Origin of the sequence: Rhodococcus sp. D-46 (assembly GCF_011290655.1) — a bacterium.
Taxonomy (GTDB): Bacteria; Actinomycetota; Actinomycetes; order Mycobacteriales; family Mycobacteriaceae; genus Rhodococcus_F; species Rhodococcus_F qingshengii.
Genome location: NZ_JAANTF010000012.1, coordinates 1 through 230,686 on the forward strand (window position 1 = coordinate 1; position 230,686 = coordinate 230,686).

Consider the following 230,686-nt stretch of genomic DNA (forward strand, 5'->3'; position numbering starts at 1 on the left):
CAAACGATTAGCCCGCACCGACAACTCACCATACGACAACGACTCGCCACCGAACCGCACCGCAACCCGATCACCAAACCGCGCAGCAGCATCATCGAACCACGCCGACAACGTCGAATCCACACCATGATCGATCTGGCCGGCACTGAAGCGGGACAGCAGGTTTCGTTCTCCATCGACCAAGATGTCAACGTCACCCACCGCTACGGTGGGATCAGCAGTCACCGCACGGAAGGTCCTTACCAGCCGATCACCGAATTCCACAACGGTCGACTCGTCGAACAGATCCGTCGCATACGTCAAAGAGGCGGACATTCCGGCGGGTGCGCCGGCCTCGTCGGTTCGTTCGGTCAGGGTCAACTGGAGGTCGAATTTCGCCAACGCAAGATCGGCACTTTCGATCGACACTTCGAGGTCGCCCAGTTCGAGCGTTGTCTGTTCGTGGTTCTGGAACGTCAACGCCACCTGGAACAACGGATGACGAGCCTGCGAACGAACCGGATCGAGAACCTCCACCACACGCTCGAACGGAACATCCGCATGCGCGAACGCCTGCAAATCCACCTCACGCGCCGAAGCCAACAGATCCGTGAACGACATCGACGGATCAACCTCGGTGCGCAACACCAAAGTGTTGACGAACATACCGATCAGATCGTCGAGCTGCGCCTCACCGCGACCCGCGATCGGTGTACCGATCGCGATGTCGGTCGTTGCGGACAAACGAGAAAGTACGACGGCGAGCGCTGCGTGAACAACCATGAACGGTGTCGAGTTACTGCTGTGCGCAATCGAATTGACAGCTTCGTGCAGGGTGGCGTCGATATCGAACTCGACCTCGGCTCCGCGCCCTGAAGCGACCTCGGGACGCGGACGATCGGCAGGCAGATCCAACTGCTCCGGAAGATCAGCCAACGCATCCGACCAGAACGCAATCTGCTTCGCGATCACGGACCGCGGATCGTCCTCGGACCCGAGAACCTCACGCTGCCACAACGAGTAATCGGCGTACTGCACCGGCAACGGCGTCCAAGCCGGCACCGACGCTCGTGTACGTGCTTCGTAGGCAACCATCACGTCACGGGTCAACGGACCCATCGAGAAACCGTCGGTCGAGATGTGATGCACGACGAACACCAGGACGTATTCGCTGTCGCCGACTTTGAAGAGCTTGGCGCGCAACGGGACTTCGGACGTCACGTCGAAGCCGACTGTCGCCAGCTCGGCGACGCCCGCAGCCAGGCGATCTTCCGTGATCGACACGGGGCTGAGATCGACGACAACGTCTTGGACGTCGAGGACGTCCTGATAGCCGACGCCGTCGACGTCTGGATACACAGTTCGCAGTGATTCGTGTCGGCCCACGACATCGATCACGGCGGCGTCAAGAGCTGCCACATCGAGGGCGCCCGAAATCCTGATCGCCGCCGGGACGTTGTTCACTGCCGACGCGGGTTCGAACCTGTTCAGGAACCACATGCGCTGCTGCGCCAACGAAAGTGGGATCCGAGCTGGCCGGGGCTGCTGCACCAGTGGGGCGGTGGCGCCCGAACCGGCGTGCAGCTCGAGCCGGACGGCGAGTGACTGCACGGTCGACGCTTCGAAGAGCGCACGAACCGGAACGCTTGTGTCGAGCGCCTCTCCCAGCCGAGCGGCGACACGGGTCGCGATCAACGAGTTGCCGCCGAGTTCGAAGAAATCGTCGTCGCGGCCAACCTGTGCGACTCCGAGAACTTCGGAGAACACCTGCGCGACAGTCTCTTCGACGGTCGTGATCGGCGCCTGGTACACCTTGGACTCGAATACGGGCGAGGGCAGAGCCTTGATGTCCGTCTTGCCCGCGGTGGTCAACGGAATCGAATCGAGCACCAGTACCGAGTCGGGGACCATGTAGCCGGTCAGGAACGTCGACACCGACTCGATGACCTGTGCGGGATCCACCTCGGCGCCGGCCTGCGACACGACGTATGCAACGAGACGATCTCCGAAGTGATCGTCGGAACGAACGAGAGCAACAGCTTGCGCAACGCCCGCGCAACGGGTCAGCGCGGCCTCGATCTCGCCGAGTTCGATACGGAACCCACGGATCTTGACCTGGAAGTCACTGCGGCCCACGTACTCCACTGCGCCACCGTCGATCCACCGGACCACGTCACCCGTGCGGTACAACCGCTCTCCCGGCGCCCCGAACGGGTCTGCGACAAAACGACCCGCTGTCAATGCCGGCTGTCCCAGGTATCCACGAGCGACCTGAACACCCGACACGTACAACTCACCTGCGACACCAACCGGAACGGGCTGCAAGCGGCCGTCCAAGATCCGCGCGGCCATTCCCCGAATCGGGCCGCCGATGTTCATACGATCAAACGCGGTCAGCGTATCGCTGATGTTCGAGGCGACTGTCGACTCCGTCGGACCGTACGCATTGAAGAATCCACGCACACCGCCATCCGGAAGCGGCACCGCCCACTTGGCAACGAGAGACCGCGAACTGGCTTCGCCACCGACGACAACCACCCGCAACGCGTCGAGCCCGCTCGGATCCACTGATGCCAGCGCAGCGGGCGTCACGAACGCATGCGTCACGCCCTCCGAGCGCAAGATCTCGGCCAATTCCGCGCCGCCGTACACCGTCGTCGGCGCAATCACCATCGTCGATGCTGCTCCGAATGCCATCAGCAACTCGAGAACAGAAGCATCGAAACTCGGCGAGGCGAAATGCAGCGTTCGAGCATCCGCGGTCAGCGCATAGCGCTCGACCTGCTCGGCGCAGAAGTTCGCCACACCCGCATTGGTGACCACAACGCCCTTGGGCAGACCCGTGGTGCCAGAGGTGTAGATGACGTAAGCAGGCTGCCGCTCGTCGATCGCACTGCGTCGATCCGAATCACTCACCGGCGCGCAAGATTCTGCCGCGCACGCCGCCACTGTCTTCTCGTCGTCGAGAACAACCCACGTCAACGCCGACGGCAATCCTGCCTCGACGTCACTGAGCGCAAGACCCAGCACCGCACCGGAATCGGAGATCATGTGGGCGATACGGTCAACCGGATACGTCGGGTCGACGGGCACGAATGCAGCACCCGTTTTCACCACTGCCCACAGAGCGAGAACCGAATCGGCCGAACGCGGAATCGCGATCGCGACCCGATCCTCCGGCCCGACGCCCTTCTCAATCAGAACACGAGCGAGTCGCGACGACCGCTCGTCGAGTTCGCGGTAGCTGATTGACTGACCGTCGAAGCGAATCGCATCCGCCGACGGATCCAAAGCGGCCGCCGCTGTGAGGATCTCGACCAGGGTTCCCGAGACCGACTGACCTCCATGAACATCGGCCAGCACACCCCGCTCGGCCGCATCGAGAATATCGATGTCACCGACGACAATCGAAGGAACCGACACGACGGTCTCGAGGATACGAACCAGACGCCGAGCAAACCCCTCGACCGTCGAAACGTCGAACAGATCTGCAGCAAACGTGAATTCGGCCGAGAGCCCTTGCTGGATCCCGTCTTCGCCGATCGACTCTGTTACTGCGAGTTCGAGGTCGAACTTGGCAGTGGTCGTGTCGATTTCGGCGGCCTTGATCGCCAGTCCCGGCAGTTCCAATGCCGTTTGCGCGAGATTCTGCAAGGACAGCACGACCTGGAACAGCGGATGTCTGGCCTGCGACCGGGCGGGAGCCAAGACGTCCACCAACCGCTCGAAGGGCACGTCCGAGTGAGCGAACGCTCCGAGCGCAGAATCACTCGCCGCAGCCAGCAGATCCGTGAATGCCTGGGCCGGGTCGACCTCGGTCCGCAGAACAAGCGTGTTGACGAACATGCCGACGAGATCGTCGAGCGCCTCGTCGCCACGACCGGCAACGGGAGTGCCCACGGCGATGTCCGAGGTTCCGCTCAGTCGGGCCATCAGAACGGCAAGCGCCGAGTGCAACGCCATGAAGAGCGTCGCGTTGTTCTCCCGTGCCAGCGCGTCCAATCGACGGTGCACATCCCCGGAGATCTCGAACGCGAATCGCTCGCCGCGCATCGACGCCACATCAGGCCGAGACCGGTCCGACGGAAGCTCGATCACATCCGGTAGGTCTGCCAGAGTCTCGGTCCAGTACGAGATCTGCTGCGAGATCAGTGATTCCGAGTCGTCTTCCGACCCCAGAACCTCACGCTGCCACAACGAATAGTCGGCGTACTGCACAGTCAACGGCTGCCACGCCGGCGCGATCCCGTCCTTGCGTGCCGAGTAGGCAATCATGACATCGCGAGCCAGGGGCGCCATCGACCAACCGTCAGCGGCGATGTGATGAACCACGATCGCAAGGGTGTGCTCGGTGTCGCTGACCGTCAACAGGCGGACACGGATCGGCACGTCGACAGTGACGTCGATCGCTGAGGATCCGATTGCAGCGACTCGACTTTCGAGCTCGTCCGGATCCGAAACCGACTCCACGGTCAGCCCGCCGAACGCCTCCGAAAGCGACAGAATCGACTGCTTCGGTCCGGAAGCCCCGTCCGGATATACCGTTCGGAGCACCTCGTGCCGGGCCAGTACGTCCTCCAGCGCCATTTCCATCGCGGCAGTATCGAGATGACCAGTCAGGTGCAGAGCAAAAGTGATGTTGTAAGCAGCTGAGTCGGTGTCGAAGCGGTTCAGGAACCACATGCGCTGCTGCGCCAGCGACAACGGAATTTCCGCGGGACGCACCTGTGCGACGAGCGCCTTCTGCCCGCCGCTACCTACGTGCGACTCGATGTGTGCGGCGAGCGCCTCGACGGTGGAAACGTCGAACAGCGTTCGCACCGGCACCGTAGTGTCGAGCGCCCGCCCCAATCGGGAGGTGACCTGAGTAGCCACCAGGGAGTTGCCACCGAGTTCAAAGAAGTCGTCGTCGAGGCCGACTCGTTCCACTCCGAGAACATCCGCAATCACCTGCGCGACAATCTCTTCCACCGGCGTGGTGGGTGCACGAAACTCGCGGACCTCGAAAACAGGCTCCGGCAAAGCCCGGCGATCCAATTTGCCCACCGGGGTCAACGGAACCTCAGCGAGTTCCATGATGACGGACGGAACCATGTAGCTCGGCAGAGCCTCCGCCACGAACGAGGCGAGCACGTCCCGATCGAAACTCGACCCGTCAGCCAGTTCGACGTAGGAAACGAGGGTTGTGACACCCGCCGCGCCTTCGCTTCCGACCGTCACCGCGAAGCGCACAGACTCGTGCGAGGACAGAACTGCGTCGATCTCACCGAGTTCGATACGGAATCCGCGAACCTTGACCTGGAAGTCACTGCGGCCGACGTATTCGAGAACCCCCGCGTCACCGCGCGCGTCTCCGCCGGTCCAGCGCACGACATCGCCGGTCCGGTACATTCGCTCGCCATCCGGCGAATACGGGTTGGCGACAAACCGTTCCGCAGAAAGGCCTCGCCGCTCATGGTAGCCGCGAGCCAATGCAGCGCCCGCAAAGTAGAGCTCTCCCCTGGTACCGACTGGAACAGGATGCAGACGCTCGTCGAGTACCAGTGCCGACATGCCCTCGACGGGACGCCCGATGTCGATCGATCGGCCGATCGCGAGATCGCCGAACGACGAGATGATAGTGGTCTCGGTCGGACCATACCCATTGAAGTAGGCGCGCCCTGGGGCCCATTTCGCCAGCAACTCGGGAGTGGTCACGTCACCGCCGACGGAGACGACTCGCAATTCAGGCAGCTCTGCCGGCTCCATGGTCCCGAGTACTGCGGGAGTGATGATCGCGTGTGTGACCTTCTCGGAATGAAGAAGATCCGACAACTCGTGTCCACCGATAATTGTCGACGGAACGATCACCAAAGTTGCACCCGCGGAGAAGGCGACCATCCATTCGAGTACCGACGGGTCGAAGCTCGGTGAACAGATATGGAGGAAGCGCGAGGACTGTTCTACCTCGTAGCGACGCTGTGCTGCGTCTCTGACCCCACGGAGTCCACCGTGAGTGACGCTGACACCCTTCGGTTTTCCCGTGGAACCGGATGTGTAAATGACATATGCAACGTGAGAACTGTGAATCGGAGCGATTCGGTCCTCGTCCGTGACCGGCGCTGAAGATTGCGCCGACAGTTCTCCGTTCAGCGCCTGGCCGTCAAGGACCAACCATTCTGTGACCGCAGGAAGCTGATCTACGAACTGTCCCGACGTGAGTCCCATCGCGGCCGAAGAATCGGCCAGCATGTGCCGGACACGATCTTCCGGATAACTCGGGTCGACTGGGACGTATGCCGCCCCTGACTTCGCCACCGCCCATACTGCACAGACCATCTCGTACGAGCGAGGAAAGGCGAGAGCAACAATGGTCTCGGGGCCGGCGCCACGTCCGATCAGAACCCGTGCGAGCTTCGACGACTGCTCATCGAGCTCTCGATAGGTGATCGATCGACCCTCGAAGCGCACAGCAACCGAATCCGCCTCAGCCGTGCCGGACAGGAAGATGTCGACGAGACTCTGCCGGGGCATCGTGTCATCCGCGGCTACGACCGTCAGATCGGTGCGCTCGGAGCGTGAGAGCAGGTCGATATCGCCGACGATCGTTTCAGGTCGGGTAGCCACGGCATCGAGGATGCGCACGAACCGAGTAGCGAAAGTGTTCACCGTGGCCGGATCGAACAGGTCCGTGGCATAGGTGAAGGTGGCGCTCAAGACGTCCGAGTCTTCGCTGCCTTCAGGATTCTCGGACACCATGAGCTCGAGATCGAATTTGGCGACCGGTACTTCCAATTCAGCTGCAACTGCTTTGACACCTGAGAATTCCAGTTCGCGTCGTCCACTGATCTCCGCAGTGAGCGCAACCTGGAACAGCGGGTGTCGAGCCTGCGAACGCGCCGGACTCAGAACTTCGACCAACCGCTCGAACGGCACATCGGCATGCCCGTAGGCAGACAAGCCCGATTCCCTTACCCGAGCGAGCAACTCTTCGAATCGTTCGTTCGGATCGACCTCGGTGCGAAGCACCAGGGTGTTCACGAACATGCCGATCACGTCGTTGAGCGCTTGATCGCCTCGCCCACCGATCGGGGCACCGATCGCGATGTCGGAGGTACCACTGAGCCGGCTCAACAGCGTTGCATATGCCGCCTGCAACACCATGAACAGCGAGACGCTCCTCGAGCGCGCCAACTCGTTCAACTTGCGCGTCGTGCGTTCGCTGATCTGAAAATGGTGCTTGGCGCCGTGATTGGACGCGATGGCAGGACGAGGTCGGTCGGTCGGCAGATCCAACTGATCCGGCAGATCGGCAAGTGCCCGGCGCCAGAAGTTTATCTGGCGAGACGACTCCGAGCGCGGGTCTTCGTCGGATCCCAGTGCTTCGCGCTGCCACAGGGCGTAGTCGGCGTACTGAATTGGCAGCGGCGTCCACGCCGGCGCAGACTTCTCACTTCGCGCCGAGTAGGCGACGAGAAGGTCACGTGCGAGCGGACGGAACGACAGTCCGTCTGCAGCGATGTGATGGAGAACCATCACCAGGACGTAGTCCGTCGGAGACACCTCGAAGAGGGCAACCCGTACCGGGATTTCGAGCGTCACGTCGAAGCCGCGAGACGCCACGTCGAACAGCGCCGCGTCGAGATGCGAATTCCGAATCTTGACCGGATTCAACTCCACCGCGGCCCGGTCGACCGGCAGAACCAGCTGTTGCGCGGTTCCGTCGACATCAGGGTAGATCGTCCGCAAGGACTCGTGTCGCTCGAGAAGATCCATCACCGCGGCATGCAGGGCGGACGGGTCCACCGAACCGGTGAGCCGGACCGTGAACGGAAGATTGTAGGCGGGCGTCGACGGATCGAGACGGTTGATGAACCACATGCGCTGCTGCGCAAGCGAGAGCGGGACGACCTCGGGACGAGGCTTGGCGATCAGCGGGGTGAGCTGCCTGGCGTTGCCCGCCACCGACTCGGCGCGGGCCGCCAGGGTGGCGACCGTGGTGGATTCGAAGAGCTCTCGAACGCCGAGTTGCACTCCCAATGCCGAACCCACTCGCGTCACTAATTGTGTTGCAACCAGAGAGTTTCCACCGAGCTCGAAGAAGTCGTCATCGATACCGACGCGCTCGACACCGAGAACGTCGGCAAACACGTCCGCCACGATGCGTTCGATTTCGGTGCGGGGCTCGCGGTACTGCTTCGCACTCGCGAACACCGGCTCGGGCAACCCGGCACGATCCAATTTGCCACTCGTGTTGAGCGGCAACGCATCGAGCACCATCAACGCGGCCGGAACCATGTACGACGGGAGGCTTCGGCCGGCGAACTCACTGAGCACCGCAGCATCGATGTTTCGGCCTGGACCCGGCACGACGTAGCCGACCAATTGATCACCGGTCGGGGTGACGGTCACCAAAACGACAGCCTGCGAAACGTCGGGGTGCGCCAGAAGGACGGTCTCGATCTCGCCGAGTTCGATGCGCTGCCCGCGGAACTTCACCTGGAAGTCTGTACGCCCGATGTAGTCGAGATTTCCGTCCTCACGGCGACGAACGAGGTCGCCGGTCCGGTACATACGCTCACCGGCCGTGCCGTACGGATTGGCTACGAACCGATCCGAGCTCAGGTCCGGTCGACCAACGTATCCGCGCGCGAGTTGAACGCCGGCGAGATAGAGCTCACCCGGCTGCCCGATGGGGGTCGGGCGAAGTTGTCCGTCCAGTACGTGCGCCTGAGTGTTCCACTGCGGCATACCGATCGGCACGGAAGTAGTATCCGTGGCCACGGCCTCGTAGTACGTGACCGATACCGCGGCTTCGGTCGGACCGTACAGGTTGTGCAGTCCGGCTCCACAGAGTTCGCGGAAGGCGGAAGACGTCTCGGGCGGGAGCGCCTCGCCGATGACGAACACGTGGCGCAACGAATCACAAGATCCGGCAGGTGCATTCGCAGTGAACAGCGTGAGCATGGATGGCACGAAGTCGGTGATCGTGACGCCGAGCTCCGCGATCTTGTTCGCCACGTAGATCGGGTCTCGATGACCGTCCGGAGTCGCGACGACGAGCGTGGCGCCGACCTGCAACGGCATGAAAAATCCCCACAGCGACACGTCGAATGTCGTAGCGGTCTTCTGCAGGTAGATGTCCGACGCCGAAAGCCCGTACTCGGCGTTCATCCACTGAAGCTGATTGTTGATCGCCGAGTGAGTGACCGCGACACCCTTGGGTCGACCGGTCGAACCCGAGGTGTAGATCACGTACGCAGTGTTCGAGAAATGCAAGGGAGACAGGCGATCCGCGTTGACGATCGGTCTGCTGTCGAGCTGCCCATAGTCCAGTGTGTCGATCTCGATGACCCGTGTGCCCGAGGGCAGATCCACGTCGTCCCGCGCAGTGGTCACAACACACGTGGGCTGCGCCGACTCGAGAATGTAGGCGGTGCGGTCGGCTGGGTGGTCGGGATCCACCGGTACCCAGGCTCCGCCGGCCTTGGCAATCGCGTACAGACCGACCATCAAGTCCAAAGACCTGCGGATCGACAGTCCTACAAGCGATTCGGGCCCAACACCCATGGCGATGAGTTGACGAGCCAAACCATTTGCGCGAGAGTCGAATTCGGCGTACGTGAGGCTGGCGCCTTCGAAAATGACAGCGGTGGCATCGGGAGTTCTCTCGACCTGACGCTCGAATGCTTCGGTGATGGTCTGCGAGGCAACGTGGAAGCCGGTGCGGTTCCACAAGGCAACCTTGTTTCGCTCCTCGTCGGTTGCGACAGGAAGATCCCAGACCTTGCGGCTCGTTTCGGCCGAGACGAACTTCTCGAGAAACTCTACGAACCGCGAGTGATTTCGCTGGGCGTCCGCGGGCGCGTACAGATTGGGATTCGACTCGAAGTCGATGTGTGTGCGGGTATCGCCGACGCTCTGATACAGGTTGACACCGAGGTCTTCGATCAAACCCGTGGACAAGATGTGAAGTTCGCCGACGAGGGGCCCGAACGCCAACTCGGTGGAAAACATCATGATGTTGATCCACGGGCCGAAGAATCCGCCCCGGCCCGGCCCGTCACCGCCGCGAACCATGTCCTCGTGTCGGTATCGCTGGTGGCGCAGTGCGCCGGACATTTCGTTCCTGACGTCGTCCAGAAGCTCCTGGACGGTGGTGTCCGCAGTGACGGTCAGTCGCAGCGGCACGACGTTGGAGACCATGCCTCCGGATCGACGCAGCACGGCTGTTGTTCGACCGGAAACGGGCAGACTCAGCGACACGTCCTCTCGCCCGGTCATCTGAGCGAGGTACGCCGCAAACGCCGCGACGACAGTGCCGGCAACAGTGGTCTTCTCGATGCGCTCGAGGAACCGCCCGAGCAGAGCCTCGACGTGGTTGGACAGCGCTGCACTGTCGATCCGACTGACTGGAGCCGGCGCGGCACTTCGACCCGCGAGGCTCGAGATCTCGTCGAGATTCTCGATCTTGTCTGCCCAGTACTTGCGATCGGTTTCGAAACGACTCGACTGGCGGTACTTGTTGTCCACCTCGTAGACGTTCCGGAGATCGGAGGCCTCACTCGGCTCCGGATCCCGGCCCTCCACGCGCGCCGAGTACAGCTCCGCCACACGAGTGACGAACGTCGACGCACCGAATCCGTCGAGAATTGTGTGGTGGACCCGCGTGTACCAGTAGTAGCGATTCTCGCCGAGCCGCAGGATCGTGGCAGAGATCAAGCGGTCCGTGAGCATGTCGATCGGCCGGCTGCGATCTGCTCGCATCCACCGCATGGCAGCGTCGTGCGAGTCGTCTTCACTACGAAGGTCGACGTAACCGACCGAATCATCGAGTGTGGGGTCGATGATCTGGTAAGGCTGGGCGTCGATCTCGAAGATCCGGACGAAGGCCGACCCGATTTCGCGACCGGCGTCTGCGCAGGCCTGCCGAAGGGCGTCAAGTTCCAGAGCACCACGGAGTTCGACGTACTGAGCGATGTTGACCGGAACGGCGGGATCGAGGTGTTGCGCGAACCACATACCGAGCTGGGCCGCGGAAAGCGGGAATGCGTCGGATCGCTGAACGTCTTCCGGCGAGCTGCCGACCTCCGGCTTGCCGCTCCCCAGTTCTCCGTTACCCAGCGAATTCACGCCCACAGCCTCTCTTCCACACCATTGCGCACCCGTGCGAGCCGAACGTCCGATTCGCAGCAGCTACCGACCTCATCCAACCTCGACGAGCCAGAACCACCCATTGTCTCCGATACATAGGTGACAAGAGAAATCCATACCCCGGTGTATCGACGGTTTTGTTGCAATTCGTTACAAATCGCCCAGCTCATCTACCCCCCGATCGCATTGCCGAAACGCACCGTTCAGACGCGGCGCGCGACACCTCTCCCCCTGGGACAATCAATTGCAACCGACGATCTACACCCCAATCCACATCAGTCACCTCGGACAATTTACAGGGCCGCCGGGTACTGGGTGTCTGAGCTCGAACAAGATTCGACAGTCGCTGATCGAGACTATCGGTACTCGCCGACAGACCGACGAAAGAACGCGCCGACCAGCGGTCGGCGCGTTCTTCGATTTACGGTACGAAGCTTCAGGAAAAGCCCACACCAGTCACACTCTTCAGGTGCTCGCTGCTGACCCCTGGAGCCAGCTCCACAAGCTGCAGCCCGTCCGCGGTGACGTCCAGCACTGCCAGGTCGGTGATGATCCGGTTGACGACGCTCTGACCGGTAAGCGGCAGCGTGCAGGCCTCGACGATCTTGGGATTGCCGTCGCGGTCGGTGTGCTCCATCACGACGATGACGCGGCGGGCTCCATGGACCAGGTCCATCGCCCCACCCATGCCCTTGACCATCTTGCCCGGCACCATCCAGTTGGCAAGGTCACCGGTCTTCGATACCTGCATCCCGCCGAGCACCGCGGTGTCGATGTGACCACCGCGGATCATCCCGAAGGAGAGGGCCGAGTCGAAGAACGCGGCACCAGGATTGACGGTGACGGTTTCTTTACCGGCATTGATGAGGTCGGCATCGACCTGATCATCGGTCGGATACGGTCCGGTACCGAGGATGCCGTTCTCGCTGTGGAGGACCACCTTGACGCCCTCGGGCAGGTAACTGGGGATCAGAGTCGGCAGGCCGATGCCGAGGTTGATGTACTCCCCCGGCCGCATCTCGGCGGCAGCGCGAGCGGCCATCTCGTGGCGGGTCCAACCGATACGAGTTTCCTCTGCGCTGCTCACTTGGTACCTCCTGAGACGGTCCGCTTCTCGATCCGCTTCTCCTGTGGGCCTGTGTGTACGACGCGCGCGACGAACACTCCAGGTAGGTGCACGTGTGCGGGGTCGATGTCGCCCGGCTCGACGAGGTTCTCCACCTGCGCGATGGTGATCCGGCCGGCCATGGCAGCAAGCGGGTTGAAGTTCATCGCCGTCTTGTTGAAGACGAGATTTCCTTCGGTGTCGCCGTAGTCCGCGTGCACGAGCGCGAAGTCAGCGGTGATCGCCTCTTCCAATACATACGTGCGGCCACCGAACACTGCCGTCGCCTTCGGTGGCGACGCCACGGCGATCGAACCGTCCGGGTTGTATCGCCACGGCAAGCCGCCCTCGGCGATCGGGGTGCCGACGCCGGCCGGAGTGTAGAACGCCGGGATGCCGGTACCTCCAGCTCGCAGCCGCTCGGCCAGCGTCCCCTGCGGCGTCAACTCCACTTCGAGCTCACCGGCGAGATACTGGCGCGCGAACTCCTTGTTCTCCCCCACGTACGACGCCGTCACCCTGGCGATCCGGTGCGCGCCGAGCAGAATGCCGAGACCGTAGTCGTCGACACCGCAGTTGTTGGAGAACACCTCGAGATCGGTGGCGTCGCCGTCGGCGATCGCCGCGATCAGTGCGTCGGGAATACCGCACAGCCCGAAGCCGCCCACTGCGAGCCTGGATCCGCTCGCGATGTCGGCAACTGCCTCAGCTGCCGTATTCACGACTTTGCTCATCCGTTAGTTCTCCTTCTGCTGAAAGATTCCGGCTCGGTGAAGAAGCTTCTCGGCGTGACGGAGAACGGGAGCGTCGACCATCTTGCCCTCGAACGCGAACACACCACGTTCAGTAGACACCGCGGCAAGCACTCGTGTGGCCCAGTCGATCTCTTTTTCCGAAGGTGCGAAGGCCCCGCGAATGACCTCGACCTGACTCGGATGGATCGCAACCTTCACGTCGAAGCCGACTGCGACGGCATCAGCGGACTCGACGCCCAGGCCGACGAGGTCCTTGATGTCGAGGTACACGGAATCGACAGCCAACCGGCCGTAGCTCTTCGCGGCCAGGAGAGACGTCGATCGGACATGCTTGGCAACGTCGCGGTACGAACCGTTCGGGTGCCTGCTCGAATTACCGCCGAGACCGGCCACAAGATCCTCGGCTCCCCACATGACACCGATGGCGTTCGCAGCAAGCGCGATGTCGGCCACGGCGAGGGCTCCTCGCGGGGACTCGACGAGCGCAACCACGTCCGCCGGTGCGAGCGAGAGGACGTCCTCGGCCGATTCGCACTTGGACAGCATGAGACGCGAATAGTGTGTGCCGTCCAGCGCGATCAGATCGAGTTCGTGATCAGGTGTACCGACCGGATTGACGCGCACGACCGTCCGCTCCGGATCGAGAGGCGTGTCGATCAGGGCTGCACGTGCGGCTTCCTTGTCGGCCGGAGCCACACCGTCTTCGAGATCGAGGATCACGACGTCGGCAACAGCCGCGGCCTTCGCATAGCGCTCGGGACGATCCGCCGGGCAGAACAACCACGCCGGCCCCGGCGGTGTCCACGTCATGAGGACACCTCTGCCGGACGCAGTTGCACCAGTGTCTTGCGCGTGGCCAGTGCGACGACGTCACCGTGCTGGTTGCGCCCGGTGTGCACGAGCGTCACGATGCCCTCACCTGGACGGCTCTTCGACTCGCGCTTGTCCGCGATGAGCGTCTCGGCATACAAGGTGTCGCCGTGAAAGAGCGGCTTCGGGAAGCTGATCTCGGAGAAACCGAGGTTCGCCACGATGGTGCCCTGCGTCAACTGCGCGACGGACAGGCCGACGATGGTCGACAGGGTGAACATCGAATTGACCAGCCGCACACCGAATTGAGTGTCCTCGCTGTACGCGGCATCGAGATGCAACGCCTGCGTGTTCATGGTCAAAGTCGTGAACAGGACGTTGTCAGCCTCGGTCACCGTCCGGCCTGGGCGATGCTCGTAGATCGCGCCGACCTCGAACTCCTCGAACCAGAGCCCGCGCTGAGTGATCTTCTTGGGGTTCGTCACAGCCCTGCCTCACGAGCGATGAGCATCAACTGCACCTCGGTCGTTCCCTCACCGATTTCGAGGATCTTGCTGTCACGGTAGTGGCGCGCGACGGCGTACTCGTTCATGAAGCCGTATCCGCCGTGGATCTGCGTGGCGTCACGGGCGTTGTCCATGGCAGCTTCGGAGGAAATCAGCTTGGCGATGGACGCCTGCTTCTTGAACGGCTTGCCCGACAACATGAGTGCGGCCGCGTCGTAGTACGCGGTACGTGCGACGTGGGCACGAGCCTCCATACGCGCGATCTTGAACGCGATGGCCTGGTTGTGTCCGATGGGGCGACCGAACGCCTCGCGCTCCTTGGCGTACTTGATCGACTCGTCGACGCAGCCCTGGGCGGCACCGACGCTCAACGCGGAGATGGCGATGCGGCCTTCGTCGAGGATGCGCAGGAAGTTCGCGTAGCCGCGGCCGCGCTCACCGAGCAGATTCTCTTCGGGGACACGAACATCGGCGAACGTGAGCGGATGGGTGTCGGATGCGTTCCAACCGACTTTGTTGTACGCCGGTTCGGCCGTGAAGCCGGGCGTCGTGGTCGGCACGAGGATCGTCGAGATCTCCTTCTTGCCGCCGTCCTTGACACCCGTGACCGCGGTGACCGTCACGAGCTTGGTGATGTCGGTGCCCGAGTTGGTGATGAACTGCTTGTTGCCGTTGATGATCCACTCACCGCTGTCGAACTTCGCGGTGGTCTTGGTTCCGCCGGCGTCGCTACCCGCACCGGGTTCGGTCAGGCCGAAGGCAGCCAACGACTTGCCGCTGGTGAGCTGCGGAAGCCACTCCTGCTTCTGTGCCTCGTTACCGAAACGGTAGATCGGCATGGCACCAAGGGACACACCAGCTTCGAGAGTGATCGCGACGCTCTGGTCGACCTTGCCCAGCTCTTCGAGCGCCAGGCAGAGTGCGAAGTAGTCGCCGCCCATTCCGCCGTACTCCTCGGGAAACGGCAGGCCGAACAGTCCCATGTCGGCCATCCCGGCCACTACCTCGTACGGGAAGGTGTGGTTGGCGTCGTGCTCGGCAGCAACCGGTGCCACTACGGTCTTCGCGAAATCTGCAACCGTCTTGGCGAGCTGCTGGTATTCGTCCGGAAGAGCTCCGGTGGCAAGGTAATCGGACATCAGGCGTCTTCCTTCTGCGTCGTGTTCTCGGTCTTTACTTCTGCAGTCTCTTCGTCCGTGACAGGTACCACGCGGGCCAGAACCTGATCCACCATCACCTGATCGCCCTGACGGACAAGCACTTCCACGATTCCGTCGATCGGGGACGTCAAGGAGTGCTCCATCTTCATGGCCTCGACCACGACGAGTGGTTGTCCCGCGCTCACTGCCGCGCCGTTCTCGACGTTGACTGCGATGACGGCACCGGGCATGGGGCTGGCGATTTCGGCGTCACCGGCGTGCTTGTCCTCACCGCGAACGCTGACTTCGGCAACCTCGCGCACGTGCCAGGTTCCGCCGCCTGCCAGCCACAGACCACCATCGGTCTCGGCGACGACAAACGTGCGTCGACGTCCGTCGATCACCACCGCCAGTTCGGATCCCGTCAGGGTCGCGCTGAATGCGCGAGGCTGTGAACCTTCGACCTCGACCTTTGCATCCGCGGGAACGCCGACGATCGCAACGTGCGCCGTTCGGGTGCCGGCGGAGAGCCTGATGCTGGTCGGAGCGGGAGTTCCGACGCGCCACCCACTCGGGACATCCCAGGGATCAACGCATTCCGAGGTTGTCCACCGCGAGAGCCAGCGATACGCCGCGGCAGCAATGAGCACCTCGTCGGAGGCGTCGGCTGCGACAAAGTCTTCGACGCGACGATCGAGCAGACCGGTGTCGAGGTTGCCCGCGATCACATCCGGATCAGCGAGGAGGAACCGTGCGAATTCGATGTTGGTCACGACTCCGAGCACTGCGGTGTCACCGAGTGCGCGATCGAGCTTGCGCAGTGCGCCCGCGCGGTCGGGAGCGTGGGCGATGACCTTGCTGAGCATCGGGTCGTAGTCACTGCCGACGACGGTGCCCGCGAGCAGTCCGGAATCGACGCGCACGCCGGAACCTGACGGCTCGACCAGATCGACGACGCGGCCGCCCGTCGGCAGGAACCCACGGCCCGGATCCTCCGCGTACACACGAGCTTCGATGGCGTGCCCGGTCAGCGTGATGTCACTCTGGGAGAAGGCCAACTTCTCCCCTGCTGCCACACGGACCTGCCATTCGACCAGATCCAGTCCGGTCACCATTTCGGTAACGGGATGCTCGACCTGGAGGCGGGTGTTCATCTCCATGAAGAAGAACTCGTCCGGCTTGTCGGCGGAGACGATGAACTCCACGGTGCCGGCGCCGGTGTAATCGACGCTTCGAGCGGTGTTGCACGCTGCCGCGCCGATCCGGTCACGGGTCACCTGATCGAGCAGCGGCGAGGGAGCCTCTTCGATGACCTTCTGATGACGCCGCTGCAGGCTGCATTCGCGCTCACCGAGGTGAACGACGTTGCCGTGCTGGTCGGCGAGAACCTGGACCTCGATGTGCCGGGGCCGCAGGACGAATCGCTCGAGGAACAGGGTGTCGTCGCCGAACGACGACGCGGCCTCACGGCGGGCACTGCGAAGAGCCTCGGCCAGATTGGCCGGATCCTCGACCAGACGCATTCCCTTGCCGCCTCCGCCGGCCGAAGGCTTGACCAACACCGGGTAGCCGATGTCCTCGGCCGCTGCGATCAGTTCTTCGTCGGTCAGATTGGGGCGAGCGATACCCGGGACCACCGGTACGTCGAACGCGGCAACGGCGTTCTTCGCGGTGATCTTGTCACCCATCACCTCGATGGCGTGCTCGGAGGGACCGAGGAAGGCGATTCCGGCAGCCGCACAGGCAGCCGAGAACGCCGAGTTCTCCGACAGGAAGCCGTAACCGGGGTGAATACCCTGAGCACCGGTGGACTTGGCAGCGTCGATGACCTTGTCGATGACGAGGTAGCTTTCACGCGCCGCGGCCGGTCCGATGTTGACGGCAGTGTCGGCCTCGCGGACGTGGCGAGCATTCGCGTCGGCGTCGCTGTAGACGGCGACGCTGCGAATTCCCAACTCACGCAACGTGCGGATCACGCGAACCGCGATTTCACCGCGGTTGGCCACGAGAACAGTATCGATAGTGCGCAACTCAGTCATTTCGCTCACATCCGGAAGACGCCGTAGGAGACCGGCTCGATCGGCGCGTTCGCGCACACCGAAAGGGCCAGGCCGAGAACAGTTCTGGTATCTGCGGGATCGATGACACCGTCATCCCACAGCCGCGCAGTGGAGTAGTACGGATTGCCCTGAGCCTCGTACTGCTCGCGGATCGGCGCCTTGAAGGATTCTTCGTCCTCGGCCGACCACGGATTACCCGCGCTGTCGAGCTGCTCGCTACGAACCGTCGAGAGCACCGAAGCTGCCTGCTCGCCGCCCATGACCGAGATGCGCGCGTTCGGCCACATCCACAGGAAGCGAGGTGAATACGCGCGTCCACACATGGAGTAGTTGCCGGCGCCGTACGAGCCGCCGATGACAACTGTCAGCTTGGGGACCCGCGCACACGCGACTGCCGTGACCATCTTGGCGCCGTGCTTGGCGATGCCGCCGGCCTCGTAGTCGCGTCCCACCATGAAGCCCGCGATGTTCTGCAGGAACAGCAGCGGCACACTGCGCTTGTCACACAGTTCGATGAAATGTGCTCCCTTCATGGCGGATTCGCCGAAGAGCACGCCGTTGTTGGCGATGATGCCGACCGGGTGGCCCTCGATGTGCGCGAAACCGGTGACGAGCGTCTTGCCGTATTCAGCCTTGAACTCCTGGAACGCGCCACCGTCGACGAGCTTGGTGATGACCTCGTGCACGTCGTACGGAGTACGGGGATCAGTCGGAACGACGTCGTACAGCTCGCTCTGATCGGCGACGGGCGGAACCGTGGAGATGACGTCCCACGGGCGCTCGGACCGGGGGCCGAGCGTGGCAATGATGTTGCGCACGATCCGAAGTGCGTCGCGGTCGTCCTCGGCCAGGTGGTCGGTGACGCCGGAAACCTTGGAGTGCAGGTCGCCGCCGCCGAGCTCTTCCGCCGTCACGATCTCGCCGGTGGCTGCCTTCACCAGCGGCGGGCCGCCGAGGAAGATGGTGCCCTGGTTGCGGACGATCACTGCTTCGTCGCTCATCGCGGGCACGTAGGCGCCGCCCGCGGTGCACGAACCGAGAACCGCGGCGATCTGGGGAATCCCCTTGGCGCTCATGGTCGCCTGGTTGTAGAAGATCCGGCCGAAGTGCTCACGGTCCGGGAAGACCTCGTCCTGGCGCGGCAGGAAGGCGCCGCCGGAGTCGACGAGGTAGATGCAGGGAAGGTTGTTCTGCAGCGCAACTTCCTGCGCGCGCAGGTGCTTCTTCACCGTCATCGGGTAGTAGGTGCCGCCCTTGACCGTCGCGTCGTTGGCAACGATGACGCACTCGCGACCCGACACACGACCGATACCGGTGATGACGCCGGCGCCCGGGCACTCGTCGTCGTACAGGCCGTTGGCCGCCAGTGGGGACAGCTCGAGGAACGGGCTGCCCTGGTCGAGCAGCGAGTCGACGCGATCTCGCGGCAGTAACTTCCCTCTGCTCACGTGACGCTCGCGAGAGCGCTGGTTGCCACCCAGCGCTGCTTGCGCCAGTTTCTTCTTCAGTTCGTCCACCAGAACGGTGTGATCGGACCGGTAGCCCGATCCTTGCGTGATTCCACTGGGAGTCATCCCGCCGCCTTCGCCATGAGTTAATGCTCGATAACTGAAACTAGATTAACTATGATTAACTGAGTTGTCCAGAACACAAGCGAAGAAAGATCGAGAGAATGACCTCTGAGCAGGTAGCAGCTCCGACGCGACGCGATCAGATGAAGGCCGACCGTCGACGTCAGCTCTTGGACGCCGCCGCCCGGTTGATCGCCGAGCGCGGATTCGTGAGTGTGCGACTCGAAGACCTCGGCGCCGCCGTCGGCATCAGCGGCCCGGCCGTGTACCGGCATTTCCCCAACAAGGATGCCGTCCTCGTGGAACTTCTCGTCGGCATCAGCACGCGCCTGCACGAAGGCGGCTCTGCGGCAGCGGAGGCAGCGGACTCACCGAGCGCCGCACTCGACGCACTGGTGGAGTTCCACCTCGACTTCGCGCTCGGCGAGCCGGACCTGATCCGCATCCAGGACCGCGACCTCGAAAGCCTGCCGGCCGACGCGCGTCGACAGGTACGCCAGACGCAGCGCAAGTACGTCGAGGTGTGGGTCGGGGTGCTCGAGCAACTCGATCCCCAACTCGATCAGGCGGACGCACGAATCAAAGCGCATGCCACCTTCGGTCTGATCAACTCGACCCCTCACAGCGCCAACCCCGCTTCGCCGGCACGCGCGCGTCGAGTCCTGCGGGATATGACGCTCGCCGCACTGCGCACCCACTGAAACCGGACACGGCACAATCGGTGGCAGACTGGTTACACCAGCTAACAGATGAGGGTGCCGAACGTGGAAGACAGCAGTGGGGTCAGCAGGGCCGATTTCGCCGAACTGCGGACCGAGTTCTCCCGCTTCATGATGTTGTACCAATTCGGAATCTCCGAACTGATGACCAAGGTGAACATCCTCAAGGACGAGTTCACTCACATCAATCAGTACAGCCCCATCGAACACGTGACGTCACGGGTCAAGTCGCCGGACAGCATCCTGCGTAAGGCTCAACGCCTGAACATCCCGCTCACGATCGACGACATCTCGAAGAACATCTTCGACATCGCTGGAGTACGTATCACCTGCAGCTTCATTTCCGACACGTACCGAATCGCCGAGATGCTCACCAGCCAGACGGACCTTCGGGTGATCGAGCGCGAGGACTACATCGCCGATCCGAAACCCAACGGCTACAAGAGCTTGCACTTGATCGTCGAGGTCCCGGTTTTCATGAGTGACCGCGTCAGGCACGTACCGATCGAACTTCAGATCCGCACGATCGCGATGGATTTCTGGGCGAGCCTCGAGCACAAGATCTACTACAAGTACAACCGCGAGGTTCCCGTCGAACTCCTCGACGAACTCACCGAGGCTGCTGCCGCGGCACACCGTCTCGATGTCAAGATGGAACGACTCAACGACGAGTTCGCCAAAATCAAAGCGCTACCGCATCCTGACGACGAAATCCTCGAGCAGGATCTGCCGGCGCAGTTCCTCGAGGCGCTGCATCTTCAGCGACGGGCGCTCTGAATTCGGTCCCCTGCCCTGAGCGAACGCGCCTTTCGGCGCATCTGAGGCGACGAAAGTGCCGTTCGCTCACAACTGGGGTCGGACAACTAGGGCAAACAAAAAGAAGTGCGCCCTCCCGAACTTCGGGAGGGCGCACTTCTCGAATTGGGTCGGCTTGCTATTTCTTGCCCGTGACGGCGCTGTAGCCGATCGAGAGCACGGCCGCCGCGGCGATGCTGATGATCCAGCGGATCCAGTCGATTCCACCCGTGTCGCCCTTGTCCGAGATCGCTCCCCAGACCCAGTACCCGATAAGCGCTCCGGCGATACCCAGCACGACGGTCACGATCATGCCGTACTGCTGCTTACCTGGCAGTACGAGACGAGCCAGGATTCCGATGACTGCGCCGAAAATGATGGTTCCGATAATTTGCCCCATGACAGCCCCTCTCACACGTCGTGCATGCACGCGGACGGAAGATCACCGCTCAGGGAAACAATAACCACAGTCACACACAACTGTCGCTTGTTGACCGAATTGTTGTCCGAGATGCAACCTCGACGCGTTACATCCACGACATTCGCGAGTTATTTTTTCGCAATCAAGCGGACCTACCGTTCCCATCCATGCCAACTTCCGTAAAACTGCCGAACAGCGAGCTCGCGCGACTCGCCAACAAGCCGCCCTGGTACCGATCACTGTTCGTGCAATTGATCGCCGCTATCGTCATCGGTGTTCTCATCGGCTGGTTGTGGCCGGAATTCGGCGCGAACCTCAAGCCCCTCGCCGACGGGTTCATCAAGCTGATCAAAATGCTGATCGCGCCGATCATCTTCTGCACCGTTGTGATCGGGATCGCCCACGTCGGGGATCTGAAGGCCGTGGGGCGTATCGGCGTCAAAGCACTCATCTACTTCGAAGTCGTGACCACCTTCGCCCTGTTGTTCGGGCTGCTCATCGGAAATCTGATGAAGCCGGGTGCGGGATTCAACATCGATCCGGAGACGCTGGCGAACGGTGCGGACGCCGTGGCCGCCAAGACCGGAAGTGGCGAACTTCCCCACACCGTCGAATTCCTGCTCAATATCATTCCGGTGTCGATAGTTTCGGCCTTCGCCGAGAACGCACTCCTCCAAGTCCTCTTCTTCGCCGTACTGTTCGGGCTCGCATTGGCCAAGGCGGGCGAGAGTGGACCACCGATCGTGTTCGAACTCGTCGATCGTCTGAGCCATCTGTTCTTCACGATTATCGGCTGGATCATGAGACTGGCGCCGTTGGGCGCTTTGGGCGCGATGGCGTACATCGTCGGTCAGTACGGGATCGCTTCGCTCGGAAGTTACGGAAAGCTGATCGCCGCATGCTATCTCGCCGCCGTCCTGTTCATCCTCATCCTGGCCGCGATAGTCAGGTACTTCGCGGGCGTGAACCTGTGGAAGTTCGTCAAGTACATCAAGGACGAACTCTTCCTCGCTTTGGGAACGGCGTCGACCGAAGTAGTTCTGCCCCGAATCATGGTCAAGCTCACCAACGCCGGATGCTCGCGCACTACAACAGGATTGGTGGTGCCTACCGGCTACTCGTTCAATCTCGACGGCGCGACGCTGTACCTGTCGATCTGCATGCTGTTTCTGGCGCAGGCACTCGGCGTGGACCTGACACTCGGTGAACAGATCACTGCCGTCCTGGTTCTGATGCTCACCTCGAAGGGAATGGCCGGCGTGCCGGGATCGTCATTCCTGGCGCTGTCGGCCACCGTGGCCGCAATCGGTCACGGCGCAATTCCAGTTGCCGCAGTCGCTCTCCTACTGGGCGCCGATCGAATCATGGATTCGATGCGGGTGTCGGTGAACCTGCTCGGGAACTGTGTCGCAACCTTCGTGGTCGCCAATTGGGAGGGGCAGCTCGACAAGGAGCGCATGCGCCGAGTGCTCGACGGAGAAGACGTTCCACCGCTCGAGGAAGTCGATCCGATCACGGGGAAAACCGTTCCGGCACCCGAAACCGAAGGCATCCTGACCCGATAGGTAGGTGCCGGCTGCTGTTTGCACATCGGAAATCGGTGCTGAAAAGTCGCGGGGGCAGACTTCACTGGAAAATCCAGACCGACAGCTACAAAAGCAAATATTTGCAGATGGCGGCAACCTTGCCGTCAAGGGTCCGTTGAATCTACAAATATGGCACTTGCGCTGCACCGACTCCACTTCACTGAAAAGCAACTTGCGACATCTAGATATTGCCCGACGGTTGCCGCAGTGGCGATTCACAATTCAGCGAACGGGCAGCATTATATTTGCCGGAATTAGAAGGACTAAAGTCCGGTGTTCGACCGACGAATAGACTCGAGTGGGTAAAAATCAATCAGTTCCGAAAGCCTTATTCTGCATGCATTTATGCCGTGCCAGCTGCACTTATGCTGATAGTTTCCCGCAATAAGCTGTTGCGGGATTGATCATATGGCCCTCGGTTCAAATTGTCCGAATGGTCACCTATTGCTATCGTAACCTTTGCGAAGGACTGGACCCAATTGCCCAGCAAAGGAATACAGTGACCGCATCCATGCAGGATATTGAACACTTGTCCACTAATCGACTTTCGGTGGTTGTTCCGGTATTCAACGAAGAGAACGCGGTTTCCGGCTGCATCGAGCGTCTAGTGACCGAGTCGGAAATCGATGAGATTCTGATTGTCGACAACAACTCGACGGACGGTACTGCATCGATCATCCAGGAGTTCGCCGAGAAGTACGACAAAGTCAGATATGTCTTCGAGGCCCGCCAAGGCGTCGTACACGCCCGGAACGCGGGCTTCGACGCCTCGACCGGCAACATCATCGGTCGTATCGACGCGGACACACGGGTACAACCGGGATGGGCAGATGCGGTCAAGGGTTTCTTCCAACGCAGCACCGCTCATTCAGCAGTTGCCGGACTCACCTACCTCTTCGAATCGCCGTTTGCTCGAATCCACCGCTACGCACTGGACAGGCAGGTGAAGCAGGGGAAGTTCGATTGCGAACGTCAAGTACTCGCTGTCGCCGGAGCGAACATGGCGATCAGAAAAAGCGCATGGTTGTCGGTCCGCGAGCAAGTCAGTGACCGGCCGGACATCCACGAAGATATCGACCTTTCACTGTGCCTTCGGGAGGAAGGGATGACGATCGGTCAGATCGCCGACATGCGAGCAGAAACGTCCGGTCGACGCGGTGAAACCCCTCCGTTGGAGTACCTGAAGTACAACCAAGCATCCGAATCGGTTCTGCACCTTCACAACATCATGAATTGGCGCCTCAAACTGACCATCTGGGGCGACTCGATGCTCCATGCGCTCGTGTGGCCCGTCTACCGCATCTACAACTTCGAGCAGGAGCGCCTGGAGTTCAGGCGCTTGTTCGGCATGTCGAAAGGTCGAATCATGCCAGTTCACCAGTAACCCATCGAATTTCGCTAATCGCCGAAGGTTCGCAGCCACCGAATTTCACGACAGTTTCAACGCCGTGATGCGGTCTTCACTGGAACGCAACAGCACCTTCTCCCCCGCCCACAGCTCGCGCGGCATCACCCAAGGCGTGAACTCGTCGTCCCCGTCCTGGACGACTTGGACCTCCCAACTCCGTTGGCCGGTCCTGACATCTGTTCCGTAGACGTTGCCCTCGTCGATAACGACATCCCCGTGCCAGGCGATCTCTCCGGCGCGCTCGGCGTTCGAGCGCCACAGGACCTCCCCGGTGAGCAGGTCCACGAACTGGACCTCGGGCTCGGAACCGGAGCGGGTCACGGCGATCACGTTGCCGATCACCGCCAACGACTGTGCGGTGTCGAAGACTTCACTGTTGGACCACAATTTCTCGCCCGAAGTCCGGTCGAAACCGCTGTGTCCCAGAATGATCGGAGTCGATCCTCCCGCCGGATCATCTCGGCTGTATCGTCCGCCGTAGTACGAGGACTCCGAAGGCAGTTCGTCCGTCCTGGCGAACTCGCGCCCGTACTGATCGAGCGCGTACTCACTTGTCGGACGGCCATTGCCTTCGCAACCGCCATCCGACACCAATGTCACCCCGTCGGACGATGTGTGCGCGGTCGAACAGGTGGAGTAACCGTGTACCCACCGCTGTTCGCCGGTCTTCACGTCGAATCCCAAGGACTCGTCGAGAGCGATCACGCCCAGGTCGCCGTGAACCGACATCACCGGATCGACGTATCCGGCTTCCCACGATCCACCGACGTCGAACGCTTTGGACCAGTTCGCTTCCGGATCGTCGACGGTTCCGCTGTGCACGCGAACGTCGTTGCTCTCGATATCACCTTCGAGCGCGAGTACGGTGTCGCCCGAGACAACCGCGACGATCGGCGACCACGGTGTCTTGATGTCTCGCCGCTCTCCCGTCTCGATGTCGAACAGCGAGTACGAACCACCGGATACGTACGGCCCGGAGAAACACAGCACCGAACTGCCGAGCAGAGTCTCGGAGCAACCACCGATGTCGACCGCCGACGTGCGCCAACGAACTGTGCCATCTTCGGCGTCCAATCCGACCAATTCTGCGTCGTCCAACGAATACGCCTGACGATCCGGCATACCGATCATCGTGACCACGAGTGATCCGGCGTCGATGAATCCGCCCATGTCCATGTTGAATTCGGTTCCAACAAGTGGGCTCCGGAAGATCGCGAACTCGCGCCCGAGAATCTCGGAGGCCTCGACGCTCCATAGCGGCGACGAGATCGCTGTCGGTTCGGAACTCGTCGACGTGACCACCGTGGCGATGGCGGCAGTGACGGTGACTACGGCTGCGGCGGCCGCGATCCGAAGTCGCGATTTCGGGGAGAATCTGGTGGTCATCGAATCTCCAAGCCTTCGGTCGTCGCGAGAAACTCCAACTGCGCGAACGTCATCGGATCGTTCGGGATCGCAGCCGACGACGAAACCGAGACTTGGGTCCCATTCGGGCGGGTGACGACCACCGACCTGCTCGTTTCCTGCGTCGATTCTGCTTTCGAGCCGTCATTTGTCATGGGCACGGTCGCGTAGTTCCGTTCGTCTCGCTCGATCACGGATCCATCCGGTCGCGTCACGACCTCCAAGGGGTGCCCGTCGTAGGAAGGGTCGTATTTGTTGGGCTCCGTAGGGAGTGGTTGTCCGCCGGTAATTGTCATGTTGAGCGTCGACTCGCTGTCTCCCGTCCGGGTGAGAAGTCTCTGACATGCAGTGGACTTGTCATTCTCCGCCACCGTCAGAGTGCCCGGTCCGGTATCAAGAATCGGAAAACCCGGAGATACAGCGCGCCATCTGATCTCGAGTACCGCGTTGAGACGTTCGATCGTCGCGCGATCGAGTTCAGCCACGTCGCTAGAGTCTCGAGGGATCCCGTGGCACCCGGGCGAAAGGGGTGCCGTACCCGGGGGAACTGGAGTAGTGATTCGCAGCTGTGGCATTTCGACAAGGGTTACAAGGTCGTCGAGAGTCAGTGGCACCACGCCGGAACTCTCGGCGTTCCGACCTCCGTCGTTGTTAGTGTCGTTGACATACGCCTGAATACGGGTCCCGTCGACTCCGTACAACATCGCCGACCGACCAAGGGTGCGTACACCATTGGTTTCGCTCCACGTATCCTGCAGATCCACTACCGACTGGTCAGCCAGCACCCGACGTTCGACGAGCGACCCCGCAACACACGATGGGATCGGATCAGAACTCGAGTGCAGCATCAGGCTGAGCGCGCCGATCTTCCCGTCCCGAATCAGCGTCCCGGACGCAGTGGTGGACGCCAACTCCTCGAGCGAGAAACCCTCGGGCAGCCCATCTGTGTTCGAAGGTGCAGAGATCGGCCCGAACTGCAGCGAATTACCCGGGCTGGCGAACTTCAGCTCGACATCTTTCGGGAGCGCCTGCTTGACCGCTTCCGACATCGCGGCGGCCTTGGCACTCGAGAACCACGGAAAGCGTGGATCGTCGTACGTATCAGATCCGTCGAGAATATAGGAGAAGAACGAATCCTCCTCCGGCGCTTCGACGCTTTCACAACCCGGAATCGTTGTCGGGTACACCGCGCTCGGCGTGACGTACGAGAATTCAGGCACGTCCTCCGCCGGAATCTCGTCCGGTGTAGACGTCATGGTGATCGAAGATGACGCAGCTACAGAGATGTCATCGGACGGCGAGCTGCTCCACCGATCTACCAGCCCGGCAACCACTGTCCCACCGGCGATCAGGGAGACGACCGTCAGCGCGAAGGTCCACTTCTCGGCCCGCTTCGAATCGGTTTGCTCCTTCGACACGTACCCTCGCAGTCACTGTCACGGCTCGCTCCCGATGCGCGTCGCCTCTGGAAGTCCTGTCGCGATCACAGCGATTTTTGTTACCAACCGGATGGTTTCCTATCGCACGAGCGCCGTATGAACACAGAAGGACGGGGTGCCAGTTGCTGTGCAACCGGCACCCCGTCCTGACGACCTGAGTGCTTACACCCTCACAGGCACCTGATTCGGGTCTGGATCGGAATTCGGATCCTGCTCGATCGGAATCCGTCGAATCGCTTCACCCTCGATGTCGACGTTCGGCAGGATCTTGTCGAGCCACGCCGGCAACTTCCACGCCGAATCACCGAGAATCGACATGACCGCAGGGATCACGATCATGCGGATGATGAAGGCGTCGAAGAAGACTGCAGCCGCGAGGCCGAAGCCCATCATCTTGCTTGTCGTCTCCGAGGACAGCATGAATGCGCCGAACACGGAGATCATGATGATGGCCGCCGACGCGACCACGCGAGCACCATGGGTGTAGCCGGATATGATGGCGTCCTTGGCCGACAATCCGTGCACGTATTCCTCGCGCATTCGCGTCACGAGGAACACTTGATAGTCCATCGCCAACCCGAAGACCACACCGATCATGAAGATCGGCAGGAACGAGATGATGGGTTGTGTGTGCTCGATCAGCCCGAAGTCGCCCTCCTGGAAGATGGCCACCGTGGCGCCGAAGGTCGCACAGACGGAAAACAGGAATCCGAGAGTTGCGGTCAGCGGCACCAGGATCGAGCGGAAGACGACCATCATGATGATGAACGCCAGCCCCACAACCACGATGAGATACGGGATGAGCGCGGAACTGAGCTTCGACGACATGTCGGCAACGATCGCGGTTTGCCCCGCTACACCGAGTTCTGCGCCTTCCGATTTCACCGTCGATCCGTAATTCCGGATCTGATTCATCAGCTCGTGGGTTTCGGGGCCGCTCGGTGACATCTGCGGGGTGACCGCGATCAGCGCAGAGTTGGCGCCCGCCATCGGGTTTGCCGCGTCGGGTCCGTTTCCGACCCACATCAACTGATCCGGAGTTGCGACGTTGTCGAGGCCCTTGATGTGCGCGACAGTGCCTTCGGCAATCGCGGTGATGTCGGTGCCGTCAGGCGCGTCGAGCACGACGAACAATTCGCCATTGACGCCTTCACCGAACCCACGTTGCAGCAGGGCAAGTGCCGGCCGCTCTTCGTCCTGAGTGAACGAGAGTCCGAGTTCGAGCTTCGTCATCGGAATAGCCGCGATCACCAGAAGCACCAGCGCAGCACCCGCGATCGGCCACGGGTACTTGGTGACTATCTTGGCCCAGCGATGTCCGTTGGATTCCATCGTCTCGGGCTCGTCACCGTGGCGCAGCCCGGGGATACGAGGCGAGAACGCGAATCGGCCGAAGATACCCAGAACCGCTGGGATCAATGTGATTGCGCCGAGCACAGCGATGATGACGGCAACCGCTGCCGAGATTCCCATCTGCGTGATCATCGGAACCCCGACCACCGCCAGGGCCGCCAGCGCAACCACCACTGTCAGGCCTGCGAATACGACAGACGAACCGGCAGTACCTACTGCGCGTCCGGCGGCGGCTTCTCTGGTTCCGCCCAGGTTGAGCTCACTGCGGTAGCGCGACACGATGAACAACGCGTAGTCGATCGAGACTGCGATGCCGATCATCGTGACGATTCCCGTGACGCCTTCGTTGATGTCGAAGAAGCCCGAGCCGAGGGTGACAGTCAGAGTGGCCAGCGCAATTCCCAGAATTGCAGTGAACAACGGGATGAACGCCGCGATGAGTGCACCGAACGCCACGATCATCACGATGAACGCCACCGCGAAGCCGAGCATCTCCGACAGACCGCCCGCGGCCTGCACCTGCATCATCGAGCCGGTTCCTTCGACTTGCAAGCCGCCGGTGCGGAACTTTGCCATCAAGTCGAGGAACGCGGTCTTGTTGGCCTGCGTCTGATCCTCGATGCGAATCGACTGATTGAGCTGGATCAGCCCGACCTTGCCGTTGTCGCCGAGAACGGCCGACGCCACCGCTGGATTGGCCTCCGCGAGGGTGACCGGATTGACGATCTTCTCGGGATCGACGATGTCCGGCAACGTCTTCGCCTGCGCGATCAACTGATCGATCTGATCGCTGTGCGCGGCAAGCCCGTCGTCTGCCGCGATGAGAATACTGGTCGACGCCTGAGTTTGCTGCTCCGCTGCAGTTGCAAAGTTTTCGTTCATCAACTCGGTCGCACGCTGTGAATCGGTGCCCGGAAGGTTGAATTCTTTGGAGAACGTCGGATTTGTGGCGCTGATAGCGCCCCCCACCACCGCAATCACGATAATCCACGCGGCCACCACAAGATACTTGTGGCGGAAAGCGAACTTCCCCAACCTGTAAAGATACGTAGCCAACGTAGGCCTCTCTCGCCGTGGACTGGTCTGTCCGAAGAACACGGAGTCTTTCGGTGCCAAGGTCATACGGTACGGACCGACCGGCTCGTTGGCACCTGGTATATCTGCGAAAACGGCATATCCGGCGCGCTCTCCGTCTCCTTTTCAGACCGCTCGGTACCGTGGACACGACACGGGCAGGCGCCTCACCAGAGCAGACGTCGCGTAGTACGAAAGGCAATCCCATGAATCACGGCCAGGCCGTCGATCGCGATCTCCTCCTTGCAGGCCAACAGCGACTCGACGCGCGAGGGCCACGATTGACGGGATCACCTTCACACCACGCGGTGGTGGAGGAAGTCGCGAACGAACTGACCGAACTGGGTCTCGAAGTCCGGCGTGATTCACACACTTTCGAACGCTGGGATCTACCGGCAACGTCTGACGGACTTCGCATCGAATTGCCGACGGGACCGATCAGAGTTTCGTCCGCATTCCCCTACTCCGGATTGACCGGGCCACAGGGAATCTCCGCTCCCCTGGTCTACGTCAGCGCGCGACGCCCCAAGTGGTCGGCGGCCAAGGGCGCGATCGCAGTGATCGAGGTCCCGCACATCGATCTCCCCCGCAAGCTACTGGTCAGCGAGTGGGGCCCGATCGCCACCGACGAGACACTTCGAAATCCGGTTCTCTCCGCAACACTTCTGGGCCCGAAGCTCGACAAGGCCCGCAAGGCCGGTGTCCTCGGCGTGATCGCGGTGTGGCGTGACATCGCTCCGGACAACGCACTGGGACAATATCTTCCGTTCACGCAGCCATATCCCGACATCCCCGCCGTCTGGGTGGCCGGCGACGAGGGCGCGAAGGTTGTCGCTGCAGCTCGCTCCGGTCAGCTGGCGACTCTGGTACTGGATGCGACTCTGCATCCGGACACCCGGACCGACACGGTGTGGGCGGTGTCCCCCGGAACCTCACCCGAAGAGACGATTCTGCTCATCACTCACAGCGACGGAACCAACGGTGTCGAGGAGAACGGCCATCTGGGAATGTTGGCGTTGGCGCGGCACGCCGTGGCGCAGCCGCATCGACGGTCGTACGTTTTTGTCCTGACGACTGGCCACCTTCGTATTCCAGCGGTGTCCAAGCACGGACAGGCAACGTCCACCTGGCTCGAAGCACACCCCGAGATGTGGAAGGGCGAAGACGGTCAGGCGCGCGCAGTAGCGGGGATCGCAATCGAACACCTCGGCGCACTGGGTGATACCGAGAACACCTCGATCGGCAGCTATTCGTTGGAGACCACTCCGGAACCGGAACTGCTCTACGCGACGAGTCGGGAAGTACACGACATCGTTGCACCGCTGTGGCGCGACATCGGGGCGGGCGATCGCCGAATCGTGGCGCCGGGACCGGTCATTCATTTCGGTGAGGGTGAACCATTGTTCGAGCGGAAGATCCCGGCGGTCGCCTTGGTGACGGCGCCGCAGTACCTGCTCGCTCTGCGCGAAGCCGACGCCGTCACGCACGTCGACCTGGACGCGATGATCAAGCAGATCGAAAGCTTTCGGGATCTGCTCGACGCCTTCGACGCAACCGACACCGCGGCTTTCGGTCCGGTGGTCTCGCGCTCGGTGTTCGCGAAGTTCTCGGCGCTACTTCAGTTGATGCAGATTTTGTCGAAAGCCAAGAAATAGTGCTGTGCGCCTTTATTAACCGCGGGCGGTTAATAAAGGCGCACAGCACTTGGGGTTACTTGTCGTGAATGATCACGCCCCGGATGTTCTTGCCGTCACGTAGATCCTGGTAGCCCTTGTTGACGTCTTCGAGGCTGTAGGTGTTGGTGATCAGTTCGTCGAGCTTGAGCTGACCGGCATCGTAGAGACGCAGCAGTCGCACGATGTCGTACTGCGGATTCATGGACCCGAACAGCGTGCCCTTGATCGTCTTCTGATTCAGCGTCAGGTCGGTACCCGACACGTGAACGGTCAGCTTGGCGGGGTCGGCGAGTCCCGTGATCACCACGGTGCCACCCTTGCCGATCACTGCCGTCGCTGCACTGACCACGTCCTCGTCGACGGTGCCGACAAGGATGAGCGCAGCGTCGGCACCCTGTCCCCACGTCAGCTCGTTGACCTTGGCAGCGGCGCTCTCGGCGTCTGCAAAGGCATGCGTGGCACCGAACTTCAGTGCGGTCTCACGCTTGAGAGCAACCGGATCGACCACAACGACGTACTTGCAGCCGGCCGAAACCGCACCCTGAACGGCATTGATGCCGAGGCCACCGATGCCGTAGATCACCGCGGTGTCACCGGCGCGGAGGTTGCCTGCGTTGACGGCAGTTCCCCAACCCGACGGCACGCCGCAGCCGACGACCACTGCCGTCTCCAATGGAAGCCAGTCGTCGATCTTGACTACCGAGTGCTGAGAAATGGTGGCGCGCTCGGAGAACGTTCCCAACATGCACATTCCGCCGAAATCCATTCCGTTGCCGTGGAAACGGAAGGAACCGTCGGGCATCGAGCCTTCGAGGATGGTGGCCCCCATGTCGCAGAGGTTCTGGCGACCGGTCGAGCAGTAGCGACAGGTGCCGCAGTTGGGGATGAAGCTACACACGACATGGTCGCCCGGCTTGACCTTCGTGACGCCTGGGCCGACCTCTTCGATGATGCCCGAGCCTTCGTGTCCGCCGACGATCGGGTAACGCGGCGGGAGATCACCGTCGGTCAGGTGCAGATCCGAATGGCACAGTCCGGCAGCGGTGTACTTGATCAGTACCTCACCCACACCCGGGCCGTCGAGGTCGAGTTCCATGATCTCGAAAGGCTTTCCGGGCTCGAGCAGTACAGCAGCTTTGGTCTTCACTGGTGATCTCCTTGATTGTCGGACGAGAGAATGAGCGATGGGGTCGGTCAGAGAGCGATGTTGACGGCCTTGGTCTGGGTGTAGAGATCGATAGCCGAAGCGCCGAGCTCGCGGCCCCAGCCGGACTGCTTGTATCCACCGAAGGGCATTGCAGTGTCGAAGCCGTTGTACTGGTTGATCCACACCGAGCCGGCCTTCAAGCGCTTCGCCGTGCGGTGAGCCTTGGAAATGTCCCGGGTCCAGATGCCGGCGGCCAAGCCGTAGATGGAATCGTTTGCGGCAGTGATCGGTCCGTCGTCCGCGTTGAACGGCAGCGCCGCCACGACGGGTCCGAAGATCTCCTCCTGAACGATGGAGAATTCGGGCTTGACGTCAACGAAGACGGTCGGCTCGACGAAGTAGCCCTGATCGCCCCAGCGGTTGCCGCCCGTCAGTGCACGTGCGCCGTCGGCGATTCCCTCACGCAGGTAGCCGGTCACCTTGTCGAACTGCTCCTGCGAGACCAGCGGTCCGAGCTGGGTGGTGGGATCGAGGCCGGGTCCGATCTTGACCTGGCTCGCTGCGTGCGCGACGGCCTCGGTGAACTTCTCGAAGATGGTGTCCTCGACGTACAGACGAGTACCCGCAACGCAGCACTGTCCGTGGTTGAACAGCCACGCGTTGAGCGAACCCTCCACCGCGGAATCGAAATCGGCGTCGGCGAACACGATATTGGGGCTCTTGCCACCGAGCTCGAGCGTAACCTTCTTCAGATTGCCCTTGGCGGCGTCGACGATCTTCTTACCCACCTCGGTGGAACCGGTGAACGCAACCTTGTCCACGTCGTCGTGGCCGGACAGAGCAGCACCTGCATCGCCGAAGCCGGGAACGATGTTGACGACGCCGGGCGGGAAGCCTGCTTCTTCGAAGACCTCCGCGAGAAGCAGTGCGGTGAGCGGGGTCTGCTCAGCGGGCTTGAGGATCACCGTGTTGCCGGCGGCGAGCGCGGGGGCGAGCTTCCACGACGACATCAGCAGCGGGAAGTTCCACGGCACGATCAGTCCACAGACGCCGATCGCCTCACGCAGGGTGTAGGCGTGGAACTCGCCGCCCGGAGAGAAGGGCATCGACACGTTGACGGTGCTGCCTTCGATCTTGGTGGCCCAACCCGCGTAGTAGCGGAAAACGTCTGCGGCCCAAGCCACGTCGACGGCGGTGGCGATGGCAACGGACTTGCCGTTGTCGAGAGCTTCGAGCTGACCGAATTCCTCGGCACGAGCACTGAGAATGTCGCCGACGCGCCAGATCATCCGCTCGCGCTCGTTTGCCTTCATACGTGACCAGGGGCCGTCCTCGAAAGCCGTTCGAGCGGCACGTACCGCGCGGTCGATGTCTTCGGCCTGACCGTGTGCCACGTCTGCGAGCTTCTGTCCGTCAGCCGGGTTGTACGTCGCGAAGGTCTGACCCGAAGCGGCGTCGACGAATTCGCCGCCGATGTAGAGCTTCTTCGGTCCGTTCAGGAAACCCTGTACCGCGGAACTGATGGTGTGTTCGGCTACTGCCGTCATCGGAAACTCCCCTGAAGTAGTGAGGTGCGAATGTGATGCACGCCATACTTCCGCGCCTCCAGGGGTGCTAACTGTCCGAACTTTGTACAACTGAAGTCGGACAGCAAACTACACAGTGATGTCGAGCGCCCGCATCCGTGTGTAGAGAGTGCTTCGGCTGATTCCGAGTTGCGCCGACGCGTGAACCTTGTTGCCGCCGCAGTCTTTCAACGCTCCGATGATCGCCTGGCGCTCGGCTTTCTCCCGCCCTGCCAACCGCGACACCTTGGTCGTGGTGCGATAGTCCTCGGGCAGATCAGCGACGTCGATGCGATTGCTCGAGCGTTCATCCGAGGCGCGATTCAACACGACGCGCAATTCGGCCAGGTTGCCCGGCCAGTTGGCCGCCGCGAGTGCTTCGGCAGCGCTGGCGGTCAATCTCAGTTCTGGTGAGATCCCCTCCAACATGACTTGTGCCAACTCGGCGATCTCAGCCTGTCGCTCGCGCAGTGGGGTGATGACAACCCGGGAGGCGCATCGTGAGAGCAGCGCGGCGATGGTCGGCGGAAGATCAACTGCCGCTCCGCTGGTCAGTACGATTTTCGGCCCCTCGGCGCTGGCGTCGATCAGGTCTGCGACCAGCGGCAACACCGAGTCAGGAAGGAGTTGTACCTGTTCGATCACGACCACGCCCGAACGCTTACGGGATGCTCGCACGAGATCGGTGACCCACTGCTCACGGCCGTCGAACGCGATTCGCGTGGCATCGAGCCAACTCGCATCGACACTGCCGACTACGTCCGATGCTGCCGAGGTTCGGCCGGATCCCGCTTCACCCGAGATCGCCACGGCGGCAGAGGTTGCCCGCGCCCGCATCAGGTCGCGCCGCAGTCGTTCGCCGGGAGACGGTGCCCGCTCGTGCGTTCTGCGGATCGGTGCCCGTTCCCGTTGGAGTGGTTCGACCAGGAAGAGCGCACCACCGTCAGCCCCGGAAATCCGGTCGGCTTGAACTCGCGCCAGCGCGCCGGACGCCAATTCGACTGTCACCAATCGTGATTGGTCCGGATTCAGGTCGGCAATCAAGGAACGGAGCGATACATGGTCTGCGGTGTCGAGCAGATCCAAAGCGGTTCGGTTGCTCAGCAGGATGTCGTCGCCGATGGCCGCGACGGCAATGTGGCGCTGATGTGAAACTCGCTGGAATGCGTCGACCAGCCGCTGCTCCGATGCTTTCGAGCCTTCGAGCAGCCGTTTCTCGATGTCCGCTGCAGCACGCGCAAGGAAGGGCGCGAACAGTGGGTTGGCCTGCGAGACAACGCCGGTCATGTCGAGAATGCCTTCGACACGACGTGTGACGGGATGCAGGATCGGCTGTCCGTAGCAGCTCAAACCCTTGAGGCTGTCGAGGAAATGCTCGTCACCGTGGATCACCACGCTTCGTCCGACCTCGAGGGGCGTACCGAGCGCGTTGGTGCCGGCGTGCTCTTCACCGAAGCGTGAACCGTTGACGACACCCAACCGCTCGATCGTTCGCTCGACGCGACTGTCGGAGTACACCGAAGCGACCACGCGGCATTCGCGATCAGCAAGCAGCACGCAGAAACCGGTGCCCGCGATCTGTTGCGAAACTTCGTCGAGCACGGGTGCGGCGGCCCGGAGCAGACGAGACTCACCGTCCTGCTCCTCGGTGTCCACGGCGATGGCCGACGACGGGTCGAGGCCACTGAGTCGAGAACGCTTCCAGGAGAGCGCGATCTCGGGGCGTACCGGCTCACGCTCCCCTGGGTTCGCGGACATACTCTCAGGCCTGACCGATCAATTCGATCGCCTGTTCTCGCATCGCGATCTTGCGGACCTTGCCCGTAACTGTCATCGGGAACTCGTCGACGACATGGACGTACCGCGGAATCTTGTAGTGCGCGAGCTTGCCGGTGCAGAACGCGCGGACCGAATCGGCGTCGAGATCGTCTGCACCTTCGCGCATCTGGACCCACACCATCAATTCCTCGCCGTACTTTGCGTCGGGTACACCGATGACCTGCGCATCGAGAATGTCGGGGTGGGTGTAGAGAAACTCCTCGATCTCACGCGGATAGACGTTCTCGCCACCGCGGATGACCATGTCCTTGATGCGTCCCGTGATGGCGACGTATCCGGCCTCGTCCATGACTCCGATGTCTCCGGTGTGCATCCACCGGGCAGCGTCGATCGCCTCGGCGGTCTTCTCCGGGTTCTCCCAGTATCCGAGCATGACCGAGTAACCACGCGTGCACAGTTCACCCGGCTCGCCACGGGGCACCGTCAATCCGGTTGCCGGATCAACGATCTTGATCTCGAGATGCGGCCCTACCCGTCCGACCGTTTCGGTGCGCTGCTCGATCGAATCGTCCGAGCGGGTCTGCAACGACACCGGCGAGGTCTCCGTCATGCCGTAGCAGATGGACACCTCCGACATGCCCATGCGATCGATGACCTGCTTCATCACCTCGACCGGGCAGGGCGAGCCCGCCATGATGCCGGTGCGAAGGGACGACAGATCGAAGCTGTCGAAGTCCGGCAACGCCAACTCCGCGATGAACATCGTCGGAACGCCGTAGAGGGACGTGCACTTTTCGGCCTGAACGGCTTCGAGCGAAGCACGCGGATCGAAAGCCGGACCCGGAATGACCATGGCAGCACCATGACTGGTGCACGCAAGGTTGCCCATCACCATGCCGAAGCAGTGGTAGAACGGCACCGGGATGCACACCCGATCGACCTCGCTGTAGTGGCACAACTCGCCGACGAAATAGCCGTTGTTGAGGATGTTGTGGTGACTGAGCGTCGCGCCCTTCGGGAAACCGGTAGTACCCGAGGTGTATTGGATGTTGATCGCGTCGTCGGCCGACAACGCGGCCTGGGCTGCGGCGAGCGGAGCCGGATCGCTTGCCTGCGCCGCCAAGCCGTCTGCAAGCACCGCGTCCCACTCGGGTGAACCGAGCAGGAGCACCGACGTCAGATCCGGGCACTGCGGCCGCACCGTCTCGATCATCGACGCGTAGTCCGAGGTCTTGAAGCTGGCCGCAGACACCAGCGTCGAGATCCCGGCCTGCTCGAGTACGTACTGCAACTCGTGCGAGCGGTACGCCGGATTGATGTTGACCAGGATCGCGCCGATCTTTGCCGTCGCGTATTGCGTGAACGTCCATTCCGGACAGTTGGGAGCCCAGATTCCTACCCGATCGCCCTTCCCCACACCACGGGAAAGTAGTCCGGCAGCGAGCCCGTTCACCTGCTCGGCGAACTCCCGGTACGTCCATCGTCGACCGCTGGCGTGGTCGATCAACGCATCGCGGTCGCCGTGTGCGGCAACCGTGCGATCGAGGTTGTCTCCGATGGTGTCGCCCAGCATCGGACCGTCCCATACTCCGGACGTATAGCTGGGCAGCGGCGTACTCATGTGTTCTGTCCTCTCCGGTTACCTGTTCAGGCACCTATGAGAGGGGCCGCCGCAGCGGACCCTCTCATCTACGAATTTACTCGATTCGGTGTGATGCACGACATACTTCCCGGTGCGGGGTGGCCGTAACTGTTCAGAGTCCGGACACCCCACCCGCCTGCTGTGCGCCTTTATTAACCGCCGGCGGTTAATAAAGGCGCACAGTGGTTACAGCGCGTGGTCCTTGGTCTCGACGAGCGCCCAGGTGCAGACCAGACTCACCACACCGAGGATTGCCAACATGACTCCGATGGCCATACTCCCGTAGGCCGAGGCCAGCGGTGCGGCGATCAGCGGCGGCACTGCCCCACCGAGCACTCCGGCGAGGTTGTAGCCGAGGCCGGCACCGGTGTAGCGGTAGCGGGTCTGGAACATTTCCGGAAGCAGCGCACCGCAGGGGCCGTAGGCGATTCCGAAGATCATGAGCGTGCCGAACATTCCGATGATGAACGCGATCGGCGATCCCGTGTCGAGGAGCGGGAACAGCACCAGCGCCCAGACGACGGCCAGACCACACGAGATCATGATGACCTTGCGGCGCCCGATGCGGTCCGAGTACAGAGCGGAAACGACGATCGCCGCACCGAAGACAACCGCGGAAGCGATACCGACCGACAGGACGAACGGACGGGAGAAGCCGAGGGTCTTTGTTCCGTAGCTCGTCAGGAAAGCCGTGCCCATGTAGAAGAACGCGAACAGGCAAGCCAGGGCGCCTGCCGAGAGCAGGATCTCCTTGGTCTGGAACCGCCAAGCATCCAGGAACGGAAGGGTGCGCGGTGCTTCGTTCTTCTGCTCCGCGACGCGCTCTGCCTGCTCCGCCTTGAAGACGGGAGTCTCCTCGATAGCGAGTCGCATGTAGAGGCCGATGCCGACCAACACGATGGAGAACAGGAACGGGATACGCCAGCCGTAATCGAGGAAAGCCTGGTTGGTGTCGCCGAGAACTGCGCCGGTAATGAGGAAGGTACTGCTCGAGAGAACGAAGGCGATTGCAGGGCCGAGCTGCGGGAACATCGCATACAGACCACGTTTGCCCGGCGGAGCGTATTCCGCGGTGAGCAAGGTTGCGCCTGCCCACTCACCACCGACCGCGAAACCTTGGCCGAATCGCAAGAGCACCAAGATGATCGGGGCCGCGACACCGATGGTTGCAGCACCCGGCAGCAAGCCGATCAGGAGCGTCGAGATACCCATGAGCAGGAGCGTCGAGATCAGCGTCTTCTTGCGACCGATGCGATCACCGAAGTGTCCGAACAACATTGCGCCGACGGGCCGGGCGATGAATGCGACTGCGAAAGTCGCAAACGATGCGACAGTTCCCGCAGTGGCACCGAGCGCGGGGAAGAACACCGTCGGAAAGACAAGTGCCGCAGCGGTTCCGTAGATGAAGAAGTCGTAGAACTCGATAGTCGTGCCGATGCAACTCGCGATTGCGACGCGCCGCACACTGGTGGTGTTCTGCGGGGGCTGCGTCGCACCTGCGGCACTCGCACCCCCGGCGCCGGCGGCACTGGTGCCGCCTGTGGGAGAGACTGTGGTCACTCGATTCCTCCGTGGTCCCGTGGTGTCGCCCTGTGGGCATCACCGTCGATAGGAGGAAAGGTAGTGATGTGGCTCACCCCCGCACTACCCCCGAAAGGGGGTAGGAGTGATCTCGGTCACCACTTGTATGCAATGGTAACGAGTTTCACGACCCTCGACATGCCGCAGGCCGTCCGATTCGCTCTCACGAATCGGACGGCCCTCGAGAAACGGCGTCACGGTGCAACGCTACGGATCAAGCCTTACCGGCAGCCCCGAACAGTTCCTGACGGATCTCGCCCCACACCGTGGCGTAGGAGTCGATGATCGGTTCGGAAATCCACTTGGACTCCCCCGCTTGCACTTTCGCGAGAGCATCCGAGAAGAGATCCTGGTAACGAGACAACCGCGGAACGAATGCCGACAGATCGTCGAACAGGTTTGCCGCCCGGCGATCCAGCTCTGCAAGGGAATCCGCATCTGCGTCGTCGATGAGCGCGGCGAACTCCTCGTCCAAGGGAAGGAACGCCTCGTACACCTCACCGATGGAGTCCTCGTCGATCGAGACGCGCTCGGCGTCCAACTGATCTTCGAGTTCTGCCAAACCTTTCTCGGTCAGGCTGATGGCGTTTTCCGCTTCGACCGCTTTGCCCTGCGCGACAAGTGCGTCGTACGCAGCTTGACCGGAAGCCGAGCTGACGCCCAGGTGCTCGGCCAGGACGACCGCTCCGACCCGCTCCTTGAGACGTACTGCTTGGAGCAGTGCCAACTCGTCCACATTGCCAGCGAAGGCCATCGATTTCTCCTACTCACGTGCCGCCTCTGCGGCTCCAGCATCACAGCGGACACCCGTGGGTTTCCGCAGCCCGACAAAGGGCTCGACAGAATCAGATCACACCCCGATCGATCGTTGTGAAGTCACCGCGACAAGTCGACCGTCACGCGACGGTATCGGCCTGATCGGGGATCACGCTGCCGTCTGCGCGAGTCACGGCACCTTTTGCCCCGGCCGCGTCGGTGTAAGCATCGGTCGAGCAGCGATAGGGAGCGTCCGCCCGGGACTTCGGTTCGATGAACATGGGGTTGACCAGCCATTTCCCGTCACTGTTGTCGTAGGCATTGCACATCAGTTCGGGATTGTTGCGGTTGATCACCAGGCGCGCACCGGTCGCATCTCCGAGGAACGTCACGTCGGTGACAGAATCACCGGCAGCAAATACCTGACGTCGATCGGCGGCCAACTGCTCGAACGCCGTAGGCCCTTGAACCCCGTAGACAACCTCGTTGACCTGGCACCGCTTGCCGTCGATGTACGGAATGACAGAGTCGTCGCCGTCCGCAACGCCACCACACCCACGCAGGCGCCCGGTGAGAACCCCGCCCTCGACGATGGGCCGAACTCCCATCACGTGATCGGCGTCCAATCCCAGCTGTTCCGCCCAGACTCGAACGACCGGTTCGGCCGACGCGGAGATGATCCGCACGTCGAATCCATGAGCGCCGAGGGATTTCACCAAATCTTCGATTTGCGCGTAGTACCGCACCGAGCCGTCGACTTCCGTCGTACCGACGGTCTGATCGGATCCTTCTGCAGCAGCGAGATTCTCGGCACGGGCTGCGCGAGCGTACTCGGTGATCTCGTCCTCGGTGTGCCCTGCCATCAACTGCACGGCCCACGCGTATGCGGCTTTTGTCCGGCGGTGATCGTAACCGTCGAATGCGGCCTGCCCGTCGCGAGTCTTCTCTTCGAGTACCGCAACGATCTCGTCCGCGCAGTCCAAGTCGGTGCTGGTTGCCAACGGTTGCCCCGGCGCGGTCTCGGAGCCGCACGCGGCGGAAAGTGCGGCAGCGCCGGCTGGCGTCATGAAGCGGCTGGTGGTTGCCCAGTCCCCTCCGGCAGGCTGTAACACCTTGTTGTTCTTGATCATCCAGAATGCGGTGGCGCTTCCGATGTCGTTCTTGACAACTGTGTTGTCCCAGTCGAAGAGCGCCAACGGAGCTCCGTCATCGACATCACCTGCAGCTCCACACGTTCCGAACTCCGTCATCATGGCATCCAACGTCACACGGTTGTCGCCGTACCACGCAAGACTGGGATCCAACGCAGAACAGGATGAACCCCTTTGCGCCACATCTTCTTTCGGGGCACTCTCGGCCGAACTACATGCAGTTGCACTCAACAGGACACTACCTACCGCCAACGCACACAGGGCGCGGGAATGCAGCGAACGGAACATCGATTCCCTCGTTTTCGTCGTGATTCGGGTACGACGGCATACCCGGGTCGATCGACCCGGGTATGCCGTGCAGTTGTCAATTAATCGAGCGTCAGCACTTCTCCCGACGCAACGGCGTCGGCGCGAGAGGTGTCCTTGAGGTCGACGCCGGAGCGGCCCAACTGGCGCGCTCCCGTCACCAATCCCAGGACGACACGAGCAGCCTGCTCGTATCCGAGTCCCTCGGGTGGGTGGACATTGGAAATGCAGTTTCGATCCGCGTCGGTACGACCGACGCGCGGAAGATGAGTCAGATAGATCCCGACGCTGTCCGCAACGGAGAGCCCTGGACGTTCGCCGATCAGGACGATCGCCGTCTGCACTCCCATCGCGGCGGCGATGTGATCACCCAGTGCCACACGGGCATTCGTGGCGATCACCGGCGGCGCGATCGAGTACCGCTCCCCCAACACCGTGACCAACGCAGACAGTAATTGCTCGCCGTGGTCCATCAGTGCTCGCGGCGAGAGTCCGTCGGCGAGGATGAACCCGATTTCCTTGTCGGAACTCGAGATCGCACCCAGGTCAGCCGGTTGGCGCCCCAGGTCGGGTCTCCGGAGATACTCACTGCGGGTGGAGACGCTGCTCGCGACCACCACCGGCGCCCCGATGCCCACCCCTTCGACCCGACTGGCAAGCGTCTCGGAGTCGAGTGGCTCGTGGACCGCGTCGCGGGCTGCGGCGTGAGCTGCCTTGAATTCGAGAACCCGCTTGGTGGGCAACGAATCTCCGGCACGCCCCAGCCCGATACGCGATTGTGTGGTCTTGCGCAGTGGACCCCAGAAATCGAGGATCGGTGCCTGATCTTCGGTCATGAGTTCACCGTCAAAGCCCGCAACGGCGACATTTCGGCATCGATCGGAAGAACCCGACCGTTTGCGTCGGTCATCCCCAAGTTGTGGAGCCAGGTCTCGAACTCCGGGGCGGGCTGCAAACCGAGAACCTTACGCACATACAGCGCGTCGTGGAACGCCAGACTTTGATAGCCGAGCATCACGTCGTCGGCGCCGGGCACCGCGATCACGAACGCCGCGCCGGCGACGCCCAGCAAGGTGAGCAGGTTGTCCATGTCGTCTTGATCGGCTTCGGCGTGGTTGGTGTAGCAGACGTCCACTCCCATCGGCAGCCCGAGGAGTTTTCCGCAGAAGTGATCCTCCAAGCCCGCGCGAATGATCTGCTTGCCGTCGTAGAGATACTCGGGACCGATGAAGCCGACCACGGTGTTGACCAGCAGCGGTTCGAGATCACGTGCCACTGCGTATGCCCTGGTCTCGAGTGTCTGCTGATCGACCGGGGCTCCGCCGGTGCCGTAGTGGGCACCTGAGCTGAGGGCGGACCCCTGCCCCGTCTCCAGGTACATGACGTTGTTGCCGACCGTTCCGCGGTTCAAGGAGCGCCCGGCCTCGTTGCCCTCACGCAGGAGCGGAATGTTCACTCCGAAACCGGAATTGGCGCCTTCGGTACCGGCAATCGATTGGAAGACAAGATCGACCGGCACCCCCGATTCGATCAGTCCGATCGTGGTGGTCACGTGCGAGAGCACGCACGACTGAGTCGGGATCTCGAATCGCTGACGGATGTCGTCGAGCAGGTGGAGCAGATCCGAGGTGGCCTGGGGTGAGTCCGTCGCGGGGTTGATACCGATGACGGCGTCGCCACATCCCATCAGGAGACCGTCCAATGTGGCCGCCGCGATGCCGCGTGGATCGTCTGTCGGGTGGTTTGGCTGGAGTCGGGTGCTCAGCCGGCCGGGCAGTCCGATGGTCGTACGGAACCCCGCGGTCACGGTGATGGCCTTCGCGACGGCGATCAGGTCCTGATTGCGCATGATCTTGCTGACCGCCGCAACCATCTCGGGGGTGAGCCCGGGACTTACGGCGGACAACCGTGCGGAAGCTTCCGGCGCCGACGCGGTCTCGAGCAACCAGTCTCGTAGTCCGCCGACAGTCAGGTGCGCCACCGGCGCAAAGGCCAGGCGATCGTGGCTGTCGATGATGAGCCTGGTTACCTCGTCGTCCTCGTACGGAACCAACAGATCTTCGAGGAACACCGTCAACGGAAGATCAGCCAGAACCCATTGAGCAGCAGCACGTTCGGCGTCGGAGCTTGCCGCGCAACCGGCTAGTTCGTCACCCGACCGCAGTGGTGTCGCTTTTGCCATCAGATCGACGAGACCGTCGAACGAGTAGTTGGTTCCGGATACCTGCTGGTGATACTTGGCCATCCCGCGACTCATCCCAATTCTTCTTCCGCCTGTGCAAGTACAGCAAACTCCTCGTCCGGCGAGTTGGCAACAAGGTGGTGACGACTGTAGAGACCGAAGTACGCCATCAGAACTCCGAAGGCAACCAACGTCAGCAATGCCGCAACGGGATCGACCAGGAAGGTGGCCACCACCGACACTGCCGCGATCACGAGCGCAAACGAGGTGGTGGCGATACCGCCGGGCGTGCGGTACGGGCGCGGCATGTTCGGCTCACGCTTACGAAGAACGATGTGACTCACCATCATCAGGACGTAGCTTACTGCCGCGCCGAACACCGCCATGTTGAGCAACATTGCACCTTCACCGGTGAGTGAGAGCGCGAAGCCGATGATTCCGGGTACGACGAGCGCGAGAGTGGGGGCCTTGCGCTTGTTGGTCACCGACAGGTTCTTCGGCAGGTAGCCGGCGCGGGAGAGCGCAAACGTCTGACGTGAGTAGGCGTACATGATCGAGAAGAAGCTCGCGACCAGACCGGCAAGTCCGATGTAGTTGACGGCCTTTGCCGCTCCGCTGTCCCCCAGAGCCTCGACGAGCGGATTTCCGGAGGTGGACAGGGCGTCTGCGCCGAGCGCACCGGTGGCGAGGAAGAGAACCGTTGCGCCTGTGACGATCAGGATCAACATGCTGATGATGATGCCGCGGGGGACGTTCTTCTCCGGCTCACGTGCTTCCTCGGCGGCCAGCGGTACACCTTCGACCGCAAGGAAGAACCAGATCGCGAAGGGCACGGCGGCCCAGATTCCGAGCAGACCGAATGGCAGGAACGACGACGATCCGACTGCGCTGGTGTCGACGGCGATATCGGTGAGGTTGGACGAATCGAAAAGGCCGACAGCCGAAACCGCGAACACGACCAGGCCGACGAGTGCAATGGCGGTGATGATGAACATCGCCTTGAGTGCCTCACCGGCGCCGGTGAGGTGAATGCCGATGAAGATCGCGTACACCGCGAGGTACACCCACCAGCCGTCGGTGATCCCGAACAGGTTCAGGGACTCGACGTACGCACCGATGAAGGTCGCGATCGCTGCGGGTGCTATCGAGTACTCGATGAGAATTGCTGTGCCGGTGGCAAATCCGCCCCAGGGCCCCATGGCCCGTCTGGCAAACGTGTATCCACCACCAGCGGCAGGAAGTGCCGACGACATCTCGGCCATACCGAGCACCATCGCCAGGTACATACCCGCGATGACAACCGCCGCGATGAGAAGGCCACCGAAACCACCTTCGGCCAGACCGTTGTTCCAGCCGGCGTAGTCACCGGAAATCACATAGCTGACACCCAACCCCGCAAGCAGCACCCACCCTGCTGTTCCCTTTCGGAGTGTTCGTTTCTCCAGATACGAATTGTCTTCCGCATGGAAGTCTGCGCCGTCGTGGTGTGCACCCGCGGCACCGGCGTTTTTGCCGGTTGCGTGGTCGGAAAGAGACATGTCCATCCTCTGAATCGGTCAAGAATGAGACGACGCACGGTGGATGCGTCGCGTGAAATGAACGGTATGTGGGCGATGTACGGAGAAGGTCGCCTGGAGATGACCGTGCTGTTAACTGGCTGTCATGTGAGCGGCCCCGAGTCTGTTCAGATCTTCTTCAGGCTGCCGTTCTCAGGATCGGGCGGCCGCGCCCGGCACCGGGCAGGCGTCGACGGCCTCGGCGACCACCTGGGGAACCGTCGGGGGCAAAGGACGCACGCCCGCTTCCCAATCAGCGCCCACGAGAATGCTCGACGCGCCGAGTGCTTCGTTTTCGTCCGGTGTGAATGCCCTTGCTCGACTGAGGAATCTGAATCCTTCAGGAGACTCCAGGCTGAATCCACTGCCGCGGCCGGGCACGACGTCCAGTACCAACTGGGTGTGCTTCCAGGCTTCGAACTGTGATCCGGAAATCCAGACCTGTACAGCGTCGGTTCCGGTGGGAAGGTCTTCGGGAGTCTCTCCGACAGCAAGTCGGAGATCGACGATTCCGAGTAGTACGTCACGGTCCCCGACGATGAATTCGCCTGAGGGATAACACATCGGGGCCGAGCCGTCGCAGCATCCGCCGGATTGATGCATCATCAGTTCGCCGTGAGTCCCGCTGAGGCGGCGCAGGAGGTCAGCCGCCCCAGCGGTGGTCACCAACCGGGGTGGAACGGCGCCGGTATCGGGTGTGTCCGTGGCGCTCATTCCAACCTCCGTGTGTTTGTGCAGGTTTCGCGTGTTGCAGTCTTGCTCACCGGCACCCGCAGCGAGGGGCTCACGGGTGCCGGTGGGTAGATCAGAAGAAGCCCTGAGCCTTCTGGGCGTAGCTGACCAGGAGGTTCTTGGTCTGCTGGTAGTGCGAGAGCATCATCAGGTGGTTCTCGCGGCCGATGCCGGACTGCTTGTATCCACCGAAAGCGGCGTGTGCCGGGTACTGGTGGTACGTGTTGGTCCAGACGCGACCGGCTTGGATGTCGCGGCCTGCGCGGTAAGCAACTCCGCCGTCGCGGGACCAGACACCGGCGCCCAAACCGTAGAGCGTGTCGTTGGCGATTTCGATGGCCTCGTCGTAGTCCTTGAACGAGGTGACCGAGACGACGGGTCCGAAGATCTCTTCCTGGAAGATGCGCATCTTGTTGTTGCCGGTGAACACCGTCGGCTGGACGTAGTAGCCGCCGGACAGGTCTCCGCCGAGTTCGGCTCGCTCACCACCGGTGATGACCTTGGCGCCTTCGGCCTTGCCGATCTCGATGTACGAGAGGATCTTCTCGAGCTGATCGTTGCTGGCCTGGGCACCGATCATGGTGTCGGTGTCGAGCGGATCCCCTTGGCGCACAGCCTTGGTGCGGATGGCTGCCATCGCGAGGAACTCGTCGAAGATGTCTTCCTGGATCAGCGAACGTGACGGGCAGGTGCAGACCTCGCCCTGGTTGAGGGCGAACATCGTGAAGCCCTCGAGTGCCTTGTCCTGGTAGTCGTCGTTTGAGGCGAGAACGTCGGAGAAGAAGATGTTGGGGCTCTTGCCACCGAGTTCGAGGGTGACGGGGATAAGGTTCTGCGACGCGTACTGCATGATCAGGCGACCGGTGGTGGTCTCACCGGTGAACGCGATCTTCTTGATACGCGGGCTGGACGCGAGCGGCTTTCCGGCCTCGACGCCGAAGCCGTTGACGATGTTGAGAACACCGGCAGGCAGCAGGTCACCGATGATGCCGATGAGGTGCAGGATCGAGACTGGCGTCTGCTCGGCAGGCTTGAGCACGATGGCATTGCCGGCAGCGAGGGCGGGGGCAAGCTTCCACACGGCCATGAGGATCGGGAAGTTCCACGGAATGATCTGGCCGACTACGCCGAGCGGCTCGTGGAAGTGGTACGCCACGGTGTCGGAGTTGATCTCCGAGAGCGAACCTTCCTGTGCGCGAATAGCTCCCGCGAAGTATCGGAAGTGATCGATGGCGAGCGGAATGTCGGCGTTGAGGGTCTCGCGGATCGGCTTGCCGTTGTCCCACGACTCGGCGAGTGCGATGGATTCGAGGTTCTCCTCCATACGATCAGCGATCTTGTTCAAGATGATCGCGCGCTCGGCGACCGAGGTCTTGCCCCAGGCCGGAGCTGCTGCGTGCGCTGCGTCGAGAGCGAGTTCGATGTCTTCTGCGGTGGAACGAGCCACATCACAGAAATTCTGTCCGGTCACCGGTGTCGGGTTCTCGAAGTACTGACCCTTGACCGGAGCAACCCATTCGTTGCCGATCCAGTTGTCGTATCGAGACTGGAAGGACATGATCGCGTCGGCGGTACCTGGGCGGGCGTACACGGTCATTGCAAGCTCCTATGTAAACGTGATCTTCCTGGGCGCACCCACCAAATCGGTGACTGCAATCCCACCCCCGGTGGGGTGTGATTCACAACACTAGGAGTTGCAACGTTGCAAGTACGTTGCGTGCGAGAAACGCAGATGATTCTCAGATGCCCAACTGGCGGTCGAGGAGATCAATTCTTGCCTGGACCTGCGAATACAGCGGAGATTGAGGATCCAACGTGGACAGGTAGGCCTCCCACACGACTGAGTCTTCGCGGCCGTGCACCGACGTGGTCCACCGGGCCAGAAGGTTGGCGTCACCTCCACGCAGCAGAGCTGCCTGGACCCTGGTGCGTAGTTCTTCCCGCACCTCTTCGATGCCGGGAGACGCCGAGCCCGCCAGCACCGGGCCCGAATACAGTTTCATCGCCGTCGCTGCGTCGCCTCGATCCAACGCTGCCCGCACCTCGCCGACATCTGTCGTGAACTCCGTGATGATCCGATAGGGGCGCGAAGCCAGCCGGTCGGCACCGAAAACCTTACGAAGCCGCGACATTTCCGCGCGAATGGTCACTGCGTCGAGTTCGCCCTCGTCGAGCAGGACCGCAAGGTGGTCGGAGCTGAGACCCTCCGGGTGTTCGGAAAGCAGAAGGAGAATCTCGGCGTGACGCTGCGAAATCGGGATGCGGTCACCGCCGCGAACCAGCGTCGGCCGGCCGGCACCGAATGTTTCGAGGCACGGAGCCGTGGCACTGAGTGGGATGGGCGAGTTCAAGAGATGGAATCGCAATTCCGATTCGGCGGCCGCGACAGTTGCACGGATCAGTGACAGCACTTCGGGAACCGCAACCCTGGGACCACCGGTGATGTCGATGGCACCAAGGATTTGCCCAGTGGTGGGATCGTGGACGGGTGCGGCCGAACAACTCCAGTCGTGCACGGTTCGGTTGAAATGCTCGGATCCGAAAATCTGTACGGAGTGATCGAGAGCAAGCGCCGTTCCCGGCGCATTGGTGCCGACACGATCTTCGCTCCAATCGGCGCCTTCGACGAAGTTCATGGACAACGCCTTGTCCTTGGCCGAGTTGTCACCCTCCACCCAGAGCAATCGACCGTGTGCGTCACTGATCGCGATCAGTAGTCCGGTCTCGGCAGCATCTTCCACCAGGAGTTTCCGAATCACCGGACGGATCAGTGACATGGGATGCGCGGAGCGATATTTTTCGAGCTCCAACCCTTCGAGCATCTCAGGGTTGCCGACCACATCGGGATTTACCCCCTTGTTGCGGCTACGCATCCAGGACTCGAGTACGACCGAGCGGACATGGGAGTCGTCGGTCAGCCCCTGGCCGGGCACGCCGCGGGCATCGATGAACGACTGATGGGCAGACGAAAGTCGCCGCGCGAGTAACGCGACGTCATCGCCTGGCCTGACCGCCACCCACGGGTTGCCGGGCACAGCCTGTTCACGTGCCATATTTTGCGTTCCTCCGCTCCGTGGACCACTGTAACGCCGATCACAGCCCATAGGCGAGAACGACCATTCGGTATGACTGCCGACCCAGCCTGCTGCCCCTCGCGGTCACTCGTCGCCGAGCAGAATGGCGCTTGCTCGTTCCGCGACCATCACCGCGGTCGCATGCGGGCCGCGGGTCGGGATCGTCGGCAGGATTGACGTGTCAACAATACTGAGTCCTTGCGCGCCGATCACACGGCACCGACCGTCGACGACTGCGAACGGGTCCGCCTCGGCACCCATCACGCAACTACCGGACATATGCAGCGACGTTCCCAGGCGGGATTCGACCCACTCATCGGTGTACTCCATGACGGGGCGATCGATCAACCCCGTCTCGGCGATCGACTCGAGAAGATTCTCGGCGATCCGCATCCCTTCCCGAATGGCAGCTCGATCGTGCGCCGACGCGACGTAGTTGTACCGAATACGCGGCGCCCCAGCGGGATCCCCCGATGCCAGCTCGATGCTTCCCCGGCTGTGCGGCGCCATGAGGACCACTCCGACGCCGTGGTCCATGCGAGGCACACCGGGAACCAGGTCTGTGAAAGATGCGGTGTACGGACGGATTTCGATCTCAGCGAGGTTGAGGGCTGTCTCCAGCACCGGAGTCTGCGATCGAATCGTGCGGGGCTTCGAAAAATGGTACGGCAGCAGCACTTCCGGGTGGTCGACGAAGTTCTGTCCGACGCCCGGTCGATCGAGAACGACGGAAACTCCTTGCTCTACAAGTTGTTCCGCTGGACCAACACCGGAATTGAGGAGAATGTGCGGTGTCGCCACCGCACCCGAACACACGACCACATGGTCGGCACGAATGCGTCGGACATTGCCGTCGCCGAGAACGTCGACGCCGATCGCACGGGTACCCGAGAACGCGATGCGAATGACGTTCACTCCGGATTCCACCCGCAGATTCGGCCGGTGCAACGCCGGCATCAGATACCCGATCGCCGTACTGATCCGACGATGATCCGACACGTTCAGTGGCACTCGGCCCACCCCGAACGAGTCCGGCGCATTCTTGTCGACGTCGTCGGGAAAGCCTGCTCCGAGCGCTGCCGCATGAAACTCGCCGCTCAGTGGATGTAGTTGGTCCCACGCTCGACGCTCGACCGGGATCGGTCCGGCGGTCCCGTGGAACTCGCCCTCGAAATCACGATCCGTTTCGGACTTCTTGAAGTACGGCAAGACGTCGTCGTATCGCCATGAACTCGGCCAATTCTCGAAATCAGCACGGGTCGCGCGGGTGAAGTACGCACCGTTGACGGCTCCGGATCCACCGAGTGTCCGCCCCCGCGCAATTGTGGACGCCCGACGCGGCGTCAGTTCGACCGGATAGGTCCACGTGTATTCGCTCGCAGGTCCGACCGGCAGTCGGTACGGATCACCCAGGACGTCCGGGAGTTCGAGCGCCGATCGATATCCGCTTCCCGATTCGAGGAGCATCACCGTGGCGGATGGATCTTCACTGAGCCTGGCTGCGACCACGCAACCACACGTGCCACCACCGACAACCAGGAAATCTGCGTAGTCGGCTTCTGTCACTTGGTGATTCGAGGTTTCAGCGCCGCCCAGTCGCGGGCGTCGAATGCGCCACGCCAGAGTCCGGCTCCATACGCGATGTCGTCGGCTCGTTTGAAGAAGACGTACCGAACCGGTCCCAGCCCGCCTGGCTCACGGTGGCGATACCAGTCCACCAAACCTTCGGTGACTGCTGCAGCGACGGCCAGCCGCCGAATTCGCCTGGAGGCGATCACCGCCAGGAGCGTCACGGGCCAGTAGTGACGACACATTGCCGAGGCGAGTTGCCAGAATCCGCCGACAACTCCCTGCGCGGTGAGGATCGCCGCGATCCGGGTGGGTTGACTCAGGCCGGTGAACATCTTTCGCAGCCGGTAAACGGTAAACAGCAAAGCGCCGAGTGCGCCGGCAAGACCGGAACGGGTCAGTGTTGCAGCGGCGATACACGCGAAGAGCGTCGAGAACGACATCGCCATCGGCGGAACCGAACCCTCGTGTCTTGCAGCCAACGGCGCCGCACCCGTGCCGTAGAACGCTCTCCTGGCGAACCACTTGTCGAACTGAACTCGATGATCGTGGGCGACATGCGCAACCGGTTCGTACCTCAGTCGCCAACCCGCAGCCTGCAGTCGCCAGCAGAAATCGACGTCCTCGGCTACTTCGAGACTCTCGTCGAAACCGTTGCATTCGAGTGCCACGTCGCGCCGGACGATCACGGCGGCGCTGGGGACATAGGCGACCGGACTGCCCGACTTCACCGCAGCTTCCTTGCGTCCGAGGTCGAGAGACGATCGCATGTTCTCGTACCGCGCCAGCGCCGTCCCGTACGGATCGAGGGCGACGATGCGGGGTGCAACAAGGGCAACCCCCGGATCGCTGAAGTGGCCCAACATCAACTCGAGCCAACCGGCACGCGGTATGACGTCGGAGTCCAGAAAAGCTACGAAACGTGTTTGGGCCGAACGCAATCCCGAGTTTCTCGCTGCCGAGGGTCCGCGGGCACTCTCGTGCCGGACCACTGTGATGGTGCCGGTGCCCGGGCAGGCGCGACGGGGCTCCACCGGCACTTCCGAACCGTCGTCGACAACGATGACGGTCAGATCCTTGAGGACGGGCAATAGGCGTTCGACGCCGGCCTGGTTGTCCTTGACCGGAATCACGACCGTGACATCGGCAGCGGACGGCGTCGACATCGGACGAGGATTCGCGACACCTGAATCGAGAAGGTGTCGCGCAACCGCAGCGCTCTGCTGATCGACCACCTCGAGGAAGCCGTCACCGATCATCGCCGCAGCCGTCGGCGCCAGCTTGAGCATCCGCGTCGGAGATCCGCCGATGAGTACCCGGCCACCCGAGTACGTGCGCACCTTGGGGTCCAACCGAATGCCGAAGCCGTCGGGGAGTCTTGCTGGTCGCATCAGATGATCGTAAGGGACGTAGCCCGTCGTGCTGCAACTCGTCGCAGCCTCGAAAGCCGTCGCAGGTGGACCGTCCGCCCCCACTCGGTCGTGGTCGTCACCGAAGCCTCCCATCTGGACCAGGCTCCCACCGGGCCAGTCCATCCGTCACGCGTCCTACCAACTCACCGAAGATGTATGCGCCGTCTTCGGCGGTAGCCCCGACTGGATTGCCGAGAACGCCGTTTTGCGACACAGCGACCATACCGCCCGAACGCATTCCTGGCATCAGGTCCGCGATAGGAGACAAATTTCCTGTCTCAGCAAGGCTCATGTGCACCAAATCGGGCGAAAGGTGCAGCAATAGGCTCGTTTCAGTGTGTCCGGCATGCGCGTCGGCACCCGGAACAGCGCACGGCGCCCAAGCAGCATCACGCCCCTCATACCGCAGAAGTGCCACCGCTTTGGCCAATGCGGGACCATTTCCGCCGTGGCCGTTGACGAACAGCACCCGCTTCGTCCATCTGAACGCCGACCTTCCGTATTCGACGACGACGGTTTCCATAGCCTCGGCACCGATCGAAATCGTGCCGGCAAACCCTTCGTGTTCGCCGCTCGCCCCGTATTCGATGGCCGGGGCCACGACGACGTCGGGCAGAGCCTGTGCGACTGCTCTCGCGATCCGAGTGTCGGTATCGAGAGGCAGGTGCGGTCCGTGTTGTTCGAAAGAACCGACCGGGACCACGACGGTGAGCGCAGTGCCCTCGAGCGCAGGACTCGGGATGGCAGCAAGGTCACGCGGAGAACTCATCCCCCGATCGTATTGGTGCGGGCCCCTCCCACCGCAACACTGCATGCGGATACACCGGGGGATTGTTGTGCCCCGGCGTATTCGTCAGTTGTCGCGGTTCACGCCGCTGTCGGTGGGCTGTTCCCACCGATCGGCTGCTGATACGGATCAACGGACATCGGTGGGTAGAACACCGATTTGCGATCCGGCCCGATCTCCACCCGCCACTCCGTGTGATGCAGCGTCCGGTGATGATGACCGGACAACAAGATCAGATTGTCGAGATCTGTTGGGCCACCATCGTTCCAGTGAACAATATGATGGGCATCACACCACCCCGACGGTGTCCCGCACCCCGGAAACGCACACCCACCATCACGAACCGCCAACCCCCGCCGCTGCGGCACCGTCGCCGTTCGCGCTTCCTTACCGCACTTGAGCGGAACCCCGTTCTCATCCAACAAAATCCGCGTGACCGTGCAGTCGCACACCAACATCCGGGCAGTATCGATACTGATCGGGCCCACCCAATCCGCCCACGCAAATCCGAGTTCTTCGGTGGACGGCAGGAGGTCTTTCAACGCTTGCAGGTCCGTCATGTCTTTTGCGCTGGCGGTGACCGTGATGTGTGGTTTCACTCCGCCCTCGATCGGACCCAACCCCGCCCGCTCGTACCGCCGCAACAACTCGCAGAACCCATCCGCCCGCCGCAGCGCCGGAGTACGCGTGTCCTTCACGCCGTCCTTCTCCGGCGTCGGCGCCGACAGGCTCGACAACAACGTGATCAACCGTGCCCCGTTCACAGCATCCAGGTCGCCCTTCACAGTCACTCTGCCGTACAAGCCTTTCGAGGCGTAGAACTCGTTACGCTCCGAATCCTCACCCACCGGAACGCCGTCCTCACGCTTGCCGTACTGCTTTCTCGATCCGCCGGATCGCTGCCCGCACCGCATCACAATCAGCGATGTTCTTCGACGCCAACCCCAACAGAATCCCGCGAGCCTTGTCCACATCCGCCAGGGTCATGTTCATCGGCGGATGCTGACAAAACGACGCCACCTGAAGGGCTTTCAACGCATCAACGCCACCGCGGTGAAACGCATCGCCGACAAGAGGTTCGAGCATCAACAACCGCGCCAACCCGACCAACAGACTGCACTCACCGATCTCCAAATTCGTCGAACCATGCAACCACTGCGCGATCGCCCGAAAACCCCTCCCGCCGAGAACCTCCCGGGAAAACATCTCCACGATCAACAACACTATCTGCGACTGCAACTCGTGCCGGGCGCGCACCAGATCGAGAACCTCGCTCTTGAGGCCCACGCCATCCAGTTGCCACGCTTCCCGACTGTCCATGCTCAAAACATACTTTCGAGAACCAGGGACAAAACGGACGACTATATCGCCAACGCGGCCCGATGCCCCTCGATGACGGCCGCGTGCGAACGCCTCGGAGACAAGGCGTCACCGATGCGAAATTTCTCGAAACAGCTTCCCTGCAAGGTGTTCCACAACTCGTCGACAGGTTCCTGCTGTGTCGCGAAGACCACCCAGTCGACTGCAACTTCCTCGGTCACACCCGTCGGAAGGTGAACCAAGCTCACGAGCGGCGAGGCCCCAGCGCTCACCGAAGTCACCATCAGATCTGTCCGTTGACCGATCGACTTCTCGAACGCTCGGCGGTTCCACCCCTCGAAATCCAGGGTGATGCTCAGGTCCTGCGCGACCACCATGCCGTTGGTCGCGATCGTGACGGCACAGCCTCGATCAGCGAGGAACTCCGCCACCGACGTACCTTGATGGAATCCCAGTTCGTCGTAGACGAGCACCGTTCCACTCGGCAGAATCTTGCCGTCGAGAACGTCTCGAACACCCACCACACGCTCTGATCCACCCGCCCACGCCGGTCGCACAGGCCGCGCTCCGGTTGCAATCACGACCACCTCGGGCGCGCGCTCCTTCATGATCGCGAGATCAGCTCCAGCATCCAACTCGATCGTCACGCCGCTTCGGCGACACTCAGATTCGAGATTCCGGACGAGGTCGGCGAGCTCACGGCGAGCCGGTACCACCGAGGCGGTAAGAATCTGTCCCCCAAGTCTTCGTTCACGCTCGAACAGCGTCACCGCATGACCTCGCTGGGCCGCTGTGGCCGCAGCTTGCAGGCCGGCGGGGCCGCCACCGACCACCACCACCGTGCGGCCCCGTCGCCGCGGCATCGGCAGCGGTACCGATTCCCGACCAGCGCGCGGATTTGCGGTGCACCCCAACCAACGTCCCAGACCCATCCGCCCGACGCATTCCTGGTTGCAGGACAGGCAGGTTCGCACCTGTACCGATTGACCAGCACGCGCCTTGTTCACAAAATCCGGATCGGCGATCTGCCCGCGAACTACGCCCACCAGATCGCATACACCGTCCTCGAGTGCAGCTTCGGCTTGCTCCGGCGTCTTGAAACGGCCGACTCCGACGACTGGAAGATCGATGACCTCCCTGATCGCAGACGGGACGAAGTTGGCGTAGCCGGTGGGTACAGCCATCGATGCTTCGACCAGATGCAGTGTTTCCGTGGCCATTCCGACGGTGGTGTTGATGTAGTCGACGTGACCGTCAGCTTCGATGAGTTGGGCGGTGGTTACCGCGTCGGACAGTTCGATGCCACCCCGCGTTCCTTCGTATCCACTCAGGCGCACACCGAGCACACGATCCGGGCCGATGGCCTTACGCAGTACCCCGAGCACTTCGAGAAGGAAACGCGCACGATTCACCACGCCCCCGCCGTAGCGATCAGTGCGCAGGTTGGTCGAGGGTGCGAGAAACGCGCGCACGATGGACGACTGCGACGCCTGCAATTCCACCCCGTCGAAGCCACCGGCAACGCAGTTGCGCGCAACAAGGGCGAACCCTGCGAGAATCTCGGCGATGTCCGCGTCGTCGACAGCCTTGGGCACCTCGCGGAACAACGGATCCGCAACGGCGCTCGGCGCCAACAGCGGCGATCGCGAATAGGTTCCAGCGCCCTGACCCCCATTGTGGTTGATCTGCGCGAGAATCGACGAACCATGCGCATGAACGGCGTCGGTGATCCGCCGGTATCCCTCGATCGCTTCCGGCCGATAGCCCGCAATCATCTTCTCGTACGGTCGATCCGAAGGATGCGTCGAGTGCTCCTCGGTGATGATCAGACCCGCACCGCCGCGTGCCCGCGCCTCGTAGTAGCCCGCGTGCTGCTCCGTCGGCAACCCGTTCTCCGCGTAATTGGTCAGGTGTGCGGAGAACACGACCCGATTGCGGAGTGTCAGGTTGCCCAGGCGCAGTGGCGCGAAGAGGCGCGGGTACGGCGTCATCAGACCTTGGAGTTTCCTTGATCGAGAGCGATATGACTTGCCGTGACGGTGCGGGAACCGTCACCGGCGAGCCACAGGACGGTATCGGCGATCTCGTCAGGTTCGGCGAAAGCGATGTCCGAGAGGATCGGAGTGAAGTTGGGAAGGTACTGCGGAAACTTTGCAAATACCTCGAGCGCGCCCTGGTCGACCCCCATCGGCGTATTCACTCCGTAAGGGTGGATCGAGTTGACCCTGATCTTGTACTCCCCCAGTTCCTTTGCCGCGGCCTGCGTCAGACCGACGAGACCGAACTTGGCGCTCGCGTAGTGCGCCTGTCCGGGCAGCGCCTTGAGTCCGGCCACCGAACTGACCACGATGATCGATCCACCGCGCCCACCCTCGATGATCGCCGGCACCGAGGCCTTGAGGGTTTTCCAGACTCCGGTCAGGTTGATGTCGATCAGGGTTTCCCATTGCTCGTCCGACATTTCCCAGAATCGATTCCAGTTGCAGACCCCGGCGTTGGCGACCACGATGTCGAGACGTCCGAACTGTTCGACGCCGTCCTTGACCACCGCGGTGAGCGCTGCACCGTCACGGACATCGACCTCACGGGCGAGGATCTTCCCGCCCTCCGCTTCCACCAGACGTATCGTCTCGGCAAAGTCCTCGGAAGTTGCTGCGTCGTAGGAATTGTCCGACGCCACCGACGCGCATACGTCGACCGCGATGATCGTTGCTCCCTCGCGCGCCATCTTGACCGCGTGCGCACGTCCTTGACCGCGCGCTGCGCCGGTGATGAAAGCAACGCGACCTTCGAGCGAACGAACTGAACCCTGTGTCATGAGATAGCCCTCTCTGCAGAATTGAAACTCGTTCTAGTAGTAAACCCTGCAAAGCGCCCTTCGCGGATGGATTCGAGAACAGTTCTCGGGGCAACCGAGTCGCCCACCTGAATGTCGGCCTCTTCCTTCAGCGTTTCGTTCGGCAGACGAGGCGAGCAGTCGATCACCACTTCGCACTCGAGCTGTGACCGCTCGCCGGTATGGACGTGTTCGACGCAGACGGCCCCTCGAGCGATTTCGGTGACACGTGACGCGAGCACCCTGGTGACCCCGGCCTGCTGGATGCGCGTGTTGGCGCCGACCAGATCCCCACTCGCACCGAGCCTCGAACCGACGATGCTGTCGGGAGTCACAATCGAGACGGAGATGCCATGGGCCGCGAGTGCTTCTGCGAGCGCCACCGCGATCGGTCCACCGAGGGGATCGATCAGCGCGACCGGACCCGGCCCCACGGTGCTCAACTTCTCGAAGGCTTCCGACGCATCCAACCATCGAACCGAATCGTCGACCGGATACGTCGGCGGCCTCGCAGCACTACCGGTGGCAACGACAACAAACTCGCCCCGGCTGCGTGCGTCACCCAGGTCTTGGGCGTCGAGCGCCGCCCCGGTCCGCATCGTCACGCCGCTACGACGGCATTCGTCCTCCAACCACTGCGCGAGGAGTGCGAACCGGCTACGGCCGTCACCTCGCGCAAAAGTTCGGATCATGCCGCCGAACTGCGATGAACTCTCGACGAGTGTGACCGAGTGCCCCGCCACCGCCGAGATCCGTGCGGCTTCCATCCCAGCGGGGCCACCCCCCACGACCAGCACGGCTCCCGGTGTCGAAATCTGCTCTCGCTCATCGGGGTCCACCGTCTCGAAACCCGCGCTCGGATTCCCGACGCACGTCACGACAGGATTGCGAGGATCACGCACGAGGCACGCCTGATTGCAGAGCACACACGGCCGGGGACGATCGCCGCGCGCGGCTTTCACAACCAGGTCCGGGTCTGCGATCTGGGCCCGGGTCATCTCGACGAACTCACCTACTTCCAGCGCCGCGTGAGCGTCGGCGATGTCCACGACGCTCCCCTGCACGACAACAGGAATCGACAGAGCGGCCTTGATCTCACGGCACAGATCGAGGTTGAAGTTCGGCGGGCAGTGAAAATCGGGGCGGTACCGGTCAGACGAATAGAGTCCGCCACGAACGACGACAAGGAGATCGAGGAACGGAGACACTTCACGCGCGATACCGATGGCAAGATCGGGCGTCAGGCCCGCCCATGGAGCTTCCTCGTCACAGGACAACCGCAGGGAGACAACGTGATCCGACCCGACTTCCTCGCGCACTGCCGAGATGACCTCGCGAACAAGAGCAACGCGATCGCTACCGTATCGGTCTTGCCGAGTGTTGGTCAGACCCGAAAGGAATTGTCGCAGAATGCTTCGAGGACCGGCATCGAGTTCCACTCCGTCCATTCCCGAAGCGACGGCCAGCGCCGACGCCTCACGGAAGCCGACTATCAGCTGGTCGATTTCCGGCTGCCCCATTGCCATCGGCAACTCACGCGTCGCCGGGTCGGCCACTCTTGACGGTCCCCACAGCACCGACTGGGAGTATGCGCTCGATCCCTGCATGCCGGTATGACCGAGCCCGGCCAGAACCAGCGTTCCGTACGGAGCACATGCAGCCGCGATCGACTGCCACCCCGGGCCACATTGCGACGCCAACGGCGCCCGCTCGTACGGCCAGTCGTTCTCCGATACCGAGGCCACTTCGGTGACGACGATCCCGGTTCCGCCCTCGGCGCGGCGCTGGTAGTACGCACGGTGCCGATCGGAAAGCGAGCGTCCCACAGCAAGATTGGTCTCGTGCGGACCGAAAACAACCCTGGACCGGACGAGGCGTCCGGCCAGGGTCGTGTGTTCGTCGAGTGTCAACTCACAGCTCTATCGGAGCCGTAATCTCAGCTGGCACCCAATGTGCGTGTGAAGCCTTCCGGAATCACCAGGTCCGCCGGGCTCAGTTCGGTGATGGACGAGTGGCCGAGGCCCATCAGCCCCGAGTCGATGCCCATCCGCATGAGGTCGAGCACGTTCTCGACACCGGCCTGGCCGTTGGCCGAGAGGCCCCACAGGTAGGCGCGCCCGAGCATGACGGCCTTGGCTCCGAGTGCGAGCGCCTTGACGACGTCGCCGCCGCGTCGAATGCCGCCGTCGAGAACAACTTCCACCTGATCGCCCACGGCCTCGGCAATGCCCGGGAGCACACGGATCGGCGCCGGGGTGCCGTCGAGGTTGTTACCACCGTGGTTGGAGACCGAGATAGCGGAGACACCGGCGTCGACAGCTCGCTTGGCGTCGTCGATGCGCATGATGCCCTTGAGCATGAACGGTCCACCCCACTGCTCACGAAGCCAGGCGATGTCTTCCCACGTCGGAAGCGGAGTCTGCATCCACTCGCCGTATGCGCCGAAGAACGTCGGTGCAGGCTGGCCGGGAGCCGCGAGGTTGGGGGTGGTCAGGTCCGGAATCTTGCCGGTCTTGGCGAACTCGAGCAACCACTTCGGGCGCATGATTCCCTCGGGTGCGAACTGGAACATCGCCTTGAGGTCCATCTTTTCGGGGATGGACGGGCTGCCCCAGTCGCGACCGTACGAGAAGGACCAGTCGGTGGTGATGATCAGGCCCTTGGCACCGGCAGCGCGAGCGCGCTCCATACGCTGCAGGAGCACGTCGCGGCTACCGACCCAATACATCTGGAAGAAGACCTGCGGGTTGGCCGCGGCAACTTCTTCGATGGACTTGCTGGCAAAAGAACTCAGTCCGATGGCTGTTCCCCGTGCTGCAGCCGCACGGGCTACCGCTACTTCACCGTCGGGGTGCACTGCCTGCACACCGGTCGGTGAAATCATGACGGGCAACGAAATGTCCTGGCCCATAATGGTGGTGGACATCTCGCGCTTGTCCGACAGCCCGGCAGCGTGGGGAGCGAAACCCAATTCGCTGAATGCCGCGACGTTGTCGTCGACCGTCAGCCCTTTCTCGGATCCCGCCACCAACGCCGCGTACACGGACTTGGGCAACCTCTTCTTCGCACGGCGCTGTGCTTCTGCCACCGTCTCGAAGAAAGCATTCTTAGCCATTGAACTGACCTCTCTGGGGTGCAGCTTTCGCCGCACTGTCGGTATCGCGCAGTAGTTACTGCATTCCCGCAAGCGGGTTTTCGTCACAAATCTTGGCGGGCGGACGCATCATCAGTGTCAGTGGCACCGATGCGCGCGGGGTCTTACGTTGACCGGAACGGGAGTGGTCGACACTGGACTTCGGGACCTCGCCCGCCGACGCCAGTGCCATTTCACCGTTGCCGATGACGCACTCGGGGTCAGGTCCGTCCATCGGCAGTCCGGTGAAGAACTTGGCCGCCATGCAGCCGCCGCGGCAGGAGTCGTAGTGGTTGCACTTGCTGCAGGCGCCACCGGTTTGGGGCGATCGCAGCTCCTCGAACAGGTCCGAGTGCTGCCAGACTTCCTGGAATCCACCGTCTTTCACGATGTTTCCGGCGAGGAACTGCTCGTGAATCGCGAAGGGGCATGCGTACACGTCACCGACCGGGTCGATCAGGCACACGACGCGGCCCGCGCCACAGAGATTGAGACCGGGCAGTGCATCGCCGAAGGCGGAGAGGTGGAAGAACGAGTCGCCCGTCAGGACGCCTTCGCCATTGGCGACCAGCCAGTTGTAGAGCTCACGCTGCTGCTCCGGACGCGGGTGCAGGTCGTCCCACACGTCGGCGCCGCGGCCCGAAGGACGCAGTCGAGTGATGCGCAGGGTCGCGTCGTACTTGTCCGCGAGAGCCTTGAACTCGTCGAGCTGACTGACGTTGTGCCGCGTGACGACCACCGAAATCTTGGCGTCCTTGAAGCCGGCTTCCTTCAGGTTCGCGAGAGCGCGCTCGGCCATCGCGAACGAACCAGGCCCGCGCACAGCGTCATTGACCTCAGCGGTGGCACCGTCGATGGAAATCTGCACGTCGACGTAGTCACTGGCTGCGAGGCGCGCCGCGACCTTCTTGTCGATCTTCACGCCGTTGGTGGAGAACTTCACACCAACCTGGTGGTCGGTCGCGTAGTCGACGAGCTCCCAGAAGTCGGAGCGTACCGTCGGCTCGCCGCCACCGATGTTGACGTAGAAAACCTGCATACGCTGCAGCTCGTCGATGATGGACTTGCACTGTTCGGTGCTCAGCTCGTTGGGGTCACGACGACCCGACGACGAAAGGCAGTGCACGCAGGACAGGTTGCAGGCGTAGGTGAGTTCCCACGTCAGGCAGATGGGGGCGTCGAGTCCGAGTTCGAACTGATCGACGAGGCGACCCACCTTGGCGGGCGGGGAGGGCTGTTCAAGAACTGAGGTCATGGCTGTGTCCTCGCGAAGAAATGAAGCGGGCGAACGTGCGGAAGGGCTGTTCCGCACGTGGGGGCGAGCGTCTGGCTCAGACAGGCACGATCATGTGCGAGTCGGCGAGAGTGCTCAGCGCGCGGGCATATTGGGGAGCCGCGTCATCTTCGATGCCTTGCGCACGTAGTGCGGACCGGACATCAGGATGGTCTGGCAACGCCTTGACCACCGCAACGATGGTCGTGTTCTTCAGGAACGACAGCTTGCGTGTTCCGAAGTGGTAGAGCAACGCCCCGAAAGGTTCGGGGCGAAGCGCTACCTGCGGGTGGAGTTTCCACCCCGCATCGAGATCCAAAGCAGACACGGTCAGTACACGCCGCACATGCCGTCGATGGAAACTTCCTCCACGAGGGACTCCTCGACGAGGTCGTTCTCGAGCGCCTTGTTGTCACGATCTGACATGGATTCCTCCTGCGGTCGCACTCCGTCTGGAAGTCTGTAGATCAGACTTCCAACCTGGGAGTTGGTGGTCACTAGTGGGACTTCACTGTGACTCGGTTCACCACTGTAATGGCATCGAGTGCAGAATGACACACATGGAGCGAAAAAAGTATGCGTAGCCGCAAGAAACCGTCCGCTCGGATAGGTCGTCGCCCCTCCACAACGAAGGAGGGAATCAGCACGATCGGGATCGAACTGTTCTCGACAGTCGGCTTCAACGAGGTGAGCGTCGACCAGATAGCCGATGCCGCCGGCATCGCGCGTCGGACCTTCTTTCGCTACTTCCCGTCCAAGAACGCCGTCCCCTGGGGAGACTTCGACGGACATCTCGACGAGATGCGCGAGCACCTGGATTCACTGCCCGCTGATATTCCGTTGGTCGACGCACTCGAATCCGCATTGTTGACGTTCAACACCTTCCCACCGGAAGAGACTGCGGTACATCGCAAACGGATGGAATTGATCCTCGAAGTTCCGACGCTTCAGGCATACTCTGTGGTGATGTACGAAGGTTGGCGGCAGGTGGTCGCCGACTACGTCGCACGCCGAATGAATCTCGAGCCGAGCGATCACGGCCCACGCACGGTCGGCTATCTTCTGCTCGGGGTCGCGATGTCGGCGTACGAGCAGTGGCTCACCGACGATTCACTCGAGCTACCGGAACTCTTGAAAACAGGTACGCAGTCCTTGCGGACCGGTATCAGCACCTGAGAAAGCATCACCACCCGAGAAAGGCGATCATGTCCACCATCACGAACGAACCCGTCCTGGATTCCCTGGCGCCGTCGACGCCGGGCTTGTGGTCGTTCGGGCATGTCACCGTCGAACGCGTCGAGTCCGGTCCGATCTCGCTCGATCGCCGAGGCGGTCGCCTCCACGTCAAGCACTCCCTCACTCCCGCCGATCTGAGTGAGCGACTCGTCGCCGGAGTCACCTCGTCGATCCAGGACGCGGAGTTCGGTCAGGACGAATTCGAGTTGACGATGGTCGGCCTGGTTCGCTCCACCGTGGACGGCGCTCTCGAATCCTGGACCACCTACTACCGGAACTCACTTGCCGAACTACTGGACGGCACTGCAGATTTCGCGCCGATTCACGACAAAGCCGAAGAGCTGGTCCGTGGTTCCGTGCTCGATCTGGGTTCCTGCTTCGGTTTCCTGCCCCTGCGGCTCGCGCGCGCCGGAATGGACGTGACCGCCACGGACATCCTGCCCGGAACGATGATCCTGCTCGACGCGGTTGCCCCCGAACTCGGCATCACGATCGACACGGTGATCTGCGACGCGGGTGAAGTACCGGCACCGGACAACAGCGCCGACACCGTCACCGCGATTCATCTCCTCGAACACGTCGACGACGCAGTCGGCGAGGCCGTGATCGCGCAAGCACTCCGGATCGCGCGTCAACGGGTCGTCATTGCAGTCCCCTTCGAAGACGAAGCCACCGCGTGCCACGGCCACATCCGCACTTTCGATCTCGAGTCACTGCGTGCGGTCGGCCGGCAGAGCCGTGTGCCGTTCGAGGTATTCGAGCATCACGGCGGCTGGTTGGTGCTGGACGCATCGGCCGCCTGAAAAGAACTAGCCTTCTTTCAGCGTATGGGCGACAAGCGCATTCGCGTGCCCATGACCCATACCGTGCTCCGACTTCAACCAGTTGACCAATTCCATGTGCTTCGTGAGGTCTGAGCTTCTGATCAGCTCTTGCCATTCACCGATCGGCCGACCGTACTTCTTCTCGATCGACGGAAAATACGACGCCGGGCCTTTCACGGGTTCAGTCATGACCGGAATCTACCTCCACCGCCCGACAATATTCGCGCACCGGCGGCGCCCGCATGTCCGCACCTGCGGAATCGCTGGGTAGACACGCGACCATCGCATTATGGTCGAAGAACACCCACCCGAGAGCACAGGAGTTCAGCGATGCGACTGTCCACACGAAATCAACTCACCGGCACCATCACCGAGGTCAACCTCGGCACCGTCATGGCGACGGTCAAGGTGAAGTTGGACGGCGGGAATCAGATTGTGACCTCGTCGATCACCCGCGATGCCGCACTGGATCTCGATCTTGAACCAGGCCAAGCCGCAACGGTATTCGTGAAGTCCACCGAGGTGACGATCGGCGTCGAGTAACTGGCGAGCGATGTGATCAGGGCCGGGTGAGATGCGTGGTCATCGTGTAGTCCTTGCTCGGCCCCGTCACGGTCCAGACGACAGTCCAGGTCGATCGATCTCCGGCAGTGACGTCGATTCGCCCGCGGTAGGTATCCGCACCGCACAGGTGCTCGACTTCCTCCCCCGGCGCCCAGTCGTGGAACTCTCTGCCGTCTTCGAATGTCACGGCCCACTCGAGGCCGCGCTCGGCAATGAACAGAGTTCGGAACACGGGTAATTCCAGGTCGCCGTCACGCAGCGTGCCGCTCTCGTACCAGCGCATCAGACCGTCACCGGCGTCGGAGATAGTGGTCTCGCCGAATACATGCTTGGTGGAACCGGAAAGGCGGTCGACGATGTCCCGCTCGAAGTGCCACTTTCCTACCAGCGCCCTCGGCTCGATTTTCGCGTCGTCGACCATGTCGCGATTCTAGTGACCCTGCATTGCCCGACGACACCGGAGACCGACTCGAACACACTGCGAGAGTATGTTCCGAGTACACCCGGAACACGCAGGAGATTTTCACAACCATGAACGATTCGGCCGCCCTTCACAAACGCGCAGTGTTCGCCGAGGATCTCGAGATCGGCCAAGTGATCCCATTGGGTTCGTATTCGGTGACCGAAGAGGAAATCGTCGAGTTCGCAACTCAGTGGGATCCCCAGTGGTTTCACGTCGACAAGGAAGCCGCCGAGTCCGGCGTCTTCGGCGGGTTGATCGCCAGCGGGCTGCACACCCTGTCGATCTGCCAGAAGTTGGTGGTCGCCAGTCTCTACGACCAGTGGAACGTGATCGCCGGGAAAACCATGCGCGACGTGAGCTTCCTCCGTCCGCTTCGCCCCGGTGACACCCTGAGCGGAAAGGTCACCGTCGACAACGTCGTGTTCGACAATCGCGCGCGAGGATTGGTGACCATCACAGCGAAATTGGTCGATGCACACGGCAATCGCGTTCTCGACGTGGTCACTGACGCCTACCTGCACTGCCGCTCGACTCGCGGACAGTGAATTATCGGTAAATTTCGCACCACACTGTCCGAATTGCCGTACTTTCAGTGACGTTGCGACGCAACAATACCCATCCCTGCAATCAGGAGTTCCTCACACATGAGCAGCCTCGGCGAGATCAATCCTCTCGGCATTCTTCAGATCCTCATCTACATGCTCTTCGGTGGGTCGTCCAGCACTCCCGAATAGACCCTAGCTTGCCATAGCCATAGTCAGCATCTAGGGTGCTGACTATGGCAATTACTAGTCAGGCATCAGTGGCGGCCGCGCCGTCGACCGACGCAGCGCGTCATCACACCGAATTCGACTCCAGTTGGCGGAGTTTCGACGGCATCCAGGGCGGACTCGCAATTGCACGGATGCTGCGGGTGGCGGCCGACGCGTCCGGAGCCGAACCGCTGGCAGTCACGGCGCATCTGGACCGCCCCGTTCCTCCTGGGCCGGCCGAGTTGACTGTCGGCGAGATGCGGGGCGGGCGGACCGTCAGTTGCCACGTCACGCTGACCGGTTCGGGATCCGCTCTCGTTCGGTTGGCCCGCGACATAGGAGCTACAACAATGTCCGCCCCTGTCGCCGAACCGGCTCCGGTCGACCCGTCAACCCTGCCGCCGCTGGAGATCCCGGTGGATTTTGTGCCGTTCGCCCAGCACCTCGACATCCGGCCGATCAATTCCGCGAGGCCGTTCGCCGGTGGCGACTCCCCTGAATTCGACGTCTGGATCCGCCTGCTCACAGACCTCGATTTCACGGCCCAAGAGCGCGCCGCGGTCCTTCTCGACGCGCTTCCGCCCGGACTGTTCGCGACACTGACGATGCCCGTGGCCATACCGACCATCGAGTTCACCGCGCATTTCACCCCGGAGCACCTCACGGCAGATCCCCGAACGCTGTCACCGTGGTATCGCCTACGCCACGGGACTGCCTGGGCGACGGACACTCTCTGTGTTGACGAATCCGAACTATTCGACTCGACCGGACGACTTGCTGCTCGGGCTCGCCAGCTTCGTCGAATTCTAAGTTGAGTTTCAGCTCTCCTACACCTGGAGGTCGCGACGACGGAACGCAACAAGCGATGCTGTCGAAAGCACCACTGCCACAACGATCATTGCCAGCAGTGGCAGAACTGTCACCGGCTCGGCAGGGGCACCCGGCACGTGAGTGTAGGGCGACAGATCCAGCACTACCTGCGGAAGCTTCAGCAACGTGCCGAGTTGCCCGAGCACGATGCATGCCGCCAAGATTCCCCAGGAGAGCGCCGACGCGTACGTCGGAAACAGTCCGAAAGCCAACGACACCAACCCCACGACTACGAGCACCGCAGGCAGATAGGCCAACGCGGCGCCAGTCATGCGAAGTGTGTTGCCGCCGATGTCGTCCGTGACGAGCCCGAAGGCAAATCCGGTGAAGGCACCCATCAAGACGTGCGCGAGGATCACGCCGCCCACAACCACACCCAGGTGGGAAAGCATCCACCTCCACCGCGACAAAGACGTTGCCAGCAACGGTTCGAGCCGTCCCGAAGTTTCCTCGCCCCGCATCCGGAGAAGACTCTGGACCGAATACGCCGCGATGACTATCGACGTGAGCCCCAAAGCAGTGGCCAAGTAGGAATCCACCAGATCCGATCCGCCGCCGCCAAGTTTCTCGAACATCTCCGCGGTCTGCTGCGACGATCCCACCATCGCGTCGATCTCGTTGCCCACAGCGCCGTACGCGAACCCGAGTATGACAACGGCAAAGATCCACCAGAACATCGTCATTCGCTGCATGCGCCACGCCAGGCCCCAGGCCGACGGTAGCCACGATGCCGCGACTGGCGGGCCGGGACGGGGCTGAACGAGTCCCGCTCCCTGATCGCGATGGCCGATGAGAACAAAAGCCACCACCACGTGCACAGCCGCGAATCCGATCAGCAACAACAGGATCCACCAGGCGTCGTCGTCGAAAGGTCTGATCTGTTGTGCCCATCCGATCGGCGAGAGCCACGACAACCAGCCACTGACCACGCGAGTTCCGTCGTCGACGACCGTACTGTTCACGTCGCCGATCGCGCGCAGCATGAACGCAACGCCGATCGCGGCACCCGCCAGGCCGTTGGCCGTACGAGCACCGTCGGTGATCTGCGCCGTCACGGCTGCCACTCCGGCAAACGCGATTCCGGTCCCACCTATCGAGGCGCCCAACGCGAACGAACCGACGACAGGCAAACCGACGGCGATCGATCCCAGTGCAATTCCCAGTGCAAGAACGACGTTCGCACCGACCGTTACGATCAGTGCGGAGGTCAGGAGCGCTCGTCGACCTACCACCGCTGCACCGATCATCTCGGCTCGGCCGGTCTCCTCGTTCTGTCGCGTATGGCGAACCACCGCAAGGGTGCTCATCAATGCGGCCACCAACGCGAACACGAGCACCGACTGACTGGCGACTATCGCGCCCTGCGAATCACCGGACACGATCCCGTTGGTCGCCAGCGCGACCGGCGATACCGCGGAACTGACTGCGATGTTTCGTAATTCCTCGGGTGTCGAGTACAGCCCGGTCACACTGGCGACAACCAGCAGCATGAACAAGACGATGGAGATAACCCACACGGAGAGCTGAATTCGGTCCCGCCGCAAAGCCAGCCGAACCAGTCGGCGTGTGCCGGTGAATTGACTTGCCGAGGCCGGTACCGGTGGAGCGGCCTCGACAACAACGGTCACGGCCGTACTCCGGTCTCGGCTCGCAGGTGTACCGAAGTCTCCCTGGCCCGTTCGTCACCGTAATGCCGCAAGAAAAGTTCTTCGAGAGTCGGCGGAGTGGAAGTGAGCGCCACGATTCCGAATCCGACCAAGTACGTCATGAGTGGTCCGAGTTGCGCGCTGTCGACTTCGCAGGTGACGTGGTTACCGTCGATCACCGCGTCGTGGACACCGCCGAGTCCGTCGAGTCCACCGATCGGACGCTGCGTCTCCGCCGCGACGGACGTGCGCGTGAGATGCCTGAGTTCGGACAGTGTTCCCTCTTCCACCGTCCGCCCGTCGCGGATGATGCTCACACGATCGCACAGCGCTTCGACCTCGGCGAGGATATGGCTCGACAGCAGTACCGTCTTTCCGGCGTGAGCCACCTCCTCGACGCAGTCCTGGAATACCGCCTCCATCAACGGGTCGAGCCCCGATGTGGGTTCGTCGAGGACGTAAAGGTCGACGTCGGACGAGAACGCGGCCACGAGTGCAACCTTCTGCCGGTTACCTTTCGAGTACGTACGCGCCTTCTTGGTCGGGTCCAATTCGAAGCGATCGAGCAACTCGCTGCGGCGTTTTCGGTCCAAGCCACCGCGCAGGCCCGCCAACAGATCGATAGCCTCACCGCCGGTGAGGTTGGGCCACAGATTCACGTCGCCAGGCACATAGGCGAGACGTCGATGCAAAGTAACAGCGTCTCGCCACGGATCGCCGCCGAGAACGGTTGCGTCTCCGGAGTCCGAGCGGAGCAGGCCGAGGAGCACCCGAATAGTGGTGGACTTTCCGGAACCGTTCGGCCCCAGGAATCCGTGCACTTCACCCGTCGAGACGTCGAGGTCGAGGCCGTCCAGCGCGCGGGTGGTACCGAAGGTCTTGACGAGGCTTTTCACTGAAATTGCCGCACCCATGAATTTGACCGTACGCCGATTTCACAAATGTGTGAAGATAGAAAAGACGGAAAGATCGAAGGGTTCCGATGACCGACACCAGCCACACCGTTGCACCGGACGAGAGCCGACACTATGTCGAGCGACTCTCACTCGTACTGAGCGACATGGGTTTTCCGCCGATGCCCGCCCGCGTCTGGGCCGCGTTGATGACCAGCGAGACACCCTCGTCCACGCCAGGAGATCTCGGATCTCGGTTGGGAGTGAGCCCCGCCGCCATTTCCGGAGCCGTCCGATACCTCCAGCAAGTCGGATTGATCGAGCGTGTGGCCGTCCCCGGATCGCGGCGTCAGCACTACTGCGTCAGCGTCGACATGTGGGCCGACGCGTTTGTCACGAAACAGTCCTCGCTCTACCAGGTCTCGGCAGTTGCGGACGAGGGCATACGAGTCCTCGGTGAAGGAACAACCGCCGGCGATCGTATGGCAGATCTGCGCGACTTCTTCGACTTCATGGCCGCGGAAATGCCGCGAATGCTCGCGGACTGGCGCTCCCGGCGAAAAGACCGGACACCTGGCAGGTAACTTCAGGTTTACCCGCAATTTCGGCGGGGTACCTCAATTCTCGTTCCAGCATGGTCAGGTGCGGTGTAATCGAGGAGTTGCTGATGAAGCTGTCGATCAGGGGCGCGAACACTTCACCGACTCCACCCTTCGCGCGTACCGCTTCACCCGAAACCTGTGAACGATCGATTTCCCTGAATCGCACCGCCGCCGAGGCATTCGCCGGTGATCACCATGCACTGTCGAAACTACTGGCCCGGTTGCACCCTCGCGTCGTTCTCTACTATCGCGCCAGACTCCTCGGGACGCCCGTCGCGACATTCGCCGACGATCTCGCCCACCAATGCACCCTGGACGTCGTCACACGAATGTCCGACACGATCTCGGCCGACACACGCATCGAGACCTTCGCGTACGAGTTGGCCTCTCGACGAATTGCGTCAATTCCCCAGTCACGCAACATCGACGGACAATTCAAACGCCCGCGTCGCCTGACCGACGACCAACGTGAGGTTCTGGTACTACGAATCGCAGTGGGTCTGACTGCCGAGATGACCGCGTCGACTCTGCGCACAACTCGTTCGAGCGTGCTCCTCCTACAGCATCAAGCGCTGCGCGCCTGGACGGTCTCCGAGCAGAGCTAGATCAGACCTTGCTTACTCGCGGCATAGACGGCCTCTGCTCGACGGCTCACCTCGAGTTTGCGCATGATGTTGCTGACGTGAAACTTGACGGTGGTCGGTGAGATGAACAATCTCTCACCGATCTTGATGTTGGACAAGCCGTTTGCGAGGAGTCTGAGCACTTCGAGTTCGCGATCGGTCAATCGTTCTTTCGACGACGACTGCCCGTTGAGCGATCGCACGACAGCTGACGCGCTGCGCGAATCGAACGCACTCTCACCCCGCGAGACCGCCCTGATCGCACGCACCAATTCGGTGGTGTCGACGTCTTTGACGACATAGCCGCGAGCACCCGCGTGCACCGCTCGCACCACCAGTTGATCGTCGAGAAACGTGGTGAGAACCAACAGTCCGAGGCCGGGATGCGCCGAGGACAGCTGGCCACACAGGGTCAGTCCCTCGTAGTCGGAACTGGCGGAGAGTTTGAGATCCATCAGGACGATGTCCGGGCCGACCTTGTCGACCACGGCGAGTGCCTCGGCGAGGGACGAAGCCTCCCCCACGATCTCGAGATCGCTTTCGCGCTCGAGAACCGAGCGGAGCCCTTGCCGCAGAATTGCATGGTCGTCGACCAGGACGATTCGAACCAATCCCTGAACCGGCGATGCTCCGCGGGTGATGACGGGACGCGCAGTGGTCATGATTCCTCGCTCTCGATTTCAGTGGTGGAGCAAAGGTTTTCCATGCCCGAGTCGAACGGCAGTGGTAGTCGCACGAGAATCTGAATCCCACCGATCCGCGCGCGCCGTACTTCGAGCGCACCACCCAACTCGAGTGTTCGCGCCTGCATGTTCGCGAGACCGCGATGGCGGCCGTCGACGTCGTTGGTGGCTGCGAGTTTGAGGATCAGACGCATTCGCGCAGGGTCGCCGTCACCGTCGTCGGAGACCGACAGCAACACGGAGTCCGCCCGATAGGTCAGACGAAGCACCGCCCGATTCGCGTGAGCATGGACCGCTGCATTGAAGAGAGCTTCCCCCGCGATCCGGAGAAGAGCGTGTTCGGCATCGCCCGGAAGTTCGGTCGGGGTACCGCCGACGCGAACGCTCACCGCCAACTCGTCCGGCATGTGAACCACGCCGAGTTGCTCGAGCATCTCGGGCAACGACGTCCGGTCCGCGTCCGACGAATGATTGAGCGCATAGATCGCCGAACGAAGCTGCTCGACCGCCCTCCTGGTCAAATCCTTTGCCAAGTCCAGTCTTTCACTGCGTTCAGCCTCCGGGATGTCGCTCCGGCAGACCTCGATCTGCATGCCCGCCGACAACACCGCCTGTGTCACACTGTCGTGCAGTTCGCGGGCGATCCGGTGACGTTCGTCGTCGACCACTTGGTGCCGGTGCGCCACTCCGAGTTGACGCTGAGTGGACTCCAATTCGCTGTTGCGCACCGCAAGGTCGGCTGCAGTACGATTGGCCTCCGCATACGCATCTTCGGCACGCTCGAGCAGTAGTTGTCCGCGCTGATAGAGCGCCGAATTCTGCAGAGCCACAGCAGTCTGGCTGGCCAGAATGCTGAGCACGGCTCCGTCCGTCGTGTCGAGGGTTCGGTTGGCCGGCGTCCAGGCTGCAAAGGCACCTACCACGCCGCCACCGAGCACGATCGGCACAAACGCGTAGTGCGCGTCGATCACCGAGTTGGATTCGATTCTTCCGTACCGGATGTCGTCGAGGCATTCGACGACATCCTCCGGAAGTGGCGGCCCCTCCACATTGTCGACCAGAAAAGGGGTGGCGTCCGGGCCGAGAACCAGTCGCCGTGGTCCGGCGTCGGGCAAAGTTCCGTCAGCCAAGGCGAAGACTATCCAGTTGGCACTCAGATGCGCACGGGCAGCTTCCGCGACCGCGCAGACGAGGGTTTCCGGCCCCTCGACGGTGCGCACCAAAGCCCGCGAGATCAACTCCAAGGCATGCACGACGCGTTCGAGGCGCTCGGCCGCACCGCGATACTGCGGGTAGAACGAACTCTTACCCGATCGTAATCCGGTGAGCCGGGACAGGTCCGCGGTCATCGCCTGCACCAATTCACAGCGGCCCTCTTCACAGCGTCCATCTTCACAAGGCACCTCGGAACAACGCCACCATCTGTTCCTGCGTCGCTTCCCTGGGATTGGTGGACATGCAGGCGTCGAGCAACGCGAAGCTGGCGAGCCTACTCAGGTCTTCCTCGCGAACACCCAACTCCCCCAGCCCCTTCGGCACACCGACCTCCCGGGCGAGACGCTCGACCCGGTCGGCCACCGCCAGCGCTGCTTCCTCCGGGGTGCCGCGTTGCTCGGGAAGACTCAGTGCCGCAGCGATGGCGACAAAGGGGGCGGCGTCCGTGGTGGAATTGAACCGGATGACGTGGGGCAAGAGAATTCCGTTGATGACGCCGTGCGGAAGGTCGAGCATGCCGCCCACCTGATGGCTCATGGCGTGCGCGGCTCCGAGTATCGCGTTGGTGAACGCCAACCCGGCCTCGAGGCTCGCCTGCGCCATCACCGATCGAGCTTCCATCTCCATCGGGTCCTGGATCGTGTGCACCAGATTCTCGGTCACGAGGCCGACAGCGCGGAGCGCGTGATGATCGGTCAACGGATTGTGCGCCAGTGAGACGAAGGCTTCGATTCCGTGCGTCAATGCGTCCAATCCTGTTGCCGCATTGAGCCACTCGGGCATCGTCGTGAGCAACCGCGGATCGATGACCGTCACATCTGGAACCAGCGCCCGGCCGATGATGGTGATCTTGGTGCCGCGGGTCGTGTCCGTGACGATGCAGAACTGCGACACGTCCGCGCCCGTGCCGGACGTGGTGGGAACCATCACCAACGGCGGGATCGGTTTGGTCGCCTGATCTACCCCCTCGTAGTCGAGTATGTTGCCACCGTTGGCAGCGAGGACGGCTACACCCTTAGCCGCGTCGATGACCGAACCGCCGCCGAGCGCGATGATGACGTCACACTCGCCTTCCTGGTACACCTCGAAACCGGCCGCGATCTCGAAGTCCTTGGGATTGGGCGTCAGCCCTGACCACACCGTCGCCGTCAATCCCTGCTCCGTGAGATGGTCTTCGAGTTCGCTGACCCATCCCGCGTCGATCAGACCGGGATCGGTGACCAGGAATGGTCGGAACCCGCCGAACCTCAGAGTCGCGTGTGCTGCCTCGACCAGGGAACCGATACCGAAGACGATCTCGGGGGCGTGAAATTTGACCAGTCGAGCAGCAGTGCCGCGGCGATGAACACCGTGGTTCACAGCATCCGGGTATGCCACGGACACGACCCCACTCTCCTCTCGCTGCTCTGAGATCTCCGGTCGGGATTTCGCATCCGTCGCTCTCAGCGCATCAACTCCCACGTACACAAACTGGTGTGATCCACCTTACAATCGCTGGCCCCGAGCCTACGCGGACAGCAGTCGGGGCACACCCACCGAAGGAGAGGCGCTTACCTACCCGTTCGGGCAGGTAAGGCGTCTCGGGAAAATGAATGGCGCGGCGAGAAGGTCCCGCTGTACTTTCGGTTGCGGCCAGAGTGGCCCGTAGAACCGATTCAGAAGGTGTTTATGACCCAGCCCGCGCCGAGCGCGCCTCTCGCCCCTGCACTGCCGGCAACCTCGAGGGTCACATGCTGATCCTCGAAACGTCGGACTGACAGCCGCGAGGCCCCCTCGGCCTGCTCCTACTGCTTTGTTCACTCAGCTAGGAGTTCTCCAGTGCCTCAATCACACAATTCCATCTCGAAAACCGACACCTTCTCGTGCATTCAGTGCGGACTCACAGTCATGACGTACGGCCCCGATGGTGATCGCCGAAACCACTGCCCCAGTTGCCTGCATTCCCGACACCTGTTCGACCAGGTGGAAGGTGGACCGTCGGACTGCGGAATGCGGATGGCTCCCATTTCGATCGCAGTACTGCGCAGTGGCGATTGGATGATCATCCACCGCTGCGCACAGTGCCTCGAGCTCACCTCCAACCCCGTCAGCCGAGACGACAACCAGTTGTTGTTGATGAGAATGGCAGTGCGGCCGCTCGCGCAACCGCCCTTCCCGCTCGAAGCCTTCGGCGACTTGTGAGGGGGAATCAGATGCCACGTAGGAATCCCAGCACCCGCGCGCGGCGGGCACCGCAACGGGCCAAGCACGTGCTGCACGGAATCGGCGGAGAACAAGGATCGAGCTTCCGTTGTCTCACATGCCGTTTGGACATCTCCACTGCGGCGCCGGGTACCGCTCATCGGAACCACTGCCCGAACTGTCTGGCCAGCCGCCACGTGGACGGTCGCGTTCCGGGCGACCGAGCACAACAGTGCCGAGGTGCCATGGCGGCGCTGTGCCTGTCGGTCCGTCAAGACGGTGAATGGATGCTCGTTCATCAGTGTATCGAGTGCAATACGTTGAAAGTCAACAGGATTGCCGGCGACGACAACGTCTTGGTCCTGCTGCGCTTGGCGCTACGTCCGTTGGCAGACCCTCGCCTGCGCTCGCGCGCGTTGCTAGCGCTCTGATGATTCGTCCGGTGTAATCGTGCGGTTCTGCGCACGATTACACCGGACGAACACCACGAACACGATCCCGGCGAGCAAGCCGACCGCCGTCGGTCCGAGGACCAGTCCCGAGTACAACCACGGGGCAGGTTCTGCCGGAAAGAGGTCCATGAATATGGGTCCGGTGTATGTCGGTTGGGAAAACGGCTCCCGATAGGATCCTCCGGTGAGAATGTGCGGTGACGCCAACGACTTCCACCACCACTGAAACACGCCGAGCGCCACAACCCCACACACGGCGCCGAGCACTGTCAGCGCCGCGATCGGTCGCCAGATCGATCCCCTGATTTCGGACATGAGATCAAACTAGTTCACGACAGATCGCGCAGTGACATCGGTGAAGTGCACTGACATCAGCGAAGTGCGTGCCCCAGCTCGGCGGCCTTTGCCATCAGTTGCGCGGCATCTCGGGCAACAACAACCTCGTCGCAGATCTCCGAATACTCCGGCATCGCGCACGATGCCTGGTTCCAGTAACGCTGTGGTTCAGGCGTGATCCAGGCCAGACGGTGGACCTTTCGGCGGAGTTCCTCGAGCTTGTCCGCCTGCGGGGGCAACCCGTTGCACCGACCGTCGCCCACGATGATGACAGACGTCCGTGAGTTCAAGGTGTTTCCGTGCTCGTCCAACAATTCTGTGAGCACCCGCCCGTAATCGCTGCTGGCTTCCAGATCCAGACCCGGGTGCGCGAGTACCGCGGCCAGTGCGCCGTCACCACTACTGGCGAGAAGGGTGTCGGTCACGTCGACCGGACGATCGACGAAGGCGAGGACTTCACAACGATCTGCTCGGCGATGCATTGCCTGAGCCAAGCGCAGAGTGAACGCGGTGATGGGGCGCACGGACAGCGACACGTCGGCGATGAGAAGTAGTCGAACACGATCGGGGCGAGGAGCTTTCACGACGAGATGGAAGGGTATCCCGTCGGTGCGCAGGCTCGAACGCACCGTGCGCCGCATGTCGAGATGCCCACGAGAGCGCTCACGGGGCCGAGGTCTGGACGGTCCTCTCATCCGCCGAAGCACTTCGTGGCACGCGAGTTCGATGTCGTTGTGCGTTGCGCCCGCGGCAGATTCACTGTCGGGCGCATCGGGAGCGGTTTCGGCGAGTGCAGCTGCCGAGAGTGCTTGCACGAACGCTTCGACCGCCTCGACGAGCCGGTTCAATTGTGCTTGCGTCAACGGCCCGTCGTCGGAGACATCTGCATACGCTTTGCTCGGGTCGTAGGCATCCAACCAGGCGAGGATCGACGTCGGATCGTCCCAGGACAGCGAGCCGACCACTGCTGCAGCAACACTGGTGCTCAGGTCACCGACCACCGCCGATGCGGCACGGTCCACGTCGACCGTGTAACTGACTCCGCGTCGACCGGTCTCCGAACCGGTATCGACCGACAGTTCGGCATCGCTCGACGTCATCGACACATCGTCGTCGTCCTTGTGCGGGTTGAAGCCCTTCTCCGCTTCCGGAGTGTCGAAGTAGTCGCCGACCTCGGCCGCACGCTCGTTGTACTCGGCGTACCGACCAACTTCTTGATCCTCGTCGATCCCCAGCGCGGTGGGCAGACCGTCCGCCACCTCGGCGCGCGAACCCATCCGCTCGCCGTGCGCTTTGCCTGCGGCCGGCCGGAACAGCGCGTCGAACGCCCGATCGAAACCGGCCTGCTCGTGAGAGTACTTGGCGCACACTGCCCGAAGACATGCTCGCAACGTCTCACGATCCGAAGCGCCGACCATCGCGAGAACACGCCGAACCTCGATGACCTCGGCCGGTGACGCGGAAACTCCGGCCGCCCTCAGCAATCGGCCGAAACTCGCGGACACCACGTCGAGAACAAAGGACGGTTGCCACACGGCAAGGCCACCGAGCGTCGTCATCGCGTCGAACGGATTCCGCTGCCGCCGCGGATTCCCTGTTGATGAGGGTCACGTCCACCCGTGCCCCGGAACACGGCCGTCGTCGTGTTGGCGGGTTTGCTTGCCACTGTGGACCGCTCGATCGGCTCGCCACCGTCACGCGACGGTGATTCGAAACGCTTTCCGTCGAATCGTTCCTTGGCCAGCGTCACATCGGACGAGTACTTGAGCAACGCCGTGAGCAGGATGTCGCGCACCTTGGCGTCGGAAGCGGTGTCGAATCCGCCGGCCGCGAGCACTGTTGCCGCTCTGGCCGCGTCGATGACCTCCGAGATGGACGGACTCTTGCGCAGCGGGAGGTCACGCAGGATGCGAGCCAATTCGACGACCTCGGTGGCCGTAGCCGTATCCACCTCAGGCGCTCGGGCCGTGACGATCTCGCGTTCACGCTCCGATGTCGGATAGCCGAGATGGTAATGCAGACAACGACGCTTGAGCGCGGGTGAGAGCTCGCGGGTGTCGTTGGACGTCAGGATGACCCAGGGCTGCGAGCGGGCAACGAACGTACCGACCTCGGGAATGGTGATCTGCTGTTCGGCGAGAATCTCGAGGAGCAGTGCTTCCATCGACTCCTCGGTGCGGTCTACCTCGTCGACCAGAAGCACTACCGGATCGGGTGAGAGGATTGCTTCGAGCAGCGGTCGTACGGACAGGAAGTTCTCGGAGTACAAACCGAAATCCTGTTCGGCCAGAAACTTGGACGCTTCGGCGACGCTGTCGAATTCGGAAACCTGATCGCTGATCCGGTCGCGGAGCATCTGCACGTGCAGGAGTTGCTTCGCGTAGTCCCATTCGTACAGGGCGCGATTGTCGTCCAGCCCTTCGTAGCACTGCAATCGCACCAGTTTGCGGCCCCCGATCGCAGCCAGAGACTTCGCCAGTTCCGTCTTGCCGACACCGGCCGGACCTTCGAGCAGGAGCGGACGCCCCAGCGCCGTCGCCAGATGAACGACTACCGCGAACTCGTCATCGGCAATGTAGTCCTGCTCTCGCAGAGCATCTTTCACTTCGATTCCGCTGGAGAAACTGCGACCGGACATGGAATACCTTTCGATAGGGGCACAGCCCATGTGCGCCTTTTTGGTAGTGCGGGCTACCAAAAAGGCACACGGGGCCGAAGGCCCTGCTAGAAGTACGACTTGTTGATCGCGTGATCGACAACCGGGATCATCGACTCCACGGTGACCTCACGGGGATTGCCCGGGGTGCACCAGTCGTCCTGAATGTGCTCGGAGATGGCGCGCACAGTCTTCTCGTCACCCTTGATGACATCACCACGGCCCTCGTACTTCTTGGTGTTCATCTGGTTCTTCGCGTACGAGTCGGTGCGAACCTGACCGAAGTTGTCGGGGATACCGACGTCCTTGGCCAGACGGATGGCAGCCTCGACGGCAGCATCTGCGGCCTGAACCGTGGTGAGGTTGCGAGTGTCGACACCGAGTGCGCCGGCCAACTGGGCGTAGCGCTCGTAGCGCGAAGGCAGGTTGTACTCCCACACACGCGGCAACGCGATGGCGTTGTTCAGACCGTGGTGGCTGTCGAAGAAGGCACTGACCGCGTGCGAGATCGAGTGAACGATGCCGAGGCCACCGGAGTTGAAGGCCTGCCCGGCAATGTACTGCGCGTTCATCATTCCCTCGCGGGCCTTGAGGTTGCGCGGCTCGAAGACGGCCTCGCGCAGGTTCTTCGCGACCAACTCGACCGAGTAGATCGCGTTACCGAGCGAAGGCGCGAAATCGAGACGAGACACGAAAGGCTCACTGCCGTGCGCGAGTACGTCGAAGCCGCAGTACGCGGTGAAATGCTGAGGGCAGGTGTAGTAGAGCAGCGGATCGTCGATCGCCAGGGTGACGATGGTCGCCTCGTCGAAGCCCACCCACTTGTGCGGGTTGTTCATGTCCGACGTGTCGGTGATGACGTACGCCCACGAAGTCTCGGAACCCGTTCCGGCCGTGGTGGATACGGCGATATGGGGCGGGTTCTCCTTGTTGGTGGACTTGGCGAAGCCCTCGAACTCGTTGATGTTGCGACCGTCGTGTGCGATCACGACGCGAGCGCCCTTGGCGGCGTCGTGGCTCGAACCACCGCCGATCGAGATGATCGAGTCGCACTTCTCCTTCTGGTAGAGAGCCGCGGCCTCCATGACGTTGTAGTCCTTGGGATTCGACTCGACCTTGTCGTAGAGCACGACCTCGACACCCTGGTACTCGATCTTGCCGACGAGTTCCTCGATGATGCCCGAACCGCGCAGACCGGTCGTCATCAGAAGGGTGCGCTTGAAGCCGAGGTTCTTGGCCTCCACCCCGATGATGTCGTGAGCGCCCACACCCATCAGGGCGCGAGGGAAGGGGTGGAACTCCTTGATGGGAAAGTCCCAGATCTGGTTGAGCTCGATAGCCATCGGTATCTCCTCAGGGATGTGCACGAATGTGACTGCGGGAGGGATTCGAGCCGAATCTTTGTGACCGGCGTCTCACCTGGTTCCCACTGTGTACCGACAAACAGCCCGTGCACAGACTTCGGCAGCTCAACCGCCCGGACGCCGCTCACGAACCGCCCGTTCGGGCAGGTCGACGCCACCCCGGACTGCCAGGACGGCTGGATCAGACCGCCATGGTTCCCGCTGATCGGGAACGTGTTGCTCGGCGACTACGATCCCCAGTAGCTTTTCATCACTGCTAACATTGAACTAGAACACGTTCTAGATGTTGCACTTCACTGACCTGCGCTTTACCCAGCTTCACGAGAGGACTAGCTTCGCGATGACGACAGTCGAGGTACCGCACAGCTCGCGATCGGCGGTACTCACCGTGTCCGGAGTCATCGAAGAGACTTCCGACGCCCGGTCGCTGGTGTTCGAGATTCCCGCAGAACTGAAGGACAAGTTCGACTACAAGCCAGGTCAATTCCTGACCCTGCGCATCCCGAGTGATCAGACCGGCTCGGTCGCACGCTGCTACTCGCTGGCCAGTTCACCCTTCACCGACGACGCCCCCAAGGTGACCGTCAAGCGAACCGTCGACGGCTACGGCTCCAACTGGTTGTGCGACAAGCTCCAGGTCGGCGACACCATCGAAGTGCTGCCGCCGTCAGGTGTCTTCACGCCCAAGTCGCTCGATCACGACTTCCTGCTCTTCGGTGCAGGCAGCGGTATCACTCCGGTGATCTCGATCCTCAAGTCCGCCCTCACGCAGGGCAGCGGCAACGTCGTGCTGATCTACGCGAATCGCGACGAGAAGTCCGTCATCTTCGGCGCCGAACTTCGCGAATTGGCAGCGCAACACCCCGGCCGCCTCACCGTTGTCCACTGGATCGAAACCGTGCAGGGACTCCCCGCCGTCTCACAGTTGGCGACACTGGCCAAGCCATTTGTCGCGTACGAGGCCTTCATGTGCGGTCCAGGCCCCTTCATGGACGCCGTCCACAAGGCACTGGCAGAGGCCGGCATGCCCCGCACGCAGGTTCACGCCGAGGTCTTCAATTCACTCGCGGGTGACCCGTTCCGTGACGTCGAGGTAGCCGAGGTCTCCGACGAGGAAGCAGCCGACGCCGCAACCGTCGAGGTCGAACTGGACGGTGAAACCCACACCCTCGTCTGGCCGCGCAAGCAGACGCTCGTCGACATCATGCTCGCCAAGGGCCTCGACGTGCCGTACTCCTGCCAGGAAGGCGAGTGCGGGTCGTGTGCCTGCACCGTCACCGAAGGCGAAGTTCAGATGGACAACTCCGAAATCCTCGACGCCGAGGACGTGGCGAACGGCTACATCCTCGGTTGCCAGGCGAAGCCGATCACCGATCACCTGAAGATCGAGTTCTGAACCCTGCTTCGATGCATGACGGCCCCTGATTCCCTGCGGAATCGGGGGCTTCGTCATGTTCGGAGTCTCCCGAGTCCCGCCGCGAAACCCACGCAGGCGCCGTTGTGGGCAACCGCCACAGGGCAAGAATCAGTACGAGGGTCACGATCAGGAAACCCTCACGAAGGACCAACCCGAACGGCAGCAGGAGCGGTGACGTCTCGATGAACTGCTGTCCCATACTCGGCCCGCAGTAGACGATGGCCAACCCCAGAGCGGCCGCACCGAACTGCAGCGGCGATCGAAGCCGAAAGAGAACCGTGACGGCAGCAGGCACGAGATACACCCAGTGGTGAATCCAGCTGATCGGCGAAAGAATCGGCGCGCTCAATCCGATCACCAACGCCGCATCGACCGCTCGCCCGACGCGATAGACATCTCGGGCGATCCATAGCGCTACCCCCGCGCACAGCACGGTCGACGGCATCGCCAGAGACGCTGTCCATGGGCCCAGCGCGGCAAGTCCGCCCTGCAGCGAACTGTTGCCGGCACTCGCGATCGCCTGCCCGCTCAAATCCACCCGGTCGCTGAGGTTCCAGACGACGTCCGACCAGAAGGTCCAGCTGACGGCCGGGTCCACCACTGCTGCGACGGCGGTCGCCGCGGCAAATCCGATCGAACTCCAGATCGCGAGTCGCCACTGCTTCGTGACGACGAAGTAGACGATGAAGAGAGCCGGAGTCAGCTTGATCGCGGCCGCGACGCCGATCAGCAGTCCTCGCGGAAACCACCGGCCGAATCTCGAATCCTCTCGGCGAGTCACGTCGAGCAGTACGAGCACCATCAGCACCAAGTTCACCTGGCCGAATGAGATGTGCGCACTGACGATGGGGGTCACCGACACGGCCAGGACCAATGCCGCCATGACGAGCGGCCGCTTGGGGACGCGAGCGGGAGTGAACCTCGCAACCGTCCACACCAACGCCGCGATGCACAATCCCGACCACAGCAGATAGGCAGTCCACCAGTCGAAGAGGACAGTCGGCCAGAGGAAGATCACCGCGAATGGGGTGTAGGTGAACGGCATACCCTCGTCGACGATCAACGGGCCGGACAGATTGCCCTCGTAGATGTTCGATCCCGCTGCGAACGCCTGGGCAGCGTAGCGGTAGACGAGAAAATCAACGGGTTCGACGGCTCGAACGGAGTACACGAGATAACACAGAGCTGCGACGCCGGCAGCGATCAGTGAACCGATCGTCACAATTCGAGACGCCTCGACACGGGTGGCGGGCATACCGAGAATCGTCCCACAACCTACCGAGCGGTACTTCGCTAGCGGGCCGCCCGGAAGTGCGCTCGCTCGTCTGCGGTCAGGTGTTCGCACGCGTAGCTCAGTGCCGTGCGTCCCATGTCTGCTGCATTCGTCGCGAGGAAACCGGTCAACAAATCCCGGTCCACCCGCTTGCCCACCTCGCGGAGCATCCAGCCCATCGCTTTCTGGGTCAGGTCTCGTCGATCACCCAGCACCTGCGCGGCAAGCTCGAGCGTGGTCGACCCGTCGCCGCGAGTGATGAATCCGTACGTCGTCAGCAGCGCCACCCGTCGTCGCCACAGGTCACCCGAATCGGAAAGCTCGAAGATCAGCCGGCGATCTCGGTCGTACAGCCAGCCGCCGAGGATCTGTCCGGCGGACGAATCCACGAGATCCCAATTGTTCACCCGCCCGTCCTCGACAGCGCTGAGATAGAAGTCGGCGATGCGGGAGCGACTCTCGTCGTCGAAAAATTTTGGGCGACTGACCTTTTCGAATCGAGCAACAAGGATCAACAGACCGGCCAAGCGATGCTCGTGGACGTCGCTGTCGAGAAGGAGGCGTACCTGAGGCAACTCGAGACCGACATGCTTCTTCACCACCGAACGCGTCTTCGGTACTCGCACGCCGATGAAGACGTCACCCTCTCCGTACTCCCCCGGCGCTGTCTTGAAGAACTTCTGTAGCTGGACGGCATCCGCGGGATCCGCGAGGTCGGCCAACTGTTCGATCACGTCCTGGGCACTCGATTGCGTCACCCCAGAACCTTCTCACGGGTCGTCTGTGCGGACTCTTCGATTCTCTCAGCGTCCTCACACCGTGTGCCCTGCTCGGCCACAGGTCGGCAGACGACACTCGAGGACAGTCAGTGAAAGGACCACCCATGATCACCGCCGCTATCGCATTCACCACTCTCACCCTCATGGCACTCTCGGGACATATCGCGGCCAGCGCTCCGCGCGGGCTCGTGGCAATCCGGACGAATAGTCACAAATCTTGATATTCGAGCCGCCACATCGCCTCTAACTGCAACGCGAATGCAATTGGCGGAGAGTTGATCTCGATCTGCCGCGGGCGTGTACTACAGGTGGACACACTCTCGTCTTTGGAGGTCTCGTCATGAAGTCGTGGAATCGAATGCAAGATGCCGTCGCGGTGGTTCTCGGCGTCTTTGCGGCTCTCTCGCCGATGTGGCTCGACACCACCGATCGGGCAATGTGGTCACTCGTCGTCCTGGGTGTCCTGGTTGCACTGTCGGGTCTGGCGCACATGGCACGTCCGGACATGGCCATGGCGGATTACGCGATGGGCGTTTTCGGCGTCTTGATGTTCATTTCACCCTGGGTCATGAGCTTCGACGCTCTACGCGGTGCGTCGTGGACGGCCTGGGTGGTCGGGGTCCTGACCGTTGTGGTCGCGGTGAGTGCGATGCCGGTGATGAGTGCGCGGATGCATCACGGGGGTCACGGCGGCGTAGCCGCACATTGACGGAGCGGCGTAGCCGCACATTGACGGAGCGGCGTAGCCGCACATTGACGGAGCGGCGTAGCCGCCCATTGACAGAGCGGAGTAGCTGCCCGTTGATGAATGGCTGAATACAGGTTGGATCAGGCTTTGATCGCGCCCAACAACCGCCCGGCGTCGAAGGCTTCGGCGCTGGGCGGTAGCGCGCCCGGACGACCACTCACGAAAACCTCGACGGTTCCCGATCCTTCACCCGCGTCACCGAGCCCGTCGATCCGCCGCAGGGTCTGTCGTGCAACGGCTTCGGCACTGTCGAAGAGTGTGACGCCGGCGGGTAGCCGCGCTGCGATTTCGTCCGCGAGCAGTGGGTAGTGCGTGCAGCCGAGGACAACGCCGTTGACGTCGTCCGGCGTCCGGGCCACTGCGGATTCGATGGCTGCAAGTGCGGCTGCACGATCACCGAGGTCTATCGAATCGGCCAGGCCGTGGCACGGCACCCCGACGACTTTGGCGCCGTTGCCGAACTGTTCGATCAGATCGGCTTGGTACCGGCTGGCAGTCGTCGCGGCGGTAGCCCAGATCGCCACTGAATCGCACGCGGCGGCCGCGGGCTTGATCGCGGGCACCGTTCCGATGACCGGCACACCCGGTCCGACCAGTTCACGGACGTGTGGGAGAGCGGTGACGCTCGCGGTATTGCATGGAAGAACGATGACCTGAGCCCCACGATCGAGGCTCCGGCGCACCGCACCGAGTACCCGGTCGACGACCCACTCCTCGGGCTTGGGCCCCCAGGGGGCGCCGTCCGGATCGAGGGACAGCACAAGATCGAGATCCGGGCGCAGGCGTCTGAGCCACGCAGAGGTAGGGAGCAGGCCCAGTCCCGAGTCGATGAGTGCAACGATCACCGCACAAATCTATCGTCTCGGAACCGGTCCTGCCTCATCCGTTCAGGCCGGTGTGGACTCCAACACGTCCGAGATGGGCGTGCCGGCTGCGATCTTCGCGCGCATCTTCATCACAGCTCCCGCGCTACCGCCGCCGACGACAGCTGCCAGCACACCGTCGCGCTCGTAGTAGGCGACGAACTTTCGGCCGTCGTCCTTCACGATGTGAACGGTGTCCGTGGGTGCGACGGTCCCCAATGCCTGGATCTTGACGTCGTACTGATCGCTCCAGAAGTACGGAACCTGCGCCGGCGCGTCCGGATCACCCGTTCCGGTGATCGCTCCCGCCAGGATCTTGGCCTGGTCCCCAGCATTGGTCCAGTGTTCGACACGTCTGCGTCGATCTCCGATCTGCCAGGACGCGACGTCGCCGACCGCCCAGACGTGTTCGGTGCTGGTGCGGCCGACGCCGTCGCAGAGCACTCCGTTGTCGAGTTCGATCCCCGAACCGTCGAGCCATCCCGTGACCGGCACCGAACCGACTCCGATCGCGACCACGTCGACCGGGATTTCCGAACCGTCGCTCAAGGTCGCCGCGGCAACCGCTCCGTCGCCGGACAACGAGGTCAAGCCCGTACCGACTCGGACGTCGATGCCCTCGTTCCGATGCAGACGTTCGACGAGGGCGCCGACGGTGGGGCCGAGCACCGACGCCAGCGGCGTCGGCTGGGGTTCGAGCAACACGACGTCGACGCCGTGAGACTTCATGCTCGCGGCCAGTTCGCAGCCGATGAATCCGGCCCCGACGATCAGCGCACGCTTACCGGGAGCAAGGTCGGCGCGGAGGGCCAACGCTTCCTCGATGGAGCGCAGAACGTGCACTCCGGACAACTCCGGAAGGCCGGCGATGCGACGCGGAGTCAGTCCGGTCGCGATGACCAACTCGTCGTAGTCCAGGGTGGATCCGTCGGCGAACGCCACCGACTTGGCGACCGTGTCCACCGAGGTTGCCGGCGAACCGAGCTTGAGATCGACCTTGTTCTCGACGTAGAACTCGGCCGGACGCAAGGTCGTCTCGTCCTTGTCGCCGCGGATCACTTCCTTCGACAACGGAGGCCTGTCGTAGGGCAGATGCGTTTCCCCACCCGCGAGCGTCAATTCACCTTCGAAACCCGCTCGTCGCAGTTCCTCGACGGTCCGCAGTCCCGACAAACCCGCACCCACGATCACTATCCGTGCCACCACGTACCACCCTGTCCGACCCACGTCACTTGCAGCGCTCACTATGAACGCCGTCACTATTTGCCTCCGACTCTGCCATACCAAATGCCGGAGTAGGTGTGGTGCATCCCGCATGGTCACCTACCAGTCACTACAGTTGGAGGTACTTCAGACGCACGCACTGACACATGAGCAGGGAGCCCCCATGACCAGCGATTCCAGTGAAAAGAACAGCGTCCGATTCGGCGCCGACGGTGGCGCGGAACTAGTCAGCACCCAGGGTAAGACGATCATCGCCGACGCCGTGGTCGCCAAGATCGCCGGTATCGCGACCCGCGAGATCAACGGCGTGTACGACGTCGGCGGGGGCACAGCGCGTGCGGTGGGGGCACTTCGCGACCGCATACCGGGCGCCCGCGTCAACCATGCCCAGGGCGTGGCGGTGGAGGTAGGCGAGAAACAAGCCGCCATCGACATCGGCATTGTCGCCGAGTACGGCGTCGCACTCCACGAACTGGCGGTAGGTATCCGCCGCAACGTCATTGCCGCAGTGGAAAGCATGACGGGTCTCGAGGTCACCGAGGTCAACATCACCGTCTTCGACGTCATGCTCTTCGAGGATGCAGAGAGCGGCGGCAGTACCGATCCGGAAGCCAAGCCGAGGGTTCAGTGAGTACCGCCGACGCCGGCCGCGAGATCGACGCGGCCGAGGTAGTCGCCGACGCGGTTCTTGCCATCCCGGAAGTGGCAGATCTGCACGGAGGACAGTTCGGCGAAGTGGGAACCTACCTCCCCGGACGCCGCATCACCGGCGTCGTCGTCGACGAAAACTCCTGTGCTGTACACATTTCCGTTCACTATCCGGCAGACGTTCGCAGCGTCGCCGAACGCGTACGAGCGGTGGTGGCGAGATTGGTCGACGTACCGGTGAACGTGACCGTCGGCGACCTGTCGACAGCGGGATATCTACCCGTTGATGCCGAAAATGCAGTCACCGAGCCTGCCACCGTCACAGACATTGCACCGAACATTCGAGAAGGGAACTGACATGAACAGCACCACCGTCGGACTGCTGGTCGGTCTGCTCCTCGCACTCGCCGGAATCATGGGTGGGTTCAGCGGTTTCGTCTTCGCAGTCCTGCTCGGCGCCGCCGGTATGGCGATCGGAGCACACCGCGACGGACATCTCGACCTCGGCGCGATCCTCCGAAGCCGTGGCCGTGGCTGAGCCGTCCGATCCCAGCGCAGCGGACGATCCTGGTCTACGCGGCTCCTTGGTCATCAAGGACCGTGCGATGGCCAAGATCGCCACGGCCGCAGCGGTGAACGTCCCGGGGGTGGTCCGCCAGTCCGGTGGCTTGACTCGCCTGACCGGACGCGACCTTCCGCGAGCCGACATCTCGATGGGTAGCGACGCCGTCGCCATCAATCTCTTCCTCGCCGTGTCCTGGCCGTGTTCGGTCACCGAGTTGACCGGCCGGGTGCGAACGGAAGTCGGACGCAGCGTCGAATCGCTGACCGGGCTTCCACTCCACGACATGAACGTGATGATCGCGGCAACCGAGGGTTCTGACGACTCCTGTGTTTCCGGCGTCGAGATCGCGGAGGGCCCGGCACAGCAGGCACTCTCGGATCCGATTCCGCCGCGGGTCCCCTCTGCGAACCCGGCGGCCGCAGTTTCGGCCGTCATCATCGCGTGTGGTCTACTCGCACTCGCCTTCGTCGTCTCGCGCGAATGGTTCATCAACCGTGGAACTTTCGAATCGGCACCCTGGATCCGAAACTCCGTGGAGTGGACGTCTCGTCTGCACTGGCAACCGTGGCTACTTCCGGTGGCGATCGCTGCCGTTGTCGCGGGTGTTGTCCTGATAATGTCGGCGATCAAACGCCGTGCGAAAACCCATGTCCCACTCGGGAACCCGAGCGCATCGACGGTGTGGATGCGGCCGACTGACATTGCACGTCTGTGCAGTAGCCACGCAGCGGTCGTTCCCGGCGTCGGCTCGGCTCACACCAGCGTCGACCGTAAACACGTCAAGGTCCACATCGAATCGACCGGTGGCGATCGAGCTGAACTTGCCGCAGCCGTCGACGCGGCGGTTCGGCCTCATCTCGCGATACTGCAGCGGCCACTGCAACTTTCGGTTGTCGTGCGAGAAACTGTAGTACGACGAAAGGACGCCTCGTGAACCGTTGGATCTCCGTGGTCGATCGGATCATCGTCCTCATCGTCGGAATCGCGTTGCTTGCAGCGGGCGCATACGCCATCGCGTGGGACGCGGGCGCGTCGCTGATTCGAACCTGGGTGTCACGCCTCGATCGGGAGGTCCTCTTCGGCCTTCCGGAGGAGCCGTGGTGGCACTGGGTACTGTCGGGCACCTTCGTCCTCTGTGTCTTCGCCGGTTTCGGGCTGTTGTACCTGAACCTTCGCCGGCGCCGCACAAGCGCAGTCACATTGCGGCACAACGAATCCGGTACCGACGTCAGCGTGGATCTCGGACCCGTCGCAGACGGCGTAGCGGCCGAGCTCGCTCAGCTGACCGGCGTGCGGAGCACCAAGAGCAAAGCGACGGTCGATCGCGGACTGCCGACGCTGTCGATTGTCGTCACTGCAGATCCGTCGATCGACGTCGCCGGATTCACCGCTTCGGCCGAACGTATCGCCGGCGCAACCAGGCGCAGCCTGGACGGCTCGACCGTCGCAGTACAGGTTCTGCTGCACCTCGACCGGGTGGAAGCCAACAAGTAAGTAAGAACCACGCAGGCACCCGATCACCGAACACTCGATCACAGGCCAACCGATGGAAGACACAGAAAAGGCGCTCACTCCCCGAAGGGAATGAGCGCCTTTTTCAGTGCTGTGAATCAGCTAGCGAGACAAGAGTCTCACTTGATGATCTTGGCAACCTTGCCGGCGCCGACCGTACGGCCGCCTTCGCGAATTGCGAAGCGCAGGCCCTCGTCCATGGCGACAGGCTGGATCAGCTTGACGGACATCTCGGTGTTGTCACCGGGCATGACCATCTCGGTGCCCTCAGGCAGCGTCACGACGCCCGTAACGTCCGTGGTACGGAAGTAGAACTGCGGGCGGTAGTTGTTGAAGAACGGGGTGTGGCGGCCGCCCTCGTCCTTCGACAGGATGTATGCCTGGCCCTCGAACTCCGTGTGGGGAGTCGTGGTGCCCGGCTTGACGACAACCTGTCCACGCTCGACATCTTCGCGCTTGATGCCACGAACGAGCAGTCCGACGTTGTCGCCGGCCTGGCCCGAGTCGAGCAGCTTGCGGAACATCTCGATACCCGTGACCGTGGTCTTGGTCGAGGTTTCCTTGATGCCGACGATCTCGACCTCTTCGTTGACGTTGACAACGCCACGCTCGATACGACCGGTGACAACGGTGCCACGGCCGGTGATCGTGAAGACGTCCTCGACGGGCATGAGGAAGGGCTTCTCGGTCTCACGAATCGGGTCCGGGATGGACTCGTCGACAGCAGCCATCAGGTCGAGGATGGACTGCGTCCACTTCGGGTCACCCTCGAGTGCCTTGAGTGCCGAGATCGGAATGACGGGGGCTTCCTCGTCGAATTCCTGAGCGGCCAGCAGTTCGCGGACCTCCATCTCGACGAGCTCGAGGATCTCGTCGTCGTCAACCATGTCGGCCTTGTTCAGGGCGACGAGGATGTAAGGAACGCCAACCTGGCGAGCGAGCAGGACATGCTCGCGCGTCTGGGGCATCGGGCCGTCGGTAGCTGCGACGACGAGGATAGCGCCGTCCATCTGAGCTGCGCCGGTGATCATGTTCTTGATGTAGTCGGCGTGACCCGGTGCATCGACGTGCGCGTAGTGGCGCTTTTCCGTCTGGTACTCAACATGCGAGATGTTGATCGTGATGCCACGAGCCTTTTCCTCGGGAGCCTTGTCGATCTGATCGAAGGCCGAAGCCTCGTTCAGGTCGGGGAATGCATCCGCGAGAACCTTGGTGATGGCCGCCGTCGTCGTGGTCTTGCCGTGGTCGACGTGACCAATGGTGCCGATGTTCACGTGCGGCTTCGTCCGCTCGAACTTCGCCTTCGCCACTTTGTGTCCTCCTGGACTGTTGTTGCTTGCCGTATGCAGCAGTGCGGTTGGTTGTTACTAGGTCGTGCTTCGTGCCGGAAGAAACCGAGGTTACTTGCCGGCGCGGGCTGGGGAGCTCGCTGTGCTTACTCGCCCGTCGCCTTGGCGATGATTTCCTTCGAGACGTTCGCGGGAACCTCTGCGTAGGAATCGAACACCATGGAGAAGTTCGCTCGGCCCTGGGTCTTCGACCGCAGGTCACCGATGTAACCGAACATCTCCGAGAGCGGAACCAGCGCCTTCACGACACGGGCACCACTGCGTTCCTCCATGGCCTGGATCTGGCCACGGCGGGAGTTGAGGTCGCCGATCACGTCGCCCATGTACTCCTCGGGCGTTGTGACCTCGACAGCCATGAGCGGCTCGAGAATGACGGGGCCGGCCTTGCGGGCGGCTTCCTTCAGTGCCTGCGAACCGGCAACCTTGAACGCCATTTCCGAGGAGTCGACGTCGTGGTAAGCACCATCGAGCAGCGACAGCTTCAGGTTCACGAGCGGGTAGCCGGCGAGAACACCGTACTGCATCGCGTCCTGCGCACCGGCATCCACGGAGGGGATGTACTCGCGCGGGATACGTCCGCCGGAGACCTTGTTCTCGAACTCGTAGGTAGCACCGTCTTCGCCCACGAAAGGCTCCAGAGCGATGATGACCTTTGCGAACTGGCCCGAGCCACCCGTCTGCTTCTTGTGGGTGTAGTCGTGCTTCTCGACCTTCTTGGTGATGGTCTCGCGGTACGCAACCTGCGGCTTACCGACGTTCGCCTCGACCTTGAACTCGCGACGCATGCGGTCGACGAGGATGTCGAGGTGGAGCTCGCCCATACCGCCGATGACGGTCTGACCGGTCTCTTCGTCGAGCTCGACCGAGAAGGTCGGGTCCTCTTCGGCGAGCTTCTGGATCGCGACGCCCAGCTTTTCCTGGTCGGACTTGGTCTTGGGCTCGATGGAGACCTGGATGACCGGCGCGGGGAACGACATCGACTCGAGGACGATGGGGCTCGCCTGATCGCACAAGGTGTCACCGGTGGTGGTGTCCTTGAGGCCGATCATTGCGTAGATGTGGCCGGCTACGGCCTCGTCTACCGGGTTCTCCTTGTTGGCGTGCATCTGGAAGAGCTTTCCGATGCGCTCCTTCTTGCCCTTGGTTGCGTTGAGCACCTGAGCACCCGGATCGATACGACCCGAGTACACGCGGACGAAGGTCAGCTTGCCGAAGAACGGGTGAGCAGCGATCTTGAAGGCGAGAGCCGAGAACGGCTCGTCCTTGCTCGGCTTGCGAGTGATCTCTACTTCTTCGTCACCGAGCTTGTGGCCGATGACCTCGCCGATGTCCAGCGGGTTCGGAAGGTAGTCGATGACAGCGTCGAGCATGGGCTGAACGCCCTTGTTCTTGAACGCGGAGCCACAGAGAACCGGGTACAGCTCGGAGGCGACCGTCATCTTGCGGATGGCGCCCTTGATCTCCTCGATGGTGAGCTCTTCGCCGCCGAAGTACTTCTCCATGAGAGCTTCGTCGGACTCTGCAACCGTCTCGAGCAGCTTCTCGCGGTACTCGGCAGCCTTCTCGACGAGATCCGCGGGGATCTCCTCGATGGTCGGAGCGGTTCCCGTCGGGACCACGCCGCGCCAGGTGATGGCCTTCATCTCGACCAGGTCGACGACGCCGTCGAAGTCGTCCTCAGCGCCGATGGGCAGCTGGAGAACGAGCGGCTTCGCGCCCAAGCGGTCGATGATGGTCTGGACTGTGAAGTAGAAGTCCGCGCCCATCTTGTCCATCTTGTTGACGAAGCAGATGCGCGGAACGTCGTACTTGGCAGCCTGACGCCAAACCTGCTCGGACTGCGGCTCGACACCCTCTTTACCGTCGAAGACAGCAACTGCGCCGTCGAGCACGCGCAGCGACCGCTCCACCTCGACCGTGAAGTCGACGTGGCCGGGGGTGTCGATGATGTTGATCTGGTTGTTGTTCCAGAAGCAAGTCACGGCGGCAGACGTGATCGTGATGCCGCGTTCCTTCTCCTGCTCCATCCAGTCCGTCGTCGACGCACCGTCGTGCGTCTCACCGATCTTGTAATTGACACCGGTGTAGAACAGGATGCGCTCGGTGGTGGTGGTCTTGCCGGCATCGATGTGCGCCATGATGCCGATGTTGCGGACCTTGTTCAGGTCAGTCAGCACTTCCTGTGCCACAGGTTTCTTCCCCGCTCGTTGCTTGGTTTTCGGGTGTCGGCCTTATCGGTGTGTTCCACCGTCAGGGCCATGGTCTTTCAATTATGTCTCTGCCGAGGCGAACCTGGCCACCTGCGTCCGGAATCCGTCGCGATGATCAGGCCGCCAACGGCGACAAGCGTCGGAGCCCCACCCGATGGCAGTTGCTCCGACGCTTTACATCACCAGCGGTAGTGGGCGAATGCCTTGTTGGCTTCGGCCATCTTGTGAGTGTCTTCGCGACGCTTCACAGCTGCACCGAGGCCATTGCTGGCATCGAGGAGCTCGTTGGCGAGACGCTCGACCATGGTCTTCTCACGACGTGCACGCGAGAAGGTGACCAGCCAGCGCAGTGCCAGCGTGGTGGAACGACCGGGGCGAACCTCGACCGGCACCTGGTAGGTAGCGCCACCGACGCGGCGGCTACGAACCTCGAGTGCAGGCTTGACGTTGTCCAGGGCGCGCTTGAGGGTGACGACCGGATCGGTGCCGGTCTTCTCGCGTGCCTGCTCGAGAGCCTGGTACACGATTCGCTCTGCGGTGGACTTCTTGCCGTCCAGCAGGATCTTGTTGACGAGCTGCGTCACCAACGGGGAACCGTAAACCGGGTCGTTGATGAGCGGGCGCTTCGGAGCGGGGCCCTTACGTGGCATTAGCTCTTCTCCTTCTTGGCGCCGTAGCGGCTGCGTGCCTGCTTGCGACCCTTGACGCCCTGGGTGTCGAGGGAGCCGCGGATGATCTTGTAACGGACACCCGGGAGGTCCTTCACACGACCGCCACGGACGAGCACCATGGAGTGCTCCTGAAGGTTGTGACCTTCACCGGGGATGTACGCGGTGACCTCGACCGAAGTCGTGAGGCGAACACGTGCGACCTTACGGAGCGCGGAGTTCGGCTTCTTGGGGGTGGTGGTGTACACGCGAGTGCACACGCCACGACGCTGCGGGCTGCCCTTGAGGGCTGCCGTCTTGACCTTGGCGGTCTTGTCGCGGCGACCCTTGCGGACCAGCTGGTTGATGGTTGGCATTTACCGGCTTTCTTGTGACGAACAGACTGCTCGAGCGAACTCGGGCCGTTCGAAAACGTGGCTGTTCTGAAATTAGGGATCTAGCAGTTGGAGCAAGAGAGCTGCTGCTCCTCACCCACCTCAGAGTCTGTACTCAGCACTTTCATGCCGCGCACTGCCCCCGAGGTCGGGCGTGTCGCATACCCCCACACAGGCAGCCGGATGCTCGTTCATCAGCAGTTTCTGCTCGAACGCGCGCACGGCAATACCTAGCTAGGCACACAGATCGGCCCGGGCATGCCGGACACGACCCATAACGATACCTGTCGGCGCGCCACGAGGTCAAAGCGAGGCCGCGGTGATAGTGACCTCACGCTCTGACCAGACACTCTGGCTGCACACTCAGACCACGCAGCCGGACCGGTCGCGATCAGATGCTGCGGTTCAACGTCAACGCGCCGAGCTTTGCCGCAGCCTCGCACGGATCCGCGCCGCCTTGCGGCTCGGTGACCCACCAACCGAACACTCCCCCGGCCGGTGCGCTCGCGCTCACCCCGCAGCTCTGCGGATCGGCCGGCTGGCGAACCTGGTACCCGCCACTGCCGTTGATGTCGATTTTCGCCACCACGTATCCCAGGTGCTCGAATGCAGCGCGCTCGTGATCGAGGGTGCCCGTCTCGAACCAGTTGAAGGTGATCTTGATCGGACCCGCGGCTCCGATGCCGTCCCAACGGCAGATAGCGCCGAAGAACCCACGCCCGACGGCGTCGGCACCCACTGCGCCGGCGATCTGCTCGTCGGTGACGGCTTCGCATTCTTGGAGGACGTTCGCGAATTCCTGGCTGTCACTACCGCCGTAGCTGCCCTCCGCACGAGGAGTCCCGGTGACCACCGAGCCGCAGCCTGTCAGCAGAACCAGCGACCCCGCCAAGGCGAGTCCGATCCTTATGCGCTTCACGGCGCCCTCGAACTTCACTGTGCCCTCGAAACTGTTTTTTCCATCAGATCCCGCGCCACCGTGCATGGATCCGCGGTCGGTGGCAGCAAACCGTAGGTGATCGACCAGTGCACGAAGTCTCCGCCGAACGCGATACCCAACTCGCACAACGAACCTGCGGTGGACGCGATGAAGCCCTGGTGTCCACCGATCGTGATGTCGTCGGCAGGACGTCCGAGCAGGTCGGACCCGGCCCGTTCGCGGCCGATCGGGCTACCGCGGTACCAGGAGAAACTGACGCTCGGACCGTTCGAACCGGCGACTTCCCACTGGCACCCGACGCCGTTGCGCGTCGTCGTCGCAAAAGCGCCGAGATTGAAGGCGTTGACAACTTCCTCGTCGGTCACCGAGCCGCATTCGGCGAACATCGGGCCCGGATCCGTAGGTGCGAGTGCCTGCGAACCCGCACCGTCGCCCGGCTGATCGACGGACCCGTCGCCGGAGCTGCAGCCGACCACGGCCGAGAGCACGGCAGCCGAGACCAATACCGAAGTCCCGATCGAAGTGAGAGTGCGTGCGGCCATGGAGCCGACTGTACTTCTCGGTGGCCCCCGACACACGCCACGTGCGCGTCGAGAGCACCGGCGCCGGCCCCGCCGCTACCGATTCAGGGAGTTGCCACCGGTACCCGAACAAGTGTGGAATCCAATTGCGCCGCCCACTGTTTGACCACCTCGGTGCGTCGGCGCGAGTCGTCTGTCAAGACATCAGCCAGCCCCAGCCCGCGGGCCAGGTCCAGGGTCGCCTGTACCAAGCGGTGCGTCACCGGGTCGGAGTCGTCGACACCCAGACTCTCGACGGCCATGCGGTGCGCGATGCGCCCGAATCGTTCCTCGAGGGGCAGTACGCGGGCACGCAGGTCGGGGTCGGAGGCAGCGGCCGTCCACACCTGCAGTGCTGCTTTGAACAGAGTCCCGGTGTAGTACTCCACCAACCGCGAAATGATCGCCTCGGTTCGTCCGGCACCCACCGGAAGGTCGGTCGATTCCTTTCGTGCCTGATCCATCCGGGCGTCGAACATCACCTCGAGCGCCGCGGTGATGAGGTCCTCGCGGGTCGGGAAGTGATGCTGCATCGCGCCTCTGGACACCCCGGCACGCTGCGCGACGACGCTCATCGTCGTTGCGCTCCACCCGAGTTCGGCGAGACACTCCACAGTCACTTCGAGCAGGTGGGAGCGCGTGACTCGACTTCGGTCCTGCTTGGGCTCTCGAGTCATCGCGCCGCCATCCCTTCTACTTCTGTGTTCCAGCGCTTCTGTGTCCCAGCTGCGCAGTTTCTACTGCGCCCAGGCCGCTGGACGCTTCTGCAAGAAGGACATCATGCCCTCACGAGCCTCGTCGGAGGAAAACAGCCGAGCCGACTGCGCGATCATCTCCTCGCCGTCCCGGTCGAATCCAGCCAGGACCGAACGCGTCGTGATCCACTTCGATTCGGCAAGTCCCTGCGGTGAACATTGGCGCAAGGTGCCGAGCAGTTCGGTGATCGACTCCCCCGTGTCCTGCGACGCGGCGGTGACGAGTCCGATGGATTCGGCCTCGTGCTGGCCGAACTTCTCTCCGGTGAGCAGATAGCGGCTCGCAGATCGCTGGTCGAGCCTCGGCAGGACCGTGAGCGAGATGATGGACGCTGCCAAACCCAACCGTGATTCCGTCACCGCGAAGGTGCTCGCCGGTCCGGCGACGACGATGTCGCACGCCCCGACAAGACCCATGCCTCCGGCCCGGACGTGACCGTCGATCCGCCCGATCACCGGCTTGGGAAGCTCGAGAATGCTGCGCAAGAGTGTCAGCATCCCCCGTCCTCGCTCCTTGACGGCGTCCTCCGGTGATGCGGACGAACCGGAGGCCTCACTGAGATCGGCTCCCGCACAGAATGTTCCACCGGTGTGGGTGAGTACCACCGCTCGAACTGCCGGATCGGCGGCAGCCGCCGTCAACCCAGCCTGCAACTCCGTGACCAACCGCGTCGAAATCGCGTTGCGGTTGTGGGGTGAGTCGAGAGTGATCGTGGCAGCACCGCCCGATACTTCGTACCGTACGTATGGCTTGTCCTGATCCGTCATGAGTCGCCTCTTCCTAGTAGGACCGTGGCAGACCGAGGGAATGCTGTGAGACGAAGTTGAGGATCATCTCGCGGCTCACCGGCGCGACACGGGCGATACGAGCCGCACCGAGCATGGCGGCCAGTCCGTATTCCTTCGTCAGTCCTGCGCCGCCATGCGTCTGGATCGCCTGATCGAGCGCCTTGATGCTGGCTTCGGCGGCGGCGTACTTTGCCATGTTCGCGGCTTCGGCAGCACCGAAATCGTCACCGCTGTCGTAGAGCACCGCGGCCTTCTGCATCATCAGCTTGGCGAGCTCGAGTTCGATCTTCACCTGCGCGAGTGGATGCGAAATACCTTGGTGCGCACCGATCGGCGTCTTCCACACCGTGCGCTCGTTGGCGAACTTCACTGCGGCATTCAGGGCGTAACGGCCCATGCCGATGGCCATCGACGCACCCAGGATGCGCTCGGGGTTGAGGCCGGCGAACAACTGCATCAGGGCGGCATCGGCTTCGCCGACCAGAGCGTCGGCCGGCAGACGGACGTCGTCGAGGAAGAGGATGAACTGGTGGTCCGGTTCGATGATGTCCATCTCCATCTGCGTCTTCACGAATCCGGGAGAATCCGTGGGGACGATGAACAGAGCGGGCTTGAGCTTGCCCGTCTTGGAGTCCTCGGTGCGCGCAACGACGAGGACCGCGTCAGCCTGATCGACACCCGAGATGTAGATCTTGTTGCCGCTCAGGATCCAGTCGTCTCCATCCCTGCGTGCCGTCGTGGTGATCTGATGAGAGTTGGAACCAGCGTCGGCCTCGGTGATTCCGAACGCCATGATCTTGGAGCCGTCGGCGAGGCTGGGTAGCCACTGCTGCTTCTGCTCCGCCGTGCCGTACTTGCCGATGATGGTGCCGCAGATGGCCGGGGATACGACAACCAGGAGCAGACCGGCACCCTGCGCCGCCAATTCCTCCTGCACCAGCGCGAGTTCGTAGATGCCTGCACCGCCGCCGCCGTATTCCTCCGGCAGGTTGACGCCCAGGAATCCGAGTTTGCCCGCCTCGTTCCACAATTCGGTGAGCGGCTCCCCCTTTCGCGCCTTGGGCAGCACGTAGTCGACGTAGTTGAAGCGCTCACCCAGTTTGGAAACGGATGCCCGCAGTTCCTTCTGCTCTTCGGTCTCGATGAAACTCATCATGCTTCCTCTTCTGTAGCGGGTTCTTCCACACGTGCGAGTACCGATCCGACCTCGACCTGCTGGCCGACGGCGACCGGAAGTTCCACCAGGACACCGGCAGTCGGCGCGGTGACGGTGTGTTCCATCTTCATGGCCTCCAGCCACAGAATCGGCTGGCCGGCGGTGACGGTGTCACCGAGTGCGGCACCGAGGCGGATGACCGATCCCGGCATCGGAGCGAGCAACGAACCGGCGGCGACTTCTGCCGACGGATCCACGAAGCGCGGTGCTGCCGTCAACGCGACGGGTCCGAGCGAGGAGTCGACAAAAATCTCACTCCCGTAGGCCGCAACGTCGAACGAGCGCTGTACTCCGCTCTGCTCGAGCACTACCCGGGTCGCAGTTGCCGACACCAGGCGCACGTCGTCGAAGCCTTCTGCACTCAGCACGCCGCTTCGGCTCAGGGAGTAGCGGACGTCGTAGTCGCCCGACGCAGTGGAATAGCTCTTGCTCTGCGGCTGCGACGGGAGGTTGCGCCACCCGCTGGGCAAGCGGCCGATGACGCGGGCCGACGCCCGGTTGTGCGCGGCATCGGCAAGTGCCGCCGCCAGCGCCGAGAGTTTTTCGGCGGCGGTATCGGCCAAGGGCGTAGACAGCTTCTCGAGGTCGTGAGTCTCGAAGAAGGCAGTGTCGGTGTCTCCGGCAATGAAGGCGGGGTGGGCCAGGACGTTGACGAGCAGGTCGCGGTTGGTGCGCAGTCCGTGAATCCTGGTGCGCGCCAGCGTCGATGCGAGCAGCCGGGCAGCTGCGGTCCGCGTCGGCGCGTACGAGATGACCTTGGACAACATCGGGTCGTAGTGGACGCCGACAACACTGCCGTCGACGACGCCGGAGTCGAGGCGAACGCCCTGCTCACGCAGAACACTGAATTCTTGCGGGTCACCGGGCAACTCGATGTGGTGGACGGTTCCGCTCTGCGGCTGCCAGTTCTTGGCGGGGTCCTCGGCGTACAGGCGCACTTCGATCGAATGCCCCCGGATCTCCGGCTGATCGTCCGGAAGTGCTTCACCTGAAGCGACCTGCAATTGCAGTTCCACCAGATCGAGTCCAGTGGTGCACTCGGTGACCGGATGCTCCACCTGCAAACGCGTGTTCATTTCCAGGAAGAAGAAGTCGCCTTTTTCGTCAGCCAGGAATTCAACGGTTCCTGCCCCCTCGTAACCGATGGCGTTGGCGGCGAGCCGCGAGGCGTCGAACAGCTTGTCGCGCATGGCGGGGATGCGTTGCACGAGCGGCGACGGGGCCTCTTCGACCACCTTCTGATGCCGACGCTGGATCGAGCACTCGCGCTCCCCCACCGCCCACACCGCACCGTGGCGGTCGGCCATGACCTGAACCTCGATGTGCCGACCGGTCTCGAGGTAACGCTCACAGAAGACTGTCGGGTCGCCGAAAGCGGACTGCGCCTCACGCCGCGCCGCTTCCAGTTCGCCGTCCAGCGCCGACAATTCACGAACGACACGCATTCCGCGTCCGCCGCCGCCCGCCGACGCCTTGATCAGCACCGGCAGATGAGCCTCGGTCACCGCGGCGGGATCGAGTTCGGAGAGCACCGGCACTCCGGCGGCGTCCATGATCTTCTTGGACTCGACCTTCGACCCCATGAGCTCGATGGATTCGACGGGCGGGCCGATCCACGTCAGTCCCGCGTCGATGACGCTGCGCGCGAACTCCGCGTTCTCGGAGAGGAATCCGTATCCGGGGTGAATCGCGTCGGCGCCCGAAGCCTTGGCGGCGGCGATGACGAGCTCACCCCGCAAGTAGGTCTCGGCAGGCGTGTTACCCGGTAGGCGAACCGAAGCATCGGCTTCGGCGACGTGCGGGCTGTCGGCATCTGCGTCGGAAAATACCGCGACCGTGCCGATTCCGTTCTTGCGACAGGTTGCAAAGACACGGCGGGCGATTTCGCCACGATTGGCGACCAGTACTGAAGTGATTGTCACGGCGTGCCTCACATACGGAAGACGCCGAAGTTCTCGGTGCCTTCGATCGGGGCGGTGGCGATGGCCGACAGGCACATTCCCACCACGGTGCGGGTGTCTCGGGGATCGATGACGCCGTCGTCGTACAGACGACCCGACAGGAACATCGGAAGTGACTCGGCCTCGATCTGGTTCTCGATCATCGCGCGCATGCCGGCGTCGGCCTGCTCGTCGAATACCTGGCCGCGGGCCTCGGCAGCAGCGCGTCCCACGATGGAGATGACGCCGGCGAGCTGCGCACCGCCCATGACGGCGGACTTGGAACTGGGCCAGGCAAAGAGGAACCGCGGATCGAACGCGCGTCCGCACATGCCGTAGTGACCGGCGCCGTACGACGCTCCGAGCAGGATCGAGATGTGCGGAACCTTGGAGTTGGCAACCGCATTGATCATCATCGATCCGTGCTTGATCATGCCGCCCTCCTCGTATTCCTTACCCACCATGTAGCCGGTGGTGTTGTGCAGGAACAGCAACGGCGTGTTGGAACGATTGGCGAGCTGGATGAACTGCGTGGCCTTCTGTGATTCCTCACTGAAGAGCACTCCACGTGCGTTCGCCAGGATGCCGATCGGGTAGCCGTTGAGCTCTGCCCACCCGGTCACGAGGGAGGAACCGTAGAGCGGCTTGAACTCGTCGAAGTCGGAACCGTCGACGATACGGGCGATGACCTCACGCGGATCGAACGGGATCTTCAGGTCGGCCGGAACGATGCCGAGCAACTCTTCCGGATCCTCGAGCGGTTCGATGATCTCCGCGCGCGGCGCCGGCCCCTTCTTGGTCCAGTTGAGCCGCTTGACGATCGAGCGCCCGATGCGGATCGCGTCCTGCTCGTCGGCGGCGAAGTAGTCGGCCAACCCGGACTTGCGAGCGTGCATTTCGGCGCCGCCGAGTGCCTCGTCGTCGGATTCCTCACCGGTGGCCATCTTGACCAGCGGCGGGCCTGCGAGGAACACCTTGGAGCGTTCCTTGATCATCACGACGTGGTCGGACATGCCCGGGATGTACGCACCGCCGGCCGTCGAGTTACCGAAGACCAGTGCAATGGTGGGGATTCCGGCTGCGGACAGCTGAGTGAGGTCACGGAACATACGCCCGCCCGGGATGAACACCTCTTTCTGCGTCGGCAAGTCTGCGCCGCCGGACTCTACGAGGGAGATCACCGGGAGTCGGTTCTGCATGGCGATATCGTTGGCGCGGAAACCCTTACGCAGCGTCCACGGGTTGCTGGTGCCGCCGCGCACGGTGGGATCGTTGGCGACGATCAGGCATTCGACACCTTCGACGACGCCGATACCGACCACAGTGCTGGCGCCGACCGGGAAGTCACTCCCCCACGCAGCGAGGGGACACAGTTCGAGGAACGGTGAATCCTGATCGAGCAGGAGTTCGATCCGCTCGCGTGCCAGGAGCTTTCCCCGCTTGTGGTGCCGCTCGGTGTACTTCTCGCCGCCACCCGCCAACGCCTTGGCGTGCTCGACCTCGATCTCGGCGAGCTTGGTGTTCATGGTCGAAGTTGCGGTCTTGTACACCTCGGAATTGGTGTCCAGTGTTGACCGGATGACACTCATGACTGATACCCCAATCGCTTGGCCGCGAGGCCGGTGAGGATTTCGGTGGTTCCGCCACCGATTCCCAGAATTCGCATGTCCCGGTACTGCCTCTCCACTTCGCTTTCCTGCATGTATCCGAGGCCGCCGAACAGCTGAACAGCTTGGTTCGCAACCCATTCGCCCGTCTCGACTGCCGTGTTCTTCGCAAAGCACACCTCGGCGATCAGATCGCCGTCACCGGCCATGTACCGCTCGATCACCGAGTGCGTGTACACCTTGGCGACGTCGATCTTGCGGGCCATCTCGGTGACGGTGTTCTGGACGGCCTGCCGACTGATCAGGGGGCGACCGAAAGTCTCACGGGCGCGGCACCATTCGAGCGTCAGCTCCAGGCAACGTTCTGCACTGGCATACGCCTGCGCGGCGAGCGCTACCCGCTCGGAGACAAATGCCTGGGCGATCTGCGCGAAGCCGCTGTTCTCTGCACCGACCAGATTCTCCACCGGAACCCGGGCGTCGACAAAGGAGAGTTCCGCGGTATCGGATGCGCGCCAGCCCATCTTCTCGAGTTTGCGCGAGACGGTGAATCCCGGTGTGCCCTTCTCGATCACGAGCAGTGAGACACCACCCGCGCCGGGACCACCGGTGCGCACCGCTGTAACGACGAAGTCCGCTCGAACGCCGGAGGTGATGAACGTCTTGGCGCCGTTCACGACGTAATGATCGCCGTCGCGCTTGGCTGTAGTTGTCAGGTGCCCGACGTCGCTGCCTCCGCCGGGCTCGGTGATGGCGAGCGAGCCGATCTTGTCGCCGCGCAGGGTCGGCTTGACCCACTTCTCGATCTGCGCCTCGTCGCCGGCCGCGATCAGGTGCGGCACCGCGATGCCGCAGGTGAAGAGCGATGCGAACAGCCCGCCCGACGCACCTGCCTGATGCATCTCCTCACAGATCACGATGGAGTCGACGGCGTCGCCGCCCTCACCACCGGCCGATTCGGGTGCGCTGGCCCCGAGGAGTCCGAGAGCGCCTGCCTTGCGGTGCAATTCGCGCGGAATCTCGCCGTCTCGCTCCCACTGCGTCAGATGCGGCAAAATCTCCTGGTTCACGAATCCGCGTACGGTCTCGCGAAGCGCAAGCCTTTCCGGTGTGGTCCACACGGTCACCGTGAATCCTCTTTCTCGTCAGTTACGGGGAGTAGCGAAATCGGGATGTCGATGTGGCGCGAACGCAGCCATTCACCAATTCCCTTGGCCTGCGGATCGAACCGCGCCTGCGAGGCGACACCCTGACCGAGAATTCCCTCGATCACGAAGTTGACGGCACGAAGGTGCGGAAGCTGGTAGCGAGTGACGTTCAGGTCTGCTGCTTCCGGTAGCAGTTCCTTGAGCATCTCGACGGTCAGTGTGTGCGCCAACCACTTCCACTGATCGTCCGTGCGAACCCAGACGCCGACGTTGGCATTTCCGCCCTTGTCGCCGCTACGGGCACCGGCGATCGTGCCGAGTGGTACTGAAAGCGACGTCTGTGGCGGCAACGGCTCCGGACGCTCCGGTTCGCCGACGGGTTCGAGGTCGTGCGTCAACGTGGACGGAGCGATGTCCACGCGCGTGCCGTCCGGCAGTACGGCCACGTGCGGCACCGATCCCGCGTCGACGTAGCCGGGGGTGAACACTCCGTACGGTTGGCCGTTGCTCGGCGGAGCCGTCAGCGAGAAGCCGGGGTAGCTGGCAAGTGCCATTTCCACCGCAACCGCGGAGAAAGGGCGACCGATCACCTTGGGGTCGGAATCGCGAACCACGCAGCGCAGCAACGCACTCGCGGTTTCCTCGGTGTCGGAATCCGGATGATCCGTGCGAGCGAGAGTCCAGACCAGTTCGGCGGGCTTCTTCGTCAGCCAGGATTCGAGCTGAGTCTTCGCCAGATCGGCCTTGGCCTCGATGTCGAGACCCGTGAGGATGAAGGTGGCCTCGTTACGGAACCCGGCCAGCGTGTTCAGGGAGACCTTGTACTGCGGCGGCGGAGCCTCGCCCGTGACGCCGCTGATCAACACCCGGTCCGGGCCTTCCTGGGTGAGCACTGCGTTGTCGATGCGGGTCGTCACGTCCGGGCCTGCATAGCGTCCACCGGTGATCTCGTACAGCAGCTGCGCCGTCACCGTGCCGACGCTCACCTCGCCGTCCGTTCCGGCGTGCTTGGTGATGACCGAGGTTCCGTCCGCGTTGATCTCGGCGATCGGGAAGCCAGGCCGGCCCAGATTGGGAATCTCTGTGAAGAACGCGTAGTTGCCGCCGGTGGCCTGGGTTCCGCACTCGATGACGTGGCCCGCCGCGACAGCACCGGCAAGCTGATCGAAATCATCTCGCTTCCAACCGAAATGGTGAGCGGCCGGACCGACGATCACCGACGCATCGGTGACCCGTCCGGTGACCACGACATCGGCGTCGGCCGACAATGCTTCGACGATGCCCCAGGCGCCGAGGTACGCATTGGCCGTCAGCGGGGAGCCGAGTCCGAGTTCGTCTGCCCGAGAGACCAGATCGTCACCCTCGACGTGGGCGATCTTTGCGTTCAACCCCAGCTTGGTGTTGACCTCGCGCAACGCGTCGGCCAGTCCGGCCGGGTTGAGACCGCCTGCATTCGCGACGATCTTCACCCCCTTGTCGAGCGCAAGGCCGAGCGTGTCCTCCACCTGCCGCAGGAACGTCTTCGCGTAGCCGAGCGCCGGGTCCTTCATCCGGTCCCGCCCGAGGATCAACATCGTCAGTTCGGCCAGGTAGTCGCCGGTCAGGTAGTCGAGTTCGCCGCCCTCGAGCATCTCGCGCATCGCCGAGACGCGGTCGCCGTAGAACCCGGAGCAGTTACCGATCCGTACCGAACTCATTTGCCCACCTTCGATGCTCGTCCCTCACCGCTGGATCCGACGGCGGCTCGTCCCTCACCGCTGGGTCCGGCAAAGGCCTGCGCGAACCCGAGCCACTCGTCCGCGTCGGCACCCACGACGACCAGATCGAGATCGGCGCGATTGGCGCGCTGGGTGACCAGCAAGCAGAAGTCCAACGCCGGCCCGGTAACCTTCTGCGGCGCATCTTCCGGCCCCCAGGTCCAGAGCGACCCGTCCGGCGCGGTCAACTCAACCCGGAAATCGTCGGCGGGCGGCGTCTTCTCGTTGACCGAGTACGCGAAGTTTCGCGTCCGCACACCCAGGTGAGCGATGTTCTTGATGCGCGCCGTCGGAGCGCGTTCGACGCCGAGTGCGTCGGCAACGTCCTGCCCGTGCGCCCACGTCTCCATCAGTCGCGCGGTAGCCATGGAGACACCGCCCATGGGCGGGCCGTACCAGGGGAACTTGGTTCCGGCCGGGGCGGCGGTGAGCGCCTCGACGAGAGCGTTGCGCCCCGCTCGCCAATCGGCGAGCAACTCCGCCGGCTGGCGGGCCGCCTGTTCGGCAGCACCGTCGTCGACAAACCCTGCCGGGTTCACGAACGCCGCCTTCAACTGCTCCGCGAACCCGTCCGGGTCGGTGATCGCCAGGATCGCTGCACTGTCCGTCCAGTGCAGGTGCCCGATCTGATGTGCGATGGTCCACCCTTCCGCAGGCGTCATTGTCGCCCACTTCTCCTCGGGCAGATCCGCAACCAGGGCGTCTAGGCTCTCGCCTTCGGCCCGCAAGTCATCGATGAACGTCTGAAGTTCGGCCATGCGACCAGCATCACACCCACATCCATAAAAATCAAGCACGAATGATTGTTATTGCGAAATCCTGTGGTGAGAGACTGAGTTCAACTGCCATCGACAACCAGGAGCACCCATGAGCGACGCCGTACTGATCTCGCGAACCGGCGATGTGGTCACGTGGACCCTCAATCGCCCGGACACCCGCAATGCGATCTCCGAGATCGACATGATCGAGGCCCTCGAAGACGCAGTCACCGCGGTCAACCGAGATCAGAGTGTGCGCACGGTCATTCTGACGGGGGCCGGATCGGCCTTCTCCTCCGGCGGCAACGTCAAGCACATGCGAGACAAGGAGGGCATGTTCGGTGGCGCACCCGGCGAGATCCGCCAGGGCTACCGGCACGGCATCCAACGCATCCCGCTCGCGCTGTACACGTGTGAGGTGCCGACCATCGCGGCGGTCAACGGCCCGGCCATCGGAGCGGGCTGCGACCTCTCACTCATGTGCGACCTCCGCATCGCCTCGACCGCCGCAGTCTTCGCCGAGAGTTTCGTCAAGGTAGGACTCATTCCCGGCGACGGCGGAGCGTGGCTGCTCCCCCGCGCGATCGGCAACGCCCGCGCGGCCGAGATGGCGTTCACCGGTGAACCGATCGATGCTGCGAAGGCACTCGACTGGGGTCTGGTCTCGCAGGTGACCGAGCCCGAGGAATTGCTTTCCGCTGCGCACGCTTTGGCAGCTCGAGTAGCCGCCAATCCCCCGCAGGTACTCCGCATGACCAAAAAGCTCCTCCGCGAGGGCCAGCACCAGAGCCTCGAGAGCTTGCTCGAACTCTCGGCCGCCATGCAGTCGATCGCCCACCACACCCGAGATCACCACGAAGCCGTCGCCGCTATGCTCGAGCGTCGAAGTCCCGAGTTCACCGGAGAATGAAGGCGGGCAGTCAGCTACTGCCGGTCGGAGCAGTCCTCACCTCGATACTGTCGCTCCAGTTCGGAGCGGCATTCGCGACGACATTGTTCTCGCAGATCGGGCCGGCCGGAGCCACGACGCTGCGGCTGACGATCGCCGCGATCATCCTCGGCGTCATCGTCCGCCCGCGATGGAGCAGATGGTCGAACCGGCAGCGCAAAGGCATCTTCGCGCTGGGCATCGCCCTCGCCGTGATGAACGGCGCCTTCTACCTCGCCCTCGACACGGTGCCCATCGGAACGGCCGTCACCATCGAGTTCCTCGGACCGCTCACCCTGGCCGCAGTTCTGTCTCGTCGGTGGGCCGACGGAGCATGGGTGCTGCTCGCCTTCGGCGGAGTGTTGCTGCTCGGGTTGGGCGATCACGGCGAATCCGGCTTGGACCCGATCGGGGTGATGTTCGCGTTGATCGCCGCTACTGCGTGGGCCGGATACATCGTGGCCGGTTCCCACCTGGCCGCGACGCTCCCGAGCGCCGACGGGTTGGCAGGCGCAAGCATCGTCGCGGCCGTATTGACGCTGCCCTTCGGCGTCGTCTCGGGAGGAAGTGAACTGCTGGATCCGACGATGCTCGCCGCAGGCGCAGCCGTCGCTGTCCTCTCGTCCGTCATCCCGTACAGCTTGGAAATGTGGGCGCTGCGCTCTCTCGCCAAGAAAGTCTTTGCCGTCCTCATCGCCCTCGAACCCGCAGCGGCCGCACTGGCCGGAGTCCTCGTGATCGGGCAAACGCTCGACGCATTCACACTCGTGGCCATCGCACTGGTGGTGACCGCGGGCGTCGGCACAGTCGTCATGAATCGAAAACCCACAGCGAAGTAGTCCAGGTACCGTCAGAGCACGTCATTCCAACGCACAGGAGAACCATGACCAACCCGATCATCGCCACCGTTCTCGGTAACACCCCGCAGATCGACGAAAGTGCGTTCATCGCACCCAACGCCACCGTTGTCGGCGCGGTGACCATCGCTGCGGGAGCCAGCATCTGGTACGGCGCGGTTATCCGCGGCGACGCAGAATCGATCTCCATCGGCGCTGACACCAACATTCAGGACAACTGCACCGTGCACGCCGACCCGACGTTCCCCGCAGTGCTGGGCGAACGAATCTCGGTCGGCCACAACGCAGTGCTGCACGGGTGCACCGTCGAAGACGACGTTCTCGTCGGCATGGGTGCCGTGGTGCTCAACGGCGCACACATCGGCTCGGGGTCACTGATTGCAGCCGGTGCCGTCGTGTCTCAGGGGATGCAAATCCCGCCTGGATCACTGGTCGCCGGCGTGCCCGCCAAAGTCAAACGTGAACTCTCCGAAGGCGAAAAGGCCGGTATCACCGCCAACGGCGCCGGCTACATCATGCTCGCGAAGGCTCACCAGGACATCGAACAAGCCTGATCGAAACGACGCTCGCGGCCGGTAGCAGCAAGAGCAACGACTAGCCTCGGGGCCGCAACGTACTGTTCGGCAACTCGGGTGCCGGGAGCGCCGGACCGTCGTATCCCGGCACGACGCCGAAACGCCGGTCCGGGACGCTGCCGTCGAATCCGGAGGCAAGCTCGGCCTGCCACTTGCGTCGATACTCGACGATCTCTTCGTGTGTACGGCCCATGAAGTTCCACCACATGATGACCTGCTCGCCCAACGGTTTCCCGCCGAGAAGTAGCAGTCGAGCCGGTTCGGATCCCGGATTGCGCAAAGTCAGTTTTCCGAAACCCGGTGCTTGATAACCCAACTCGGCCCAGCCGACAGTGGTACCACGCAGAACAACCGATCCTTGATCGACGATCACGCCGTGCTCATGTGAACGATCGACATCGAGGGCGATCTCGGCCCCAGGATCGAGAATCACCTCGGCACCGAGTAATTCGGTGAAGGTAGACACCGGAGACGTTTCACCGGCGAGCGAACCGAGGAACACACTGAGCGTGACACCATCGGTGGTCACCGGCTCCGGTCGATAGTGAACGAACGCGGGTGCGGTATCGCGCGCCGCATCCGGCAGCGCCACCCACAACTGCATCCCGTGCAGAACCTTCGTATTCGGCGTCGACACCTCGGAGTGCGCGATGCCACTCCCGGCCGTCATCAGATTCAGTTCACCCGGCCGTACCATCGCATGGGAACCGATGCTGTCACGGTGCTCGATCTCTCCGGTGAACAGCCAACTCACCGTCTGCAAACCGGTATGCGGATGCGGCGGCACATGCATGCCCGGTCCTGAGCCGACGTCATCCGGACCGTAATGATCTGCAAAACACCATCCCCCGATCAGCGAACGCTCGCGTTGCGGGAGGGTGCGTCGCACTCGCATGGCCCGCGGGCCACCGAGCGGTACGTCGCGCGGGGTGAGGATCTGAATCTCGCTCTCCGCCGGATGGCCTTCGCATTCCTGCTCGACGGGCTGCGCTTCGAGGTTGCTCATATCGTCCATCCTGCCTCCAGTCATGACTGCGCGAGACGCAGACGCGTGCACAATTCGGCCAACAGTCGAAGTTCATCAGCGTCCAGGGCCGGTCCGACGTGGCGGCGGATGCTCGCGGCATGACGGCGACCCACTGATTTCTGCAGCGCTGCACCCGTTTCGGTGAGTTGCACGATCGTCCCGCGGCGATCCTGTGGATCAACACTTCTCGTTACCAGACCTTCGCCCTCCAACCGTTCCACCAGGCGACTGAGCGAAGGCTGGCTCAGCAATATCTCCCGATTCAGGTCATGCAGGCGAAGGGAACTACTCGGCGCAAGACTCAGCGTGAACAGCACGTCGTACTCGCGCATCGACACCTGATCCCAGACGTCATCGGCAGAGAGCCGCCGCATCACCGACACCTGGGCGCGAAACAAGGCTTCCCAGGCGTCGGTGGCGAGTTCGGTGGTGCTGACCGGAACCTCAGGCGGTTGCTCGTCAGGCAGTGACACTGCTTGCCTCACGAGCCGCCTTCATCGACGCGTGAGTGGGCGGGTTGTCCGGCACATGTGCTGGCCGCCTGGCCGCGAACTCACGGCGCAGAACCGGAACAACTTCCTCACCGAGCAGATCGAGCTGCTCGAGCACCGTCTTCAGCGGCAGTCCGGCGTGATCCATCAGGAACAGCTGGCGCTGGTAGTCACCGAAGAAATCGGCAAACGCCAACGTCTTCTCGATGACCTGCTCGGGGGAACCGACGGTCAGCGGCGTCTGCTCGGTGAACTCTTCGAGTGAGGGCCCGTGGCCGTACACCGGGGCATTGTCGAAATACGGACGGAATTCCTTGACCGCGTCCTGACTGTTCTTGCGCATGAAGACCTGACCGCCGAGGCCGACGATCGCCTGATCCGCGGACCCGTGGCCGTAGTGCTCGTAACGCCGGCGGTAAAGATTGATCAGCTCGATGTAGTGCTCTTTCGGCCAGAAGATGTTGTTCGCGAAGAATCCGTCGCCGTGATACGCCGCGATCTCCGCGATCTCGGGGCTGCGGATCGAGCCGTGCCACACGAACGGAGCGATACCGTCCAGCGGGCGCGGTGTGGACGTGAATCCCTGCAGCGGTGTGCGGTACTCCCCTTGCCAGTTCACGACCTCCTCGTCCCAGAGCCGGCGAAGAAGTTGATAGTTCTCGAGCGCCAACGGGATTCCGGCGCGAATGTCCTTGCCGAACCACGGGTACACAGGCGCGGTGTTTCCGCGACCCATCATCAGGTCGACGCGCCCCTCGGCGAGGTGCTGGAGCATCGCGTAGTCCTCGGCGATCTTCACCGGGTCGTTGGTGGTGATCAGCGTCGTGGACGTGGAGAGCGTGATCTTCTCGGTCTGGGCCGCGATGTATCCGAGCATCGTGGTCGGAGATGACGGCACGAACGGCTTGTTGTGATGCTCGCCGGTCGCGAAGACGTCGAGACCGACTTCCTCGGCGTGCTTGGCGATGGTCGTCATGGCCTTGATGCGCTCGTGCTCTGTCGGGGTCGCCCCCGTCGTGGGATCAGTGGTGACGTCACCGACCGTGAAGATTCCGAACTGCATGGTTGCTCCTCCGCGAACTAGATCCATGCGTTTGCATGTAACTGATCAAACATTCAACCATCCAGCTGTATTCCACGGCAAAAAGGTGAGGGCGGCACACAAGATGTGTGCCGCCCTCACCTGGACGAACGATCTACCGAAAAGCGGTCAGTGCATAACGATCGGCGTTGCCGTCTCGCCCTCGGCCACCGGCCTGGTGGTCTTGCTCCGCGGCAGGAAGAACGCCGGGATGAGGGTCAGGACGATCAGCACAGTGGCAACGAGGAAGGTGTTACCGAAGGCATCCGACGCCGCACTGAGAATCGAATTCGCAGCAGACTCCTGCGGACTTCCCGGTTCGGTCGGAATGTGCGAGGCCGCACCGACCATCGTCGTGTCGAGGCCACGATCGAGAAGCTGGTTGGTCAAGACCACCGACATCACGGCGGTACCGATCGAACCTGCGGTCTGCTGAACGATGTTCATCAGGGTGGAGCCGCGAGCAATCTGCTCGTTGGAGAGCGTCACGATAGCTGCGGTCATCAGCGGCATCATGGTGCAACCCATACCGAGGCCCATGACGAACAAGGCACCCATCAGCAGCCACGTCGGGGAATCCGAGGCAACCTGTGTGAACACACCCAAGCCGATCAGAATCAACGGCAAACCGGTCAGGACGATCTTGCCCGGGCCGATCTTGTCGACCAGTCGACCAGCGATCGGCATAGTGACCATAGCGCCGAGACCCTGCGGAGCCATCAACAATCCGGCAGCGAGCGTGGTGTGACCGCCGACCTGGATGAAGTAGCTCGGGAACAGCAACCCGGCGCCCATGAAGGCGACGATGAACAGCGACGTCGTGATGACGGCGGTGGTCAACTGACGGTTCTTGAACAGGTGCAGGTCGATCAGCGGGTGATCCTTGTTGAGCGCGTGGAACACGAAGGCGATGATCAGCGCCAGACCGATACCGGCCGACACCAGAACCCGAGCGGACGCGACGGTTCCCACCTCAGGGATGGACGACACACCGAACAGGAACAGCGCCAGGCCGGGCGACAGCAGGATCATGCCGAGGAAGTCGAACGACTCCGAAGGCTTCGCCTTGTCGGACGGCAAAATGATGAATGCTGCTGCCAACGCGATGATGCCGATCGGCAGGTTGATCAGGAAGATCCAGTGCCAGCTCGCGGCCTCGATCAGCCAACCACCGAGGATCGGGCCACCGATGGGGCCGAGCAGCATCGGGATACCGAGAACTGCCATGACGCGACCGACGCGGTCCGGACCGGCGGCCCGGGTCATGATCGTCATACCGAGCGGCATCAACATGCCGCCGCCGAGACCCTGGAGCACGCGGAAGCCGATGAGCGAGGTGATGTCCCACGCCATCGCACAAGCGACCGAACCGAGTACGAACAGCACCAGGGCCGTCATGTACAGGCGCTTGGTGCCGAAACGGTCGGCAGCCCAACCGGTAACCGGAATGACCGTCGCCAAAGCGAGGGTGTAGGCCGTCATCGTCCACGCGACGGTGGCGTACGAAGTTTCGAAGTCCTCGGCAAAGGTGGTGAGCGCGACGCTCACCACGGTTACGTCGAGAATCGACATGATGGCGCCGAGCACCACCACGGAAGCGATCTTGAGGACCGCCCCGTCAAGTTTGTCGGACGCCGGTGCCGGCGCGTTCGGCGATGTCATCGCGAAGTCTCCTGGTTAAGTGCTCGCAGATAGTCACCCGCGAGAATGGGCTTGAGAGCCTCGAACAAACGAATCCGCTCTGGCTCAGGAACACGCGACGCGAATTCGCGAAGCTGGCCGCGCTTGCACTCGATGTGGTTGGTCGTCACCTTACGACCGGCCTCCGACAAGGAAACCCGCTTGACGCGTCGGTCCCGCTCGTCTTCACGGCGATCGACCAGACCCATATTCACGAGCTGATCGATGTTCCGCCCCGTAGCTGCCACCGAGAGCCGAAGCTCGTCGGCAACCTCGTTGATCGGGATCGCCGCATCACGTTGTGCAAGTACGAACAGCACACGCACCTGAGAGAACGAGAGATCCAGTTCGATCAACGCATCGATCGACTCCGAATCACCGGCGCTCATCAGGCGAGTGAACAACTCGTCGAGTGCTCCATACAGGTCATCAGAATCGGAAGCGATCACCTGGCAAATGGTAGTGCGGTTGCAACTATTGCCCAAATGAAAACATGTTGCAACTTATTATTTGGTGACCACCATCACGTTGCGAAGAATCATTCCTGCAGCAAGATGGCCTTTCCGAGAACTTTGCCGCTTTCGAGATCAGCCAGGGCAACTGCTGCGTCGGCAAGCGGATACCGTGCCTTGACCAGCGGACGCAAGCCGTTTAGGACGTGTTCTACCAGCGATGCGTGTACCTCGGCTACCGCCTCGGGATTGGTACGCGTGAACTCACCCCATGCCGCGCCGACAATGCTGATATTGCGAAACAGCACCCGGTTCACCTTTACCTCGGGAATACCGCCGCCGGCGAATCCGATCACCACGAGTCGTCCTTCTGGTGCCAGAACCCGGACCGCGTCGTCGAACGCATCGCCGCCCACCGGATCCACCACGATCTGAGCGCCGACGCCGTCGGTCAGTTCCCGAATCCGCTCTCCCCATCCCGGAGCCAGCGCGACCACCTCGTCGGCACCGAGCTCACGCAAGAAGTCATCGACGCCCTCGCGTCGTACCACGGCGATCACCCGGGCACCGTGCGCCTTGGCCAGCTGGATGGTTGCCGTTCCGACTCCGCCTGCAGCGCCCAGCACGACGACAGTCTCCCCCGCGACGATCTTCGCGCGACGAGCGAGCGCGAACTCCATCGTCTGATAGTTGATGATCAGCGAGGCCGCCTCGTCGAAGGCGAGTCCGTCCGGAATTCGGAGTACCTGCGCCGGGTTGACGGCAATCCGCTCTGCATACCCACCCAGATACGCGGCCGCGAGAACACGATCGCCCGGAGCGAAACCCGACCCTTCCGGCGCGGAGACCACGACGCCCGAGATCTCCGCGCCGGGAATGAACGGCGGTTCCGGGCGGATCTGATACTTGCCGTAGGTGATGAGCAGGTCCGGAAAGCAGACGCCACTTGCCTTCACATCGATGAGAACAAGACCTTCGGCTGCGGGCTCGGGAACCTCCTGCGCGACAATTCCTTCGGGACCGGACAGTTCCGTAACCACCATGGCGCGCACAGAAAGCTCCTCTTCGGGACATCTGAAGTCTGGACCGGTAACCCGGTTTTCTCGACTTTAACCCGGTACTCACGTCAGATCATCGTTCGCTCCCGATGTGCAGACGTTCGAGTCCGTCGAGAATCAGATCGAGACCGAAAGCGAATTCGGCGGCGTAGCTGTATCCCGGAGCAAGGACGTGCTCGGTGGTCAACTCGGCCAGGTGCGGATACTGACCGCTCTCGAACGAGCCCATGATCGCCTTCGCCAGTTCCGTCGTTTCCTGCGCTGTTTCGAACGGCAAGCTCACTTCTTGCAGCACGAAGCCGTAGATGTACGCATCCATGATCGAAAAGGCATGCGCAGCAAGGGCGACGGGAAAGTCGGCGGCGCGTAGCGTTCCGATGACGGCATCGTGGTGGCGCAGGGTCGCGGGACCAGGCGTCGTTCGGGACTCCATCAACGGAGTTGCCCACGGGTGCCTCCCCAACACTTCCCTTGTCGATACCGCTCGCACGTGAAGTTCCGTGCGCCACGGGCGTCCCGGCGTCGGCAGATCGATCTCCGCGAAGACCGCATCGACCATTCCGTCGAGCAGATCCCCCTTGTCCGAAACATGGTTGTACAGAGACATCGCTTCGACGCCCAGTTCGGTGCCCAACTTCCGCATGGTCATCGAATCGATTCCGACGGAATCGGCAAGCGCGACAGCAGCGTGTACGACGTCGTCTCGGGTCAATCTTGCGCGCTTCTCCACGTTGACAGAACTTACACCGTAAGTGCAATACTTACGCTGTAAGTATTCGACGAACGGAGACTCGCATGCCGAAGGAACTGATGACCGCCGTCGTACAGGATCGCTACGGCGAGGCCGACGTTCTCTACGTCGACCACATTCCGCGCCCCACTGTCGCCGACAACGAAGTGCTGATACGCGTCGAGGCCGCGTCCGTCGACCGCGGGGCATGGCATCTCATGGCCGGACTGCCATATCCGTTGCGCCTCGCGGGTTTCGGGCTGCGCAGACCTAGGAACCGAGTCCGCGGACTGGACGTGTCCGGCCGAGTCGAGGCCGTCGGCAGTTCGGTGACCCGCGTGGCAGTCGGCCAGGAGGTATACGGGATCGCGGTCGGTTCGTTCGCGGAGTACGCACGCGCACTCGAGACGAAGATTGCCGCAAAACCTGCCCGATTGTCGTTCGCACAAGCAGCAGCGGTACCGGTCTCCGCCCTCACAGCGTTGCAAGCCGTGCGCGACCACGGCCGCGTGCAGGCGGGCCAATCCGCCCTCGTACTCGGCGCATCCGGTGGCGTCGGGATCTACGCGGTGCAGGTGGCAAAAGCCATGGGCGCTCACGTCACCGGCGTGTGCAGCACCTCGAAAACCGATACCGTCCGCTCCATCGGTGCCGACGAGGTTCTCGACTACCGCGTCGACGACGCCACCGACGGATCGCATCGGTACGACGTCATCATCGACACCGGCGGCAACCGCCGACTGCGAGATCTTCGACGGGCGCTCACACGCACCGGAACGCTGGTGATCGTCGGCGGCGAGAACGGCGGACGGTGGCTCGGCGGAACCGATCGCCAAATACGCGCACAGTGCTTGTCTCCGTTCATATCTCAGAAAATGGGCACCTTCATCGCTTCGGAGAACGCCGACGATCTGGAGGTCCTGACGCAGATGATCGACGCAGGTGACATCACCCCGGTGATCGACTCCGTTCATCCCCTTGCCGACACCGCCGTCGCCGTGGCACGAATGGTCGACGGCTCCGGCTGCGGAAAGCAGATAATCGCCACTCGCTGAAAAGCCTGACAGAATCGGCTCACTCCAGCGAACAGGAATCTCACGTGAACCCAGATCTCACGCTCGCGCAACAGCCGGACCGAGGACCGATCTTCGTCAAGTCCCGCCCGGTCCGCACCGGCGACATCGACGTCGCCAAGCAGGTCAGGCTCGACGCCGTCGCCCGCTACCTGCAGGACATCGGCAACGACAACATCGAGGCCGCGGGAGCCATCGACACCCATCCGCTCTGGATAGTGCGTCGTACGGTCGTCGACGTCGTACGCCCGGCGATCTGGCCGGAAGAGTTGACGATGACTCGCTGGTGCTCCGGCTTCTCCACGAGATGGGCGAACATGCGTGTGCGCTTCGACGGCAGCAACGGCGCGCTGATGGAAACCGAAGGCTTCTGGATCAACATCAGCGCCGAGTCGGGCATGCCCACGCGGATGAGTGACGACTTCATGCGGCCACTGGAGGAATCCACCGACGAGCATCGCCTGAAGTGGAAGCGGGTACTCGCCGAGAACGCACCGGAGGCGGACGGCGCGGGTGTTCTGGACACGCCGTTCGCTCTGCGCGCCACGGATATCGACCCGTTCGACCACGTCAACAACGCCGTCTACTGGCAGGCAGTCGAAGAGGTCCTCAGCGCTCGCACCGAACTACGGACAGTTCCGCATCGAGCACTGATCGAGTACCTCTCCCCCATCGTTTCCAGCGACGACGTCGTCCTGCGCAGCCGCGTCGACGACAAGACCGTCACGGTCTGGTTCCTGGTCGGCGAAGCGCTCCGCGCAGTTGCGCAGGTGAGCGCCCTCTAACGCAGTTTCTGGGTCGCGACAGCCGCGACACCGAACACCAACGCAAGAAGAATCGCGGCCCAGAAACCGAAGAGCCACCACACCACGCCGAACACGACCACTGCCGGGGCAACGGTGATGAAAGCGATGGTGGGGCTTTCGCGTACCACCTCGAGTGCAGTTCGGGCATTAGTTCGATCGAGCTTCTTACCGGCCATCGAAAACCTCCTTCAAGGTCCTGACCATCCAGAGTAACCGGACTGACGGGCACAAAGCGGATACCGTGAACGCATGGCCGACCACCGCACCCTCGTCCTCATGCGACACGGCAAGTCCAGCTACCCCGAGGGCATCCGTGATCACGAGCGTCCGCTCGCCGAACGGGGCCTGCGCGAGGCCCGCATCGGCGGCGAATGGATCCGCGAAAACGTCCCGCCCGTCGACGCCGTTCTGTGCTCCACCTCCCGGCGGACCGTCGAAACCCTTGCCTCGACGGGAATCGAAGCTCCCGCCGGGTTCGAGAAGTCCATCTACGGCGGCTCACCCGCAGACGTCATTGCAGCTGCGCGAACCACGTCCGACCACGTCAAGACGCTCCTGATTGTCGGACACGAACCCGGAATTCCCTGGACTGCACTCGATCTCGCATCGAACGAAAACTCCGAAGCGGCCCAACGTATCCGCGACAAGTTCCCGACTTCGGCGATCGCCGTCCTCTCCGTACCGGTGCCGTGGACCGAACTTGACGACTCCGTCGCCACTCTGCTCGAGTTTCACGTGCCCCGTTAGATCAACCACACTGCTAAACCACCTCACGCAATAGGCGGTCCGAAAGTGCAAGCGCGTCACGGTCGTACGTCGATGTCGACGCCAACACTTCGTCGGCACCGGTCCGTTCGGCGAGATCGTGAAGTTGCTGTTTCACCTCGACGGGTGTGCCGTGCAGCGCCGACGCCATGAACGACTCGATCCGCCTGGCGTTTCGATCACTGCGCGGAGCACGCCTGATCTCGTCCAGCGACGCGAGCGGCGGAAACTCCCCCGTCCGTGACGATTCTGCGAGCGCGTATGCCTCCGGGATCAGCAACTCACGCGCCGCGTCGGTGGAATCGGCAACCGCCACTTCGAGAGAAACCACCACATAAGGTTCGGGATGCGTGTCGGTGGGCCGGAAAGCTCGGCGGTACTCGTCCAATGCCTCCACCCGGTCGGTGCTCCCAATTCCGAGTATCGGCCCACCCACGACCACCGGAAGCCCCAGCTGCGCTGCCACTTTCAGACCTGTGCGCGTCGCCAGCACGAAGATCGGGACTCCAGTCTGCGACGCCGGCCGTGCCGTCACTGCCGCGGAACCGTCCAGATAACGCCTCACCTCGTCCAGGTCCGACACAAACGTGTCCGGAGCGTCCTTGCCACGTCGTAGTGCCTGACGAACAGGCTCCGTGAATCCCAGCGATCGGCCGAGGCCGAGATCGATTCGCCCCGGGTACAGAGCCTCCAGCATCAGGAACTGCTCGGCAACGATCAGCGGTTGGTGATTCGGCAGCATGACCCCACCGCTGCCGAGTCTGATATCGCGCGTATGCGCGCCGATCGCGGCAAGCAGTACTGCCGGCGACCCGCTCCCGATCCCGGGAACCGCGTGATGCTCGGCCACCCAGAACCGGTGGTAGCCGAGAGCGTCGGCGTGCGCGGCACGTTCGACGGAATGCGTCAGAGCTGCGGAGTCGGGGTATCCGCTCCTGGTTCGGGATCGGTCGAGCAGTGAGAGAAGCACCCTCGGAGCAACAAGGAATTCGGAAAGTTTCATCCGGACGCCAAACGAGGACCGTTTCTGACCGCAATACCCGCAACACTGGACCTGTCGCCGGAATTCACCATCACATGAAGGGCACGTCATGGACATCAAGCTCGAACTGGTCGCCATTCCCGTCACCGACATCGACCGCGCCAAGGACTTCTACGTCCGCCTCGGATTCAATGCCGACCACGATCACACGGTCAGCGAAGACCTGCGATTCGTCCAGCTGACCCCTCCCGGTTCGGCCTGCTCGATCTGCATCGGCAAGGGAATCACCGACGCCGAGCCCGGCTCGGTCGTCGGCATGCAGGTAGTGGTCAAGGACATCGAAGAGGCCGAGCGCGAGTTCAAGAGCCGCGGCATCGACATCAGCCCGATCGACGACCAGGCCTGGGGGCGGTTCATCTACTTCGCCGACCCCGACGGGAACAAGTGGGCCGTCCAGGAGATCGTCATCCCGGACCTCAGCGGCAGCAACTCCTGAAAACGTCCCACTCCTGACATGAAAAATCCCCCCACCTCTTTCGAAGTGGGGGGATTTTCTACGAACTAACGCTTAGCGGTAGTCGTTGCTGAAGCCGTAGTCGTCCAGCGGAACTGCAGCACCGGTGTTCTGGCCGAAGCCGTCCGGGCTGTAGTACTGGTCGTCGTACGACGGCACTGCGTAAGCAGCGGCGCGTGCCTCTTCGGTGGGCTGAACCTGGATGTTGCGGTAACGGTTGATACCGGTACCGGCAGGGATCAGCTTGCCGATGATGACATTTTCCTTCAGACCGATCAGCTTGTCCGAGCGGCAGTTGATAGCCGCGTCGGTCAAGACACGAGTGGTCTCCTGGAACGATGCCGCGGACAGCCACGAATCCGTCGCGAGCGACGCCTTCGTGATACCCATGAGCACCGGACGGCCGGCTGCGGGCTCGCCACCCTCGGCGACAACGCGGCGGTTTGCCGACTCGAACTCGGCGCGCTCGGTGAGCGAACCGGGCAGGAACTCGGTGGCACCGGAATCGATGATCGTCACGCGACGAAGCATCTGGCGCACGATGACCTCGATGTGCTTGTCGTGGATCGACACACCCTGGCTCCGGTACACCTCCTGGACCTCGTTGACCAAGTGGATCTGAACCTGACGCGGACCCATGACTCGCAGGACCTCGTGGGGATCGGCAGCACCTTCCATGAGCTGCTGTCCGACCTCGACGTGGTCACCGTCAGCCAAGAGGCTTTCGCGACCGTCGGCATGCTTGAAGACACGCAGACGCTGACGCTTGCTGAGCTTGTCGTAGACAACCTCTTCGCCGCCGTCGTCCGGAACGATGGTGATCTTGTAGAAACGATCGCCGTCTTCGAGCTGTACCCGACCGGTGACGTCCGCGATAGGAGCCTTGCCCTTGGGCACACGTGCCTCGAACAGCTCCTGGACACGCGGCAGACCGCCGGTGATGTCATCTCCTGCGACACCACCCTGGTGGAAGGTACGCATGGTCAGCTGGGTACCGGGCTCACCGATCGACTGTGCGGCGACGATACCGACAGCCTCACCGATGTCGACCAGCTTGCCGGTGGCCATCGAGCGGCCGTAGCAAGTGGCGCAAACGCCGGTGCCGGTGGTGCAGGTCAGGACCGAGCGGACCTTGACCGTCGTGATGCCGGCTTCGAGCAGAGCATCGATCGCGGGGTCACCGAGATCGTGGCCACGCTCGACGATGACGGTGCCGTTCGCGTCGACTGCATCGGCCGCCAAGGTACGGGCGTACGTGCTGGTCTCCACGTGAGCATCGCGGATCATCGTGCCGTCGGCCTGCTTCTCGGCGATCGTGGTGACGATGCCGCGCTCTGTTCCACAGTCGACCTCGCGGACGATGACGTCCTGCGAAACGTCCACCAGACGACGGGTCAGGTAACCCGAGTCGGCGGTGCGGAGTGCGGTATCGGCCAGACCCTTACGAGCACCGTGCGTGTTGATGAAGTACTCGAGAACGGTCAGGCCTTCCTTGAAGGAAGACTTGATCGGACGCGGGATGAACTCACCCTTCGGGTTTGTCACCAGGCCCTTCATACCGGCGAGCGAGCGAACCTGAGTCATGTTGCCGGCTGCGCCGGACTTCACGATCATCGGGATCGGGTTGCTGTCGGGGAAGTGAGCCTCCATGGCCTTGCCGACCTTGTCGGTCGCTTCCTGCCAAATGGTGACCAGAGCGCTGTTGCGCTCCTTCTTGTCCAGAGCACCACGCTGGTACTGCTTCTCGATCTTGTCGGCCTGAGCCTCGAAGTCCTCGATGATGGCAGGCTTCTCCGGCGGCACGAGCACGTCGGAGATCGAGACCGTGACACCCGAACGGGTGGCCCAGTAGAACCCGACGTCCTTGAGCTTGTCGACGGTCTGAGCAACCACGATCATCGGGTACCGCTCGGCGAGATCGTTGATGATCGTCGCCTGGCGCTTCTTCGGCATCTGCTCGTTGACGAACGGGTAGTCCGCCGGAAGCAGCTCGTTGAAGAGCACACGGCCGAGTGTCGTGGTGGCGGTCCAGCCGTCACCGTAGTTCCAGCCCTCGGGGAACAGTTCGTTCTCGAGGTCGCGCGGCGGACGCTGCTGCGTCAGACGCACCTTGATCTGAGCCTGAACCGAGAGCGCGCCGCGGTCGACTGCCATCTGAGCCTCGGCGGGCGAGGAGTACACGCCCTGCTCTGCCTCGTCGTTGGTCGGAGCAACGAGCTCACCGGTGACACCCTCGTCGAGACGGGTCAGGTGGAACAGACCCGTGACCATGTCCAGACGCGGCATGGCGAGCGGGCGACCCGAAGCAGGCGAGAGGATGTTGTTCGAGGACAGCATCAGGATGCGTGCCTCGGCCTGAGCCTCTGCCGACAGCGGGAGGTGAACAGCCATCTGGTCACCGTCGAAGTCGGCGTTGAAGGCCTCACACACCAGCGGGTGGAGCTGAATGGCCTTGCCCTCGACGAGCTGCGGCTCGAATGCCTGGATACCCAGACGGTGCAGCGTAGGTGCACGGTTGAGCAGCACGGGGTGCTCGGCGATGACCTCTTCGAGGACGTCCCACACCTGGACGCGCTTGCGCTCGACCATGCGCTTTGCCGACTTGATGTTCTGCGCGTGGTTCAGATCGACCAGACGCTTCATCACGAACGGCTTGAACAGCTCGAGAGCCATCAGCTTGGGCAGACCACACTGGTGCAGCTTGAGCTGAGGACCGACGACGATGACGGAACGACCCGAGTAGTCGACGCGCTTACCGAGCAGGTTCTGACGGAAGCGACCCTGCTTGCCCTTGAGCAGATCGCTCAGGGACTTCAGCGGGCGGTTACCCGGTCCGGTGACCGGACGTCCACGACGACCGTTGTCGAACAGGGCGTCGACCGACTCCTGCAGCATCCGCTTCTCGTTGTTGACGATGATCTCGGGAGCACCGAGGTCGATCAGTCGCTTGAGGCGGTTGTTGCGGTTGATGACGCGGCGGTACAGGTCGTTGAGGTCGGACGTCGCGAAACGTCCACCGTCGAGCTGAACCATCGGGCGAAGCTCCGGCGGGATCACCGGAACAGCGTTGAGGACCATGCCCATCGGCGAGTTGCCGTTGGTCTGGAATGCCGCAACCACCTTGAGGCGCTTGAGTGCACGCAGCTTCTTCTGGCCCTTGCCGCTGCGGATGGTCTCGCGGAGAGACTCTGCCTCGGCGTCGAGGTCGAAGTTCTGCATCAGGATCTGGATGGACTCTGCGCCCATCGCACCCGTGAAGTACTCGCCGTAACGGTCGACCAGCTCGCGGTACAGGAGCTCGTCGATGATGAGCTGCTTGACGCTCAGCTTGGTGAAGGTGGTCCAGATCTCGTCGAGACGATCCAGCTCACGCTGCGCGCGGTCACGGAGCTGACGCATTTCGCGCTCGCCGCCGTCCTTGACCTTGCGGCGGACATCGGACTTCGCGCCCTCTGCCTCGAGCTCGGCGATGTCGGCTTCGAGCTTCTGCGCACGTGCCTCGAGATCGGCGTCGCGCTGATCTGCGACGGTCTTCTTCTCGACCTGCATCTCGGCTTCGAGGGTGGACAGCTCGTTGTGACGGAGCTCCTCGTCGACACCGACGATGACGTAGGCAGCGAAGTAGATGATCTTTTCGAGATCCTTCGGAGCCAGGTCGAGCAGGTAACCGAGACGGCTCGGAACACCCTTGAAGTACCAGATGTGCGTGACCGGTGCGGCCAGTTCGATGTGACCCATGCGCTCACGACGAACCTTGGCGCGAGTGACCTCGACGCCACAGCGCTCACAGATGATGCCCTTGAAGCGGACACGCTTGTACTTACCGCAGTAGCACTCCCAGTCCCGAGTGGGGCCGAAGATCTTCTCGCAGAAGAGGCCGTCCTTCTCGGGCTTGAGCGTGCGGTAGTTGATGGTCTCCGGCTTCTTGACCTCGCCGTAGGACCAATTGCGGATGTCCTCTGCACTGGCCAAGCCAATGCGGAGTTCATCGAAGAAGTTGACGTCGAGCACGTAACTTCCTTTCCCCGTTGGGGTTACGGTTGCCGGTCACCCGGCAACCTGACTGCCAATTCAAATGTGAACTACGCCCCCGGGCCGCTCTTTCAAGAGCAACCCGGGGACCGAAACCTAGTTCGCGAGGTCGTCGACCGTCGCAGCTTCGTTCCTGGACAGGTTGATGCCCAGGTTCGCTGCGGCCCGCTCCAAGTCCTCGTCGTCGCCGTCCGCCATCGTGATGGCCGCGCCGTCCGAGGACAGCACCTCCACGTTGAGGCAGAGCGACTGGAGCTCCTTGAGGAGCACCTTGAACGACTCGGGGATGCCGGGTTCGGGGATGTTCTCGCCCTTGACGATGGCTTCGTACACCTTGACTCGACCGACCACGTCGTCAGACTTGATGGTCAGCAGTTCCTGCAGCGTGTAAGCCGCGCCGTAGGCCTGCATCGCCCAGCACTCCATCTCACCGAAGCGCTGGCCACCGAACTGGGCCTTACCACCGAGAGGCTGCTGCGTGATCATCGAGTACGGACCGGTCGAACGAGCGTGGATCTTGTCGTCGACCAAGTGGTGCAGCTTGATGATGTACATGTAACCGACCGAGACCGGGTACGGGAACGGCTCGCCGGAGCGGCCGTCGAACAAGGTGGCCTTTCCGTCGGGTCCGACCATCTGCTCGCCGTCACGGTTCGGCAGCGTCGCGCCGAGGAGACCGGTGAGCTCGTCTTCCTTCGCACCGTCGAACACCGGGGTGGCGATGTTCGAGTCGGCCGGAGCGGACAGCATCTCTTCCGGCAGGGTCGCAGCCCAGTCGGGACGAGAGCCGTCGGACGCGATCTGAACGTTCCACCCGGTCTTGCCGATCCACCCGAGGTGGGTCTCCAAGACCTGACCGATGTTCATACGACGCGGGACGCCGTGCGTGTTCAAGATGATGTCGACAGGCGTGCCGTCCGAGAGGAACGGCATGTCTTCCTGCGGCAGGATCTTGCCGATGACGCCCTTGTTACCGTGGCGGCCGGCGAGCTTGTCGCCGTCCTGGATCTTGCGCTTCTGTGCCACGTAGACGCGGACCAGCTCGTTGACACCGGGAGGCAGATCGTCGTCTTCGTCACGCGAGAACACGCGGATTCCGATGACCTTGCCGGTCTCACCGTGAGGAACCTTGAGGGACGTGTCACGAACCTCGCGAGCCTTCTCACCGAAGATGGCGCGAAGGAGGCGCTCTTCGGGGGTCAGCTCGGTCTCGCCCTTCGGCGTGACCTTTCCGACCAGCACGTCGCCGTCACGAACCTCGGCACCGATACGGATGATGCCGCGCTCGTCGAGGTCGGCGAGGACCTCGTCGGAGACGTTCGGGATGTCGCGAGTGATTTCCTCGGCACCGAGCTTGGTGTCGCGGGCATCGATCTCGTGCTCCTCGATGTGAATCGAGGTCAGGACGTCCTCTTCCACGAGACGCTGCGACAGAATGATCGCGTCCTCGTAGTTGTGGCCTTCCCACGGCATGATCGCGACGAGCAAGTTCTTGCCCAGCGCCATCTCACCGTTCTCGGTGCAAGGGCCGTCGGCCAGAACCTGGCCGGCCTCGACACGCTGTCCCTCGTCCACGATCGGACGCTGGTTGGCGCACGTGCCCTGGTTGGAACGCGCGAACTTGCGCATCCGGTACGTCTTGCGGCTTCCGTCGTCAGCCATCACCGTGACGTAGTCCGCGGAGATCTCCTCCACGACACCGGTCTTCTCGGTGATGATGACGTCGCCGGCATCCACAGCTGCACGCAGCTCCATGCCGGTACCAACGAGAGGTGCCTCGCTGCGAACCAGCGGGACAGCCTGACGCTGCATGTTCGCGCCCATCAGGGCACGGTTTGCATCGTCGTGCTCGAGGAACGGAATCATCGCGGTTGCGACGGACACCATCTGACGCGGCGAAACGTCCATGTAGTCGATATCCGAGGACGCGACGAACTCGACCTCGCCACCCTTACGGCGGACGAGAATCTTCGAGTCGGTGAAGCGACCCTCGCGGTCGATGGCCGAGTTGGCCTGCGCGACCACGTGGCGGTCTTCTTCGTCAGCGGTCAGGTAGTCGACCTCGTCGGTCACCTGTCCGTCGACGACGCGACGGTACGGGGTCTCGATGAAACCGAACGGGTTGACGCGGGCGTAGACCGACAGCGAACCGATCAGGCCGATGTTCGGGCCTTCCGGGGTCTCGATCGGGCACATGCGGCCGTAGTGCGACGGGTGAACGTCGCGTACCTCGAGGCCGGCGCGCTCACGGGACAGACCACCCGGGCCGAGGGCGGACAGACGACGCTTGTGCGTCAGCCCCGACAGCGGGTTGTTCTGGTCCATGAACTGCGACAGCTGGGAGGTTCCGAAGAACTCCCTGATCGCAGCGACGACGGGACGGATGTTGATCAGCGTCTGAGGCGTGATTGCCTCGACGTCCTGTGTGGTCATGCGCTCACGAACCACACGCTCCATGCGGGACAGGCCCACGCGGATCTGGTTCTGGATGAGCTCGCCGACGGTACGCAGACGACGGTTGCCGAAGTGGTCGATGTCGTCGACCTCGACGGGAACCTCGACGCCGCCCGGAGCCGTCATCGAGGTGTCACCTGCGTGCAGACGCACGAGGTACTCGACGGTGGCGACGATGTCTTCTTCGGTGAGCGTGGATGCAACGATCGGCTGACCCGCGTTCAGGCCGAGCTTCTTGTTGATCTTGTAACGACCCACGCGAGCGAGGTCGTAGCGCTTGTCCTTGAAGAACAGGTTCTCCAGCAGGGTCTGCGCGCTCTCCTTGGTGGGGGGCTCGCCCGGACGCAGCTTGCGGTAGATGTCGAGCAACGCCTCATCGGTGCCGGCGGTGTTGTCCTTCTCCAGCGTGGCCATGAGGATCTCGGAGAAGCCGAAGCGCTCCGTGATCTGCTCGGTGGTCCAGCCGAGTGCCTTGAGCAGGACGGTGACAGGCTGACGACGCTTGCGGTCGATACGGACACCAACGGTGTCGCGCTTGTCGACGTCGAACTCGAGCCATGCGCCGCGACCCGGGATCACCTTGACGCTGTGCAGATCCTTCTCGGTGCTCTTGTCGACGCTCATGTCGAAGTACACACCGGGGGAACGCACGAGCTGCGAGACGACCACACGCTCGGTGCCGTTGATGATGAAGGTGCCCTTGTCGGTCATCATCGGGAAATCTCCCATGAAGACCGTCTGGCTCTTGATCTCACCAGTGTTGTTGTTGATGAACTCCGCGGTGACGAACAACGGCGCCGCGTAGGTCATGTCCTTGTCTTTGCACTCGTCCGTCGAGGCCTTGACCTCGTCGAATCGAGGGTCGGAGAAGGACAGCGACATAGTGCCGTTGAAATCCTCGATCGGAGAAAGCTCCGCGAGGATGTCCTCGAGACCACCGGACACTGCATTGTCGCCGAGTGCCGCTGCTCGTTCACGCCAACTCTGCGCGCCGATCAGCCACTCGAACGAATCTGTCTGTACGTCAAGAAGCCCGGGAACTTCGAGGGGTTCGCGAACTTTCGCGAACGAAACCCTCTTCGGGGCTCCGGGGATTCCGGAAACTGCCTTGGTCTGGCTAGAGACTGCCAAGATGCGTCCTTCCAGCACCTCACGCGGGCCGCTCCGTGCTGTTGCGACCGCCGCTGTATCTGCTTCGAATTTCGCTGGTTACAACCCGAACGAAACCCGTCGCAGAAAGCAAGAAGTACTTGACTTCGCAGCGGTTGAGACGAGGGGTGGACAGGAGGCAGCCAGCGCAACGTCCAAAAGTACACCCTTACTCTGGAAATGTCGAGTCGGGTGTAACTGAGGGTCGAATTCAGATACTGACGTGAGACTGCCGATCACTCGTCCGTGCATGTTCACCGATCAGAGTGGACCTTGCGGACCGCTCCGTCAAGGGCGAGAGCGCGTGTCGCAGCATTCGAACATTCGTGACGCGCATTCGAACACTGCCACCGGGAGTGTAGCCAGCAGCGGCGTCACATACGAAAAATCTGGACCGACATCGTGCGTCGATCCAGATCTTCGCGCTGGTGCGCAGGGTGCTACTGGTCGCGAATCTCCGAGCTACTGGTCGCGAATCTCCGAGATCAGCCAGTTTCCGTCCTGCTTCTCCAGACTCACGATGACCATTCCGGAGCGAGAGTCTGCCGCCACGCCGTTCTGCGTCGAGCTGACGTTCAGTTGGGCGAGCAACTGTGCTCGGTCCTTCTCGAGCCGTGTGATCCCGATCAGCGGGACATCAGCGGTCGTTGCCGTCTGGGTTTGTTCGACGCCGGCCTTCTGCGTGTCCTTGTACTGCGTCAGCTGATCGCGCATCGACTGGTTCAGGCCCTGGACACCCTTGTCGAAATCGGCGTCGAACGTGTCGGGAGAGAACGTGAAGACTGCAGCCAACGCCGACGGCGTCACACGAAGAACCTCAGCCGTGGCGCCTTCGTCCACCCAGGCGATGTCGTCCGTCTTCGCGCCGACTTTGAAGAAGGCGATGCCGGCGAGGATCGCGACGATGACCGCTGCGGCCCCCAGGATCGCGACCAGGCGCCAACCGGCCTTGGATTGTGTAGGTGTTGTCGCCGACTCCCCCGCGCCCGTCTCCGAGGTAGCAGGGGCCTTGGGCTCGTCTGCGACGGTTTTCGCCGGTTTGGTCAGATCGGGGCCCGGTGTGGATTCCGGAGCGTCGGTTTCCGTCTTCGGCGGCTCGATGTCTCCGGACTCTGCCTTCGTGAGCGTCGGCTTCGCAACCTCCGGCTTCGCAACCTCCGGCTTCACAGCCTCCTGTGTTTCCTCTTCCGGCTGTTCGATCGTGGGCTCGACCGGATCCGAATCGGACGTCCCCGCGGGGACGTTGAGCGAGCGAGCGCTTCCCGCGATCTTCGGCCGACGGTTCTGCGGGGAGGACGGTCCGCCGGTACGACGTTTGGGTGGCATTACGCGCTTCTCCTTCGAGGGATGTCGGTGTGCAGGTTCGACGAACTACTGGCCACCGGAATCACCACCCTCGGTTGTCGGTGCGGGAGCACCGGAGGCAGGTGCCTCGGTCCCCGAACCGGGTGCGGGCGTTGCGTCAGGAGCAGGCGTGGAGCCGTCGGTGGCCGGCAGGGTGCCGGAGCCGAGATCGAGCCGAGAGCCGATCGGATCAGCCGACTGAGCCTTCCAGACCCCGTCGACCTCGACCATGCCCAGCCGCATGCCGAGCTGATTCTTGACGAACTGGTTGCCCTGGGTCGTGGTGACTCGAACGACGACCAGTGCCGTGGCGGTCCGGTCATCGGTATTGAGCTCGGTCAGCGCGGACTGAACGACTTCGGTGTCAGCCTTCGAGCCCGAGTTACGCAACTCGTCTGTGATGGAATCCTGAACGGTCTGCAGATACGTCGTCATCTCGTCACCGGTCACCGAAGAACGCATGTTCTCGATCGACTGGTCGAGATTGGCCGAATCCGCGTTGTTGAGGTTGATCGCGACTTGCTGCGCACCGATAAGCGCGTCGTCACGCATCTCGGCGGTGGTGCGGTCGGTGGTGAGCGCCCGAACGTACGGGACGCCGAACACACCGAGCGCAACCACGGCCGCCAGAAGCAAGACACCGACCGCAATCAGAGACGCTGTCAGCCCCTTCGGTCTACCGGTTGTCGGCGCTCCCGATTCCACTTGCTCGGGCCCGCCGGACTGCGGGGAACTGTTTCTCTGAATCACACTCACTACCCTACTTACCTGTTTTGCCCAGCCTCTGGCCGCGAATCGTCAACTGCCACAACTCAGTAGCCTGAACTGCACAAACTCGACCACATTCGGATCGGTCTACTTCGGTGTCACTCCGAGCAACGGCGCCAACTGCGTCGCGATCGGGTTGAGGTTCAACTTGTCCGGATCGACCTTCGGCTTGAAGTCCCAAGGCTGGATCGTGTCGGGATCGGCGTACACCACGCGGTTGGCACTGCGGACGCCCGTCTCGCTGCCCAGCGGCGTCTCACACGACGCGGCGGTGTTGAGCGGGAAGTCCTGCTGGGTGTCGTCGAAATTGGGATTCTGACGCTTCATCTCGTCCAGGATCGCCATGGTGCCTTCGTAACCCACCGTGCACGAGAGCGGATTGTTGGTCTCCAGCACCAAGCCCTGATGGACCGTTCCGTCGCCGGGAGCAACCGTCGGTGCGGCAGCGGCCAGACCGGGAAGGAAGATCAGGAACGGCTGCAGCGCGATCGTTCGCGGCGCAAGCGTCTTGGTGGTCGCGGCAAGATTGGTCAGGTCAGTCGTCAGGCTCGGGCCCGCCTCGTTGATGAGGGCACCGATCTGATCGCTGGCCGGGATGCCGTTGTCGATCAAGCGACGGATGTCCGGATCACTGGTCCGCAACTGCGCCGTGACAGCATCGAGATCGGTACTGAACTGCTTGATCGCGGAGGACTGATCCGACTGCGTCGTCAATACCGTCTCACTGTTCCGAATCAGCGCGAGCGTCTGAGGCAGAGTGTCGAGCCCGGACTGCGAGAGGCCGGACAGCGAATCGGCCAGGACCTGAATGTCCTCGCCCTTGCCGTTGAACGCTGCACCGAGTTCGACGGCGACGGTGTGGAGCGCGTCGACGGGCACGGACTTGACCAAGCCGTTGGCACTGGTCAGCACATCCTCGATCGGGATCGGAGTTGTGGTGTCCCCCACCGCGATCACCGAGCCGTCCTCGAGAAACGGTCCCTGGTCGGTATCGGGCTGAAGGTCGACGTACTGCTCACCGATGGCGGAGCGGTTGGCCACGACGGCACGGGCCGACGCGGGAATCTCCGGAGCACTGTTGTCGATCTTCAGGTCGACCTGAATTCCGTCCTCGGTCAACGACATGTCGCCCACTCGCCCGACCGGCACGCCGCGATACGTCACCTCGGCGTTGGTGAAAATTCCACCGGACGTGGCCAATTCGGTCTTGACCGTGTACTGACCGAACCCCATGAGGTTGTCCAGGCGCACGTACTTGGCGCCGACGTAGATGAGACCCAGGAGCGCAACCACGACAAAGCCGACGAGCTGCCATCTGACCAGAGCTGATCTCACTGTCCATCACCGCCGATTCCGAACTGTTCCAGCATTCCCTGGATGGGGTTGAGTGGGTTCGCCGCGGGCGCCGGCGTTGCCGGGTCACCCGCTGTTGTGGCGGGAAGGCCGGCGACAACGGGAACCTGCGGCAGGATCGGAGCGATCGGCAGCAGTGACACTGTCGGCCAGCCCGGTCGCGGTCCGTTGCCGTTGTAGTACGGGTTGGAGGGGTCGACCACCGGCTTGGGATTGCCGAACTTGGGCTGGCGGTATTCCGGTTCTCCCTGCCCGACACCGAGACCCGAGAGTGTATTGCCGATCTGCAGGTCGACACTCAGGAAGAGGTTGACGGAACCACCCTGTGCAATTTTCTCGACACCGTCCGGGAACGGGAACGTCGGAAGGAACGGAAGTGCCCCCACGAAGTCGTCACCGGAGTCTGCGAGCGCCTGCAGCGTCGGACGCAGAGCCTGAAGATCAGCGATCAGATCGTCCTTGGACTGTGTGAGGACGTCGGTTCCCACTGTTCCGAGTCGATCCACCTGAGCGAGCATCTGCGTCAGCTGCGGACGCTGCTCGTTGAGAACCTGTGTCGCAACGGGGAGTTCCTCGAGAATCTTCCCGATCTTCTCGTTCTGATCGTTGACGCGAGTCGAGAGCACATCCAGGCCGTCGAGGGCGCGTGTGATGTCGTCACGCTGCTCGTTGAGTCCACCGATGAGTGTGTTCGCCTGCTCCAGAAGACTTCTCGTCTTGCCTTCGCGACCGTCGAACGCGGCACCGAGTTCTTCGACGATGGGCTGCAACTGGCCCACACCGCCGCCGTTGAGCAGCAGCGACAATGCGCCGAGAACCTGCTCGATCTCCGTGGCGTGGCGAGTGCGATCCAGCGGAATGAGGTCACCGTCGGCCAGCTTCGCAGAGTCCGGTCCGGACGGCGGGGCCGACAGCTGGATGAACTTCTCGCCGAGCAGGTTGGTCTGCTCGACCGCGGCAATTGCGTTGGCGGGCAGATCAACCGACGAGTCGAGGATGATTCCGACGTCCGCGGTCCATCCGTCCGGTCCGACCGACACGTCGTCGACTCGACCGACGGGAACGCCGTCGACCTTCACAGCGGACTGCGGAACCAAGTCGAGCACGTCGTCGAACTGAATGGTCAAGTGCATCGGATCGGAACCCACATCAGGACCGCCGGGAAGCGGGACAGCGTAGATCCCCTCGGACGAGCAGGCGGTTGCCGAGATCAGGACGGCGCACAATCCGGCGCCGACTATCAACGAACGCTTCACTCGCCCTCCCCGTTTCCACTGGTCAGTCGCGGTGACACGACGCCGGGCACAGTGCCCGGAACTACCTGCATCTGTCGTTCGGAACCGGCAAGGATGCCGAAGGGAAGGTTCAGGCCTGCAGCCTGATTGGCTGCGTCGGTCATCGCAGCGACGTTTGCGCACTGGTCGATAGCCGGTTGCATCTGCCTTCCCAATGCCTCGAACCGCGGATCACCGGGCAACAGCTTGCCGAGGTCCATCAACTTGCAGAGCACGCCGGCCGGGTTCTGAAGATCAGGGAACGCCAGACGTGAAGCCAGCACACCTGATTCGGCGTCGTACGAGTTGACCAAGTTGGAGATCGCCAGCGGAAGCATGGTGAGCGTGTTGGCCAGTGCTTCCTTGTTGTTCGCCAATGTCTGTGTCGGTTCGACGAGACCTTCGGTTGTCTGGACCAGTTGATCGCGGTTGTCGGCCACGAACTTCGCGACGTCGCCGAGCGCAATCGAGAGCTGGTTCAGAGCGGCACCGAGATCGTCGCGCTCACCTGCCAGGAATCCGGTCAGGTCCGACAACTGCGTGTTGAACTGGCGCACCTGCTGATCGTTGGCCGCGAGAGCGCCCACAAAAGTATCCAGGTTCTTGATGGTGAGCGAGATGTTGTCACGCGAATCGTTGAGCGTCCGTGCGGCATCCGAGAGGTTGGTGATGCTGTCTCCCAACGCTTCACCGTTGCCCTCGAGGTTGGCCGCACCTGTCTCGACGAAATCGGACAGTGCTCCGTTCTTGTTGGCACCTTCAGGACCGAGAGCCGACGCGAGTTCGTCGATGCTGGAGTACAACTGGTCGACCTCGACGGGCGTCGCCGTCTTCTCGATCGGAATTACTGCACCGCTGGCCATCTTGTCGCCGCCGGTGAAGACCGGTGTCAGCTGGATGTAGCGGTCGGCAACCACCGACGGCGTGATCTGAGCGGCACTGGCACCCGCGGGAATGTCGATCCCACGATCGACACGCAGCTCGACCTTGACCTGATCTCCCTGGGGTTCGACGGATTCGACGGTGCCGACCTTGACACCGAGAACACGAACGTCGGAGCCGTCGTAGATACCCACCGACTTGTCGAAGTAGGCGGTGATCTTGGTGGTTCCGGCGCGAGTGAACACCCACCACAGCGCGCCACCGATTACGAGTAACCCGATCAGAACAGCGGCGATGATCGCGACCGAGCGCTTCTTGGAGCCGCTTCCGGCTTCGGCAGTATCAGCCATCAGTTGCCTCCCAACGTACGAACGGGGTCACGGTAGCCCGGAATGTCCGGCAGACCCGGCGGAAGGAGGTTCACGACGACCTGGTCGAACCAACGGCCGTTGCCGACCACGTTGGCATACAAGCGAATGAAGGGTTCGTAGAGCTTCAGTGCCTTGTCCAGGTTCTCGTTGTTTGCCTTCAGGATGTCGATGACGCCGTTGAGCTGCGTCAGCGCCGGCCCGATTGCCGCCTCGTTGTCACGAACGAGACCGGTGAGCTGCTGAGAGACGCGCTGGGTTCCGGTGAGCAGCTGCGAAATCGCTTGCTGGCGATTGTTGAGCTCCTGCACCAGTAGTCCACCGTCTCGGATCAGCTGGGTGAATTCCTTGTTGCGGTCAGCAAGAATCTGCGACGTCTTCCCGGTGGCGGCGAAGAGCTTCTGCAAGTCCTGATCGCGGCTCGCGATCGTCTGCGACAGCCGACTGACACCGTCGAGCGAAGCGCGGACATCGCCAGGTGTCTCAGAGAATGCCTGGGACAACGTCTCCATGCTCTTCGCCAACTGGTCGGTGTCGATGTCGCCGACGGTGTCCGCCGCGGCCGAGAAGGCCTGAACGACGTCGTACGGAGATGTGGTGCGCTCGAGCGGAATCCGATCCTTGGGATCGAGGTTGTCGGTTCCGCGCGGATCTAGGGCGAGGTACTTCTGTCCCAGAATGGTCTTGATCTGAATGGACGCAGAGGTTTGATCTCCCACCCACGCGTCACTGACCTTGAAGTCGACGAGAACACGGTCACCGTCGAGATCGACGGAAGTGACCTTGCCGACCTTCACGCCGGCGATACGAACCTCGTTACCAGGCTTGAGACCCGCGGCTTCGGAGAACTCGGCGGAGTAGGACGAGCCTGCTCCCACGAACGGAAGCGAATCGAGGAAGAACGCGGACAAAGTGGCCAGCAGCACCACGAAGATACCGATGGCTCCGGCCATTGCCGGACTGCGACGTTTACTCATCGACCTTGCAACTCCCTCATACCGTCTTGAGTGCATCGCGTGGCCGCGTTGGTGTAAATCGGCTGATTGACCGTCGGCAGGCCGGTGGGCAGATTCAGCGACGCAGACTGTCCTGGACCGGCAACGATGTCGATTCCGCACAGATAGAACTGGAACCAGGAACCGTAGCTCGCTACGCGTGCGAGCTTCTCGAGCTTGACCGGCAAGGTCTCGAGCACCGCGTTGACGTCGTCACTCCGACGATTGAGTGTGGTCGCCAATGTGTTGAGCGCCGTGATCGAGCCCTGAATCGACGGCCGCGTCGGCTCGAGCAGGTCTGCCGTCGCGTCGGTCAGGCCGGCGAGTGAGGTGACGGCCGAACCGACCACCCCACGCTCGTTGGCCAACCCGGTGACGAGTTGCTGGGTGTTGACGATCAGTGAATCGAGGTTCTTGTCGTTCGCGTTGACGGTGTCGAGAACGTCGTTGAGGTTCTTGATCACCGCGCCGATGACCGCGTCCTTGTCCGCGACGGTGTTGGTCAGGCTCGCGGTGTTGCGCACGAGCTCACTGATGGTGCCCGATTCGCCTTGGAAGACCTGGATGATCTGGTACGACAGCTTGTTGACGTCGTCCGCGCTCAGGGTGGTGAACAGCGGCTTGAAGCCGTTGAAGAGTGTCGTGAGGTTGACTGCCGGGCGCGTCTGAGACAGCGGCAGGGTATCGCCGCCGGTGATCTTCTTGCCTTGGCTGCCTTCACCTTGCGAGAGCGAGATGTACCGCTGCCCCACCAGGTTGCGGAACCGGATGGTGGCGATGGAACTGGCCGGCAACCAATCACGGTCGGACACCGAGAACTGGACCTCGGCCTGGTTGTCGTTGACGATGGCAATCTTCTCGACCTGGCCGACACGAACACCGGCAATGCGGACCTCGTCGCCCTCGTTCAACGAAGTGACGTCGGAGAAGACGGCGTTGAACTTGGTGCCGCCACCGCCGCCGAGGTTGGCGATACTGGCTGCCAGCAGTCCTGTCGCCAGGACCGTCACCACAACGAAGATGATGAGCTTTGTCAGCGGAGCTGCGAGTCCTCTCATTGGACGCTCACCTCCGCACCTGCGAATGCCGGAGCGCTGACCATCGTGGTCCACGCCGGAACATCGTCCGGCGCAACACCGTTGGCCTGTCCGTAGATCACCTTCAACGTATCCTCTTCGAGTTTCGAGCCCGCGTAGCCGGCCTGCTGAGCCGGACCGCTGTTGTTGGTCGAGAACAACTGAGGTCCGGAGCCCTCGGGTGCAGGCAGGAATTCCATGGTGGCGGGACCTGGATTGCGGGAAGGAACCTGGTAGGAACCGTCACCGTACGAACCGCCGGGGTACTGCGGGAACGGACGACCGGGCTCGGTGACGTTGTCGTAGCAAACCGGGCCGCGGTTGTCGACGAGCCGTGGCTCGTCTTGGTTGGGCAGGTAGCGACCCTTGGGGTTCACGATCTGAATACTCGCACGCACACCAGGATTGGGCGCGTCGGTGGACAGGATCTTGGCAGCTTCCGGAGCGGTGTCCGAGAAGCCCTTGAACGTGCACCCGAAGGTCGGGGAGTACTGGGCCAGAAGCTGGAGAGCTTCCTTCGAATCCGCAGCGAGCGTGATGATCGAGGACGAGTTCGCTTCGAGGAAGGCTGCGGTGTCAGACGATGTCACGGTGAGCGACGCCAGCAGTGTCCGCAACTGGTCCTGCTTCTGCACCACCGTGTTACCCGTGGTCCGCAGATTGTCGAGAGCGTTGATCAGATCGGGCGCAGCGTCCGAGTACGTCTGGGAGAAGTCCGCGAACTTGCGCAGATCCTCTTGCACCGCGGGCAGTTCGGTATTGACGCCGCGGAAGATCTCCTCGAGACGATCGACCGTCAGACCGAGCTCGGCGCCGCGTCCCGTCAGACCCTGCGCGAGAGAACCGAGAGTGTTCGCCAGATCCTGCGGCGGAATCGCCTGCAGAAGTGGGAGCAGTCCGTCCAGAACGTCGCCGACCTCGACAGCATTGCCGCTCTTGTCCTGGTGGATCACCGTTCCCGCGGAAATCGGGGTCGCGGTGGTTCCCTCCGGAATGATCAGGGAGACGTAGCGCTCACCGAAAAGCGTCTTCGGGAGCAGACGCGCCGTGACGTTGGACGGAATGAGATCAGCCTTGTCCGGCTCGATCGCGAGGACCGAGGTGACCTGGCCGTCTTTCGTCGACGCGGATCGCACCTCGCCGACCAGCAGCCCACGGACCTTGACGTCCGCGTTGGGTGGCAACGCATTTCCGACTGTGTCGGTCACGAGGTCGATCTTCACGACGTCCTTGAACGTCTTGTTGAAGGTTCCGATGGTGAAGGCCAGGAACAATGCCAACACCACGAAGAACACGAGTCCGAGCACACGGCGGCGCAGGACTGACGGAGCCTCGATCATCCGGCCACCCTCACTGTCGTCGTGGTGCCCCAGATTGCGAGGCTGAGGAAGAAGTCGAGAACGGCGATCGTCACGATTGCGGCGCGAACAGCGCGGCCGACGGCCACGCCGACACCTGCGGGACCACCTGAGGCATGGAACCCGTAGTAGCAGTGGATCAGGATCAGCACGAAGGCGAATACCAGGACTTTCGCAAACGAATACAGCACGTCCTGCGGTGGCAGGAACAGGTTGAAGTAGTGGTCGTAGGAACCCGTCGACTGCCCGTTGAAGACCGTGCTGATCACTCTCGAGGCGAGGTACGCCGCAAGCAGACCCACGATGTACAGCGGGATGACGGCGACGAAGCCGGCGATCATGCGCGTCGTGACCAGGAACGGCACCGACGGAACTGCCATGACCTCGAGCGCGTCGATCTCTTCGGAGATTCGCATGGCACCGAGTTGAGCGGTGAAACCACAACCCACCGTGGCCGAGAGCGCAAGAGCCGCAACGATCGGAGCGATCTCACGGGTGTTGACGTATGCGGAGAGGAAGCCGGTCAGGACCGAGCTACCCAACTGCTCCAGAGCGGCGAAGCCCTGGAGGCCGACGACGACACCCGTGAATCCGGACATCATCGCGATGACGCCGATGGTTCCGCCGATCACTGCGAGCGCACCGCTACCGAAGGTCACTTCGGCGAGTAGTCGAAGCGTCTCCTTCCGGTACCGATGCAGCGTGCGAGGGGTCCACGCGATGGCGCGCGCGTAGAACGACATCTGCTCGCCCGCGCGGTCCAACGCGTTCACTGGAATTCTGGCTACTTTGCGACTCTTCAGCAGGAACTGATCGCCGCGGCCTCGTGCGATGGTCATTTAGGTCAAGATCCCTTCGCCGGCACGATCTGGAGGTACACCATCGTCAGAATCAGATTGGCGAAGAACAACAGCAGGAACGTGATGACGACGGCCTGGTTCACCGCCTCACCGACGCCCTTCGGGCCACCGGACGGGTGGAGTCCCTTGTACGCGGAGATCACACCAGCGATGACACCGAACACCGCGGCTTTGATCTCACCGCTCCAAATGTCCGGTAGCTGCGCAAAAGCTGAGAACGACGAGATGTAGGCACCAGGGTTACCACCCTGCAGGATCACGTTGAAGAAGTAACCACCCGCGATACCGACGACGGACACCAGTCCGTTGAGCAGAACAGCGATCAGCACCATCGCGAGTACACGCGGAACCACCAGGCGCTGAATCGGATTGATTCCGAGGACTTCCATCGCGTCGATCTCTTCACGAATGGTTCGAGAACCGAGATCGGCCGTCACGGCCGATCCGGCCGCACCGGCGACCAGCAACGCTGTCACCAGGGGGCTACCCTGCTGGATCACCGCCAGGACGCTGGCAGCGCCGGTGAACGATTCTGCACCCAACTGCTTGATCAGCGAACCGGTCTGCAGTGAGACGACGGCGCCGAAAGGGATGGCTACCAATGCCGTCGGCAAAATTGTCACGCTGGCGATGAACCAGGCCTGCTCGATGAACTCACGGAACTGAAATGGACGCCGGAACGTATTCCTGACGACGTCGACAAACAGTTCGACGATGTTTCCGGCCTGAGTTAATGCTCCGTTGACCGGACTCAGAACCGAGTTGCGGGTAACCCCCATCCGATATGCCTACCCTTGCCCGTGTGTCGTGTTTCCGTAGGGATCGCCCTCGTATGCAGGAATGACCTGCGTGTCTTGCGAGTTGTCGTTCCACTCCCCCTGATAGCCGCTCGCTTCGGCGTACTGGGGATCGTACTGCCCAGTTCCGTCAACCTCGTCGAGGCTGTCCTGAATCGCCGCCTGTGCGTTAGCTGGGAGGGTGTGCATGATCTGACGGACGCGCTCCTGGCGACGACGAACAGCCTGACGCTCCGGGTTTCCGGGGGTGGCCTTCATCTGCGGCACGATGCCCTCGACGTCGTCGACACCACCGGCGTGGTGACCGGCGTCGACGAGCGCCTGCTCGTGCGCCATCTGAGCCTCGTCCTTCTCCTCCGACATACCGATCGGACCGATCATCGTTCCGTTGAGGAACTGCTTGACGACGGGCTCGTCCGAGGTGAGCAGCACCTCACGAGGACCGAACATCACCAACTGACGACGGAAGAGCATGCCGATGTTGTCCGGCACCGTGCGTGCGAGGTTGATGTTGTGCGAGACGATCAGAATCGTCGCGTCCGACTGGGCGTTGATGTCGATCAGCGTTTGGCTGATGTACGTCGTACGCACCGGATCCAGACCGGAGTCGGGCTCGTCGACGAGGATGATCTCGGGATCGAGAACGAGTGCACGCGCCAGACCGGCACGCTTGCGCATACCGCCGGAGATCTCACCGGGAAGCTTGTCCTCGGCGCCGACCAGACCCGTGAGGTCCAACTTCTCCATCACGATCTTGCGGATATCGGATTCCGACTTCTTGGTGTGCTCACGAAGCGGGAAGGCGATGTTGTCGTACAAGTTCATCGAGCCGAACAGTGCGCCGTCCTGGAAGAGAACGCCGAACAGCTTGCGGATCTCGTAGAGCTCCTTGGAGGAGCACTGCAGGATGTCCGTGCCGTCGATGACGATGGAGCCTTGTTCAGGGCGGAGCAGTCCGATCAGGGACTTCAGGAACACCGACTTACCGGTACCCGAAGGCCCGAGCAGTGCGCTGACCTCACCCGCGGGAAGTGTCAACGACACGTCCTGCCAAATCCTCTGCGACCCGAAAGACTTTGTCAGTCCTTGTACCGCTACCTCGACTCCCACCATTACCTCCGCGACGTCCGTTGCATGCATGCACCCGTGTGGGTTGGGTCACTCTATCGCATGGGAGTGGTACCCGTGACTGCGAATACTACTAACGAGTAGGGAAGAAGCATAATTCAGATCACAGCCTAGTTCGGACACCCCTCCCACCTGCATGAATTCCGGCATATCACCCGCGAAAAAAGTTCAAAAAAAGAGGGCCACTCCCCGTGGGGAGTGGCCCTCTTCGTTACTACTCGCGAAGAGCAGCGGGAAAACCGTCTTACTTGATGACGATCTTTGCGCCGGCAGCTTCGAGCTTTTCCTTGGCAGCCTCTGCGGCGTCCTTGGCAACCTTCTCGAGGATGGCCTTCGGAGCGCTCTCGACGAGATCCTTGGCTTCCTTCAGGCCGAGGCCGGAAACGACCTCACGGACGACCTTGATGACCTGGATCTTCTTGTCGCCAGCCGACTCGAGGACGACGTCGAACTCGTCCTGCTCTTCAGCAGCTTCTGCGCCGGCAGCCGGTGCGCCTGCAGCGGCGACGGCGACGGGAGCAGCAGCGGTGACCTCGAAGGTCTCCTCGAATGCCTTAACGAACTCCGAGAGCTCGAGGAGGGTGAGCTCCTTGAACTGGTCCAACAACTCTTCGGTGCTGAGCTTCGCCATTGTGGCGGTCCTTCCTGTAAGTCCCATGTCGCTGATCCGCGACCGGGCGGGGTTATAGCAGTGATGCGCGGGTGCGGATCAGCTTTCGGCTTCGGCCTCGGCCGGAGCCTCGATGGCAGCCTCTGCGGGGGCCTCTGCGGCTCCGCCTTCTGCAGCCTTCTTCTCCTGCAGGGCAGCGGCCAGACGGGCCATCTGCGAAGCGGGAGCATTGAACAGGCCTGCGGCCTTTGCCAAGTTGCCCTTCATCGCGCCGGCAAGCTTTGCCAACAGGATTTCGCGGGATTCGAGATCCGCGATCTTGTTGACCTCTTCCACGGACAGCGCAGCGCCGTCCATGTAGCCGCCCTTGATGATGAGCGCCTTGTTGTCCTTAGCGAAGTTCTTCAGAGCCTTCGCAGCGTCGACCGGTTCGCCCTTGATGAATGCAATGGCGGTCGGACCAACGAACAGGTCATCAAGGCCCTCGATGCCAGCCTCTGCGGCGGCACGCTTGACCAGGGTGTTCTTGGCGACGGAGTAGGTGGCACCTTCTCCGAGAGCGCGTCGCAGTGTCGTGATGTTGCCAACCGAAAGGCCACGGTATTCCGTGACCACAGCGGCGGTCGAACCCTTGAACTGCTCGGTGATTTCCGCAACTGCGGAAACCTTCTCAGGCTTTGCCATACTTCGCCTCCTCTCGTGACAGTCGTTGTCCCACTCAGGAACCGCTGCACCTCATCGGGGTGAACCCGAGAAGACACAGTCCGCGACATGCAAAACGCCCCGGCGCAAGCGCACGGGGCGTACAGAGGAAACATGAAGAAGAGGCTTACGAATCAGCGTAACGATGCAAAGCGAGGCAGTGCATAACCAGGCAAACTGTAGAACCACTACATCAAGCTATCCCCCTACCTCGTTCACCTACGTGGGCCGCCGGGCACTCCCGGACTTTCAACCACACCCATCACTGAGTGCAATCACCAACGGTCTTGGGTAGAACATGATTTTGGGGTGAAGTTCATATCCAGCACTGAACTCCGCGTCGAAGACTACCTGACTGCTCGCTGCATAACCAAATCGGGTTCGTCACGCACCCGGTTTCTTCAAGCACCGATAGCCCTGGCGATCTTGTGTTCGATTGCTGCCCGAGCTCGGTCCGGCAACACCAGCAGTCCATCGAGTTCCTTGTGGGCCTTCCGATACGCACTCTGACGTTCCTGTGGCGTCGCGCCCTCGTCCATGGCCAGTCGCAGCAGACGTTGCGCCCGTACCAGGCGTTCTTGTTCGTCGAGGGTGAATCCGCTCCGTCGGCGGCGCTTCGCCTCAGCTTCCGCGATTTCGAAGGCGATCGAGTAAGCGTGCACCGCCTCGCGGTACTCGGTTTGTGCCTGCTGGTTGCCGATCATCGTCTCCGGATTGCCTGGGCGAAGCAGATCGGCACGATATTTGGCTCGATGAAAATCGGCCGTCAAAGGCTCACGCATGTCCGTCATCATCGGAGTGTCGAGCAGTGTGACCGGATCGAGCTCGTACGAGAACCATCGGGCGTCGACCGCATCGTGCTGCTCGATTGCCTTGGCCAGCTCTCGGCGCTGTGTTTCTTCGTCGGCGTGATGTTGTGCGTTGGCCTGCGCGATGGCGACCTTGGTCTCCTGCTTGAGCCGGAAGCGCTCTTGCCGGCGCTCGATCCGCCTTTCGTTGGCAACCGCGACACCTTTCAGCGCCCCACCGATGGTGCCGCCGAAAACGAAGATCAGCCACCAAAAGTTTCCGAGGAACTGGAACGCTTCGTGCATACCCCGATGATGCCACCGTTAGATCGATACCACCGATGGACCGATACCACCGGCAGGGATCACCCTCTCCCGAAACGACAAGAAGGCCGGCAGGGAGTGATCCCTGCCGGCCTTCTTGTTCGTATGCGGACTGCTTACGCGTCTGCAGCATCCTCGAGGAGGTTGCGAGTACGGTTCGGATCCACCGGGATGCCCGGACCGGTGGTGGTCGAGACCGTGATCTTCTTCACGTAGCGACCCTTGGCCGACGAGGGCTTCGCACGCAGGATCTCGTCCAGGGCTGCGCCGTAGTTCTCCACCAGCTTCTCATCGTCGAACGATGCCTTGCCGATGACGAAGTGCAGGTTGGCCTGCTTGTCGACGCGGAAGTTGATCTTTCCGCCCTTGATGTCGTTGACAGCCTTGGTGACATCCGCCGTGACGGTGCCCGTCTTCGGGTTCGGCATCAGGCCACGGGGTCCGAGGACACGGGCGATGCGGCCGACCTTGGCCATCTGATCAGGAGTCGCGATTGCGGCGTCGAAATCGACCCATCCACCCTGGATGCGCTCGATCAGGTCTTCTGCACCGACTACGTCAGCGCCTGCAGCCTCGGCTTCTGCTGCCTTCTCGCCAACAGCGAACACGATGACGCGAGCGGTCTTACCGGTGCCGTGGGGCAGGTTGACCGTTCCGCGGACCATCTGGTCAGCCTTACGGGGGTCGACGCCCAGACGAACTGCAACCTCAACGGTTGCATCCATCTTGGTGGACGACGTCTCCTTGGCGAGCTTTGCAGCCTGAAGCGGGCTGTAGAGCTTGTCTGCGTCGATCTTCTCAGCGGCGGCGAGGTACGCCTTGCTGCGCTTTGCCATTTGTTCTGTCCTTACTTGTCACTGCAGCGAATTACCTGTGCAGTGGTGAATGGTTCAGTTGTGGTCGGGGCCTGGCCGGCCCTCCCACGTAATGCTGTGGAGCGGACTATCAGCCCTGGACCGTGATGCCCATGGAACGAGCGGTGCCGGCGATGATCTTCGCCGCCTGCTCGATGTCATTGGCATTGAGGTCTTCAGCCTTGGTCTTCGCGATTTCGCGCACCTGATCCATGGTCACCGAGGCAACCTTGGTCTTGTGCGGTTCGCCGGAGCCCTTGGCGACGCCAGCTGCCTTGAGGAGCAGCTTGGCGGCGGGAGGGGTCTTCAGCTTGAAATCGAAGGTCCGGTCTTCGTAGACCGAGATCTCGACCGGCACAACGTTGCCGCGCTGGGACTCAGTCGCCGCGTTGTAGGCCTTGCAGAACTCCATGATGTTCACGCCGTGCTGACCGAGCGCGGGACCCACGGGAGGTGCAGGGTTAGCCTGACCTGCCTGGATCTGCAGCTTGATGAGCCCGGCGAGCTTCTTCTTCTTTGGGGGCATCTCTAGTTCCTAGTTTCTAGCTTGGGTGTGTGTCTTGCGTCGAACAAATTGCAAGTTTTGGGGTGGTCAGATCTTCGCGACCTGGTTGAAGTTGAGCTCAACCGGGGTTTCACGACCGAAGATCGACACGAGAACCTTGAGCTTCTGCTGCTCGCCGTTGACCTCGCTGATGCTGGCCGGAAGGGTTGCGAACGGGCCGTCCATGACGGTGACCGACTCGCCGACCTCGAAGTCGACCTCGATGAGGGGCTTGCCGAAGGACTCGGACGGTGCCTCGCCTGCTGCGACGGCGGCCGCTGCAGCCTGCTGCTTCTTCTGCTCCTGCTGCGGGAGCAGGAACTTGACGACCTCGTTGAGGGTCAGCGGCGAGGGACGCGACGTGGCACCGACAAAACCGGTGACACCAGGCGTGTTGCGCACGGCGCCCCACGACTCGTCGTTGAGCTCCATGCGAACGAGGATGTATCCGGGCAGAACCTTGCGGTTGACCTGCTTGCGCTGGCCGTTCTTGATCTCGGTGACCTCTTCGGTGGGAACTTCCACCTGGAAGATGTAGTCGCCGACATCGAGGTTCTGAACGCGAGTCTCGAGGTTGGTCTTGACCTTGTTCTCGTAACCGGCGTACGAGTGGATGACGTACCAGTCACCCGGGGCGCGGCGCAGCGCAGCCTTGAGTTCGGCAACGGGATCCTCGACCTCGAGCTCGGCGGCTGGAGCGGCCTCGTCGGAGTTCTCGGCATCGTCGGAGATGACGTCCTCGGTCGCTGCAGCGTCTGCATCAGTGCCTTCGGCAACGTCTGCATCGGTGCCTTCGGCAACCACGACGTCTACTTCGGCTGCCGCCTCGGCAGAAACACGCTCTTCGGCCAAAGCCTCATTCGTGTCGTTCTCGGGGGTGCTCACTGGGGCACTCGCTTCCTCTCGTTACTCGGACCCGGGTCGGGTCTTGTCGCGCTCGCAGGCAAAGACGCCCGACTGCTACGGCGATCAGCCGAACAGCCAGGTGACACCCTTGATCACAGCGATATCGACGCCGCTGATGAAAGCGACCATGAAGACCACGAACGTCAGCACGACGCTGGTGTAGGTGATCATCTGCTTGCGGTTCGGCCAGATGACCTTACGGAGTTCTGCGATGACCTCGCGGAAGAATTTGCGCAGGCGCTTGAAGATGTTGTCCTTCTTCGCCTTGGGCTTCTTGCCGGGGTTCGTTGCAGTCGGCTTGGCCGAAGATGTCCGGGATGCCGTCCGGGCCGGAGTCTTCACGGTGGACGCGCTGACCGAGGCGCCGCGTGCAGCGCGCTTGCCGGTCGGCTTGTTGGAAACCCCACTGGATGCGGAGGGAGCCGTCTCGGCACCGTCCTTGTCCAACGAAAGATCGGAACGCGTAGTCGCGTCAGCTGCAGTGTCGTCGACACCGGTCGAATCGGCAGACGGTGAAGTCTCCGCATCCGAAGTGTCGGCGTCGCGCTTGGCGCGCTCCTCGCTCACGTCGTTCCTCTCAGTCGCTGGCATCCGGGGGCAGGGGCGACAGGACTTGAACCTGCAACCTGCGGTTTTGGAGACCGCTGCTCTGCCAGTTGAGCTACGCCCCTTTGGTTGACCTCGACAGGTAGACCCTGCCTGAATCAACCGTTCTGCGATCACACAACATACGCGCTACCCGAGGTGAATGTCTTGCAACATTCAGGGCAGCGCGCAGCGCTGAGGAATCCCAGAAATCTCAGTGTACTTCAAAGCCCCGGAACAAACACAATCCGCCCTGCGATCAGGCTAGACGGACCGTGGCAGTGGCACGACCGAAGATCTTCTTACCTTCGGACTTGGCCACAATTGCCAGTACTGCGGTCTTGCTTTCTTCGTCGATCGACTTCACCTTGGCGGTGAACTCGATCTCGGCAGCCTTGTCGGCTGCCACGATCACCGGGCTCGTGAACCGTACGTTGTACTCGGTCACTGCGCCCGGATCTCCCAGCCATTCGGTGACATAGCCGGCACCGATGCCCATGGAGAGCATGCCGTGCGCGACGACGTCCGGCAAGCCGGCAAGTCGTGCGACCTCGTCACTGAAGTGAATCGGATTGGGATCTCCCGAAACACCCGCGTAGTTGGCGAGGTTTCCACGCGTCAGGGTGACGGACTTCTCGGGGAGAAGTTCGCCGACACTCACGTCGGAAAATTTACGAAGCGACATGCATCATCACGTCCTTGACTGCGTGGGCGATGTTCTCGTCCACTTCCCCACCCGTTCGAGCAACAAGCGTCGTCCACGTGGTGACGACGGCTTCGTCGTTCTGATCGGTGATGATGTTCTTGGTCACGATGATGTCGCTACCTGCGGCCTGCCTGAACGAATCCAGGAAGACGTCGCAGAAGAGTCGGTCACCGACCTGCATGGGCTTGTGCAGCACCAAGCGCTGATCGGTCTGAAGAATCTGACTCAGGTCGTAGCCTGTGACGATCTCTTCGAACAGACGTCGCTGAGCAATGGCACCCACGATGGCGACGAACGTGATGGGAGCGATCAGGCCGTCGTATCCGAGGCCCTTGGCTGCCGACTCGTCGTAGTGCGCGGGATGGGCGTCCTGGACGGCGCGAGCGAACTCGCGCACCTTCTCGCGTCCGACCTCGTAGAAGTCTTCGACACGATAGTGGTGACCGACCATCTGGACGGCATGAGCGGCCGGGTCCGTAGGGACCTCGGCCGCTGCCTGGTTCTCTTGCAAATCTGTCACGCGGTGAGACTCTCTTCTAGCTAGGACCCGAAGACGCAGGCCCAGAGAGGGTCTTCCGCGAAAATCGTCGTCCTGTTAAGGACTTACTACTTCGACTCGCGATGCGACTGGTGGGTTCCGCAGTTGGGGCAGAACTTCTTGAGCTCCAGGCGATCGGGGTCGTTGCGCCGATTCTTCTTGGTGATGTAGTTGCGGTGCTTGCATACCTCGCAGGCCAAGGTGATCTTGGGCCGAACGTCGGTCGAGGAGGCCACGGGATGCCTTCTTTCGGGTGTATCTGATTACGAGCAATCAGGGTGGATCATGCATATTGTGTAGCGGTGACCGGACTTGAACCGGCGACGCAACGATTATGAGTCGTTTGCTCTACCAACTGAGCTACACCGCCTCGGTGTCGAGTGTCGCGCGGAAAGCACGGCACCACAATCCAGCGAGCCCCCTAACGGAATCGAACCGTTGACCTTTTCCTTACCATGGAAACGCTCTACCGACTGAGCTAAGGGGGCGTGGCTCAGGAGTGCGTTGCCGCTCTCTTGAAGCCTCCGAAAGATTACACACGAACGAGCGCCAGCACCAAATCCGCTGGTCATCGGGGCAAAAATGGTGCCGGAGCCCATTGTTGCACCGATCGGGGCCGCTGGCGAGGGCTTTGCGGGAACCAGCTCGACCCTGCACTCCCCCTGAAACCATCCCCCGGTGCCCATCCCGAGGCCCCTGAGCCCCCGACACCCCTGAGCCGAAGCCGGCGCCTGCGTCGCCAACGCGCGCTCGACCTCGGTACACGCACAAAAAAGTCAGCCCCGACTCTCGCGAAGAGAATCGGGGCTGACTCGGTGTGGCAGATGTAGGATTCGAACCTACGTAGGCATAAGCCGACGGATTTACAGTCCGCTCCCATTGGCCGCTCGGGCAATCTGCCGTGCTTGCACCAGGCTTCGATCCGGCGCATTCGCAAGTATATCGCGACGTGCGGCGGCCGAAAACGGCTTCCTCGGTGCGGTGAGAAGAATACAACGAACACACCCCCATTTTGCAAACCGGGTGGTAACGGGCGGTGCCGACCCGATAACGTCGAGGTGTCCACCGGTATGGAAGGTGGGCGGAACTCGATGTTCGTGAACTACCGGAAAGCGGGAGTGTGAAGTGGCTGATTCGTCCTTCGACGTGGTGAGCAAGGTTGACCGTCAAGAGGTGGACAACGCCCTGCATCAGGCTGCCAAGGAGTTGACCACGCGTTTCGACTTCCGAAACACGGGAGCGTCGATCGAGTGGTCTGGTGAAGAGACGATCACGTTGAACGCCGACACCGAGGAGCGACTGCTGGCCGCCCTCGACGTGTTCAAGGAGAAGTTGATCCGTCGCGACATCTCGCTGAAGGCATTCGATGCCGGCGAGCCGGCGCAGTCCGGAAAGATCTACAAGCTGTCCGGAACCTTGGTCCAGGGCATCAGCAGCGAGAACGCGAAGAAGATCACCAAGAAGATTCGCGACGAGGGCCCCAAGGGCGTCAAGGCGCAGATCCAGGGTGAGGAACTTCGTGTGAGCAGCAAGAAGCGCGACGACCTCCAGGGCGTCATCTCCCTGCTCAAGGGTGAGGACTTCGGGATCGCCCTGCAGTTCGTGAACTACCGGTAGTAGGGGCTGTGCCCCTGTGCGCCTTTTTGGTAGTTCCGACGACCAGAAAGGCTCACAGGGGCCGAAGGCCCCTACATCCCCGCCATCTTCTCCAAACGCTCGATCCGGTCCGCCATGGGCGGATGCGTCGAGAACAGCTTGCTGACCTTGTCCCCCGCTCTGAAGGGGTTGGCGATCATCAGGTGGGACTGCGCCGCGAGCTTGGGCTCAGGCGGCAACGGCGCGGCTGCGACGCCCGACTCGAGCTTGCGCAGCGCCGACGCCAACGCCAGCGGGTCACCGGTGAGCTCGGCTCCCGATTGATCCGCCTGGTACTCGCGAGAGCGCGAGACGGCCAGCTTGACCACGGTTGCCGCGATCGGTCCCAGTAGGGAGACGAGCAGCAGCGCGATCGGATTGCTTCCCTGCCCGTTCCCTCGGCCGCCGAAGATGCTCGCGTACATCGCGAAGTTGGCCAGGCCAGAGATGACGCTGGCCATCGCGCCGGCCACGGACGAGATCAAAATGTCCCGGTTGTAGACGTGGGAGAGTTCGTGCCCGAGCACGGCACGCAGTTCGCGTTCGTTCAGGATCTGCATGATGCCGCTGGTCACGCACACCGCGGCGTGCCGAGGGCTACGACCGGTGGCAAACGCGTTCGGGGCGTTCGTGGGGCTGACGTACAGCCTGGGCATCGGTTGGTGCGCCGTCGTGGCGAGTTCGCGCACGATCCGGTAGATCGCCGGTGCCTCGACCTCGGTGATGGGCTGGGCGCGCATCGATCGAAGCGCCAGCTTGTCGCTGTTGAAGTACACGTAGGCATTCATGCCGACGGCAAACAGAACGGATCCCCACAGAAGGAACGGGCTGTTGAACAGCGAGCCGATGAAGACGATCAGCGCCGACATCCCCACCAACAAGCCGAATGTCTTCGCACCGTTCGCGTAGCCGTGCAAACCGCTCACCTCTTGCCTCGCTGGAGCCGAAGGCTCACCCGAACTCCCCGGTGTATGCACCGGTTCTGTTCAGTCAACGAAGGACAGGGGCATCAGGGTTCCCACCCAGTGACTGTCGGGGTTTCCACCCGGTAGCCCCGATTCGCCGAGGTGTCAGCCGACTCGTTCGATCGTGTAATCGACGAGACGCACGAGCGCTTCGTTGGCCGGTCCCTGCGGGAGCTCAGCCAACTGAGCTTTCGCCGCGACGGCATACTCGCCCAGCTTTGCCTTCGCCTTGACCATGCCCGGCGAACGCTCGAGCAGTTCGAGGGCCTCTTCTACCAGGGCATCTTCGGTAACCGGGCCCGCGAGCAGCTGCCGCAGGCGATCTGCGTCGGCCCCTTCTTCACGGAAGGCGTACAGGACGGGCAGGGTGTGGACTCCCTCGCGCAGGTCGGTGCCGGGCGTCTTGCCGGACTGCGCCGAGACGGACGAGATGTCGATGATGTCGTCGGAGATCTGGAACGCGGTGCCGACGGCGTCACCCAGGCGCTCGAGGCGCTCGATGTGAGCTGCGTCGGCGCCGGAGAAAGTGCCGCCGAAGCGTCCCGAAGCAGCGATCAGCGAACCGGTCTTCTCCCACACGACCTTGAGGTAGTGCTCGACCGGATCCTGCTCCTTCTTGACACCGATCGTCTCGCGCATCTGGCCGGTGACCAGTTCGGCGAATGTTTCGGCGATGATCCGAACGGCCTCGGGTCCGAGCGTCGACACCAGTCGTGATGCGTGCGCGAACAGATAGTCGCCGGCCAGGATCGCCACGCTGTTTCCCCAGCGGGCATTGGCGCTGGGTGCTCCGCGCCGCATGGACGCCTCGTCCATGACGTCGTCGTGATAGAGCGTCGCCAGGTGAACGAGTTCGGTGACAGTCGCTGCGGTGATGATCGACGGATCGTTCGGCACCGGTCCGAGTTGCGCGGTCAGGATCGTGAACAACGGACGGAAGCGCTTTCCCCCGGCTCGCGCGAGATGCAGCGCGGCCTCGGTGAGGAAGTCTTCGCCGTCGGACAGCTCGCTGACCAACAACTCCTCGACATCGGAGAGTCCACCACGCACTACTGCGGCGAGCTGTTCGTCGCCCAGGTCGATGCCTGCAACGACGGTGCTCGATGCGGTTGCGTCGGCAGCAGTCTTTTCGGTGCTCACGATGTCAGTACCCATTCCTGTCGTCAGTGACGGCTCGGTTCCCACGGTAGTGAACCTAGCGGTTCGCACTCGGGACGGCCTCGCCACGGTGGCGATCGCGAGCCTGGGAAGATGTGAGTGTGTCCGTAGAAGAGCAGTCCCCCGTCGTCGATACGCTTCCGACCGAAACCGACATTGTGGTCATCGGCGCAGGTCCCGCGGGTTCTTCGGCCGCGGCATGGGCCGCCCGCAGCGGCCGAGACGTCGTGCTGGTGGACGCTGCCGTGTTCCCGCGAGACAAGACTTGTGGTGATGGACTCACTCCGCGCGCCGTAGCCGAACTGGATCTCCTCGGCCTCGGCGAGTGGGTTCGGTCACACACGACGAACAAGGGACTACGGTTGTCCGGCTTCGGACAAGAACTCGAACTCGAGTGGCCAGGGACGTCGTTCCCGCCGATCGGCAGTGCGATCCCCCGCACCGAACTCGACGACGCCATTCGCCGGTGCGCCGTCGAATCGGGCGCGGTCATGGTCGAGGGCACCAAGGCCGTCGACGTCGAACTCGACGGTGATCGAGTAGCCGCCGTCGTACTCGCCGGCCCCTCGGGACGAAGCACTCTTCGTTGCCGGACGCTGATCATCGCCGACGGCGTTCGCTCGACGCTCGGCAAGAAGCTGGGACGGCAGTGGCACCGGGACACCGCGTACGGCGTCGCGGCACGCGCGTATGTCGCGACGCCGCGCAGCGCCGACCCGTGGATCACCTCGCATCTGGAACTGCGGGACGCAGAGGGCACGTTGCAGGCGGGGTACGGCTGGATCTTCCCGCTCGGTACCGGCGAGGTGAACATCGGCGTCGGGACACTGGCGACGTCCAAGCGCCCGGCACCAGGTGCCCTGCGACCCTTGCTGGACCTCTACACCGATCAGCGCCGAAGCGAGTGGCAGTGGAGCAGCGAAATACATTCCGTCGCTTCGGCTTTGCTACCTATGGGTGGAGCAGTTTCCAACATCGCCGGACGCAACTGGGCCGTGATCGGCGACGCCGCAGCGTGCGTGAACCCGCTCAACGGTGAGGGCATCGACTACGGCCTCGAAGGCGGACGTCTGGTGGTCGAACAGCTCGGCGCCGACGACCTCACGGAGCTGTGGCCGACCGTGCTTCGGGAGCATTACGGCCAGGCGTTCTCGGTCGCGCGCCGGCTCGCAGGCCTGCTGACGGTTCCGCAGTTCCTGCCCGCGTCGGGCCCGATTGCGATGCGCTCACGTGCACTGATGACGGTCGCCGTTCGGGTGATGGGGAACCTCGTCACCGACGCCGACGTCGATCTGACGGCAAAGGCCTGGCGGGCGTCGGGGGCCGCGTCGAGAAAGATCGACTCCCGACCGTTGTTCGGTTGAGCAAGTGCTGTGCGCCTTTAATAACCGCCGGGGGTTGATAAAGGCGCACAGCAGTTCAGGCAGTGGCGTAATGCAGCGCCACGATGCCGCCGGTGAGGTTGCGCCACTTGACGTTCTTCCACCCGGCAGCCTCGATCTTGCGGGCCAACTCTTCCTGGGTCGGCCAGGCGCGGATCGATTCGGCGAGGTAGACGTAGGCGTCGGGGTTGCTGCTGACGCTGCGTGCGACCTGCGGGAGCGCCTTCATGAGGTATTCCATGTAGACCGTGCGGAAGGGTCCGAAAACGGGCGTCGAGAACTCGCTGACGACGAGACGTCCGCCCGGCTTGGTGACGCGGGCGATCTCACGCAGTCCGGCTTCGAAGTCGGAGACGTTGCGCAGACCGAAGGAAATCGTCGCGGCGTCGAACACGTTGTCGGCGTAGGGCAGGTACATCGCGTCACCAGCGACCATCGGGACCTTGCGCGAGATTCCAGCCTTGAGCATTCCCTTGGAGAAGTCGGTGGCGACGCACCAGGCACCGGAGCGCCCCAGTTCGACGGTCGAGACTCCGGTTCCGGCGGCGAGGTCGAGCACCTTCTCGCCCGGCTTCAGATCGAGGGCTTCGCGGGTGGCCTTGCGCCAACCCTTGTCCTGGCCGAAGGACAGCACGGTGTTGGTGAGGTCGTATCGCTCCGCGACGTCGTCGAACATCGACGCTACTTCGTGCGGTTGCTTCTCGAGAGTTGCTCGGGTTCCGTGTGTAGTGGCCACACCCGAAACGCTACCAACCCTCGAGCAGGGAGGGCGTTCAGGCTGCTCTGGCACCCGTTCGCCGCCCGAGGCCCTGCACGTCCTCGTAGTGACGGAGCAACTCTTCGCAGATTGCCGGCCAGGTCCGGTGCAGCACCGAGCGCCTCGCCGCGGAGCCGAACTGCACCCGCAGATCACGCTGACGAAGTGCGTCCACGGCGCTTGGCAGGAGTTCGGTGAACCTGTCCGTCGGCAGGAGGTAGCCGTTGCGGCAATGCGAGATCAGGTCACGTGGTCCGCCGGCGTCCGGTCCGACGACAGGCACACCGCTCGCGAGGGCTTCCTGGACCGCCTGGCAGAAGGTCTCGTGCTCGCCGGGGTGAACGAATACGTCCAGGCTCGCATAGGCGTCGGCCAGCTCGGTACCGCCCAGTTGTCCGGTGAAGATCGCGTCCGGCATCAGTCGTCGTAGGTTCTCGCGATCCGGGCCGTCTCCGACTATCACGATCTGCACGCTGGGATCGGCCGCCAGCACGGCCAGTCGCTCGACGTGCTTTTCGGGCGCGAGGCGACCGACGAAGCCGACCACCAACCGGTCGCTGTCGCCGATCCAGGACTGCCGCAACACCGAACTACGACGCGAAGGCGCGAATCGTTGTGCGTCGACGCCGCGGGCCCATCGGTGCACGCGCGGAATGCCGTGCTCTTCGAGGGCGTCGACTGCCGACGTGGAGGGCGCGAGTGTCCTGTTGCAGCTCTTGTGGATTCGACGGGTCCACGCCCATGCGGCGCGGCTGGTGACGCCGAGCCCGTAGCTTTCGGCAAATCCGGCGACGTCGGTCTGGTAGACCGCGACGGTGGGGATTCCGAGGCGTTTGGCGACGGCCACTCCTCCGGCGCCGAGCAGGAACGGTGACGCCAGATGGACGACGTCGGGCGCGAAGGTCCGCACGGCCGTGGTCAATCGTGGTTGCGGCAGGCCGACGGGAAGTGAACTGACTTTGGGCACCATGACGGCTGGCACCCGAACCACCTGAACGCCTTCGTGTTCGGTGGCGGCAGAGGTGTCGGATCCGACAGTGTCCGGCGCAATGACCATGGCGTCGTGGCCAGTGCGATCGAGGTGTTCGAGCACGCGTAGTACCGAGTTGGTGACGCCGTTCATGTTGGGCAGGAATGACTCCGCAACGATGGCTACTCTCACACCGAGAACGGTGACAGGGCCAGGAAAAGTCCACGTCATGTTCGTGTGAAGTTCGGGCGAAGCGCGAACTAACTCGAGGCGACCGGCGCCGAACTTGCCGCCTGCGCTTCCCGCTTGCGCAGGTACCAGATCGACGGTCCAGCCAGGAGCCACGTCACGACGATCACCGATCCGGCCGGGATCAGTGCCACCGTCGCGTTACGTCCTGCTACCCGAACCAAATCGGGCTCGGTCTTGTAGTACTCCACCTCGATGCGCTGTCCCACAGTCAGATTGGTGGGGTAGAGCACGCCGAGTTCAGGGTTGTGATTCGCGCCGTCCGGTGTCACGAAGCTGATCGCCGAACGTAGCGAGCCCGCCGAGAGCACCTCGGCGGTTGCGGTCCCCATGTTCGATTCGATGGTCCGATCGTTGCGCCAGGCACCGAGAACCAGAATCACCGCGAGCACGGAAATGCCGACCGCAACCACCAGCACACCGATGCGGAGGCGACGCAGAACTGTTTGCGTCACAGCTGTGCCCGCACGGAAGCGTGGAGTTCGCGCAGCCCACTGCGATCCGTCGCGACCTCGAGCACACGAATGCCGTTGGCCGGTTGCGCCAGCGTCGTTGCCAGGGCGTCGACGGTGACCGCTGCGTGCGGCACGCGGTAGGCCGCGCACAGCGCAGCGAGGTCCATGCCGTGTGGTGTTCCGAACACTCGCTCGAAGACGCCGGCGTACTGCGGGTCGCCTTGTTCGAGGAGCTCGAAGATACCGCCGCCGTCGTCGTTGGCGACGACGATGGTGAGGTCGCTCGGCCTCGGCTCACCGGTCCCGATCAGCAGCCCGGACGCGTCGTGCAGGAATGTCAGGTCGCCCATGAGAGCGACGGTCCGGCCGCCGTCGTACGCCAACGCAGCACCGACCGCCGCCGAGACGGTGCCGTCGATACCTGCGACGCCGCGATTCGACAGCACCCGTACGGCGGGCTTGGGATAGCTCACGAGGGCCGCGTCGCGAACAGGGTTGGATGCGCCGAGCAGAAGCTGGTCGCCGTCCGCGAGAGCATCCATCACAGCAGCTGCCACGTGCAGGCCGGTGGCCTTGGGGTGGGCGTCGAGTTGCTTGCGGACGGCAGTTTCGGCGTGTTCGGTCAGCGCGGCGCATCGAGCGATCCAGGCGGGATCGGGAGTCCCGGTGACCACTGCTCTGGTTCCGGTGGCGAGTACGTTGCCGGATACGTCCGGCCAGCGCGGCCCGGTAGTCAGCGCGTAGACGTCGACGCCTGGGTCGGCCAGCACCTTCGAGACCTGACGATGCAACGTCGGGCGGCCGGTGATGATCGCCTGCTTGGGCTTGAGTTGCGAGAGCGCGAGTGGATGCAGTGCGATCCCGTGTATCGGAGCCGTCGGTTCGGCCACCGTCGGCAGGCCGGCCAGCTCAGGCCGAAGTGCGCTGCCGTGTCCGGAAATGACCACCGTATCTGCGGTGAGGTCCAGATCGACGGGAACGTCGAGCGTCGCGTTCTGGGTGGTGGTCCAGGCCGCACCGCCGGGACGGCCCTCCGGGACCGGTCCCTGCACGTGCACGTCCGGCACCAGCGGCTCACGAAGTGGAATGTCGAAGTGCACCGGACCCGCGTTTCCGGATCGGGTTCCGCGGGCAGCGGCGAGGACCCGGCAGACCGCCGAGCGCCACTGGCTGTTCTGCGTCGAATCGTCCTCCGCCAGGCCCAGGCTGATGGTTGCGCGGACTTGACTGCCGAAGAGCCCGAGTTGCTCGACGGTCTGGTTGGCGCCGGTGCCGAGCATCTCGTACGGCCGGTTGGCGCTCAGGACCACCAGCGGCACTCGCGCGTAGTTGGCCTCGAGGACAGCGGGTCCGAGATTCGCGACGGCGGTCCCGGAAGTCATCACGATGGGGACCGGTCGTTTCCCGGCGATTGCCAGTCCGAGTGCCAGAAAGCCTGCTGTCCGCTCGTCGATCCGCATGTGCAGACGCAACCGGCCGTCGAGATCGGCAGCCTGGAGGGCAAATGCGAGGGGCGCGTTGCGAGAGCCTGGACACAGCACGACTTCACGCACGCCACCACGAACCAGTTCGTCGACGACGGCTGTGGCTTGTGCAGTGGACGGATTCACGCCTTCAAGAGTGTCAGATGTTCGGGCGCAAGCATGCCCAGGGGCGGGGACAGCGGCATTATGTGTGGGTGCGCACACTCTTCGATCCAGCCGAGCTCGAACCCCGCCGGTTCTATCAGTTACTCACCGCTTCGGTGGTCCCCCGGCCGATTGCCTGGGTGTCCACCCTGTCGGCGGACGGCGTCGGCAATCTGGCTCCGTACAGCTTTTTCACCGTGGCAAGTTCGGCGCCGCCGATCGTGCAGTTCACGTCGGTCGGACGCAAGGACAGTCTGCGCAACATCGAAGCGACCGGCGAATTCGTGATCAACCTGGCGACTGCCAGGCTTGCCGACGTGGTGAACCAGAGTTCCGCCTTCTACGACGCCGAGGCCGACGAGTTTCTCGAGTTGAACATCCGTAGCGAGCCGAGCGAGCGGGTTCGCCCCGTACGGGTCGCCGACTCCCCGATCGCCATCGAATGCACGCTCCACCAGGTCATCGAGGTCGGCAATTCATTTGTCGTGATGGGAAATGTGGTGGCGGTCGCAGTACGTCCCGAGGCTGTCGCCGACGACGGCCTACCGGACTTCGCGGCAATCGCACCGATGAGCCGACTTGGCCGAGCGCAGTGGGGTCTTCCTCCCGAAGTCGTCGAAAAGGACAGACCCACCACTCCACAGCGACCGTAAATCAGGTTAGGGTTACCTGATTAGGTACGAGTAACAGATAATCAGGGAGCAACCAGTCATGGCCAAGCGCGCCAAGTTCGTGAAACCGGCCTCACGCAGCATCGTGTCGGCGCAGGTCGTGGCGAACAAACGAATCAGCCCCAGCTTCATCCGGGTGACCATTGCCGGCGAAGAGCTGTCCACCATCGCTCCGATGGGTGCCGATCAGTGGTTCCGCATGTTCATCCCGCAGGTCGGCCAGAGTGAACTCCGGTTGCCGAGCGCGGCCAGCAATCTCTGGTATGCGCAGTACCTGTTGATGTCCAAGGACACGCGACCCGTCGTGCGCAACTACACGATTCGCGCCTACCGTGCTGCCGGATCCGGTCTCTTCGGCGAGACCACGGAGATCGACATCGACTTCGCTTATCACGGCGACATCGGCCCGGCATCCGCGTGGGCGGACACCGCGTCGGCCGGCGACGAGGTCGCCCTCTTGGACGAAGGCTGCATCTACAACCCCACACCCGAGGCCAAGTGGCAACTGCTCGTCGGCGACGAGAGTGCACTTCCCGCGATCATCGGCATTCTGGAATCCGCGCCCGCAGACCTGCGTGCCGAGGTCTTCGTCGAGATTCCGAACATCGAAGACAAGCAAGACATTCCGGAGTTGGCGAACGTCAACGTGCATTGGCTCGTTCGCGAGGACGAACACGCGACGCCGGGTGTTCTGACCCTCGAGACCGTCCGCGCCGCCGAACTGCCCGAGGGGCCGTCGTACACCTTTGTCGCCGGCGAACAGGCACTCACCACCGGGCTGCGTCGGCACCTCGTGAACGACCGGAAGTTCGCCAAAACCGACATCACCTTCACCGGCTTCTGGCGCCACGGACATTCGGCTCACTGACAAACGCACCGAAAACGACGAGTGGCCCGAGAGAAACTCCCGGGCCACTCGTCGTTTTACGTTCGCTTATGCAGCGTGCTTCTGGATCACATCGCCCAGACGCGGCAGAGCTGCAGTCACATGCTTCTTCGCCGAACCGCGCAGCTTCGAGTACATCGACTTGACGACGGCCTTGTCGCTGCCCTCGATACGCTCGTCCGTCACCTCGAGGAGGGAATCGGCAACCGCGTCACCGCGGGCGCTGATGAAATCGGCGAAGCTGCCTTCGCCGGAAGCCGAGAATTCCTGCCAGTACGGCTCGAGCTTTGCCACGAAAGCCGGCAGAAGCGCGGTGACGGCGTCCGGCACGATGGACGGGCTCACCTTCTTGACCGCGCCGTAGCCACCCTTGAGAGCCAGCCCTGAGGCCCCCGACTTATCCGAAACCTCTGCGTCGATCAAGGTCTGCACGTCCGCGACGACCGCGGGAACCCGTGATTCCTCGAGCAGGGTTTCGTTCAGAGCTGCAACCACTTTCGATCCCTTCATTCTTCACTGATGTTCATCAGGTCGCGCCCGAGACTATACGAAATTCGGCTGGTCCCTACTGCCGAGTATCCGATGGCAGCGCCGAGCCCTCTCCGACCACCAGTCGCGCCGGTCCGCGGGCGCGGCCAGCGTCTCGAGCAGAACCGGATCAGGCTCGACGGCACCCACCGACAAAGCACCGTCGACAGCTGCCCCGGTGACCGCGACATCCCGGACGAACAGGCCGCCGGTACCGAGTCCGCAGGCAAACGGAAGGGTGGGCAAGGCTGCCGCGGCCGCCAGTCCCGCGGACATCCCCACAGCCGTGTCCAGAGCGCTCGAGACCACCACCGGCACCCCGTAGTCCGCCAGCTGCGCCGACAGCGCCACCACAGCACGCATTCCGCCCAGCGGCGGCACCTTCACGACGGCGACGTCCGCTCCCCCCGCTCGTACGACGCGCAGCGGGTCCTCGGCACGGCGAATGCTCTCGTCGGCAGCGATCCGCACACCGGTCCCCCCGGCGCGGACCCTGACCAGTTCCTCGACGCTTGCACAAGGCTGCTCGGCGTATTCGAGTTCACCGTCATCGGTGATCGCTCGCAAGGCCGTGATCGCCTCGTCCACGCTCCACCCGCCGTTGGCGTCGACGCGCACGTTCGGGATGTGCCGACGCACCTCGTTCACCCGGGCGACGTCCTGCGCCAGCGACTGTCCCTTCTCGGCGACCTTGACCTTGGCTGTCCGGGCGCCGGGGAAGCGCTCCAGCAATTCCGGAACGGCAGACGCGTCGATCGCCGGCACGGTCGCGTTGACGGGAACTGCGTCACGAAGCGCCGGCGGCGGACCCAGCCACGCCGCCTCGATCCCGGCGAGCAGCCACTGCGACGCCTCGTCGTCGTCGTACTCCACGAACGGGGCGAATTCTCCCCACCCGGCCGGGCCGCGAACGAGCAGGGCCTCACGAGTCGTGATGCCGCGAAAGCGAACTCGCATCGGTAGTGCGAGCACCACGGCGTCCGCGATCAGATCGTCGAACGAGGGGAACATGTCAGGGCTGTCCCGGAAGCAGTTCGATCATGAGCGCCTCACCGTCGGCGAGGAGCTTGCCGTCGAGATCGGTCAGGCGCGCGCTGACAAAAGTCTTGCGACCCTCGACCCGATCCACCTGCCCCTCGATCACCAGTTGTTGATTGAGCGGAGTGATCGCGCGGTAATTGATGTGGAGGTAGCCGGTGCGGGAGATCGGACGGCCACCCGCGTGGACCGTCATCCCGAAGACGTCGTCGAACAGCAAGGGCAGGACACCGCCGTGAGCGGCGCCGTTGCCGCCCAGGTGGTAGCGACGGAAGACGCCGGTACTGCGGACTCCTTCGGTGTCGAACTTCTCGACCATCCACGGGAGCATGAGGAGGCTGCCGCGTCCGGGCAGTTGGATGTTCGAGCCTGCGGGCGACTTGCCTTCCGGGACCTCGTACGGAGTCAACCGATCGGCAAGCTCTTCGGCTTGCGTAGCGATGTCTGCGAGTACGTCGTCGGGAACATTGGTCGAGACGGCAAGGTCCTGCAACCTGCGCATCGCTTCGACGAAGCGGCCGAAGTCCGGACCTGCGGGAGTGTGCCGGAACCGTGGAAATCCGCCCCGCTTCTCACCGTCTGTGACGATCTCCGTGCCGTCTGCGGTTTGTTCGCTCATGACCTGCACGTTAGCGCGCCCGGGAACGTGTTCTACCTCAGGTATCCGTTAGACGCGCGAGCCGTGCCTCTATCGTGGCTCAGGTGACCTTCAACCCGCAGCTCTGGCGCCCTGTCCCCGGATTCGAGAACCTCACCGACATCACCTACCACCGGCACGTCAGTCAAGGCACCGTTCGCGTCGCCTTCGACCGACCGGAAGTGCGTAATGCGTTCCGCCCGCACACCGTCGACGAGTTGTACCGCGCGCTCGATCACGCCCGGATGACCTCCGACGTGGGAGCGGTGCTCCTGACCGGCAACGGACCCAGCGAGAAGGACGGCGGTTGGGCGTTCTGCTCCGGCGGAGACCAGCGCATCCGTGGTCGCAGCGGCTACCAGTACGCCGAAGGTGAAACGGCGGACACCGTCGACAAAGCACGCGCCGGGCGCCTGCACATCCTCGAGGTCCAGCGCCTGATCCGCTTCATGCCGAAGGTCGTGATCTGCCTGGTCAACGGCTGGGCTGCGGGCGGCGGCCACAGCCTGCACGTGGTGTGCGACCTGACGCTCGCCAGCCGCGAGCACGCACGGTTCAAGCAGACCGACGCCGACGTCGGAAGCTTCGACGGCGGCTACGGCAGCGCCTATCTGGCAAAGATGGTGGGCCAGAAGTTCGCTCGCGAGATCTTCTTCCTGGGTGAGACGTACACCGCCGAGGAAATGCATCAGATGGGCGCGGTCAACAAGGTTGTCGACCACGCGGAACTCGAAAACGTCGCGATCGACTGGGCCGGCAAGATCAACGGCAAGTCGCCGCAGGCACAGCGGATGCTCAAGTACGCGTTCAACCTGCAGGACGACGGGTTGGTCGGCCAGCAGCTGTTCGCCGGTGAGGCAACACGTTTGGCGTACATGACCGACGAGGCCGTCGAGGGTCGTGACTCGTTCCTCGAAAAGCGTGATCCCGACTGGTCACCATATCCCTGGTATTTCTGACACAGTAGGTGCGAGAGGGAGGTCGGACGTGGAGATTCTGAGCAGTCGGACGATTTTGCGCCCGAGCGAGTACGAACGAACGCTGAGCTTCTACCGAGACACCCTCGGTCTGGCGATCGCTCGTGAATATCCCGGCGGCACAGTCTTCTTCGCCGGCCAAGGGCTGATCGAAGTCGCTGCGCACGGCGGCACCGGCGAGGGCGGCTTTCGCGGCGCGATCTGGCTGCAGGTCCGGGACCTCACTGCCGTTCAGACCGAACTGGTTCTCGCCGGGGTCAAGATCGCGCGCGAGGCAAGACAGGAACCGTGGGGTCTACACGAGATGTGGATCGCCGACCCGGACGGGACACCGATCGTGATGGTGCAGATCCCGGAGGACCATCCCATCCGACGCGATTCCCGGCCACCGTCCGCGTAGTCGAGACACCGCTGTAGCCGAGACACCGCTGTAGCCGAGCAATGACAGATGCCCGCCACGACTTTCGTGGCGGGCATCTTTCGGTTCTTCACAAAGATCAGTTGCGCGTGCTCAACGCCTGCGAGATCTGATCTGTCTGTGCCTGGCCCTCGAGCAGTTGGCGAACCAGCCACAGCCGCAGCACCTTTGCCACCGATGCGGCCAGGAAGAGAGCGGCACCGACCACTGTCAGGGCGAGGAAAACCACGGTGAGGATCTGGTACGACACCAGATCCCGCAGGTCCGAGAGCGTCAGCGAAGAGATGTAGACGACGAAGGCGCCGACCACTCCGACGACCATGAGCACCAGGCCCGCGATGCGCGTCGCCGCGTCGCCGCCTGCCTGCTTCTTGTCCAGCTTCAACTCTGCGATGTTCTTCTTGAATTCCTCACGGCGATCTTCGGCGAGAGTAGTCATCGTCATCCTCCTAGATAACTGGTAGAAAGTTCGTTTTCGATGTCGTGTGGATCGCCGGTCTTGACGACGCGTCCCTGCAACATCAGTGCGGCCGACGTCGCGATGGGCAGCACCGCTCGCGCGAACTGCTCGGCGACGAGAATGGAAATGCCTTCGGCTGCAAGCGAGCCGACGACGTCGTACATCTGCGAGACGATTCGAGGTGCGAGACCCATCGACAGCTCGTCGAGCAGGAGCACCGTCGGGTGAGTGCCGAGTGCCCGTGACAGCGCCAGCATCTGCTGCTCACCACCGGACATCGATCCGGCCAACTGTCCGCGCCGCTCCCCCAGGATCGGGAACCTGCCGTACGCAACCTCTTCGAGTTCGGCCAGCCCGACGCCCGTTCCGGTGGCGATCCACAGGTTTTCCCGCACAGTGAGGTTGGCGAAGATCCCGCGTCCTTCGGGGATGGAGCAGACCCCCAGCCGAGCCAACTCCGAAGGCTCGACTCCGTTCACGACCTGGCCCGCGAGCCGGAACTCGCCGCGGGTGACCGGAAGGACGCCCGAGCAGATCTTGAGCGTCGACGTCTTGCCGCCACCGTTGGGTCCGAGTAGCGCCACCACGGCGCCCGGTTCCAGAATCAGGTCCACCCCGTGCAGAACTTCGATGGATCCGTAACCGGCGCGGACACCGGACAGTTCGAGCAACGGTTCGGCGCGGTCGGGGCTGCGTATACCCTCGTCGATTTTCGCCTCGCCAATTTTCGCTGAAGTCATACCGCCTCCTCCTCGGTCCCGATGTAGGCCGCGATCACTTCCGGATCCGTCCGGATCTTCTCCGGTTCACCCGAGGCGAGGACTGCGCCGTAGTCGAGCACGTGGATGGTCGAGCACACTTTCATCACCAGCGGAATGTCGTGCTCCACCAGACAGATTCCGAGTCCACCCGCAGCAAGTTCGGTGAGCATCTCGGCAAAGACCTCGGTTTCCTGCTCGGTCTGACCCGAGGCCGGTTCGTCGAGCAGCAGCACTCGCGGGTCGGTCATGAGCGCCCGTGCAACTTCGACGACGCGGGCGCGTCCGGTGGGGATGTCCGCGACGTCCTTGTCCGCGACATCCGTCAGCCCGGTCAGCTCCAGCAGACGATCCGTCTCGCTGTCCACGTCGATCTTGTTGCGGCCGTTCGCCTTGTGGATGTCTCCGGCGACGCGCAGGTTGTCACGCACCGACAGCGAGACGAACAGTTCGAGCCGCTGGAAGGTACGTGCCAGCCCGCGACCTGCCCGCTTGTGCGGCGGTAGCTTCGTCACGTCGACGCCGCCGAGGAACACCTGACCGGAGGTGGGTTTCTGCAGCCCGGTGATGGTGTTGAAGAGCGTCGTCTTGCCGGCACCGTTCGGTCCGATGAGTCCTGTCACGGTGCCGGGTTGCACGGTGAGCGAAACGTCCTTGACCGCGACGTGTCCACCGAAACGAACGCTCACACCGCGCGTTTCGAGAAGTGGTGTATCAGACATGGACGGTCAACTCCTTCGGCGAGCCACCCTGGTACTGAGGAATCCCCAGTTCGCGGTCGATCTCGTCACGGATCTCGGGGCTGTAGGGGACATCGATCCCGATGTCCTCGGGAACGACTGTCGCTTTGGCGGCCAGTTCCTCCGGAGTGAGAACCGCGCTGGGCATGACCATCTCACCGATCACCGGCAGCATGAACACCACCGCGATCGTGATGGACGCGAACCACCAGTTGCCGAGTACACCGGTCAGAGCGAGGACGTAGGTCAGCAGAACGACTGCGGCGCCGCCGATCAGAACAGGCTTGGCACCGGCGAGCCGTCGGTAGCCCTCGATCACGCTGTGGACCGTTCCGCTGGGGTTCGCGCCGACGCCGATGCCGATCAGTGCCGGGCTGACTGCCGCGATGTTGCCGAAGAGCAGCCACATTCCCTCCAACTCCGGTTGCGCCGAAGCCAGATTGGTGAACGAGACCATGATGACCGCAAACCCGATTCCAGCCATCAGTCCACCGAACAGGGCGCCGGTGACGTATCCGATACCCGCGACGACGGTCAGCATGAGCAGCGAGAGGCTGACCATGATGGCAAAGCTCTCGCCCGAGACGGACCCCATGGCGCTCGACATCAGAATGCCGCCGAGACCGGCGATCCCCGAAGAGATCATGAAGACGCTGAGCTTGAGCCGAACCAGGCTCTGTCCGAGCATGGCCGAACCGGCCGGGCTGTCCTTCATCGCCGCGAGTCGGCGCCCGTAGCCGCTGTTACGCAACGCGATGACGCCGACGCCGAGTATCGAGAACAGCGCGGTCACGGTCATCAGGAACACCGTCTCGTTGCTCAGATCGAGCGGACCGATCTTCAGCGGAGGGAGGGCGATGTTCCCGTCCTTGAACAGCGAGTACTTCATGCCGAACATCTCGTGTTCGGTGGTGTCGCGAAGGACCATGTTGGAGAGGAACACTCCGAAGGCCATGGTTGCCAGCGCGAGATACAGCCCTCTGAGCCGCAGCGCCGGCAGGGCGACGAGGCCACCGATCACGGCGGTGACGAGGACTCCGACGACGATGCCCCACAGGTTGAGGTGCGCAGCCAACCCGGAACCGGAGATCCCGAAGTGGAAGGCCACGATGGTAGCGATAGCGCCGAAAGATACCGGCGCCAAGTTCAATTCACCCGCGTAGCCGGTGAGGAGTGTGAGCGAGAGCGCGATGATCGCGAAAGTCATTCCGATGGTCAGTGTGGTGACGGCGGAGGTCACCATCAGCAGACGGATCAGGTAGACGATGACGATCAGTGCCACGCCCCAGACGACGGCCTTGCGCACGCTCGGCACGTGGTAACGCTCGCGAGTACGAGTGACCGCGCCACGCAAGCGGTCCTGTGGGAGCACGATCAGCACCACGAACAGCGCGATCATCGGCAGGGAGACACGGAAATTCGACGTCCAACTCCAACTCGTCGGGAAGTACGCCAATACGTACGTACCGGCAAGCCCGAGGACCACGGCGCCGACGAACGTGCGCGGAATGCTGCGCAACCGGCCGAACATGGCCGCGGCAAACGCGTCGATCACCAAGAGTGTCAACATGTTCGCCTCGAGTGTGCCGCCACTGATCGGGGTGATCAGGATGCCGGCCAGGACTGCGAGCGTCGAACCCATCGCCCAGGACAGGGCCGCAAGACGCTCCGGATTGTGGCCGTTGAGGCGCAACAGTTCCGGATCGTCGACGACGCCGCGCATCGCGACACCGGCGCGGGTGCGCGTGAACAGGATGCGCAGGCCGACGGCGATGGCGATCGCAACGAGGATGCAGATCAACTCGTGGTAGCGGATGCTCGCGCCGAACACCGTGATCTTGGACTGGTCGCCGAAGAACATCTGCATCGTCCGAGCGGTCTCGGGGTGCCAGAACCAGTGCGAGATCGAGAGCATTCCGAGCAGGATCGAGACCGTCACAACGATTTTGGTGACCTCGGCGGTATCGCGCAGACCCTTCATGATCAGGACGTAGAGGCCGAGGCCCATCAGTGGCCCGACCAGGACGAGTGAAATCAGCAAAGCGACGACGGTGGGAAGTTCCCAGCCGTAGCGCAACTGCCAGTAGATGAACGCACCGAGCATTGCCTGTGCACCGTGCGCGAAGTTGAAGATGCCTGACGTGTTGTACGTGAGTACCAGCCCGGAGGCGGCGATCGCGTACACCGACCCCAGGACCAGGCCCAGGATCGTGAAAGTGACAAAAGTGTTCATGGCTGAACCCTCGTTAGGGACTCGGGCGGCGGTTGGCGCTCGCCGCCCGAGTCGGAAGAATCAGGACTGCGGCTTGATGACGTTGGCGTTCTGGTACTTCGTCGACACGCGGTCAGCGCCGAGTTCGGTCCCCCAGGTGCTCTTGTCGGTCGCGACGAGGTACTTGGGGTCACACTTGAATTCGCCCGCGGTGGACGGGAACGCCTGCGCGTAGCTACTGCCCTTCAACGAGGTCATGAGTCCGCAGGTGGCCGGCATGTTCTTGCCGGGATCGGTGACGGCGTGCAATCCGCCGCCGTCCCACTCGTGAATGTTCGAGAGTTCGTTCACCATGCACTGACGCGTCAGATCGCTACCGCACTCGTCCGCGGCGGCCGCCCACAGCAGGAAGGACGACGCCGCCTGCATACCGAGGAGCGCGGTCTTGCCACCCTGCTCGGAGACCAGATCGACGTACTTCTTCACTGCGGGCACCTTGTCCGCGTTCTCGAGCATCTGGAAGGTCATGCCCGCGTTGAGGTTGTCGAGCAGTCCGGTGTCCTTGTTCCAATCGGAGACGGTCGCGCCGTACCAGGTGGCTTCACCGAAGAAGATGGGATCGATCCCGACCTGGTCGAGGGCCTTCACGAAGTTCAGCTCCGACGGGCTCGCCGATCGTGACGTCCAGATCCCCTTCGCGCCGCACTCCTTGTACTTCTCGGCGAACGGCACATAGCTCGATTCCCCCTCGTAGTTGAGTGTGACGCCGCAATCCTTGAGCTTGAAGCCCGCAGCCTCGGCGATCGAGCGAATCTTCGTGGTGGAGCTGATGATCGTGGGCATCGTGCTGTTGACGACGTCGAAGTCGTTCACCAGATCGGGGTGCATCTCGGCCATCTGGAACCACTGCGAACCGTTCGCGTAGTCGACCGGGAACGGGACACCCTGGAATGTCATCGGTCCGTTGGCTGCGTCGGGTGACACGGTGAAGCCTGGCACGGACACCAGGTTGCACGCGACACGCGTCTGCTCGGCGGTCTGATCCATCGCGAAGCCGTAGCCGACCATCATGAACTGGCTCGCGCACGCTTCCTGCATGACCGAGTTGGCCTGCGTCATCGCGGCGTCGTAGTCGGTACCGACAACCTTGCGGCCGTTGATGCCGCCCTGATCGTTGCACCAAGAGATGAGCGCGTTCACCGCATCGCTCATTTCCTTGTTCAGCCCAGGAGACTTCACATAACCGCGGTCGTCACCGAACCCGATCTTGATCTCGGTGTCGCTGACGCCTTGATCGGTTGCGCCGGTGGCGTCGCCTTCACCACAGGGCGAATCGAGGGTGCCGAACTTCGCGTCGGATGTGCTCGACGCAAGGTCTGCGCTGACGCCGGGTCCGCCGACAGCGACGGCGTAGGGATCGTCACCACGATTCGATGCGCAGGCTGACGCCAGAACGGCGGTCGCGGCGAGTGCCACGATCAGCTTCGTGGACTTGTTGGGCTTCACGGTCGGAGCTCTCCTTCTCACTGACAGACACCGAGAAACAGGGGTGAAACCCCTGTTCCGGTGCGCTCGGTGCCCGTAGGTAATCAGCGTTTAAAACGGTCCGAATGTGCCTTCCCGGTGAGTGAGACCAAAAAGTGAGGTCCCACACAGGGTTCCGATTTCGTGGCGCTGAACACATCGCGAACGGCAGCGCCGCAGCCCACGCGCGGGGACGTACTCCGCGGAGCCCCTGTTCGCATCCCGTTCGCTGTACTTTTACGCGTTCGATACGCACAATTCACGTTGTGACCGCAGAGCTCGTAATCCTCCTGGTGGTAGTTGTCACCGCCCTCGCGTTCGATTTCACGAATGGTTTTCACGACACCGGTAACGCAATGGCCACCTCCATCGCGACCGGAGCACTCAAGCCCAAAGTTGCGGTCACACTTTCCGCGATCCTGAACCTGGTCGGTGCGTTCCTGTCCGTCGAGGTCGCTGCGACCGTGGCCAAAGGCGTCGTCAACCTCGGCGCGGTCAGTGGGCAGGATCTGCTGCTGATCGTCTTCGCCGGTCTCGTCGGCGGAATCATCTGGAATCTGGCGACCTGGCTGCTCGGATTGCCGTCGAGCTCCTCACACGCACTGTTCGGCGGATTGATCGGCGCCGCAATCGCCTCCATCGGTATGGGCGGCGTCGAGTGGGGTGGAGTTCTGACCAAGGTCGTCGTCCCCGCGATCCTCGCGCCGGTCGTCGCGGCCCTGGTCGCAGGCGTCGGTACCAAGCTCGTGTACCGAATCACCGCATCCGTCAAGGAAGACGAGCGTGAGCGCGGTTTCCGTTTCGGCCAGATCGGCACCGCCTCATTGATCTCACTTGCGCACGGCACCAATGACGCCCAGAAGACTATGGGCGTCATCTTTTTGGCCCTGGTCGCTCACGGCACCATCACCGCCGAGACCGAGATGCCGTTCTGGGTGAAGTTCACCTGTGCCGTCGCGATCGCTCTCGGCACCTACCTGGGCGGTTGGCGCATCATCCGCACCCTGGGCAAGGGCCTTGTCGAGATCGCAGCGCCGCAGGGTCTGGCAGCCGAAGCGTCGTCCGCAGCCATCATTCTCACGTCGAGCCACCTCGGACTCCCCCTCTCGACCACCCACGTCGCCACCGGATCGATCCTCGGTACCGGCATCGGGCGCAAGGGCGCCGAGGTCCGCTGGGGCGTCGCAGGCCGGATGGCCGCCGCCTGGTTGATCACCTTGCCGTCGGCCGCAGTGGTCGGCGCCATCTGCTGGGCACTCGCGCATCTGATCGGCGGCCTGGCCGGCGTGCTCGTCGTCTTCGCTGCCCTCATCGCGTTCGCGATCTTCATGTACCTGCGTTCGCGTAAGGAACCCGTAGACGCCGCCAACGTGACCGCCGAATGGGACGAGAATCCGGATGCGACGGCTCGCGAGATTCCGACTGCTGATCCCACTCCGTCCACCGAACCCACTCGCAACTCCTGAAAGGGGCGCAAGAGAATGCATCTACTCACCGATACCCTCGATTCGCTCTGGCAGGTAGTGGCAGTCGGACTGCTCTTCGGAGCCGGACTGCCGGCGATCTTCGCCTTCGGCCTCAAGTCGCTGAGTCTGCCGAACGCCGACGGCACCGAAGGACCGTCCACCCTGGGTAAAATGGGTGCGTACCTCTGTTTTGCGGTCGTGCTCGTCACGATCTTCGCCGGAATACTGTTGTTGATGAAGAACTTCTTGGCCAGCACGTTCGGAATCCACGTCTTCTGAGTGGTCGTCGCGGCACACCACTGAAACCACCGAAACGAAAATGAGGCCGAGGATTTGAGCAAGTATTCATTGCGCAGCGTGCTCGACTGGCTGCGTGCCGGGTATCCCGAGGGCATCCCGGACAAGGATCATTTTGCGCTGCTCGCCGTTCTCCGTCGTCGTCTGACCGACGAGGAGATCGAGCAGGTCGTTTCGATGTCCATCGAGTCGGCACACGAAGTGCCGGACCGCCACGTCGACTACGACACCATCCGCGCCATCATCGAGGGAATCCTCAACGAGGAGCCGTCCGAGGACGACGTCGATCGTGTCACCGAAAGGCTGCGCGCAGGTGGGTGGCCGGTCATCGAAGACGTGGACACCGACAACGAAGTTCGAGACGTGAGCTGACGTCATGGCCCTTCCGCCCTTCCTCACGTCGATAGTCGGCTGGTTGCGGGCCGGCTATCCCAATGGCGTCCCCGAGCAGGACTACATCCCACTTTTCGCGCTCCTCACTCGCAGACTCTCCGAAACCGAGGTCGACGCCGTCGCCGACGCGTTGATCGAGGACGGCGATCTGCCCATCGAGAAGACCGACATCCAGGTCCTCATCACGAAGATCACCAACGAGATGCCACTCGAAACCGACGTCGACCGAGTACGAAGCCATCTGGCTGCCGGTGGTTGGCCGCTGGCCGGGCCGGACGTCCGGTGAACGTTCTTCGCACACTGGCCGTTCCACAGGGTGAGGCGGTCTTCGAGGTACTGCCTGCCATCGCGCAGATCCTGGACGGCGTGCACGACGCCGTGCTTCCCGTCCCGGCGGCCGACGCACGCGAGACGGCCCGACTGAGCGACGCTCTGCACCCCGATCAGCCAATCGACGACGGCATCTCGCTGGTGGTCGCCACGTCGGGGACCACCGGAACCCCGAAGGGCGCGATGCTCGCCGCGAGCGCACTGCGAGCCAGCGGCGACGCGACCAATGAACGCCTCGGCGGCACCGGATCCTGGTTGCTGGTTCTCCCCCCGCACCACATCGCCGGGATGCAAGTTCTGTTGCGCAGTGTCCTCGCCGGAACACAACCGGTGATCGTCGACGTCAGTGCGGGTTTCGACCCTGCCGCATTGCCGGGCGCTGTCGCCGCGATGAGCGGACCGCGCCGCTACACCTCGTTGGTGCCGACGCAGTTGGTCAAGGCACTCGGTGATCGCGCCGCGGTCGAGGCTCTGGCTTCGCTCGACGCGGTTCTGCTCGGCGGCGCTGCTACTCCCGCACCGGTACTCGCGCAGGCCACCGAAGCGGGCATCACCGTCGTCCGCACCTACGGGATGAGCGAAACGTCCGGCGGTTGCGTCTACGACGGAATCCCGTTGTCCGGAGCACAGATTCGTATCGACGACGGGCGAGTACTGCTGGGCGGTCCGATGCTCGCGTCCGGGTACCGCGGGCTTCCCGACCACCCTGCCTTCGCCGAACCCGGATGGTTCCGGACCGACGACGCCGGATCAGTGGTCGACGGGGTCCTTCGCATCAGCGGCCGGTTGGACGAGGCAATCTCCACCGGCGGGCTGACCGTCGTACCGCAGGTGGTCGAGGCCGCGCTGGCCGATCACCCCGCCGTTCGCGAGTGCGCGGTGATCGGCATCGAGGACCCGCGGCTGGGGCAGCGGGTGGTGGCCGTCGTCGTACCCGAGGGCGAAGCTCCGACGCTCGACGAACTACGCGCACATGCTCAGCGGACACTCGACGTCACCGCAGCGCCGCGGGAACTCTTCGTCCTGGACGCGCTCCCCCTGCGCGGACCGGGCAAGCTCGACCGCGCCGCCCTGGTGGCTCGGTTCAGCTAGCAGCCGCAGCCCGATTGTTCAGCCGCAGGCCTGATCAGCGCCGCGGCTGCACAATCAGCGCGCGGCTCCGCGGAGGCAAGCCCGCTCGAACCTTTCGCGGACACGTTCGAAGTCGCGAAGATCCGCCCATACCCACCGGAACACCTCGAACCCCGCGTCCCGGATCGCGTCCTCCCGCAGTTTCTCGCGCTCTACCGCCCTCCCTGGATTGTCGCCGCGATACTTGACCATCCCGTCGAACTCGCCCACCACACCGTGCTCTTTCCAGAAGAAATCGACTCTCCCGATGAACCGGCCACCGTGACGGATCTCGTGCTGCAGGGTCGGCATCGGCCAACCGTCGTCGCGCATGCGTACCCGGCTGATGGACTCTCCCGGACTCTCGGCACCTGGTTCGATGAACGTCGCCGCCACTCGAGCGCGACTCATTCCCAGCCGTCCGCGCGCATGATCGAGCGAAGCGTCGACGTTCTCACGCCTCATCCCACGTCGCAGGGCGCAATCACCGATCACCACGGCGGTCTCGAACGGCGTCGTCCGTGCGAGGTCGACGAACGTTCGCGCAAGCGACGTGGTTGCGACGCCGTCGATCAGCACGACCTCCTCGGCCGGGACCACTGCCGGATGAAGATGCAAGGTTTGACTCTTCCGCCCACCCGAGCACCGGTTACGCGTCATGTGCACGGTGTCCAATCGCAATCCGCCGCAATCCAATCCGTGCATGACCGCTGCCGAAGCGTGGCTCACGATTGCGCCTGGTCCACAGCTTTCGGTGGCTACCATGACAGCGCAGCGGTGGCGTGCTCTCGCATCGAGTTCGCGGAAGTGATCGGCGCGCATGTAGATCCCCGCTGCGATTCGGTGCAGCTCGCCGCGCCTGACCGCTCGCTGCAACTGCGCGTCGCTGGTGCCGTCCCGGTGAGCCTGTGCCCGCGTAAGAATCTCCATGCAGCGAGCGTGATGCCGCCGCGCCCGCACACCGACAAGCAAGATCCGTCTGGGGATTGTTTGCCGGTTGTGGAGCACCGACCTCGCGCACTGTGCAAGTAACCGCAAGTTCCACGCAAGGTCCATGCAAGATCGGTCTGCCAAGCTTCATCCCATGAACCACACAGCTTCGCCTCTTGCCATCGAGGCCGACGGACTCGTCAAGAAGTTCGGCGAGCACCGCGCGGTCGACGGCGTCAGCCTCACCGTCCCCACCGGCTCGGTGTTCGGCGTCCTCGGGCCGAACGGCGCCGGCAAGACCACCACCGTCCGCATGCTCGCCACTCTCCTTCGCCCCGACGGCGGTGAGGCGCGCATCTTCGGCCACGACGTCAGCCGTGAACCCACCGCGGTCCGATCCCTGATCGGCGTCACCGGTCAGTACGCCTCCGTCGACGAGGATCTGACGGCGACCGAGAACCTCGTGATCTTCTCGCGGTTGCTCGGCCTGAGCCGCCGCGATGCGCGCACCAAGTCCCTGGAACTCCTCGAGGAGTTCGATCTGGTCGAGGCCGCGACCAAACCGCTGAAGAACTTCTCCGGCGGCATGCGTCGACGCCTGGATCTGGCGGCAAGCCTGATCGCGCGCCCGCCGCTGCTGTTTCTCGACGAGCCCACCACCGGCCTCGATCCGCGCACCCGCGCCCAGATGTGGGTGACCATCCGGCGACTCGTCGCCGAGGGTTCGACGGTGTTGCTCACCACGCAGTACCTCGACGAAGCCGATCAACTGGCCGATCGCATCGCGGTGATCGACCGCGGCCGCGTGATCGCCAACGGCACCGCCGACGAACTCAAGGCTTCGGTCGGGATCTCCTCGCTCCAACTCAAGCTGGTCGATCGTGATCGCACCGAGGAGGCTCGCTCGCTCATCGCCGCTGCGCTGAGCGTCGAGGTGGGTGTCACTCCCGAGGTCGGGCGGATCACCGCACCACTGAGCGACCCGTCGATCACGGCGGACCTGTTGATCCGTCTGCGTGAGCAAGGTATCGCCGTCGACGAGATCAACGTACAGAAACCCAGCCTGGACGAAGTGTTCCTGACCATCACCGGGCACCAGCCCGAAGACGGTGGACGCAACGACGCCCAGTCCGACAACGACTCCGATCGGAGCGTCGCATGACAACCACCCTCACCAAACCCCGGTCGCCGATAGCCCAGCCGGATGCCGCACCCCGCCGCATCAGCCTGCAGCAGAGCTTCGCGAACACGTTCACGATGGCGTACCGCGGAATTCTCAAGATCAAGCACAACCCCGAGCAACTGTTCGACGTCGTCATCCAGCCGATCATCTTCACGTTGATGTTCACTTACATCTTCGGCGGCGCGATCGCCGGTGACGTGACGGCATATCTGCCGACGATCATCCCCGGCATCCTCGTCCAGACCGTCATCACCGGTTCCATCGTCACGGGCACGCAGCTTCGTGAGGACATGGACAAGGGCGTGTTCGACCGCTTCAAGTCCCTTCCCATCGCTCGTATCGCCCCGCTGTCCGGTGCATTGCTCGCCGACGTCGTGCGCTACGGCATCGCCACGACCATCACGTTCATCGTCGGTTTCGCGATGGGTTACCGCCCCGCAGGCGGCGTGGTCGGCATTCTGTCTGCCGCGATCCTGGTCATGGTGTGCGCCTTCTCCATCAGCTGGATCTTCGCTCTCATGGGCGTGCTGATGAACAAAGCGTCCACGGTGCAGGGTGTTTCGATGCTCGTGCTGTTCCCGCTGACGTTCCTGTCGAATGCGTTCGTCGATCCTGCCACCATGCCGAGTTGGCTTCAGAAGTTCGTGAACGTCAATCCGGTCTCACACCTGGTGACCGCGGTTCGCGAGCTGGCCAACGACGGCCACTTCGGTATCCACGTCGTGTGGTCGCTGGTGGGCGCCGCGGTGATCGTTGCCGTCATGGCACCTTTGACCGTGCGGATGTACATGCGCAAGACATAAGTCCCGCACCATCGTCCAGACCTAGTCCAGCACCGGTCCGCGAAGCGCAGCCAACACTGCTTCGCGGACCGCTCTGCGTGAGTAACCCGATACCTTCTCGGTTTCCACAGACCACCTGTCGGCTCCGACCAGACCAACCGCGAAGTCGGAGAGGCGCGCGTGATGGAGCGAGACGAAGTCTTGTCTCCCCGGCATTTTCAACGACAAAGCCATCAGTTCGACTCCGCGTTCGATGTTGCCCGTGACAAGATCGAACGACCCGATCGCCGACGCCAACGAACCCGCGAGCGGCAGGTCCGCGTAACCGTTGGGATCGAGCTTGAGAGCACTCGACTCCTTCATCTGCAGAACGCGGCCCGCCACCAGTTCGTGCCGGCCGTGAACTGCGTGAGCGCACACAGCCGCGGCACCGAGCAGAACGACGAAGGGATCACCGAAGATGTTCTCGATCGCAGAACCCAACAGCTCCAGCGCTTCTCGATACCGAGCCAAGCCCTCGTCGATACGGCCGTCCGCGAGATCCGCCTCGGCGATACTCGCTGTGAGCGCCGCGCGCCGTTGATCGGTTTCGATGGCCCCGGTCCCACCCGAATGCGCCAATGCCGGACGTGCACGATCGAGAAGCACCCGACCACCAGCGGTGTCACCGGCCGCGATCATTGCTCCGGCTTGAAAGCAGATGAGCTGCATCGCCTCGTCACGCGCACCGAGGCGTTCCATCGACGCCGCCGCGATCGCGTAGAACTCGATGGCCTCGCCATAGCGGGCGGATTGGCTGTGAACCGACCCGACATGTTGGGCCGCCATCGCCAGACCCCACTCGTCACCGATGCTGGTGGCGTAGTCGAACAGAGTCTCCCCGTCCAGCAACGCACCGCGCAGATCTCCGATGTTCTCCCGCATGTTCGAACGCGCGGACAGCGCCGCCATTCGGGTCTCGGGATCGGAACTGCGAACGCCTTCGGCCACCAACCGCGCAAGTTTGTGGTTGGCGATCCCACTCGTGGTCAGCTTGATCAGAAATGCGAACAACGGACCGAGATCATCGCGCTCACGCAACAGCTTTCGAAGTCGGATCCGCGCACGGGCATGGTTTCGATCGGCCTCTCCGAAGAAGAGATGCATCGCCACCAGGATGAACGTAGCGCCCACCAGTTCTGCATTCACGTCGCGCAGATCGTTGTCCGCGGTCGCCCCGACGATCTTCGACGCCCAGTTCGAGATTTCCGAGTTCGATCCTCGTACGGCCCACAGAATCGCAAGGACGGGGAAGACGTTGGCTACGGTCACCGCGTCGCCGCGTTCCACGGCCCAGCGCAGTACAGCCAGAAGGTTGTCGTGCTCGGCGTCGAGGTCGGCAATCAGACGGAGCTGATCCGTCCGTGCACGCACGACGGCATCCTCGGCGATCGCAATGGCCCAGTCGTCGAGGCGCCGAATCACTTCCGGCCCCTCCCCGGACGCGGCGAGTTGCTCCTCGCCGTATTCACGGACAGTCTCGAGCATGTAGTACCGAAGATCTCCCTGCCCGTCGCTGACGGAAAGAAGTGACTGATTCACCAGCGCTTCGACGGCACTTGCCACATCGGTCAACTCGCCCCACCCGGCAACGGCCTGCGCCGACGAAAGGGTGAAGCCGGCCGGGAATCGGCACAATCGACGCAACGCAATCTGATCCCCGCTGCCCAACAGATTCCAGCTCCAGTCGATCACCGCGTGCAGGGTACGATGCCGATCCGGAGATGTCGGATCATCGGAGCGCAACAACGCGAACCTGTCTCGCAGTCTCGAACCGATTTCGTCGACGCTCATGGTGCGGACCCGAGCGGCAGCGAGCTCGATCGCCAACGGGAGTCCGTCGAGCGTCGTACACAGCTTGACTACCGCGTCGACGTCCAGATGAACGGAGGGCCGCACCGCACGGGCTCTCGCCGAGAAGAGTTCGACTGCCGAGCCGGTTCCGTCTTCGATCGCCAACGGCGGCAACGGGTACACCGCCTCGGCACTGATCATGAGCGGAGAACGACTGGTGGTCAGAACCGTCAGCTGACGACCGGCCGCGATCATCTCGGCCACGATCTCCGAACACGCGCCGATCACGTGCTCACAATTGTCGAGGATGAGCAACATCGGACCGGCGGACAGCGCCTCTTTGAGTCGCTCTCTCGCCGAATGCGTTCGGCCGACGGTCAATTTGCCTGGCGCCAGATCGGATTCGCTGATTCCGAGGGTGCCTCCGATGGCCGCGATGACATCTTCGCTGCTGCGCAACGACGCCAACTCCACGAGGACCACCGAGACGCCCGGCTGGTTCACGGATCCGCGCAGGCCCAATTCGTGTGCGAGACGGGTCTTTCCGGCGCCACCAGGTCCGAGAATGGTGACGACGCGCGAGCGGGCGAGCAAGGATTCGATCTGGTCGATGTCGTTGTCGCGACCGAGCAAGGTGTTGGGGGCAGCGCGCAGACCGATCGCACGGGCGGCCCGCGGTGTAGCCGCAGGTGCCCCGAGAAGTTCCGCGTTGAGAGTCACCAGTGCGGGTGACGGATCAGCGCCCAGGCGATTGGCGAGGTGGTTGCGGAACTCCGCGAACACTTCGAGTGCCTCGTTGACTCGGCCTGCTCCGGCGAGCGCACGCATCAACGCCTCGGCCGCTGTGTCGTCGAATGGGCTCGCCAGATGGCGTCCGCGCACCAGGGGAATGGCTGCCGCGTACTCCCCCAATGTGAGCAACGCGTCGATCTGCGCCGTCTCCAGTTCGTCGTACACCCGGCCTGCGTCGAGCGCCAGACGATCTGCAACGTCGCCGACGACGTCACTCCCGGGGGTACCGCGCCACAGGCGCAATGACGCGGTCGTGACGGCGAGCGCTTCGGACGCGTCGGCGCCGACGGTGCGCAGACCACGGGCGGCGTCCGCTGCCCTGGCCAGGTCGACACGCTCCCGAGCGAGAGTGAGCCGGTATCCGGCCGCCGTGACTTCGAGGGCCCCGTCCGGGAGTGCAGATCGCAGGCGCGAGACCTGAGTGTGGAGGGCGTTCATCGGTGAGCGCGGCGGCTCCAGCCCCCAGACGTCGTCGATCAGGCTCTGCGCGGTACGTGGCTCACCCGGATTGCGAGCCAGCGCAACCAGCAGAGTTCGAGCTCGCGGACCCGGCAACGGAACCAGACGACCGCCCACTTTGGTCGAAACGGGTCCGAGCAAGGCAATGTCTGCCAGGTCTTCGCCCGACTGCGCGTACCTGGCGCGCTCACTCACGTCTCGAGTCATGTGCTGATCCACCGCGTTCGATCGTATTGCACAGTGCAAAGATCGTTGTATGGCAACAGCTGCTCAATGGATCGAAGGCGCGAGGCCGCGCACACTCCCGAACGCGATTGCGCCCGTGCTGGTCGGCACCGGAGCCGCGGCGTCCCTGGACCTCGCAGTGTGGTGGAAGGCGCTCCTGGCACTGATCGTCTCCTTGTCCTTGATCGTCGGGGTGAATTTCGCGAACGACTACTCCGACGGAATCCGCGGAACGGACGACGACCGCGTCGGGCCACTGCGCTTGGTCGGATCGAAGTTGGTCAGTCCCGGAGCCGTGAAGGCCGCGGCGATCAGCTGCTTCACCGTTGCCGCGGTAGCCGGGTTCGTTCTGGCAGCGACCACAGCCTGGTGGCTGGTTGCGGTCGGCGTGTTCTGCATCATCGGTGCCTGGTTCTACACCGGCGGCAAGAAGCCGTACGGATACAGCGGGTTCGGCGAGATCGCCGTGTTCATCTTCTTCGGACTGATTGCAGTGCTGGGAACTCAGTTCGTACAGGCCGAACGGGTGGATCTGGCCGGGCTGGCCGGCGCGATTGCCATCGGTTCGTTCTCGAGTGCGGTGCTCGTTGCCAACAATCTTCGAGACATCCCGACCGACACCGAGTCCGGAAAGATCACTCTCGCAGTCCGGCTCGGCGACGCCAGGACACGCACACTGCACGTGATCCTGCTGGCCGTCCCGTTCGTCGCGACCCTGCTGCTGATCCTGCGCACTCCGTGGGCATTGCTCGGATTGCTGGCGTTGCCACTGGCAATCCGAGCCAACGCCCCACTGCGTTCGGGCGGGCAGGGTATGGCCCTGATCCCCGCGTTGCGCGACACCGGACTCGCCATGCTCGTCTGGGGTGCCGCGACCGCAGTTGCGCTCAGTCTCGCCTGAAAGTCGACGGACTCAACGGTTGTCCGGGACGAACGCGCTGAGCAGAAAGTTCACGATCGAGATGATCAGCGCGCCCCAGACTGCCGTCCAGAAGCCGTCGACCGTCAAGCCGTAGGACGTTCCGGACGAGATCCACGCCGTCAGCATCAGCATGAGGGCGTTGATCACGAGCGTGAACAATCCGAGAGTCAGGATGAGCAGCGGTAGCGAGAGAAGCTGCACTACCGGCTTGATGAACGCGTTGACCACCGTGAAGATCAAAGCGATCACCGCGATCACGAGAACCGTGCCCCAGGTGCCGTTGTCGTGGTTGGCGATCGTGATGCCGGTGACCCACGCCGACGCCAGCCAGATGGCTATGCCGTTGATGATGAGACGTGCCAGAAATGTCATGTCTGAATGCTGGCACATCCCGCCCCGTGCATGCGGAGCCGTGCCGAATCTAGGCGGCGCGATTCATCTTCGCTTCCAAGCGCTCACGGATCACCGACATCGTGACCTGCGTTTCGAGGGCCTGACGGGTAGGCCCGTCGGCGACACGCAGGATGCCGAGCAGGATGTGTTCGGCACCGATGCGATTGTCCTTGTGCGCGAGCGCTTCACGGAGCGAGAGTTCCAACACCTTCTTGGAGTCCTTCTCGAATCGTGAACGAGGGAACCCGAATCGGCTCTTGCGAGAAGTGTCGACGCCGTCCGGCACAGGAGTCTCGTCCAGCACACCTTCGCCGAAGGACTGCTCGAGACTCTCCCGAACCGCATCGAGATCGATGCCGATCGACTTGAGTATCTCGGCGTCGTCGTCGAAATTGTTGGAGCTACCTTCGTTCGATCCGGCGCCGGCGTGGCGGATCACGTCGAGCGTGACACCAGACTCGGTGAGCACCTCGGTGGCGATGCCCCGATCAGAGGTGAGCAGCGCGGTCAGAAGTTCCATCGGCGTGACAGGACCGGAGCCGGCGACAGCATCGACAACGACGCCTCGAGCCTGTGCGGAGAACCTTTCGAACATGGCAATTACCTGCCCTTCTCGCGCAGTGAACGCAGCATCGATTCCGACTGCGCGGACGCGTATTTCTTGTGGACGGCTTGACGGCTGACCTCGAGAGCTTCCGCGATCGCCTGCCAGGACCATCCGTGACGGCGCGCATTGGCGACCTGAATGGCCTCGAGTTTTTCGAGAAGACGACGCAGCGCTCGAACAGCACGCAATCCCTCGGTGGGATCCGGGCTACCGGCGGCAGCAGCGAGAGAGGTTGCTTCGGTCATGATGTCAATTTAGGTTGACAACCGGAATCTGTCAACCAAAATTGACAGGCGCGCCTAGTATCCGGCGACGGCCCCGTTCACTGCCACCTGCAAATCCGCCTGCACAGTTCGGGCGATATCCATCGGCTTGTCCGGAAGTTCGGTCACCGGCATTCCGACAAAGACACTCGCAGCCTTGACGTCGCCAGCCACCGGACCGTAGTTGATGCCGATCGACACCAGAGCCGGTGAGCATCCCAATTTCTCGGCGCGCGCGATGATGTGGCCGATTCCACTGTTGACGTGCTGCAACCGCGTCGGATCTTCGGTGTTGCACGTCCCTTCCGGGAAAATCGCCAGACAATCCCCGTTGCCCAGACGCTCGGCCGCGACGTCCATCATCACTCGGCCGGCATCCGAAACAGCCCGGAGGCCGTAGTTCTTGCTGCGAAAAACCGGGATGCTGCCCATCATGTCGACCTTCTTGCGCTGTGAAGGATCAACGAAGAGTTCGTCTTTGGCGAGGACCCGGGTCCGTCCGATCACTCGACGCAACGGAGTACGCCACGCGGTCGCGGCGAGCGTGAACTGGTCGCTCTCGGTCAGATGATTGACCGCCACGACCAACTGCGTCTTACGTTCCAGCAGAGTCTTCAGCGCAGCTTCCGCACCCGGCGCGTACCTCACTCGCGGGCGGTACTTCAGCGCCAATGCGGCATAAGCGAGCTTCGCCACGAATCGGTTCTGCTGATGACTGCGGTAGTACTCGTACACAGCCTCGTAATTGTCGAGTGAAACTTCAGGATTGCCCATGGTCCGCCCTCGCTGGAGAAGTGCCCCTTGACCAAACGATACACAACCTACGGTTGCGTAGGTTTGCGTTACAGAAGGCGTAGCGCTGGGAGAAACTCCACTCTCGAGGTAAAACGGTTTCTGTGATCCGCTCGGCCATATCCACCGACCTACCCGCACTGCAACAGATCGAGATCGCCGCGGGCGAACCGTTCCGAGACATCGGGATGGACGCCATCGCAGACGATCCACCGCCGACGCTCGACGAGTTGAACGATTTTCTCGCAGCCGAGCACATCTGGGTTCAGACCGACGCAAACGACGTACCCGTTGCGTACGCGCTCGTCGAGATCGTGGACGGCGGTGCGCATATCGAACAGGTCTCCGTTCACCCCGATCATGCCCGCAAAGGCCTCGGAGCTCAGCTGATCGACGCCGTCACCGAATGGGCGGCGGACCATCACCACGATCTCGTGACTCTGACGACGTTCGTCGACGTTCCGTGGAACGCGCCGTACTACGAGCGCCTCGGGTTCGTGCGCCTGGCCGAGAACACGCTCTCCCCCGGCCTGATACGCATCAGAACGGACGAGCAGTCGTCCGGGCTGGACGCCTGGCCGCGCGTGACGATGAGCCGCCCGTCACACGGTCCAGCGCCGGCGATTCAGGAACTGGCCGTCCACGCACCCGAACGGACGAACTCGTCCAGCACTGTCGTCGGGCCGAGCAGGTCGACCCCTTCCGAAGCCACCCATTCGTCGTTGTAATACGTGCCTGAGTAACGCTCTCCGCCGTCGCACAGGAGGGTGACGACGCTGCCGCTGCGCCCGGCCGCCATCATTTCGGCAATCAACGCAAAAGCTCCCCACAGGTTCGTCCCCGTCGAGCCGCCCACTTTGCGCCCCAGGGCTGCGCTGGCGTGCCGGGCGGCCGCGATCGAGCCTGCGTCCGGCACCTTGATCATTCGGTCGACCACCTGACCGACAAACGACGGTTCGACGCGCGGACGGCCGATGCCCTCGATCCGGGAACCTCGAGTACCGACGATCGACGGATCGCTCGCTCGCCACGCGTCGAAAAACACGGAGTGCTCCGGGTCCACCACGCACAGCCCCGTGTCGAATTTCCGGTAACGAAGAAAGCGGCCGATCGTGGCACCGGTTCCGCCCGTCCCGGCTCCGACGACCACCCAGTCGGGAATCGGATGTTCCTCGTGTTCGAGCTGAGTGAAGATCGATTCGGCGATGTTGTTGTTTCCGCGCCAATCCGTCGCGCGCTCGGCGTGGGTGAACTGGTCCATGTAGTGACCGTTCAACTCACTCGCGAGCCGATGCGATTCCGAGTAGATCGACGACGGATCGCTCACGAAATGACAACGTCCCCCCTGCGCCTCGATCAACGCGATCTTGGCGGGACTCGTGCTCGCGGGCATCACCGCGACAAAATCCAGGCCCAGCAACTTCGCGAAATACGCCTCGCTGACAGCCGTCGATCCGGACGACGCTTCGATGACAGTGGTCTCTTCGGTAACCCAGCCGTTGCAGATCGCGTAGAGGAAAAGCGACCGTGCGAGTCGATGCTTGAGACTCCCCGTGATGTGGGTCGACTCGTCCTTCAGATAAAGCTGGACGGTCCAGTTACTCGGCAGCGGATAGCGCAGCAGGTGAGTGTCCGCGCTGCGTTGCGCGTCGGCTTCGATCAACCGCACCGCGTTGTCGACCCACTGGCGTGAGGTCCGACGGTCGACGTCGAGCGACCCCGTGGTCACCGCCCGTCTCCGCGCAGCTTGGAGCGAAGATCGTCACGATCGGACCGACGCTGGGCGTCGACCGCCGCAATGCCCGCATTGACACGCTTGCGCAGTTTCGCGAAGAGCAGCAACGACAGCGGCAGCGCGATCAGAACTGCGAACAGCGCCGCGACGATCAAGGGAACGTCCGTGCCGGCGAGCTTTCCGCCACCGATGATGACGGCACCGATCACGACGACAAGCAGCAGCCGAGCGACCGAGTACAGCACCACGTCGCGGGCCAGTTGACCCTTGGTCACCGGCCCGGAAGCCGACTTTGCTTGCGCAGAGTTTGCGGAAGGTTTACTGGCCCTGACCGGCTCAGAAGGAACATTTTCGGGGTTTTCAGACAACTGACTCACCCTCTCAGGTTACCCATTCCGAATACGGGTGGGACCGAGCCCGCTATATCCATTTTGTCCTTTACTTAAACATTACTTTTTCTTGAAAGATCGACTACCCGGCTATATCTGTGCAAACATTGCGCTACCACTCAGAAAACGGTCGAATGTGAGCGAAGGACTTCGAAACAAACTCGACGCAGGTTTTTGGCAACTGGTCGACACACCGGTTCGGAACCAAAGTTCGGAATCACTGCTCGGTTCGGAATCACTGTTCGTCAAACGTTCGACATCAACATGGAGGACCTCACAATGAGCGCACCAACCTTCAATACCGCCGCAGACGCACTCATGACGCCCGGACAGGTAGCGGCATTGTTTCATGTCGATCCCAAGACCGTGACCCGCTGGGCACACGCAGGACGACTGGGCTCGCTTCGCACGCCAGGAGGACATCGTCGATTCCGTGAGACCGAGGTCATGCAGCTTCTGCGCTCGCTGACCACCGAAGCAGACAACAACTGAGCAACTTCAGCTCACTTCGAAGCACTTTGCGGTACCCGAGAGATCTTGCAGTACCCGACAGATACAGCACTAGCGCACTGAGCCGAAACGCTTGTCCGCACCACTTCTGGTGAAGCGGGGCGGAGACTGAGTAGGCTCGACTTCAGTTCCCTGAGGAGGTGCGCCGTGTTGTATCTGTTGGCGTTGGTGGGTTTGGTGACATTGATCGTTCTGATGTGGAAGGCATTCGGGCCCGATCCGTCGACGCGCACCCCGGTGAGCGGTGTACGCGGGCCGGATGACGATCCCGAATTCCTGTGGAATGTGAACCAGCAAACACGACGCAAGCGCACGGAAGGTCCGGACGTACCGCCGACTGACGCGTCGACGTAGCGTCCGGGCTCACCCGGCTATCCGATTACCGCCCCGTCAACGCGAACGGGGAGGCCGGAAAGTCCTGCGCAACCACCGCAGCCAACTCCAGCACCGCTTCCCGAGTACCTGGACGCAGCCGGTCCAGATCGATTTCGGCGCCCTCTTCCAAATGCGGATCGAACGGAATCAGTTTCACCGCTCGACAGCGCTGCTCGAAGTGCTCGACGACCCGCGGCAGATCAACCTTGCCCGAGCGAGGCCGTACCGCGTTGATGACAGCTACGGACGTGGCGACCAGCCTGCTGTAACCGTGAGCGTCGAGCCAGTCAAGTGTTGCGGAGGCGCTACGTGCACCGTCGACGGAACCGGAACTGACGACGATCAACGAATCTGCACCTTCGAGAATGGCCTGCATCGCCGAGTGCATCAATCCGGTGCCGCAGTCGGTCAGAACTATGCTGTAGAACTTCTCGAGCATGTCGACCGTGCGCGTGTAGTCCCCACCGCTGAAGGCCTCTGAAACTGCTGGATCGCTGTCGGAGGCAAGCACTTCGAGCCGGTGTCGATTTTGCGATGTGTAGCCACGGACGTCGCTGTACTTCTCGATGCTGTTCTCGTCGCGCAGCAGGTTTCGCACTGTTGCCGGAGTTTCGAGCGGGATCTTCTGGCTCAGCGTTCCCCGGTCGGGGTTTGCATCGACAGCGACGACGCGATCGCCGCGGATCGAGCCGAACATCGACCCCAGTGTCGCTGTGGTCGTGGTTTTTCCGACGCCGCCTTTGAGACTGAGCACCGCAACCTTGTAGCAGCCCTGCAGCGGCTGGTTGATCTGGCGCGTCAACTCGACGAGGTGCTGCTCCTTTGCACCGTTTCCGAGGTTCACCGATCGGCCGGACAACGTGTACAGCGCCTTGCGCCAGCCGCCCACCGGGGCAGGCCGGACAGGCCGCTTGACGAGGAGCGCAGCCGAGAGATCTTGCGCAGTCATCGGGAGAGCGGACTCGAAGCGACTGTCCGGAGCCGAGGTGAGTCCGGTCTGCGGCATCGGAGCGCGAGTAGGTGGCGCCGTCGGCGGGGCCATCGGCACGGCCTGACCATTCTGGAGGGCGTGGCCGTTCTGCACCGGCGCAGCGCCGGGATGACCGAACTGCCGAATCGCGGGATTGGGCGGATGGACGCCGGGCGAAAAAGGTGCCTGCGGTTGCTGGAGCGGTCTCGCGGATGAATGCGCCGTCGGGCCGGGCTGCGAATTCTGAACAGGCTGCGAATTCTGAACAGGCTGCGGAACGCCAGTTCGTGAATCCGGAAGCGACCCTCCACGATTCGTAGGTTCGTAGGTCTGCATCGGCATCGCAGGCGAGGTCGAGAACTGGCCGTTGATCGGGCCTGGCTGCGCTGCCGGATACTGGATGACCGGAGTCTTGGGACCTGGTACCGGAGCCGCTGGGGTCGTCGTCGGCGGCGGAGCGGCGGGTGCACTGGGCGCCTGGCCGGCGACTTGCTGGAGCGGCCCGGAGTCGACCGGGGCCACGAAGAGACTACGAACGTCGCTGGGAACCGAGTCCGATGACGGCTCGGGCGCGGATGCGCGCGGCTCGCGCCGCGTCGGCTCGGCAGGGCGCACCGGCTCCCACAATCCTGCTCCGGCGTCTTCAATCTTGTCGGCCATCTCGCCGCTCCCCCTCGTCGATCCCACAGCTACCAGACAGCTAGTAATTCGCCAAGCTGCATCGTAACTGTTGCCCGCCCCTGACGTACCTACCGGTAATACCTACAGACCGGTCGGCAGCCACCCACGGTACCTCGAGAGGATCAGGTGAGTCCCGCGTAGGAGTGCAAGCCGGAGACGACCATGTTGATGATGAAGAGATTGAACAGCATCGCAACAAAACCGGCGATGTTGATCCAGGCGGCCTTCGTCTCCCGCCACCCGGACGTTGCCCTCGCATGCAGGTAGGCCGCGTAGATCACCCAGGCGATGAAGGACATCGTCTCCTTCGGATCCCAACCCCAGAAGCGTCCCCACGCAGCTTCCGCCCAGATGGCACCGAGGATGACGCCGGCGCCGAACAGCGGAAACGCGATGATCGTGCTCTTGTACGCCAAGCGGTCGAGAGTCTGGGCATCCGGCAGTCGCTCTGCGATCCGGCCACCGATACTCGTGCCTTCGTCACCGGGCGGGAACTTCAGTCGCAGCAGGAACAGAAGGCTCGCGATACCGCCGATCATGAAGATTCCGGAACCGACGCTGACGATCGTCACGTGAATCGGAAGCCAGTACGAGCGCAGCGCCGGAACCACGGGAGCCGCGTCGGCGTAAAGGACCGTGCCGGCGAGGAACATCAAGATCAGAACCGGTACCAGCAGGAAGACCCACATCGGACGGTACGCCGGCTTGATCAACAGGACGTGCCCGACCAGCAACGACGCCGCACACGCCATCGCCACGAATTCGTACATGTTGCCGAGCGGGAATCGTTCCGTCGCAAATCCGCGGAGCACGATCGACGCGATGATCAGCACCGTTCCGACGACCAGGACAGCTCGGCCCATTCCGCCGAATCGTTCCGAGAGCGACTTGCTCGGAGTCTCCGCGACCCTGCCAGGCACGGATGCGTCGACACCGCCGGCGGAGACCAGTTCCTTGTCCTGAACCGCCTTTGCTCTGGCCGACGCGTACTGCACGATGAGCAGCACAAACGCCAGCACGAGCACGGTGAAGGCGGACTTGAAGGCCCAGTCGCTGTACTGCGCGAGTGTCTCGTTCGTTGTCATCGGGCGTTCTCCTGCGCGTGCGGTTGGTTCACCGCGGTGGTCGGATTGCTTTTCAGCAAGCGGTCGGCGAGGCGGTCGAACTCGTCGCCCCAGCCTGCGTGGTCGGTGCGGGCAAGCCCACCAAGTTCTACTACAGTACGTCGTTCGTCATCTGGATAGATACGTGCCCAGACGCGGCGACGCTTGATCACGAGCGAGACGAGTAGGCCCGCCATCATGGTCAACGCCGAAACCAACACCCACACCTGAGCGGGATCGTGGGAGACCTGCAGGTTCACGAAGTCGACGGCGCCATCGAATCGCACCTGGGTTCCGTCGGCAAGCGTCGCGCTCTCCCCCGGAAACAGATTGACTCGATCCTGCTTGACCAGTCGGCCCTGATTGATCAGTTCGGTGTTGAGTTCGAACAGCGATTGCGGGTTACCGGTATCGAGTCCGGTGTCGCCCTTGTAGATGTCGATGGCGACTGCCGGATCGTTCATCGCCGGGTAGCTCGACGACAGCAGGTTGCCGTGGAACAGCGCGGTGGGCGCGAACAATCCTTCGATGGCAATCTGATTCTTCCGACGCTCGTCCGCATCGGGATACATGCCGCCCGGCGGGTCGAAGCGCATCGCACCACTGCTCAGGAACGTCGTGGCGTCGTCCGGACGCCACTGGAGCGTCTCGGTGCGGGTCTCACCGTTCGGGAACGTGACGGTGAATGTCGGCGCGTATCCGTGTCCCTGCAGGTACACACGATCGCCGGCGATCCGCAGTGGGTGGTTCACCTGGATGGTCGTGTCCCGCCAGGTATCGGACTCGAGGTCGTCGCCTGCCTGGTACGAGATGTCCGAGGTGAACATCTCGGCCTGACCGGTCTCGAGGTAGTCGGCCTGGAAATTCTTCACACGTACACACAGCGGGGTCATGCCGGTGCCGTCGAGGCTCAGACCGGCGACGAAGGAGTCGAACACTGCCGGCGAGGTCGTGCAGAACCCGGGGCCGTCGTTGGCGATGACGATACGATTGCCCTCGTAGCCGAACAACTTGCCCGCGGCGATCGCGATCAACAATCCGACCAGCGAGAGGTGGAACACGAGGTTGCCGAACTCGCGGAGGTATCCCTTCTCCGCCGAGATGGTGATCTCGCCTTCGCGTCGTGATTTCGAATCGCCGCGACGCGTTTCGACGCGCCACCCGCGCAGTTCTTTCGACACCCGGGCAGCAAGTTCGTCGGGAGTCTCGCCGTCCACGACGCTCGTGGTGTGGTGCGGCAGGCGAGCAAGATTGCGCGGCGCATTCACCGGACGGGTGCGCAGCGCCTTCGCGTGCTCCACGCAACGCGGCAGGATGCAGCCGACCAGCGAGATGAAGAGCAGTGCGTAGATCGCGGTGAACCAGAAACTGCTGAACACGTCGAACAATTCGAGGCGGTCCATCCACGGACCGAGCGTCGGACGCGCGGCGATGTAGTCGGTGACCTTGCCCTCGTTGAGGGTTCGCTGTGGCAGCAGGGCGCCGGGGATCGCAGCGAGCGCGAGGAGGAACAGCAGTACCAGCGCGGTCCGCATCGAGGTGAGCCCGCGCCAGGTGTTGCGCCCGAGTGCAACGACTCGACCGATCACCGACTGCTTCGGCAGCACGGGTTTCGGGTGGTCGTTATTGTCGTCAGCTGTCATATCGGCAGCGTCACCTCCGAGATAAATGCGTCGCGAACCCAGCCGACGAACTGGTCCCACGCGCCGGTGACGAGGGCGATTCCCACTGCCACCAACATGATTCCGCCGAAAATTTGAATGGTGCGTGCATTACGACGCAACCAGCCGACGCCGGTCAGCGCGCGCGCCGATCCCAGCGCCAAGATGATGAACGGCAGGCCGAGTCCGATGCAGTACGCGACGATCAACGTGACACCACGCGCGGCGGTCATCCCGTCGGTTCCCGCCGCCACGGACATCACGCCTGCCAATGTCGGACCGAGGCACGGCGTCCAGCCCAGAGCGAACACTCCCCCGAGCAGCGGCGCACCCACCAGTGACGACACGCGACGCGGTTCGAAACGAACGTCCTTCTGCAGCGCCGGAATCAGCCCGATGAAGACGAGACCCATCGCGATGGTGACGACACCGCCCACTCGCATCAGGACCTCGCGGTTGACGAGCAGCGTGGAGATCACGCCGAACACCGACGCGGTCGCGAGGACGAACACAACGGTGAAGCCCGCGACGAACAGTCCGGCCGCACCGGCCACCCTCAGTCGACTGCTCCGGGTGATCGTCCGCGTCTTCGCCTCTTCTGCGGTGATCGCGGGGGCGTCGGCACCGACGACGCCGGCCAGGTAGGACAGGTAGCCGGGAACGAGCGGCACGACGCACGGCGAAGCGAACGACACCAGACCGGCGAGCACACAGGCGCCGAGGGCGAGCAGAAGCGGACCGGACGACGCCGCGTTCTGAAACGCTTCGCCCACACCGGCACTCAATGTGTCGCTGCCGGCCAGCAGCGTAGTGGTCGTGGTTGTCATCTTTACTGCGCGTCTTCCTGAGCTACTCGCTGGACGACGGGCAGCAAATCCTCGGCGAGAAGTTCTTGGAGGAACACCGCGGCGACGCGATGCTGGCGGTCCAGGACGATCGTCGTCGGAATGACCGACGTGGGGTAGCCGTCACCGAGGGCGATCAGCGAACGCATCGACGGGTCGTAGATCGACGGGTACGAGACCTTGTTGTCGACCACGAAGTCCTGCGCTTTGTTCTTGGTGTCGTCGCGGACGTTGATGCCGAGGAACTGCACGCCCGAATCCTTGGTCTGCTCGTAGACCTGTTCCAGGTCGTCGGCTTCGGCACGGCACGGTCCGCACCACTGACCCCAGACGTTGAGGACGACGACCTTGCCCTCGAAGTCGTCGACACCGACCTTCTGACCTTCGTTCATCAGATCGGGCCCGGAGAGCTTGCCGATGGTGCCTCGGTCGGACGGCGGATCGTAGAAGATCTTGGTTTGTCCGCCCGGTGAGACGAAGTCGAAAGTTCCGCCCTGTGCGACGGCGTCGTCGCCGGTCGCGCAGGACGAGAGAAGAAGCATCGCCGACGCAGCGGCTGCGAATGCTGCGGCGATGCGGCGCGAAATCATGCTCCTGTCACTCTCGGGTCGGAGGCGCCGGCAGGTTCGGAGTAGACGATGTCGACCAGGGTGTCGCCTTCGTAGACCAGTGAAGTCAACGAGGCCAGTCCACACTGACGGTGACGGGGATCGTGCCAGAGACGCTCGCCCTGCAGGAATCGACGCAGAGTCCAGACCGGAAGTTGATGGCTGACGACGACGGCTTCGTGTCCGACTGCCGCGACGCGTGCGGCATTGACGGCTGCGAGCATGCGATGGGCGATCTGCAGGTAGGGCTCGCCCCAGGACGGGGTGAACGGGTCACGCAGTTTCCACCAGTGACGCGGACGCGAGAGCGCACCGTCCCCGACGGCAACCTTGAGACCCTCGAACTCGTTGCCTGCCTCGATCAGGTTTTCGTCCGTGACGATGTCGAGCTTGTGTGCCTCGGCGATCGGAGTCGCGGTCTCTTGTGCCCGCTGCAGCGGCGACGCGACCACGTGGGTGATGTCGTGATCGGCGAGCACCGACGCGACCGCACGAGCCTGAGCTTCGCCCGCCACCGACAACCGGAAACCCGGGAGCCGTCCGTAGAGGATCCCGCGCGGGTTGTGTACTTCGCCGTGGCGCAGGACGTGGACGATGGTGCGGGTGGACGTGTGGTCGGGGTGATCGGCGTCGGTCACAGTCGAGGGTCCTCGCTGAAGATGATGGATGTCGGAAGCGTGCGGGTGTTCTGGAATGGGAACTGGTCAGGGCTTGACGGCAGCAGCTGCGGCCTTGGCTGCGTGAGGCATGGCGTCGGCGATGATCGAGAAGGCTCGATCGTCGAGGGCTGCGGAGACGAACCACGCTTCGAACGCGCTCGGCGGCGGGTACACGCCGCGGGAGAGCAGTGCGTGGAAGAAGGCGGGGAATCGCCAGGTCTGCGCGGCTTTGGCTTCGTCGTAGTTGGTCACCGTGTTCTCGGTGAAGAACACGCTCACCAAGGTGCCTGCGTACTGCACTCGGTGTTCGACGCCTTCGGCGGTGAGTGCTTGGGTCATGAGGTCGCCGAGGGCGGTCGCGTTCCGGCCGAGCTTGGCGTACACCTCGGCGTCGGCGGCGCGCAGGCTCGCGAGTCCGGCGGCGACGGCTACGGGGTTACCCGAGAGGGTGCCTGCCTGGTAGACGGGACCGTCCGGTGCGAGGTGGCCCATGATGTCGGCGCGGCCGCCGAATGCTGCGGCGGGCAGGCCGCCGCTCATGACCTTGCCGAAGGTGTAGAGGTCGCCTGCGACGTTGTCGATGCCGTACCAACCCGAGGCACTGACGCGGAATCCGGTCATCACCTCGTCCATGATCAGGAGTGCGCCGTGCTCACGGGTGAGACGACGCAGACCCTCGTTGAAACCGGGAAGCGGTGCGACGGCGCCCATGTTTCCGGCGGCAGCTTCGGTGATGACACACGCGATGGCCCCGGGATTGGCCTCGAACGCCGCGGCCACCGCGTCGAGGTCGTTGTAGCGCACGACGATGGTGTCTTCGGCTTGAGCGCCGGTCACGCCGGGAGAGGTCGGCAGCCCGAACGTCGCGAGGCCGGATCCGGCGTCGGCGAGAAGGGCGTCGACGTGGCCGTGGTAGCAACCGGAGAACTTGACGATCTTGGTCCGCCCGGTGAATCCGCGGGCGAGGCGGACTGCGCTCATCGTGGCTTCGGTTCCGGAGTTGACCAGGCGAACCTTTTCCACGGGCGCGACGCGGGCGACGATTTCCTCGGCGAGAGCTACTTCGCCTTCGGTCGGCGCACCGAAGGAGAGACCTCCGAGCGCGGCTTCGCGAACGGCTTCGACGACTGCCGGGTGAGCGTGCCCAAGAATCATCGGACCCCAGGACGACACCAGGTCGACGTAGTTGTTTCCGTCGACGTCGGTGAGGGTGTAGCCGGATGCTTCGCGAATGAATCGCGGTGTTCCGCCGACCGAACCGAACGCGCGGACGGGCGAGTTGACGCCACCCGGAATCACGTTGCCGGCACGTTCGAAGAGCCGAGCGGAGTTCGTTGCATGCACGTCGGGATCACCGGAAGACACAGTCACGGCTTCCAGTGTCCCAGTTCTGTCGAATCTGACAACGACAGGGTGTAGGACTTCGGTGCTCGAGGCGAGTTTTCCGGTCGAACCGGGCCCCGCGTGAGACGATTCCGGGCATGAAGCGACTGTTGACGACGCTGATGGTCTCGGCTGCGATTCTTCTCACATCGTGTGGTTCGGACGCTTCGAACGACGACAAGGCGACAGTTTCGTCGCCGCCGAGCGCCACCGACTCGGCTCGAACCACCGCGGCGACGAGCACCGACCCCGCGTTTCTCGGCGGGTGTTCGGCGGTGTCCGTCTACGTTCAGCAGCGTGTTCAGAGCGGCGACACGTCGACCCAGACGGCGGGCGCCGACTTCCTGAAGATCGTCGAGAACGACCCTTCGTACCAGGCTATGTCCGAGAGCGAGAAGGAACTCTTCCGCCAAGGAATCGAAGCGGGTGCCGCGGGCTCCTGCTGAATGTGAGGTTGGGATCGAACCGGGTTGCCCGCGGTGCGCTACGCGCTATCGTCGGTTCCATGGCCACCACAGCGGACCACCTCAGGACAACACTCGACGGACGCTGGCGGGAGGTGCGTGAGCGCGTTCGCGGCGAATTGAACGACGAACGTTTTGCTCCGCACTACACACCCAACACCGCCATTGCGCGCTCCAAGGCTCTCGAACAGATGCGGGTCCTCGCCGATCTCGGGTACGCCGCAAACGGTTTCGCCGTCTCTCACGGCGGAACGGGCGACGCGGGTGGCGCCGTCACCAGCATCGAGATGCTCGCGATGTCCGACCTCTCACTGATGGTCAAGGCCGGCGTCCAGTGGGGTCTGTTCGGCGGCGCCATCGAAAACCTCGGCACCGAGCGTCACCACCAGGCGTACGTCAAGCCGCTGATCGATCTGGACCTGCTCGGTTGCTTTGCGATGACCGAGACCGGTCACGGCAGCGACGTCCAGGAACTCGAAACCACGGCGACCTACGACGTCGAGACGGGCGAGTTCGTCGTCAACTCCCCCACTCCGTCCTCTCGCAAGGACTACATCGGCGGCGCTGCCCAGCACGCCACCGTCGCAGCGGTGTTCGCACAGCTGATCACCGGAGGCGAAAGTCAGGGCGTCCACTGCTTTGTCGTGCCGATTCGTGACGACGCCGGCAACGACCTCCCCGGCGTCACGACGTCCGACTGCGGGCTCAAGGGTGGACTGCCCGGAGTCGACAACGGCCGCATCGTCTTCGACCAGGTCCGCATCCCGCGTGAGAATCTACTCAACCGTTACGCCGACGTCGCCGAGGACGGCACGTACAGTTCGGCGATCGAGAACCCGAACCGTCGTTTCTTCACGATGGTCGGCACACTGGTTCGTGGACGTGTCACCGTCGGTGGTTCCGCGGCAGCGGCCGCCCGCGTCGGATTGGCCATCGCCGGTCGATATGCCCTGCAGCGCAGGCAGTTCAGTGCTCCGAAGAGTGACGACGAAGTCCTGATCATGGACTACCTCGTCCACCAGAAGCGCCTGCTACCGTTGATCGCCCGCTCGTACGCTCTGCAGTTCGCACAGAACGAACTCGTAGCCGCGATGCACGACATCCAGAGCAGCGACGACCCGGATCCGCAGGAGCAGCGCGAACTCGAAGGTCGCGCCGCCGGACTCAAGGCCGCCAACACCTGGCATGCCACTCGGGCCATCCAGGAGGCACGCGAAGCCTGCGGCGGCGCAGGCTATCTCGCCGAGAACCGCCTCACCGCACTCAAGGCGGACACCGACGTCTTCACCACGTTCGAGGGTGACAACCACGTTCTGACGCAGTTGGTCGCAAAAGAACTCCTCACCTCCTACGCCGACGAAGTCCGCGGCATGAGCCCTGTCGACTGGATGCGCTTCGCCGCTACGACGGTCTCCGACGTTGTCAAGAAACGCACGGCAGCGCAGCAGATCCTGCAGACGATCGTCGACACTCGCCAGGACAACGAAGAGGACGGCAGCCTCTTCAATCGCGGCACCCAGATGAAGATGTTCGAAGACCGCGAAGAGTACCTACTCGCCACTGCGGCAAGGCGATTGCAGGCAGCGCAGAAGCGCGAGGAGAACCCGTTCGACGCGTTCAACTTCGTGCAGGACCACGTACTCAAAGCCGCTCAGGCGCACATCGAGCGCGTCATCCTGGAAGCATTCGTCGCCGGCATCGACTCGTGTGAGGACGAGACCGCAAAGGAACTCTTCGGCGAGGTGTGCGATCTCTACGCACTGTCCGTGATCGAAGAGGACAAGGCCTGGTTCATGGAGCACCGGCATCTGTCGGTGGAGCGTTCGAAGGCCGTGACGCGCGGAATCAACGAGCGTTGCCGCACCCTGCGCCCCCACGTCGAGACACTGATCGACGGGTTCGGCATTCCGGACATCCTGCTGGGGTCCGCGATGCTCGACGGACCGGGCACCGACGCGGTACGGCTGAAGTAAAGGGTTCGGGTGGGGTCGGCAATCGCCGGCCCCACCACACTCAGTGCGCTGCTGCCTTTTTCGACTGGCGAGAGGCGAGCAGTCCGGTCAGGCCGAGTGCCGCGACCAGCCAGATCCCCAGAACGAGCAGGTGCGGTCCGGCGCCGTTGCCACTGAAGTAGATGACGGAGCGGATGGGCTCCATGGCTGCCGATCCGAGCCAGAACGAATGGATGTGCTGCCAGAATCCGGGCAGGAACGACACCGGAATGGCACCACCCGAACTCGGGAAGTTGATGAAAACGAGCACCGTCAGCACCGCGAAGATCGCGGCTTGGCCGAGCAGTCGATTGAGCAGAATGCTCACCGCACCGACGGTGAACGTGTAAACCATCGAGATTCCCAGCAGTTGCAGGATCTGGCCGAATGACGCCCCGAAGGCGTGCATGAAGATGCTGGTGATGCCGAAGGCTATGAGCGGGGTGAGTATCGCCGCACCGGCCAGGATCGAATACTGCTCTCGCAACCGCATTCTCGGCGCAACCTGACTGAGCACCGTGATGGTCAGGTAGCCACCGAGGGTGCAGACGATCAGGAAGTAGAAGAGTCCGACAGTCGAGGAGTCGCGCGCCGTGACAGGCGCCGAGTCGATCACCGTGACCTGCTGCCCCGTCTGCTCCGCAACCGAATGCGCCAAGCTGCTCACCACGGAAACCGTCGAGGCGCCCGCGCCGGTGGCGATATGTGCGGTCACGGCGTCACCGATCTCGATGGCGCCGATCGCATCGCGGTTGTCGATCCGAGAGAGTGCGTCGGCGGCGTTGGCTGTGGCAACGATGTCGAACTTGTCACCCGACGAAGCCTGGATTCCGTCGATCAGCGGGGCCGTGACGGACGGCGACCCGACCACCACGATCGGTGCCTGATTCGGCGTCGGCGAATGGAAGGCGCTGACGTAGCACAAGCAGAACATGATGACGAAGAACAACGGAAATGCGAGTCCACTGCCCACCATCTTCCAATTGGTCGGCGGATCGACAACTTCTTCGCTGGGTACTCGGACGTCGGTATCTGTCATATTCCACGCTCTCTTCACTAACCGCATCTAGCTGTCAACACCGTTGACAGACTCAACAGTCAACACCGTTGACACGTTATAGTCAACGCCGTTGACAACGCGGTCGGCGAGCGAGCACAGAGGTCGATGTCGTGACACCCACGAGGCACACGCCAGAGCAGGAGCACCCCTCGACATCCGAGGCGATTCGCGCGGCGGCGTTCCAACTGTTCGGCGAGCACGGGTTCGGCGGCACGTCAGTTCGCGCCATCGCCAAAGTTGCCGGAATCGATCCGGCCCTGGTCATCCGGCATTTCGGGTCCAAAGAAGCACTGTTCCTGGAAACCACGCCGGTTGCGGACTACTTCGAAGGCCAGTTCGACGGCCCACTCGACACCCTCGGTGAGCGAATCGCCGCCTTCGTCCTGGGCAAGGCCGACGCCCGGATGCTGTCGGTGTACACAGCGCTCATGCGAGCGTCGGACAGTCCACGCATCCGGGAGCGACTCCGAGACATGACCGGAGTATTTGCCACCAATCTCGCCGCTCGTCTAGACGGCGAAGACGCGTACACCCGCGCACTCCTGGTCTCCGCCCAGGTGTCCGGGCTGTTGAGCGTCCTCAGCGACGAGAGTATCCCCCAGTCCGCAGATCGCGACGAGTTGGCAAAACTCTACGGCCGGGCGATGCAGACGCTGATCGATCAGTACTGAGCGATGACCTCCTCGGCAAACCGCCGAATGGAGTCGAGTCGTCCCTGACGATCACCGGAGTCAACTCCGTAGTGATACCAGGGCAACACTCTGATTTCCGTGACTCCGAGAGTCTCGAGTTCGCGATATCCGTCCAGATCACGAACATCCGTCGGCGAGACGTTGACGCCGAAAGGAACATCGGCACGACCGTACTCGACCCGCAATTCCGTAAGACGATCGATGGCGCAGGCTAATTCGGCTTTGGTCGTGTTCACCGACATCCAACCGTCAGCCAGCCTGGCTGCACGACGCAACCCCGGTTCGCTGTGCCCACCGATGTATATCGGAACCGGAATCTCCGGAGCAGGACTGATCATCAGAGCGTCGAAATCGTAGTGCTTGCCGTGGTATTCGACCCATTCCGGCCCACGTCCCGCACACACCGCCTTGATGATCTCGATGGCTTCGTCGGTACGCGCACCGCGGGTGCGCATCTCGGTACCGGTGAAGGTGAATTCCTCGGGAATCCAGGACAAACCGACGCCGAGAGCGACGCGGTTCCTCGACATCACGGCGATGGTCGCGACCTGCTTGGCCGTCAACAGCGGATCGCGCAGTGGAAGTTTGAACACGTTGGTGTAGAACTAAATTCGCGATGTGACGGCCGCCATCGCCGTCATGGCAATGAACGGATCAGGCATCGGCGTCTCGGGCGCCCACATCCGCTTCCCGTCAGCAGTGTACGGGTACGGCGCCGACACCTGCTCCGGATAGAACACGGAATCCGGCATCGCGATTCCGTCGAACCCCACCTCTTCGGCGACCTGCGCCAACTCGCACAGTTCCAGGGCGTCGATCATCGCACCCGCCAAGGACCACTTCATCGTTCCACCGTTTCGCCGTTGGGCGAGATCCAAGCGCCGCCCAAGAACATGATGTCGGTGATGTTGCGTACGACGCCGTGGACGTTGCCGTCCCATGCGGTCAACACCGACGCCGGCCCCCAGATCACGTAAGGCACAGTCGCGTTGGCGTACTCCTGCACCTTGCTGATCGCCTCACGGACAGCATCGTCCGTCGATGCCGTCTGCACAGCTGTGATCATCGCGTCCATCTCCGGGTCCGCGAAGCCGGACGGGTTGTTCTTCGAATCACTGGCCATACTGTTGTACAAATTGAGGTACGGCGCTTCTTCTCCGACCGGAGCGCCACCTCTGGTCATGTCGAAATCGTGGTCCTTGTATACCCGTCGAACCAGATCGGTCACATCGGTCGCGTAGTCGATGGTGACGTCGAAACCGATCGCGTTCAGCGAAGCCTGAACCGTCAGTGCCGTCGCCTGTTGGCTCGGCTCCGAGGTGGTGAGGTAGCGGAGTTTCCCGTCGTACCCGTCGGACTTCGCTTGATCGAGCAGCGCCTTTGCCTTCACCTGATCGAACGGAATGCCTGCTGTGTTGTTGTACCAACGTGACGTCTGCGGGACCAGTTCGGAACTGGCGGTGCCCAATCCGTTGTTCGCCCGGGTATTGACCGCCGCCGGATCCACCCCGTAGGCGATCGCCTGACGGACGCGAACATCGGCCCCGGGCTTGCCCTCACGGTTGTTGATCGTGCCAATCCCGTTCTGTCCGGTCGGACTGAGGTAACCCGAGTATCCGTCGTCGAGAGCTTGTTCGATCACGGCCTCGTCGCGGAGGATGTACGTCATGTCGATCTGGCCGCTCTTCAACGATTCGTACTGAGACTGCGCACCCGACGTGGGAACAAACCGCACTGTGTCCAGTGGAGGTTTACCGCCCTGATAATCCGTGCGTGCGGCGAGTACCAGTTCTTCGTGCGGGGCGAACTTGGCCAAGGTGAACGGACCCGCCCCGATCGGTGTGAACGCTCCCTCCCCGGTTCCTGAAACCGACCCTGCCTCTCCCCCTGAACTTCGCGCAACGATCATTCCGGGCCCGAGCGACAACAGCGCCGGGAATTGACGCCAGGGCCGCTCGAGCACGAATTCGACTGTGGTGGCGTCGGGCGTCTCGATCCGATCCACGATGTTGAGCCAGGTCTGCGATACATCACCCTTGCCTGCCACGAATCGATCGATACTCCACTTCACCGCTTCCGCGTCGAGCGGACTTCCGTCGCTGAAGGTGAGGCCATCAGCCAAAGTGACGGTGTACGAAGTGAAGTCGCTGTTGTTCGACAGTGTCTTCGCGAGTTGTGGCACGAAGCTCCCGTTTGTGGAGTCGCTGCGTACCAGCGTGTCGTAAATCGCGGCCATTTCGGTTCCGCCGGTCGAACCGGCTGCTTGCGTTCTCGTGGGGTCCAACGAGGAAGGGAACGAATAGGACCCGAAGGTGAGAACACCGCCGTCGATCCGCTCCCCCACATCTGGGGCGCCCACAAAACCAGCTGCGCCACTACTGCTCGGTGAAGCCGATCCCGAGTTGTCCCCACTGCTCGACGCGCAGCCGGCCAACATCAATGCACCGGCAAGCCCGAGCGCGACAAAGCGAGGGCCGAACCTAATCTTCCTGGTGTACATACGTTCCCAATCTCCGTCAGCGTGTCAGATCTTGACTACCTTCGACGTCGGGATCGGGTGCGAGTCCGCCTTGATCCAGCGCAGCGCCCATGTCCCCTCGGCATGCGAATCGGTGTCGATCCAGTTGCCATAACCCGGATCCTTCGCCGCCACGACGATTGTCATGGTGCCGTCGTCGTTGAGCTTCGCGGTGTGATTGTTGATGTAGATGTTCGTGCGGTTGTAGTCGAGGGACTCGACCCAGAAGTTCTGCAGCACGAAGTTGAAGTACTCGCAGTTCGGAACCTCGGTCTCGATGACCCACGCCTCGTCCTCGGCGAGCTTCCAGTAACCGTGGAAGTAGAAGATCGTCGGATCGCCGCCGGCGTCCTGGAAGTAGTCCTGTCCCCAGTCGAAGATCTCGTTGGTGTGCGGCTGGAATTTGCGCGACCATTCCAGGAAGGTCTCCGCCATCCCCTTCACGATCCCGACGGACTTGGTGAGACGCTCGCCGATCTCTTCCGGAGTCAACGGGACGAACTCCCCGTCCGGGTTCAGGCATTCGATGGTCAGATCACCGACAACCTCGTTGCGTCGATCCTGGTGAGTTTGCCGAACGGAGATGAGGTTGCTGTCGGGCGCCAAAGGCAGCCAAGCGCCCTCATCGGGCTTGTCGACGCTCGCGATGAACTCGAAACGGCCGTTCTCGTCGACCTCGAGGTCGTGGATATGCAGATCGCCGGTCTGCAGCATGGTGCCGTCGATGTGGTACCGATTTACGCGCGAGCCGAAGGTGATCAGCGGGACGGTGCCTCGGGTGCCGATGATCCGGTAGTTGTACTTACCGGAAATGTTGGCGCGCATGTAGACGTTGTCCGGGTTGTCGGCACCGATCTTCGTCATCATGTTCGGGTTCGGAGCCGACGAGAACTGCGGCCACCGCGGATCGGTGTACTCGACACAGTTGATCGTGCCGTACCGAAGCAACCGACTCAGGTAGCGGACGCCCTCGGCTTGAGTCAGCGGATCCTGAGGGACGATCTCGTCTTCCAGGACCTTTCCGACCTCGAGCAGATCTGCGCAGAACTTTTCCCAAACAGCATTCATGTGAATCTCCTTGTTTCGGTTGGGGCTTCGCCCTGTGCGCCTTTTTGGTAGTCGGCACTACCAAAAAGGCGCACAGGGCCGGAGGCCTTCAGGGTGTGGTGGCGAACTTCGCTTCGACGTCGGCAGCGCTCACGCCGAAATCCTCGAGCGAATAGCGATGCGACGGACGACGGTGCTCGGCAAGGCTGGCCTGATGCGACGCCTCCACCGCGGCGCGGGCGTCGTCTGTGAAGGGCAGGGCGAACTGTGCATAGATCTTCTCGACGGTGCCGACCGCATCGGCGATGAAGTCCTTGTAGTCGACGTCGATGAACTGATCGGGGTTGTAACGTCTACGGGCATTGTTGAAGTTCGCATTCCCTCGCGCCCACAACTCCAGTTGCGTGCGCCCGATGGCCGGACGATCGAAGGCCCTCGACATGTCGTGTCCGCCCTGCTCGACGAGGCTGAAGGTGGACGCCATCGATGTCAACGGGTCCCGGAAGGTCCGAACGAACAGTGCATCCGGATAGACCGACATGATCTCGTCGATCGCGAAGACATGGCTCGGGCTTTTGAGCACCCACCGTCTGTCCTGGTCGTGCAGCCCGATCAACTGCAGGTTCTTCTTGTGCCGCGCATATGTTTCGGTCCAGTCCTGCTCCGCCAGCCACCGGGTGTAACTCGGCACGTACGCCACCGTCTCGAACGCGGTCGAGAGCATCGTCTGCTGCAGCAGCCGCCAGCATTCCTCGACCTCCTCCGCCCCCATGAAATGAACCTTCATCAGGTCTGCCTCGTTACGCTGGCGAGCACGGTAGAAGGCGTCGGAGCGAACGTAATCTTCGTTCTCCGACCACGTGTCGCGCTCGGGGCGCGGCTGCGGCGTCTCGGCGAGCCACATCTCGGCGCCCTGATGCGCTGGGTCGGCACCGAGCAAGCGGTGCAGCGCGGTGCTGCCGGTGCGGGTCAACCCGACCACGAAGATCGGGCGTTCGATCGGAACATCTACGTGCTCTGGATATTTCGCGAATCCGGCCTCACTGGTCAGGCGACCCGCGAGCGCTCCGACGATCATCTTGCGAGCGATCACCTTGCCGTGAGGAGTGAGGTCGGCCTCGTTCTGGAACGACTCGAGGAGAACTCGAAGTCCTTCGAGATAGCCTTCGCTGCCGAAGTTTTCGTACCCGGCCGCCTCGCGCGCAGCCTGGTGCAGGTCATCGATGGAACCGATGCCGTCGTAATCCTGTGTCATGGCTAGTCCTTGTATGAGTTGATCAGTGGTGCGTGTGACCGCAGTTGACGTCGAGACATTGCCCTGTGATGGCCCTGGCTGAATCGGACAGGAGGAAGACGACAGCGTTTGCGATGTCATCTGGCTCCGGCAATCGGCGCAGATCGGCGCCCGCTGCGATCTCGTCGTAGATCACCTTGGGGTCGACTCCTGCCGCCGCCGCCTTCTTCTCGAACATGTTCTTGACCGAGTCCGCCCAGATATAGCCGGGAGCAACCGAATTGACTCGAACGCCCTTGGGACCGAGATCGATCGACAAACTGCGTGCCATTGCCAGGAGCCCGGATTTCATGATGCGGTAGGCCCCGAACCCGGGAAGCTGGTTGCGCAACACCATGGACGTGACCATCACGACCGACCCGTGCGACTCGATCAATGCCGGAGCAAATTCTCTGGTGACGTTCAACGCCGCGAGCAAGTTGATGTCGATGCCCGACTGGATGGACACCACGTCGGCGTCCAGGAGCGGGACCTGCGCGGGTTGAACAAATGCGTTGTTCACCAAGCAATGCACCGCACCGAACTCAGCGACAGTTGTCTCCGCCAACGAAGCGATCGAATCGACGTCGGTGAGGTTCGTCGGTACGGCCAACGCGATTCCGCCGCGGTCTCGAATCTCCCTTGCCGCCGATTCCAAGCGCTCGGGTGTGCGGGCAGCCAGAACAACCTTCGCTCCGGCCGCCGCACTCTGCAGCGCAATCGAACGACCCAGCGCCGGGCCCACTCCCGAGACGACGACGACCTTGCCTGCCAGCAGGCCCTGATGGGTCAGCACAGCGCCTGCGGATCGAGAACAACACTCAGGGAGATGATCTTGCCGTTCTCGTCGAACTCGAACACATCGGTGGCAGCGAAGTCGGGGATACCGGCGCGCTGCACCCGAAGCTGCATGGCTGCGTACTTTCCCGTCACCGAAATCGGACCGAGCAGGCTGACTGTGAAATCGACCTGCGCGTTCGCGGTATCGAATTCGCGAATCTCGTCGATTCCGCGGTAGGTCTGGACCCCCAGCGGTTCGTGTTGAACTGCGTCGAGCGCAAACAGCGCAACCAGTCCGTCGACGTCGTGACGTCCGAGACACTTGACGTAATCTTCTACGGCAGAAACTATTTCAGCCCTGTCAGGCATGGATGCTCCTCGTGTTCAGGCGGATCAAGAAATGGTTCCGCGGGCGCGGAGATGGTCGACGATCGCGATCGCAGCGTCCTCGGTCGTCGTGACACTGGTGTCGATGTGAATGTCAGGGTTCTGCGGCGGTTCGTACGGCGAATCGATGCCGGTGAAGTTCACCAACTCGCCCCGTCGAGCCTTCTTGTACAGCCCCTTGGGATCTCGCTCCTCTGCGACGGCAAGCGCGGTGTCGACGAAGATTTCGACGAACTGTTCGTCGCCGATCAATTCGCGGGCGGCATGACGCTCGGCCTCGAACGGTGAAATGAAGGACGCGAGCACGATCAGACCGGCGTCCGCCATCAGTCGGGTGACCTCGGTGACGCGACGGATGTTCTCGACGCGGTCGGCTTCGGTGAATCCGAGGTCTCGATTCAGCCCGTGACGGACGTTGTCTCCGTCGAGGAGGTAGGTGTGCGCGCCGAGTGCGTGCAGTTGACGCTCGACATCGTTCGCGATGGTCGACTTTCCCGAACCGGAGAGACCGGTGAACCACAGAACTGCGGGTTGGTGTCCCTTGAGCCTGGTGTGCGCGGCCTCGTCGACGTCGACGGATTGCCAGTGAATGTTGTCCGATCGACGCAGCGAGTGCGTGATCATGCCCGCACCGACAGTGCCGTTGGTGAGGCGGTCGATGAGGATGAAGCTACCGGTGTCACGGTTGCCGACGTACGGGTCGAACGGGACCGGTCGATCGAAACTGAGGTTGCACACACCGATTTCGTTGAGCGCGAGAGTAGTCGTTGCGGTCTTCTCGAGAGTGTTGACGTTGATCTTGTGTTTCGGTTTGGTGATGCGCGCAGTGACTGTGACGGTACCGATCTGGCACAGGAACGGCCGTTCGGGCAGCATGGGAGCCTCACCCATCCAGACGATGCAGGCCTCGAACTGATCGGCTACGGCCGGCGGATTGTCGCCGATGGACAGCACATCACCGCGACTGATGTCGATCTCGTCGGCGAGCGTGATGGTGACCGAGCGGCCCGCACCGGCAACGTCGAGGTCGCCACCCATGGTCACGATGCGCTCGACTGTGGACGTCTTTCCACTGGGGAGCACGCGGATGGGATCTCCGGGAGATACGGTGCCTGAAACGATCTGGCCGGAGAATCCGCGGAAGTCGAGGTCCGGCCGGTTGACCCACTGCACCGGCATCCGGAACGGAGCCGCGGCGGCAGCATCGTCGATGTCCACGCTTTCGAGATGCTCGATCAGGCTTGGTCCGGAATACCACGGGGTATTCGCACTGCGCTCGGTGAGATTGTCACCCATGTATGCCGACATCGGGATGGCGACGAACCCGTCCAGACCGATCTCGTGAGCGAACTCTGCGTAATCCGCGGTAATGGCATCGAAGACCTCTTGCGAGTAGTCGACGAGGTCGAGCTTGTTCACGGCAAGCACCACGTGCTTGATCCCCAGCAACGACACCAGATACGAGTGCCGGCGGGTCTGAGTCAGTATCCCCTTGCGGGAATCGACAAGGATCACAGCAAGATCGGCGGTCGACGCGCCCGTCACCATGTTTCGGGTGTACTGCTCGTGCCCCGGAGTATCGGCGACGACGAACTTGCGTCGCTCGGTCGTGAAGTAGCGATAGGCGACGTCGATCGTGATGCCCTGCTCACGTTCGGCGGCGAGACCGTCGACCAGGAGCGCGAAATCGAGCCCCTCCCCCTGGGTTCCGCTCTTGCGCGAATCGGCTTCGAGCGCCGTCAACTGGTCGTCGAAGACGAGTTTCGATTCGTAGAGCAGACGGCCGATCAAGGTGCTCTTGCCGTCGTCGACGCTGCCGCACGTGATGAATCGCAGCATGCTCTTGTTCGCATGACGTTCGAGGTACGCCTCGATGTCGTCAGCGATCAGATCCGAGGAAACAGTCATCAGAAGTACCCCTCTTGCTTCTTCTTCTCCATCGACGCACTGGAGTCGTGGTCGATGACCCGTCCCTGGCGTTCGGAAGTGGTGGTGAGCAACATTTCCGAGATGATCTCGGTCAGGCTCGTGGCGGTCGATTCGACGGCTCCGGTCAGCGGGTAGCAGCCGAGGGTGCGGAAACGAACGCTCTTGAGTTCCGGAGTCTCTCCCGGCAGCAACGGCATCCGGTCGTCGTCGACCATGATCAGCGCACCGTCCCGCTCGACGACGGGCCGCTTGTCGGCAAAATACAGCGGAACGATCGGAATCTCTTCCTGGCGTATGTATTCCCACACATCCAGCTCGGTCCAGTTCGAGAGAGGGAAGACGCGCAGGCTCTCGCCCGGCGCTTTGCGGACGTTGTACATCCGCCACAGTTCCGGTCGCTGCTGCTTGGGATCCCAACGGTGCGCAGCTGATCGGATCGAGAAGATGCGTTCCTTGGCGCGGGATTTTTCTTCGTCACGTCGGGCGCCGCCGAATGCAGCGTCGAACTTGTAGTGATCGAGGGCTTGTTTGAGGCCTTCGGTCTTCCACATATCGGTATGGACGGCCGAGCCGTGAGTGAACGGGTTGATCCCCTGCTTCACGCAGTCCGGGTTGGTGTGGACGATCAGATCGAGATCGCCTGCAGCAGCGGTACTGTCACGAAGTTTGTACATTTCACGGAACTTCCACGTGGTATCGACGTGCAGAAGCGGAAACGGCAGCTTCGACGGATAGAAGGCCTTGCGCGCCAGATGCAGCATCACGGCGGAGTCCTTGCCCACCGAGTACAACATCACCGGGTTCTCGCTCTGGGCAACAGCTTCACGCATGATGTGAATGCTCTCGGCTTCGAGTCGTTCGAGGTGCGTCAGTGTCGCGGTCATCGGCCCAGTTCCTCCAGTGCTTTCGGGGCGAGTTCTGGTCGGCAGATCAGCAGATCCGGCAACCACGGGTTTTCCTGGTTGTAGCGCAGTTCGCTGCCATCGATACGCGAAACATGCAGTCCCGCAGCACGTGCGACAGCAACGGGCGCCGCCGAATCCCACTCGTACTGTCCGCCCGCATGTGCATAGATGTCTGCCTCACCCGAGACGACCGCCATTGCTTTGGCTCCGGCGGATCCCATTTCGATCAACTCCGCGCCCATCGAGTCGGCCATGCGCATGACCGGTTCCGGACGACGCGTCCGCGATACGACGACTCGAACCGGCGTCGCGGCATCCCGTTCGGTTCGATCATCGCTGCTCGAATAGGTGACGCCAAGGGCAGGCATTGCGACCGCACCTGTTGTGAGGACACCGTTTTCGGTCAGTGCAACATGAACGGCCCAGTCCGGTCGTCCGGCCTCGCCGTACTCACGGGTGCCGTCGAGAGGGTCGACGATCCACACCCGATCCGCAGCCAGCCTCGCGAGGTCGTCAGCCCCTTCCTCCGACAGCACTGCATCCGCAGGAAAGCGTCGGGCAAGTTCGGCGACGATGAATTCATGACTGAGCCGATCGGCCGCGTTCTTGAAAGTCGCGACATCACCGTCGTTTTCGCCGAGGGATTTCCGATGGTCGAGCAGAAGTTCTCCAGCCGCAGCGGCGATGTCGATCGCCGCGCGTTCATCGTTAGTGCGTGTCATAGGTACTCCACAACTGTGTAGACCTCCCGATCGATACGGGAAGAAAGGTCAGGCAGACCGCAGAGTGTCCAGCGCTTTGCACTGGCCTCGATGTGGTCTGCGCCATACCGTAACACCAGAATGAACGATGTTCATTCTATTTCGAACAATGTTCATTCTATGATCTGAGTCACATCGAATTCTGGGCGGCGTTCGACAACGAACAGTGTTCGATGTGAATTGAGGATGCCGACCACCGCGACTACGGTGATCAAATGAGCAGTACCAGCAGCAAGTCGATCTACGGCGACGCCGAAGTGCGTCGACGCCGAACTCTCGACGCGGCGATCTCGCTTCTGGACGAAGGAGGCTACTCCGCGCTCACGATCCGCGCTGTCGCCAAACGAGCCGGCACCAGTACTGGCCTGATCTACCAGTACTTCGTCGACAAGCAGGACATCTTCGCCGCCCTCCTCAGCGAAAGTCAGCTGGAAATGGCGGACTTCGTGAACTCGCTCCCCCGCGAGCAGGGACTGAGCGCCTTACTCGAGTCCATGATTTCCGAGTTTGCTCGGCACTGGGCACGGGTGGGTCGACTCACCACCACTTGGCGCGACATCGAAGGCATGGCCGGGTCCGACCGAGAAAGCATGCGGGAACTTCACGCATCCGTAGCGGTCTACAACTCGGCATTGATTCGCGCGCTCACCGAATCTGCTGCAGCCGAAGGGAGCCGGTTGATCGACGACCCCGCGTTGATCCATCTCGTGCTCTCCGGACTCAAAGGCCTGTCGGACACCATCGTCATCAACATCGCCAAAGAAGTCACACCCGAGTACTTCGTGAGCTTCTCCGCCCGGGCGCTCGCGCGGTCCATCACGGAGTGACGGACCGACACCTTACGAACGAACGAGGCGAGCGATGGCCGCCTGAGCTTCCTTGATCTTGACGTCCGCTTCCGGACCACCCTGCTTGGCAGCTTCAACGACGCAACCCGCAAGGTGGGCGTCGAGAAGCTTCAGGGACACGGACTGCAACGCGCTCGTCGCGGCGGATACCTGGGTGAGCACGTCGATGCAGTACCGGTCGTCTGCGACCATGCGTGAAATTCCGGCTACCTGACCTTCGATACGACGAAGGCGCTTGAGCAGATCGTCCTGCTCGGGGCTGTAACTACTCATACCGCAACTATACCCCCTACCCGTATGAGGGCTACTGCGATGCGACGAAGCCCACCCGGACGCGGCGCACGACATCGATGGCCATCAGCCCCGCAACCAGAATCGACAACCCGGCGCCCGAGATCCAGAGACCGTCGTAGTGCGTGCTCTCGAACGGTGGAGCGCCCTCCAGTATCGGTCCGAAGTCGGACGTCGTCGTACCCGCTCGCCAGCACACGACCGCCAGAATCGTTGCGGCGACGATACCGAGTACACCGATCCACGTCTTCACGTCGACACGCGGGGATGGCTGTGGCTCAGTCATCGGCAGACCCGTCCGGTTCGACACCAACCACAACGACCTGACTCAACGCCTCGCGCAGTGCCTGATCGTCCTTTGCCCACGCCCGCACCAATCCCCCGGTGGTCAAACGTAAGCCGATACCGTGCCGACGCCTGGGCACTCCGGACAGCTCACCGAGCGCGCGTGCCGTTTCCCACGGTTCCATTTCGTCCTCGTAGGCAGCGTCGTCGGACTCCGGGAACACCTCGGCGATCTCGGTGATCGGCACCTCTTCGGTTCCCTGACGCAACGTGGTCGCGGTCAGAAGTACGCTCGCGTGCCGCCGTGCTGCGATCACCTGCACGTAGACCAATCCGGTGAGGATCACGGCGAACATCGCCAGACCGAACCAATGCACCACCGGGCCCGTGAACAGTTCGATGACCAAGGCGATCAGGCAGAAGATCGGACCGAACGCGATGGCCCACCACCGAGAACCCGGTTCGTAGTACAGAACGTCCGGGCCGATTTCCGGCGCGCGATCAGCCACGGGCAAACCAACTTCGGGTGGTGTCGCGGTAGATCGCGACGCAGGCACAGATCAGCATGACGGGAACAACCAGCGCGAGCACGGTACTGATCCCGGCGACGACCAGCGCGATCTGCAGCACCGCGAACACTCCGGACACGATCACCAGGATCCGTCGGCACAACGCCCGTCCGGCGCGAGTGGGACCGGCGAGGCCGCCGATCGCGAGGCCGGTCAACAGCAGAACCAGCCCGGACACCCGCACGAAGGTGACGTAGATGTCGATGTTTCCGGCCGAAACGCCTTGATCGGTGAACTGCTCACGCAACGAATACGAAGCGCTGGTGACATTGATCAGGCCGAAGAGTATGAGCAGGAACGCGCTGGCGATCCACAGCCAGAATGCTGCCTCGACAGCCGTCGGGCGCCTGACCTTCGTAGAGATACTCACGGGTTCAAGTGTGCGCTATCCGCTGACGATGCCCGGAATCATGAGCATCAGGAGTGTCACCAGAACAGAGGCTCCGAGGATCGCGAACAAGATCACTTCGGTGCGTGAACCACGTTGGCGCAGTGGCGCGTCGTGGGTGCTTTCCGTACGCAGGGCCTCCTGAGAACTCATCGCGTCCGACCTCTCCCCTACTACTTCAGTGACCCGTTTCACAGTACCCCGAGCTACCTACCGGTTCCCCGCCGGGGGGAAACGAAGAAAGTACGGATTGGACTCTTTTCGGTGCATCATCACGATCGCCCCGACAGCAGCAACTGCCTGCAGGATTTCCGCTCCGCCGAACAGCAGAGTGGCCGCGCCGCCGTCTCCGCCGAGCCCGAAGATCACCGGGATCGCGGAGACCAGCATGAAGACGCCACAGAACGTCAGCAACATTCGAGCCCAGTTCCTGCCGCGACTCATCGCGCGCACGAACAGAAGGAACACCGCGGTGACGATCACGACCAAAACCGCAGAGAACACGATGACCAGTGGGAACATGCCCTCCACGTCGGAACGCGTCAGACCGGCGTCGACAGCTGCCTGATTTCTGAGCATCTCGTCGACGAACATCGACTTCTGCCCGAGCAGCATCCAGATCATCGCGCCGCCCTGGACCAACCCCAGCGCCGTCACAGCCCACCACAACTGAATCGCAGTCACGACGTCCGTCGGCGGCTCGGGTTTCGGCGCAGGTCCCGGGTATCCGTTGTAACCGGGGCCGTATCCCGGGATCTGACCCGTCGGCATCGGTCCGAGTTCGCGGTACGGCTGATTCTCGAACGGCTGGTTCTCGTAGGGAGGTTCCCGGCGGGGCGGTTCCTGGCGCGACGGCGGCCACTGCTCGGTCATGACACCAGCGTATCGGTCGATACCGGCGCAGCCACCATGCGTGACTCCGTCACAGCCATCCGGCAACTTCCGACGCCCAGTACGTGAGGACCACGTCGGCACCGGCGCGGCGAATGCTGATGAGCGATTCGAGAATCGCCGCGTCCCGATCGATCCACCCGTTCTGCGCGGCCGCAGTGATCATCGAGTACTCCCCCGAGATCTGGTACGCAGCGACCGGAACCGGGGACCGGTCGGCGGTCTCACGCAGAATGTCCAGGTAGGACATTGCAGGCTTGACCATCACCATGTCGGCGCCCTCGGCGACGTCGAGGTCTACCTCGCGCATCGACTCGCGGCGATTGGCGCCGTCCTGCTGATACGTACGACGGTCGCCTTGCAGTGAGGATCCGACGGCTTCACGGAACGGCCCGTAGAACGCTGACGCATATTTCGCGGCATAGGCGAGCTGACCGACATCGACATACCCCGAAGCATCGAGTGCACCGCGGATCGCAGCCACCTGACCGTCCATCATGCCGCTGGGACCGAGCAGGTGCGCACCCGATTCAGCTTGTGCGAGAGCCATTTCGACGTATCGGATCAAGGTCGCGTCGTTGTCGACAGCGCCGCCGGCAGTCAACACGCCGCAGTGGCCGTGATCGGTGAACTCGTCGAGGCAGGTATCGGCCATGATGACCGTCGAATCGCCGAGTTCGTTTGCCAGAGCGCGCAATCCGACGTTGAGGATTCCGTCGGGATCGGAGGCACCGGACCCCTGGGGATCCTTGTCCTCCGCCTTCGGGACACCGAACAGCATCAGGCCACCGACGCCGGCTTCCACCGCTTCCACCGCTGCGGACCGCAGCGAATCGAGAGTGTGCTGGAAAACGCCTGGCATGGAACTGATCTCACGCGGTGCGTCGATGCCGTCGGCGACGAACATCGGCAAAACGAGGTGCCGGGGTTCGAGCGAGGTCTCTGCCACGAGTCGCCGGAGCGCAGGAGTGCGCCGGAGCCGGCGAGGGCGATGAGTGGGAAACACGAGAAGTAGCCCTCCTTCGTCGGAACCTGTGAGCGGTTGAGGAGTCCACAGACTCCTCAACCACTCACGGGTGCGCTAGCGCCTTCGAGACTTCTTGCGCGGGGGCGGCAAAGCACCTTCGGCGCGCAGACGAGCAGCATGCTCGGCGAGAGCCTCCACCAGCGGTCCCACCTGCGAGGTCTCGGGCTGCACGTCGACGCGCAGACCGAACTCGATAGCGGTTTCGGCCGTCTTCGGGCCGATGCACGCGACCAACGTGCGGGCGTGCGGCTTGCCGGCGATGCCGACGAGGTTGCGCACGGTCGAGGACGAGGTGAAGCAGACGGCGTCGAATCCACCGGTCTTGATCATCTCGCGGGTCTCGGCCGGCGGCGGCGCTGCCCGGACGGTGCGGTAGGCGGTGACGTCGTCGATCTCCCAACCGCGTTCGCGCAGGCCCTCTGCGAGGGTTTCGGTCGCAATGTCCGCCCGCGGCAACAGAACCCGGTTGACCGGATCGAAAACGTCGTCGTACGGGGCGAATTCGGCCAACAGGCCTTCGCTGGACTGCTCACCGGTCGGGATCAGCTCGGGGTTGATGCCGAACGAGCGCACCTTGGCTGCGGTTGCTTCACCGATGCAGGCGATCTTCACACCGGAGAAGGCGCGAGCGTCGAGGCCGAACTCTTCGAACTTCTCCCACACTGCGCGAACAGCATTGGTGGAAGTGAAGACGACCCACTGGTAGCGACCGTCGACGAGTCCCTTGACCGAACGCTCCATCTGAGCCGGGCTGCGAGGCGGCTCGACGGCGATGGTCGGAACCTCGATCGGGATCGCTCCGTGAGTGACCAGACGGTCGCTCATCTCGCCGGCCTGATCCTTGGTGCGCGGCACGAGGACGGTCCAGCCGTACAGAGCGCGCGATTCCCACCACGACATCTTGTTGCGCTGCGCGACAACCTTGCCGACGGTGACGATGAGCGAGCCCACCAGTTCGGATCCGGCTTCGTTGAGCGTCGCGAGAGTTGCCTCGACGGTTCGCTGCTGACGAGTGGTACCGCGGACGGTGATCGCAGCAGGCGTCTGCGGGGCCAAGCCGTTCTCGACCAGCGCGCTGGCGGTCTCGGCGAGATGTCCGGACGTCGCGTGCAGGACAAGCGGTCCCGGTGCAGCGGCCAGAGCAGCCCAGTCGACTTCACCGCGAACGTCGGCCTCGGTGTGACCCGAGCCGAGCGCCATGCCGGCGTAGCTCGGCACAGCCGAACCGGAAGGCAGACCCGGGAGAACCTCGAACTGAACCTGCGTACGGGCGACTGCGGTGACCTCTGCGATCACGGAATCCGTGGTCAGCGGGTCGCCGGAGACCAGACGCACGACGTCGTGGCCGTTCTTGGCCTCGTGCACCAATGTCTTTGCAACCTCGGCAGGCTCGCCGAGTGCCGGACGCACGTCCGCGATCAGCTCGCCGGTCTCCTCGTCGCGGCCCATGTCGATGCCGACGAGTGAGACGACGCCCTTGTCGACATCCGGATCGGTGAATGCCATTGCGGCGCCGGTGAGGACGTCACGTGCGCGAACGGTGAGCAGGGCGGGGTCGCCCGGTCCCGATCCCACGAACAGGATCCGTCCGGGAGTGTTCTTTCGGACTCGGGTCATCGGTGATTCTCCAGTGCGCTGTATCGAAATGGGAACTTGGTGCAAGTGCAAAGTGGGGCGTCAAACATCGGCTGCCTCGCCTGTAGTCACGTTCATCAACTCTCGGGCGCCGAGTTCGAGTAACTCGCGCGCTACCGCTCGGCCGAGTTCCTCGGCCTTGTCCGGCGCACCCACTGCGCCGGTACGGATGACGTCCGAACCGTCGATGGCGGCTGCGCAGCCGCGTACCGACAGTTCGTCGAAGATTCTGCCGTCGTCGTCGAGGGATTCGACGATCTCCGCGATCGCTCCCACCGGAGCGGTGCAGCCGGCTTCCAACTCGGCGAGCAGGGCGCGCTCGGCAGTAACTGCCGCCCGGGTACCCGCGTCGTCGTGCTCGGCGAGGATCGCCGCCAATTCCACATTGGCAGAAAGGCATTCGACGGCCAGAGCACCCTGCGCCGGAGCGGGGAGCATCTGCACGGGCTCGATGTTCTCGGTGATGAGATCGAGCAGACCGATACGAGACAGGCCGGCGCGAGCGAGGATCACGGCGTCGAGTTCACCGGATTCGACCTTGCCGAGACGGCGCTGCAGGTTGCCCCGCAACGGCACGATGTCGAGGCCGAGACCGAGTGCCTTCAGCTGCGAAACACGGCGCGGCGCCGAGGTTCCCACCTTGGAACCGGCCGGAAGCTCCCCGAGGACCAGACCGTCACGGGCGACCAGCGCGTCACGCGGATCTTCGCGTGGCGGAATCGCCGCGATGACGAAACGCGGGTCCTGCGCGGTCGGTAAGTCCTTGTAGGAATGCACCGCAACGTCGACGCGGTTGTCCAGCAAGGCTTCTCGAAGCTCTGCCGTGAACACTCCGACGCCGATCTTCTGGACGGGATCGGTGGACTGGTCGCCCTTGGTCTTGATGATGACCAACTCGGCGGGATGTCCGGCCGCAATGAGGGCATCGCGCACGGTACCGGCTTGCGTGGTCGCGAGAAGACTTCCGCGAGTGCCGATCCGCAGCGGGCTCCCCGATCGAGGGGTGGTGACGCTCATGCCTGCAGGTCCCTTCCAGTGCGGTCGCCGTCCACCAGATCGGTGGGTGTGGCCACGGCCGCGGGAGATCCGGGGCTGAGTTCGAAGAGTTCGCGCAGCGCTGCTGCGTAGGAGTCGCCGCCGGGGGCCGACGCCAGTTGCTTGACGCGCACGGTCGGGGCGTGGAGCAGCTTGTCCACGACGCGTCGCACGGTGCGTGCAACCTCGTCGCGCTGCGGATCGTCCAGGCCGGGCAGACGCGAATCGAGTCGCATCAGTTCGGCTTCGACGACGTCGGCGGCGCGCTGACGCAAAGCCGTCACGGTCGGAGTGACCTCCGCGAGGCGCTGTCCGGCAAGGTAGGTCGCAAGCTCGCCGGCGACGATGGTGCGTGCGGCATCTGCGTCAGAGGCGGCGGCGCCTGCCGCTGGATCACGCTGCAGCGTCTCCATGTCGAGAACGGTCACACCCGGCAGGCCGGCGACGGCGGGATCGATGTCGCGCGGCAGCCCGAGGTCGCAGATGACGAGGTGCTTGGTGTTGTCGCGATCGGGCTCGGCGAGTGCGCGGTGCACATCCGCCAGGGTGACCACTGCCCCGACCGCGCCGGTACAGGTGACCATGACATCTGCCTGCGCCATCGCGGCCGAAAGCTGATCGAAGGCAACACCGTCGGCGTCGACGCCGTTGGAGCGTGCCGTCTCTGCCAGGTGCTCGGCGCGTTCCTGTGTCCGGTTGACGACGACGATGCGTGCGATTCCGGCGCGGGTGAGATGCGCAACCGACAGACCGCCCATCGAGCCTGCACCGACAACCACGGCAGTGCGGCCGACCAGGCCGCCCTCACCGATGATGCCCGCTGCACGATCGAGAGCCACCGACACGACTGATGCTCCGGCGGAGTCGATTCCGGTTTCGGAATGCACTCGCTTGCCGACGCGCAGTGCCTGCTGAGCCAGTTCGTGGACGACGCGTCCGGCGGCCTGCTGCGCATCCGAAGATGCGTAGGCCGAACGGATCTGGCCGAGGATCTGCTGTTCGCCGATCACCATGGAATCGAGGCCGCTGGCCACCGCGAAGAGGTGCTCGACGGCTGCTTCGCTGTAGCGGACGTACGCGTGAGCGTGCAACGCTGTCAGGTCGAGACCCGAATGGTCGGCCAGGATTTCACCGACCTCGGTGAGTGCACCGTGGAACGCGTCCACCACCGCGTAGACCTCCACCCGGTTACAGGTGGAGACGATCATCGCTTCGGAGATGTGCGAAGACGCCAGAAGCTTGTCGATCAGCTTCGGACGATCGGTGTCGGTGACAGCTACTCGCTCGAGCACCGGGACGGGCGCGGTTCGATGCGAGACCCCGACAAGCAGAACACTCACGGCGCGATCACTGATCCGTTTCTTGTCGAACCTGCTCCGACCGGAGCGGGTGAACTGGTGGATGGGACTGACGAAGCGGATGCGGCGTGAGCCACTCGTACTCGCGGCGCGCTGGATGCCTGATCGGCATTGCGCGCACTGTTGAAGGAGAGAACCTGCATCTCGACGGCTAGATCTACACGTCGCAGTTCCACGTGATCGGGAACGTCGAGGGCGATCGGCGAAAAACTCATGATGCAGCGCAGCCCGGCGCTGACGAACTGGTCGCACACGCCCTGAGCTGCCTCGTCCGGTGTGGAGATGACGCCGATGGTCGCATTCAGTTCACGGCAGGCGACGGTCAGTTCCTCGGTGCTGCGCACGACGAGATCCCCGACTCTGCTTCCGATTCGATCTGCATCACTGTCGAAGAGTCCGACCATCTCGAAACCGCGGCGGCTGAATCCGCCGTAGCCGACCAGCGCCTTGCCGAGGTTTCCGACTCCGACGAGAACGACCTTGTGCCCACGATCGAGTCCGAGTGCACGCTCGATGCGGATGCGGAGCCTGTTGACGTCGTACCCGACGCCGCGGACACCGTTGGGTCCGAGGAACGACAGATCCTTACGCAACTTCGCTGATCCGACACCTGACGCCTGCGCGAGTTCCTCGCTCGAGACGATGGAGGTACCCCGGTCGGACATCACTCCGAGGACCCGCAGGTATGCGGCCAAGCGCGTCACCGTAGCCTGGGGGATGACGCGATCCTGAGCGATCGGGTCGGTAACCGAGGCGCTGGAAGCGTCGGTGACGGAAGAGCCCGCAGCGCCGGTGACGCGCTGAGCCACAGGCTCATGCGTCTGGTGCGGTTCGGTCACGTCGCTGGCTCCTCGTCCGGTCGACACGACTGTCGACCTCCACGATGCTCCGGGGGAATGTTCACACCACGGTAACCGCTTGTGAACCCATGCACAAAGTTGCTCGAGACGGGTTCGATGTGCCGTTCACCTGCAAAGCGGCTCCGCGGACAACTTTGAGGGTTGCCTTACTTGCGTAAATCGTCACGAAGGCGCTCCTCGTCGACTTCCCAGTAACCGTGCTCGCGTCCGTCGAGAAGAATGACGGGCAATCTGTCTCCGTACTCCGCTCTCAGCTCTGGATCCGTCGCGGCAGCTTCGTCCACGTCGATGCACGTCAATTCCAGCTCGAACTCGGAACAGACCCGTCGCAGGACCTCCGCCGCGCCGACGCAGGACGCGCATCCTGCGCGTGTCAACAGGGTCACTTCATGCGTAGCTGCAGTCATCGACGCATACCTTTCTTCTACGGGGATGCCATCTACTTGATCGGTCGAGTGTGCCTCCGGAGCCCCACTCGGTGCCAAATCGGCGGAGAGGAACGTCACACACCACAGGGAAGGTCACCATCCAACCCATCGGGCCTCATCGCGGAGGATAGGCTGACTCGAAGAGTTCTCTGCTCGAGAATGCAACACGGGAGGTGCGGGTGCCTGCGCGATCACTACCGAACGGCTCCGGATTCGGATCAGGGCTTGCCGGGGTCATTCTCCCCGGACGTCGCCATGTGAAGAATCCGCTGGGCCCGAGTGAGTCGGAAGTTCGAGCCAATCTCGCCGGCGAGGCGAGCGCTGACGCAGCTCTGGCATTGCACGAAGCTGCCAACCCCACAGAACCGGAAACCGGCGAAGAGCCCCCGGCCGTTCCGCGCGACCTCACGGCCGCCGCATTCTTCGACGTCGACAACACCATGGTGCAGGGTGCGTCGATCATCCACTTCGCCCGTGGTCTCGCTGCACGAAAGTATCTCAAGACCTCGGATCTGGTGGATTTCGCGTGGAAGCAGATCAAGTTCCGAGTCACCGGCCGAGAAAGTAGTGACGACGTCGCCGAAGGCCGCGAGAAAGCACTGTCCTTCGTGGCCGGTCGATCCACCGCCGAACTCGCCCGCCTCGGCGAGGAGATCTACGACGAGGTCATCGCCGACAAGATCTGGCCAGGCACGAGGGCGTTGGCCCAGATGCACCTCGACGCCGGACAACAGGTGTGGTTGGTGACGGCAACTCCGGTCGAACTGGCTCAGGTCATCGCCGAGAAACTGGGATTGACCGGCGCCTTGGGCACTGTCGCCGAGAGTGAGGACGGCGTCTTCACCGGCCGACTCGTCGGCGACATCCTGCACGGCATGGGCAAGGCGCACGCCGTACGGACGTTGGCGGTGCGTGAAGGACTCAATCTCAAGCGCTGTTCCGCCTACTCCGACAGCCACAACGACGTTCCGATGCTCTCGTTGGTGGGGACACCGGTGGCGATCAATCCCGACGCAGATCTTCGTGAACTCGCGAAGAACCGCGGGTGGGAAGTTCGCGATTTCCGCACCGGACGAAAGGCCGCCAAGATCGGCGTACCGACGGCGCTGGTGCTCGGAGCGGTCGGCGGGGCGCTCGCGGCAATTCTCGCCAGGCGCAAAGAACAGAACGCCTGAGCGGGTTCGGTCCGGATCGAGCAGCGATCCGGACCGAACTCAGCCGAGAAAGACGTTGCGGCGCTTGGCCAACAGTCGATACAGCGTCTGCTGAATGGTTTCCCGGACGTGGTCCGTGACCTCGAACAGGACCATCGGATCGTCGGCGGCACCGCTCTCGAAGGTGTCGGTGACGATGGGCTTTCCGAACTCGATGTACCACTTCGACGGCAACGGAACCAGGCCGAGCGGCCCGAAGTGCGGAAACAGCGGTGTCACCGGGAAATACGGAAGACCGAGAACGCGTGCGAGTGTGGTGAGATCACCGATTTTGGGATAGATCTCCTCCGAACCCACGATCGAGCACGGAATGATCGGAACACCGGTTCGCATTGCGGCCGACACGAAGCCACCGCGCCCGAACCGCTGCAACTTGTACCGCTCACTGAACGGTTTCCCGATGCCCTTGAATCCTTCCGGGAACACGGCCGCGACTTCACCGTCGTTGAGCAGACGCTCGGCGTCGGGGTTGCAGGCCAACGTATGACCGGCTTTGCGCGCCAGTCCACCCACCACTGGCATCTCGAATGCCATGTCCGCAGCCAACATTCGCAGTGGACGATGCGCTGGATGGTGATCGTGCACGGCAACCGACGTCATCAGTCCGTCGATCGGGATCACACCGGCGTGGTTGGCGACCACAAGCGCTCCCCCGGTGAGGGGAATGTTCTCGATCCCACTGACCTCGACGCGAAACCACTTCTCGAACAACGGGCGCAACATCGGCATGACGACGTTGTCCGCGAAATGCGGGTCGAACCCGAACTCGTCGACCTCGTAGTCGCCGGACACCCGACGTCGGAAGAATTCTGCTGCCGAGGCGATCTGGTCGACGATCGCCGACCTGGCCGAATCGACGAACGTGCTCTCACCGCCGTGGTCGGCCGCCGAGGACACTCCGGACGGATGCCGGCGCTCACTTTGTTCACGGATGTCACGCTCTGCACCGGTGACGGACTCACGCGAACGGGAAGTTGCCGACTTTCCGGTGTGAGTTGCGCTGGGCCGCAGGGGAATTACCTTCGCCACGTCAGTCACCCCTTCACCGCACTTCGTCCCGACAGCGGCATGTGCATCACATCTGCACTTGTTGCCGCCGCGGCGGCGTCACCGCCGAGAATGGTGGTCAACGCATTCTCCGCCCGATCGATCCACTCGGACTTGATGATCCGGCGCGTCTGCATCGCACGCATGAAATCGTCGAGTGCTTGCATGGTGGTCCATCGCGGCTCGAACCCCAGCTCGCTGCGCATGCGAGTGGTGTCGAGTCCGCAGCCGAACCGGAAGTACTCGAGTTGCTCGTCGGTGTACAGCCTCATGGACGACCCCACCAACGCGCTCCCGACGCTGCGGAACAGAGCGAGCGGCATGGGAACTTCCACCCTGCCTGCCCGGCGGATCGCCTGCGACATCATGACCACTCCGTCGCCGGCGATGTTGTACGTACCCGAAGCGTGTCCGATGGTCGCCTTCTCCAGCGCCGCGAGGGCATCCTCGACGTGGAGCAATTGCAGGCGCGCGTTGCGCCCGACGATGGTGGGCACGAGTGGGGCGGTGACGTAGTGCCCGACGGTTGCAGTCAGCTGAGGTCCGATCAACGGCGCCAACCGCAGAATCCCGACCGAGATGTCCGGGCGCCGACGCCCCATTCCACGGAGGTATCCCTCGATCTCGAGGCTGTCGCGGGCATATCCGCCCGGCGGCCGGCGGCGCGCACTCATTTCTTCGGTGAACTGAGCGGGATCCTTGGCACTGCACCCGTAGACGACCGAAGCCGAGCGCAGGATCACCTTGCGAACCGTCGGCGCTTTCTGGCAGACCGCGAACAGTTGCATGGCGCCGATGACGTTCATGTCCTTCATCGCGGCGCGGCTGCCGGCTTTGGGGGCTTTCTGAAGCGTCGACGCGTGCACGACGGTGTCGACCTCGGCGTTTCGGATCACTTTGCCGATCAGCGGATTGCGGATGTCTGCTCGCACGAATTCCGCGCGGCCCATTCTGCGCATCATGTCCTTGCTCGGACTGACGGCGTCGACGGCGATGACACGCTCGATCGACGGATTCTGCGCAAGCCTGGTCACCAGGTAGCCGCCGAGAAATCTGCTCGCCCCGGTCACCAGTACGACGCGAGGCGTCGTGCCCCCTGAAGTGTTGTCACCTTCAACCACCAAGTACCCCCATATCCAGTAGAAACGCGCTCTGCCGAAGCGTCCCTCCCGCGATTTTCCCCCACTTTACGGGCAGAGGGGGTCCCGCGCTGACTACCCAAATTTCGGCCATTCAAGACAAACCGCCCAGCCAATGAGACGTGGCACACATCGCTTCCCCCCGAATATGTTGATGCCCGCCACCCCGGAAGGGGTGGCGGGCATCAACAGGTACTGCTTATTTACCGAGTTTCCTGCGCTGTACTCGGGTACGACGAAGCAGCTTGCGGTGCTTCTTCTTCGACATGCGCTTGCGACGCTTCTTGATCACTGAACCCATAGCGGGTGTCCCTCACGTTCTTCTCTAGCGTTCCTGCGCACGCCGGTCACGTACGCCTGCGCCAAGCAATTGGCGCCTGGCCCTCGTTTTAACTAGCTCAGCGCCTTACGACACCAGCTTGCTGGTACGACAGTGACTCATCGTACCGGTGTGGAGTCACTCGGCATAAACCGAGCCTCCGGCACAGCAACCGCTGTGCCCGCGACTCGGCTCACGCCGAGGTCATCCTCTTCGAACCGGCTGGTCAGCCGGCATCGAAGTACGAGGTTTCGAGGTAATCGTGTACTGCCTTCGCATGTACACGGAACGAACGGCCCACTCGTACAGCAGGCAATTCGCCACTGTGTACCAACCGGTACACAGTCATTTTCGACACCCTCATCAAAGTTGCTACCTCAGCAACAGTGAGGAATTGCGTGCCGGCCACTGCCGGCTTTCCGTCGTGGGACGAACCCATGGACGGCTTGTTTGCAGACACCATTAATCCACATACCTCCAGCACGACTCGCGCCGCCGGCTTCCCCTCCGGCGGAACAGACACGTACGTACTAAGTCGAGCTTAGCTGTACTGGTGGGGTTAAAGCGACGGGTGTGGCTAAACGGACGACTAATCCGCAGCTGCACCCATCGCGGCCGAGCGCGACTTGGCGGCATCCAAGGCATCGAAGAACGCCGTCCGCAGGCCGCCCGCTTCGAGCTGACGCAGTGCCGCAGCCGTCGTTCCGCCCGGTGACGTCACCGCGGCGCGAAGATCCGTCGCGCTGTCGCCGGTGCGATCGAGCATCGCTGCGGAACCGACCATCGTCTGCACCACCAATTCGGTAGCGACCGGGCGCGTCAGGCCGAGACCGACTCCCGCGTCGATCATCGCTTCGGCGACCAGAAAGAAGTAGGCCGGGCCGGAACCGGAGACAGCCGTGACCGCGTCGATCTGCGATTCGGGAACCGTGACCACCTTGCCGACGCTGCCGAGGATGCCGCGTACGAGCTCGAGATGCTCGGCCTTGACGTGCCGTCCGGGCGAGAGCACGCTCACGCCCTCCCCGACCAACATGGGGGTGTTCGGCATGACGCGGATGACCGGGAACCCTGCGGGCAGACGCGTTTCGAAGAATCCCGTGGGGATTCCCGCCGCAAGGGAAACGATCAATTGTTCGAGGTCGCCGTCCAGATCGACCTTCGTCAACGCCGTGAGCGCTGACTCGACGTCGTTCGGCTTCACCGCGATGACGATGACGTCCGCACCCTCGGCGGCATCGGCGACCGTGCTGACGCGGATGGAGTATTCGGCGATCAATTCGTCTGCGCGAGGCTGATATTGCTCGGCGACGACCAGATCCTTGATGGCGTGGCCGGCCTGCAACAGCCCGGAGATCAGCGCCTCGCCGATCTTGCCGCCACCGATAATCGCAATTCTTGTCATGGCGAACAGCCTGCCACGACCGCAGCGATCGACCCTAGCGGGGCATCATCGCCAATTGACGACTCTGGACGACGACTGCGCCCGTCGAATCGAGAACAGCATGATCCTCTTCGAACCACGTGCTGCCCAGAACATCCGAGCTCGCCCGCACGCGAAGCCATCCCGGCGTCGGCAGGCGGCGCAGGTACGTCGTCAACTGCACGGTCGGCGCCCACCCGAACAGGCCGCGGTTCATCGTCACCGGCGCGCTGATGTCACCCGCCATGATCGCGAACAGCACAGCGGTGTCGAGGTCGTTTTCGTCCTCGGGTCGAGGACGGACCCACATCCTGACCTCGGCCTCGCCTTGGCTGCCAGTCAGGAAGTGCGCCGAGGTGGTGTCGATTCGCATGTCGCAACCCTGACCGACATGCACGACCTGCGCCATCGGGTGATCGCCGATGACTGCCACCGCACTCTCCGGCGGTTCCGGTGACATGTCGTCGATCGACGAGGCCGTGACGAAGGTGGGGTCGCCGTCATCGGGGAATCCGAGCGTGACCGCCGCGCGAACAGCGCTGCGGCCCGCCTGGCTCAACTCGACGTCGCACAACGCGACCTGGCGTCCCTGCTTTCGGACGATCACCTCCAGTTCGACTTCACCCGGATCTGGGGCCGACAGATAGTTGGCGCTCACCGCGAGTGGCTGCATCTTCAGAAGCGAGTCGTTCTCACCTGCGCCGTCTCGCAGACATCGACGCGCGGCAGCGGCGCACACAGCCATCATGGAGCCGCCGTGCACTTTCGGCCCGATGGTCCAGATCGAATCGATCGTTGCGGTGTATCGCCCGTCGCCGAGCGAGGTGAGGCGATTGAGATCTTGAAAGGGACTGGTGCTCATCGATTTTCCTGTTCGGTGCTTTCTCGGTGTTGCGGGAAATGTCGTGCGGCCAAATCTTGGTGCGCCAGGCGTCGCAAAGCTGTCAGGACGGGTTCGTACATGGCGGTTCCGAGGACCGCATAGCGAATGCCGTCCTCGGTCGAACTGGTAGGCATCAGCTCGATTTCCACTTCGGCAATCCCTCGGATGTGGTCGCCGTAGGCGCGCAGGCGCTCGTCCGAGAGACTCAGTCCTGCATCCTCGAGGCCGATCAGTGCCCGCTCGAGGTGCGCGACCGCCACGTACCTCGGCTCGAAAACCTGACCGAGAAACTCCAGAACCTTGCGAGCTCTGGGGAACTCTGGATCCGGTTCAGGTTCGACGTACGGGGGTAGTTGCGCGATTGCGCGGCCGAAAGTCTCGAATTCGGATCGCTCGTCAGTGTCCACCAGTTCGAGCACCGCGCGAATCCGTGGAATCGCGAGTCCCGCCCCGGCCAGGGCCCTGATCAACGCGAGTCGCCGGACGTGCTGTTCGCCGTACCTCGCTCCCGTTGCGCTGGTCGGCTCACCAGGCATCAGCAGACCTTCACGGAGGTAGTACTTGATAGTGGCCAGTGCAACGCCGGACTGTGCGGCCAGTTCGGAAACCTTCACCGCTCCTCCGTCCAACTCGCTCGACCCTTTACTGGATAGTGATGCTATCCAATGGTGGCCGAGCATCGGTAAGGAGGACACGCCTTGCGCTAGGGTTGAACCTTCTTTAGTCACACCACCAGAAATTTCCGAACGGAGCGAACAGGCGGAATGACGGATTTGCAGTCGGAGGCTCAGCCCGACGAACAGTGGCGCATCGTGGAACCACTGACGCTGACTCCCCTGCTCACCGCCGCACTCGAGGTGTTCCACGAACTCGGTTACCACGGAGCGTCGGTTCGTGACATCGCAAAACGTGCCGGTGTCACCGTGCCGACGCTGTATTACCACCACGGCAACAAACAGGGCATCCTCGTCGCGCTGATGGAACCGGGCATCGAGAACGTCACCGCACGCGCGAGCGCTGCGGTCGACGCTGCCGGACCGTCGCCGACGGCACAGTTCGGCAATCTCGTCGAGGCGTGTGTTCTGCACATGACCAGTCGCTCCGACATAGCCTTCCTCGATTCCGAACTGCGATACCTCGAGGACGCGGAACGAAAGAGCTACGCCGCCAAGCGAAAGAAGCTCGAGAACCTACTCGTCGACGTACTGACGGCAGGCGTCGAGAGCGGTGAGTTCACGGTCCCGGACATCACCGGAACGGGCCGTGCGCTACTGGGAATGTGTCAGTCCGTCGTCCTCTGGTATCGACTCGACGGACCGCAGACTCCGCGCGAAGTCAGTGTTCTCTACCGCGAGATAGCCCTGAAAGCCGTCGGCGTCACTTCTTGAGCACTGAACTTCCCGGCATGTCCGATTAGCCCTTAACTGACGAACGTCACACCTGTCGGCTGACACCGAAACCGGGACGCGCCCACGGTCGCGGGTCCACACTTAGAAGCAGAGATGCGCGGGGTGGATCCGCAGACCGAGGGAGTTCTTGACGTATGGCCAACAGCAATCCATTTGTTCCTCCTAGCGCGGTCGACGTCGACCTTTCCGCGGTCGCCTGGGGGGCGAACCGCACGATGTCCGACTTCGAGACTGGAATGTGGCGGATGGAAGAGGCGCAGCCGCAACTGCGCTCACCGATCGTTGCGGTGGAGGTTCTCGATCGTGCCCCGGACTGGGATCGACTTCTCGACGCAGTGGAGTGGGCATCGCACGTGGTTCCGCGTATTCGTATGCGAGCAGTGGAACCGGCAATGCAGCTGGGCAACCCGGTGTGGTCCGTCGATCCCGAGTTCGACATCGGCTACCACCTACGACGCGTCCGCTTACCTGCACCGGCGGACTTCGATCACGCACTGCGCATGTGTCGTCACCTTGCGACGGAACCTTTCGACAAGGCTCGACCGCCGTGGAGCGCGCTGCTCATCGAAGGTCTCGACGACGGTCGCGCCGTGTTCGTGGTCAAGACTCACCACTCCATCACCGACGGCATGGGCGGCATCCAGATGATGACGCTCCTGCACAGCAGACGCCCGGACCCCACTCCGAACAAGCCCGACCGCACACCGCCTGCTCCTGAGCATCTGTCGTCGGTGGGCGCCTTCGGCGAGGAGGTCGTCAGCGAGATCCGGCGTGCGCCCTCGCGTATCGCCAAGCTGGTCCGTGGTGCCACCAATGTTGCGACCACGGCGATCTCGAGTCCGATCACGACTGCTTCCGAGGTCCTCGGTTACGCCAATTCACTCCGCAAGATCGTCACTCCCCCAGCTCGTTCCGGTTCCCCTCTGCTCCACGATCGTGGTCTCGGACGATGGTTCGGAACTCTCGAGGTGGGTGTCCCCGAGCTCAAGGCCGGGGCGAAAGCTGCCGGTGGCTCACTCAACGATGCGTACGTCGCTGCCTTGCTCGGCGGCTTCCGTCGCTACCACGAAGCCTTCGGACAGTCCGTCGACAGCATTCCGATGGGTATGCCGATCAGCATGCGTACGGGCGCAGACGCCAACGGCGGCAACAGGTTTGCAGCCGTTCGCTTCAACGGCCCGGTCTCCGAAACCGATCCGGCCAAACGCATCAGGCAGGTGCGAGAGATCGTTCTGAGTCTGCGTGAGGAACCGGCGTTGGACGCTATCGACGTCGCCGCCCCGATCCTCGCCCGCCTGCCGAATTATCTACTCGCGAACTGGTATCTGTCACAGTCGACGGGTCTGGACCTGCAGGCCAGCAACGTCGCCGGCGTACCGGTACCGGTCTATCTCGCCGGAGCGAAGATCGAGCGGATGTTCCCGTTCGGCCCGGCGCCCGGTTGCGCGGCAATGGCGACACTGGTCTCCCACGTCGGGGTGTGCTGTATCGGAATCAATCTCGACACCGCTGCGATCACAAAACCCGCGCTGCTGATGCAGTGCTTGCAGGAGAGCCTGGACGAGATCGTCGCTCTCGGAGTCACAACGGAAGGTGCGTGAGTCATGAGCGAGAACACGACTAACCCGCGCGTGTACCTCACCGAAACCATGACAGAGGCCGAAGCCGGCGTGCTGCGAAAGTGGCTTGCCGACAAGGCAAGCTCATCCGAAACTCGGCCGGTCACCGTCAACATCACCGACAAGACCCTGGCAGAACTGGCGGCACGGACCGACGACCCGATGCTCGCACCGCTTCGCGTGGTGTGGATTCCGGACACCCATACCAAGCACAACGTCGCGGTGCGACTACGTGATGCGCTGGCACCACGCGATCCTCTCCACCCCGGACGCGGTGCACAACGCAGAACCCTGCGCACCGACCCCTCACGGTGCCAGGTCATCGAAGGTGAACCCGCACCACTGAGCGATCTCGAGCGTCGCCTCGAAAAGAGCGGTGGCGGTTCGCTACCGGAGTTCATCCGACGGCAGGCCGCTCTGGCACTCGAACGCGCCGAATTGGGTCTACTGGGTGGCCAGTACAAGGTGTCACGGTTCGTCGTCGACGAGATCACCGACACCCGCCGATTCGCCACCGAGGTCATGGCTTTGGCCGACCGGTTGAACATCGCCGTCGCCGAAGTCGATCGCCGCGCACGTGAAGCTCTCGAAGAAATGGTTGCCACCCAGAGTCGCCAAGCCATCGCGGTGTGGGATCGCCTGGGCCGCTACTTCGCTCGCGCCTACAAGCTGGACGTGGACACGAGCCGCTTCGAGGAACTCCGTGAGCTGAACAAGGAACACTCACTGGTCTTCCTCCCCAGTCACCGTTCGTACCTCGATCCCCTCGTCCTGCGTCCGGCGTTGATCGCGAACGGCTTGCCGCTCAATCACGTCATGGGCGGCCTCAACATCAGTTTCTGGCCCATGGGCTCGATCCTCAAGCGCAGCGGCACCGTCTTCATTCGTCGAAGCATCGGCAACGACGAGGTCTACAAGTGGTCGATGCACGAGTACATGCGCTATCTGCTGACCAAGCGCTTCAATCTGGAGTGGTACATCGAAGGTGGACGCGGACGTACCGGGAAACTACGCCCGCCGCGCTTCGGTCTCCTGACCTACCTGACCAAGGCATTTCAGGTCAGCGGAGCGTCCGACGTGTACCTCGTCCCGGTTGCGCTGAGCTACGACCAACTCTACGAGGTCGGGGCCATGGCTGCCGAGGCGCTCGGCGCCGAGAAGACACCGGAAGGCCTGCGCTGGATGGTGGGTTACGTACGCGCCCAGGGAAAGCGCAACGGTGTCGCGCACGTGACCATCGGCCGGCCGCTCTCACTCGCGGACGCACTCAGCCAGGAAACCGATCAGCGCCTCGCCATTCAGAAGGCCGGCATCGAGGTGTGTCACCGCATCAACGAGGTCACCCCGGTGACCGTGTCTTCACTGGCGATGTTGGCGTTCCTCGGAATCGAAGACCGGGCGTTGACAGTTCGTGAACTCACCGCGATTCTCACGCCGCTGTTCGGCTACATCACCGCGCGAAATCTTCCGATCGCCGGCGACGTCGAACTGTCCGATCCGCGTGTCATCGAGAAGGCATTGCAGACACACGTCGATTCCGGGGTGCTCGAGCGCTTCGATCGGGGCGGCGAGCAGGTCTTCTACCTCGGCAAGGACCAGCATCTCGTCGCTGCCTTCTACCGCAACAACACGATTCACTTTCTTGTCGTGCGTGCCATCACCGAACTCGTACTTCAGGCAGCCGTCGAAGAGCGGTTCGAGGACCCCATCGGGGACGGGTGGGCAGAGGCCAAGCGCATCCGAGATTTGTTGAAATTCGAGTTCTTCTTCAGTGACCGGGACACGTTCGAGCAGGAGATGCGGACCGAGCTGACGCTGATCGACCCCGAGTGGGAAACCGTCATGGCCGACGACAAACGAACCGAGCACATGATCGAGACGGTTCGCCCGTACCTCGCGCACCGCGTGCTCCAACCGTTCCTCGAGGCGTACCAGGTTGTCGCCGATCAGCTTGTGCTCGCGCCGATTTCGACATCGTTCGACGAAAAGTCGTTCATCAGCAACTGCATCGACGTCGCACATCAGCGTCGACTGCGGCAGCAGATCGCCAGCAACGAATCCGTCTCCGGTGAGTTGTTCGCCACCGCACTGAATTTGGCGCGCAACCGTAACTTGATCGAAGTCGACGACGACGGAGTCCGGGCCCGGCGCCTGGCATTCGCTGCCGAGATCAAGGTTCAGGTCGAGCGCCTGCGTCACCTTCGCGCACTCGCGCATGCACGACTCGATCAGGTGGCGATGCCGGTACCGGACGCCGCTGCGGTAGTGACCATTCCAGAAGCAAACCGAGCGCCCGCCGCGAACGAGGAAGTAGGACTGTGACCGGACTCGAGCGTCTGCACTCCGCCATCGAAGCCGCCCCGCCCGGGCCCGGAACGATCGCCGCCTTCGACCTCGACGGCACCTTGATCAGCGGGTACTCGGCCAGCGTTGTGTACCGAGACCGCCTGCGACGCTTGGATATCAGCGTCGGCGAACTCTTGCGCACCACCGGTGCCGCGATCGACACCCAATTCCGCGGTGCTGACGTCGGAGCACTCATGGACATCGGCGTTCGAGCCTTGGGCGGCCGTACCGTCGAGGAACTGAACGACTGGGGCCGACGGCTGTTCAAGCAGGAAATCGCCGCGATGATCTACCCGGAAGCCCGCGGGCTACTGGCGGCACACCGGCGAGCCGGCCACACGATCGTGATGGCTACGTCGGCGACTCCGTTCCAGGCCAAGTACGTCGCCGAAGATCTCGACATCGAAGACGTGCTGTGCACCGAACCCGAAGTCGTCGACGGCATGCTCACCGGCGAACTGTCTTCGCCCGCACTGTGGGGGCCGGCCAAGGCCAATGCCCTTGCAGGCTATGCCGAGAAGATGGGCGCCGATCTGAAGAACGCGTTTGCGTACTCCAACGGTGTCGAAGACGTCTTCATGCTCGAGGCCGTCGGGCGACCTGTCGCGTTGAATCCCGATCGTGGTCTGGCCAAGATCGCGTTGCGCAATCACTGGCCTTCGGTCAGCCTGCGTAAACCGCAACGAGGCGCAACACCGATCTCCACGATCCGAACGGCGACGGCCATGGGCGCGCTTGCTGCCACCGCCGCCCTCGGTGCGTCGGCAGGCATTGTCACCGGGAACCGTCAACTGGGTGCGAACCTGGTCGGCACGTACGGCCCCGACATCTCGCTCTCACTGCTGGGCATCGACGTCGAGATCGACGGCGAGCACAACGTGTGGGATCACCGCCCGGCGGTGTTCATGTTCAACCATCAGAGTTCCCTGGACATGTTGGTCCTGGGCACCGTGATCAAGCGTGACGTGACCGGCGTCGCGAAGAAGGAAGCGGCAAGCGATCCGCGGTTCATGCCCGTCGGTGCACTGCTCGACGTCGCCTACATCGACCGCACCGACACCACGAAGGCGAAGGCTGCACTGCAACCGGCAGTAGACAAGCTGAAGAATGGTGTCTCGATAGTCATAGCTCCGGAGGGCACCCGTTCTCCGACGCCACGTCTGGGCCCTTTCAAGAAGGGTGGATTCCACTTGGCGATCCAAGCCGGTGTGCCGATCGTGCCCGTGGTGATTCACAACGCGGGTGAACGGATGTGGCGCAATTCGCTTGTCGCCCATCCAGGCCCGGTCTATGTCTCGGTGCTCGATCCCATCTCGACCGAAGGCTGGGAGACCAAAGACCTCGACGCACACGTCGAGAAGGTGCGCGCGCAGTTCGAAGCTGCGCTACTTGCCGGCCACCGCTGAGCGTGCCAGGTGCTCGCGTGCAAACGCGAGCGCCTGCGCCAGCATCGACGACCGCTCCCGCCGGGTGCGCGCGTTCTGCGTGTTGATCTCGATGACTGCCTGGCCGCTGAATTCGCTCGCAGCCAATTGCTGACACAACTCCGCGCACGGCTGTGAGCCATGCCCCGGAATCAGGTGCTCGTCCATCGACGCCCCGCGACCGTCGGCCAGGTGCAGGTGCTCGAGCCCCTTGCCCATGCGGGAGGCCAACTCCAGGGCATCCATGCCCGCCGTCGCGGTGTGCGACAGGTCGAGTGTGTAGTGAGCATGATCGGAATCGGTCGGGTCGTACGACGGACTGAACGCGGACAACGCTGCCCCTGGACCGCCACGTTTACGCAGACGCTCCGCGGACTTGTCCTTGCCGCCGAAGAAGCTGTCGGCGCGCATGGGGAACATGTTCTCCACCGCCACCACGACGCTGCTCTTCGATTCGAGTTCGACAACCTGTTCCGCGAAGCCTTCGGCGTACTTGCGCTGCCACCGGAACGGCGGGTGGACGACCACCGTCGTCGCTCCCAAGGTTTCGGCGGTGCGCACCGAACGCTCGAGCTTCTCGACCGGATCGGAACCCCACACGCGCTGCGAAATCAGCAGACACGGCGCATGCACCGCCTGCACCGGAATGGCGTACTTGCGAACGAGGGCGGCAACAGCACCGATGTCCTGACTCACGGATTCGGCCCACACCATCAGTTCGACACCGTCGTATCCGAGATCAGCGGCGTAGCGAAATGCTGCTTCCGTGTTCTCCGGATATACCGAAGCCGTCGACAGGCCGACGGCTATCGGCCGACGAACCATGCGCTGCGATCCCCCGATCATCGTCCGATCAACCCGAGGTCAACAAGAACGCCAGTGGACCGAGCGTCACGATCATGCCGACGACCACCGCGATCACGAAACTCGTGATGTCGTCCGTCTTCCGCAGAACCCGCACGACAGCAACCAGGCCGACGATCACGATCAGCGCGAGCACCAACGCCACCCACGGCAGCATGTCCCACAGCTTCTCGAAGCCCTTGAACATCGCGCCGCCGACGATCAGTGCAACAACCACCTGACCGGCAAGCACTGCCCATTCACGGATCGAGTTACGCTCGCCTGTCTCTTCCGCTGCCGATTCGGCTTCGACATCGGACTCCGCGGCGGCACTGGTCTTTTTTGCACCGTCATCGACTGCCGGTGCCTTGACCAGATCGACAACAGCGGTGGATTCGGCCTCGCCGACATCCGCGTCTGCGATCTTGTCGATCAGTTCGGTGCTCTCTTCCGGCGCGGCCGGAGCGGGAGCGGTCTGTGCAGGTGCCTTGGCGACGGGAGTGGGGACACGCGGCGGCAGGATCGGCGGACGCAACGACGGCGACTGCGTTGCGGCGCGCTCCTGACGCATCAGGTCGCCCGCCAGGGTCTGACCCGACAGCAGGGCTGGTTCCTGCGTTACCTGCGTCGGTGACGAGGAGTTGAGCGGTGCCCGGCTCACCCACTGCCCGGGCGAGGACTTCGAGGTCTGTCCCGGCGGAGGTGTGGAAGTCGGCTTCGGAGTGGTGACCGGCGGCGCAGCAACCGGCTTCGACTCACCCTTGGGTGCCTGCGGCTCGTCATCGTCATCGTCGTCGTCGAACGAGACGGCGAAGGCTGCGGTGCGATCGGCGGGAACCTTCGGTGCCGGTTCGACTGACTTGGCGGTTTCCGCGACGGCCTCGGCCGGCGCTGAAGGTGCAGAGTTTTCCGGCGCAGCGGCTTCGGGCCGGGCTGCTGGTTCGTCGGACTCGGGCTCGGCGGCCGCGCGCGATCCCGACTGGCGAACGATCGGGATCTCACCCGTCAGTTCGGCGACGGAGATGCCACCGGCTACGCCGCGCCGGCGTCGTCCACCTCGGGATTCGACGCTCTGACCGTTCCGCTTGAGCAGTTCCGCTACGGAAATCTGCTGACTGTCCTCGGTCATCAAGCACTCACCACCAATTCACCGCCCATTTCTGTGTCGAGCTTTCGCAGAATCAGACCCTCACGCAGTGCCCAGGGACAAATTTCCAGTTCGTCCACTCCGAGCGCCCGCATGGTTGCCTCTGCGATGAGCGCGCCGGCCACAATCTGCTGTGACCGATCCGAGCTCACTCCTTCCAATTCTGCACGGTCCGCCGCCGTCATCCTGGATATGAAGGCTATGAGTTGCCTGAGTCCGCTGGAAGTCAGGGTCCGTTTTGCCCGGGGGCCTGCGGCAGAAGGGGCCGCGCCGGTGAGCCGAGCCAACGATCGGAAGGTCTTCGAAGTCCCGACCGTGCGGTCCCAGTCGCCGGCGGCGCGCAGTTCCTTGGCTGGTCCGACCAACTCCGCGTCCAGCCAGTCGCGCAATACAGCGACCCGGCGCTTGCCCGGCGGATCGGCCTGTAGCCAGTCGCGCGTCAACCGTCCGGCACCGAGTTGCAGTGAGAAGGCGACGTCCGGATCCTCGTCACCACCTGCTGTGAGTTCGAGCGAGCCGCCGCCGATGTCCAGGTTCAGGATGCGTCCGGCGCTCCAGCCGTACCAGCGGCGCACGGCCAGAAAGGTCAAGCGGGCTTCGTCGACCCCGGACAGAACCTCGAGGTTGACTCCGGTCTCGGCGCGGACGCGGGCGAGTACGGCTTCGGAATTGTTGGCGTCACGGACCGCGGAAGTGGCAAAAGCCATCATTTCCTCGCACCCGGACGTCTTGGCGATACCGGCGAATTCGGAAACCGTCGACACCAACCGATCGGCTCCTGACGTGGTGATATCGCCGCGGTCGTCAGTGTTTTCTGCCAGCCTCAACGTGGACTTGGTCGAGCTCATGGGTGTTGGGTGGCCGCCCCGATGGGCGTCCACAACCAATAGATGGACGGTATTGCTTCCGACGTCGAGTACCCCTAGTCGCACATCGCCACGTTACTGGGTCTACGGTCGGCCCTTGTGACAGCAGGTAACCCAGACCGGTCCCACAAGATGACTCCGAGCCCCGAGGTCGATCTCGATTTCCCGCGCGAATGGGTCGAATTTGTCGATCCGGATAACTCCGAACACCTCATTTCCGCTGATATGACGTGGTTGCTCTCGCATTGGACCTGCGTGTTCGGCACGCCGGCGTGTCAGGGCATCATCGGAGACCGCCCGGACGACGGTTGCTGCTCGCACGGCGCTTTCCTCTCCGATCAGGAAGATCAGGACAAGCTCGATGCGTCAGTGAAAATGCTCACAGCCGAAGACTGGCAGTTCATGGAAAAGGGTCTCGGCAAGAAGGGCTACGTCGAAGAAGACGACCTCGAGGACGAGCCCGCGCTGCGCACCCGCCGCTACAAAGGAGCGTGCATCTTCCTCAACCGGCCGGGTTTTGCCGGAGGCGAGGGCTGCGCTCTGCATTCCATGGCGCTCAAGAAGGGCATCGAGCCGCTCGAGGTGAAACCGGACGTGTGCTGGCAGCTACCGATCCGCCGCACCCAGGACTGGGTCGACCGGCCGGACGGCGTCCAGATCCTCAAGACCACGATCACCGAGTACGACCGCCGCGGCTGGGGTGAGGGCGGCGACGACCTCGCCTGGTACTGCTCCGGCTCCCCCGACGCTCATGTCGGGGAGCGGCAGGTCTGGCAGTCCTACGGGCCCGAGTTGACGGAACTTCTCGGAAAGCGCGCGTACGACGAGCTGGCTCGCCTCTGCAGGCGTCGCGCGGGCCTCGGCCTCATCGCAGTCCATCCGGCGACCACGATCGCTCAGAACAAAGCTCAGGGCTGACTCCGCCTGAACAAAAAGAATTCAGCCGCTCACACGATCGTGTGAGCGGCTGAATTCTTCTCGACATTTCTTCTCGACGAGGTTCGATCACGCTTCGAGCTTGTAACCCAATCCACGGACCGTGACCAGATGTTCCGGCTTGGCCGGATCCGATTCGATCTTCGAACGCAACCGCTTCACGTGTACGTCAAGGGTTTTGGTGTCACCGACGTAGTCGGCGCCCCAGACGCGGTCGATCAACTGTCCGCGGGTCAGCACCCGACCGGAGTTGCGGAGCAGGTACTCGAGGAGATCGAACTCCTTGAGCGGCAACGTCACCGGGTTACCCGCGACCTGCACGACGTGGCGCTCGACGTCCATCCGTACCGGTCCGGCCTCGAGCACCCCGTTGTCGGAGGCGAGGTCCGCCTCGTTCTCCACCCCGCGGCGCAGCACCGCACGGATGCGAGCGATCAGCTCACGCGCCGAATACGGTTTGGTCACATAGTCGTCCGCACCGAGTTCCAGTCCGACGACCTTGTCGATCTCACTGTCACGCGCCGTCACCATGATGACGGGGACGCCGGAGCGCGACCGCAGCGCCTTGCAGACGTCCGTGCCACTCATGCCGGGCAGCATGAGGTCGAGCAGGACGATGTCCGCTCCGGAGCGATCGAATTCCGCCAACGCCGACGGTCCGTCGTTGACGATGGTGGTCTCGAAGCCTTCCTTGCGGAGCAGGAACGCCAGCGGGTCCGCCAAGGACTCCTCGTCCTCCACGATCAGCACACTCGTCATCGTTTGGCCTCCATGCCGTTTTCTCTACTGCCTTGTTCTCGTCTGCCGATCCGCGTGGAACCGGCGGTTCCCGCGTCGTCAGAGTCGATGTCGTCGTCCGACTCCACGTGTGCCGGTATCTGCAACGTGAAGGTAGACCCTGTACCCGGTTTGCTCCACAGTTCGATGGAGCCGTTGTGATTGGCCGCGACGTGTTTGACGATCGCCAGCCCCAGACCGGTTCCACCGGTCTGCCGTGACCGCGCCTTGTCCACGCGGAAGAATCTCTCGAACACTCGCTCCTGGTCCGCTTTCGCGATGCCTTCTCCTCGGTCGGTGACTGCGATCGCGACATTGTCGCCGCGTACCGAACGACTGACGGACACCGGAGAACCCTTGGGCGAGTACGCAATAGCGTTCTCGATGAGGTTGGACAATGCCGTGACGAGGAGAGTCTGATCCCCGAGCACTTCCAGCCCACTCGGATGGTCGGTGGTGACCGTGATCCCGGCGGCCTCGGCCGACAGATTCGACCTCGACAGTGCTTCGGACACCACGGTGTCGACGTCGACCACGTCGAGATCCGGCAGCTTCTCGGCACCTTGCAGACGCGAGAGTGCGATCAACTCGGTGACCATCTTGCCCAGACGGATCGACTCACCGAGCACCCGTTCGCCGAAGTGGCGCACCGATTCCGGGTCGTCAGCGGACTCGAGCAGTGCCTCCGCGAGCAGGCTCATCGCACCGACCGGCGTCTTGAGTTCGTGGCTGACGTTCGCGACGAAATCGCGTCGGGTCGCCTCCATGCGGACCTGCTCGGAATCGTCGTCGGCGAACAGGACCACGAAGTTGCGATCGTCCTTGCTGAGCAACCGGGCCGTGCCACGTACCGCGATCTTGTCGCGGCCCCGCTGAGCGGTCTGCGCCGTCAGATCGACCTCGACGGGTTGACCCGTCCGCAGAACTTCCTGAGCAGCCCGCCAAGCTCGCTCGTCGACCAGACGATTCTTGACGAGACCGAGTTCCTCGGCGCGAGGATTGAAGAGCACGACGTCGTGAAAACCGTCGACGACGGCGATACCGCTTTCCGAAGCCAACACGATGAGGTCGAGAACCTGGGACATCGTGAGCCCGGTCTGTTCGTCCGAGCGCTGACTCTGGCGCGACGACAGCCTGGGTACCAGCACCCCGCCGACGAGGTAGCCGACCAAGCCGGCGACCACGACCAGCAGCACTGCAATCACGACACTCACGGCGCAATCGTACGTTCGCGCGAAGAGTCGGTTACGGCGGGTTCGGACGTTCCCACCCGTGTAATCCGCCAGGTGGACGGCGTTGGTTCGTCGTTCATCTGCTGTTGGCCGAGGCCCCCCGAAATCACTGTTCGGGGGGCCTCGACGCACATCATCGGGTTGCTACTTTCCGCCCTGATTCGCCACCGCGGCGGCGCCGGCAGCTGCGGCCTCCGGATCCAGGTAGGTGCCGCCGGGATTGAGCGGCTTCAGGTTCTCGTCGAGGTCGTAACGCAGCGGGATTCCGGTCGGGATGTTCAGGCCCGCGATGTCCTCGTCCGAGATGCCGTCGAGGTGCTTGACCAACGCACGCAGCGAGTTGCCGTGCGCGGTGACCAGCACGTTCCGACCGGCGAGCAGCTCCTGGGAGATGGTGTCCTCCCAGTACGGGATCAGACGCTTGACGACGTCGAGCAGGCACTCGGTCAAGGGAACCTCGTCGAGGTTCGCGTACCGGGGATCGGTGTCCTGGCTGTACTCGCTGCCGGCTTCGATGGCGGGCGGCGGGGTGTCGTAGCTACGACGCCAGAGCATGAACTGCTCGTTTCCGTACTCTTCCTTGGTCTGCGCCTTGTTCTTGCCCTGCAGAGCGCCGTAGTGGCGCTCGTTGAGACGCCAGTCGCGCACTACCGGGATCCAGTGGCGATCGGCGGCGTCGAGCGCGAGGTTGGCTGTGCTGATCGCGCGGCGCAGCAGAGACGTGTAGAGAACGTCGGGCAACAAGTTGTGCTCGGCGAGCAGTTCGCCGGCGCGCTTGCCCTCGGCCATGCCCTTGTCTGTCAGGTGTACGTCCACCCAGCCGGTGAACAGATTGAGTGCATTCCATTCGCTCTCGCCGTGGCGGAGCAGGACCAGGGTTCCGATACTCATGGCGTTCATCCTGGCACGAGTACCGGAACCCTTCTTGATCAACCCTGTCCGGAAATCAGCTCGGGGCTACTTCCGCAGTTCGCAGATCCTTGCGGAGGATCTTTCCGGCCGCGGATTTCGGCACGGTGCTGATGAACGAAACCTGGCGAACCTTCTTGTGCGGCGAGACGCGCTCGGCGACGAACGAGATCACGTCGGCTTCGGTCAACTCGGCGCCGTCCTGGAGCACCACGAATGCCTTCGGAACCTCTTCGCCCTCGGCGTCGAGCACGCCGATCACTGCGGCGTCGGCGATCTGCGGGTGGGTCAGCAGCAAGGCCTCGAGTTCCGCCGGGGGAACCTGGTAGCCCTTGTACTTGATCAGTTCCTTGAGGCGGTCGACGATCTTGACGACGCCGTCGCCGTCGACGGTCGCGATGTCACCGGTGTGCAGGTAACCGTCGTCGTCGAGGGTGTCCTTGGTGGCCTGGTCGTTGCCGAGGTAGCCGAGCATGATGTTCGGGCCCTTGCACCACAGTTCGCCGGGCTCGCTGACGCCGTCCGAGCCGAGAGCCGGGTACGCGACCTCTTCGCCCGTTCCGGGGTCGACGAGCTTGCATTCCATGTTGGCGATGGTCGGACCGCAGGTGTCGAGCGCGATGTCGTCACGATCGAACGGGATCGCGTGCGAGACCGGGCTCATCTCGGACATGCCGTAGCCCTGGCGGACGTGGCAGTTCAACCGGTCGGCGACGGCCTTGCCGAGCGCCGCGTCGAGCGGGGCCGCACCGGAGAAGATGGTGTGCACGCTCGAGAGGTCGTACTGATCGACGAGCGGGTGCTTGGCCAGCGCGACGGCAACGGGCGGTGCGACGAAGATGTACGTCGACTTCTGCTCGGCGACGATCCGCAGGAACTCGACGAGATCGAACTTCGGCATCGTGATGAGGCTCGCGCGGCGATAGAGCGCAGCGTTGAGCAGGACCGTCATGCCGTAGATGTGGAAGAACGGCAGGACCGCGAGAATCTTGTCGTCGGTCTCGATGCCCATCCGCGGAATGATCTGGCAGACGTTGGCCACGAGGTTGCGATGAGTGAGCATGACCCCCTTGGGTCGGCCGGTGGTGCCAGACGAGTACGGCAGCACCGCGAGCTGGGTGGCCGGATCGAAGGAGACCTCCGGCGCCGCTGCACCCTCGCCGAGCAGATCACGCAGCGACAGATGGCCTTCGGCCCCGTCGAGCACGAAGACGTTCTCAGCCGGGATACCGACCAGGTCAGCAGCGGCCTTTGCCTGCGGCAGGAGCGGCGAGACGGTGAAGAGGAACTTTGCCTTGGAATCGGTGAGTTGCTTGGCGATGTCCTCGGCGGTGTAGAGCGCGTTGATCGTGGTCGCGACGCCACCGGCACGAAGGATG

General features: G+C 62.9%; 214 protein-coding genes, 4 tRNA genes and 3 pseudogenes (1 of these 221 cut by a window edge). 55 read left to right on the plus strand and 166 right to left on the minus strand.

The annotated features are described in order from the left end of the window. The 8 genes from G9U53_RS27930 to G9U53_RS27965 form a co-directional block, all read right to left on the minus strand. On the minus strand, nt 1-11,091 hold an 11,091-nt coding region (locus G9U53_RS27930), incomplete at its 3' end, for an amino acid adenylation domain-containing protein (protein ID WP_347570836.1). Nucleotides 11,092-11,548: 457 nt separating this feature from the next. After that, the gene (locus tag G9U53_RS27935) at nt 11,549-12,154 is read right to left on the minus strand and encodes a 3-oxoacid CoA-transferase subunit B (RefSeq protein ID WP_207624682.1); all 606 of its coding nucleotides are present in this window, start codon (nt 12,152-12,154) and stop codon (nt 11,549-11,551) included. A 41-nt stretch (nt 12,155-12,195) separates the two neighbouring features. Next, entirely contained in the window at nt 12,196-12,951 is a 756-nt protein-coding gene (locus G9U53_RS27940) for a CoA transferase subunit A (RefSeq protein WP_007730192.1), read from the minus strand. Between the two features lie 3 nt (nt 12,952-12,954). Continuing rightward, nucleotides 12,955-13,782 carry a CoA ester lyase gene (locus G9U53_RS27945; RefSeq protein WP_003942031.1) on the minus strand — a complete coding sequence of 276 codons (828 nt, stop codon included), beginning with the start codon at nt 13,780-13,782 and terminating at the stop codon, nt 12,955-12,957. Then, nucleotides 13,779-14,267, minus strand: a complete 489-nt coding sequence (locus G9U53_RS27950; RefSeq protein WP_003942078.1) for a MaoC family dehydratase — start codon at nt 14,265-14,267, stop codon at nt 13,779-13,781. Before G9U53_RS27950 ends, G9U53_RS27945 begins: the two co-directional genes overlap by 4 nt. After that, on the minus strand, nt 14,264-15,427 hold the full coding sequence (locus tag G9U53_RS27955; protein WP_007730190.1) for an acyl-CoA dehydrogenase family protein: 1,164 nt from the start codon (nt 15,425-15,427) through the stop codon (nt 14,264-14,266). Before G9U53_RS27955 ends, G9U53_RS27950 begins: the two co-directional genes overlap by 4 nt. Next, entirely contained in the window at nt 15,427-17,466 is a 2,040-nt protein-coding gene (locus G9U53_RS27960) for an acetyl/propionyl/methylcrotonyl-CoA carboxylase subunit alpha (protein WP_007730189.1), read from the minus strand. The genes G9U53_RS27955 and G9U53_RS27960 overlap by 1 nt, the downstream gene beginning before the upstream one ends. A 5-nt stretch (nt 17,467-17,471) precedes the next feature. Then, nucleotides 17,472-19,061 (minus strand): carboxyl transferase domain-containing protein, encoded by a 1,590-nt coding sequence (locus G9U53_RS27965; protein WP_007730188.1) that lies wholly within the window; start codon nt 19,059-19,061, stop codon nt 17,472-17,474. A gap of 98 nt (nt 19,062-19,159) precedes the next feature. Here G9U53_RS27965 and G9U53_RS27970 point away from each other — a divergent pair, with 98 nt between their 5' ends. Together G9U53_RS27970 and G9U53_RS27975 are read left to right on the plus strand one after the other, a co-directional pair. Beyond that, on the plus strand, nt 19,160-19,759 hold the full coding sequence (locus G9U53_RS27970; protein ID WP_003941968.1) for a TetR/AcrR family transcriptional regulator: 600 nt from the start codon (nt 19,160-19,162) through the stop codon (nt 19,757-19,759). A gap of 63 nt (nt 19,760-19,822) precedes the next feature. After that, nucleotides 19,823-20,554: a GTP pyrophosphokinase family protein gene (locus G9U53_RS27975; RefSeq protein ID WP_007730187.1), complete on the plus strand. Its 732-nt coding sequence runs from the start codon at nt 19,823-19,825 to the stop codon at nt 20,552-20,554. 157 nt (nt 20,555-20,711) lie between these two features. On the opposite strand, the gene G9U53_RS27980 is transcribed toward G9U53_RS27975, so the two are convergent. Continuing rightward, complete coding sequence (locus G9U53_RS27980; protein ID WP_003942027.1) at nt 20,712-20,972, minus strand: GlsB/YeaQ/YmgE family stress response membrane protein; 261 nt, start codon at nt 20,970-20,972, stop codon at nt 20,712-20,714. A 188-nt stretch (nt 20,973-21,160) separates the two neighbouring features. Between G9U53_RS27980 and dctA the strand changes: the two genes are divergently transcribed. Continuing rightward, nucleotides 21,161-22,558 (plus strand): C4-dicarboxylate transporter DctA, encoded by a 1,398-nt coding sequence (gene dctA / locus G9U53_RS27985; protein ID WP_021343541.1) that lies wholly within the window; start codon nt 21,161-21,163, stop codon nt 22,556-22,558. 532 nt (nt 22,559-23,090) lie between these two features. After that, nucleotides 23,091-23,963: a glycosyltransferase family A protein gene (locus tag G9U53_RS27990; RefSeq protein WP_242692814.1), complete on the plus strand. Its 873-nt coding sequence runs from the start codon at nt 23,091-23,093 to the stop codon at nt 23,961-23,963. 45 nt (nt 23,964-24,008) lie between these two features. Here the strand turns inward: G9U53_RS27990 and G9U53_RS27995 are convergent, their stop codons facing one another. The 3 genes from G9U53_RS27995 to G9U53_RS28005 all read right to left on the minus strand — a co-directional run bounded on the left by G9U53_RS27995 (nt 24,009) and on the right by G9U53_RS28005 (nt 29,239). After that, on the minus strand, nt 24,009-25,373 hold the full coding sequence (locus tag G9U53_RS27995) for a PQQ-binding-like beta-propeller repeat protein (protein ID WP_042922394.1): 1,365 nt from the start codon (nt 25,371-25,373) through the stop codon (nt 24,009-24,011). Further along, on the minus strand, nt 25,370-26,809 hold the full coding sequence (locus tag G9U53_RS28000; protein ID WP_165639659.1) for a hypothetical protein: 1,440 nt from the start codon (nt 26,807-26,809) through the stop codon (nt 25,370-25,372). The genes G9U53_RS27995 and G9U53_RS28000 overlap by 4 nt, the downstream gene beginning before the upstream one ends. A gap of 183 nt (nt 26,810-26,992) precedes the next feature. Continuing rightward, complete coding sequence (locus G9U53_RS28005) at nt 26,993-29,239, minus strand: MMPL family transporter (RefSeq protein WP_165639698.1); 2,247 nt, start codon at nt 29,237-29,239, stop codon at nt 26,993-26,995. 224 nt (nt 29,240-29,463) lie between these two features. Between G9U53_RS28005 and G9U53_RS28010 the strand changes: the two genes are divergently transcribed. Then, complete coding sequence (locus G9U53_RS28010; RefSeq protein WP_165639660.1) at nt 29,464-30,912, plus strand: hypothetical protein; 1,449 nt, start codon at nt 29,464-29,466, stop codon at nt 30,910-30,912. Nucleotides 30,913-30,967: 55 nt separating this feature from the next. Here G9U53_RS28010 and G9U53_RS28015 read toward each other — a convergent pair whose 3' ends face one another. The 24 genes and pseudogenes from G9U53_RS28015 to mftA form a co-directional block, all read right to left on the minus strand. Next, on the minus strand, nt 30,968-32,080 hold the full coding sequence (locus tag G9U53_RS28015; RefSeq protein WP_003942086.1) for an NDMA-dependent alcohol dehydrogenase: 1,113 nt from the start codon (nt 32,078-32,080) through the stop codon (nt 30,968-30,970). 47 nt (nt 32,081-32,127) lie between these two features. Further along, a complete protein-coding gene (locus G9U53_RS28020) occupies nt 32,128-33,627 on the minus strand; it encodes an aldehyde dehydrogenase family protein (RefSeq protein ID WP_019744236.1) in 1,500 nt (499 codons plus the stop codon). A gap of 108 nt (nt 33,628-33,735) precedes the next feature. Continuing rightward, nucleotides 33,736-35,403, minus strand: a complete 1,668-nt coding sequence (locus tag G9U53_RS28025) for a helix-turn-helix domain-containing protein (RefSeq protein ID WP_058038111.1) — start codon at nt 35,401-35,403, stop codon at nt 33,736-33,738. Nucleotides 35,404-35,407: 4 nt separating this feature from the next. After that, on the minus strand, nt 35,408-37,045 hold the full coding sequence (locus G9U53_RS28030; protein ID WP_003941942.1) for an AMP-binding protein: 1,638 nt from the start codon (nt 37,043-37,045) through the stop codon (nt 35,408-35,410). 207 nt (nt 37,046-37,252) lie between these two features. Continuing rightward, nucleotides 37,253-38,530, minus strand: coding sequence for an MFS transporter (locus G9U53_RS28035; protein ID WP_165639699.1), 1,278 nt, complete (start codon nt 38,528-38,530; stop codon nt 37,253-37,255). Between the two features lie 331 nt (nt 38,531-38,861). After that, a complete protein-coding gene (locus tag G9U53_RS28040; RefSeq protein WP_007730168.1) occupies nt 38,862-39,401 on the minus strand; it encodes a hypothetical protein in 540 nt (179 codons plus the stop codon). Nucleotides 39,402-39,543: 142 nt separating this feature from the next. Continuing rightward, complete coding sequence (locus tag G9U53_RS28045) at nt 39,544-40,707, minus strand: HAD-IB family phosphatase (protein WP_231915079.1); 1,164 nt, start codon at nt 40,705-40,707, stop codon at nt 39,544-39,546. Between the two features lie 215 nt (nt 40,708-40,922). Beyond that, the gene (gene eutC, locus G9U53_RS28050) at nt 40,923-41,696 is read right to left on the minus strand and encodes an ethanolamine ammonia-lyase subunit EutC (protein WP_007730164.1); all 774 of its coding nucleotides are present in this window, start codon (nt 41,694-41,696) and stop codon (nt 40,923-40,925) included. Then, on the minus strand, nt 41,693-43,117 hold the full coding sequence (locus tag G9U53_RS28055; protein ID WP_019744243.1) for an ethanolamine ammonia-lyase subunit EutB: 1,425 nt from the start codon (nt 43,115-43,117) through the stop codon (nt 41,693-41,695). Before G9U53_RS28055 ends, eutC begins: the two co-directional genes overlap by 4 nt. Further along, entirely contained in the window at nt 43,114-44,586 is a 1,473-nt protein-coding gene (eat, locus tag G9U53_RS28060) for an ethanolamine permease (protein WP_003941913.1), read from the minus strand. Before eat ends, G9U53_RS28055 begins: the two co-directional genes overlap by 4 nt. Nucleotides 44,587-44,751: 165 nt before the next feature. After that, nucleotides 44,752-45,312: a DUF779 domain-containing protein gene (locus tag G9U53_RS28065; protein WP_003942021.1), complete on the minus strand. Its 561-nt coding sequence runs from the start codon at nt 45,310-45,312 to the stop codon at nt 44,752-44,754. A gap of 91 nt (nt 45,313-45,403) precedes the next feature. Then, nucleotides 45,404-46,927 carry an aldehyde dehydrogenase gene (gene adh / locus G9U53_RS28070; protein WP_007730158.1) on the minus strand — a complete coding sequence of 508 codons (1,524 nt, stop codon included), beginning with the start codon at nt 46,925-46,927 and terminating at the stop codon, nt 45,404-45,406. A 142-nt stretch (nt 46,928-47,069) separates the two neighbouring features. After that, entirely contained in the window at nt 47,070-48,383 is a 1,314-nt protein-coding gene (locus tag G9U53_RS28075; RefSeq protein WP_165639662.1) for a helix-turn-helix domain-containing protein, read from the minus strand. Nucleotides 48,384-48,488: 105 nt separating this feature from the next. Then, nucleotides 48,489-49,970, minus strand: coding sequence for a mycofactocin system GMC family oxidoreductase MftG (gene mftG, locus G9U53_RS28080; protein WP_058038117.1), 1,482 nt, complete (start codon nt 49,968-49,970; stop codon nt 48,489-48,491). Next, nucleotides 49,967-51,364, minus strand: a complete 1,398-nt coding sequence (mftF, locus tag G9U53_RS28085; RefSeq protein WP_007730153.1) for a mycofactocin biosynthesis glycosyltransferase MftF — start codon at nt 51,362-51,364, stop codon at nt 49,967-49,969. The genes mftG and mftF overlap by 4 nt, the downstream gene beginning before the upstream one ends. 97 nt (nt 51,365-51,461) lie before the next feature. Beyond that, nucleotides 51,462-52,154 (minus strand): mycofactocin biosynthesis peptidyl-dipeptidase MftE, encoded by a 693-nt coding sequence (gene mftE, locus G9U53_RS28090; protein WP_054186896.1) that lies wholly within the window; start codon nt 52,152-52,154, stop codon nt 51,462-51,464. A gap of 98 nt (nt 52,155-52,252) precedes the next feature. After that, nucleotides 52,253-53,492: pseudogene (locus G9U53_RS28095) on the minus strand (DUF222 domain-containing protein). Between the two features lie 41 nt (nt 53,493-53,533). Then, nucleotides 53,534-55,483 carry a mycofactocin system FadH/OYE family oxidoreductase 2 gene (locus G9U53_RS28100; RefSeq protein ID WP_165639663.1) on the minus strand — a complete coding sequence of 650 codons (1,950 nt, stop codon included), beginning with the start codon at nt 55,481-55,483 and terminating at the stop codon, nt 53,534-53,536. Next, a complete protein-coding gene (locus G9U53_RS28105; RefSeq protein WP_064689523.1) occupies nt 55,483-56,310 on the minus strand; it encodes a mycofactocin-coupled SDR family oxidoreductase in 828 nt (275 codons plus the stop codon). The genes G9U53_RS28100 and G9U53_RS28105 overlap by 1 nt, the downstream gene beginning before the upstream one ends. Next, a complete protein-coding gene (locus tag G9U53_RS28110; RefSeq protein ID WP_165639664.1) occupies nt 56,307-58,238 on the minus strand; it encodes a mycofactocin system FadH/OYE family oxidoreductase 1 in 1,932 nt (643 codons plus the stop codon). The genes G9U53_RS28105 and G9U53_RS28110 overlap by 4 nt, the downstream gene beginning before the upstream one ends. A gap of 26 nt (nt 58,239-58,264) precedes the next feature. Next, nucleotides 58,265-59,443 carry a pre-mycofactocin synthase MftD gene (gene mftD / locus G9U53_RS28115; RefSeq protein ID WP_003942047.1) on the minus strand — a complete coding sequence of 393 codons (1,179 nt, stop codon included), beginning with the start codon at nt 59,441-59,443 and terminating at the stop codon, nt 58,265-58,267. 55 nt (nt 59,444-59,498) lie between these two features. Further along, nucleotides 59,499-60,716 carry a mycofactocin radical SAM maturase gene (gene mftC / locus G9U53_RS28120; protein ID WP_003942089.1) on the minus strand — a complete coding sequence of 406 codons (1,218 nt, stop codon included), beginning with the start codon at nt 60,714-60,716 and terminating at the stop codon, nt 59,499-59,501. Nucleotides 60,717-60,792: 76 nt separating this feature from the next. After that, on the minus strand, nt 60,793-61,080 hold the full coding sequence (gene mftB / locus G9U53_RS28125; protein WP_007728309.1) for a mycofactocin biosynthesis chaperone MftB: 288 nt from the start codon (nt 61,078-61,080) through the stop codon (nt 60,793-60,795). Next, nucleotides 61,065-61,160, minus strand: coding sequence for a mycofactocin precursor MftA (mftA, locus tag G9U53_RS28130; RefSeq protein WP_063836238.1), 96 nt, complete (start codon nt 61,158-61,160; stop codon nt 61,065-61,067). Before mftA ends, mftB begins: the two co-directional genes overlap by 16 nt. A 150-nt stretch (nt 61,161-61,310) precedes the next feature. On the opposite strand from mftA, the gene mftR reads away from it, so the two are divergent. Both mftR and mftM read left to right on the plus strand, forming a co-directional pair. Next, on the plus strand, nt 61,311-61,910 hold the full coding sequence (gene mftR / locus G9U53_RS28135) for a mycofactocin system transcriptional regulator (RefSeq protein WP_003941984.1): 600 nt from the start codon (nt 61,311-61,313) through the stop codon (nt 61,908-61,910). 29 nt (nt 61,911-61,939) lie between these two features. Continuing rightward, nucleotides 61,940-62,773 carry a mycofactocin oligosaccharide methyltransferase MftM gene (mftM, locus tag G9U53_RS28140; protein WP_042453167.1) on the plus strand — a complete coding sequence of 278 codons (834 nt, stop codon included), beginning with the start codon at nt 61,940-61,942 and terminating at the stop codon, nt 62,771-62,773. A 6-nt stretch (nt 62,774-62,779) separates the two neighbouring features. Here the strand turns inward: mftM and G9U53_RS28145 are convergent, their stop codons facing one another. Beyond that, complete coding sequence (locus G9U53_RS28145) at nt 62,780-62,983, minus strand: DUF4287 domain-containing protein (RefSeq protein WP_007728313.1); 204 nt, start codon at nt 62,981-62,983, stop codon at nt 62,780-62,782. Nucleotides 62,984-63,124: 141 nt separating this feature from the next. Here G9U53_RS28145 and G9U53_RS28150 point away from each other — a divergent pair, with 141 nt between their 5' ends. After that, nucleotides 63,125-63,337 carry a TOBE domain-containing protein gene (locus tag G9U53_RS28150; RefSeq protein ID WP_003942061.1) on the plus strand — a complete coding sequence of 71 codons (213 nt, stop codon included), beginning with the start codon at nt 63,125-63,127 and terminating at the stop codon, nt 63,335-63,337. A 16-nt stretch (nt 63,338-63,353) separates the two neighbouring features. Here G9U53_RS28150 and G9U53_RS28155 read toward each other — a convergent pair whose 3' ends face one another. After that, nucleotides 63,354-63,779: a DUF6314 family protein gene (locus G9U53_RS28155; RefSeq protein ID WP_058038124.1), complete on the minus strand. Its 426-nt coding sequence runs from the start codon at nt 63,777-63,779 to the stop codon at nt 63,354-63,356. Between the two features lie 110 nt (nt 63,780-63,889). Here G9U53_RS28155 and G9U53_RS28160 point away from each other — a divergent pair, with 110 nt between their 5' ends. Beyond that, nucleotides 63,890-64,366, plus strand: a complete 477-nt coding sequence (locus G9U53_RS28160; RefSeq protein WP_007728315.1) for a MaoC/PaaZ C-terminal domain-containing protein — start codon at nt 63,890-63,892, stop codon at nt 64,364-64,366. A gap of 233 nt (nt 64,367-64,599) precedes the next feature. Then, entirely contained in the window at nt 64,600-65,388 is a 789-nt protein-coding gene (locus G9U53_RS28165) for a thioesterase family protein (protein WP_118606303.1), read from the plus strand. Between the two features lie 12 nt (nt 65,389-65,400). Here the strand turns inward: G9U53_RS28165 and G9U53_RS28170 are convergent, their stop codons facing one another. Both G9U53_RS28170 and G9U53_RS28175 read right to left on the minus strand, forming a co-directional pair. Beyond that, complete coding sequence (locus G9U53_RS28170) at nt 65,401-67,071, minus strand: hypothetical protein (protein ID WP_063314736.1); 1,671 nt, start codon at nt 67,069-67,071, stop codon at nt 65,401-65,403. Next, nucleotides 67,068-68,003, minus strand: coding sequence for an ABC transporter ATP-binding protein (locus G9U53_RS28175; RefSeq protein ID WP_003942009.1), 936 nt, complete (start codon nt 68,001-68,003; stop codon nt 67,068-67,070). Before G9U53_RS28175 ends, G9U53_RS28170 begins: the two co-directional genes overlap by 4 nt. Nucleotides 68,004-68,071: 68 nt before the next feature. Between G9U53_RS28175 and G9U53_RS28180 the strand changes: the two genes are divergently transcribed. Together G9U53_RS28180 and G9U53_RS28185 are read left to right on the plus strand one after the other, a co-directional pair. Further along, on the plus strand, nt 68,072-68,566 hold the full coding sequence (locus tag G9U53_RS28180; RefSeq protein WP_007728322.1) for a helix-turn-helix domain-containing protein: 495 nt from the start codon (nt 68,072-68,074) through the stop codon (nt 68,564-68,566). 83 nt (nt 68,567-68,649) lie between these two features. Beyond that, nucleotides 68,650-69,189: a hypothetical protein gene (locus G9U53_RS28185; RefSeq protein WP_007728324.1), complete on the plus strand. Its 540-nt coding sequence runs from the start codon at nt 68,650-68,652 to the stop codon at nt 69,187-69,189. Here G9U53_RS28185 and G9U53_RS28190 read toward each other — a convergent pair. The 3 genes from G9U53_RS28190 to G9U53_RS28200 are packed head-to-tail and all read right to left on the minus strand — an operon-like array spanning nt 69,186 to nt 72,488. Continuing rightward, the gene (locus G9U53_RS28190; protein WP_003942005.1) at nt 69,186-69,869 is read right to left on the minus strand and encodes a response regulator transcription factor; all 684 of its coding nucleotides are present in this window, start codon (nt 69,867-69,869) and stop codon (nt 69,186-69,188) included. The two genes, G9U53_RS28185 and G9U53_RS28190, sit on opposite strands and share 4 nt — an antisense overlap. Then, nucleotides 69,866-71,239 (minus strand): GAF domain-containing sensor histidine kinase, encoded by a 1,374-nt coding sequence (locus G9U53_RS28195; protein ID WP_003941844.1) that lies wholly within the window; start codon nt 71,237-71,239, stop codon nt 69,866-69,868. The genes G9U53_RS28190 and G9U53_RS28195 overlap by 4 nt, the downstream gene beginning before the upstream one ends. 43 nt (nt 71,240-71,282) lie before the next feature. After that, nucleotides 71,283-72,488: an iron-containing alcohol dehydrogenase gene (locus G9U53_RS28200; protein ID WP_003942060.1), complete on the minus strand. Its 1,206-nt coding sequence runs from the start codon at nt 72,486-72,488 to the stop codon at nt 71,283-71,285. 435 nt (nt 72,489-72,923) lie between these two features. Here G9U53_RS28200 and G9U53_RS28205 point away from each other — a divergent pair, with 435 nt between their 5' ends. Then, entirely contained in the window at nt 72,924-73,286 is a 363-nt protein-coding gene (locus tag G9U53_RS28205) for an RNHCP domain-containing protein (RefSeq protein ID WP_003941922.1), read from the plus strand. A gap of 11 nt (nt 73,287-73,297) precedes the next feature. Beyond that, the gene (locus tag G9U53_RS28210; protein WP_058038126.1) at nt 73,298-73,717 is read left to right on the plus strand and encodes an RNHCP domain-containing protein; all 420 of its coding nucleotides are present in this window, start codon (nt 73,298-73,300) and stop codon (nt 73,715-73,717) included. Here G9U53_RS28210 and G9U53_RS28215 read toward each other — a convergent pair. The 4 genes from G9U53_RS28215 to mdo all read right to left on the minus strand — a co-directional run bounded on the left by G9U53_RS28215 (nt 73,706) and on the right by mdo (nt 78,073). Next, nucleotides 73,706-74,053 carry a hypothetical protein gene (locus tag G9U53_RS28215; RefSeq protein WP_165639666.1) on the minus strand — a complete coding sequence of 116 codons (348 nt, stop codon included), beginning with the start codon at nt 74,051-74,053 and terminating at the stop codon, nt 73,706-73,708. The genes G9U53_RS28210 and G9U53_RS28215 overlap by 12 nt on opposite strands. A gap of 56 nt (nt 74,054-74,109) precedes the next feature. Further along, nucleotides 74,110-75,633 (minus strand): VWA domain-containing protein, encoded by a 1,524-nt coding sequence (locus G9U53_RS28220; protein WP_042921003.1) that lies wholly within the window; start codon nt 75,631-75,633, stop codon nt 74,110-74,112. Further along, nucleotides 75,630-76,712: a MoxR family ATPase gene (locus G9U53_RS28225; protein ID WP_165639667.1), complete on the minus strand. Its 1,083-nt coding sequence runs from the start codon at nt 76,710-76,712 to the stop codon at nt 75,630-75,632. The genes G9U53_RS28220 and G9U53_RS28225 overlap by 4 nt, the downstream gene beginning before the upstream one ends. Nucleotides 76,713-76,798: 86 nt before the next feature. Then, nucleotides 76,799-78,073, minus strand: a complete 1,275-nt coding sequence (gene mdo, locus G9U53_RS28230; RefSeq protein WP_003942095.1) for an NDMA-dependent methanol dehydrogenase — start codon at nt 78,071-78,073, stop codon at nt 76,799-76,801. Between the two features lie 361 nt (nt 78,074-78,434). On the opposite strand from mdo, the gene G9U53_RS28240 reads away from it, so the two are divergent. Beyond that, a complete protein-coding gene (locus G9U53_RS28240) occupies nt 78,435-79,490 on the plus strand; it encodes a ferredoxin--NADP reductase (RefSeq protein WP_003941851.1) in 1,056 nt (351 codons plus the stop codon). Here the strand turns inward: G9U53_RS28240 and G9U53_RS28245 are convergent. Then, entirely contained in the window at nt 79,462-80,766 is a 1,305-nt protein-coding gene (locus G9U53_RS28245; RefSeq protein WP_165639668.1) for a glycosyltransferase 87 family protein, read from the minus strand. The two genes, G9U53_RS28240 and G9U53_RS28245, sit on opposite strands and share 29 nt — an antisense overlap. 38 nt (nt 80,767-80,804) lie before the next feature. Beyond that, complete coding sequence (locus G9U53_RS28250; protein WP_165639669.1) at nt 80,805-81,542, minus strand: DNA alkylation repair protein; 738 nt, start codon at nt 81,540-81,542, stop codon at nt 80,805-80,807. Between the two features lie 361 nt (nt 81,543-81,903). On the opposite strand from G9U53_RS28250, the gene G9U53_RS28255 reads away from it, so the two are divergent. Further along, a complete protein-coding gene (locus tag G9U53_RS28255; protein WP_003941901.1) occupies nt 81,904-82,272 on the plus strand; it encodes an SPW repeat protein in 369 nt (122 codons plus the stop codon). A gap of 119 nt (nt 82,273-82,391) precedes the next feature. On the opposite strand, the gene G9U53_RS28260 is transcribed toward G9U53_RS28255, so the two are convergent. Beyond that, a complete protein-coding gene (locus G9U53_RS28260) occupies nt 82,392-83,156 on the minus strand; it encodes an aspartate/glutamate racemase family protein (protein ID WP_042921015.1) in 765 nt (254 codons plus the stop codon). A 42-nt stretch (nt 83,157-83,198) separates the two neighbouring features. Next, nucleotides 83,199-84,377, minus strand: coding sequence for an FAD-dependent oxidoreductase (locus G9U53_RS28265; RefSeq protein ID WP_347570838.1), 1,179 nt, complete (start codon nt 84,375-84,377; stop codon nt 83,199-83,201). Nucleotides 84,378-84,561: 184 nt separating this feature from the next. Here G9U53_RS28265 and G9U53_RS28270 point away from each other — a divergent pair, with 184 nt between their 5' ends. From G9U53_RS28270 to G9U53_RS28290, 5 genes are read left to right on the plus strand one after another with little or no spacing between them, the layout of a single operon-like run. Beyond that, nucleotides 84,562-85,029, plus strand: coding sequence for an Asp23/Gls24 family envelope stress response protein (locus G9U53_RS28270; RefSeq protein ID WP_003941912.1), 468 nt, complete (start codon nt 84,562-84,564; stop codon nt 85,027-85,029). After that, entirely contained in the window at nt 85,026-85,403 is a 378-nt protein-coding gene (locus G9U53_RS28275; RefSeq protein ID WP_042453130.1) for a hypothetical protein, read from the plus strand. Before G9U53_RS28270 ends, G9U53_RS28275 begins: the two co-directional genes overlap by 4 nt. A gap of 1 nt (nt 85,404) precedes the next feature. Beyond that, a complete protein-coding gene (locus tag G9U53_RS28280) occupies nt 85,405-85,584 on the plus strand; it encodes a hypothetical protein (RefSeq protein ID WP_003942043.1) in 180 nt (59 codons plus the stop codon). After that, complete coding sequence (locus tag G9U53_RS28285) at nt 85,577-86,545, plus strand: DUF6286 domain-containing Asp23/Gls24 family envelope stress response protein (protein ID WP_232330009.1); 969 nt, start codon at nt 85,577-85,579, stop codon at nt 86,543-86,545. Before G9U53_RS28280 ends, G9U53_RS28285 begins: the two co-directional genes overlap by 8 nt. Beyond that, the gene (locus G9U53_RS28290) at nt 86,542-87,105 is read left to right on the plus strand and encodes a hypothetical protein (protein ID WP_042921019.1); all 564 of its coding nucleotides are present in this window, start codon (nt 86,542-86,544) and stop codon (nt 87,103-87,105) included. Before G9U53_RS28285 ends, G9U53_RS28290 begins: the two co-directional genes overlap by 4 nt. Nucleotides 87,106-87,242: 137 nt before the next feature. On the opposite strand, the gene tuf is transcribed toward G9U53_RS28290, so the two are convergent. The 14 genes from tuf to G9U53_RS28360 form a co-directional block, all read right to left on the minus strand. Then, nucleotides 87,243-88,433: an elongation factor Tu gene (gene tuf, locus G9U53_RS28295; protein WP_003941926.1), complete on the minus strand. Its 1,191-nt coding sequence runs from the start codon at nt 88,431-88,433 to the stop codon at nt 87,243-87,245. 125 nt (nt 88,434-88,558) lie between these two features. Then, on the minus strand, nt 88,559-90,661 hold the full coding sequence (gene fusA, locus G9U53_RS28300; protein ID WP_007728394.1) for an elongation factor G: 2,103 nt from the start codon (nt 90,659-90,661) through the stop codon (nt 88,559-88,561). Nucleotides 90,662-90,861: 200 nt separating this feature from the next. Beyond that, nucleotides 90,862-91,332, minus strand: coding sequence for a 30S ribosomal protein S7 (gene rpsG, locus G9U53_RS28305; RefSeq protein WP_003941856.1), 471 nt, complete (start codon nt 91,330-91,332; stop codon nt 90,862-90,864). Further along, nucleotides 91,332-91,706 carry a 30S ribosomal protein S12 gene (gene rpsL / locus G9U53_RS28310; protein WP_003941908.1) on the minus strand — a complete coding sequence of 125 codons (375 nt, stop codon included), beginning with the start codon at nt 91,704-91,706 and terminating at the stop codon, nt 91,332-91,334. The genes rpsG and rpsL overlap by 1 nt, the downstream gene beginning before the upstream one ends. Before the next feature lie 409 nt (nt 91,707-92,115). Next, nucleotides 92,116-92,661 carry a DUF3558 domain-containing protein gene (locus tag G9U53_RS28315; RefSeq protein WP_003942022.1) on the minus strand — a complete coding sequence of 182 codons (546 nt, stop codon included), beginning with the start codon at nt 92,659-92,661 and terminating at the stop codon, nt 92,116-92,118. Next, the gene (locus G9U53_RS28320; protein ID WP_003941874.1) at nt 92,658-93,206 is read right to left on the minus strand and encodes a DUF3558 domain-containing protein; all 549 of its coding nucleotides are present in this window, start codon (nt 93,204-93,206) and stop codon (nt 92,658-92,660) included. The genes G9U53_RS28315 and G9U53_RS28320 overlap by 4 nt, the downstream gene beginning before the upstream one ends. An 83-nt stretch (nt 93,207-93,289) precedes the next feature. Continuing rightward, complete coding sequence (locus G9U53_RS28325) at nt 93,290-93,901, minus strand: TetR/AcrR family transcriptional regulator (RefSeq protein ID WP_003942008.1); 612 nt, start codon at nt 93,899-93,901, stop codon at nt 93,290-93,292. A 60-nt stretch (nt 93,902-93,961) separates the two neighbouring features. Then, complete coding sequence (locus G9U53_RS28330) at nt 93,962-94,747, minus strand: enoyl-CoA hydratase family protein (RefSeq protein WP_047268915.1); 786 nt, start codon at nt 94,745-94,747, stop codon at nt 93,962-93,964. A gap of 13 nt (nt 94,748-94,760) precedes the next feature. Then, nucleotides 94,761-95,921 carry an acyl-CoA dehydrogenase family protein gene (locus G9U53_RS28335; protein WP_003942033.1) on the minus strand — a complete coding sequence of 387 codons (1,161 nt, stop codon included), beginning with the start codon at nt 95,919-95,921 and terminating at the stop codon, nt 94,761-94,763. After that, nucleotides 95,921-97,906, minus strand: a complete 1,986-nt coding sequence (locus G9U53_RS28340; protein ID WP_165639670.1) for a biotin carboxylase N-terminal domain-containing protein — start codon at nt 97,904-97,906, stop codon at nt 95,921-95,923. The genes G9U53_RS28335 and G9U53_RS28340 overlap by 1 nt, the downstream gene beginning before the upstream one ends. Before the next feature lie 8 nt (nt 97,907-97,914). After that, the gene (locus G9U53_RS28345) at nt 97,915-99,513 is read right to left on the minus strand and encodes a carboxyl transferase domain-containing protein (protein ID WP_003941989.1); all 1,599 of its coding nucleotides are present in this window, start codon (nt 99,511-99,513) and stop codon (nt 97,915-97,917) included. Then, complete coding sequence (locus tag G9U53_RS28350; protein WP_007728404.1) at nt 99,510-100,658, minus strand: acyl-CoA dehydrogenase family protein; 1,149 nt, start codon at nt 100,656-100,658, stop codon at nt 99,510-99,512. Before G9U53_RS28350 ends, G9U53_RS28345 begins: the two co-directional genes overlap by 4 nt. Continuing rightward, entirely contained in the window at nt 100,655-102,376 is a 1,722-nt protein-coding gene (locus tag G9U53_RS28355; RefSeq protein ID WP_165639671.1) for an acyclic terpene utilization AtuA family protein, read from the minus strand. The genes G9U53_RS28350 and G9U53_RS28355 overlap by 4 nt, the downstream gene beginning before the upstream one ends. After that, complete coding sequence (locus G9U53_RS28360; protein WP_165639672.1) at nt 102,373-103,194, minus strand: TIGR03084 family metal-binding protein; 822 nt, start codon at nt 103,192-103,194, stop codon at nt 102,373-102,375. The genes G9U53_RS28355 and G9U53_RS28360 overlap by 4 nt, the downstream gene beginning before the upstream one ends. A gap of 109 nt (nt 103,195-103,303) precedes the next feature. On the opposite strand from G9U53_RS28360, the gene G9U53_RS28365 reads away from it, so the two are divergent. The 3 genes from G9U53_RS28365 to G9U53_RS28375 are packed head-to-tail and all read left to right on the plus strand — an operon-like array spanning nt 103,304 to nt 105,533. Next, nucleotides 103,304-104,104 (plus strand): crotonase/enoyl-CoA hydratase family protein, encoded by an 801-nt coding sequence (locus G9U53_RS28365; protein ID WP_047268912.1) that lies wholly within the window; start codon nt 103,304-103,306, stop codon nt 104,102-104,104. Continuing rightward, a complete protein-coding gene (locus G9U53_RS28370) occupies nt 104,101-104,961 on the plus strand; it encodes an EamA family transporter (RefSeq protein ID WP_042453112.1) in 861 nt (286 codons plus the stop codon). Before G9U53_RS28365 ends, G9U53_RS28370 begins: the two co-directional genes overlap by 4 nt. Before the next feature lie 44 nt (nt 104,962-105,005). Beyond that, nucleotides 105,006-105,533, plus strand: coding sequence for a gamma carbonic anhydrase family protein (locus G9U53_RS28375; RefSeq protein WP_003941993.1), 528 nt, complete (start codon nt 105,006-105,008; stop codon nt 105,531-105,533). A gap of 40 nt (nt 105,534-105,573) precedes the next feature. Here the strand turns inward: G9U53_RS28375 and G9U53_RS28380 are convergent, their stop codons facing one another. The 7 genes from G9U53_RS28380 to G9U53_RS28410 all read right to left on the minus strand — a co-directional run bounded on the left by G9U53_RS28380 (nt 105,574) and on the right by G9U53_RS28410 (nt 112,073). Further along, nucleotides 105,574-106,560, minus strand: a complete 987-nt coding sequence (locus G9U53_RS28380) for a pirin family protein (RefSeq protein WP_039972959.1) — start codon at nt 106,558-106,560, stop codon at nt 105,574-105,576. Between the two features lie 20 nt (nt 106,561-106,580). Further along, nucleotides 106,581-107,054 (minus strand): MarR family transcriptional regulator, encoded by a 474-nt coding sequence (locus tag G9U53_RS28385; protein WP_007728410.1) that lies wholly within the window; start codon nt 107,052-107,054, stop codon nt 106,581-106,583. Then, nucleotides 107,041-108,135, minus strand: coding sequence for an LLM class flavin-dependent oxidoreductase (locus G9U53_RS28390; protein WP_116058189.1), 1,095 nt, complete (start codon nt 108,133-108,135; stop codon nt 107,041-107,043). Before G9U53_RS28390 ends, G9U53_RS28385 begins: the two co-directional genes overlap by 14 nt. Before the next feature lie 147 nt (nt 108,136-108,282). After that, complete coding sequence (locus tag G9U53_RS28395; protein ID WP_003942006.1) at nt 108,283-109,815, minus strand: DHA2 family efflux MFS transporter permease subunit; 1,533 nt, start codon at nt 109,813-109,815, stop codon at nt 108,283-108,285. Further along, nucleotides 109,812-110,282 carry a MarR family winged helix-turn-helix transcriptional regulator gene (locus G9U53_RS28400; protein ID WP_003941890.1) on the minus strand — a complete coding sequence of 157 codons (471 nt, stop codon included), beginning with the start codon at nt 110,280-110,282 and terminating at the stop codon, nt 109,812-109,814. The genes G9U53_RS28395 and G9U53_RS28400 overlap by 4 nt, the downstream gene beginning before the upstream one ends. Before the next feature lie 89 nt (nt 110,283-110,371). Then, nucleotides 110,372-111,337 (minus strand): NADPH:quinone oxidoreductase family protein, encoded by a 966-nt coding sequence (locus tag G9U53_RS28405; protein WP_076948842.1) that lies wholly within the window; start codon nt 111,335-111,337, stop codon nt 110,372-110,374. 79 nt (nt 111,338-111,416) lie between these two features. Then, the gene (locus G9U53_RS28410; protein WP_003941871.1) at nt 111,417-112,073 is read right to left on the minus strand and encodes a TetR/AcrR family transcriptional regulator; all 657 of its coding nucleotides are present in this window, start codon (nt 112,071-112,073) and stop codon (nt 111,417-111,419) included. Between the two features lie 65 nt (nt 112,074-112,138). Here G9U53_RS28410 and G9U53_RS28415 point away from each other — a divergent pair, with 65 nt between their 5' ends. Both G9U53_RS28415 and G9U53_RS28420 read left to right on the plus strand, forming a co-directional pair. After that, complete coding sequence (locus G9U53_RS28415) at nt 112,139-113,128, plus strand: NAD(P)-dependent alcohol dehydrogenase (RefSeq protein WP_165639673.1); 990 nt, start codon at nt 112,139-112,141, stop codon at nt 113,126-113,128. 44 nt (nt 113,129-113,172) lie between these two features. Next, nucleotides 113,173-113,931 (plus strand): acyl-ACP thioesterase domain-containing protein, encoded by a 759-nt coding sequence (locus tag G9U53_RS28420; protein WP_083291738.1) that lies wholly within the window; start codon nt 113,173-113,175, stop codon nt 113,929-113,931. Here the strand turns inward: G9U53_RS28420 and G9U53_RS28425 are convergent. Continuing rightward, the gene (locus G9U53_RS28425; protein WP_003941897.1) at nt 113,928-114,128 is read right to left on the minus strand and encodes a hypothetical protein; all 201 of its coding nucleotides are present in this window, start codon (nt 114,126-114,128) and stop codon (nt 113,928-113,930) included. The genes G9U53_RS28420 and G9U53_RS28425 overlap by 4 nt on opposite strands. 73 nt (nt 114,129-114,201) lie before the next feature. On the opposite strand from G9U53_RS28425, the gene G9U53_RS28430 reads away from it, so the two are divergent. After that, entirely contained in the window at nt 114,202-114,699 is a 498-nt protein-coding gene (locus tag G9U53_RS28430) for a histidine phosphatase family protein (RefSeq protein ID WP_007728426.1), read from the plus strand. Between the two features lie 13 nt (nt 114,700-114,712). On the opposite strand, the gene G9U53_RS28435 is transcribed toward G9U53_RS28430, so the two are convergent. Next, the gene (locus G9U53_RS28435; protein ID WP_165639674.1) at nt 114,713-115,720 is read right to left on the minus strand and encodes an LLM class flavin-dependent oxidoreductase; all 1,008 of its coding nucleotides are present in this window, start codon (nt 115,718-115,720) and stop codon (nt 114,713-114,715) included. Nucleotides 115,721-115,808: 88 nt separating this feature from the next. Between G9U53_RS28435 and G9U53_RS28440 the strand changes: the two genes are divergently transcribed. Next, entirely contained in the window at nt 115,809-116,195 is a 387-nt protein-coding gene (locus tag G9U53_RS28440) for a glyoxalase superfamily protein (protein ID WP_003942070.1), read from the plus strand. Nucleotides 116,196-116,267: 72 nt separating this feature from the next. On the opposite strand, the gene G9U53_RS28445 is transcribed toward G9U53_RS28440, so the two are convergent. The 27 genes from G9U53_RS28445 to G9U53_RS28575 form a co-directional block, all read right to left on the minus strand. Continuing rightward, nucleotides 116,268-120,224 (minus strand): DNA-directed RNA polymerase subunit beta', encoded by a 3,957-nt coding sequence (locus G9U53_RS28445; protein ID WP_003941914.1) that lies wholly within the window; start codon nt 120,222-120,224, stop codon nt 116,268-116,270. A 117-nt stretch (nt 120,225-120,341) separates the two neighbouring features. Continuing rightward, nucleotides 120,342-123,848, minus strand: coding sequence for a DNA-directed RNA polymerase subunit beta (rpoB, locus tag G9U53_RS28450; RefSeq protein WP_003942068.1), 3,507 nt, complete (start codon nt 123,846-123,848; stop codon nt 120,342-120,344). A 462-nt stretch (nt 123,849-124,310) separates the two neighbouring features. After that, entirely contained in the window at nt 124,311-125,174 is an 864-nt protein-coding gene (locus G9U53_RS28455) for a hypothetical protein (protein ID WP_070162598.1), read from the minus strand. Between the two features lie 45 nt (nt 125,175-125,219). Next, nucleotides 125,220-125,942 (minus strand): hypothetical protein, encoded by a 723-nt coding sequence (locus G9U53_RS28460; RefSeq protein WP_228232522.1) that lies wholly within the window; start codon nt 125,940-125,942, stop codon nt 125,220-125,222. Nucleotides 125,943-126,047: 105 nt separating this feature from the next. Continuing rightward, nucleotides 126,048-127,295 carry an MCE family protein gene (locus tag G9U53_RS28465; RefSeq protein ID WP_003942085.1) on the minus strand — a complete coding sequence of 416 codons (1,248 nt, stop codon included), beginning with the start codon at nt 127,293-127,295 and terminating at the stop codon, nt 126,048-126,050. Next, complete coding sequence (locus G9U53_RS28470; RefSeq protein ID WP_003941859.1) at nt 127,292-128,569, minus strand: MCE family protein; 1,278 nt, start codon at nt 128,567-128,569, stop codon at nt 127,292-127,294. Before G9U53_RS28470 ends, G9U53_RS28465 begins: the two co-directional genes overlap by 4 nt. After that, complete coding sequence (locus G9U53_RS28475; RefSeq protein ID WP_003941941.1) at nt 128,566-129,819, minus strand: MCE family protein; 1,254 nt, start codon at nt 129,817-129,819, stop codon at nt 128,566-128,568. Before G9U53_RS28475 ends, G9U53_RS28470 begins: the two co-directional genes overlap by 4 nt. After that, entirely contained in the window at nt 129,819-130,814 is a 996-nt protein-coding gene (locus G9U53_RS28480) for an MCE family protein (protein ID WP_003942053.1), read from the minus strand. Before G9U53_RS28480 ends, G9U53_RS28475 begins: the two co-directional genes overlap by 1 nt. After that, a complete protein-coding gene (locus G9U53_RS28485) occupies nt 130,811-131,890 on the minus strand; it encodes an MlaD family protein (protein ID WP_003941932.1) in 1,080 nt (359 codons plus the stop codon). Before G9U53_RS28485 ends, G9U53_RS28480 begins: the two co-directional genes overlap by 4 nt. Further along, nucleotides 131,887-133,248: an MCE family protein gene (locus tag G9U53_RS28490; RefSeq protein WP_003942007.1), complete on the minus strand. Its 1,362-nt coding sequence runs from the start codon at nt 133,246-133,248 to the stop codon at nt 131,887-131,889. Before G9U53_RS28490 ends, G9U53_RS28485 begins: the two co-directional genes overlap by 4 nt. Further along, nucleotides 133,245-134,105 carry an ABC transporter permease gene (locus G9U53_RS28495; RefSeq protein ID WP_003941894.1) on the minus strand — a complete coding sequence of 287 codons (861 nt, stop codon included), beginning with the start codon at nt 134,103-134,105 and terminating at the stop codon, nt 133,245-133,247. The genes G9U53_RS28490 and G9U53_RS28495 overlap by 4 nt, the downstream gene beginning before the upstream one ends. Before the next feature lie 5 nt (nt 134,106-134,110). Continuing rightward, a complete protein-coding gene (locus G9U53_RS28500; protein WP_003942038.1) occupies nt 134,111-134,905 on the minus strand; it encodes an ABC transporter permease in 795 nt (264 codons plus the stop codon). A 9-nt stretch (nt 134,906-134,914) separates the two neighbouring features. Next, entirely contained in the window at nt 134,915-136,036 is a 1,122-nt protein-coding gene (locus G9U53_RS28505) for an ABC transporter ATP-binding protein (protein WP_007728450.1), read from the minus strand. Between the two features lie 259 nt (nt 136,037-136,295). After that, nucleotides 136,296-136,682, minus strand: coding sequence for a 50S ribosomal protein L7/L12 (gene rplL, locus G9U53_RS28510; RefSeq protein ID WP_003941857.1), 387 nt, complete (start codon nt 136,680-136,682; stop codon nt 136,296-136,298). A 78-nt stretch (nt 136,683-136,760) separates the two neighbouring features. Further along, entirely contained in the window at nt 136,761-137,345 is a 585-nt protein-coding gene (rplJ, locus tag G9U53_RS28515; protein WP_165639675.1) for a 50S ribosomal protein L10, read from the minus strand. A 419-nt stretch (nt 137,346-137,764) separates the two neighbouring features. Then, complete coding sequence (locus tag G9U53_RS28520; RefSeq protein WP_165639676.1) at nt 137,765-138,457, minus strand: hypothetical protein; 693 nt, start codon at nt 138,455-138,457, stop codon at nt 137,765-137,767. Between the two features lie 134 nt (nt 138,458-138,591). Further along, nucleotides 138,592-139,311 carry a 50S ribosomal protein L1 gene (gene rplA / locus G9U53_RS28525; protein ID WP_003941982.1) on the minus strand — a complete coding sequence of 240 codons (720 nt, stop codon included), beginning with the start codon at nt 139,309-139,311 and terminating at the stop codon, nt 138,592-138,594. Nucleotides 139,312-139,420: 109 nt separating this feature from the next. Further along, nucleotides 139,421-139,855, minus strand: coding sequence for a 50S ribosomal protein L11 (rplK, locus tag G9U53_RS28530; RefSeq protein WP_003941896.1), 435 nt, complete (start codon nt 139,853-139,855; stop codon nt 139,421-139,423). A gap of 66 nt (nt 139,856-139,921) precedes the next feature. Further along, nucleotides 139,922-140,758 (minus strand): transcription termination/antitermination protein NusG, encoded by an 837-nt coding sequence (gene nusG / locus G9U53_RS28535; protein ID WP_003942049.1) that lies wholly within the window; start codon nt 140,756-140,758, stop codon nt 139,922-139,924. Between the two features lie 84 nt (nt 140,759-140,842). Further along, complete coding sequence (gene secE / locus G9U53_RS28540) at nt 140,843-141,346, minus strand: preprotein translocase subunit SecE (protein ID WP_165639677.1); 504 nt, start codon at nt 141,344-141,346, stop codon at nt 140,843-140,845. A 31-nt stretch (nt 141,347-141,377) separates the two neighbouring features. Continuing rightward, nucleotides 141,378-141,450, minus strand: a tRNA-Trp gene (locus tag G9U53_RS28545). Between the two features lie 173 nt (nt 141,451-141,623). Then, complete coding sequence (gene hadB / locus G9U53_RS28550; RefSeq protein WP_003941909.1) at nt 141,624-142,049, minus strand: (3R)-hydroxyacyl-ACP dehydratase subunit HadB; 426 nt, start codon at nt 142,047-142,049, stop codon at nt 141,624-141,626. Then, entirely contained in the window at nt 142,036-142,590 is a 555-nt protein-coding gene (gene hadA, locus G9U53_RS28555; RefSeq protein ID WP_019744315.1) for a (3R)-hydroxyacyl-ACP dehydratase subunit HadA, read from the minus strand. Before hadA ends, hadB begins: the two co-directional genes overlap by 14 nt. 86 nt (nt 142,591-142,676) lie before the next feature. Then, nucleotides 142,677-142,844, minus strand: a complete 168-nt coding sequence (rpmG, locus tag G9U53_RS28560) for a 50S ribosomal protein L33 (protein WP_003941903.1) — start codon at nt 142,842-142,844, stop codon at nt 142,677-142,679. 61 nt (nt 142,845-142,905) lie between these two features. Further along, nucleotides 142,906-142,978: transfer RNA gene (locus G9U53_RS28565), tRNA-Met, on the minus strand. A 45-nt stretch (nt 142,979-143,023) separates the two neighbouring features. Further along, a tRNA-Thr gene (locus G9U53_RS28570) sits at nt 143,024-143,096 on the minus strand. A 330-nt stretch (nt 143,097-143,426) separates the two neighbouring features. After that, nucleotides 143,427-143,509: transfer RNA gene (locus tag G9U53_RS28575), tRNA-Tyr, on the minus strand. A 224-nt stretch (nt 143,510-143,733) separates the two neighbouring features. Here G9U53_RS28575 and G9U53_RS28580 point away from each other — a divergent pair. Beyond that, entirely contained in the window at nt 143,734-144,225 is a 492-nt protein-coding gene (locus G9U53_RS28580) for a YajQ family cyclic di-GMP-binding protein (protein WP_003941854.1), read from the plus strand. 71 nt (nt 144,226-144,296) lie between these two features. Here the strand turns inward: G9U53_RS28580 and htpX are convergent, their stop codons facing one another. Further along, a complete protein-coding gene (gene htpX / locus G9U53_RS28585) occupies nt 144,297-145,160 on the minus strand; it encodes a zinc metalloprotease HtpX (RefSeq protein ID WP_007728460.1) in 864 nt (287 codons plus the stop codon). 153 nt (nt 145,161-145,313) lie between these two features. Further along, the gene (locus G9U53_RS28590) at nt 145,314-146,363 is read right to left on the minus strand and encodes a polyprenyl synthetase family protein (RefSeq protein WP_047268905.1); all 1,050 of its coding nucleotides are present in this window, start codon (nt 146,361-146,363) and stop codon (nt 145,314-145,316) included. A gap of 98 nt (nt 146,364-146,461) precedes the next feature. Here G9U53_RS28590 and G9U53_RS28595 point away from each other — a divergent pair, with 98 nt between their 5' ends. After that, complete coding sequence (locus G9U53_RS28595; RefSeq protein WP_165639678.1) at nt 146,462-147,730, plus strand: geranylgeranyl reductase family protein; 1,269 nt, start codon at nt 146,462-146,464, stop codon at nt 147,728-147,730. 55 nt (nt 147,731-147,785) lie between these two features. Here the strand turns inward: G9U53_RS28595 and G9U53_RS28600 are convergent, their stop codons facing one another. The 4 genes from G9U53_RS28600 to menD all read right to left on the minus strand — a co-directional run bounded on the left by G9U53_RS28600 (nt 147,786) and on the right by menD (nt 151,789). Beyond that, nucleotides 147,786-148,484 carry a demethylmenaquinone methyltransferase gene (locus G9U53_RS28600; protein ID WP_047268903.1) on the minus strand — a complete coding sequence of 233 codons (699 nt, stop codon included), beginning with the start codon at nt 148,482-148,484 and terminating at the stop codon, nt 147,786-147,788. A gap of 37 nt (nt 148,485-148,521) precedes the next feature. Then, nucleotides 148,522-149,667, minus strand: a complete 1,146-nt coding sequence (locus G9U53_RS28605; RefSeq protein WP_347570837.1) for a glycosyltransferase family 1 protein — start codon at nt 149,665-149,667, stop codon at nt 148,522-148,524. Nucleotides 149,668-149,735: 68 nt separating this feature from the next. Next, a complete protein-coding gene (locus G9U53_RS28610) occupies nt 149,736-150,179 on the minus strand; it encodes a DUF3592 domain-containing protein (RefSeq protein WP_042453078.1) in 444 nt (147 codons plus the stop codon). Further along, nucleotides 150,176-151,789, minus strand: coding sequence for a 2-succinyl-5-enolpyruvyl-6-hydroxy-3-cyclohexene-1-carboxylic-acid synthase (gene menD, locus G9U53_RS28615; RefSeq protein ID WP_165639679.1), 1,614 nt, complete (start codon nt 151,787-151,789; stop codon nt 150,176-150,178). Before menD ends, G9U53_RS28610 begins: the two co-directional genes overlap by 4 nt. A 68-nt stretch (nt 151,790-151,857) precedes the next feature. Between menD and G9U53_RS28620 the strand changes: the two genes are divergently transcribed. Then, nucleotides 151,858-152,460, plus strand: a complete 603-nt coding sequence (locus G9U53_RS28620; protein ID WP_039972961.1) for a flavin reductase family protein — start codon at nt 151,858-151,860, stop codon at nt 152,458-152,460. 58 nt (nt 152,461-152,518) lie between these two features. Further along, nucleotides 152,519-153,346, plus strand: coding sequence for a siderophore-interacting protein (locus G9U53_RS28625; RefSeq protein ID WP_042453072.1), 828 nt, complete (start codon nt 152,519-152,521; stop codon nt 153,344-153,346). 66 nt (nt 153,347-153,412) lie between these two features. On the opposite strand, the gene G9U53_RS28630 is transcribed toward G9U53_RS28625, so the two are convergent. The 3 genes from G9U53_RS28630 to G9U53_RS28640 are packed head-to-tail and all read right to left on the minus strand — an operon-like array spanning nt 153,413 to nt 155,549. Beyond that, entirely contained in the window at nt 153,413-153,859 is a 447-nt protein-coding gene (locus G9U53_RS28630) for a hypothetical protein (RefSeq protein WP_003941973.1), read from the minus strand. 48 nt (nt 153,860-153,907) lie between these two features. Further along, nucleotides 153,908-154,903: an o-succinylbenzoate synthase gene (locus tag G9U53_RS28635; protein ID WP_165639680.1), complete on the minus strand. Its 996-nt coding sequence runs from the start codon at nt 154,901-154,903 to the stop codon at nt 153,908-153,910. Between the two features lies 1 nt (nt 154,904). Continuing rightward, nucleotides 154,905-155,549 (minus strand): PaaI family thioesterase, encoded by a 645-nt coding sequence (locus G9U53_RS28640; RefSeq protein ID WP_037129937.1) that lies wholly within the window; start codon nt 155,547-155,549, stop codon nt 154,905-154,907. An 83-nt stretch (nt 155,550-155,632) separates the two neighbouring features. Here G9U53_RS28640 and G9U53_RS28645 point away from each other — a divergent pair, with 83 nt between their 5' ends. After that, nucleotides 155,633-156,526 carry a 1,4-dihydroxy-2-naphthoyl-CoA synthase gene (locus tag G9U53_RS28645; protein ID WP_024487301.1) on the plus strand — a complete coding sequence of 298 codons (894 nt, stop codon included), beginning with the start codon at nt 155,633-155,635 and terminating at the stop codon, nt 156,524-156,526. Nucleotides 156,527-156,554: 28 nt separating this feature from the next. Next, on the plus strand, nt 156,555-156,944 hold the full coding sequence (locus G9U53_RS28650; protein ID WP_003941917.1) for a VOC family protein: 390 nt from the start codon (nt 156,555-156,557) through the stop codon (nt 156,942-156,944). A gap of 97 nt (nt 156,945-157,041) precedes the next feature. Here G9U53_RS28650 and G9U53_RS28655 read toward each other — a convergent pair whose 3' ends face one another. From G9U53_RS28655 to G9U53_RS28675, 5 genes are read right to left on the minus strand one after another with little or no spacing between them, the layout of a single operon-like run. Further along, a complete protein-coding gene (locus tag G9U53_RS28655) occupies nt 157,042-157,401 on the minus strand; it encodes a hypothetical protein (protein WP_003942018.1) in 360 nt (119 codons plus the stop codon). A gap of 2 nt (nt 157,402-157,403) precedes the next feature. Beyond that, a complete protein-coding gene (locus G9U53_RS28660; protein WP_003941866.1) occupies nt 157,404-158,162 on the minus strand; it encodes an ABC transporter ATP-binding protein in 759 nt (252 codons plus the stop codon). Then, nucleotides 158,159-158,902, minus strand: a complete 744-nt coding sequence (locus G9U53_RS28665; RefSeq protein ID WP_063314758.1) for an ABC transporter ATP-binding protein — start codon at nt 158,900-158,902, stop codon at nt 158,159-158,161. The genes G9U53_RS28660 and G9U53_RS28665 overlap by 4 nt, the downstream gene beginning before the upstream one ends. Then, complete coding sequence (locus tag G9U53_RS28670; protein WP_063314759.1) at nt 158,895-161,153, minus strand: ABC transporter permease; 2,259 nt, start codon at nt 161,151-161,153, stop codon at nt 158,895-158,897. The genes G9U53_RS28665 and G9U53_RS28670 overlap by 8 nt, the downstream gene beginning before the upstream one ends. Before the next feature lie 60 nt (nt 161,154-161,213). Further along, nucleotides 161,214-162,638 (minus strand): ABC transporter substrate-binding protein, encoded by a 1,425-nt coding sequence (locus G9U53_RS28675; protein ID WP_063314760.1) that lies wholly within the window; start codon nt 162,636-162,638, stop codon nt 161,214-161,216. A 284-nt stretch (nt 162,639-162,922) separates the two neighbouring features. On the opposite strand from G9U53_RS28675, the gene G9U53_RS28680 reads away from it, so the two are divergent. From G9U53_RS28680 to menE, 5 genes are read left to right on the plus strand one after another with little or no spacing between them, the layout of a single operon-like run. Beyond that, nucleotides 162,923-164,122 carry an inorganic phosphate transporter gene (locus G9U53_RS28680; RefSeq protein WP_007728486.1) on the plus strand — a complete coding sequence of 400 codons (1,200 nt, stop codon included), beginning with the start codon at nt 162,923-162,925 and terminating at the stop codon, nt 164,120-164,122. Nucleotides 164,123-164,137: 15 nt separating this feature from the next. After that, nucleotides 164,138-164,401 (plus strand): hypothetical protein, encoded by a 264-nt coding sequence (locus G9U53_RS28685; RefSeq protein WP_003942079.1) that lies wholly within the window; start codon nt 164,138-164,140, stop codon nt 164,399-164,401. A 54-nt stretch (nt 164,402-164,455) separates the two neighbouring features. Further along, nucleotides 164,456-164,791: a DUF3349 domain-containing protein gene (locus tag G9U53_RS28690; protein ID WP_003941853.1), complete on the plus strand. Its 336-nt coding sequence runs from the start codon at nt 164,456-164,458 to the stop codon at nt 164,789-164,791. 4 nt (nt 164,792-164,795) lie between these two features. Then, nucleotides 164,796-165,098, plus strand: coding sequence for a DUF3349 domain-containing protein (locus tag G9U53_RS28695; protein WP_003941976.1), 303 nt, complete (start codon nt 164,796-164,798; stop codon nt 165,096-165,098). Continuing rightward, complete coding sequence (gene menE, locus G9U53_RS28700) at nt 165,095-166,234, plus strand: o-succinylbenzoate--CoA ligase (protein WP_064688473.1); 1,140 nt, start codon at nt 165,095-165,097, stop codon at nt 166,232-166,234. Before G9U53_RS28695 ends, menE begins: the two co-directional genes overlap by 4 nt. Before the next feature lie 54 nt (nt 166,235-166,288). Here the strand turns inward: menE and G9U53_RS28705 are convergent, their stop codons facing one another. Beyond that, nucleotides 166,289-167,182, minus strand: a complete 894-nt coding sequence (locus G9U53_RS28705; RefSeq protein WP_050768582.1) for a type IV toxin-antitoxin system AbiEi family antitoxin domain-containing protein — start codon at nt 167,180-167,182, stop codon at nt 166,289-166,291. A 154-nt stretch (nt 167,183-167,336) separates the two neighbouring features. On the opposite strand from G9U53_RS28705, the gene G9U53_RS28710 reads away from it, so the two are divergent. Beyond that, entirely contained in the window at nt 167,337-168,344 is a 1,008-nt protein-coding gene (locus G9U53_RS28710) for a daunorubicin resistance protein DrrA family ABC transporter ATP-binding protein (RefSeq protein ID WP_003941960.1), read from the plus strand. Further along, entirely contained in the window at nt 168,341-169,168 is an 828-nt protein-coding gene (locus tag G9U53_RS28715; RefSeq protein ID WP_003941848.1) for an ABC transporter permease, read from the plus strand. The genes G9U53_RS28710 and G9U53_RS28715 overlap by 4 nt, the downstream gene beginning before the upstream one ends. A gap of 21 nt (nt 169,169-169,189) precedes the next feature. Here G9U53_RS28715 and G9U53_RS28720 read toward each other — a convergent pair whose 3' ends face one another. Continuing rightward, on the minus strand, nt 169,190-172,438 hold the full coding sequence (locus G9U53_RS28720) for a BTAD domain-containing putative transcriptional regulator (protein WP_165639681.1): 3,249 nt from the start codon (nt 172,436-172,438) through the stop codon (nt 169,190-169,192). Between the two features lie 49 nt (nt 172,439-172,487). On the opposite strand from G9U53_RS28720, the gene G9U53_RS28725 reads away from it, so the two are divergent. Continuing rightward, the gene (locus G9U53_RS28725; RefSeq protein WP_165639682.1) at nt 172,488-173,357 is read left to right on the plus strand and encodes a 1,4-dihydroxy-2-naphthoate polyprenyltransferase; all 870 of its coding nucleotides are present in this window, start codon (nt 172,488-172,490) and stop codon (nt 173,355-173,357) included. Between the two features lie 12 nt (nt 173,358-173,369). Here the strand turns inward: G9U53_RS28725 and G9U53_RS28730 are convergent, their stop codons facing one another. Genes G9U53_RS28730 through G9U53_RS28745 form a run of 4 tightly spaced genes read right to left on the minus strand, consistent with a single transcriptional unit; the run spans nt 173,370 to nt 175,415 of the window. Then, nucleotides 173,370-173,750 carry a phage holin family protein gene (locus tag G9U53_RS28730; RefSeq protein WP_003941998.1) on the minus strand — a complete coding sequence of 127 codons (381 nt, stop codon included), beginning with the start codon at nt 173,748-173,750 and terminating at the stop codon, nt 173,370-173,372. Nucleotides 173,751-173,799: 49 nt separating this feature from the next. Beyond that, nucleotides 173,800-174,366, minus strand: a complete 567-nt coding sequence (locus tag G9U53_RS28735) for a Clp protease N-terminal domain-containing protein (RefSeq protein WP_003941949.1) — start codon at nt 174,364-174,366, stop codon at nt 173,800-173,802. 5 nt (nt 174,367-174,371) lie between these two features. Continuing rightward, the gene (locus G9U53_RS28740) at nt 174,372-174,623 is read right to left on the minus strand and encodes an HTH domain-containing protein (protein WP_003941869.1); all 252 of its coding nucleotides are present in this window, start codon (nt 174,621-174,623) and stop codon (nt 174,372-174,374) included. A gap of 54 nt (nt 174,624-174,677) precedes the next feature. Further along, entirely contained in the window at nt 174,678-175,415 is a 738-nt protein-coding gene (locus G9U53_RS28745) for a 1-acyl-sn-glycerol-3-phosphate acyltransferase (RefSeq protein WP_054828445.1), read from the minus strand. Between the two features lie 122 nt (nt 175,416-175,537). Here G9U53_RS28745 and G9U53_RS28750 point away from each other — a divergent pair, with 122 nt between their 5' ends. Beyond that, the gene (locus tag G9U53_RS28750) at nt 175,538-176,161 is read left to right on the plus strand and encodes a GNAT family N-acetyltransferase (protein WP_074447121.1); all 624 of its coding nucleotides are present in this window, start codon (nt 175,538-175,540) and stop codon (nt 176,159-176,161) included. On the opposite strand, the gene G9U53_RS28755 is transcribed toward G9U53_RS28750, so the two are convergent. Both G9U53_RS28755 and G9U53_RS28760 read right to left on the minus strand, forming a co-directional pair. After that, the gene (locus G9U53_RS28755) at nt 176,059-177,162 is read right to left on the minus strand and encodes a PLP-dependent cysteine synthase family protein (protein ID WP_165639683.1); all 1,104 of its coding nucleotides are present in this window, start codon (nt 177,160-177,162) and stop codon (nt 176,059-176,061) included. The genes G9U53_RS28750 and G9U53_RS28755 overlap by 103 nt on opposite strands. Then, nucleotides 177,159-177,443, minus strand: coding sequence for a DUF4229 domain-containing protein (locus G9U53_RS28760; protein ID WP_007728513.1), 285 nt, complete (start codon nt 177,441-177,443; stop codon nt 177,159-177,161). Before G9U53_RS28760 ends, G9U53_RS28755 begins: the two co-directional genes overlap by 4 nt. Nucleotides 177,444-177,836: 393 nt before the next feature. Between G9U53_RS28760 and G9U53_RS28765 the strand changes: the two genes are divergently transcribed. Together G9U53_RS28765 and G9U53_RS28770 are read left to right on the plus strand one after the other, a co-directional pair. After that, nucleotides 177,837-178,049, plus strand: a complete 213-nt coding sequence (locus tag G9U53_RS28765; RefSeq protein WP_003942029.1) for a BldC family transcriptional regulator — start codon at nt 177,837-177,839, stop codon at nt 178,047-178,049. Nucleotides 178,050-178,214: 165 nt separating this feature from the next. Continuing rightward, nucleotides 178,215-178,421 carry a hypothetical protein gene (locus G9U53_RS28770; protein ID WP_003941996.1) on the plus strand — a complete coding sequence of 69 codons (207 nt, stop codon included), beginning with the start codon at nt 178,215-178,217 and terminating at the stop codon, nt 178,419-178,421. Nucleotides 178,422-178,446: 25 nt separating this feature from the next. Here G9U53_RS28770 and G9U53_RS28775 read toward each other — a convergent pair whose 3' ends face one another. From G9U53_RS28775 to hemL, 7 genes are all read right to left on the minus strand, one after another. Continuing rightward, a complete protein-coding gene (locus G9U53_RS28775; protein ID WP_165639684.1) occupies nt 178,447-180,072 on the minus strand; it encodes a MinD/ParA family protein in 1,626 nt (541 codons plus the stop codon). A gap of 143 nt (nt 180,073-180,215) precedes the next feature. After that, nucleotides 180,216-181,178 carry a c-type cytochrome biogenesis protein CcsB gene (gene ccsB / locus G9U53_RS28780; RefSeq protein ID WP_003941951.1) on the minus strand — a complete coding sequence of 321 codons (963 nt, stop codon included), beginning with the start codon at nt 181,176-181,178 and terminating at the stop codon, nt 180,216-180,218. Then, the gene (locus G9U53_RS28785) at nt 181,175-182,839 is read right to left on the minus strand and encodes a cytochrome c biogenesis protein ResB (protein WP_042453041.1); all 1,665 of its coding nucleotides are present in this window, start codon (nt 182,837-182,839) and stop codon (nt 181,175-181,177) included. The genes ccsB and G9U53_RS28785 overlap by 4 nt, the downstream gene beginning before the upstream one ends. Beyond that, complete coding sequence (locus tag G9U53_RS28790) at nt 182,836-183,684, minus strand: cytochrome c biogenesis CcdA family protein (RefSeq protein WP_007735278.1); 849 nt, start codon at nt 183,682-183,684, stop codon at nt 182,836-182,838. The genes G9U53_RS28785 and G9U53_RS28790 overlap by 4 nt, the downstream gene beginning before the upstream one ends. A 2-nt stretch (nt 183,685-183,686) precedes the next feature. Continuing rightward, nucleotides 183,687-184,292, minus strand: coding sequence for a TlpA disulfide reductase family protein (locus G9U53_RS28795; protein ID WP_003942071.1), 606 nt, complete (start codon nt 184,290-184,292; stop codon nt 183,687-183,689). Continuing rightward, the gene (locus G9U53_RS28800; protein WP_003941868.1) at nt 184,289-184,948 is read right to left on the minus strand and encodes a histidine phosphatase family protein; all 660 of its coding nucleotides are present in this window, start codon (nt 184,946-184,948) and stop codon (nt 184,289-184,291) included. The genes G9U53_RS28795 and G9U53_RS28800 overlap by 4 nt, the downstream gene beginning before the upstream one ends. 66 nt (nt 184,949-185,014) lie before the next feature. Beyond that, the gene (hemL, locus tag G9U53_RS28805) at nt 185,015-186,340 is read right to left on the minus strand and encodes a glutamate-1-semialdehyde 2,1-aminomutase (protein WP_064074192.1); all 1,326 of its coding nucleotides are present in this window, start codon (nt 186,338-186,340) and stop codon (nt 185,015-185,017) included. Between the two features lie 110 nt (nt 186,341-186,450). Between hemL and G9U53_RS28810 the strand changes: the two genes are divergently transcribed. Together G9U53_RS28810 and G9U53_RS28815 are read left to right on the plus strand one after the other, a co-directional pair. Further along, nucleotides 186,451-186,798, plus strand: coding sequence for a hypothetical protein (locus tag G9U53_RS28810; RefSeq protein WP_007735283.1), 348 nt, complete (start codon nt 186,451-186,453; stop codon nt 186,796-186,798). Nucleotides 186,799-186,857: 59 nt separating this feature from the next. Beyond that, nucleotides 186,858-188,789 (plus strand): acyl-CoA dehydrogenase, encoded by a 1,932-nt coding sequence (locus G9U53_RS28815; RefSeq protein ID WP_024487810.1) that lies wholly within the window; start codon nt 186,858-186,860, stop codon nt 188,787-188,789. A 40-nt stretch (nt 188,790-188,829) separates the two neighbouring features. Here the strand turns inward: G9U53_RS28815 and G9U53_RS28820 are convergent, their stop codons facing one another. Further along, a complete protein-coding gene (locus G9U53_RS28820; protein ID WP_007735285.1) occupies nt 188,830-189,846 on the minus strand; it encodes an ABC transporter permease in 1,017 nt (338 codons plus the stop codon). Between the two features lie 131 nt (nt 189,847-189,977). Between G9U53_RS28820 and G9U53_RS28825 the strand changes: the two genes are divergently transcribed. Next, nucleotides 189,978-190,538, plus strand: coding sequence for a TetR family transcriptional regulator (locus G9U53_RS28825; RefSeq protein WP_007735287.1), 561 nt, complete (start codon nt 189,978-189,980; stop codon nt 190,536-190,538). Here the strand turns inward: G9U53_RS28825 and G9U53_RS28830 are convergent. The 9 genes and pseudogenes from G9U53_RS28830 to G9U53_RS28870 all read right to left on the minus strand — a co-directional run bounded on the left by G9U53_RS28830 (nt 190,529) and on the right by G9U53_RS28870 (nt 200,120). Then, nucleotides 190,529-191,404, minus strand: a pseudogene (locus G9U53_RS28830) (TIGR03619 family F420-dependent LLM class oxidoreductase). The gene G9U53_RS28825 and the pseudogene G9U53_RS28830 sit on opposite strands and share 10 nt — an antisense overlap. After that, the gene (locus G9U53_RS28835; RefSeq protein ID WP_039973476.1) at nt 191,401-193,059 is read right to left on the minus strand and encodes an ABC transporter substrate-binding protein; all 1,659 of its coding nucleotides are present in this window, start codon (nt 193,057-193,059) and stop codon (nt 191,401-191,403) included. The pseudogene G9U53_RS28830 and the gene G9U53_RS28835 overlap by 4 nt, the downstream one beginning before the upstream one ends. Before the next feature lie 24 nt (nt 193,060-193,083). Then, on the minus strand, nt 193,084-194,145 hold the full coding sequence (locus G9U53_RS28840; RefSeq protein WP_007735293.1) for a DUF1214 domain-containing protein: 1,062 nt from the start codon (nt 194,143-194,145) through the stop codon (nt 193,084-193,086). Between the two features lie 88 nt (nt 194,146-194,233). Further along, a complete protein-coding gene (locus G9U53_RS28845) occupies nt 194,234-195,379 on the minus strand; it encodes a sulfotransferase (protein WP_165639685.1) in 1,146 nt (381 codons plus the stop codon). Nucleotides 195,380-195,401: 22 nt separating this feature from the next. Further along, nucleotides 195,402-196,193, minus strand: a complete 792-nt coding sequence (locus tag G9U53_RS28850; protein ID WP_165639686.1) for an SDR family oxidoreductase — start codon at nt 196,191-196,193, stop codon at nt 195,402-195,404. Further along, nucleotides 196,187-196,546: a nuclear transport factor 2 family protein gene (locus G9U53_RS28855; protein WP_042925649.1), complete on the minus strand. Its 360-nt coding sequence runs from the start codon at nt 196,544-196,546 to the stop codon at nt 196,187-196,189. Before G9U53_RS28855 ends, G9U53_RS28850 begins: the two co-directional genes overlap by 7 nt. 24 nt (nt 196,547-196,570) lie before the next feature. Beyond that, on the minus strand, nt 196,571-198,472 hold the full coding sequence (cysN, locus tag G9U53_RS28860) for a sulfate adenylyltransferase subunit CysN (protein ID WP_007735300.1): 1,902 nt from the start codon (nt 198,470-198,472) through the stop codon (nt 196,571-196,573). After that, nucleotides 198,472-199,377 carry a sulfate adenylyltransferase subunit CysD gene (gene cysD / locus G9U53_RS28865; RefSeq protein WP_019744365.1) on the minus strand — a complete coding sequence of 302 codons (906 nt, stop codon included), beginning with the start codon at nt 199,375-199,377 and terminating at the stop codon, nt 198,472-198,474. Before cysD ends, cysN begins: the two co-directional genes overlap by 1 nt. Continuing rightward, on the minus strand, nt 199,374-200,120 hold the full coding sequence (locus G9U53_RS28870) for a 3'(2'),5'-bisphosphate nucleotidase CysQ (RefSeq protein ID WP_064074197.1): 747 nt from the start codon (nt 200,118-200,120) through the stop codon (nt 199,374-199,376). The genes cysD and G9U53_RS28870 overlap by 4 nt, the downstream gene beginning before the upstream one ends. A 254-nt stretch (nt 200,121-200,374) precedes the next feature. On the opposite strand from G9U53_RS28870, the gene G9U53_RS28875 reads away from it, so the two are divergent. Next, on the plus strand, nt 200,375-200,986 hold the full coding sequence (locus G9U53_RS28875) for a TetR/AcrR family transcriptional regulator (protein WP_003942004.1): 612 nt from the start codon (nt 200,375-200,377) through the stop codon (nt 200,984-200,986). A gap of 12 nt (nt 200,987-200,998) precedes the next feature. On the opposite strand, the gene G9U53_RS28880 is transcribed toward G9U53_RS28875, so the two are convergent. The 12 genes and pseudogenes from G9U53_RS28880 to G9U53_RS28935 form a co-directional block, all read right to left on the minus strand. After that, the gene (locus tag G9U53_RS28880; protein WP_003942012.1) at nt 200,999-201,280 is read right to left on the minus strand and encodes a metal-sensitive transcriptional regulator; all 282 of its coding nucleotides are present in this window, start codon (nt 201,278-201,280) and stop codon (nt 200,999-201,001) included. Between the two features lie 31 nt (nt 201,281-201,311). Continuing rightward, nucleotides 201,312-201,584 (minus strand): hypothetical protein, encoded by a 273-nt coding sequence (locus tag G9U53_RS28885; protein ID WP_007735305.1) that lies wholly within the window; start codon nt 201,582-201,584, stop codon nt 201,312-201,314. After that, nucleotides 201,577-202,092 (minus strand): hypothetical protein, encoded by a 516-nt coding sequence (locus tag G9U53_RS28890; RefSeq protein WP_003941872.1) that lies wholly within the window; start codon nt 202,090-202,092, stop codon nt 201,577-201,579. The genes G9U53_RS28885 and G9U53_RS28890 overlap by 8 nt, the downstream gene beginning before the upstream one ends. Beyond that, nucleotides 202,085-202,522 (minus strand): hypothetical protein, encoded by a 438-nt coding sequence (locus G9U53_RS28895; RefSeq protein WP_003942066.1) that lies wholly within the window; start codon nt 202,520-202,522, stop codon nt 202,085-202,087. The genes G9U53_RS28890 and G9U53_RS28895 overlap by 8 nt, the downstream gene beginning before the upstream one ends. A gap of 15 nt (nt 202,523-202,537) precedes the next feature. Beyond that, nucleotides 202,538-202,693, minus strand: a complete 156-nt coding sequence (locus G9U53_RS28900) for a hypothetical protein (protein ID WP_003941930.1) — start codon at nt 202,691-202,693, stop codon at nt 202,538-202,540. 57 nt (nt 202,694-202,750) lie between these two features. Next, the gene (locus G9U53_RS28905) at nt 202,751-203,413 is read right to left on the minus strand and encodes a hypothetical protein (protein ID WP_007735307.1); all 663 of its coding nucleotides are present in this window, start codon (nt 203,411-203,413) and stop codon (nt 202,751-202,753) included. 49 nt (nt 203,414-203,462) lie between these two features. After that, nucleotides 203,463-204,437 (minus strand): porphobilinogen synthase, encoded by a 975-nt coding sequence (hemB, locus tag G9U53_RS28910; protein WP_075832649.1) that lies wholly within the window; start codon nt 204,435-204,437, stop codon nt 203,463-203,465. A gap of 75 nt (nt 204,438-204,512) precedes the next feature. Beyond that, nucleotides 204,513-206,075 (minus strand): bifunctional uroporphyrinogen-III C-methyltransferase/uroporphyrinogen-III synthase, encoded by a 1,563-nt coding sequence (locus G9U53_RS28915; protein WP_165639687.1) that lies wholly within the window; start codon nt 206,073-206,075, stop codon nt 204,513-204,515. 60 nt (nt 206,076-206,135) lie between these two features. Next, nucleotides 206,136-207,110, minus strand: a complete 975-nt coding sequence (gene hemC / locus G9U53_RS28920) for a hydroxymethylbilane synthase (protein WP_007735311.1) — start codon at nt 207,108-207,110, stop codon at nt 206,136-206,138. A 35-nt stretch (nt 207,111-207,145) separates the two neighbouring features. After that, nucleotides 207,146-208,468: pseudogene (locus tag G9U53_RS28925) on the minus strand (glutamyl-tRNA reductase); the annotation flags it as partial. Next, complete coding sequence (locus G9U53_RS28930) at nt 208,465-209,352, minus strand: redox-sensing transcriptional repressor Rex (RefSeq protein ID WP_007735314.1); 888 nt, start codon at nt 209,350-209,352, stop codon at nt 208,465-208,467. The pseudogene G9U53_RS28925 and the gene G9U53_RS28930, both read right to left, overlap by 4 nt. 140 nt (nt 209,353-209,492) lie before the next feature. After that, the gene (locus G9U53_RS28935) at nt 209,493-209,753 is read right to left on the minus strand and encodes a glutaredoxin family protein (RefSeq protein WP_003941953.1); all 261 of its coding nucleotides are present in this window, start codon (nt 209,751-209,753) and stop codon (nt 209,493-209,495) included. 200 nt (nt 209,754-209,953) lie between these two features. Here G9U53_RS28935 and G9U53_RS28940 point away from each other — a divergent pair, with 200 nt between their 5' ends. Beyond that, a complete protein-coding gene (locus G9U53_RS28940; protein ID WP_020968932.1) occupies nt 209,954-210,949 on the plus strand; it encodes an HAD-IB family hydrolase in 996 nt (331 codons plus the stop codon). A gap of 39 nt (nt 210,950-210,988) precedes the next feature. Here the strand turns inward: G9U53_RS28940 and G9U53_RS28945 are convergent, their stop codons facing one another. The 7 genes from G9U53_RS28945 to G9U53_RS28975 form a co-directional block, all read right to left on the minus strand. After that, nucleotides 210,989-212,026 carry a lysophospholipid acyltransferase family protein gene (locus tag G9U53_RS28945; protein WP_042923247.1) on the minus strand — a complete coding sequence of 346 codons (1,038 nt, stop codon included), beginning with the start codon at nt 212,024-212,026 and terminating at the stop codon, nt 210,989-210,991. Further along, nucleotides 212,023-213,156 carry an NAD-dependent epimerase/dehydratase family protein gene (locus G9U53_RS28950; protein ID WP_064074199.1) on the minus strand — a complete coding sequence of 378 codons (1,134 nt, stop codon included), beginning with the start codon at nt 213,154-213,156 and terminating at the stop codon, nt 212,023-212,025. The genes G9U53_RS28945 and G9U53_RS28950 overlap by 4 nt, the downstream gene beginning before the upstream one ends. 217 nt (nt 213,157-213,373) lie before the next feature. Further along, entirely contained in the window at nt 213,374-213,475 is a 102-nt protein-coding gene (locus G9U53_RS28955; RefSeq protein WP_003402602.1) for an AURKAIP1/COX24 domain-containing protein, read from the minus strand. 244 nt (nt 213,476-213,719) lie between these two features. Then, the gene (locus tag G9U53_RS28960) at nt 213,720-213,932 is read right to left on the minus strand and encodes a helix-turn-helix domain-containing protein (RefSeq protein ID WP_263284141.1); all 213 of its coding nucleotides are present in this window, start codon (nt 213,930-213,932) and stop codon (nt 213,720-213,722) included. A gap of 150 nt (nt 213,933-214,082) precedes the next feature. Beyond that, nucleotides 214,083-214,898 (minus strand): pyrroline-5-carboxylate reductase, encoded by an 816-nt coding sequence (gene proC, locus G9U53_RS28965; RefSeq protein ID WP_003941923.1) that lies wholly within the window; start codon nt 214,896-214,898, stop codon nt 214,083-214,085. A 34-nt stretch (nt 214,899-214,932) separates the two neighbouring features. Next, entirely contained in the window at nt 214,933-215,778 is an 846-nt protein-coding gene (locus G9U53_RS28970) for a thioesterase family protein (protein ID WP_165639688.1), read from the minus strand. Further along, complete coding sequence (locus G9U53_RS28975) at nt 215,775-216,413, minus strand: MerR family transcriptional regulator (protein WP_042453006.1); 639 nt, start codon at nt 216,411-216,413, stop codon at nt 215,775-215,777. Before G9U53_RS28975 ends, G9U53_RS28970 begins: the two co-directional genes overlap by 4 nt. Nucleotides 216,414-216,563: 150 nt before the next feature. On the opposite strand from G9U53_RS28975, the gene G9U53_RS28980 reads away from it, so the two are divergent. From G9U53_RS28980 to G9U53_RS28995, 4 genes are all read left to right on the plus strand, one after another. Beyond that, nucleotides 216,564-217,187 (plus strand): TetR/AcrR family transcriptional regulator, encoded by a 624-nt coding sequence (locus tag G9U53_RS28980; protein ID WP_003942051.1) that lies wholly within the window; start codon nt 216,564-216,566, stop codon nt 217,185-217,187. Between the two features lie 155 nt (nt 217,188-217,342). Next, entirely contained in the window at nt 217,343-218,809 is a 1,467-nt protein-coding gene (locus G9U53_RS28985; RefSeq protein WP_058038153.1) for a wax ester/triacylglycerol synthase domain-containing protein, read from the plus strand. Between the two features lie 3 nt (nt 218,810-218,812). Next, the gene (locus tag G9U53_RS28990) at nt 218,813-221,149 is read left to right on the plus strand and encodes a glycerol-3-phosphate 1-O-acyltransferase (RefSeq protein WP_007735324.1); all 2,337 of its coding nucleotides are present in this window, start codon (nt 218,813-218,815) and stop codon (nt 221,147-221,149) included. Beyond that, a complete protein-coding gene (locus G9U53_RS28995; RefSeq protein WP_003941905.1) occupies nt 221,146-222,579 on the plus strand; it encodes an HAD-IB family hydrolase in 1,434 nt (477 codons plus the stop codon). Before G9U53_RS28990 ends, G9U53_RS28995 begins: the two co-directional genes overlap by 4 nt. On the opposite strand, the gene G9U53_RS29000 is transcribed toward G9U53_RS28995, so the two are convergent. From G9U53_RS29000 to G9U53_RS29010, 3 genes are read right to left on the minus strand one after another with little or no spacing between them, the layout of a single operon-like run. Beyond that, complete coding sequence (locus G9U53_RS29000; protein ID WP_042923251.1) at nt 222,559-223,443, minus strand: sugar phosphate isomerase/epimerase; 885 nt, start codon at nt 223,441-223,443, stop codon at nt 222,559-222,561. The genes G9U53_RS28995 and G9U53_RS29000 overlap by 21 nt on opposite strands. A gap of 7 nt (nt 223,444-223,450) precedes the next feature. After that, a complete protein-coding gene (locus G9U53_RS29005) occupies nt 223,451-224,569 on the minus strand; it encodes a cytochrome d ubiquinol oxidase subunit II (RefSeq protein ID WP_165639689.1) in 1,119 nt (372 codons plus the stop codon). Further along, nucleotides 224,569-225,519 (minus strand): Ppx/GppA phosphatase family protein, encoded by a 951-nt coding sequence (locus G9U53_RS29010; RefSeq protein ID WP_003941975.1) that lies wholly within the window; start codon nt 225,517-225,519, stop codon nt 224,569-224,571. The genes G9U53_RS29005 and G9U53_RS29010 overlap by 1 nt, the downstream gene beginning before the upstream one ends. A 66-nt stretch (nt 225,520-225,585) precedes the next feature. Here G9U53_RS29010 and G9U53_RS29015 point away from each other — a divergent pair, with 66 nt between their 5' ends. After that, entirely contained in the window at nt 225,586-226,371 is a 786-nt protein-coding gene (locus G9U53_RS29015) for a hypothetical protein (protein WP_003941928.1), read from the plus strand. An 87-nt stretch (nt 226,372-226,458) separates the two neighbouring features. Here G9U53_RS29015 and G9U53_RS29020 read toward each other — a convergent pair whose 3' ends face one another. From G9U53_RS29020 to G9U53_RS29035, 4 genes are all read right to left on the minus strand, one after another. Beyond that, nucleotides 226,459-227,148 carry a response regulator transcription factor gene (locus G9U53_RS29020; RefSeq protein ID WP_003942020.1) on the minus strand — a complete coding sequence of 230 codons (690 nt, stop codon included), beginning with the start codon at nt 227,146-227,148 and terminating at the stop codon, nt 226,459-226,461. Then, nucleotides 227,145-228,380 carry an ATP-binding protein gene (locus tag G9U53_RS29025; protein ID WP_003941938.1) on the minus strand — a complete coding sequence of 412 codons (1,236 nt, stop codon included), beginning with the start codon at nt 228,378-228,380 and terminating at the stop codon, nt 227,145-227,147. The genes G9U53_RS29020 and G9U53_RS29025 overlap by 4 nt, the downstream gene beginning before the upstream one ends. Before the next feature lie 162 nt (nt 228,381-228,542). Continuing rightward, nucleotides 228,543-229,298: a phosphoglyceromutase gene (locus G9U53_RS29030; protein WP_003941992.1), complete on the minus strand. Its 756-nt coding sequence runs from the start codon at nt 229,296-229,298 to the stop codon at nt 228,543-228,545. Between the two features lie 46 nt (nt 229,299-229,344). Next, nucleotides 229,345-230,686, minus strand: the 3' portion of a protein-coding gene (locus G9U53_RS29035) for an AMP-binding protein (RefSeq protein WP_029254834.1). The gene runs 260 nt beyond the window's last position; 1,342 of the gene's 1,602 nt are visible here — the last part of the coding sequence; its start codon lies off the right edge, out of view — the gene reads right to left on this strand; the stop codon is at nt 229,345-229,347.

Bases quoted from the DNA above. Each gene is read 5' to 3' on its own strand.
- G9U53_RS27935 (WP_207624682.1), bottom strand. From the start codon at position 12,154: ATGGCCGCTCGCGCTGCCGCCGAGATGCGGCCGGGGGAGTACATCAAC.
- G9U53_RS27940 (WP_007730192.1), bottom strand. From the start codon at position 12,951: ATGAGCAAAGTCGTGAATACGGCAGCTGAGGCAGTTGCCGACATCGCG.
- G9U53_RS27945 (WP_003942031.1), bottom strand. From the start codon at position 13,782: ATGACGTGGACACCGCCGGGGCCGGCGTGGTTGTTCTGCCCGGCGGAT.
- G9U53_RS27955 (WP_007730190.1), bottom strand. From the start codon at position 15,427: ATGTCCGATTACCTTGCCACCGGAGCTCTTCCGGACGAATACCAGCAG.
- G9U53_RS27960 (WP_007730189.1), bottom strand. From the start codon at position 17,466: ATGACTGAGTTGCGCACTATCGATACTGTTCTCGTGGCCAACCGCGGT.
- G9U53_RS27965 (WP_007730188.1), bottom strand. From the start codon at position 19,061: ATGACTCCCAGTGGAATCACGCAAGGATCGGGCTACCGGTCCGATCAC.
- G9U53_RS27970 (WP_003941968.1), top strand. From the start codon at position 19,160: ATGACCTCTGAGCAGGTAGCAGCTCCGACGCGACGCGATCAGATGAAG.
- G9U53_RS27980 (WP_003942027.1), bottom strand. From the start codon at position 20,972: ATGGGGCAAATTATCGGAACCATCATTTTCGGCGCAGTCATCGGAATC.
- dctA (WP_021343541.1), top strand. From the start codon at position 21,161: ATGCCAACTTCCGTAAAACTGCCGAACAGCGAGCTCGCGCGACTCGCC.
- G9U53_RS27990 (WP_242692814.1), top strand. From the start codon at position 23,091: ATGCAGGATATTGAACACTTGTCCACTAATCGACTTTCGGTGGTTGTT.
- G9U53_RS27995 (WP_042922394.1), bottom strand. From the start codon at position 25,373: ATGACCACCAGATTCTCCCCGAAATCGCGACTTCGGATCGCGGCCGCC.
- G9U53_RS28010 (WP_165639660.1), top strand. From the start codon at position 29,464: ATGAATCACGGCCAGGCCGTCGATCGCGATCTCCTCCTTGCAGGCCAA.
- G9U53_RS28020 (WP_019744236.1), bottom strand. From the start codon at position 33,627: ATGACGGCAGTAGCCGAACACACCATCAGTTCCGCGGTACAGGGTTTC.
- G9U53_RS28025 (WP_058038111.1), bottom strand. From the start codon at position 35,403: ATGTCCGCGAACCCAGGGGAGCGTGAGCCGGTACGCCCCGAGATCGCG.
- G9U53_RS28030 (WP_003941942.1), bottom strand. From the start codon at position 37,045: ATGAGTACGCCGCTGCCCAGCTATACGTCCGGAGTATGGGACGGTCCG.
- G9U53_RS28040 (WP_007730168.1), bottom strand. From the start codon at position 39,401: ATGGCCTTCGCTGGCAATGTGGACGAGTTGGCACTGCTCCAAGCAGTA.
- eutC (WP_007730164.1), bottom strand. From the start codon at position 41,696: ATGACCGAAGATCAGGCACCGATCCTCGATTTCTGGGGTCCACTGCGC.
- G9U53_RS28055 (WP_019744243.1), bottom strand. From the start codon at position 43,117: ATGAGTCGCGGGATGGCCAAGTATCACCAGCAGGTATCCGGAACCAAC.
- eat (WP_003941913.1), bottom strand. From the start codon at position 44,586: ATGGACATGTCTCTTTCCGACCACGCAACCGGCAAAAACGCCGGTGCC.
- G9U53_RS28065 (WP_003942021.1), bottom strand. From the start codon at position 45,312: ATGAGCGCCACGGACACACCCGATACCGGCGCCGTTCCACCCCGGTTG.
- adh (WP_007730158.1), bottom strand. From the start codon at position 46,927: ATGACCGTGTACGCCCGCCCAGGTACCGCCGACGCGATCATGTCCTTC.
- G9U53_RS28075 (WP_165639662.1), bottom strand. From the start codon at position 48,383: ATGGCACGTGAACAGGCTGTGCCCGGCAACCCGTGGGTGGCGGTCAGG.
- mftF (WP_007730153.1), bottom strand. From the start codon at position 51,364: ATGCGACCAGCAAGACTCCCCGACGGCTTCGGCATTCGGTTGGACCCC.
- mftE (WP_054186896.1), bottom strand. From the start codon at position 52,154: ATGAGTTCTCCGCGTGACCTTGCTGCCATCCCGAGTCCTGCGCTCGAG.
- G9U53_RS28100 (WP_165639663.1), bottom strand. From the start codon at position 55,483: ATGACGCCGTACCCGCGCCTCTTCGCGCCACTGCGCCTGGGCAACCTG.
- G9U53_RS28105 (WP_064689523.1), bottom strand. From the start codon at position 56,310: ATGACACAGGGTTCAGTTCGTTCGCTCGAAGGTCGCGTTGCTTTCATC.
- mftD (WP_003942047.1), bottom strand. From the start codon at position 59,443: ATGGCTAAGAATGCTTTCTTCGAGACGGTGGCAGAAGCACAGCGCCGT.
- mftC (WP_003942089.1), bottom strand. From the start codon at position 60,716: ATGACCTCAGTTCTTGAACAGCCCTCCCCGCCCGCCAAGGTGGGTCGC.
- mftA (WP_063836238.1), bottom strand. From the start codon at position 61,160: ATGTCAGATCGTGACAACAAGGCGCTCGAGAACGACCTCGTCGAGGAG.
- mftR (WP_003941984.1), top strand. From the start codon at position 61,311: ATGCGTAGCCGCAAGAAACCGTCCGCTCGGATAGGTCGTCGCCCCTCC.
- mftM (WP_042453167.1), top strand. From the start codon at position 61,940: ATGTCCACCATCACGAACGAACCCGTCCTGGATTCCCTGGCGCCGTCG.
- G9U53_RS28145 (WP_007728313.1), bottom strand. From the start codon at position 62,983: ATGACTGAACCCGTGAAAGGCCCGGCGTCGTATTTTCCGTCGATCGAG.
- G9U53_RS28150 (WP_003942061.1), top strand. From the start codon at position 63,125: ATGCGACTGTCCACACGAAATCAACTCACCGGCACCATCACCGAGGTC.
- G9U53_RS28155 (WP_058038124.1), bottom strand. From the start codon at position 63,779: ATGGTCGACGACGCGAAAATCGAGCCGAGGGCGCTGGTAGGAAAGTGG.
- G9U53_RS28160 (WP_007728315.1), top strand. From the start codon at position 63,890: ATGAACGATTCGGCCGCCCTTCACAAACGCGCAGTGTTCGCCGAGGAT.
- G9U53_RS28165 (WP_118606303.1), top strand. From the start codon at position 64,600: ATGGCAATTACTAGTCAGGCATCAGTGGCGGCCGCGCCGTCGACCGAC.
- G9U53_RS28175 (WP_003942009.1), bottom strand. From the start codon at position 68,003: ATGGGTGCGGCAATTTCAGTGAAAAGCCTCGTCAAGACCTTCGGTACC.
- G9U53_RS28180 (WP_007728322.1), top strand. From the start codon at position 68,072: ATGACCGACACCAGCCACACCGTTGCACCGGACGAGAGCCGACACTAT.
- G9U53_RS28185 (WP_007728324.1), top strand. From the start codon at position 68,650: ATGAAGCTGTCGATCAGGGGCGCGAACACTTCACCGACTCCACCCTTC.
- G9U53_RS28190 (WP_003942005.1), bottom strand. From the start codon at position 69,869: ATGACCACTGCGCGTCCCGTCATCACCCGCGGAGCATCGCCGGTTCAG.
- G9U53_RS28195 (WP_003941844.1), bottom strand. From the start codon at position 71,239: ATGACCGCGGACCTGTCCCGGCTCACCGGATTACGATCGGGTAAGAGT.
- G9U53_RS28210 (WP_058038126.1), top strand. From the start codon at position 73,298: ATGCCACGTAGGAATCCCAGCACCCGCGCGCGGCGGGCACCGCAACGG.
- G9U53_RS28215 (WP_165639666.1), bottom strand. From the start codon at position 74,053: ATGTCCGAAATCAGGGGATCGATCTGGCGACCGATCGCGGCGCTGACA.
- G9U53_RS28220 (WP_042921003.1), bottom strand. From the start codon at position 75,633: ATGACGACGCTCGGTGGCCTTGCCGTGTGGCAACCGTCCTTTGTTCTC.
- G9U53_RS28225 (WP_165639667.1), bottom strand. From the start codon at position 76,712: ATGTCCGGTCGCAGTTTCTCCAGCGGAATCGAAGTGAAAGATGCTCTG.
- mdo (WP_003942095.1), bottom strand. From the start codon at position 78,073: ATGGCTATCGAGCTCAACCAGATCTGGGACTTTCCCATCAAGGAGTTC.
- G9U53_RS28240 (WP_003941851.1), top strand. From the start codon at position 78,435: ATGACGACAGTCGAGGTACCGCACAGCTCGCGATCGGCGGTACTCACC.
- G9U53_RS28245 (WP_165639668.1), bottom strand. From the start codon at position 80,766: ATGCCCGCCACCCGTGTCGAGGCGTCTCGAATTGTGACGATCGGTTCA.
- G9U53_RS28255 (WP_003941901.1), top strand. From the start codon at position 81,904: ATGAAGTCGTGGAATCGAATGCAAGATGCCGTCGCGGTGGTTCTCGGC.
- G9U53_RS28270 (WP_003941912.1), top strand. From the start codon at position 84,562: ATGACCAGCGATTCCAGTGAAAAGAACAGCGTCCGATTCGGCGCCGAC.
- G9U53_RS28280 (WP_003942043.1), top strand. From the start codon at position 85,405: ATGAACAGCACCACCGTCGGACTGCTGGTCGGTCTGCTCCTCGCACTC.
- rpsG (WP_003941856.1), bottom strand. From the start codon at position 91,332: ATGCCACGTAAGGGCCCCGCTCCGAAGCGCCCGCTCATCAACGACCCG.
- rpsL (WP_003941908.1), bottom strand. From the start codon at position 91,706: ATGCCAACCATCAACCAGCTGGTCCGCAAGGGTCGCCGCGACAAGACC.
- G9U53_RS28320 (WP_003941874.1), bottom strand. From the start codon at position 93,206: ATGGCCGCACGCACTCTCACTTCGATCGGGACTTCGGTATTGGTCTCG.
- G9U53_RS28325 (WP_003942008.1), bottom strand. From the start codon at position 93,901: ATGACTCGAGAGCCCAAGCAGGACCGAAGTCGAGTCACGCGCTCCCAC.
- G9U53_RS28330 (WP_047268915.1), bottom strand. From the start codon at position 94,747: ATGACGGATCAGGACAAGCCATACGTACGGTACGAAGTATCGGGCGGT.
- G9U53_RS28335 (WP_003942033.1), bottom strand. From the start codon at position 95,921: ATGAGTTTCATCGAGACCGAAGAGCAGAAGGAACTGCGGGCATCCGTT.
- G9U53_RS28345 (WP_003941989.1), bottom strand. From the start codon at position 99,513: ATGAGTGTCATCCGGTCAACACTGGACACCAATTCCGAGGTGTACAAG.
- G9U53_RS28355 (WP_165639671.1), bottom strand. From the start codon at position 102,376: ATGAGTTCGGTACGGATCGGTAACTGCTCCGGGTTCTACGGCGACCGC.
- G9U53_RS28360 (WP_165639672.1), bottom strand. From the start codon at position 103,194: ATGGCCGAACTTCAGACGTTCATCGATGACTTGCGGGCCGAAGGCGAG.
- G9U53_RS28365 (WP_047268912.1), top strand. From the start codon at position 103,304: ATGAGCGACGCCGTACTGATCTCGCGAACCGGCGATGTGGTCACGTGG.
- G9U53_RS28370 (WP_042453112.1), top strand. From the start codon at position 104,101: ATGAAGGCGGGCAGTCAGCTACTGCCGGTCGGAGCAGTCCTCACCTCG.
- G9U53_RS28375 (WP_003941993.1), top strand. From the start codon at position 105,006: ATGACCAACCCGATCATCGCCACCGTTCTCGGTAACACCCCGCAGATC.
- G9U53_RS28380 (WP_039972959.1), bottom strand. From the start codon at position 106,560: ATGAGCAACCTCGAAGCGCAGCCCGTCGAGCAGGAATGCGAAGGCCAT.
- G9U53_RS28390 (WP_116058189.1), bottom strand. From the start codon at position 108,135: ATGCAGTTCGGAATCTTCACGGTCGGTGACGTCACCACTGATCCCACG.
- G9U53_RS28395 (WP_003942006.1), bottom strand. From the start codon at position 109,815: ATGACATCGCCGAACGCGCCGGCACCGGCGTCCGACAAACTTGACGGG.
- G9U53_RS28415 (WP_165639673.1), top strand. From the start codon at position 112,139: ATGCCGAAGGAACTGATGACCGCCGTCGTACAGGATCGCTACGGCGAG.
- G9U53_RS28425 (WP_003941897.1), bottom strand. From the start codon at position 114,128: ATGGCCGGTAAGAAGCTCGATCGAACTAATGCCCGAACTGCACTCGAG.
- G9U53_RS28430 (WP_007728426.1), top strand. From the start codon at position 114,202: ATGGCCGACCACCGCACCCTCGTCCTCATGCGACACGGCAAGTCCAGC.
- G9U53_RS28435 (WP_165639674.1), bottom strand. From the start codon at position 115,720: ATGAAACTTTCCGAATTCCTTGTTGCTCCGAGGGTGCTTCTCTCACTG.
- G9U53_RS28440 (WP_003942070.1), top strand. From the start codon at position 115,809: ATGGACATCAAGCTCGAACTGGTCGCCATTCCCGTCACCGACATCGAC.
- G9U53_RS28455 (WP_070162598.1), bottom strand. From the start codon at position 125,174: ATGCCACCCAAACGTCGTACCGGCGGACCGTCCTCCCCGCAGAACCGT.
- G9U53_RS28475 (WP_003941941.1), bottom strand. From the start codon at position 129,819: ATGGCTGATACTGCCGAAGCCGGAAGCGGCTCCAAGAAGCGCTCGGTC.
- G9U53_RS28480 (WP_003942053.1), bottom strand. From the start codon at position 130,814: ATGAGTAAACGTCGCAGTCCGGCAATGGCCGGAGCCATCGGTATCTTC.
- G9U53_RS28485 (WP_003941932.1), bottom strand. From the start codon at position 131,890: ATGAGAGGACTCGCAGCTCCGCTGACAAAGCTCATCATCTTCGTTGTG.
- G9U53_RS28490 (WP_003942007.1), bottom strand. From the start codon at position 133,248: ATGATCGAGGCTCCGTCAGTCCTGCGCCGCCGTGTGCTCGGACTCGTG.
- G9U53_RS28495 (WP_003941894.1), bottom strand. From the start codon at position 134,105: ATGACCATCGCACGAGGCCGCGGCGATCAGTTCCTGCTGAAGAGTCGC.
- G9U53_RS28500 (WP_003942038.1), bottom strand. From the start codon at position 134,905: ATGGGGGTTACCCGCAACTCGGTTCTGAGTCCGGTCAACGGAGCATTA.
- G9U53_RS28505 (WP_007728450.1), bottom strand. From the start codon at position 136,036: ATGGTGGGAGTCGAGGTAGCGGTACAAGGACTGACAAAGTCTTTCGGG.
- rplL (WP_003941857.1), bottom strand. From the start codon at position 136,682: ATGGCGAAGCTCAGCACCGAAGAGTTGTTGGACCAGTTCAAGGAGCTC.
- rplJ (WP_165639675.1), bottom strand. From the start codon at position 137,345: ATGGCAAAGCCTGAGAAGGTTTCCGCAGTTGCGGAAATCACCGAGCAG.
- G9U53_RS28520 (WP_165639676.1), bottom strand. From the start codon at position 138,457: ATGCACGAAGCGTTCCAGTTCCTCGGAAACTTTTGGTGGCTGATCTTC.
- rplA (WP_003941982.1), bottom strand. From the start codon at position 139,311: ATGGCAAAGCGCAGCAAGGCGTACCTCGCCGCCGCTGAGAAGATCGAC.
- rplK (WP_003941896.1), bottom strand. From the start codon at position 139,855: ATGCCCCCAAAGAAGAAGAAGCTCGCCGGGCTCATCAAGCTGCAGATC.
- hadB (WP_003941909.1), bottom strand. From the start codon at position 142,049: ATGTCGCTTCGTAAATTTTCCGACGTGAGTGTCGGCGAACTTCTCCCC.
- G9U53_RS28590 (WP_047268905.1), bottom strand. From the start codon at position 146,363: ATGGGTACTGACATCGTGAGCACCGAAAAGACTGCTGCCGACGCAACC.
- G9U53_RS28625 (WP_042453072.1), top strand. From the start codon at position 152,519: ATGGCCAAGCGCGCCAAGTTCGTGAAACCGGCCTCACGCAGCATCGTG.
- G9U53_RS28635 (WP_165639680.1), bottom strand. From the start codon at position 154,903: ATGTTCCCCTCGTTCGACGATCTGATCGCGGACGCCGTGGTGCTCGCA.
- G9U53_RS28640 (WP_037129937.1), bottom strand. From the start codon at position 155,549: ATGAGCGAACAAACCGCAGACGGCACGGAGATCGTCACAGACGGTGAG.
- G9U53_RS28655 (WP_003942018.1), bottom strand. From the start codon at position 157,401: ATGACTACTCTCGCCGAAGATCGCCGTGAGGAATTCAAGAAGAACATC.
- G9U53_RS28660 (WP_003941866.1), bottom strand. From the start codon at position 158,162: ATGACTTCAGCGAAAATTGGCGAGGCGAAAATCGACGAGGGTATACGC.
- G9U53_RS28665 (WP_063314758.1), bottom strand. From the start codon at position 158,902: ATGTCTGATACACCACTTCTCGAAACGCGCGGTGTGAGCGTTCGTTTC.
- G9U53_RS28670 (WP_063314759.1), bottom strand. From the start codon at position 161,153: ATGAACACTTTTGTCACTTTCACGATCCTGGGCCTGGTCCTGGGGTCG.
- G9U53_RS28685 (WP_003942079.1), top strand. From the start codon at position 164,138: ATGCATCTACTCACCGATACCCTCGATTCGCTCTGGCAGGTAGTGGCA.
- G9U53_RS28695 (WP_003941976.1), top strand. From the start codon at position 164,796: ATGGCCCTTCCGCCCTTCCTCACGTCGATAGTCGGCTGGTTGCGGGCC.
- G9U53_RS28705 (WP_050768582.1), bottom strand. From the start codon at position 167,182: ATGGAGATTCTTACGCGGGCACAGGCTCACCGGGACGGCACCAGCGAC.
- G9U53_RS28710 (WP_003941960.1), top strand. From the start codon at position 167,337: ATGAACCACACAGCTTCGCCTCTTGCCATCGAGGCCGACGGACTCGTC.
- G9U53_RS28715 (WP_003941848.1), top strand. From the start codon at position 168,341: ATGACAACCACCCTCACCAAACCCCGGTCGCCGATAGCCCAGCCGGAT.
- G9U53_RS28720 (WP_165639681.1), bottom strand. From the start codon at position 172,438: ATGACTCGAGACGTGAGTGAGCGCGCCAGGTACGCGCAGTCGGGCGAA.
- G9U53_RS28725 (WP_165639682.1), top strand. From the start codon at position 172,488: ATGGCAACAGCTGCTCAATGGATCGAAGGCGCGAGGCCGCGCACACTC.
- G9U53_RS28730 (WP_003941998.1), bottom strand. From the start codon at position 173,750: ATGACATTTCTGGCACGTCTCATCATCAACGGCATAGCCATCTGGCTG.
- G9U53_RS28735 (WP_003941949.1), bottom strand. From the start codon at position 174,366: ATGTTCGAAAGGTTCTCCGCACAGGCTCGAGGCGTCGTTGTCGATGCT.
- G9U53_RS28740 (WP_003941869.1), bottom strand. From the start codon at position 174,623: ATGACCGAAGCAACCTCTCTCGCTGCTGCCGCCGGTAGCCCGGATCCC.
- G9U53_RS28745 (WP_054828445.1), bottom strand. From the start codon at position 175,415: ATGGGCAATCCTGAAGTTTCACTCGACAATTACGAGGCTGTGTACGAG.
- G9U53_RS28765 (WP_003942029.1), top strand. From the start codon at position 177,837: ATGAGCGCACCAACCTTCAATACCGCCGCAGACGCACTCATGACGCCC.
- G9U53_RS28775 (WP_165639684.1), bottom strand. From the start codon at position 180,072: ATGGCCGACAAGATTGAAGACGCCGGAGCAGGATTGTGGGAGCCGGTG.
- ccsB (WP_003941951.1), bottom strand. From the start codon at position 181,178: ATGACAACGAACGAGACACTCGCGCAGTACAGCGACTGGGCCTTCAAG.
- G9U53_RS28785 (WP_042453041.1), bottom strand. From the start codon at position 182,839: ATGACAGCTGACGACAATAACGACCACCCGAAACCCGTGCTGCCGAAG.
- G9U53_RS28790 (WP_007735278.1), bottom strand. From the start codon at position 183,684: ATGACAACCACGACCACTACGCTGCTGGCCGGCAGCGACACATTGAGT.
- G9U53_RS28795 (WP_003942071.1), bottom strand. From the start codon at position 184,292: ATGATTTCGCGCCGCATCGCCGCAGCATTCGCAGCCGCTGCGTCGGCG.
- G9U53_RS28810 (WP_007735283.1), top strand. From the start codon at position 186,451: ATGAAGCGACTGTTGACGACGCTGATGGTCTCGGCTGCGATTCTTCTC.
- G9U53_RS28815 (WP_024487810.1), top strand. From the start codon at position 186,858: ATGGCCACCACAGCGGACCACCTCAGGACAACACTCGACGGACGCTGG.
- G9U53_RS28820 (WP_007735285.1), bottom strand. From the start codon at position 189,846: ATGACAGATACCGACGTCCGAGTACCCAGCGAAGAAGTTGTCGATCCG.
- G9U53_RS28835 (WP_039973476.1), bottom strand. From the start codon at position 193,059: ATGTACACCAGGAAGATTAGGTTCGGCCCTCGCTTTGTCGCGCTCGGG.
- G9U53_RS28840 (WP_007735293.1), bottom strand. From the start codon at position 194,145: ATGAATGCTGTTTGGGAAAAGTTCTGCGCAGATCTGCTCGAGGTCGGA.
- G9U53_RS28845 (WP_165639685.1), bottom strand. From the start codon at position 195,379: ATGACACAGGATTACGACGGCATCGGTTCCATCGATGACCTGCACCAG.
- G9U53_RS28855 (WP_042925649.1), bottom strand. From the start codon at position 196,546: ATGCCTGACAGGGCTGAAATAGTTTCTGCCGTAGAAGATTACGTCAAG.
- cysN (WP_007735300.1), bottom strand. From the start codon at position 198,472: ATGACTGTTTCCTCGGATCTGATCGCTGACGACATCGAGGCGTACCTC.
- cysD (WP_019744365.1), bottom strand. From the start codon at position 199,377: ATGACCGCGACACTGACGCACCTCGAACGACTCGAAGCCGAGAGCATT.
- G9U53_RS28870 (WP_064074197.1), bottom strand. From the start codon at position 200,120: ATGACACGCACTAACGATGAACGCGCGGCGATCGACATCGCCGCTGCG.
- G9U53_RS28875 (WP_003942004.1), top strand. From the start codon at position 200,375: ATGAGCAGTACCAGCAGCAAGTCGATCTACGGCGACGCCGAAGTGCGT.
- G9U53_RS28880 (WP_003942012.1), bottom strand. From the start codon at position 201,280: ATGAGTAGTTACAGCCCCGAGCAGGACGATCTGCTCAAGCGCCTTCGT.
- G9U53_RS28885 (WP_007735305.1), bottom strand. From the start codon at position 201,584: ATGACTGAGCCACAGCCATCCCCGCGTGTCGACGTGAAGACGTGGATC.
- G9U53_RS28900 (WP_003941930.1), bottom strand. From the start codon at position 202,693: ATGAGTTCTCAGGAGGCCCTGCGTACGGAAAGCACCCACGACGCGCCA.
- G9U53_RS28905 (WP_007735307.1), bottom strand. From the start codon at position 203,413: ATGACCGAGCAGTGGCCGCCGTCGCGCCAGGAACCGCCCCGCCGGGAA.
- G9U53_RS28915 (WP_165639687.1), bottom strand. From the start codon at position 206,075: ATGACCCGAGTCCGAAAGAACACTCCCGGACGGATCCTGTTCGTGGGA.
- hemC (WP_007735311.1), bottom strand. From the start codon at position 207,110: ATGAGCGTCACCACCCCTCGATCGGGGAGCCCGCTGCGGATCGGCACT.
- G9U53_RS28935 (WP_003941953.1), bottom strand. From the start codon at position 209,753: ATGACTGCAGCTACGCATGAAGTGACCCTGTTGACACGCGCAGGATGC.
- G9U53_RS28955 (WP_003402602.1), bottom strand. From the start codon at position 213,475: ATGGGTTCAGTGATCAAGAAGCGTCGCAAGCGCATGTCGAAGAAGAAG.
- G9U53_RS28960 (WP_263284141.1), bottom strand. From the start codon at position 213,932: ATGGGTTCGTCCCACGACGGAAAGCCGGCAGTGGCCGGCACGCAATTC.
- proC (WP_003941923.1), bottom strand. From the start codon at position 214,898: ATGACAAGAATTGCGATTATCGGTGGCGGCAAGATCGGCGAGGCGCTG.
- G9U53_RS28970 (WP_165639688.1), bottom strand. From the start codon at position 215,778: ATGAGCACCAGTCCCTTTCAAGATCTCAATCGCCTCACCTCGCTCGGC.
- G9U53_RS28980 (WP_003942051.1), top strand. From the start codon at position 216,564: ATGACGGATTTGCAGTCGGAGGCTCAGCCCGACGAACAGTGGCGCATC.
- G9U53_RS28985 (WP_058038153.1), top strand. From the start codon at position 217,343: ATGGCCAACAGCAATCCATTTGTTCCTCCTAGCGCGGTCGACGTCGAC.
- G9U53_RS28990 (WP_007735324.1), top strand. From the start codon at position 218,813: ATGAGCGAGAACACGACTAACCCGCGCGTGTACCTCACCGAAACCATG.
- G9U53_RS29000 (WP_042923251.1), bottom strand. From the start codon at position 223,443: ATGATCGGGGGATCGCAGCGCATGGTTCGTCGGCCGATAGCCGTCGGC.
- G9U53_RS29005 (WP_165639689.1), bottom strand. From the start codon at position 224,569: ATGACCGAGGACAGTCAGCAGATTTCCGTAGCGGAACTGCTCAAGCGG.
- G9U53_RS29015 (WP_003941928.1), top strand. From the start codon at position 225,586: ATGACTCCGAGCCCCGAGGTCGATCTCGATTTCCCGCGCGAATGGGTC.
- G9U53_RS29020 (WP_003942020.1), bottom strand. From the start codon at position 227,148: ATGACGAGTGTGCTGATCGTGGAGGACGAGGAGTCCTTGGCGGACCCG.
- G9U53_RS29030 (WP_003941992.1), bottom strand. From the start codon at position 229,298: ATGAACGCCATGAGTATCGGAACCCTGGTCCTGCTCCGCCACGGCGAG.